The organism is Pseudoduganella umbonata (genome assembly GCF_014192225.1).
GTDB lineage: Bacteria > Pseudomonadota > Gammaproteobacteria > Burkholderiales > Burkholderiaceae_D > Rugamonas > Rugamonas umbonata.
On the sequence record NZ_JACHXS010000012.1, the window covers coordinates 114,844 to 277,680 of the forward strand.

The 162,837-nt window shown below is 65.4% G+C and carries 157 protein-coding genes, 1 tRNA gene and 1 pseudogene (1 of these 159 only partly in view); 110 read left to right on the forward strand and 49 right to left on the reverse strand.

Annotation, left to right across the window (positions count from 1 at the left end; genetic code table 11):
- On the forward strand, positions 1-496 hold the 3' portion of the coding sequence (locus FHS02_RS25600) for an NAD(P)-dependent oxidoreductase (RefSeq protein ID WP_137314175.1). 143 nt of this gene lie to the left of the window's left edge; only the last 496 of its 639 coding nucleotides appear in the window; its start codon lies beyond the left edge, outside the window; its stop codon occupies positions 494-496.
- 118 nt (positions 497-614) lie between these two features.
- Here the strand turns inward: FHS02_RS25600 and FHS02_RS25605 are convergent, their stop codons facing one another.
- The 4 genes from FHS02_RS25605 to FHS02_RS25620 all read right to left on the reverse strand — a co-directional run bounded on the left by FHS02_RS25605 (position 615) and on the right by FHS02_RS25620 (position 3,638).
- The gene (locus FHS02_RS25605; protein WP_137314174.1) at positions 615-899 is read right to left on the reverse strand and encodes a hypothetical protein; all 285 of its coding nucleotides are present in this window, start codon (positions 897-899) and stop codon (positions 615-617) included.
- 383 nt (positions 900-1,282) lie between these two features.
- A complete protein-coding gene (locus FHS02_RS25610) occupies positions 1,283-1,753 on the reverse strand; it encodes a DUF7931 domain-containing protein (RefSeq protein ID WP_137314173.1) in 471 nt (156 codons plus the stop codon).
- A 12-nt stretch (positions 1,754-1,765) separates the two neighbouring features.
- The gene (locus tag FHS02_RS25615; protein ID WP_137314172.1) at positions 1,766-2,896 is read right to left on the reverse strand and encodes a ribosomal protein uL16 3-hydroxylase; all 1,131 of its coding nucleotides are present in this window, start codon (positions 2,894-2,896) and stop codon (positions 1,766-1,768) included.
- Between the two features lie 61 nt (positions 2,897-2,957).
- The gene (locus FHS02_RS25620) at positions 2,958-3,638 is read right to left on the reverse strand and encodes a PEP-CTERM sorting domain-containing protein (RefSeq protein WP_229422684.1); all 681 of its coding nucleotides are present in this window, start codon (positions 3,636-3,638) and stop codon (positions 2,958-2,960) included.
- 172 nt (positions 3,639-3,810) lie between these two features.
- Here FHS02_RS25620 and FHS02_RS25625 point away from each other — a divergent pair, with 172 nt between their 5' ends.
- On the forward strand, positions 3,811-4,353 hold the full coding sequence (locus FHS02_RS25625; RefSeq protein ID WP_137314171.1) for an FKBP-type peptidyl-prolyl cis-trans isomerase: 543 nt from the start codon (positions 3,811-3,813) through the stop codon (positions 4,351-4,353).
- 18 nt (positions 4,354-4,371) lie between these two features.
- Here FHS02_RS25625 and FHS02_RS25630 read toward each other — a convergent pair whose 3' ends face one another.
- From FHS02_RS25630 to FHS02_RS25650, 5 genes are all read right to left on the reverse strand, one after another.
- Positions 4,372-5,394, reverse strand: a complete 1,023-nt coding sequence (locus FHS02_RS25630; protein WP_137314170.1) for a hypothetical protein — start codon at positions 5,392-5,394, stop codon at positions 4,372-4,374.
- On the reverse strand, positions 5,391-8,078 hold the full coding sequence (gene mutS, locus FHS02_RS25635; RefSeq protein ID WP_229422682.1) for a DNA mismatch repair protein MutS: 2,688 nt from the start codon (positions 8,076-8,078) through the stop codon (positions 5,391-5,393). The genes FHS02_RS25630 and mutS overlap by 4 nt, the downstream gene beginning before the upstream one ends.
- A gap of 280 nt (positions 8,079-8,358) precedes the next feature.
- Complete coding sequence (locus FHS02_RS25640; RefSeq protein ID WP_137314169.1) at positions 8,359-8,730, reverse strand: hypothetical protein; 372 nt, start codon at positions 8,728-8,730, stop codon at positions 8,359-8,361.
- Position 8,731: 1 nt separating this feature from the next.
- Positions 8,732-9,208, reverse strand: coding sequence for a penicillin-insensitive murein endopeptidase (locus FHS02_RS25645; protein WP_137314168.1), 477 nt, complete (start codon positions 9,206-9,208; stop codon positions 8,732-8,734).
- A gap of 11 nt (positions 9,209-9,219) precedes the next feature.
- Positions 9,220-9,711: an Hcp family type VI secretion system effector gene (locus tag FHS02_RS25650; RefSeq protein WP_137314167.1), complete on the reverse strand. Its 492-nt coding sequence runs from the start codon at positions 9,709-9,711 to the stop codon at positions 9,220-9,222.
- 224 nt (positions 9,712-9,935) lie between these two features.
- Here FHS02_RS25650 and FHS02_RS25655 point away from each other — a divergent pair, with 224 nt between their 5' ends.
- Both FHS02_RS25655 and FHS02_RS25660 read left to right on the forward strand, forming a co-directional pair.
- Entirely contained in the window at positions 9,936-10,226 is a 291-nt protein-coding gene (locus tag FHS02_RS25655; RefSeq protein WP_137314166.1) for a putative quinol monooxygenase, read from the forward strand.
- 89 nt (positions 10,227-10,315) lie between these two features.
- Positions 10,316-11,152 carry an HDOD domain-containing protein gene (locus FHS02_RS25660; protein WP_137314165.1) on the forward strand — a complete coding sequence of 279 codons (837 nt, stop codon included), beginning with the start codon at positions 10,316-10,318 and terminating at the stop codon, positions 11,150-11,152.
- Between the two features lie 32 nt (positions 11,153-11,184).
- Here the strand turns inward: FHS02_RS25660 and msrC are convergent, their stop codons facing one another.
- A complete protein-coding gene (msrC, locus tag FHS02_RS25665) occupies positions 11,185-11,691 on the reverse strand; it encodes a free L-methionine (R)-S-oxide reductase MsrC (RefSeq protein ID WP_131144453.1) in 507 nt (168 codons plus the stop codon).
- Positions 11,692-11,913: 222 nt separating this feature from the next.
- On the opposite strand from msrC, the gene FHS02_RS25670 reads away from it, so the two are divergent.
- From FHS02_RS25670 to FHS02_RS25715, 10 genes are all read left to right on the forward strand, one after another.
- On the forward strand, positions 11,914-13,026 hold the full coding sequence (locus tag FHS02_RS25670; protein ID WP_229422680.1) for a hybrid sensor histidine kinase/response regulator: 1,113 nt from the start codon (positions 11,914-11,916) through the stop codon (positions 13,024-13,026).
- Entirely contained in the window at positions 13,023-16,343 is a 3,321-nt protein-coding gene (locus FHS02_RS25675; protein WP_137314163.1) for a hybrid sensor histidine kinase/response regulator, read from the forward strand. Before FHS02_RS25670 ends, FHS02_RS25675 begins: the two co-directional genes overlap by 4 nt.
- 25 nt (positions 16,344-16,368) lie before the next feature.
- The gene (locus tag FHS02_RS25680) at positions 16,369-16,767 is read left to right on the forward strand and encodes an MAPEG family protein (RefSeq protein WP_137314162.1); all 399 of its coding nucleotides are present in this window, start codon (positions 16,369-16,371) and stop codon (positions 16,765-16,767) included.
- Between the two features lie 119 nt (positions 16,768-16,886).
- On the forward strand, positions 16,887-18,728 hold the full coding sequence (locus FHS02_RS25685) for a RecQ family ATP-dependent DNA helicase (RefSeq protein WP_137314161.1): 1,842 nt from the start codon (positions 16,887-16,889) through the stop codon (positions 18,726-18,728).
- 129 nt (positions 18,729-18,857) lie between these two features.
- Positions 18,858-20,015: a ligase-associated DNA damage response exonuclease gene (locus FHS02_RS25690; RefSeq protein WP_175424812.1), complete on the forward strand. Its 1,158-nt coding sequence runs from the start codon at positions 18,858-18,860 to the stop codon at positions 20,013-20,015.
- Positions 20,008-21,651, forward strand: a complete 1,644-nt coding sequence (locus FHS02_RS25695) for an ATP-dependent DNA ligase (protein ID WP_137314160.1) — start codon at positions 20,008-20,010, stop codon at positions 21,649-21,651. The genes FHS02_RS25690 and FHS02_RS25695 overlap by 8 nt, the downstream gene beginning before the upstream one ends.
- Positions 21,648-24,107 (forward strand): ligase-associated DNA damage response DEXH box helicase, encoded by a 2,460-nt coding sequence (locus FHS02_RS25700; protein WP_137314159.1) that lies wholly within the window; start codon positions 21,648-21,650, stop codon positions 24,105-24,107. The genes FHS02_RS25695 and FHS02_RS25700 overlap by 4 nt, the downstream gene beginning before the upstream one ends.
- Complete coding sequence (pdeM, locus tag FHS02_RS25705) at positions 24,104-24,781, forward strand: ligase-associated DNA damage response endonuclease PdeM (RefSeq protein ID WP_137314158.1); 678 nt, start codon at positions 24,104-24,106, stop codon at positions 24,779-24,781. The genes FHS02_RS25700 and pdeM overlap by 4 nt, the downstream gene beginning before the upstream one ends.
- A gap of 214 nt (positions 24,782-24,995) precedes the next feature.
- Positions 24,996-25,313, forward strand: a complete 318-nt coding sequence (locus FHS02_RS25710) for a KGG domain-containing protein (RefSeq protein ID WP_137314157.1) — start codon at positions 24,996-24,998, stop codon at positions 25,311-25,313.
- A gap of 45 nt (positions 25,314-25,358) precedes the next feature.
- Positions 25,359-25,616: a hypothetical protein gene (locus FHS02_RS25715; RefSeq protein WP_137314156.1), complete on the forward strand. Its 258-nt coding sequence runs from the start codon at positions 25,359-25,361 to the stop codon at positions 25,614-25,616.
- Between the two features lie 61 nt (positions 25,617-25,677).
- On the opposite strand, the gene FHS02_RS25720 is transcribed toward FHS02_RS25715, so the two are convergent.
- Positions 25,678-26,175 (reverse strand): pyridoxamine 5'-phosphate oxidase family protein, encoded by a 498-nt coding sequence (locus FHS02_RS25720; RefSeq protein WP_137314155.1) that lies wholly within the window; start codon positions 26,173-26,175, stop codon positions 25,678-25,680.
- A gap of 271 nt (positions 26,176-26,446) precedes the next feature.
- Here FHS02_RS25720 and FHS02_RS25725 point away from each other — a divergent pair, with 271 nt between their 5' ends.
- The 5 genes from FHS02_RS25725 to FHS02_RS25745 all read left to right on the forward strand — a co-directional run bounded on the left by FHS02_RS25725 (position 26,447) and on the right by FHS02_RS25745 (position 30,936).
- On the forward strand, positions 26,447-27,109 hold the full coding sequence (locus FHS02_RS25725) for a PepSY-associated TM helix domain-containing protein (protein WP_229422677.1): 663 nt from the start codon (positions 26,447-26,449) through the stop codon (positions 27,107-27,109).
- Positions 27,110-27,124: 15 nt separating this feature from the next.
- Positions 27,125-27,640 (forward strand): DUF2271 domain-containing protein, encoded by a 516-nt coding sequence (locus FHS02_RS25730; RefSeq protein ID WP_137314154.1) that lies wholly within the window; start codon positions 27,125-27,127, stop codon positions 27,638-27,640.
- Between the two features lie 7 nt (positions 27,641-27,647).
- Positions 27,648-28,475, forward strand: a complete 828-nt coding sequence (locus FHS02_RS25735; RefSeq protein ID WP_307722201.1) for a DUF4198 domain-containing protein — start codon at positions 27,648-27,650, stop codon at positions 28,473-28,475.
- Positions 28,476-28,486: 11 nt separating this feature from the next.
- Positions 28,487-29,488: an FAD:protein FMN transferase gene (locus FHS02_RS25740; protein WP_217496936.1), complete on the forward strand. Its 1,002-nt coding sequence runs from the start codon at positions 28,487-28,489 to the stop codon at positions 29,486-29,488.
- 92 nt (positions 29,489-29,580) lie between these two features.
- Positions 29,581-30,936 (forward strand): sulfite reductase subunit alpha, encoded by a 1,356-nt coding sequence (locus FHS02_RS25745; protein WP_137314153.1) that lies wholly within the window; start codon positions 29,581-29,583, stop codon positions 30,934-30,936.
- 160 nt (positions 30,937-31,096) lie between these two features.
- On the opposite strand, the gene FHS02_RS25750 is transcribed toward FHS02_RS25745, so the two are convergent.
- From FHS02_RS25750 to FHS02_RS25775, 6 genes are all read right to left on the reverse strand, one after another.
- Entirely contained in the window at positions 31,097-32,278 is a 1,182-nt protein-coding gene (locus FHS02_RS25750; protein WP_137314152.1) for a DUF2325 domain-containing protein, read from the reverse strand.
- Positions 32,279-32,280: 2 nt separating this feature from the next.
- Positions 32,281-32,607 carry a hypothetical protein gene (locus tag FHS02_RS25755; protein ID WP_137314151.1) on the reverse strand — a complete coding sequence of 109 codons (327 nt, stop codon included), beginning with the start codon at positions 32,605-32,607 and terminating at the stop codon, positions 32,281-32,283.
- Positions 32,608-32,658: 51 nt separating this feature from the next.
- A complete protein-coding gene (hemP, locus tag FHS02_RS25760) occupies positions 32,659-32,835 on the reverse strand; it encodes a hemin uptake protein HemP (protein ID WP_229422675.1) in 177 nt (58 codons plus the stop codon).
- Positions 32,836-33,018: 183 nt separating this feature from the next.
- Positions 33,019-33,822, reverse strand: a complete 804-nt coding sequence (locus FHS02_RS25765) for a Crp/Fnr family transcriptional regulator (protein WP_137317448.1) — start codon at positions 33,820-33,822, stop codon at positions 33,019-33,021.
- Between the two features lie 493 nt (positions 33,823-34,315).
- On the reverse strand, positions 34,316-34,960 hold the full coding sequence (locus FHS02_RS25770) for a response regulator (RefSeq protein WP_137314149.1): 645 nt from the start codon (positions 34,958-34,960) through the stop codon (positions 34,316-34,318).
- 165 nt (positions 34,961-35,125) lie between these two features.
- Complete coding sequence (locus tag FHS02_RS25775) at positions 35,126-35,593, reverse strand: universal stress protein (RefSeq protein ID WP_137314148.1); 468 nt, start codon at positions 35,591-35,593, stop codon at positions 35,126-35,128.
- A 341-nt stretch (positions 35,594-35,934) separates the two neighbouring features.
- Between FHS02_RS25775 and FHS02_RS25780 the strand changes: the two genes are divergently transcribed.
- The 19 genes from FHS02_RS25780 to FHS02_RS25870 all read left to right on the forward strand — a co-directional run bounded on the left by FHS02_RS25780 (position 35,935) and on the right by FHS02_RS25870 (position 58,587).
- Positions 35,935-36,780, forward strand: a complete 846-nt coding sequence (locus FHS02_RS25780; RefSeq protein WP_137314147.1) for a protein phosphatase CheZ — start codon at positions 35,935-35,937, stop codon at positions 36,778-36,780.
- Positions 36,780-38,690 (forward strand): chemotaxis protein CheA, encoded by a 1,911-nt coding sequence (locus tag FHS02_RS25785; protein ID WP_137314146.1) that lies wholly within the window; start codon positions 36,780-36,782, stop codon positions 38,688-38,690. Before FHS02_RS25780 ends, FHS02_RS25785 begins: the two co-directional genes overlap by 1 nt.
- Positions 38,691-38,992: 302 nt before the next feature.
- Positions 38,993-40,396: a 3-isopropylmalate dehydratase large subunit gene (leuC, locus tag FHS02_RS25790; protein WP_137317447.1), complete on the forward strand. Its 1,404-nt coding sequence runs from the start codon at positions 38,993-38,995 to the stop codon at positions 40,394-40,396.
- 72 nt (positions 40,397-40,468) lie between these two features.
- Positions 40,469-40,591, forward strand: a complete 123-nt coding sequence (locus FHS02_RS25795; protein ID WP_137314145.1) for an entericidin A/B family lipoprotein — start codon at positions 40,469-40,471, stop codon at positions 40,589-40,591.
- Positions 40,592-40,630: 39 nt separating this feature from the next.
- Positions 40,631-41,278 (forward strand): 3-isopropylmalate dehydratase small subunit, encoded by a 648-nt coding sequence (gene leuD, locus FHS02_RS25800; protein WP_137314144.1) that lies wholly within the window; start codon positions 40,631-40,633, stop codon positions 41,276-41,278.
- A gap of 20 nt (positions 41,279-41,298) precedes the next feature.
- Positions 41,299-42,372: a 3-isopropylmalate dehydrogenase gene (gene leuB, locus FHS02_RS25805; RefSeq protein WP_137314143.1), complete on the forward strand. Its 1,074-nt coding sequence runs from the start codon at positions 41,299-41,301 to the stop codon at positions 42,370-42,372.
- Positions 42,373-42,441: 69 nt separating this feature from the next.
- On the forward strand, positions 42,442-43,569 hold the full coding sequence (asd, locus tag FHS02_RS25810; protein WP_137314142.1) for an aspartate-semialdehyde dehydrogenase: 1,128 nt from the start codon (positions 42,442-42,444) through the stop codon (positions 43,567-43,569).
- A gap of 179 nt (positions 43,570-43,748) precedes the next feature.
- The gene (locus FHS02_RS31715; RefSeq protein WP_137314141.1) at positions 43,749-44,522 is read left to right on the forward strand and encodes a PEP-CTERM sorting domain-containing protein; all 774 of its coding nucleotides are present in this window, start codon (positions 43,749-43,751) and stop codon (positions 44,520-44,522) included.
- 119 nt (positions 44,523-44,641) lie between these two features.
- On the forward strand, positions 44,642-47,491 hold the full coding sequence (locus FHS02_RS25820; RefSeq protein ID WP_137314140.1) for a motility hub landmark protein FimV: 2,850 nt from the start codon (positions 44,642-44,644) through the stop codon (positions 47,489-47,491).
- 123 nt (positions 47,492-47,614) lie between these two features.
- Entirely contained in the window at positions 47,615-48,439 is an 825-nt protein-coding gene (gene truA, locus FHS02_RS25825; RefSeq protein WP_137314139.1) for a tRNA pseudouridine(38-40) synthase TruA, read from the forward strand.
- A gap of 12 nt (positions 48,440-48,451) precedes the next feature.
- Complete coding sequence (locus FHS02_RS25830; RefSeq protein ID WP_137314138.1) at positions 48,452-49,141, forward strand: phosphoribosylanthranilate isomerase; 690 nt, start codon at positions 48,452-48,454, stop codon at positions 49,139-49,141.
- 40 nt (positions 49,142-49,181) lie between these two features.
- Positions 49,182-50,423, forward strand: coding sequence for a tryptophan synthase subunit beta (gene trpB / locus FHS02_RS25835; RefSeq protein ID WP_137314137.1), 1,242 nt, complete (start codon positions 49,182-49,184; stop codon positions 50,421-50,423).
- 167 nt (positions 50,424-50,590) lie between these two features.
- On the forward strand, positions 50,591-51,388 hold the full coding sequence (trpA, locus tag FHS02_RS25840; protein WP_137314136.1) for a tryptophan synthase subunit alpha: 798 nt from the start codon (positions 50,591-50,593) through the stop codon (positions 51,386-51,388).
- Positions 51,389-51,779: 391 nt separating this feature from the next.
- Positions 51,780-52,652, forward strand: a complete 873-nt coding sequence (gene accD / locus FHS02_RS25845; RefSeq protein WP_137314135.1) for an acetyl-CoA carboxylase, carboxyltransferase subunit beta — start codon at positions 51,780-51,782, stop codon at positions 52,650-52,652.
- A 141-nt stretch (positions 52,653-52,793) separates the two neighbouring features.
- Entirely contained in the window at positions 52,794-54,080 is a 1,287-nt protein-coding gene (gene folC / locus FHS02_RS25850; RefSeq protein ID WP_137314134.1) for a bifunctional tetrahydrofolate synthase/dihydrofolate synthase, read from the forward strand.
- Between the two features lie 8 nt (positions 54,081-54,088).
- Positions 54,089-55,111 (forward strand): SPOR domain-containing protein, encoded by a 1,023-nt coding sequence (locus FHS02_RS25855; RefSeq protein ID WP_137314133.1) that lies wholly within the window; start codon positions 54,089-54,091, stop codon positions 55,109-55,111.
- Positions 55,112-55,157: 46 nt separating this feature from the next.
- Positions 55,158-55,646 carry a CvpA family protein gene (locus FHS02_RS25860; protein WP_137317446.1) on the forward strand — a complete coding sequence of 163 codons (489 nt, stop codon included), beginning with the start codon at positions 55,158-55,160 and terminating at the stop codon, positions 55,644-55,646.
- A 40-nt stretch (positions 55,647-55,686) separates the two neighbouring features.
- Positions 55,687-57,207, forward strand: coding sequence for an amidophosphoribosyltransferase (gene purF, locus FHS02_RS25865; protein WP_137314132.1), 1,521 nt, complete (start codon positions 55,687-55,689; stop codon positions 57,205-57,207).
- 138 nt (positions 57,208-57,345) lie between these two features.
- A complete protein-coding gene (locus tag FHS02_RS25870) occupies positions 57,346-58,587 on the forward strand; it encodes a cystathionine gamma-synthase family protein (RefSeq protein ID WP_137314131.1) in 1,242 nt (413 codons plus the stop codon).
- A gap of 237 nt (positions 58,588-58,824) precedes the next feature.
- Here FHS02_RS25870 and lexA read toward each other — a convergent pair whose 3' ends face one another.
- Positions 58,825-59,502 carry a transcriptional repressor LexA gene (gene lexA / locus FHS02_RS25875; RefSeq protein WP_137314130.1) on the reverse strand — a complete coding sequence of 226 codons (678 nt, stop codon included), beginning with the start codon at positions 59,500-59,502 and terminating at the stop codon, positions 58,825-58,827.
- Between the two features lie 379 nt (positions 59,503-59,881).
- Here lexA and rpsF point away from each other — a divergent pair, with 379 nt between their 5' ends.
- The 14 genes from rpsF to FHS02_RS25945 all read left to right on the forward strand — a co-directional run bounded on the left by rpsF (position 59,882) and on the right by FHS02_RS25945 (position 73,835).
- On the forward strand, positions 59,882-60,268 hold the full coding sequence (gene rpsF, locus FHS02_RS25880; protein WP_130188125.1) for a 30S ribosomal protein S6: 387 nt from the start codon (positions 59,882-59,884) through the stop codon (positions 60,266-60,268).
- 15 nt (positions 60,269-60,283) lie between these two features.
- Positions 60,284-60,574, forward strand: a complete 291-nt coding sequence (priB, locus tag FHS02_RS25885; RefSeq protein ID WP_137317445.1) for a primosomal replication protein N — start codon at positions 60,284-60,286, stop codon at positions 60,572-60,574.
- A gap of 31 nt (positions 60,575-60,605) precedes the next feature.
- On the forward strand, positions 60,606-60,896 hold the full coding sequence (gene rpsR, locus FHS02_RS25890) for a 30S ribosomal protein S18 (protein WP_107143310.1): 291 nt from the start codon (positions 60,606-60,608) through the stop codon (positions 60,894-60,896).
- Between the two features lie 33 nt (positions 60,897-60,929).
- Entirely contained in the window at positions 60,930-61,382 is a 453-nt protein-coding gene (gene rplI, locus FHS02_RS25895) for a 50S ribosomal protein L9 (RefSeq protein WP_137314129.1), read from the forward strand.
- A 359-nt stretch (positions 61,383-61,741) separates the two neighbouring features.
- The gene (locus FHS02_RS25900) at positions 61,742-63,127 is read left to right on the forward strand and encodes a replicative DNA helicase (protein WP_137314128.1); all 1,386 of its coding nucleotides are present in this window, start codon (positions 61,742-61,744) and stop codon (positions 63,125-63,127) included.
- A gap of 68 nt (positions 63,128-63,195) precedes the next feature.
- Positions 63,196-63,822: a DUF47 domain-containing protein gene (locus FHS02_RS25905; protein ID WP_137314127.1), complete on the forward strand. Its 627-nt coding sequence runs from the start codon at positions 63,196-63,198 to the stop codon at positions 63,820-63,822.
- Between the two features lie 24 nt (positions 63,823-63,846).
- Positions 63,847-64,857: an inorganic phosphate transporter gene (locus FHS02_RS25910; protein ID WP_131144495.1), complete on the forward strand. Its 1,011-nt coding sequence runs from the start codon at positions 63,847-63,849 to the stop codon at positions 64,855-64,857.
- A 109-nt stretch (positions 64,858-64,966) separates the two neighbouring features.
- On the forward strand, positions 64,967-65,950 hold the full coding sequence (locus FHS02_RS25915; protein WP_137314126.1) for a bile acid:sodium symporter family protein: 984 nt from the start codon (positions 64,967-64,969) through the stop codon (positions 65,948-65,950).
- 38 nt (positions 65,951-65,988) lie between these two features.
- Complete coding sequence (locus tag FHS02_RS25920; protein ID WP_137314125.1) at positions 65,989-66,555, forward strand: helix-turn-helix domain-containing protein; 567 nt, start codon at positions 65,989-65,991, stop codon at positions 66,553-66,555.
- Entirely contained in the window at positions 66,552-67,523 is a 972-nt protein-coding gene (locus tag FHS02_RS31720; RefSeq protein WP_137314124.1) for a GNAT family N-acetyltransferase, read from the forward strand. Before FHS02_RS25920 ends, FHS02_RS31720 begins: the two co-directional genes overlap by 4 nt.
- A 353-nt stretch (positions 67,524-67,876) precedes the next feature.
- Positions 67,877-70,678 (forward strand): TonB-dependent receptor, encoded by a 2,802-nt coding sequence (locus tag FHS02_RS25930; protein ID WP_137314123.1) that lies wholly within the window; start codon positions 67,877-67,879, stop codon positions 70,676-70,678.
- A gap of 105 nt (positions 70,679-70,783) precedes the next feature.
- On the forward strand, positions 70,784-72,325 hold the full coding sequence (locus tag FHS02_RS25935) for a tryptophan halogenase family protein (RefSeq protein WP_137314122.1): 1,542 nt from the start codon (positions 70,784-70,786) through the stop codon (positions 72,323-72,325).
- Positions 72,326-72,360: 35 nt separating this feature from the next.
- Entirely contained in the window at positions 72,361-73,086 is a 726-nt protein-coding gene (locus tag FHS02_RS25940) for a SapC family protein (protein ID WP_137314121.1), read from the forward strand.
- Positions 73,087-73,100: 14 nt separating this feature from the next.
- Positions 73,101-73,835, forward strand: a complete 735-nt coding sequence (locus FHS02_RS25945; protein ID WP_137314120.1) for a DUF6445 family protein — start codon at positions 73,101-73,103, stop codon at positions 73,833-73,835.
- Positions 73,836-73,883: 48 nt separating this feature from the next.
- Here FHS02_RS25945 and FHS02_RS25950 read toward each other — a convergent pair whose 3' ends face one another.
- From FHS02_RS25950 to FHS02_RS25960, 3 genes are read right to left on the reverse strand one after another with little or no spacing between them, the layout of a single operon-like run.
- Positions 73,884-74,309 carry a hypothetical protein gene (locus FHS02_RS25950; RefSeq protein WP_137314119.1) on the reverse strand — a complete coding sequence of 142 codons (426 nt, stop codon included), beginning with the start codon at positions 74,307-74,309 and terminating at the stop codon, positions 73,884-73,886.
- Between the two features lie 8 nt (positions 74,310-74,317).
- Entirely contained in the window at positions 74,318-76,372 is a 2,055-nt protein-coding gene (locus tag FHS02_RS25955) for an ATPase, T2SS/T4P/T4SS family (RefSeq protein ID WP_137314118.1), read from the reverse strand.
- Positions 76,369-77,265 carry an MBL fold metallo-hydrolase gene (locus FHS02_RS25960; RefSeq protein WP_137314117.1) on the reverse strand — a complete coding sequence of 299 codons (897 nt, stop codon included), beginning with the start codon at positions 77,263-77,265 and terminating at the stop codon, positions 76,369-76,371. Before FHS02_RS25960 ends, FHS02_RS25955 begins: the two co-directional genes overlap by 4 nt.
- Before the next feature lie 247 nt (positions 77,266-77,512).
- Here FHS02_RS25960 and FHS02_RS25965 point away from each other — a divergent pair, with 247 nt between their 5' ends.
- From FHS02_RS25965 to FHS02_RS25975, 3 genes are all read left to right on the forward strand, one after another.
- A complete protein-coding gene (locus FHS02_RS25965) occupies positions 77,513-79,792 on the forward strand; it encodes a heavy metal translocating P-type ATPase (RefSeq protein WP_229422673.1) in 2,280 nt (759 codons plus the stop codon).
- A 68-nt stretch (positions 79,793-79,860) separates the two neighbouring features.
- Positions 79,861-80,256, forward strand: a complete 396-nt coding sequence (gene cueR / locus FHS02_RS25970) for a Cu(I)-responsive transcriptional regulator (protein ID WP_137317443.1) — start codon at positions 79,861-79,863, stop codon at positions 80,254-80,256.
- A gap of 71 nt (positions 80,257-80,327) precedes the next feature.
- Positions 80,328-81,047 (forward strand): glutathione S-transferase, encoded by a 720-nt coding sequence (locus FHS02_RS25975; protein ID WP_137314116.1) that lies wholly within the window; start codon positions 80,328-80,330, stop codon positions 81,045-81,047.
- Positions 81,048-81,050: 3 nt separating this feature from the next.
- Here the strand turns inward: FHS02_RS25975 and FHS02_RS25980 are convergent, their stop codons facing one another.
- The 3 genes from FHS02_RS25980 to FHS02_RS25990 all read right to left on the reverse strand — a co-directional run bounded on the left by FHS02_RS25980 (position 81,051) and on the right by FHS02_RS25990 (position 83,231).
- On the reverse strand, positions 81,051-81,251 hold the full coding sequence (locus tag FHS02_RS25980; RefSeq protein WP_137314115.1) for a heavy-metal-associated domain-containing protein: 201 nt from the start codon (positions 81,249-81,251) through the stop codon (positions 81,051-81,053).
- 85 nt (positions 81,252-81,336) lie between these two features.
- Positions 81,337-82,101 (reverse strand): LytR/AlgR family response regulator transcription factor, encoded by a 765-nt coding sequence (locus tag FHS02_RS25985; RefSeq protein ID WP_229422671.1) that lies wholly within the window; start codon positions 82,099-82,101, stop codon positions 81,337-81,339.
- Between the two features lie 5 nt (positions 82,102-82,106).
- Positions 82,107-83,231: a sensor histidine kinase gene (locus FHS02_RS25990; RefSeq protein WP_221403949.1), complete on the reverse strand. Its 1,125-nt coding sequence runs from the start codon at positions 83,229-83,231 to the stop codon at positions 82,107-82,109.
- A 152-nt stretch (positions 83,232-83,383) separates the two neighbouring features.
- On the opposite strand from FHS02_RS25990, the gene FHS02_RS25995 reads away from it, so the two are divergent.
- Positions 83,384-84,295: an alpha/beta hydrolase gene (locus FHS02_RS25995; protein ID WP_229422669.1), complete on the forward strand. Its 912-nt coding sequence runs from the start codon at positions 83,384-83,386 to the stop codon at positions 84,293-84,295.
- Positions 84,296-84,440: 145 nt separating this feature from the next.
- On the opposite strand, the gene FHS02_RS26000 is transcribed toward FHS02_RS25995, so the two are convergent.
- From FHS02_RS26000 to FHS02_RS26010, 3 genes are all read right to left on the reverse strand, one after another.
- The gene (locus FHS02_RS26000; RefSeq protein ID WP_137314114.1) at positions 84,441-86,327 is read right to left on the reverse strand and encodes a PhoH family protein; all 1,887 of its coding nucleotides are present in this window, start codon (positions 86,325-86,327) and stop codon (positions 84,441-84,443) included.
- Between the two features lie 237 nt (positions 86,328-86,564).
- A complete protein-coding gene (locus tag FHS02_RS26005) occupies positions 86,565-87,008 on the reverse strand; it encodes a peroxiredoxin (RefSeq protein WP_137317439.1) in 444 nt (147 codons plus the stop codon).
- Positions 87,009-87,198: 190 nt separating this feature from the next.
- Entirely contained in the window at positions 87,199-87,585 is a 387-nt protein-coding gene (locus FHS02_RS26010) for an Mth938-like domain-containing protein (protein WP_137314113.1), read from the reverse strand.
- 186 nt (positions 87,586-87,771) lie between these two features.
- Here FHS02_RS26010 and FHS02_RS26015 point away from each other — a divergent pair, with 186 nt between their 5' ends.
- Positions 87,772-89,007, forward strand: coding sequence for a pyridoxal phosphate-dependent aminotransferase (locus FHS02_RS26015; RefSeq protein WP_137314112.1), 1,236 nt, complete (start codon positions 87,772-87,774; stop codon positions 89,005-89,007).
- Positions 89,008-89,084: 77 nt separating this feature from the next.
- Entirely contained in the window at positions 89,085-90,407 is a 1,323-nt protein-coding gene (locus FHS02_RS26020; protein ID WP_137314111.1) for a homoserine dehydrogenase, read from the forward strand.
- 324 nt (positions 90,408-90,731) lie between these two features.
- On the opposite strand, the gene FHS02_RS26025 is transcribed toward FHS02_RS26020, so the two are convergent.
- The 4 genes from FHS02_RS26025 to FHS02_RS26040 all read right to left on the reverse strand — a co-directional run bounded on the left by FHS02_RS26025 (position 90,732) and on the right by FHS02_RS26040 (position 94,671).
- Positions 90,732-91,049 (reverse strand): BON domain-containing protein, encoded by a 318-nt coding sequence (locus FHS02_RS26025; protein WP_137314110.1) that lies wholly within the window; start codon positions 91,047-91,049, stop codon positions 90,732-90,734.
- 223 nt (positions 91,050-91,272) lie between these two features.
- Positions 91,273-92,652: a sigma 54-interacting transcriptional regulator gene (locus FHS02_RS26030; RefSeq protein ID WP_137314109.1), complete on the reverse strand. Its 1,380-nt coding sequence runs from the start codon at positions 92,650-92,652 to the stop codon at positions 91,273-91,275.
- Entirely contained in the window at positions 92,652-93,257 is a 606-nt protein-coding gene (locus tag FHS02_RS26035) for a hypothetical protein (protein WP_137314108.1), read from the reverse strand. The genes FHS02_RS26030 and FHS02_RS26035 overlap by 1 nt, the downstream gene beginning before the upstream one ends.
- Positions 93,247-94,671: a HAMP domain-containing sensor histidine kinase gene (locus FHS02_RS26040; protein ID WP_307722200.1), complete on the reverse strand. Its 1,425-nt coding sequence runs from the start codon at positions 94,669-94,671 to the stop codon at positions 93,247-93,249. The genes FHS02_RS26035 and FHS02_RS26040 overlap by 11 nt, the downstream gene beginning before the upstream one ends.
- 463 nt (positions 94,672-95,134) lie before the next feature.
- On the opposite strand from FHS02_RS26040, the gene FHS02_RS26045 reads away from it, so the two are divergent.
- The 20 genes and pseudogenes from FHS02_RS26045 to FHS02_RS26135 all read left to right on the forward strand — a co-directional run bounded on the left by FHS02_RS26045 (position 95,135) and on the right by FHS02_RS26135 (position 112,805).
- Positions 95,135-95,872 carry a beta-ketoacyl synthase chain length factor gene (locus FHS02_RS26045; protein WP_137314106.1) on the forward strand — a complete coding sequence of 246 codons (738 nt, stop codon included), beginning with the start codon at positions 95,135-95,137 and terminating at the stop codon, positions 95,870-95,872.
- The gene (locus FHS02_RS26050) at positions 95,865-96,677 is read left to right on the forward strand and encodes a lysophospholipid acyltransferase family protein (RefSeq protein WP_229422667.1); all 813 of its coding nucleotides are present in this window, start codon (positions 95,865-95,867) and stop codon (positions 96,675-96,677) included. The genes FHS02_RS26045 and FHS02_RS26050 overlap by 8 nt, the downstream gene beginning before the upstream one ends.
- Complete coding sequence (locus tag FHS02_RS26055) at positions 96,670-96,924, forward strand: phosphopantetheine-binding protein (RefSeq protein ID WP_137314105.1); 255 nt, start codon at positions 96,670-96,672, stop codon at positions 96,922-96,924. The genes FHS02_RS26050 and FHS02_RS26055 overlap by 8 nt, the downstream gene beginning before the upstream one ends.
- Before the next feature lie 10 nt (positions 96,925-96,934).
- Entirely contained in the window at positions 96,935-97,204 is a 270-nt protein-coding gene (locus FHS02_RS26060) for an acyl carrier protein (RefSeq protein WP_371861470.1), read from the forward strand.
- 4 nt (positions 97,205-97,208) lie between these two features.
- A complete protein-coding gene (locus FHS02_RS26065; protein WP_137314104.1) occupies positions 97,209-97,754 on the forward strand; it encodes a COG4648 family protein in 546 nt (181 codons plus the stop codon).
- Positions 97,747-99,546: an ApeI family dehydratase gene (locus FHS02_RS26070; protein WP_137314103.1), complete on the forward strand. Its 1,800-nt coding sequence runs from the start codon at positions 97,747-97,749 to the stop codon at positions 99,544-99,546. The genes FHS02_RS26065 and FHS02_RS26070 overlap by 8 nt, the downstream gene beginning before the upstream one ends.
- Positions 99,539-100,294 carry a glycosyltransferase family 2 protein gene (locus FHS02_RS26075; protein WP_137314102.1) on the forward strand — a complete coding sequence of 252 codons (756 nt, stop codon included), beginning with the start codon at positions 99,539-99,541 and terminating at the stop codon, positions 100,292-100,294. The genes FHS02_RS26070 and FHS02_RS26075 overlap by 8 nt, the downstream gene beginning before the upstream one ends.
- On the forward strand, positions 100,291-101,262 hold the full coding sequence (locus FHS02_RS26080) for a lysophospholipid acyltransferase family protein (protein ID WP_137314101.1): 972 nt from the start codon (positions 100,291-100,293) through the stop codon (positions 101,260-101,262). Before FHS02_RS26075 ends, FHS02_RS26080 begins: the two co-directional genes overlap by 4 nt.
- Positions 101,249-102,799 carry an HAL/PAL/TAL family ammonia-lyase gene (locus FHS02_RS26085; protein WP_137314100.1) on the forward strand — a complete coding sequence of 517 codons (1,551 nt, stop codon included), beginning with the start codon at positions 101,249-101,251 and terminating at the stop codon, positions 102,797-102,799. The genes FHS02_RS26080 and FHS02_RS26085 overlap by 14 nt, the downstream gene beginning before the upstream one ends.
- Positions 102,792-103,217, forward strand: coding sequence for an acyl-CoA thioesterase (locus tag FHS02_RS26090; protein ID WP_137314099.1), 426 nt, complete (start codon positions 102,792-102,794; stop codon positions 103,215-103,217). The genes FHS02_RS26085 and FHS02_RS26090 overlap by 8 nt, the downstream gene beginning before the upstream one ends.
- Positions 103,214-103,852: an outer membrane lipoprotein carrier protein LolA gene (locus FHS02_RS26095; RefSeq protein ID WP_137314098.1), complete on the forward strand. Its 639-nt coding sequence runs from the start codon at positions 103,214-103,216 to the stop codon at positions 103,850-103,852. The genes FHS02_RS26090 and FHS02_RS26095 overlap by 4 nt, the downstream gene beginning before the upstream one ends.
- Positions 103,852-106,242 carry an MMPL family transporter gene (locus FHS02_RS26100; RefSeq protein WP_137317436.1) on the forward strand — a complete coding sequence of 797 codons (2,391 nt, stop codon included), beginning with the start codon at positions 103,852-103,854 and terminating at the stop codon, positions 106,240-106,242. Before FHS02_RS26095 ends, FHS02_RS26100 begins: the two co-directional genes overlap by 1 nt.
- Entirely contained in the window at positions 106,223-107,476 is a 1,254-nt protein-coding gene (locus FHS02_RS26105) for an NAD(P)/FAD-dependent oxidoreductase (protein ID WP_137317435.1), read from the forward strand. Before FHS02_RS26100 ends, FHS02_RS26105 begins: the two co-directional genes overlap by 20 nt.
- Positions 107,461-108,048, forward strand: coding sequence for a DUF3261 domain-containing protein (locus tag FHS02_RS26110; RefSeq protein WP_443094131.1), 588 nt, complete (start codon positions 107,461-107,463; stop codon positions 108,046-108,048). The genes FHS02_RS26105 and FHS02_RS26110 overlap by 16 nt, the downstream gene beginning before the upstream one ends.
- A gap of 29 nt (positions 108,049-108,077) precedes the next feature.
- A pseudogene (locus FHS02_RS26115) lies at positions 108,078-109,250 on the forward strand (beta-ketoacyl-ACP synthase); the annotation flags it as partial.
- Positions 109,239-109,733 (forward strand): hotdog family protein, encoded by a 495-nt coding sequence (locus FHS02_RS32150; RefSeq protein ID WP_371870587.1) that lies wholly within the window; start codon positions 109,239-109,241, stop codon positions 109,731-109,733. The pseudogene FHS02_RS26115 and the gene FHS02_RS32150, both read left to right, overlap by 12 nt.
- Positions 109,730-110,503 (forward strand): 3-ketoacyl-ACP reductase FabG2, encoded by a 774-nt coding sequence (locus tag FHS02_RS26120; protein ID WP_137314096.1) that lies wholly within the window; start codon positions 109,730-109,732, stop codon positions 110,501-110,503. The genes FHS02_RS32150 and FHS02_RS26120 overlap by 4 nt, the downstream gene beginning before the upstream one ends.
- Positions 110,500-111,726, forward strand: coding sequence for a beta-ketoacyl-ACP synthase (locus tag FHS02_RS26125; RefSeq protein ID WP_137314095.1), 1,227 nt, complete (start codon positions 110,500-110,502; stop codon positions 111,724-111,726). The genes FHS02_RS26120 and FHS02_RS26125 overlap by 4 nt, the downstream gene beginning before the upstream one ends.
- 34 nt (positions 111,727-111,760) lie before the next feature.
- Complete coding sequence (locus FHS02_RS26130) at positions 111,761-112,207, forward strand: excinuclease ATPase subunit (RefSeq protein WP_137314094.1); 447 nt, start codon at positions 111,761-111,763, stop codon at positions 112,205-112,207.
- A 1-nt stretch (position 112,208) separates the two neighbouring features.
- A complete protein-coding gene (locus FHS02_RS26135) occupies positions 112,209-112,805 on the forward strand; it encodes a 4'-phosphopantetheinyl transferase family protein (RefSeq protein WP_137314093.1) in 597 nt (198 codons plus the stop codon).
- 139 nt (positions 112,806-112,944) lie between these two features.
- Here the strand turns inward: FHS02_RS26135 and FHS02_RS26140 are convergent, their stop codons facing one another.
- Positions 112,945-113,883, reverse strand: a complete 939-nt coding sequence (locus FHS02_RS26140) for a polysaccharide deacetylase family protein (RefSeq protein ID WP_229422665.1) — start codon at positions 113,881-113,883, stop codon at positions 112,945-112,947.
- 90 nt (positions 113,884-113,973) lie between these two features.
- Between FHS02_RS26140 and FHS02_RS26145 the strand changes: the two genes are divergently transcribed.
- The 10 genes from FHS02_RS26145 (at position 113,974) to adeC (ending at position 126,468) form a co-directional block, all read left to right on the forward strand.
- Positions 113,974-114,708 carry a class I SAM-dependent methyltransferase gene (locus FHS02_RS26145; protein WP_137314092.1) on the forward strand — a complete coding sequence of 245 codons (735 nt, stop codon included), beginning with the start codon at positions 113,974-113,976 and terminating at the stop codon, positions 114,706-114,708.
- A 306-nt stretch (positions 114,709-115,014) separates the two neighbouring features.
- Positions 115,015-115,980, forward strand: a complete 966-nt coding sequence (locus tag FHS02_RS26150) for a CsgG/HfaB family protein (RefSeq protein WP_137314091.1) — start codon at positions 115,015-115,017, stop codon at positions 115,978-115,980.
- Position 115,981: 1 nt separating this feature from the next.
- Complete coding sequence (locus FHS02_RS26155; protein ID WP_137314090.1) at positions 115,982-116,296, forward strand: hypothetical protein; 315 nt, start codon at positions 115,982-115,984, stop codon at positions 116,294-116,296.
- Positions 116,293-116,658, forward strand: coding sequence for a DUF4810 domain-containing protein (locus FHS02_RS26160; protein WP_137314089.1), 366 nt, complete (start codon positions 116,293-116,295; stop codon positions 116,656-116,658). Before FHS02_RS26155 ends, FHS02_RS26160 begins: the two co-directional genes overlap by 4 nt.
- Positions 116,659-116,693: 35 nt before the next feature.
- Complete coding sequence (locus FHS02_RS26165; RefSeq protein WP_229422663.1) at positions 116,694-117,326, forward strand: DUF799 domain-containing protein; 633 nt, start codon at positions 116,694-116,696, stop codon at positions 117,324-117,326.
- Positions 117,327-117,447: 121 nt separating this feature from the next.
- The gene (locus FHS02_RS26170) at positions 117,448-119,391 is read left to right on the forward strand and encodes an MFS transporter (protein ID WP_137314087.1); all 1,944 of its coding nucleotides are present in this window, start codon (positions 117,448-117,450) and stop codon (positions 119,389-119,391) included.
- A gap of 130 nt (positions 119,392-119,521) precedes the next feature.
- Positions 119,522-120,292, forward strand: a complete 771-nt coding sequence (locus FHS02_RS26175) for a hypothetical protein (RefSeq protein ID WP_137314086.1) — start codon at positions 119,522-119,524, stop codon at positions 120,290-120,292.
- A 391-nt stretch (positions 120,293-120,683) separates the two neighbouring features.
- A complete protein-coding gene (locus FHS02_RS26180) occupies positions 120,684-121,895 on the forward strand; it encodes an efflux RND transporter periplasmic adaptor subunit (RefSeq protein ID WP_137314085.1) in 1,212 nt (403 codons plus the stop codon).
- Between the two features lie 18 nt (positions 121,896-121,913).
- Positions 121,914-125,054 carry an efflux RND transporter permease subunit gene (locus FHS02_RS26185; protein ID WP_137314084.1) on the forward strand — a complete coding sequence of 1,047 codons (3,141 nt, stop codon included), beginning with the start codon at positions 121,914-121,916 and terminating at the stop codon, positions 125,052-125,054.
- A 1-nt stretch (position 125,055) separates the two neighbouring features.
- Entirely contained in the window at positions 125,056-126,468 is a 1,413-nt protein-coding gene (gene adeC, locus FHS02_RS26190; RefSeq protein ID WP_137314083.1) for an AdeC/AdeK/OprM family multidrug efflux complex outer membrane factor, read from the forward strand.
- 145 nt (positions 126,469-126,613) lie between these two features.
- Here the strand turns inward: adeC and FHS02_RS26195 are convergent, their stop codons facing one another.
- Positions 126,614-127,108 carry a GNAT family N-acetyltransferase gene (locus FHS02_RS26195; RefSeq protein ID WP_175424810.1) on the reverse strand — a complete coding sequence of 165 codons (495 nt, stop codon included), beginning with the start codon at positions 127,106-127,108 and terminating at the stop codon, positions 126,614-126,616.
- Positions 127,109-127,232: 124 nt separating this feature from the next.
- On the opposite strand from FHS02_RS26195, the gene FHS02_RS26200 reads away from it, so the two are divergent.
- The gene (locus FHS02_RS26200; RefSeq protein ID WP_137314081.1) at positions 127,233-127,844 is read left to right on the forward strand and encodes a TetR/AcrR family transcriptional regulator; all 612 of its coding nucleotides are present in this window, start codon (positions 127,233-127,235) and stop codon (positions 127,842-127,844) included.
- An 18-nt stretch (positions 127,845-127,862) separates the two neighbouring features.
- Positions 127,863-128,570 carry a fumarylacetoacetate hydrolase family protein gene (locus FHS02_RS26205; RefSeq protein ID WP_137314080.1) on the forward strand — a complete coding sequence of 236 codons (708 nt, stop codon included), beginning with the start codon at positions 127,863-127,865 and terminating at the stop codon, positions 128,568-128,570.
- Between the two features lie 3 nt (positions 128,571-128,573).
- Here FHS02_RS26205 and FHS02_RS26210 read toward each other — a convergent pair whose 3' ends face one another.
- A complete protein-coding gene (locus FHS02_RS26210) occupies positions 128,574-129,422 on the reverse strand; it encodes an SIR2 family NAD-dependent protein deacylase (protein WP_137314079.1) in 849 nt (282 codons plus the stop codon).
- Positions 129,423-129,546: 124 nt separating this feature from the next.
- On the opposite strand from FHS02_RS26210, the gene FHS02_RS26215 reads away from it, so the two are divergent.
- Positions 129,547-129,623: transfer RNA gene (locus FHS02_RS26215), tRNA-Pro, on the forward strand.
- Between the two features lie 100 nt (positions 129,624-129,723).
- On the opposite strand, the gene FHS02_RS26220 is transcribed toward FHS02_RS26215, so the two are convergent.
- The gene (locus tag FHS02_RS26220; RefSeq protein ID WP_137314078.1) at positions 129,724-131,487 is read right to left on the reverse strand and encodes a class I SAM-dependent methyltransferase; all 1,764 of its coding nucleotides are present in this window, start codon (positions 131,485-131,487) and stop codon (positions 129,724-129,726) included.
- Positions 131,488-131,665: 178 nt separating this feature from the next.
- Here FHS02_RS26220 and FHS02_RS26225 point away from each other — a divergent pair, with 178 nt between their 5' ends.
- The 4 genes from FHS02_RS26225 to FHS02_RS26240 all read left to right on the forward strand — a co-directional run bounded on the left by FHS02_RS26225 (position 131,666) and on the right by FHS02_RS26240 (position 134,427).
- A complete protein-coding gene (locus tag FHS02_RS26225; protein WP_137314077.1) occupies positions 131,666-132,994 on the forward strand; it encodes a DUF6861 domain-containing protein in 1,329 nt (442 codons plus the stop codon).
- Positions 132,991-133,386: a hypothetical protein gene (locus FHS02_RS26230; RefSeq protein ID WP_137314076.1), complete on the forward strand. Its 396-nt coding sequence runs from the start codon at positions 132,991-132,993 to the stop codon at positions 133,384-133,386. Before FHS02_RS26225 ends, FHS02_RS26230 begins: the two co-directional genes overlap by 4 nt.
- Positions 133,387-133,624: 238 nt before the next feature.
- A complete protein-coding gene (locus tag FHS02_RS26235; RefSeq protein WP_137314075.1) occupies positions 133,625-134,029 on the forward strand; it encodes a hypothetical protein in 405 nt (134 codons plus the stop codon).
- Positions 134,030-134,115: 86 nt separating this feature from the next.
- A complete protein-coding gene (locus tag FHS02_RS26240; protein WP_137314074.1) occupies positions 134,116-134,427 on the forward strand; it encodes a hypothetical protein in 312 nt (103 codons plus the stop codon).
- A gap of 595 nt (positions 134,428-135,022) precedes the next feature.
- Here the strand turns inward: FHS02_RS26240 and FHS02_RS26245 are convergent.
- From FHS02_RS26245 to FHS02_RS26275, 7 genes are all read right to left on the reverse strand, one after another.
- Positions 135,023-135,310 carry a hypothetical protein gene (locus FHS02_RS26245; RefSeq protein ID WP_137314073.1) on the reverse strand — a complete coding sequence of 96 codons (288 nt, stop codon included), beginning with the start codon at positions 135,308-135,310 and terminating at the stop codon, positions 135,023-135,025.
- Positions 135,311-135,537: 227 nt separating this feature from the next.
- Positions 135,538-136,047 (reverse strand): hemerythrin domain-containing protein, encoded by a 510-nt coding sequence (locus FHS02_RS26250; RefSeq protein WP_137314072.1) that lies wholly within the window; start codon positions 136,045-136,047, stop codon positions 135,538-135,540.
- 162 nt (positions 136,048-136,209) lie between these two features.
- Entirely contained in the window at positions 136,210-137,661 is a 1,452-nt protein-coding gene (locus FHS02_RS26255) for an ABC transporter ATP-binding protein (protein ID WP_137314071.1), read from the reverse strand.
- Positions 137,658-138,539 (reverse strand): ABC transporter permease, encoded by an 882-nt coding sequence (locus FHS02_RS26260; protein ID WP_137314070.1) that lies wholly within the window; start codon positions 138,537-138,539, stop codon positions 137,658-137,660. The genes FHS02_RS26255 and FHS02_RS26260 overlap by 4 nt, the downstream gene beginning before the upstream one ends.
- Positions 138,536-139,519 (reverse strand): ABC transporter permease, encoded by a 984-nt coding sequence (locus FHS02_RS26265; protein ID WP_371861469.1) that lies wholly within the window; start codon positions 139,517-139,519, stop codon positions 138,536-138,538. Before FHS02_RS26265 ends, FHS02_RS26260 begins: the two co-directional genes overlap by 4 nt.
- Complete coding sequence (locus FHS02_RS26270; protein ID WP_137314069.1) at positions 139,510-141,108, reverse strand: ABC transporter substrate-binding protein; 1,599 nt, start codon at positions 141,106-141,108, stop codon at positions 139,510-139,512. The genes FHS02_RS26265 and FHS02_RS26270 overlap by 10 nt, the downstream gene beginning before the upstream one ends.
- Positions 141,109-141,276: 168 nt before the next feature.
- Complete coding sequence (locus tag FHS02_RS26275) at positions 141,277-142,599, reverse strand: MFS transporter (RefSeq protein WP_137314068.1); 1,323 nt, start codon at positions 142,597-142,599, stop codon at positions 141,277-141,279.
- Positions 142,600-142,872: 273 nt separating this feature from the next.
- Here FHS02_RS26275 and FHS02_RS26280 point away from each other — a divergent pair, with 273 nt between their 5' ends.
- Entirely contained in the window at positions 142,873-143,223 is a 351-nt protein-coding gene (locus FHS02_RS26280) for a DUF6152 family protein (protein ID WP_137314067.1), read from the forward strand.
- Positions 143,223-143,729 (forward strand): DUF6644 family protein, encoded by a 507-nt coding sequence (locus FHS02_RS26285; protein WP_137314066.1) that lies wholly within the window; start codon positions 143,223-143,225, stop codon positions 143,727-143,729. The genes FHS02_RS26280 and FHS02_RS26285 overlap by 1 nt, the downstream gene beginning before the upstream one ends.
- On the opposite strand, the gene FHS02_RS26290 is transcribed toward FHS02_RS26285, so the two are convergent.
- The gene (locus FHS02_RS26290) at positions 143,720-143,965 is read right to left on the reverse strand and encodes a hypothetical protein (RefSeq protein WP_137314065.1); all 246 of its coding nucleotides are present in this window, start codon (positions 143,963-143,965) and stop codon (positions 143,720-143,722) included. The genes FHS02_RS26285 and FHS02_RS26290 overlap by 10 nt on opposite strands.
- A 101-nt stretch (positions 143,966-144,066) precedes the next feature.
- On the opposite strand from FHS02_RS26290, the gene FHS02_RS26295 reads away from it, so the two are divergent.
- Together FHS02_RS26295 and FHS02_RS26300 are read left to right on the forward strand one after the other, a co-directional pair.
- The gene (locus FHS02_RS26295; RefSeq protein WP_137314064.1) at positions 144,067-144,807 is read left to right on the forward strand and encodes a metallophosphoesterase family protein; all 741 of its coding nucleotides are present in this window, start codon (positions 144,067-144,069) and stop codon (positions 144,805-144,807) included.
- Positions 144,808-144,824: 17 nt separating this feature from the next.
- Entirely contained in the window at positions 144,825-145,409 is a 585-nt protein-coding gene (locus tag FHS02_RS26300) for a hypothetical protein (protein ID WP_137314063.1), read from the forward strand.
- Positions 145,410-145,466: 57 nt separating this feature from the next.
- On the opposite strand, the gene FHS02_RS26305 is transcribed toward FHS02_RS26300, so the two are convergent.
- A complete protein-coding gene (locus FHS02_RS26305; RefSeq protein WP_137314062.1) occupies positions 145,467-146,345 on the reverse strand; it encodes a LysR substrate-binding domain-containing protein in 879 nt (292 codons plus the stop codon).
- Positions 146,346-146,470: 125 nt separating this feature from the next.
- Between FHS02_RS26305 and scpC the strand changes: the two genes are divergently transcribed.
- The 7 genes from scpC (at position 146,471) to FHS02_RS26340 (ending at position 153,056) form a co-directional block, all read left to right on the forward strand.
- Positions 146,471-147,976: a succinyl-CoA:acetate CoA-transferase ScpC gene (gene scpC / locus FHS02_RS26310; RefSeq protein ID WP_137314061.1), complete on the forward strand. Its 1,506-nt coding sequence runs from the start codon at positions 146,471-146,473 to the stop codon at positions 147,974-147,976.
- A 141-nt stretch (positions 147,977-148,117) separates the two neighbouring features.
- Positions 148,118-149,584 carry a catalase gene (locus tag FHS02_RS26315; RefSeq protein ID WP_137314060.1) on the forward strand — a complete coding sequence of 489 codons (1,467 nt, stop codon included), beginning with the start codon at positions 148,118-148,120 and terminating at the stop codon, positions 149,582-149,584.
- A gap of 180 nt (positions 149,585-149,764) precedes the next feature.
- Positions 149,765-150,889, forward strand: a complete 1,125-nt coding sequence (locus FHS02_RS26320) for a M14 family metallopeptidase (RefSeq protein WP_137314059.1) — start codon at positions 149,765-149,767, stop codon at positions 150,887-150,889.
- Positions 150,889-151,353 carry a CYTH domain-containing protein gene (locus FHS02_RS26325; RefSeq protein WP_137314058.1) on the forward strand — a complete coding sequence of 155 codons (465 nt, stop codon included), beginning with the start codon at positions 150,889-150,891 and terminating at the stop codon, positions 151,351-151,353. Before FHS02_RS26320 ends, FHS02_RS26325 begins: the two co-directional genes overlap by 1 nt.
- Before the next feature lie 227 nt (positions 151,354-151,580).
- Positions 151,581-152,048 (forward strand): hypothetical protein, encoded by a 468-nt coding sequence (locus FHS02_RS26330; RefSeq protein WP_137314057.1) that lies wholly within the window; start codon positions 151,581-151,583, stop codon positions 152,046-152,048.
- Positions 152,049-152,085: 37 nt separating this feature from the next.
- The gene (locus tag FHS02_RS26335; RefSeq protein ID WP_137314056.1) at positions 152,086-152,436 is read left to right on the forward strand and encodes a hypothetical protein; all 351 of its coding nucleotides are present in this window, start codon (positions 152,086-152,088) and stop codon (positions 152,434-152,436) included.
- Between the two features lie 188 nt (positions 152,437-152,624).
- Complete coding sequence (locus tag FHS02_RS26340) at positions 152,625-153,056, forward strand: hypothetical protein (protein ID WP_137314055.1); 432 nt, start codon at positions 152,625-152,627, stop codon at positions 153,054-153,056.
- 111 nt (positions 153,057-153,167) lie between these two features.
- On the opposite strand, the gene FHS02_RS26345 is transcribed toward FHS02_RS26340, so the two are convergent.
- The 5 genes from FHS02_RS26345 to FHS02_RS26365 form a co-directional block, all read right to left on the reverse strand.
- Positions 153,168-154,433: a DUF2863 family protein gene (locus FHS02_RS26345; protein WP_137314054.1), complete on the reverse strand. Its 1,266-nt coding sequence runs from the start codon at positions 154,431-154,433 to the stop codon at positions 153,168-153,170.
- A 254-nt stretch (positions 154,434-154,687) separates the two neighbouring features.
- Entirely contained in the window at positions 154,688-157,399 is a 2,712-nt protein-coding gene (gene acnA, locus FHS02_RS26350; protein ID WP_137314053.1) for an aconitate hydratase AcnA, read from the reverse strand.
- A gap of 114 nt (positions 157,400-157,513) precedes the next feature.
- Positions 157,514-158,107, reverse strand: a complete 594-nt coding sequence (locus FHS02_RS26355; protein WP_137314052.1) for a hypothetical protein — start codon at positions 158,105-158,107, stop codon at positions 157,514-157,516.
- Positions 158,107-159,132, reverse strand: a complete 1,026-nt coding sequence (locus tag FHS02_RS26360; RefSeq protein WP_137314051.1) for an HpcH/HpaI aldolase/citrate lyase family protein — start codon at positions 159,130-159,132, stop codon at positions 158,107-158,109. The genes FHS02_RS26355 and FHS02_RS26360 overlap by 1 nt, the downstream gene beginning before the upstream one ends.
- Before the next feature lie 100 nt (positions 159,133-159,232).
- Positions 159,233-160,222, reverse strand: coding sequence for a malate dehydrogenase (locus FHS02_RS26365; RefSeq protein ID WP_137314050.1), 990 nt, complete (start codon positions 160,220-160,222; stop codon positions 159,233-159,235).
- 324 nt (positions 160,223-160,546) lie between these two features.
- Between FHS02_RS26365 and FHS02_RS26370 the strand changes: the two genes are divergently transcribed.
- The 4 genes from FHS02_RS26370 to FHS02_RS26385 all read left to right on the forward strand — a co-directional run.
- Entirely contained in the window at positions 160,547-161,401 is an 855-nt protein-coding gene (locus tag FHS02_RS26370) for a GntR family transcriptional regulator (protein ID WP_137314049.1), read from the forward strand.
- A gap of 312 nt (positions 161,402-161,713) precedes the next feature.
- Positions 161,714-162,136 carry a succinate dehydrogenase, cytochrome b556 subunit gene (gene sdhC, locus FHS02_RS26375; RefSeq protein WP_137314048.1) on the forward strand — a complete coding sequence of 141 codons (423 nt, stop codon included), beginning with the start codon at positions 161,714-161,716 and terminating at the stop codon, positions 162,134-162,136.
- Positions 162,137-162,139: 3 nt separating this feature from the next.
- The gene (gene sdhD, locus FHS02_RS26380; protein WP_137314047.1) at positions 162,140-162,502 is read left to right on the forward strand and encodes a succinate dehydrogenase, hydrophobic membrane anchor protein; all 363 of its coding nucleotides are present in this window, start codon (positions 162,140-162,142) and stop codon (positions 162,500-162,502) included.
- A 3-nt stretch (positions 162,503-162,505) separates the two neighbouring features.
- Positions 162,506-162,837 (forward strand): FAD-binding protein (locus tag FHS02_RS26385; RefSeq protein WP_183444269.1); only part of this gene is annotated, 332 nt, incomplete at its 3' end.

Genomic DNA, 162,837 nt, shown 5'->3' on the forward strand with positions numbered 1-162,837 from the left:
GGACGTGCAGGACCGAGACGCGCTGGCGGCACAACTTGCCGGACTGGATGCCGTCATCAGCGCCTTCAGCGGCCACGCCCAGCCGGACGTGCACGATTATTATGTGCGCGGCATCGAATCGATCGTCGCTGCCACGAAGGCGGCAGGTGTGCCCCGTTTGCTGGTCGTTGGCGGTGCCGGCAGCCTGGAAGTGGCGCCAGGGGTGCAACTGGTCGATACGCCGGCATTCCCGGCGCAGTGGAAAGCCACGGCCGAAGGCGCGCGCGATGCGCTGCGCCTGCTGCGTTCGGAAAAACAGCTCGACTGGACAATGCTGAGCCCGGCCGCCCATATCGAACCGGGCAGCCGCACCGGCGTCTTCCGCCTGGGGGGCGATGGCCTGCTGACCGACGCGGCGGGGAACAGTCATATCTCGCTGGAGGATTACGCGCTGGCGATGATCGACGAGCTGGAGCGGCCGGCGCACTCGCGGGCGCGCTTTACGGCCGCCTACTGACGAGGCGAACGCGGCCTTTGCTGGAAAGCGGCTTATTCAAAGGCGGCCCCAAAAAAACAAAACCGCCCGAAAGGGCGGTTGAGCAGGGTGCCGTCCGAAGACGGCAGCCGAAAAGCTATTACTTGGCAGCAGCAGCGGCCGAAGCGGCTTCCGAAGCGGCCGAAGCAGCAGCGGATGCAGCAGCAGCAGCGTCCGAAGCGGCAGCAGCAGCGTCAGCGGCCGGAGCAGCAGCAGCGTCAGCAGCCGGAGCAACGGTAGCGTCAGCAGCCGGAGCGACTGGTGCGGTTGCGTCAGCAGCAGGAGCGGTTGCTTCAGCAGCAGGAGCGGCAGGCGCTTCTTCTTTCTTCGAGCAAGCAGCCAGGGCAACAGCCAGCAGGGAGGCGATCAGCAGGGATTTTTTCATTTGTTTTCCTTAATTAGTACACTAATTGATGACAGTTGCGATGAATAATTACCGGTAATTATCGCTCACTAGGGCGTTTCGTGGTCATTCGGACCATATGGTGCCCCAGACAACGGAAACTTCCTAACAGAATATTATAGCGAATTTAAATGAGTCGCAATAGCAACACAGGCCACTTTCGCAACTTTTTCGTACGTACAATATTGCTACTAAGTCTAGTATTCGCGAGCTGACCGGCTCTTACCAGCACAACAAACCAAACTGCCTGCAAAGCATGTCGATCGCCGCAGATGGAACACTGCAGATAAAACACTGCACATGGAACACTGCAGATCGATCATGCATCGGCGAGGCGGATTGGGCTGCAAGTGCCCAACCATGCCCTACAAACCAGTCACACCGGCTTGCAGGCCCGGCCGGGTTTCAGCCCAGATAGATTGATAACGCTCGAGTAGCGATTGGGTTGACGAAGGCGCATGAAAAATTGCTTCGCCACGGAAATGGTCGCAGTGGAAGCGGCGTACCAGGTGATGCGAGTCGCCGATGCAGAATGAATCCGTCAGGTGGCCGATCGAACCATTGGTGAGCCGGCATTCCACAAGGTGGCTGTAATCCTGCAGGAGGCGCAGGAAACGCGGCGCATCCCGTTCCAGCCGCGCATTGCTGTGGGCGACCAGTTTCAGTCGCCCGCCATGGCGCAGGAATGCACGCAGCAGCGCATCGTTGCCGATGCTGCCCAGTTCCCACCAGCCGAAATCGGGATCGAACATCGCCAGTGTCATGCGGGAGCGGGACAGGCAGTCCTCCAGCCGCGCCTGGAACCCGGCGCGGGTATCGAATCTGTCGCTGTCCATCGCGCCTCCCGTTCAGTTGAGTTCGAGCCAGCCGTCCGTATACCAGGCGTACAGCGCTTCCATCACGTCTTCCGATGCCGCGGCCACCTGGGCACCTTCCAGCACGCGGCTGTTCGCCAGCGCTTCCAGCGCCGCCTTGTCGGCCCGGCCGATCGCAAAGGATTCGCCATTGATGAAGACATGCTTGCCGCGGTACAGCATCTGCGTCTTGCGCGACAGCTTCACCCCTTTTTTCGCTGCCGTCTGCGCGAAGCGGCCGGCCGGCAGCGGCTTTTCAGGCCCGACGAAGAATACGTTGTGCTTGGGTTCGGACAGGTATTCGCCGAGGAAGATCGTGAAATCGTCTTCGGTGAACTGCATCTTGTTGAGTTCGTCCGCCAGCTGGCCCAGCATGTCCTTCGGGATTTCGGCCGGCTTGGCCGATGGCTCCAGATCCGGGTCGGCATAGCGGCCGGGCAGGTCGATCGAGTCGGCCATGAACTGCAGGAACGCTTCGCCGAGTTCCTGGTAGGAAGGCGAGCGGAAGCCGATCGAATAGGTCTGGCAATCGCCGATCGCCACGCCGTCGTGCGCATAGTGCGGCGGCAGGTACAACATGTCGCCCGGCTCCAGCACGAATTCCTCGGTGGGCTTGAACTTGCTGAGTATCTTCAGCGGCAGGCCTTCCACCAGCGACAGGTCTTTCTGCGGGCCGATGCGCCAGCGGCGCTGGCCTTCGGCCTGCAGCAGGAACACATCGTACGAATCGAAGTGGGGGCCGACGCCGCCGCCATCGGTGGCGAAGCTGACCATCAGGTCGTCCAGCCTGGCATCGGGCACGAAACGGAACTGGCGCAGCAGCGCATCGGCCGCGTCGTCCTGCAGGTTCACGCCCTGCACCAGCAGGGTCCATTCGCGCTGCGTGCGCGGCGGCAGGTCGTGCAGCGGGCCGTGCTGCATGTTCCATTCGCCGTCGGTCAGCGTGACGAGGCGCGATTCCACGAAATCCTTCGTCGCCAGTTCGGCCAGCTGGTCGAACGGCAGCAGCGGCTGGAAGCCGGGGATGGCCTGGCGGATCAGCAGCGGTTTCTTGTGCCAGTAGTCGCGCATGAATTGCGCGGGTGTGATGTCGCCGAGAAGGCGGAGCGGTGCGGGTTTTTTCATGCCCGGATTATAGTTGATCCGGATCTGCGCCCGCGTCAGGCACGGTCCGCGGCACAGCCTGTCACACGCGCGCGATACGCCGGCGCCGTGCCGCGGCGGCCACGATGGCCAGGCCGGCCAGCGCCATGGCGCCGGTGGCCGGTTCGGGGACCGCGGAAACGCTGAACGATATGTCGCCGCCGCCCAGGTAGGCGTTGTAGCCGCTGCCGTGGATCGTCAGCCGGAACGGGTTCGCGGGGTTGCCGGCGTAGTACTGCCAGTCCGCGGCGGTGGGCAGCGTCGCCGGCGCATGTGTGCCGGCAGGTGCCACGAACGTGAAGTCGACCACCGCGAGCGGGTCGGTTTCGCCGCCGATGTTGCCATTGCCGCTGACCCCGATGCCATCCGCGGTGTCGCTGCGCGACGTGGCGATCAGCGAATTGCCCAGCGTGATCGTGGTATCGATCAGGCCGAAGGTGATCGAATGCGACAGCGCCCGCGTGTAGTAGCCGCCGAAGCCCGCCACCAGCGGTGCCGCGTCGTCATAGGTGAAGCGGCCCGCGAGGACATCGCCGACCGAGGCCTGGATGCCACCGAGGAAGGTGGTGCCGACCTCTTCATAATAATAGGGGTCGAGATATTCTTCCGCGATCGTGGCGATCGGTACCGTGTAGTCGACGGTAACCAGCGCCGCGTTGGCGGTGCCGGCAATGGTCGGGAATGCCGCAACGACCAGTGCCGCTTTCATGACAGCTTTCTTCATGATATTTCCTCGCTCGGGTGGGGTGGATAACATTATGAAAAGCTTATTTGACAACCGATTTTCAGTCATCCGGTTGGCCATGTCCACCGATTCCGCTTCACGGCACGAGCATGGCGATGGCGGTTCCGGGCAGGGGGTATAATCGGCGCCATCAGACCAGAAAGGAAGTCACATGAAGATCGCCAAGAACACCGTCGTCACCGTGCAATACAAATTGTCCGACGCTCAGAACAACCTGATCGAGGACGGCCGCCAGCCGATGGTGTACCTGCATGGCGGGTATGAAAACACCTTGCCGAAGATCGAGGAAGAGCTGGACGGCAAGGAAGTGGGCTATGAGAACACGATCCAGATCGAACCCGATGACGCGTTCGGCGACTACGACCCGAACCTGGTGAAGGTGGAGCCGCGCTCGCGCCTGCCGGAACCGCTCGAAGTGGGCATGCAGTTCGAGGGCATGCCGGACGGCGAGAGCGACGACGAAGCGATGATCTTCACGGTGACCGATATCGCCGAAGACAAGGTCGTGCTGGACGGTAACCATCCGCTGGCCGGTATGGCGCTGCGCTTCGAGCTGAAGGTACTGGAAGTGCGCGAGGCCACCGACGAAGAGATCGCCCACGAGCACGTGCACGGCGCCCATGGCCACCACCATGGCGACGAGGACGACGAAGGCGACGCTGGCGACCAGTTCCGCACCCAGCCGATCCACTGACCGGCCCGACGGGCAGTATCAGCGTACCTGGCGCGCCGGCGGCTTCGCCGGTGCACCTTCCACGGGCAGCTTCGGCTGCCCGTGTGCTTTGGCGGCCTCGTCGTGGCGCAGCGCGAACAGCTGTTCGCTGCCCGGCGCCACGCGCAGCACATTCCACTCGCCCTGCAGTGTCACATGGCCCATGTTGCCGCGCCATGTCACGGTGCCCGGGGCCGGATCGCCCTTGACGGGCGGCTCGCGGTTGGCATCTACCAGCAGCACCTTGCCGTCGTACTTTTCGGCCAGCGCCCGCGTCAGCCGGCGCGTTTCGGCGAAGCCATCCTGTTTCGTCGAAAACCCGGCCAGCAGCGAGAAGCCCGGTTCGGCGTGAATGCGCAGGTCGCCGTCGGAGAACAGCACGAGACCCGCGAGCCGGCGCCGCTTCGCCATGCCGAACAGCCGCTGCAGCCATGCGCGGTTGGCGACCAGGCGGTCTTCGTATTCGCTGTTGCGGCCGGCTTCCAGCAGGTAGTTGTTGTTGCGGGCCGGGAGGTTGATCGTGGCGAACAGCACGCCATGCATTTCCCAGTATGCATTCTCGGCGTAGCTGCGGAACTTCGTGATCGTCGACTGGCGGTTCAGGTCCAGGTCGCGGCGGCCCAGCGCTTCCTGGCCATCGTAGTAGATCTCGCGAATGCGGTTCAGCCGCTCGATCGCGTTGGAGCGGCCCGCCGAATTGCGGCAGCCGGTCCAGTCGTCGCCGGTCAGCACCAGGACCAGCGGATGGTCGGACTTGTTCAGCAGCGCCTTGCGCTGCAGGTACAGCTTGTCGCTGCACGGCTCGTCCGCCGACTTGATGCCGACGGCGATGACGAAGGCCGGCTTTTCCCTGTCGACGCGGGCGATCGTGCGTTTCAGGTCGGCGTCGCCCAGCTCGTCGGGAAAAGTATGGCCGACGATGGCGATGTCGAACGGCTCGGCGTCCGGCGGCGCGGCCTGCGCCACCGCGGCCAGCAACGTGGCAGCCAGCAGCAGGAAGGCCGGGCCGGCGCGCCGCGTCATGCCGGCACGAGACGCTTCAGCTGGTACAGCCGGTCCAGCGCCTCGCGCGGCGACAGCGCATCCGGATCCAGCTCGTCCAGCGCCGCCAGCAGGGCCGCCAGTTGCGGATCGTCCGCCGGATCGGCGGCAATGGCCGGAGCCACGGCGGCCGGCTGGTCATCCGCATCGACGGCTGGCGCGGCGAACAGGTCCAGCTGCGGCGTCGCATCGAGCGCCTGCGCTTCCAGCCGCGCCAGGTGCTTGCGCGCCGCCTTGATCACGCCTTGCGGCACCCCGGCCAGCTGGGCCACCTGCAGGCCGTAGCTTTGCGACGCCGGGCCATCCTGCACCGCGTGCAGGAACACGATACTGTCCTTGTGTTCGACGGCGGACAGGTGCACGTTGGCGGCCGTCGGATGGCTTTCCGGCAGTTGCGTCAGCTCGAAGTAGTGCGTGGCGAACAGCGTGAAGCTGCGGCTCGTGTCGATCAGGTGGCGGGCGATCGCCCAGGCCAGCGCCAGGCCGTCGAAGGTGGACGTGCCCCGGCCGATCTCGTCCATCAGCACCAGCGACTGTTCGGTGGCGCCGTTCAGGATCGTTGCCGCTTCCGTCATCTCCACCATGAACGTTGAGCGGCCGCCGGCCAGGTCGTCGGTGGCGCCGATGCGCGTGAAGATGCGGTCGATCGGGCCGATCGCGGCACTGGCCGCCGGCACGTAACTGCCCACGTAGGCCAGCAGCGTGATCAGCGCGACCTGGCGCATGAACGTGGATTTACCGCCCATGTTCGGGCCGGTGATCAGCAGCAGCCGCCGTTCCGCCAGCAGGCGGCAGTCGTTGGCGATGAAGCGCTCGATCTGGTTTTCCACGACCGGGTGGCGGCCTTCGCGGATGTCGATGCACGACTCGGCCACCAGGCGCGGCGCGCACCAGTTGTTGCGCAGCGCGTGGTCGGCCAGCGCGGTCAGCGTGTCCAGCTGCGCGATGCCCAGGGCGATCTTCTGCAGGCAGGCGATGTGCGGCGCCAGGTCGGCCAGCAAGGCGTCGTACAGCACTTTTTCGCGCGCCAGCGCGCGATCCTGGGCCGACAATGCCTTGTCCTCGAACGCCTTCAGTTCCGGCGTGATGTAGCGCTCGCAGTTCTTCAGCGTCTGGCGGCGGCGGTAATCGTCCGGCACCTTGTCCGCCTGGCCATTGGTGACTTCGATATAGAAGCCGTGCACCTTGTTGTATTCGACGCGCAGGTTGGCGATGCCGGTGCGTGCGCGTTCGCGCGTTTCCAGGTCGACCAGGAACTGGCCGGCGTTCTCGGACAGGCCGCGCAGCTCATCGAGTTCGGCATCGAAGCCGCGCGCGATCACGCCGCCGTCGCGCACCATCGTGGCCGGCTCCGGCATCACGGCGCGCACCAGCAGGTCCACGCAGGATTCCGGTGTCTCCAGCTGGGCGCGGATGCAGCGCAGCAGGCTTTTCTCGTCGTCCAGGCCGGCCACCCGGTCCAGCGATTTCTGCAGTTTCGGCAGTTGCTGCAGGCCGTCGCGCAGCGCCGCCAGGTCGCGCGGACGCGCCGTCAGCAGGGCCACGCGCGTGGTGATGCGCTCGATGTCCGGCACGTGCTGCAGGTGGAAGCCCAGCGAGCCGGTGGCGTCGTCCTGCATCAGCGCGGCGATCGCATCATGCCGCCCGCGCGCCACGGCCTGGTCGCGCCGCGGATGGTGCAGCCAGTGGCGCAGCAGGCGCGAACCCATCGCGGTGCGGCAGCCGTCCAGCAGCGAGAACAGCGTCGGCGCCTCCTGGCCGCGAATGGTTTCGGTCAGCTCCAGGTTGCGGCGCGTGGCGGCGTCCAGCCCGATGAACTCGGACTCGGTTTCGCACGACAGGTTCTTCACGTGCTGCAGGCCGCGGCCCTGTGTCGACTGCGCATAGCGCAGCAGCGCGCCGGCCGCGCCGAACGCAGGGCCCATGCCGTCCGCGCCGAAGCCGGTCAGCGTGGCCACGCCCAGCTGGTCCAGCAGCGCCTTGTGGCCGTGCACCACGTCGAAATGCCACTCCGGCACGCCGTTGACGTGGCACATCGTGATCTCGTCGAACAGGTCGCCGCCATCGGCGCGCAGGATCTCGGCCGGCACGATGCGTTCCAGTTCCTGCAGCAGGCGCGCGTTGACGCCACGCGCATCGCCGGAGAATTCCATCAGCTTCAGGTTACCCGAGGCCAGCGACAGCCACGCCAGGCCGCACGTGACGTTCTTGCGCTGGGTAAGCATCGACAGGGCCAGCAGCGGCCGCTCCGATTTTTCCGGCAGCAGGTCCGAGTCGGTCAGCGTGCCGGGCGTGACGATGCGCACCACCTTGCGCTCGACCGGCCCCTTGCTGGTGGCCGGGTCGCCGATCTGTTCGCAGATGGCGCACGATTCGCCCAGCTTGACCAGCTTGGCCAGGTAGCCGTCCAGCGAATGGAACGGCACGCCGGCCATCTTGATCGGCACGCCGTTGGCATGGCCGCGCGCCGTCAGCGTGATGCCGAGGATGCGCGATGCCTTCTCGGCATCGTCGTAGAACAGCTCATAGAAATCGCCCATGCGGTAGAACACCAGCATCGTCGGGTGTTCGCCCTTGATGCGTAGGTATTGCTGCATCATCGGCGTGACTTTTTCGGCGGGACCGTTCTTGACGGCGGCGGCGTTGATTTCTGCGGGGACGTTCATGTATTCAGTACGGCTGAGAAGCGGTGCGGTCGGGCGTGCATTTTACCCGGTTTAGATGTCAAGGTTGGCAGAGTCGCCAGCCACATGCGTCAGAAAAATTGCGCCGGTATTTGCAGTAGTCGGGCACATTCAAGCAGATCCATGCAACGGGTGCCACCTATGATCGTGCAACTTCCAAATTCCGACAGACGTCGGCCCCGGTACACTGACCGCGTAGTGTGGGCTGCTTGAAAAACATCGGCAGACCGTGCAACGATCTGCCGTGTCGAGTCAGCTACCGTTAGCAGCTAGCGGTCGGGATACTCTTGCCGGTTCGAAGATCAAGCCCGATCCAGCATTCATACCCCTTCGCCGCCCTCCGAGCCGTGTAGTTGCACTGCACACCTTGCTTTTGACGGTCCCGGTCGCCTTTTTCCTGACTGCAACTCGACGGCATATCTGGCCCGATAGAGTCGAAAATCTCCTCTGCAGCAGGGCCGTCGACAAGGATGGCAAGTTTTCGATCCGTAGCGGTTGGAGCATCTCGATCGCTCAGTGTGTAACCTGAAAAAATTGTGTAGCGAACGTTCAGATCCCGCCATGCCTCCTGGGGCAGGGGGGCAGAGAGTGCAAAACCTGCACTACAAGCAAACAGGGCAATCACCATTTTCATGCTAGACCCATATCGTTACGTGGAAATGATTATCGTGACTCGGCCAGTTCTTCAAGAACGGTATTCTCGGATCGTTAAAATAGACGATCTTTACGTTGGCGTATGCATGAAATAGTCCGATCAACCTTGATGTTGCATCAAGGTCGTAATTTTTCTCATCGTTCCACACAACGGGGATATGTTGACCGTCCTTGCGAACCGGGCGGACATCGACTTCGATGCCTTCTTCATGCGTGCCGTGTTCTGGGTGATTCGGGCCGCCAGCCAGACTGATATCGCCGACGCCGAATTTGCGCTGGTCGAGAAGCGACCACTCCCTTTCAACACGCAGGATCGCAGTGATGAGGGAAGGGTGGGCATATTGAGACGCGCCTTTACTCGGAATGCCCTTGTACTTTCCGTAGACATAGTAGCCTGCATCTTCCGGAGCCTGTGGCAGCATGAAGTATCGGCGCGAATCCAATGGTTGAAATCCCATGAATTTCTCCCTCAGGCGCACTTGTTACAGGCAAGATCCCATCCGCCAGCAGTATTCCCTCCGCTGCCACCGCTGATTTTTTGCTGAGTGTATTTCCACTTAACCTTGGAAAACTTGAGGCCAACGGAGTCTTGCAGAATGCTTCCCTCGCCGACTGCCTGATCCATGTTTGCAACGATAACGTTTTCCATCTCAACTTCGTAGTACCGGACAGGCTTGCCCTCGCCATCTGCGCGCATGAATTCGAGTTTCGCCTTCGGGATCGTTTTGCCTGCAGAGCAAATTTGAAGAAGAACGGGTGAAGCGATGTCGGCAAGCTTCGTGAACGAAAGTGTCCGGTGATCGCATCTCTCGGCTGTATGGCCACCGCCCGTGGATGCCGTTGCGCTCCTTGGCTGAGAAACACCCCAATGCGCAGCCGTGATTTCAATCCAGCCCTGGTGCACGGAATCGGCTGATTCTCCTTTGATCCCGTCAACTTGCAGATATGCATCGATTGCCATTTCGTTCTCCTATTGAGGATGATGGGAACGAAATTGTTGTCCTTTTTGAAATTTCGGCGGTTGTCTTGAATCAATATGGGTTGTCATTGTGCCGCAGAGAGGCGCCACGGACCAACGTATACGAGCTTATGAGTTCGTAGCTTCTGCGCTGCCACCTCCAACGCGAACGGCCGTTCCCGCTTACACTATGTTTTTTACCAATACCAACCCGAAAAGGACAGAAAGTGACCCAACCCCTGATCGTCGTCGCCACCATCACCGCCCATGCGGGCCATGAAGCCGCCGTGCGCAGCGCGCTCGAGCAGGTGGTGCCGCCCAGCCGCGCGGAAGCGGACTGCCGGCGTTATGAATTGCACGTGGACAATGCGGCACCGAACAGGTTCGTCATGCTGGAAGAGTGGACCGGCCAGCCGGCGCTGACGGAGCATGAAGCGACGCCGCATTTCAAGGCGCTGGCGGCCGCGATCGGCGGCGTGGCCAGCATCGAGATCGCGAAGCTGACGAAGCTGGCCTGATCCCGCTGGCCTGACCCACACAGCAAAAAATATGGCCGCGCGGCATTGCATGACCGCCGTGCCGCCATGGGAACAGGTATAGTTCAGTCATGGAAAAGCTCAAAGACTTCGCGCAAATCGTTTCCGAAGCCCAGCGCGGCGAGCTGGTGTTTCCCACCAGTGTCAATGCCGCCCTGGCGCTGCAGATGACGCTGGCCGACCCGGATTGCCACGACGAAGACGTGATCCGCAAGCTGCTGGCCGAGCCGATCCTGGCGGCGCGCGCGGTGGCCCTCGCCAACTCGGCCGTGTTCCGTTCGAACGGCGCGGCACTGGCGACCGGCGTTCGCACCGCCGTGATGCGGCTGGGCTACCGCAACCTGTACTCGCTGGCCGCGGCCATGGTGGTGCGCCAGTTCGGCGCGCGGATCCGCGACCCGCAACTACGTATCCGCGCCGAGCAGTTATGGAAGTACACGGCGCACGTAGCCGCGCTGGCCTATGTCATCGCCGGCCGCATCACGCGCGTGGAGCCCGATACGGCGCTGTTCGCCGGCATCATGCACGAGGTCGGCGGTTTCTACCTGCTGGGGCGGGCCGATGCAATTCCCGGGCTGCTGGACGATCCGGAGGACTGGATGGGCGCGGCGCAGGAAATCATTGCCCGCGAAATCATGAAGAAGCTGCAGGTACCCGAGCCGGTGGCGCTGGCCATCGTGTCGCTGCGGGGCGGCGGCGTGGGCATTCCGCCGGAGGGCCTGCGCGATACGCTGCTAGTGGCGCGCTACCTGTGCCCGGTGGCATCGCCGCTGCCGCAGCCGCAGGATCACGTGCTGGCGCGCACCGCGGCACTGGCCGGCTATATCGAACAGCATCCACAGGTGGCCGTGCTGCTGGACGAGGCAGCTGGGCAGGCCAAGTCGATGAGCGCGGCCTTGCTGGTGTAGAGGGAGCGGCGGACAAGCGCCGCCGCGTGGCGTCAGGCGCGCGTCTGTTCGAGGATTTTCACCAGCGATTCGATGCCGCGCGCGTCGACGTCGTCGAAGCGGTTCGGCAGCGGGCTGTCCAGGTCGAACACGCCGGCGACCTGGCCGCCGACAAAGACCGGCACCACCAGTTCCGAGCGGGATGCCGCATCGCAGGCGATATGGCCGGGGAATGCGTGCACGTCCGCCACGACGATCGACTCGCCTTTCTCGACGGTGCTGCCGCAGACGCCGCGGCCGCGCTTGATGCGGATGCAGGCCGGCTTGCCCTGGAACGGGCCCAGTACCAGCTCGTCCGGCGTCGGCAGGAAGTAGAATCCCGCCCAGTTCAGGTCCGGCATCGTGTTGAACACGAGTGAGCTGAAATTGGCCGTATTGGCGATCCAGTCCGTTTCGCCGTGCAGCAGGCCGGTCAGCTGCGAGCGCAGGTCGGCATACATCGTTTCCTTGGCCTCGCGGCTGTCGGTGCGGTAAGCGGTGTCGGAGAGGGAGAAAGTCATCGTGCGATCCTGTCTGGCAAAGAGCGCATTCTACCCGTTCGCGGCGCTCGCCGCGGCGGACGCCGCATCGGCTCCGGGTAGTGTTGACGTTTCAACCATGCGCTGTCATTTTGGCAAACGTTGTAGCATTCAGGCTATTGAAATGCCGGTCCAGGCCGCCGCAGGGGCGCGGCCATTCCGAATCAGGCCGGGTTGAAAAAGATGACACAGCAAGATGACACAGTGACCGCACCGATCAAGATCCTCGTCGTCGACGATATTGCGCAGAACCTGATCGCCCTCGAGGCACTGCTGGCACGGCCCGGCATCGCGCTGCTGAAGGCATCCTCCGGGGCTGAAGCGCTGGAACTGCTGCTGGTACACGAAGTGGCGCTGGCATTGGTCGACGTGCAGATGCCCGGCATGGACGGCTTCGAACTGGCCGAACTGATGCGCGGCAGCGAGCGCACCCGCGCCATCCCGCTGATCTTCCTGACGGCCGCGTCGCGCGAAACCAACTACCGCTTCCGCGGCTACGAAGCGGGCGCCGTCGACTTCATGTTCAAGCCGATCGATGCGCAGGCGCTGCTCAGCAAGGTCGCCGTGTTCGTCGAACTGTACCAGCAGCGCAAGCAGCTGTCCCAGCAGCTCGACGAACTGCAGCGCGCGCTGCACATGAACGAAATGTTCATGGCGGTGCTGGGCCACGACCTGCGTACGCCGTTGTCCGTGGTCATGAACGGCGCCATGCTGCTGCCGATGATGACCGACCATCCGAAAGTGGCGGTCACCGCGCAGCGCATCGGCGGCAGCGCGAAACGGATGGCGCAGATGGTCGACCAGCTGCTCGACCTGGCGCGCATCCGCTCCGGCGACATGCAGTTGAAGAAGGCCAGCCGCGACGTCGCGGAACTGTGCCGTGCGATCGCCGACGAGTTCGCGATGCCGGACAAGCCGTCGCGCGTGCTGGTCGAATCGCGCGGCGACCCGGCGGCAGCGGTCGATGCCGGCATCTTTTCGCAGGTGATCGCGAACCTGGTCGGCAACGCGCTGCAGCACGGCGAGACCGATCACGCGGTGCTGGTGAACGTGGATGGCATGGCGCCGGATTCGGTGCGCCTGACGGTCAGCAACCGCGGCGCGATACCGGCTGCCCGGCTGGCCGGCATCTTCGAGCCCTACCAGCACCGTGATGGCGCACGCAAGGCCGGCCAGGGTCTCGGCCTGGGCCTGTACACCGCCAGCACATTCGTGCACGCCCATGGCGGGGAGATCGACATCGCTTCCGACGAGGCGCTGGGGACAACGGTGGTCACGGTGTCGCTGCCGCGTGCGACCGCGCGGGTCGCCGCATGACGGCGGGCAGCGTGGCCCTGGCGCATGCGCACGGCTACCAGCCGCGCGGCGGCGGCGCCGTGGGCGACCTGGTACGCGCATTCGACTGGGCCGGCACCGCGCTGGGTGCGCCGGCCGCCTGGACGCCTGCCCTGCGCACCGCCGTCGACATCGTGCTCAACTCGCCGATCGCGATGGTGCTGATGTGGGGGCCGCGGCACGTCATGCTCTATAACGATGGCTACGCGGAAATCGCCGGCGCGCGGCACCCCGCCGCGCTGGGCGGCACGGTACCGGACACGTGGCCCGAGATCTGGGACTGGAACCGGGCGATCCTGGAAGCGGGCATGCGCGGCGAAACCCAGCAGCATCCCGCCAAGCAGTTGACGCTGATGCGCAACGGCGTGCCGGAAGACGTGTGGTTCGACCTGTTCTATACCCCCGTGTACGACACCGGCGGCGTGGTGGGCGGGGTGCTCTGCACGGTCGTCGACGTGACGCGGCGGGTGCAGCAGGAACGGGCGCGCGAGCACGACCGGGCGCTGCTGGACCGGCAGAACCGCAGCCTGCGCGCGGAAAGCGCGCTGCTGCGCGAGCTGTTCGAACAGGCGCCCGGCTTCATGGCCGTGCTGCGCGGGCCGGACCATGTGTTCGAGCTGGCCAACCGCCCCTACCAGCGGCTGGTGGGCGGGCGCGACGTGATCGGCAAGCCGCTCGACGAGGCGTTGCCGGAAGTGCGCCGCCAGGGCATCGTCGACCTGCTCGACCGCGTGTACACCAGCGGCGAACCCTACGTGGGCAGGCAGCTGAAGGTCGACCTGCTGGGCGACGATGGCATGCTGGAACCGCGCTATCTCGATTTCGTCTACCAGCCGCTGCGCGCGGCGGACGGCAGCGTGACCGGCGTGTTCGTCGAAGGCGTCGACATCACCGAGCACATCCTCACCGAGGAGCGCCTGCGGATGGCCCAGCAGGCCGGCGGCATCGGCAGTTTCGAATGGTTTCCGGCCAGCGGCAAGCTGGTCGTTTCGCCCGAATACCGCCGCGTCTGGGGCCTGACGCCGGATGTCGAGGTGACCCAGGAACTGCTGGTCTCGCTGGTCGACCCGCGCGACCGCCACCGCGTCGGGCCGGAGCGGCTGGCGGTGGATCCGAACCCGCTGGCCTACGCCGAATACCGCATCCGTCGTCCGGATACCGGCGAGGTACGCTGGCTGGCGCGCCAGGGCGAAGCGGTGGAAGGCGCCACGCCGGCGCAGCGCCGCTACGTGGGCGTGGCCTTCGACATTACCGGGCGCAAGCGGATCGAGCAGCAGCTGCGCACCAGCCAGGACCGGCTCGCCGCGATCTTCGGCCAGGCATCGGTGGGACTGTCCGAACTGTCGCTGGAAGGGCGCTACACGCGCGTCAACGGCGCGCTGTGCCAGATGCTGGGCCGGCCGGAAGAGGCGTTGCTGGGCCTGCACATGGAAGACCTGATCCACCCGGACGACCTGGCGGAAAACCGCGCCCAGGTGGCCCGGCTGGTGGACACCGGCATTCCGTTCACGCTCGAGAAACGCTACGCGCGGCCGGACGGCGAATGGGTGTGGATCGCCAGCAGCATGAGCCGGCTGGACGACGAGGCCGGGCAGCCGGTGGCATTGATTGCCGTGAAGACCGACATCACCGAGCGCCGTCGCATCGAGGTGGCGCTGCGCGACCTGAACGATACGCTGGAACAGCGCGTCAGCCGCGAGGTCGCCGAGCGCGACAAGGCCGAGGAAGCACTGCGCCAGGCGCAGAAGATGGAAGCGGTGGGCCAGTTGACGGGCGGCGTGGCGCACGACTTCAACAATGTGCTGCAGATCATTTCCGGCAACCTGCACCTGCTGGCGCAGCAGCTGGGCGGCGACGACGCGGTGCGGCGCAGGCTCGATATGGCGATCGCCGCCGTCGAGCGGGGGGCCAAGCTGTCGTCGCAACTGCTGGCGTTTGCCCGCCGGCAGCCGCTGCAGCCCGTCGTTACCGATCTGGGCCGCCTGGTATCGAACATGGACGAGCTGCTGCGCCGCGCGCTGGGCGAAGCGGTCGACCTGCTGACCGTGGTCGGCAGCGGCCTGTGGAATACCCTGGTCGACCCGGGCCAGATCGAGAACGTGATCCTGAACCTGGCGATCAATGCGCGCGACGCGATGCAGGGCGCCGGGCGCCTGACGATCGAGCTGGGCAACGCGGTGCTCGACGACCATTACGTGAGCAAGCTGGCCGACGTGCCGGCCGGCCAGTACGTGATGCTGTCGGTCACCGACACCGGCTGCGGCATGACGCCCGAGGTGCTGCAGCGCGCCTTCGAACCATTCTTCACCACCAAGCCGGAAGGCGAAGGTACCGGCCTGGGGCTGTCGATGGCCTACGGCTTCGTCAAGCAGAGCCGCGGCCATATCCGCATCGCCAGCGAACCGGGGCAGGGCACCAGCGTGAAGATCTACCTGCCGCGCACCCTGCTGGCCGAAACCGCGGATGCCGGTCCGCAGGATGGCCCGGTCACCGGGGGTACGGAAACCATCCTGGCGGTAGAGGACGACGAAGGCGTGCGCAACGTGGTGCTCGACATGCTGTCCGCGCTCGGCTACCGCGTGCTGGCCGCCGAGAACGGCGAACAGGCGCTGCGCATCATCGAGTCGGGCGAGCAGGTAGACCTGCTGTTTACCGACGTGGTGATGCCCGGCCCGCTGCGCAGCCCGGAACTGGCGCGCATTGCCCAGCAGGTGCTGCCGAACCTGGCGGTGCTGTTCACCTCCGGCTATCCGCAGGATGCGATCGTGCATGGCGGCCGGCTGGACGCGGGCCTGGAGCTGCTGAGCAAGCCATACCGCCGCGAAGACCTGGCGCGCAAGCTGCGGCATGTGCTGAACAACCGCAGGCAACAGATCCAGGCGCGCGAGCGGCAGCATGCCCCGCAGCACAATCTGCTGGAACCGCAGCCGCAGCACCCGCAGCATGCATCGCTGCGCGTGCTGGTCGTCGAAGACAACCAGGATTCGCTGCAGATGGTGTGCGAGCTGGTGGGGATGCTGGGGCATACCGTGTCCGGCGTCGGCGATGGCGAATCGGCCTGGCAGCTGATGCAAAGCCAGGAATTCGACGTGCTGTTCACCGATGTCAGCCTGCCCGGCATGTCCGGCATCGAGCTGGCGCGCAAGGTGGCGCGGGAGAAGGCGATGCGCATCATCTTCTCGACCGGCTATGGCAAGGAAGCGCTGGAGCACCTCGAGTTCGAGGCGGCATGCCTGCGCAAGCCGTACGACCTGATGGACCTGCAGGCGGCACTGGACGACGTGCCGCGCCACGTTTGACCGAAGTTCAACCGAAGGGGGCGACATGAGCACCGAACTGGCTTTGCTGGGCTGGACCCTGGTCCTGGCGATCGTGCAGATCCTGCTGCACTCGACACTGCGCACCCGTGAAACGGGCCTGGCCTTCAATGCCGGCGCGCGCGACGGCGCGGCAGCACCGCCGGGCAAGTTCACGGCGCGCCTCGAACGCGCCAAGCTGAACCTGTTTGAAACGCTGCCGTTGTTCATCGGCGCCGTGCTGGCCGCCCACGTGGCCGGCGCGGAAGGCCCGCTGACCTGGTGGGGCTGCTGGCTGTACTTCGGTGCCCGCGTGCTTTACGTGCCGCTGTATGCCTTCGGCGTGCCGGTGGTGCGTTCGCTGGTGTGGCTGGTATCGATGGCCGGGCTGCTGATGGTACTGTACGCACTGCTCGGCAATTCCTGAAATTTGCCTGAAGGCGCCTCCTACATGCAGAGTAGGCCGCGTCCTATGGCGGCTGGACCGTAAGCCTCCTATCGTACTGGTTACGATAGTCCACTGGCGCGTTGAGCGCGCATACTTACATGGTTACCAGAAACCTGAGCGCCGGCGAACAGCGTGGCGCGCAACGGGCAGGCGCGGCGCTTACACGGCGCGTCCGCAACCTGCTGCACAACGTCTTCGGCGTCGATCATTTGCGCGCCGGCCAGCAGCGCGTCATCGACAGCGTGCTGGAAGGGCGCGACACGCTGGCCATTATGCCTACCGGCAGCGGCAAGTCGCTGTGCTACCAGATTCCCGCGTCGATCTTCAAGGGCGCCACGGTCGTGGTATCGCCGCTGATCTCGCTGATGAAGGACCAGCTGGAGAAGCTCGAAGAGATCGGCATCGGCGCCGCACAGCTGAACAGCAGCCTGTCGCGCCAGGAGGAAGCCGGAGCGCTGGACAGCATACGCAACAACCTGAGCCGCATTATCTTCTGCACGCCGGAACGGCTGGTCACGCCCGAGTTCCTGGCCGTGCTGCAGGAAACCCATATCTCGCTGCTGGTGGTGGACGAGGCGCATTGCATCTCGCAGTGGGGCCACGATTTCCGCCCTGCCTACCTGGAAATCGGCGCCGCGCTGCGTGCGCTGGGCCAGCCGCCCGTGCTGGCGCTGACGGCCACGGCAACCGAGGATGTCATCAAGGACATTTCCGTGCAGCTCGGCGCGCGCCGGATGAACGTGGTCAACACGGGCGTGTACCGGCCCAACCTGCATTACCGGGTGGTCCAGGTCACCAACCCCGCCGAGAAAACCGCCCAGGCGCTGCGGCTGGTGCGCGAGACCGCGGGCGTGGGCATCGTCTACGCGGCCACCGTGAAGGCGGCCGAGGAAATGCACGCGGCCCTGGAAGAAGCGGGTGAAAGCGTGGCGCTGTACCACGGCCGCCTGCCGGCGCGGGAACGCAAGGAAAACCAGGACCTGTTCATGAACGGCGAGCGGCGCGTGATGGTGGCCACCAATGCCTTCGGCATGGGCATCGACAAGAGCGACACGCGCTTCGTGATCCACCTGCAGGTGCCGGCCAACCTGGAGGCGTATTACCAGGAATCGGGCCGCGCCGGCCGCGATGGCGAGGACGCCGAATGCACGCTGCTGTACTTCCAGGACGACAAGCGGCTGCAGCAGTTCTTCCTCGTCAAGCATTACCCGACCGCGCAGGAATTGCGCGAGGTGTACGAAGCCGCCGCGGCGCGCGTGCCCTGCACGGCGGGCGCGATCCACGACATGGTGGCGCACATTCCCGACAGCCAGCTGAAGGTCTGCCTGAAGCTGCTGAAGGACGGCAAGCTGCTGCGGCAAAACCGCAAGCTCGACTGGCTGCTGACGAGCCGCGACGCCAAGGCCGCCGATTTCGAGCAGCTGGCCGCCATCTATGAAAGCAAGCAGGCGCGCGATCACCAGGCGCTCGAGCAGATGGTGGCGTACGCGCAAAGCGGCTATTGCCGCTGGAAGCTGCTGCTCGATTACTTCGGCGACGAGTCGGCCGGCGCTCCGGCCGACGCATTGCACAAGGAATCGGACAAGGAATCGGACAATGCGTCGGAAAAAGCAGCGGAAAATGCGGCGATAAAGACATTGGCAAAAGCATCGGCCGCTGCGGCGGGCCGCGCGCATGCGTCCGCCCCATGGGTGTGCGGCTGCTGCGACAATTGCCTGTCCCCGCCGGCGGTCCAGCCGATCGAGGACGAAGAACCGCTGTTCGAGGAAGTCCCCGAACCGATGGCGCCGCAGTTGCCTGTCTTTACCGTGGGCAGCCAGGTCAAGGTGCCCAAGTTCGACATCGGCACCGTGCTGTCCGTGGCCGGTGACCAGATCACCATCGAATTCCCGGAAAACACGACGAAGACCTTCATGGCGGAGTTCGTGCAACCCGTCTGATCCGCCCGGCTGATCCGCCACGCTGACCCGGTGTTGTCCTGGCCATGTGCCTTGCCCGCCGGACTCTGTGCGCTGGCGGACAGAGCCCGCATTCCCGGCTGGCTAGAATGGCCTGAAGGAGGAGTGCTTATGGCCGGGGACATGGTCGTGGTGCGCAGGGAAGGCTTGTACTGCGTGCCGGGAGATTTCTACATCGATCCGTGGCGGCCCGTCGATCGCGCCGTCATCACGCATGGCCATGGCGACCATGCGCGCGTGGGGCATGGCCATTACCTGGCGGCCGCGCCCGGCGTTGGCATCCTGAAGTCGCGCCTGGGCGATATTGCCGTGCAGGGGCTCGAGTATGGCGAAACCGTGGAACACAACGGCGTACGCATCTCGCTGCATCCGGCCGGCCACGTGCTCGGTTCCGCGCAGGTGCGGATGGAATGCGGCGGTGAGATCTGGGTGGCCTCGGGCGACTACAAGGTGGAAGCGGATGCCACGTGCGCGCCGTTCGAGCCGGTGCGCTGCCACACGTTCATCACCGAATCCACGTTCGGCCTGCCGATCTACCGCTGGGAACCGCAACAGCAGACTTTCGACGACATCAATGCCTGGTGGCGCCGCAATGCCGAGCAGGGCCGCGCCAGCCTGATGCTGAGCTACGCGTTCGGCAAGGCGCAGCGCATCCTGTCCGGCCTCGACCCGACGATCGGACCGATCGTCTGCCACGGCGCCGTCGAACCGCTGAACCGCGTCTACCGCGAGGCCGGCGTGCCGCTTCCGGCGACGCGGATGGTGAGCGAAGTGGACAAGGCGGACCTGAAAACCGCGATCATCATCGCGCCGCCGTCGGCCGGCGGTTCGCCGTGGGTGCGCCGCTTCGGCGATTTTTCCGATGCGTTCGCCAGCGGCTGGATGCTGCTGCGGGGCGCGCGGCGGCGGCGCGGCGTCGACCGGGGCTTCGTGCTGTCCGACCATGCCGACTGGCCGGGCCTGATGGCGGCGATCAAGGGCACCGGCGCCGAGCGCGTCGTCGTCACGCACGGCTCGATCCCGATCATGGTGCGCTGGCTGTGCCAGAACGGCTATGACGCCAAGGGCTTCGACACCGAATATGGCGACGACGAGGCCGAGGATGCGGCCGGCACCGAGGCGGAGGGCGGTTCAGCAAAAGACCTGGCGCCGCCGCAGCCGGACTTGCATCCGGATGCGAAACGCTGGGTCGTTCCCGAGAAAGCCGAGGCCGCTCGTTCCGCCGGCAACGCCGCCGCGCAGGCCGGGGAGGAGGACGGCGATGCGTGAGTTCGCGCGCCTGTACGCGGAGCTGGACGAAACCACCGCCACCAACCGCAAGCTCGATGCACTGAAGGCGTATTTCAGCAGCGCCGCACCGGAAAACGCCGCGTGGGCGGTGTATTTCCTGGCAGGCGGCAAGCCGCGCCAGGCGATCCCCGTGAAACTTCTGCGGCAGTACGCCACCGAATACGCGATGCTCGACGAATGGCTGTTCGACGAGTGCTACAACGCCGTCGGCGACCTGGCCGAAACCATTGCCCATATCCTGCCCGAGCCGAAGCACCGCAGCGACGTCGGCCTGGCCGAGTGGATCGAACAGCGCATTGCCCCGCTGCGGGGCGCGGCGCCGGAAACCATCCGCGCCGCGCTGTTCCAGTACTGGGACGAACTGGAAACGCCCGAGCGCTTCCTGCTGGTCAAGCTGATCGGCGGCGGCTTCCGCGTCGGCGTATCGAAGCTGCTGGTGACGCGGGCCCTGTCCGGCATTGCCGCGGTGGACGCCAAGCGGATCGCGCAGCGGCTGATGGGCTGGACCGACGGCAGCGTGCGCCCCACGGCAAAGGGTTTCCTGCAACTGATCGCCCAGGAATCGCCGGACGAGCACGCGCAGCGCGGCGGCCAGCCTTACCCGTTCTTCCTGGCACACCAGCTCAACAACGATCCCGCCACGCTGGGCGAGCTCGATCGCTGGCAGGTCGAATGGAAATACGACGGCATGCGCGCGCAGGTCGTGCGCCGGGAGGGCAGCTGGGTATGGTCGCGCGGCGAAGACCTGATCACCGAACGCTTTCCGGAACTGGCGGCGCTCCGGCTGCCGGACGGCACCGTGGTCGATGGCGAAATCCTGGTCTGGCGCGACGGCGACGGGACGGATGCGCCGGCGCCGTTCGCCGACCTGCAAAAGCGCATCGGCCGCAAGGCGCTGTCGGCGAAATTCCTGGCCGAGTACCCGGCCGTGCTGGTGGCGTACGACCTGCTGGAGCGCGACGGTGTCGACCTGCGCAAGCTGCCGCAGTGCGAGCGCCGCACGCTGCTCGAACAGCTGGTGGCGGAGATGGACACGCCGCAGTTGCGTATTTCGCCGCTGGTCGAGGCCGACAGCTGGGAAGCGCTGGCGACGATCCGCGAGGAATCCCGGATGCGCGGCGTGGAAGGCATGATGCTGAAGGCGAAGGACGCGCAATACGGCGTGGGGCGCACCAAGGACGTGGGTACCTGGTGGAAATGGAAGATCGATCCCTACAGCGTGGACGCGGTGCTGATCTATGCCCAGGCCGGGCACGGCCGCCGTGCCTCGCTGTACACCGACTACACGTTCGCGGTGTGGGACAGCGACGGCAATGGCGGGCGCCAGCTGGTGCCGTTCGCGAAAGCCTATTCGGGACTGACCGATGCCGAGATCACGCAGGTGGACAACGCGGTGCGCCGCACCACGATCGAACGCTTCGGCCCGGTGCGCAGCGTGCGGCCGACGATGGTGTTCGAGATCGGCTTCGAGGGCATCCAGGCCTCGCCCCGGCACAAGTCCGGCATCGCGGTGCGCTTTCCCCGCATCCTGCGCCGCCGCGACGACAAGTCCGTCGAGGAAGCCGATACGCTCGACATGCTGAAAGGCTTGCTGGCCGGGGCATCGGGCGCATGACCGGGGTCGACGACTGGTTCGCGGCGCGCGGCTGGACGGTCTTTCCGTTCCAGCGCGCCGTGTGGGAGGCGGCGCTGGCCGGCGAATCGGGCATGCTGCATGCCACCACCGGGTCCGGCAAGACGTATGCCGTGTGGTTCGCCGCACTGTTGCGGGCGATGGCGGCACAGCCGCGGAAGGATAAGAGAAAGGCGGCCGGCTTGCGGGTCCTGTGGCTGACGCCGATGCGTGCGCTGGCGGCCGACACGCTCCGTGCCCTGTCGGACTCGGCAGCGGACCTGCTGCCCGGCTGGACCATCGATGCACGGACCGGCGACACCTCGTCGGCCGCCCGCGCGCGGCAGGCCAGGCGCCTGCCCGAGGCGCTGGTGACGACGCCGGAAAGCCTGTCGCTGATGCTGTCGAAGGCGGATGCGCAGGAGCAGTTCTCGCTGCTGGACATGGTGATCGTCGACGAATGGCACGAGCTGATGGGCAACAAGCGGGGCGTGCAGGCGCAGCTGGCGCTGGCGCGGCTGCGCAACTGGAACCCGGGCCTGGTGGTGTGGGGACTGTCCGCCACGCTGGGCAACCTGCAGCGCGCCCAGGAAGCGCTGCTTGGACCCGCTGCGCATGGCACGATCGTCGAAGGCAGCCTGCGCAAGGAGATCGTCGTCGATACGCTGATCCCGGCCAATCCGTCGCGCTTTCCATGGGCCGGCCACCTGGGCATCCAGATGCTGGGGCCGGTCATTGCCGAGATCGAGCGGCATGCCACCACGCTGGTCTTCTGCAACACCCGCTCGCAGGCGGAATTGTGGTACCAGAACATGCTGGAAGCGCGGCCGGACTGGGCCGGCCTGATCGCCTTGCACCACGGCTCGCTGGACAAGGAAGTGCGCGACTGGGTCGAACTGGGGCTCAAGCGGGGCACGCTGAAGGCGGTGGTGTGCACGTCGAGCCTCGACCTGGGGGTCGATTTCCTGCCGGTCGAGCGGGTGCTGCAGATCGGCAGCGCAAAGGGTATCGCCCGGCTGCTGCAGCGGGCCGGGCGCTCGGGCCACGCGCCGGGGCGCGTGTCGCGCGTGACGCTGGTGCCCACGCAAAGCCTGGAACTGCTGGAAGCGGCCGCGGCGATCCAGGCGGTGCAGGACCGCGACATCGAATCGCGCCCGGTGCCGGACAAGCCGCTCGACGTGCTGGTGCAGCACCTGGTGACGGTGGCGCTGGGCGGCGGCTTCACGTCCGCGGCGCTGTACGGCGAGGTGCGCACGGCGTGGTCGTATCGCGAGCTGACCCCGGAGGAGTGGCAGTGGGCGCTCGATTTCGTCGCGCGCGGCGGCCAGAGCCTGACGGTGTACCCGGAATACCGGCGCGTGCTGCCGGACGAGGCCGGCGTCTACCGCGTGCCGGATGCGGCGATCGGGCGGCGCCACCGGATGGGCATCGGCACCATCGTGTCCGAAGCGATGATCCAGGTGAAGTTCCAGAGCGGCGGGCGGATCGGGACGGTGGAGGAGGGCTTCATCGCGCGGCTGAACAAGGGCGACCATTTCCTGTTCGGCGGGCGCGTGCTGGAGTTCCTGCGGGTGCATGAAATGACGGCCTACGTGAAGCGCGCGACCGGCGCCAGGGGGGCGGTGCCGCGCTGGCAGGGCGGCAAGATGCCGATGTCGTCCGAGCTGGCGCACGCGGCGCTGGAACAGATGCGGCTGGCGACCGAAGGCATCGTCCGCGGGCCGGAGATGGCGGCGGTGCGGCCGCTGCTGGACATCCAGGCGCGCTGGTCGGCGTTGCCGACGCCGCAGCGCACCGTGATCGAAAGCCTGCACAGCCGCGAGGGACACCATCTGTTCATGTACCCGTTCGCCGGGCGGTCGGTGCATATCGGGCTGGCCTCGCTGCTGTCCTGGCGCATGGGGCGGATGCGGCCGGCCACGTTCTCGATCGCCGTCAACGATTACGGCTTCGAACTGCTGGCGCCGGAGGAGGTGCCGTGGCCGGACGTGTTTGCTGCCGGCACCGGGAGCGGGGTCGCCCTGTTCACGACGGAGGGGCTGCTGGAAGACGTGCTCGCCAGCCTGAACGCCACCGAGCTGTCGCAGCGCCGCTTCCGCGAAATAGCCCGGATCGCCGGTCTGATCTTCCAGGGCTATCCGGGGCAGCCGAAAAGCAACCGGCAACTGCAGGCGTCGTCATCGCTGTTCTTCGAGGTATTCCGCAAGCATGATGCCGGCAACCTGCTGTTGACGCAGGCGCAGCGCGAGGTGCTGGAACAGGAACTGGAACTGAAGCGCCTGCGCGCCACGCTCGAAGCATTACAGGCCCGGGCGGTCAGCTACCATGAGACGAAACGGGCCACCCCGTTCGGCTTTGCGCTGATGGTGGAGCGGTTCCGCGAAAAACTCAGTACCGAAAAGCTGTCGGACCGGGTCGCGCGCGTGCTGCGCGAACTGGAAAAGGCGGCCGGGCCATGAGCGGCGCGGGCGGGGCGCTGGCCATCGAGCTGGCCGGCGAGCGGGTGCTGCTCCTGCCGCAAAAGGCCCTGTACTGGCCGGGTGCACGGATGCTGGTGGTGGCCGACATCCACTTCGGCAAGGCGGCCTCGTTCCGCGCGCTGGGCGTGCCGGTGCCGCGCGGCACGACGAGCGAGAACCTGGCCGGCCTCGATGCGCTGCTGGCGGCCCACGATATCGGCCACATCCTGTTCCTGGGCGATTTCCTCCATGCGAAGGCCGCGCACGCCAGCGCCACGCTGCAGGCGATGCTGGCCTGGCGCGAGCGCCACCCGGCGCTGGCACTGACCCTGGTGCGGGGTAACCACGACCGGCATGCCGGCGACCCGTCGCGCCTGCTGCGGATCGACCTGGTCGACGAACCGCACCGCATCGGCCCGTTCGCGTTCTGCCACCACCCCGACTTGCCGGAGGACGGCGCGGGAGGCTACGTGCTGGCCGGCCATGTGCATCCCGTGTACCGGCTGGCGGGGCGGCACGATGCGCTGCGCCTGCCCTGTTTCGTGGCCGGAAACGGGCGCGCGATCCTGCCGTCGTTCGGCGCTTTTACCGGCGGCCATGTGGTTGAACCGGGCCCGGGTGAGCGTTGCTACCTGGTGGCCGAGGACCGTATTTTTCCGACCGGATCGGGATAAGCGGAAGATCAGTTGATAGTAGGCGTTCTCCTACAGGGAGACATGTAGCCGTCCTATATTTGCTGTTCAGTGCTTCCACTACCATGAAGTCTCCTGTTGCCCGAACGTTATTACAAAGATCGTCGCTGGTCGGTATCCCGCTCGGGCACCGGGATCCCTCCTCACTGCACCCACGTCAGCGTTCCCCCAATGCGTCACTTCAGGAGAGACCACCATGGCTTCAAATCAGGGTAACAATCGGAGCAATCGACAAGGCGAAGCACAAGGAAACAAGCAGAGCACCACGCGCAACCGCGGCTTCGCATCGATGGATCCGCAGCGGCAGCGTGAGATCGCGTCCGAAGGTGGCCGCGCAGCGCATGCCAAGGGTACCGCGCACGAGTTCACCTCGGAAGAGGCTCGCCGCGCCGGCGCAATGAGCCACAAGAACGGCAACCGCCAGAGCGCTTCGCGCGCCGCCAGCAACACCGACAGCGACCAGGGCAACCAGGCCGGCCAGTCAGACAACCGCGGCGAAAACCGCCAGGGTTGATTCCACCGCAACAGCAGGGTAACCACAGGGCTCAGGAGATATTGCATGACTCCACCCGACAACTCCCGCAAGAACAACAATAGTGAAGATACGTTCGTTCTGGTAGATACGGAACATCCGGGCATCGGCAATGTCGACCTGCCCGAGACGGAAGTACGCCGCCTGGACAAGCCTATCCCCGGCAACCGCCAATCGGCGGACCAGGGTTCACGCCAAAGCGGCGACCATTCGTCCCGCCAGGGCGGAGAGCCCCCGGGCACCGAAGGCGGTGCCCCTGGGCCGGAAGCCAGTTCCGGTGTATGACGACACCCCGGCCACGAGCCGGGGTTTTTGTTTGACCTGCCGGCGCGTCAATGTCCCAGCATCAATGCCCCAGGTGACGGTGCTCGCCCACGTTGGTCGGCGGCTTGCCGGTAATGGCCGCCTTGGCCATCGCGAACAGCGTGACCATCTTGCTGTTGGCGGTATCCCAGTATTCGGCCGCCTGCACGTCGACCCGCAGCAGCGCCAGGTGCGGGTCGTCCAGTCCCTGCGGGAACCACGCCTTGACCGCCGGGTTCCACAGTTCTTCCGCCTTGGCGCGATCGCGCAGCAGTGCGGCACGGCCCGATACCGACACGTACAGGTGATCGTCGACATCGGCGAACGACACGTTGACCGACGGGTTGTCCAGCAATTCGTGCGTGAACGATTCCTGGTCCGAGACAAAGAACCACAGCTTGCCCGCATCGTCGAGCTGCTGGAGCGTCAGCGGCCTGCTGCTCAGCGAGCCGCCGGCATCCTGCGTGGTAAACATGCCGAACTTCACATCCTTGATACGGTCGCGCAATTCGTGCAATTCTTCGGTGGTGAACGTGGTCATGGTGCTCCTTTCAAGATTGTCCTGAACAAGTCAACAGCATAGACCGCAGCGCAGGCGGCCTCTGTTCGCTGCCGTACATCAGGGCATCGGGAGATTTGTTTCGTTTGTAACAGCCGGATGACCTTTGGTTGACGCTTCAAATGATAATCATTATCATCTACTGATTACTACAAGCACATTAACGCAGAAACGTCAGCGGGGAAAAGTGAGCAACAACGTTGAACCGCGGGAAAAAGGCCAGGAACCGGGGCAGAAACCAGCGCAAGAATCAGTGCAAGAATCAGCGCAGGAGGCAGCGCTGCAGGCCACCGCGAAGAACGCCGGCCGGGCCGTGTGGCTGAAGCAGCTGCACCAGTGGCACTGGATCTCTTCCGCGCTGTGCCTGCTCGGCATGTTCCTGTTCAGTATTACCGGCATTACGCTGAATCACGCGGCACAGATCGAAGCCAAGCCGACCGTCGTACGCAAGCAGGCCGAGGCACCGGCGCCGCTGCTGGCGCAACTGAAGGCGCTCGGCCAAGAGCGTGACGGCGAGAAGGCGCCGCTGCCGGAGGCCGCCGAACGCTGGCTGCTCGATACGTGGGCGGTCAAGGCTGGGGGGCGCGAGGCCGAATGGTCCGTCGATGAAGTCTACCTGCCGATGCCGAAAGCCGGCGGCGATGCCTGGGTGCGCATCGGCTTCGACGATGGCGCCGCCGAATTCGAGAATACCGACCGCGGCTGGATCTCGTGGCTGAACGACGTGCACAAGGGCCGCAACACGGGCACGGCGTGGAACTGGTTCATCGACATCTTTGCCGTGGTGTGCCTGGTCTTTTGCATTACCGGATTCCTGATCCTGAAATTCCACGCGGCCAACCGGCCGTCGACCTGGCCGGTGATCGGGCTGGGAATGCTGATTCCGATCGTTATTGCTCTGTTGTTCATCCATTAATAAAAAAGGCATACCATGAAATTACGCTACTCCATCGCGCTGGCCATTCCGCTGGCCGGCGCGCAGGCGATGGCGGCCGACCTGGCCCTGAAAATCGACATTCCACAGTTGAACGTGGCCGAGTACCACAAGCCTTACATCGCCGCGTGGCTGGAAAACGCCGACCAGAAGGTGGTGACGAACCTGGCGGTGCTGTATGACGTGAAGAAAAAGGACAAGGCCGGCGAGAAGTGGCTGAAGGACATGCGCCAGTGGTGGCGCAAGACGGGCCGCGACCTGGCGATGCCGGTCGACGGGGTGTCGGGCGCGACCCGTGCGCCGGGCGAGCACACGCTGACGTTCCCGGCCGCGAAAGATGCGCTGGGCAAGCTGCCGGCCGGTAACTACACGGTCGTGGTCGAAGCGTCGCGCGAAGCGGGCGGCCGCGAGCTGGTGAAGGTACCGGTGGCATGGCCGCCGAAGGGCGCCAAGGAGTTCGCGGCACAAGGCAAGGAAGAGCTGGGCAATGTCGTCGTTCAGGTCAAGCCATAAGGAGAACATGATGCGTATTCAAAAAACCGTAATCGCGCTGGCACTGGCCGGCGTCGCGTTCAGCGCCCAGGCGCACAAGCCGTGGGTGCTGCCGTCGTCGACGTTCGTCGAGAACGACCGGGAAGCGTGGGTGACGGTCGATGCCGCCATCTCGGAGGGCTTGTTCGACATCGACCACGTGCCGCTGAAACTGGATGGCCTGACGATCATCGGACCGGACGGCGCCACGCTGGAGCCGCAGAACGTGGCCAGCGGCAAGCTGCGCAACTCGTTCGACGTGAAGATGGCGAAGAACGGCACCTACAAGATCGCACTGGTAAGCCAGAACGTGTTCGCCAGCTACAAGGTCAACGGTGAAATGAAGCGCTGGCGCGGCCTGGAAGCGAACCTGTCCAAGGAAGTGCCGGCCGATGCGCAGGAGCTGAAAGTGACGCGCACCAGCAGCCGCATCGAGACGTTCGTGACGGCCAACGAGCCCAGCGACGCCGTGCTGAAGCCGACCGGCAGCGGCCTGGAACTGGTGCCGGTGACGAACCCGACCGAACTGCGCGCCGGCGAGAAGGCCACGTGGCGCTTCCTGCTCGACGGCAAGCCCGCCGCGAACCTGCCGTTCAGCCTGATTCCGGGCGGCGTGCGCTACCGCGGCACGCTGAACGAAGTGCGCTTCAGCACCGATGCCAAGGGCGAGATCACGTTTACGATCCCGGCCGCGGGCATGTACGTGGCGACGGCAAGCTGGCCGGCACCGCAGGCACAAGGCGCGCAGGGCGGGCAACAGCAGCCGCCGGCCCGCCGCGTGACGTATTCGGGCACGGTGGAAGTGCTGCCCGAGTAATGGGCCCGGGATTGCGTCGAACGTTGCTGCCGCACGCGATCTCGCCCGAGCCACCGCCCGCCGGCGCCGAGGTCCGCGAGTACCGCGGCCTCAGCATGGGTACCAGCTGGTCGGCGCGCGTGGCCCAGCCGGCCGGCGCGCCGGACCTGGAAAGCGGCCTGCAGGAACGGCTGGACGAGGTGGTGGCGCAGATGAGCCACTGGGACCCCGGCTCCGACCTGGGACGCTTCAACCGCGCGCCGGCCGGCACCTGGCAGGTGCTGCCACCGCCGTTCTTCCAGGTCCTGGCGTATGCGCTGGACGTCTGCCGCGACAGCGGCGGCGCCTGCGACCCATGCGCCGGGGCGCTGGTCAACCTGTGGGGCTTCGGCCCCGTCAACCGTTACGATGAGCCCGGCTTTACGGCCCCGGCGCCGGAACAGGCACGGGCCGTGCTGCCGGCCGCCCGCGTGCGGCTCGATCCCGTCAGCCGCAGCGCGCTGCAGCCGGGTGGCGTGCAGCTCGACCTGTCGGCCGTCGCCAAGGGGTACGGTGTGGATTGCCTGGCCCGCTGGCTGGACGGGCAGGGCATCTGCAACTACCTGGTCGAAGTGGGCGGCGAACTGCGCGGCGCCGGCCTGAAGCCGGACGGCCAGCCCTGGTGGGTGGCGCTGGAAAACGTGGACGATGCCAGCCCGGGCGACAACGGCATCGTCGCCGCGCTGCACGGGCTGGCGGTGGCCACGTCCGGCGATTACCGCCGTTTCTTTTTACACGATGGCCGGCGGCATGCGCACACGATCGACCCGCGCACCGGCACGCCGATCGACAACGGCATCGCTTCCGTGACGGTGGTCGACGCCAGTTGCATGGCCTGCGACGCGTGGTCGACCGCGCTGACCGTGCTGGGGCCGGTGGATGGCCTGGCGCTGGCGGAACGCCGCGGCATTGCGGCCCGTTTCGTGGTGCGCACTGCCGCCGGCCCGGTTGAACACCTGAGCTCGCACATGCGGGCGATGCTCGATCTCGCATGAACATGGAGTATGAAGATCCGGTATGCCTACCCGGGCATGACGACATGAGCATGACGATACGAGCATGACGAAATGAGCACGATGCGGTGAGCATGATACTGACGAACGACACGACCCGGCTGGCGCTGACCGCCGCCTGCTTCGCCGCCTATGGCGTCACCTGTTTCCTGCCATGGCTGCGCATGCGTCGCAAGCGCGCCGCCGCCGGCGGCAGGGCCGGCGATGCTTCCGGCTGGATCGTTGCCTATGCGAGCCAGACGGGCCTTGGCGAGGAACTCGCGCAGCAGACCGCGGCCATGCTGCGGCTGGCCGGCATCGATGTGCGCGTAATGGAACTTGGCGATGTTTCCGCCGCGGCGCTGCAAGGCGCGGAGCGCGCGCTGTTCATTGCCAGTACTTACGGTGAAGGCGATGCCCCCGATGGCGGCGCCGCGTTTGCCGGCAAGCTGATGACGCGTTCGCTGCCGCTGCCGCACCTGCACTACGGCGTGCTGGCGCTGGGCGACAGCAGCTATGCGCATTTTTGCGGCTTCGGCCGGGCACTCGACGGCTGGCTGGCGGCGCAGGGCGCCCAGCCGCTGTTCCCGTGCGTGGAGGTGGACCGGGGCGCGTCCGCGGACCTGGCGCCCTGGCGCCGGCACCTGTCCCACCTGGCCGGCACGAGCGATGCGCCGGATTGGGCGGCACCGGCGTTCACGCCCTGGCGGCTGGTGCGGCGGCGGTTGATGAACCCCGGCAGTGCCGGAGCGCCGATACACCACCTCGAACTGGCACCCGCGGCGGGCGCGCTGCCGGCCTGGCAGTCGGGCGACCTGGTGCAGGTGGTGCCGCCGGCACAGCCGGACCGGCCACGCGAGTATTCGATTGCCTCGGTGCCGGAGGACGGCCGCGTCCACCTGCTGGTGCGCCTGCACCGGCACGACGACGGCAGCACCGGGATCGCCTCCGGCTGGCTTTGCCAGGAGGCGGACGAGGGCGCGCTGATCCCACTGCGCTTGCGGCCGCACCGCCGCTTCCGGCTGGAAGACAATGCCGCCCGGCCGCTGATCCTGATCGGCAACGGCAGCGGCATCGCCGGCCTGCGCGGCCACCTGCGCGCACGCGTGGCAGCGGGGCAGGGCCGCAACTGGCTGCTGTTCGGCGAACGCCAGCGTGCCCACGACCTGCATTACGGCGACGAACTGGCGGCCTGGCAGGAGCAGGGCATGCTGGCGCGGCTCGACCTCGCATTCTCGCGCGACGAGGCGGGGCGCATCTATGTGCAGGACCTGCTGTTGCCCGCCGCCGATGCGCTGCGCGCATGGATCGCCGACGGCGCCGCCATCTACGTCTGCGGCAGCCTGGAAGGCATGGCCGGCGGCGTCGACCGTGCACTGCGCGGCATCCTCGGCGACGATGCCGTCGATGCGCTGGCCGCGGCGGGGCGCTATCGGCGCGACGTGTACTGACCGGCAAAGTTTCCCCATACCGGGGTCAGACCCCAATTCCACGACGTGTACTGACCGGCAACGTTTCCCCATACCGGGGTCAGACCCCAATTCCAGGAAATAAAAAAACCCCGCGCAAGGCGGGGCTGGGGAAAATCCGCACGGTGCGGATGAGAGGTACTCAGGGTGCCAGTTCTTCGAGACCGCGTTGCAGGCTGGAGATGCTGGGGTTGTCGATGAACACGCAGCGCTTGCCGGTGCGCTTGCAGAAGTCCTTCACGCGCCAGTAGGCGCTGTGGCTGATGCAGCCGGTCTGGCAAATCACCAGGTCGGCAGCGGCGAGGCTCGCTTCGAGCTTGCCGGCATTGTCTTCGAGGCCGCCATCGTGGTGGGCGAACTGGGCGCCGGCGCGTTCGATCAGCGTCCGGTAGGACGCCACGTTGCCGCTGCGTCCGCCGACGCACAGGATGCTGCGTTCGGACAGCCGGACCGGCATGCGGATGACATGCTCCACGGGTGCCGGCGGAGCGGGTTCCTCGGCACGTAGCGGCGGCTGCATCGGCGACTGCACCTGTGCCTGCGCGAGTTCGCGGCGCAGCTCTGCGACCTGTTCGCGCAGTTGCCGCTCGCGCTCGTCGCTTTGTTCCAGCCGCTGCGCCAGCCGCTCGCGCGAAGGCAGATCCGGGATCGCTTCACGCAACTGTTCCAGTTCCTGGCGCAACCCGTCGATCATGCTGTCACGGCTGACCAGCTGGGCGCGCAGTTGCATCAGCGCGCTTGCATCGCGTTCCTGTTCGGCGGTGCGCTCGAGCTGCATGGCGGCGCTGCGTTGCTGCAGCCGGGCCAGTTCGCGCGCCAGCTGGCCGTTTTCTTCCACGACGGCGTTGAAACGGTGGATGTCGGCGCGGGCGCAGGCGCCGGCCTGGTGCTGGATCATGTGCAGGTCGCGGCACATGCGTTCTTCCAGCTCCGGTGCGCAGCGGGGATGTGTCAGGCCGGCCCAGAACGCGCCGGCAACGTCGCCACCGGCCACGGCGGCCTGCCACAGTTCGCCTACCGCCTCCGTCGTGCGGGCAGCGCGGAAGCGCTGGATCACTGGCGCGTAGCGGCGTTCCAGTTCCTTTTGCAATACCTCGGACAGGCGGTTGCGCGTGCCGCATTCGCTGACCGCACCCACGTGGATCTCGTAGTCGTCGGCCAGTACCGTGCCGCCAGTGACCTTGCCGACCAGTTTGCGCAAGGTGCCGATCGGCATCGCGACGCCGACCAGCGGGCAATGGCAGGTGTGGCCCAGTTCCCAGATGCGGCGGCGGCGCGACGTTTGCGCTTCCTGCTGCGGCGTGGTGGCATGCTTGTCGCACATCGTCAGACCACCTGCGGCGCGTTGCGGCCCCTGGTCATCAGCCGCGCAAGGAAGCCGTCATCCTTTTTTGGCGGCGGCAGCGAGCGCTCGACGACGACGGCCCATTGTTCGGACAATTGCTGGCAGGTCGCAGCGAGCACGGGGGACAGGCCCGGCAGCCCGGCCAGCGCCTTCAGGTGGCGTTCGATGACGGAAGCGAGTTTCACGCAGCCCTTGCCATCAGCCGTGTAATGCGACATCAGGTGCAGCACGGCGGACAGCATCAGTTCCGGCTGCTGTCCGCCGTTGACGGGTGCCAGGTAGATCGGGTCGGTATGGTCGATAGCCATCGTACTCTCCTCGGAAGCGATCAGCTGGCGGCGGCTGGCTGGAAGACTGGTTCAGGCAGTCAGGATCAGTTTGTTCAGCTGGGTGATGCGCAGGCGGTAAATGCGGCCCGCGTGTTCGATCTCGACTTCGCGCTGGTCTTGCATCAAGCCCGCGGTGGTCAGGCGGCGCACGGGAACGGGCTGCCGGGCAGCAGGCGCCGGCTTCGTTTGGTTGGCTTGGGTCTGCATGGTCATTTGGCCTTAAATAAGAATGATTCGCATTTGCATTATTGGGCACCCCTGCAGGAAATGCAAGCGTTTTTTGGCGGATGCGTGCAAGAAAATCAAGCTCTCGCCGCCGCGCGCCCGGCGCATAAAAAAAGGCCCGCCGAAGCGGGCCCAAGCTGGGTGAGGTAAGGATCGGCCGTCAGGTCAGACGGCGGCCACCAGTTGCACCGGCGGTGTGGCCGCGGCTTCGGCGGCGGCCTTGGCCCGGTTGGCAGTCGCTTTGCTTCGCGAGCGGGACGGCGGCAGGCGACGCAGGGTTTTCAGGGCGTCCGGATCCTTGATGCCGATGGTGCGCTGATCGACAGTGATCAGGCCGATTTCGTTGAAAGCGGACAGCGTGCGGCTGACCGTTTCCAGCGTCAACCCCAGGTAGCTGCCGATTTCATGGCGCGTCATCCGCAGGTTGAACAGCTTGCTCGAATAACCCATCTGCGCGAAACGGTCGGCCAGCGACACGAGGAAGCGCGCGACGCGGGCTTCGGCACTCAGCGCGCCGAGCATGCCGATCATTGCCTGTTCCCGCACCAGTTCGCGGCTCATCACGCCATACATCATGTGTTCCAGTTCCACGTGCACGCGGCCCAATGCCGTCAGCTTCTTGAACGGCAGCAGGATCAGGTCACAGTCGGACAAGGCTACCGCTTCGGACGAGTAGTGGCGGCTATGGATGCCGTCCACGCCCAGCATGTCGCCCTTCATCGGGAAACTCAGCACCTGCTCGTTGCCGAATTCGTCGATCAGCACGGTTTTCAGGAAACCGGAATTAACGATGTACAGTGTGTCGAACGGCTGGCCGATCGTGTGGATGCGCTGGCCGGTCTTGAACTGCACGTGCTGGAACAGCAGTTCCTCGGCGTTGACGGAACAGGCCGCCGGGATGTGCAGGAGGTCGCACACTTCCTTCAGGTTCGACCAGAGGCGACCCTGGCGCTGGCGACCCGCTTCCATGGCGGACGTTTGGGCGGCCGGGGCGGCGACTCGGGCTTCGGACATTTGCGTAGGGAGCATGCTGATCTCCTGATTTCAGGTCATGTAATTTCGGATTAAAAACGCAGATTTATATGCGGCGTGGCTGAAACTTGTCTGGCGCTAGTTTTGGAGCTAGTTTTGGAGCTAATTTTCGAGCTAGTTCTGAAGCCAATTTCGCAGCTGGTTTTGAGCGGGTTCTGAGCTGGTTTTGAGCTGGTTGGTACTGGTTTCGCTGGTTTGAAACCAGTACTGGCTTTGAAACTGCTGGTTATTTTTTGGCAGTTGCCATCTACCGGAGTGGATGTACGGCAACTCGCTTTGAATGGTTTCAGTATGCCAACGAGGGGGGGAGAAGGATATCGGTATGCGCTGAATATGCCCGTAGGAGTCGGCGCAGGCGTGTAGGAATAATCCTACTGATCAATATCATGCCTCAGAGCGGGGAGGGGCCCCCGAAGAGGTGCGGGACAGGTCAGGATTTAAACGGGGACAGCAGCTTGTGCGCAACCGCGTATTGAACCATTTCAGACAATGAGTTCATCCCCATTTTCTGCATGATCCGGGTTTTATGGGTACTGACGGTTTTTACCGACAGGTGCAGGCTATTGGCGATTTCAGTGATCGACTTGCCGGAAACGAGTAGCGAAAACACCTCGAATTCCCGGTCCGACAACTGTTTATGCAACAGGCTTTCGTTCGGCATCATGATATTGAGGGCCAGCTGCTCGGCAACCTCGGTACTGATATAAGGCCGGCCGGATGCCACCTTGCGAATCGCGCCCACCAGCTGGGTGCCGGCGCTTTCCTTTGTCAGGTAACCCTGTGCGCCGGCGCGAATGGCACGCACGGCGTACTGTTCTTCTTCGTGCATGGTGAGGATCAGCACGTTCAGCTTGGGGGCTTCGCTGCGGATCTGGCGAATCAGGTCGACGCCGCTGCGGCCTGGCATCGACAGGTCGAGCAGCAACAGGTCGAAGCCGCCCTGGCGCACGTGGCGCAGCACCTCGAACCCATCGACGGCTTCGCCGACGATGTCGATGTCGGGGGCGCCGTCGAGAATGCGCTTGAGGCCCTCGCGCATGATGGTGTGGTCGTCTGCGATGACTATTCTGATCATGGATGGTTGGGTAATACTCCGGTGTTGCTGGTCAGCCCGATGGCACGCCGCCGCACGAAGCCGTGCGAAAGCATAAGATGCGGCATGCGATACGGGGGCAAAGGCATCGGGGGCAAAGGCATCAGGGGCGAAGAATCGAGTACGGCGACGGCAGTGCTGCAAGACCTATTCAGGCAGCGGCTCTTTCAGCAGCCGGTGTACCAGCACCGGAATCTTCGAGTGCGACAATACCTTGTTGGTGACGCTGCCCAGCAAGAGCTGGCCCCAGCCGCTGCGGCCATGGGAACCGATGAATATCAGGTCGCACCCTTTTTGTTCGGCGATTTCAACGATCTTCAGCGCCGCGCTTTCCGAGAATGCCGTCATGCTTTCGCATCGCACGCCTTTCTTGTCGCACGATGCGACGATCGATTGCACGTGATCGCGGCCGGCGCGTCCCATCGCTGCCCGGTATTCGTCCTCGCTGGGATAGCTGGGCGGGATGATCTCGACATAAATCGGGTACTGGTATTCGGGCGCGACGAACAGGGCCAGCACTTCCGCGCCAAGTTGCTGGGCGAACGAGACACCGGCGCAGGCGGTCATCCGGGACACGGCGGAACCATCGGTGGTAATCAGAATTTTCCGGTACATATCCCCTCCTTGAATGCAGGCGCTCCCGCATTGTAGTCTTGAATTGCCCTCTTGTCTGGATGTAAAGACTTGATCTTCCTCAAGGGAGGGATGAGTCTGGCGCAAGGTTGTCGTCGATTCCATGTTTGTATATGACAAACACCGTATCCTGCTGCGCGACCCAAATACAACAGAAAGGCTATCTTTTCTTATTCCCGCACGGGAATGAAGGGCCCGACATTGAACAAGCGGACAGCCCCCTGCTACACTCGCGGAAGTGCGTTAATATTGCCGTGTGTCATCACTTAAGACACCCAGGTAGTTGATACGAAAGCATTTTTTGAATATGGAGAAGCAGGGATATGACCGACGCCGCTGATGATTTCGACGCATTATTCGAGGAAGTGTCCGCGCAGCGTGCCAACGCCACCCCGGCACCGGCACCGGCGCCTGCGCCCGCGCCGGCCGCAGCGGCTGCCGAAGACGACCTGGAAAGTCTGTTCGACGAAATCGCCTCGACCCGTACCGAGGTGCCTGTCGCTGCCGCCGCGTCGGCCGCCGCACAGGTTGCCGATGCGCCGACTGCCGAGGATGGAGCACAGGACGGCACGATGTTCGAGCGCCTGGGCGGCATCGTTCGCCTGTTGCACGACTCGCTGCGCGAACTGGGCTACGACAAGGCGCTGACGGAAGCCTCGAGCCAGATCGTGGACGCGCAGGACCGCCTGGAATACGTGGCATCGCTGACCGAGCAGGCCGCCAACAAGGTGCTGAACACGCTGGACGACGGCATGCCTGCACAGGACGTCCTGTCGAAGAAGTCGAAGGAAATGGAAGACCGCTGGGCCGCGCTGTTCGCAGGCAAGCTCAGCATCGAAGAATTCAAGACGCTGGCCGGCGACTCGCGCGCGTTCGCGCAAGCCGTGTCGGAAGCCACGGAAGCCGAGAAGGCGCGCCTGCTGGAAATCATGATGGCACAGGATTTCCAGGACATTACTGGCCAGCTGATCAAGAAGGTCGTGATCATTACCAAGACGGTCGAGCAGGAACTGGCACAGTTGCTGAAAGATAATGCTCCACCCGACAAGCGCGAGCTGATCGCGCAGAAAGAGGCTCTGGAAGTGTCGCTGATGAGTGGCCCATCGGCCCCGTCCGTGGCGCTGAACCAGGACAACGTGGACGACCTGCTTGCCGACCTGGGGTTCTGATGGACGATATGCTGAAAGAGTTCGTCGTCGAGGCGATGGACCTGGCGGTCAACGTCGAGGAGCACTTGCTGCGCCTCGAGCGCGATCCCGACAACAAGGAAACGCTGAACGCGGTGTTCCGCTCGTTCCACACCATCAAGGGTGGCGCGGGCTTCATGAACCTCGGCGCGCTGGTGTCCGCCTGTCACCTGACGGAAAACCTGTTCGACGCGCTGCGCACCGGCGCCGCGCCCGTCACGCCGCTGTCGATCGAGGCGGCGCTGCAGGCATCGGGCTTCGTGGCCGATCAATTGGCGGAACTGAACAACGGCGCCGCGCCGGACAGCATGGGGCCGATGCCGGCCGACCTGGAAGCGATCCTGAACCAGGCCATCGAAGGCAAGGAAAGCTCGGCCAAGCCGGCAGCGAAAGCCGCACCGGCCCCCGCGCCGGCACCGGCACCTGTCCCGGCAGCGCCGGCACCTGCCGCGGCACGCGCGCCGTCGGCGGACGGCCTCGACTGGGAAGCGATGTACGAAGCGGTCGTACCGTCCGGTACGTACAGCCGTCCCGCCAGCGCACCTGCCGCCGCCCCCGCGATGGCCGCGACGCCTGCAGCGCCCGCCGCTGCCGCGCCGGCCGTAGAAGCGCCTGCCGCCGCCGCGCCGGCAAGCGACGCCCTTCCCGCGAAGAAATGGGACGGTGTCGAGCGCCGCGATGAGGCCAAGCCGGCCCACGCCGCGCCGGCGAAGGAAGAAAGCATCCGTATCGACGCGGTCAAGCTGGACGCATTGCTGGAAGTGGCCGGCGAATCCGTGCAGGCAGCCAACCAGGCCGCCGTGCTGCTCGAGCGCCTGCAGCAGTTCAAGTTCGAAGGGCAGGCCGCCACGCTGATGTCGGCGCTGACCGAAACGCTGGAGCGCGCATCGCGCTACTCCACGGAACTGCAGCGCGCCACGCTGGCGACCCGCATGCAGCCGGTCGGCCGCCTGTTCCAGAAGTTCCCGCGCCTGGTGCGCGAACTGGCCAAGGACCTGGGCAAGGAAGTCGAACTGGTCATCGAGGGTGCGGAAACGGAAGTGGACCGCGTCGTCGTCGACAGCCTGTACGACCCGCTGGTGCACATGCTGCGCAATGCGCTCGACCACGGCGTCGAAGGTCCGGATGCCCGCGTGGCCGCCGGCAAGAACCCGAAAGCCACCATCCTGCTGAAAGCGTGGCAGGAAGCCAACAGCGTGATGATCGTGCTGCAGGACGACGGCAAGGGCATGGACCCGATCGCGCTGCGCCGCAAGGCTGGCGAGAAGGGACTGATCTCGCCGACCGCCAACATGACCGACGAAGAGTCGTACCAGCTGGTCTTCCTGCCGGGCTTCTCGACCAAGGAAGTGGCTTCGTCGGTTTCCGGCCGCGGCGTGGGCATGGACGTGGTGAAGACCGCGGTGGAAAAGAACCGCGGCGCGATCCATATCGAATCCGCGCTGGGCAAGGGCACCAAGTTCGCCATCCGCCTGCCGATCGAGCTGTCGATCGTGCCGACGATGCTGGTGTCGACCTCCGGCGCGCTGCTGGCGCTGCCGATGGCCGTCGTCGAGCGCGTGGTGGAACTGCCGGAAACCTTCAACGAAGTGGGCGGTGCGCCGGTGATGAAGGACCAGGGCAGGCCGTTGCCGGTGCGTTCGCTGGCCAACGCGCTGGGCTACGAACTGTCCGCCGAACGCGTCGGCATCGTCATCAACGCGCCGCAGCCGTACATCCTGGCCGTGGGTGCCGTCGACGGCACCGCCGACCTGGTGATCAAGCCGATGACGGCGCTGACCGTGGAAGGCGTCACCGGTACCGCGCGCTCGGCCGAAGGCGAGCTGGTGCTTGTCGTCGGCCTATCGTTCCTGATGGATGGTTGCAGGAGCAGCGTGCGCATGGCAGCATAACAAGTTCGCCAAGCAAGTCACCTGAAAAAGCCTGCGACCGCATCGCAGGCTTTTTTTACGACTAAAATATTGCCTGTATCCGGGGTCAGACCCCGGTTTCAGGAAATATTTCTAAAAGATGGGGTCCGCCAACTCGCTGGATCGCCGTTTTGCAGCACCGTTTTCGCAACACCGGCGCCCTAGGCGCGCAGCAGGGAAATGCAAGGGACAGCGGCCCACGAGGCGGAAAGTCGGCTTGTTTTGCAGCGCACAAACTGTGGCATAATCAAAATGGAACTTTCTACACACAGGCAGCAAGCAGCATTATGAAGACGCTTTACGACAAACTCTGGGAATCGCATGTGGTGCGCACGGAGGAAGACGGCACCGCCATCCTGTACATCGACCGCCACCTCGTGCATGAAGTCACCAGCCCGCAGGCCTTCGACGGCCTGCGCGCCGCCAACCGCAACCTGTGGCGCCTGTCCGCCAACCTGGCGGTGGCCGACCACAACGTGCCCACCACCGACCGCTCGCACGGTATCGAGGATCCCGTTTCACGCCTGCAGGTTGAAACGCTGGACAACAATACCAAGGAGTACGGTGTCACGTACTTCAACATGAACGACAAGCGCCAGGGCATCGTCCACGTGATCGGCCCGGAGCAGGGCGCCACGCTGCCCGGCATGACGGTGGTCTGCGGCGATTCGCACACGTCCACCCACGGCGCCTTCGGCGCGCTGGCGCACGGCATCGGCACCTCCGAAGTCGAGCACGTGCTGGCCACGCAGACATTGCTGGCGAAAAAGTCCAAGTCGATGCTGGTGCAGGTCGACGGCGAGCTGCTGCCCGGCGTGACCGCGAAGGATATCGTGCTGGCCATCATCGGCAAGATCGGTACCGCCGGCGGTACCGGCTATGCGATCGAGTTCGGCGGCTCGGCGATCCGCGCGCTGTCGATGGAAGGCCGCATGACGGTCTGTAACATGGCGATCGAAGCGGGCGCGCGCGCCGGCATGGTCGGCGTCGACGACACCACGATCAATTACGTGAAGGGCCGCCCGTTCGCGCCCGCGGGCCCGCACTGGGAACGCGCCGTCGAGTACTGGCGCACGCTGCGCACCGAGCCGGGCGCCAGGTTCGACATGGTCGTCACCCTCGACGCCGCCGAGATCAAGCCGCAGGTCACCTGGGGCACCTCGCCCGAGATGGTGGTGCCGGTCGATGGCCGCGTGCCCGATCCCGACCAGGAAAAGGACACGGTCAAGCGCGAGGCGATGGAAAAGGCGCTGGTCTACATGGACCTGAAGCCGAACACGCCGATCGAGGATATCCGCATCGACAAGGTATTCATCGGTTCCTGCACCAACTCGCGCATCGAGGACCTGCGCGCCGCCGCCGCCGTGGTGCGCGGCAAGCAGCGCGCCTCGAACGTGAAGCTGGCCATGGTGGTGCCGGGCTCCGGCCTTGTCAAGGAACAGGCCGAGCGCGAAGGGCTGGACACGATCTTCAAGGCCGCCGGTTTCGAGTGGCGCGAGCCGGGCTGCTCGATGTGCCTGGCGATGAACGCCGACCGCCTCGACCCGGGCGAGCGCTGCGCGTCCACCTCGAACCGCAATTTCGAAGGCCGGCAAGGCCAGGGCGGGCGCACCCACCTGGTGTCGCCGGCCATGGCCGCCGCCGCCGGTATCGCCGGCCACTTCGTCGACATCCGCGCGATCCGCTGAGTTCGACTTCCCGGGTCGCGCCACAGCGCGCGCCCGGGGCCATGAACCATCTTTATCGAAGAGTCTCGAATCATGAAAACCCTGTTCGCCATCGCCCTCGCCACCATCGTCCTCACCGGCTGCAACACGGTTGCCGGCTTCGGCAAGGATGTGCAGAAGGTCGGCCAGGTCGTCGAAGGCGCCGGCAGAAAATAACCCCGCACGGCCAGGTGCCGTGCAACCAAGAAGAGCAGCATGGACAAATTTACGATCTACGAGGGCCTTGTCGCCCCGCTCGACCGCTCGAACGTCGATACCGACGCGATCATTCCGAAACAGTTCCTGAAATCGATCCGCCGCACCGGCTTCGGCCCCAACCTGTTCGACGAATGGCGCTACCTGGATCACGGCGAACCCGGCATGGATAACTCCACGCGTCCGGTGAACCCGGATTTCGTGCTGAACCAGCCCCGCTACCAGGGCGCGTCGATCCTGCTGACGCGCAAGAACTTCGGCTGCGGCTCGTCGCGCGAGCACGCCCCGTGGGCACTGGAGCAATATGGCTTCCGCGCCATCCTGGCACCCAGCTTTGCCGACATCTTCTTCAACAACTGCTTCAAGAACGGCGTGCTGCCGGTCGTCTTATCCGAAGCGCAGATCGATCATCTGTTCGACGAAGTCAAGGCCTTCCCCGGCTACCGCCTGGTGGTGGACCTTGAGCAGCAAGTCATCCGCTCCCAGGACGGCAAGATCTCCTACCCCTTCGAGGTCGATGCCTTCCGCAAATACTGCCTGATGAACGGCCTCGACGACATCGGCCTCACGTTGCGCCATGCCGACAGCATCCGTGCGTTCGAGGAGCGTCATCTGGCAAGCCAGCCCTGGCTGGCCAACTCGATCTGACAACGGTTAGAAAAACAAACATGAAAATCGCAATCCTGCCGGGCGACGGCATCGGCCCCGAGATCGTTGCCCAGGCTGTCAAGGTGCTGGGCGCACTCGACGAACAATTCGAACTGGAAACCGCCCCGGTCGGCGGCGCCGGCTACGAAGCATCCGGCCATCCGCTGCCGGAAGCCACGCTGGCGCTGGCGAAAGCGGCCGATGCCGTGCTGTTCGGCGCCGTCGGCGACTGGAAGTACGACACGCTGGACCGCCCGCTGCGCCCCGAGCAGGCCATCCTCGGCCTGCGCAAGAACCTCGGCCTGTTCGCCAACCTGCGCCCGGCGATCCTGTACCCGGAACTGGCCGGCGCCTCGACGCTGAAGCCTGAAGTGGTGTCGGGCCTGGACATCCTGATCATCCGCGAACTGACCGGCGACATCTATTTCGGCCAGCCGCGCGGCGTGCGCGAATGCCCGGATGGTCCGTTCAAGGGCCAGCGCGAAGGCTTCGACACGATGCGCTATGCGGAAGGCGAGATCCGCCGCATCGCCCACGTGGCGTTCCAGGCCGCGCAAAAGCGCGACAAGCGCCTGACCAGCGTGGACAAGGCCAATGTGCTGGAAACCTTCCAGTTCTGGAAAGACATCGTCACCGACGTGCACAAGGAGTATCCGGACGTCGCGCTGGACCATATGTACGTCGACAACGCCGCCATGCAACTGGTGCGCGCGCCGAAGAAGTTCGACGTGATCGTCACCGGCAACATGTTCGGCGACATCCTGTCCGATGCGGCGGCCATGCTGACCGGTTCGATCGGCATGCTGCCTTCGGCATCGCTGGACGCGAACAACAAGGGCCTGTACGAACCGTCGCACGGCTCGGCGCCGGACATCGCCGGCAAGGGCATCGCCAATCCGCTGGCCACGATCCTGTCCGCCGCGATGATGCTGCGCTTCTCGCTGGGCAAGGCCGAACAGGCCGACCGCATCGAGAACGCCGTCAAGGCCGTGCTGGCGCAGGGCCTGCGCACCGCCGACATCTTCGAGGAAGGCACCACCAAGGTGGGCACCGAGCAGATGGGCGACGCCGTCGTCAAGGCACTGGCGCAGTAAACAACGTGTACACGGAACGTGCCGCTGGCGCGTTCCACAAGAACATCCAAAACATCCGAGGGTAATCACATGAAATTAGTAGGTCTGGTAGGCTGGCGCGGCATGGTCGGTTCCGTGCTGATGCAGCGCATGCAGGAAGAGGGCGATTTCGAGCACATCGAGCCGGTATTCTTCTCCACGTCGAACACGGGCGGCAAGGCGCCGGCGATGGCCAAGAACGAAACCACGCTGAAGGATGCGACCAATATCGACGAACTGAAGCGCTGCGAGATCATCATCTCGTGCCAGGGCGGCGACTATACCGGCGAGGTGTTCCCGAAGCTGCGCGCGGCCGGCTGGAACGGCTACTGGATCGACGCGGCATCCACGCTGCGCATGGACAAGGACGCCGTCATCGTGCTGGACCCGGTCAACCTGAACGTCATCAAGGATGCGATGACGAAGGGCGTGAAGAACTTCATCGGTGGTAACTGCACTGTGTCGTGCATGCTGATGGGCCTGGGCGGCCTGTTCAAGGCCAACCTGGTCGACTGGATGACGTCGATGACGTACCAGGCCGCGTCGGGCGGCGGCGCGCAGCACATGCGCGAACTGCTGACCCAGTTCGGCACCATCAACGCTGCCGTGAAACCGCTGCTGGACAATCCGGCGTCGGCGATCCTGGAAATCGACCGCCAGGTGCTGGCGACCCAGCACGGCCTGTCCGCGGAAGAAACCAAGCAGTTCGGCGTGCCGCTGGCCGGCAACCTGATCCCGTGGATCGACAAGGACCTGAACAACGGCCAGTCGAAGGAAGAGTGGAAGGGCGGCGCCGAGACCAACAAGATCCTCGGCCGCGGCGAAGGCTTCGGCTCGAAAGAGATTCCGGTGGACGGCCTGTGCGTGCGCATCGGCGCGATGCGCTGCCACTCGCAGGCACTGACCATCAAGCTGAACAAGGACGTGCCGCTGGACGAGATCAACGACATCATCGCCAACGACAACCAGTGGGTGAAGTTCGTGCCGAACACGCGCGAGGCGTCGGTGCGCGACCTGACCCCGGCCGCCGTCACCGGCAGCCTGACGATCCCGGTGGGCCGCGTGCGCAAGCTGTCGATGGGCCCGGAATACATCTCGGCCTTCACCGTCGGCGACCAGCTGCTGTGGGGCGCCGCCGAACCGCTGCGCCGCATGCTGCGTATCGTGCTGGACAAGTAAGCGTCCGCTTTCTCGTCATGAAAACCGGGCCGCGCGCCCGGTTTTTTCATGGGCCGACATGCAATCTGCAAGTTGTCTCAGCGCAACAACAACCCGGTGCGCACGGTATCGGAACGCCGTATTGTTATCAAAAAGTCTTGCTATTCTAGCTCTCCTTTATTCATCACCATGGAGAGAAAATGTCCCGTTTCGCCGTTGCCGCCGCCCTTGCCGCGAGCGCCTTTGTCCTGTTGCCGGGGAGTGCCGCGGCGCAGGCCACCGTTGCCCAGTCCAGCCTGTCCGAGTACCGCTACGAATTGATCGACCTCGACGCGAACGACGGCGTCGCGCCATCGATCACGTTCAACACCACCTTCCGCGGCGTACTCGCGGCAGCGGTGGCCGATGCCAGCGAGCTGCTGTACTTCGACGGTGACGGAGGCCTGGAGGGCGATGTGTCGTTCGGCGCGGCGGCCGGCAGCGCTGCCGTGCAAGGCTGGCTTACCGACGGCGAGATCGGCACGCGCGGCAGCATCGGCAATGCCGGCGAGTATTCGGGGGCGGCCGGCTGGTATGCCGACTACACGCTCAGCGCCAACACCAGGCTGGTCTTCACGGGCCATGCCGTCGGATCGGTGGAGCGGGGTGCCCTCGTCACGGACCAGTACAGTTCCGCCGGCGTGGCGGTCCTGTTCGCGCCCGTCGACGACGACGGCTTCTCGGCGCAGCCGTACTTCGCCCGTACCGCAACCGATTCCGGCGTTCCCGGCTGGGGCAACTTCGACGAGTGGTTCACGCTGGACATCGTCAACGACGGCAGCACGGCGCTGTCATCGCAGATGGTCATCCAGATCAGCGCGAATGCCGAGGTGGCAAGCCCGGTTCCGGAGCCTGCGACCTGGCTGATGCTCGGCGCCGGCCTGGCGCTGACGGCGGGTATCGCACGCCGCCGCCGCACCGCCGGGGCAAACTGAGCGGTTCACAGGGGCGTCACGCTCCTGGCCAGAGCTTGCATGCTCCGGAGCATGATGTTATGTTGGGATTTGTCCGGGAGAGCCACTGGACGTCCGTTGCCAACTTAACACCATAAAATATGCCCGTACAAAAACGCTCCAGGGTTGCTTCATTCGCGTTGTCTGCACTGGCCAGCGCCGTCATCGGCGCGGCCATCCTCCCGCCGGCGCATGCCGCCGGCCTCGGCAAGCTTACCGTGCTGTCCGCTCTCGGCCAGCCGCTGCGCGCCGAGATCGAGCTGACAGCGGTCACGCCGGAAGAGGCAGCCGACCTGGCGGTCAAGCTGGCGCCGCTGGAAGCCTTCCGGGCCGCAAACATCGAATTCAATCCGGCGCTGCTGAACCTGCGCTTCGACATCGAGCAGCGCGACGGGCGCCGCTTCATCCGCGTGACGTCGGCGCAGCCGGTCAACGAGCCGTTCGTCGACATGCTGCTGGAGCTGTCCTGGGCCAACGGGCGCCTGGTGCGCGAATACACGTTCCTGCTCGACCCGGCCGACATGCGCAACGCGCAATCGCCGCAGGTTGCCGCACCGGTCGATGTCAACCGCGCCGCCGCCCAGGCTGGCGCACCCGCCGCATCCACTGCGCCCGCCGCACCGGCACCGGCACGCGAACGGCCCGCGGCGGCGGCACGCCCCGGCCAGCCGGCGCCAGCCGGGACCGGCGACGTCCGCGTCAAGCGCGGCGATACGCTGTCCGGCATCGCCATCGACGTCAAGCCGGCCGACGTGTCGCTCGACATGATGCTGGTGGCGTTGTACCGGGCCAATCCCGAGGCCTTCAGCGGCAATAACATGAACCGCCTGAAATCGGGCCGGATCCTGTCGGTGCCCGATGTGGACACCGTGCGCGCCACCGACCAGGCCGACGCGCGCCGCGTCGTCATCGCCCATGCGGCGGACTTCAACGCCTACCGCAACCGGCTGGCGGGCCAGGTGGAAGCGGCCACGCCGGCGCAGGGGCCGGCGGCGCAGCAAAGTGCCGGGGGCAAGATCACGGCCAAGGTCGAGGAGCGGCCGAACCCCGTCAACGAAGCGCAGGACCAGCTGAAACTGTCGAAAGCGGGCGAGGCTTCCGGCAAGGCCGGCCAGACCGGTGCTACCGAAGACAAGATCGCCAAGGACCAGCAGGTGGCCGATGCCGCCGCGCGCGTCAAGGAACTGGAAAAGAACGTCAGCGACCTCGAAAAGCTGATGGCGGTGAAGAGCCAGGCCGGCGTGGAAGCGCAGCAGGGCGCCGGCGTGCCGGAACTGGACAACAGCGGCGCGCCTGTCGCGGCCGCGCCGCAACCGCTGGCGCCCGCAGTCCCGGCCGCAGCGCCGGCCGCAAAACCCGCCGCCAAGCCCGCGGCACTGCCTCCGGCGATCGCGCCGGCGAGCGAGCCCGGCATCATGGATGCCATCAAGGACAACATGGCCGCCCTCGGTATCGCACTGGCGGCGATCCTCGGCGGCACGGCACTGATCCTGGCGCGCCGCCGCAAGGCCGGCGCCAAGGTCGTGCAGCAGAAAGCACCGGTGGCCGCACCGGTGGCGGAGCCGGCCGGGCAGTCGCTGTTTGCCGAGGCCGGCGGCCAGAGCGTGGATACCAGCAACAGCGTGTTCAATTCGAATTTCGCGCCGTCCGCCAGCCAGCTCGACATGAACGAAGTCGATCCGGTGGCCGAGGCCGACGTCTACATCGCCTATGGCCGCGATGCGCAGGCCGAGGAGATCCTGAAGGAAGCGCTGCGCACCCATCCGGACCGGCATGCGGTGCGGCTGAAGCTGATGGAGATCTACGCGAACCGCAAGGACCTGCTCGCGCTCGAGGTACAGGCCAATGAGCTGTATGCATTGACCAAGGGGCACGGCGACGAGTGGGCGCAGGCCGCCGCGCTAGGCCGTTCGGTCGATCCGGGCAATCCGCTGTACGGCGCAGCGGGAGGTGCAGGGCCGCTGGCCGCCACCGCCGCCGCGGCAGGCGCCGCCGCGCTGGCCGCCGATGCGATCCATTCGCCGGCGCACTCGTCCGATTTTGCCGCGGCGCTGGACGATGCCGCGCGCGCCCGCGCCGCCGAGCCCGCACCGCACGAAGGCCTGGATCTCGACCTGAGCCAGGAACCGGCCCCGGAAGCGGCCGTCAACGCGCTCGACTTCGATTTCGCCGATACGCCGGCACCGGCGCCGGCGGCCGAAGATCGCCTGGCGGACTTCGATTTCAGCGACGCCACCGCGCAGCCGGACGCGCCGGCAGCCGAACCGCCCGCCACGCCGGTACCGCCGAAGGTGAGCGACGCGGGCGATGCGGAACACTATCTCGACTTCGACCTGGGCGGCCTGGACTTCGAGCCGACGCCGCAGGAAGCCGACAGGGCGGCCGCAGCCAGGAGCGCGCAGGCGCCGGCCGACCCGTCCGACCTGGCATTCGACGTGCCGGCCCAGCCCGCACCCGCACCTGCATCTGCTCCTTCCGCGGCCGAGCCGGATTTCGACTTCGACCTGCCGCCGGACGACAAGGCCGCGACTGGCGCGGCCGCGCCGGGTGCCGACCCATTGGCCGAGCTGGACCTGATGGACTTCGACGTGCCGCCGCCATCGTCGGCTCCGGTGGCCGCCGATCCGGCACCTGCGCTGGACAAGGAACCGGACCTGGGCTTGCCGGACCTGTCCGAACCGCCGGCCGCGGCCCCGCCGCCACCGGAATTCGACCTGTCGGGCATCGACCTGGACCTGGACGAAACGGCCACGCCGCAAGACGGCGCGGCTGGCGTGCCGGCAGCGCTGACGCCGCAGCAGATGGAAATGGATACCAAGCTCGACCTGGCAGTTGCCTACCAGGAGATCGGCGACAAGGAAGGCGCCCGCGAGCTGCTCGACGAAGTGCTGCGTGGCGGCAGCAGCGAACAGGTGGCGCGCGCCAACCAGATGCTGGCGCAGCTGGGTTGATGCGGCGGGCCGGTTACAGCGGAGTCGGCGCGGCGGAGAGGCCGGGTTCGCTGCCTTGCCCGCTACCTCGACCGCTGCCTTGACCGCTATAATGCCCGCTCTTTCATCACGATCGGGTTGGCATTGAAACGCATCGCACTGGGCGTCCAGTATAACGGCGCCGATTGGCAGGGATACCAGGTCCAGCCGCATGGCCAGACCGTGCAGGACAAGCTCGAGGCGGCGATCGAACGCTTCGCGTGCGTCCGCATCGGCACCACCTGCGCCGGCCGCACGGATGCGGGCGTGCATGCGCTGGGGCAGGTGGTGCATTTCGATACCGACCTGCAGCGCGAACCCCATGCGTGGGTACGCGGCATCAATGCCTTCCTGCCCGATTCGATCGGCGTGCGCTGGGCCATGCCGCTGCACGAGGTGATTCCCTATGGCGATGCCGAATTCCAGCCCGAGCTCGATTTCCATGCGCGCTTCTCGGCACGCTCGCGTACCTATCATTACCTGCTGTACAACAACGCGGTGCGCGCGCCGCTGCTGTCCGGCCGTGCCGGCTTCTCGCACCGGCCGCTGGACGTGGAGCGGATGCGCGCCGCCGTCCGCCCGCTGCTGGGCCGGCACGACTTTTCGGCGTTCCGCGCCGCCGGATGCCAGGCCAAGACCCCGGTCAAGGAGATGTACGAGATCGGCATCGAGCGGCACGGCGACATGATCCTGTTCACGCTGCGGGCCAGCGCGTTCCTGCACCACATGGTGCGCAACCTGGTCGGTTCGCTGGTCTACGTGGGGCAGGGCCGGGAAAACACCGACTGGCTGGGAGAACTGCTGGAAGGGCGCAACCGCACGCTGGCCGCGCCCACCTTCATGCCGGACGGCCTGTACCTGGCGCAGATCGAATACGACAGCAAGTGGGGCCTGCCGCAGGAATCCCCGCGCATCCTCCCCGCCTTTTAAAAGGGAAAACCCATGCACCGTACCCGCATCAAGATCTGCGGCCTGACCCGCGAAGAAGACGTGGCCGCCGCCGTGGCCGCCGGGGCCGATGCGATCGGCTTCGTGTTCTACCCGAAGAGCCCGCGCTACGTGACGCCGCAACGCGCGGCCGAACTGATCGCGGCCCTGCCGCCGTTCGTTACGGCCGTCGGGCTGTTCGTCAATGCGTCGGCTGAAGAGGTGGCGGAGATCGTGCGCGTGGCGCCGGTCGGCCTGCTGCAGTTCCATGGCGATGAAACGGCCGGGCAATGCGCGCTGGCCGCTGCGGCCGCCAACCGGCCGTTCGTGCGGGCCTTCCGGGTAAAACCGTCCACGACCGGTACCGAGCTGCTAGAATACGACGCACATAGCCGCGCCTCCTCGTCCCTGTTCAACGGAGTGCTGCTCGACACGTTTGTCGATGCCTATGGCGGCGCAGGAAAGGTTTTCGATTGGTCTGTCATTCCAAAAGAACTCGCGCATCGGGCCGTTTTGAGTGGTGGCTTGAGCGTGCAAAATGCGACTGGCGCGGTGGCGCAGGTTCGCCCCTGGGCGGTTGACGTCAGTTCCGGCGTCGAAGCCGCCAAGGGGATCAAGGATGCCGGCCTGATCGCGCAATTCATTGCCGCGGTCAGGGCCGGCGATGCAACCCCCGGGAACGGCGTGCAGGTTCGTACTGATTGAAGCGTACGGCAGCGGCGTTCCCGTTTTCAGAGAACGCCCCATGAATTCCCCATCCGAACTCGCTGCACCGCTGTTCCACGCCACCGATTACCAGCTGCCCGACAGCACCGGCCACTTCGGCCCGTATGGCGGCTCCTTCGTCGCCGAAACGCTGACCTATGCGCTGGCCGAGCTGAACGAGGCCTATGCCCGCTACAGCCAGGATCCCGCATTCCTCGAAGAATTCCGCTACGAGCTGAAGCACTTCGTCGGCCGGCCATCGCCGATCTACCACGCCAAGCGCTGGTCGGAGATCGCCGGCGGCGCGCAGATCTACTTCAAGCGCGAAGACCTGAACCACACCGGCGCGCACAAGATCAACAACGTGATCGGCCAGGCATTGCTGGCCAAGCGCATGGGCAAGCCTCGCATCATCGCCGAGACCGGCGCCGGCCAGCATGGCGTGGCCACTGCCACGATCTGCGCCCGCTTCGGCCTCGAGTGCGTCGTCTACATGGGTTCGGAGGACGTCAAGCGCCAGGCCCAGAACGTCTACCGGATGAAGCTGCTGGGCGCGACCGTCGTGCCGGTCGAATCCGGATCGAAGACGCTGAAGGATGCGCTGAACGAAGCGATGCGCGACTGGGTCACCAACATCGAAAACACCTTCTACATCATCGGCACGGTGGCCGGTCCGCATCCGTATCCGATGCTGGTGCGCGACTTCCAGTCCGTGATCGGCGAAGAGTGCCTGGTGCAGATGCCGGAGATGACGGGCCGCCAGCCCGACTACGTGCTGGCCTGCATCGGCGGCGGCTCGAACGCGATGGGCATCTTCTACCCGTACATCGACCAGAAGGAAACGCAGCTGATCGGCGTGGAAGCGGCCGGCGAAGGCCTCGACACGAGCAAGCACGCGGCCTCGCTGACGAAGGGCTACCCGGGCGTCCTGCATGGCAACCGCACCTACCTGCTGCAGAGCGACGATGGCCAGATCATCGAAACGCACTCGGTTTCCGCCGGCCTCGACTACCCGGGCGTGGGCCCCGAGCATGCGTGGCTGAAGGATTCCGGGCGCGCGCAATATGTCTCCATCACCGACGAGGAAGCGCTGCAGGCCTTCCATGACTGCTGCCACATCGAAGGCATCATTCCCGCGCTGGAATCGTCGCACGCGCTGGCCTACGCCGCCAAGCTGGCCGCCACCCTGCCGAAGGACAAGATCGTGCTGGCCAACCTGTCCGGCCGCGGCGACAAGGACATGCACACCGTGGCCGAGCGGATGGGCATGAACTTCAGCTGATTGTTGCTCAAAACCGGGGTCTGACCCCGGCGTCGAGAAATATTGCTGAAATTCGGGGTCAGGAAAGAGTGATCGCTTGCAAGCGATCACCGCTCCACAGGCGCGGAGCATGCTCCACGAAACCCCTGCTGCGCTCCCATACTTAAGAAACATTTGCCGAGAATAATATGTCCCGTATCGCCCAGACGTTCGCCGCGCTGAAAGCGCAAAACAAGACCGGTCTCGTGACCTTCATCACCGCCGGCGATCCGTCGCCGGCATCGACGGTGCCGCTGCTGCATGCCCTCGTGGCGGGCGGTGCCGACGTGCTGGAACTCGGCGTGCCGTTTTCCGACCCGATGGCCGAAGGCCCCGTCATCCAGCGTGCCTGCGAGCGCGCACTGGTGCACGGCGTCGGCATCCGCCACGTGTTCGACTATGTGCGCGAATTCCGCAAAACCAACCAGCACACGCCTGTCGTGCTGATGGGGTACGCCAACCCGATCGAACGCATCGGCGTCGATGCCTTTGTCGAGCAATCCCGGGAAGTCGGTGCCGACGGCGCCATCGTCGTCGACTACCCGCCCGAGGAGTGCGAGGCATTTGCCGCAAAAATGCGTGCCGCCGGTCTCGACCTGATCTTCCTGCTTGCGCCGACCTCGACCGAAGCGCGCATCGCCCAGGTCGCCAAGGTGGGCAGCGGTTTTTCCTACTATGTGTCGCTGAAGGGCGTGACCGGCGCCGGCCACATCGATACCGCCCAGGTGGCCGAGCGGATCGCCGAGATCCGCCGGCACGTCAGCCTGCCGATCGGCGTCGGCTTCGGCATTCGCGATGCCGCCACCGCGAAGGCGCTGGCCGGCGTGGCCGATGCCGTCGTCATCGGCAGCCGGATCATCCAGGAAATCGAGGCCTCCGAGCCCGAGCAGGCGCCCGCCGCCGTGCAGGCTTTCGTTGCCGGCATCCGCCAGGCGCTCGACGCGTAAATCCAGGCGCTCGACGCGTAAATCCAGGCGCTCGACGCGTAAATCTCACGGCCGAGCCCGTGTCCTCGTGCCTGGCACCGTGACACGGACTGATGCGTAAATCTCATGGTCGAGCCCGTGTCCTCGTGCCTGGCACCGGGACACGGACTGATGCGTAAATCTCATGGTCGAGTCCGTGTCACCGTGCCTGGCACCGGGACACGGACTGATGCGTAAATCTCACGGTCGAGCCCGTGTCACCGTGCCTGGCACCGGGACACGGGCTCGGCCATTGCCTTTCCAGGCCGCCTGGAATCTCACGTTCGTTCGCAAAATTGTCAATTTTGAATGTTCGACACGACAGGCGGAAACGGCTACACTTCGCCCCTCAGTTAGAGCAACAGGAGAAAATATGAGCTGGTTGGAAAAACTGCTTCCCCCCCGCATCCAGCGCTCGGAAGCTGCCGCTCGCAAGACGATGCCGGAAGGCCTGTGGGTCAAGTGCCCCTCCTGCGAGGCGGTCCTGTACCGTACCGATCTCGAGTCGAACCTGCATGTCTGCCCGAAGTGCGATCACCACATGCGCATCCGCGCCCGCGAGCGCCTCGATGCGCTGCTCGACGCCGGCGGCCGCTACGAGATCGGCCAGGAAACGCTGCCGGTCGATTCGCTGAAGTTCAAGGACAGCAAGAAATACCCGGATCGCCTGAAGCAGGCGATGGAAGCTACCGGCGAGACCGATGCGATGGTGTGCCTGGGCGGTTCGATCATGAGCCTGCCGGTCGTCGTCGCCTGCTTCGAATTCGAATTCATGGGCGGCTCGATGGGCTCCGTGGTCGGCGAACGCTTCGCCCGCGCGGCCCAGGTCGCGCTGGAACAGAAGGTGCCGTTCATCTGCATCACCGCCACCGGCGGGGCGCGGATGCAGGAGGGCCTGCTGTCGCTGATGCAAATGGCCAAGACGACGTCGATGCTGACCAAGCTGTCCGAGAAGAAGCTGCCGTTCATCAGCGTGCTGACCGACCCGACGATGGGCGGCGTGTCCGCCTCGTTCGCCTTCATGGGCGATGTGGTGATGGCCGAGCCGAAGGCGCTGATCGGCTTTGCCGGCCCGCGCGTGATCGAGAACACGGTGCGCGAAAAGCTGCCGGAAGGCTTCCAGCGCAGCGAATTCCTGCTGACCAAGGGCGCGATCGACATGATCGTCGACCGCCGCAAGATGCGCGAGGAAATCGCGCGCCTGCTGGCGCTGCTGCAGAACCAGGCGGTGGAAGTTCTCGCTTGATCGTGCTGGCATGACCGGCCCGAAGTAAGGCCACCGCAGCGCGGCACGACGGGGCCGGGTCCGCAGGGACCCGGCCCCGTTTCACGTGGTGCGATAGAATCACGTCTTTGCGCTCAATCCCCCGCTTCTTCCCCAACTGACATGCCCACCCCGACCACCCTGCCAGAATGGCTCGCGCTGCTGGAATCGCGCCACGCCGAAACCGTCATCAACATGGGCCTCGACCGCGTGCGCGCCGTCAAGGAACGCCTGCAACTGCAGTTCACCTGCCCGGTGATCATGGTCGCCGGCACCAACGGCAAGGGGTCCACGTGCGCGATGCTGGAATCGATCCTGCTGCGCGCCGGCTACCGGGTCGGGCTGTACATCAAGCCGCACTTCCTCGACTTTAACGAGCGCGCCCGCGTCAATGGCGATCTGGCCTCCGACGCCATGCTGGTCGAGGCATTCGATGCCGTCGAGGCCGTACGCGGCGACACGCCGCTGACCTATTTCGAGTTCACCACCCTGGCGATCATGCACCTGATGAGCAAGTCGGCGCTCGACGTGGCGATTCTCGAGGTGGGCCTGGGCGGGCGGCTCGATGCCGTCAACGTGATCGATGCCGATGTCGCCATCGTCACCAGTGTCGACATCGACCACGTCGACTACCTGGGCGGCACGCGCGAGCAGATCGGTTTTGAGAAGGCCGGCATTTTCCGCCCCGGCAAAGCAGCGATCTGCAGCGACCCGGTGCCGCCGCAGGCCCTGATCGACCATGCCGGCGCGATCGGTGCCGACCTGTGGCTGATGGGCCGCGACTTCAACTATGCCGGCGACAAGCAGCAGTGGAACTATGGCGGCCGCGGCCAGCGCCGCAACGCGCTGGCTTACCCGAGCCTGCGCGGCGCCAACCAGCTGCTGAACGCGTCGGCCGCGCTGGCTGCGCTCGAGGTGCTGAAAAACGAGCTGCCGGTCGGCGCGCAGGAAGTGCGGCATGGCCTCGTCACCGTCGAACTGCCGGGCCGTTTCCAGGTGCTGCCGGGCCGCCCCACCGTGATCCTCGATGTTGCACACAACCCACATGCGGCCTCGGCGCTGAACCAGAACCTGGGCAATATGGGTTATCACCCGTACACGTTCGCCGTGTTCGGTTCGATGCACGACAAGGATATCGATGGCGCCATCAAGGCGATCGGCGGTTCGATCGATCACTGGTGCCTGGCCACGCTGCCGTCGCCGCGCGCGGCCAGCGCATCGGAACTTGCCGCGAAAGTGCAGGGTACCGTGCCGGATCCCCATGAAAAAACCGTCCAGGTGTTCGATACTCCGGCACAAGCTTTTGCAAATGCAATGAGCCGGGCGGGCGAGAATGATAGAATTGTGGTCTTTGGCTCGTTCCTGACGGTGGCTGGCGTCATGGCCGCCCGAAAATCCTCCCTTCATTGAAATCACGCATGGGCTTGTTCTCGAAATTCGGCAAAAACAAGCAGCAGTCCCCAGAAGACAGCGGCTACTACCGCGCCGCGGATGACCGCGCGATCACCGAGCGGGCTCGCTCCAAGCGCGCCTCGTCGGCCGACGCCGGCGCAGGTGCGACCCGCGGCCGCGGCCGCAAGGATGCGCCCGATCCCGTCCTGCCCGAGAAAAAGCGCGCACGCCGCCGCCTGGTCGGCGCGATCGCGCTGGCGCTGGCCGTGGCGATCGGCTTGCCGATGGTGCTCGACTCCGAACCGAAGCCGCTGGCAAACGATATCGCCATCCAGATTCCGCCGCGCGACAAGCCGGAAGCTGCCCAGCCGGCCGGGAACAAGGAAGACAGCGAGCCGCACAGCGCAACGGACAATGAGCAGGCCGTCGACAGCAAGACCGCGCAAGCGGAGGCTCTCGACCAGAGCGAGGAAATCGTCGAACCCGAAGACAATACGCCGGTGGTTGCCGCGCCGCCGCGCCCGCTGCCCGACCTGGTGAAACCGCAACCGGCGAAGGTGGCCAAGGTGGAGCCGAAGCCGGAACCGAAACACGAGGCAAAGCCGGAGCCGAAGCACGAGCCGAAAGTGGCGGGCTGGGACGAGCCGAAGCCGGAGCCGAAGAAGCTTGCCGAGGCCCGGCCGGAGCCGAAGAAGCCTGAACACAAGGTGGAAACGAAGCCGGAGCCGAAGCAGGAAGCGAAACCGGCACCGAAAACCGATGACGCGGCGCGCGCATTGGCGCTGCTCGAAGGCAAGGCAGCGCCGGCGGCGACGCCGGCCGACAGCGGCCGCTATGTCATCCAGGTGGCGGCACTGGCCGCCCGCGACAAGGTCGAGGAATTGCAGGGCAAGCTGCGCGATGCCGGCATCCGGTCGTTTACGCAGAAGTCGCCGTCCGGCGAACTGACGCGCGTGAAGGTCGGACCGTTCGGCAGCCGCGAAGAAGCGGAAAAGGCCAAGGCGAAGCTGCAGAAGATCGGCCTGTCGGGCAGCCTGAGCCCGGCCTGACGCGCTGCCGGAACCGCGTGACTCGTTCGTTTAGCCAATGCCCGCGTTGACCATCTTCGATTACCTGGTGCTGTTCGTGCTGATCACATCCATCATCGTCAGCACGCTGCGCGGCCTGGTCAGGGAAATGCTGTCCCTGCTGGGCTGGATCGTGGCCTTCGTGGTGGCCAATGCCTACAGCGCGGAACTGGCGGCGCTGCTGCCGGACGCGATTCCGGGCGAGGTCGTACGGCTGATCGTCGCGTTCCTGGCACTGTTCATTGGCGTGCGCATCCTGATGGGCTTGCTGTCGATGGCCTTGTCGGCATTGGTCGAGGCTGGCGGCATGTCGCTGGCGGACCGCGGGCTGGGCGGCCTGTTCGGCCTGGGACGCGGACTTGTAATCGTGCTGGCGGGCGTCATATTGTGCGGGATGACGTCGATCCCGCAACAGGATTTCTGGCGGGAGGCACTGTTCTCCCCCATCGCGGAAACGGGCGTGCGCACCGTGAAACCGTTCCTTCCCGCTGCCGTTGCGCAGCACGTGCAATTTTAGAATTTCTACCATCAAGCAGCACCCTGTTCAGGAGCACAATATGTGTGGCATTGTCGGCGTCGTCTCCCATCAACCTGTCAACCAGCTGCTGTATGACGCGCTGCTGCTGTTGCAGCACCGCGGCCAGGATGCGGCCGGTATCGCAACGAATCACAGCAGCATGTTCTCGATGCACAAGGCGAACGGCCTCGTCCGAGACGTGTTCCGCACCCGGAACATGCGTTCGCTGATGGGTAATTCGGGCATCGGCCACTGCCGCTACCCGACGGCCGGTTCGTCGTCGGAAGAGGAAGCGCAGCCGTTCTACGTCAACGCGCCGTTCGGCATCACGCTGGCGCACAACGGCAACCTGACCAACTGGGAACAGCTCAAGACCGAGATGTTCAAGAACGACCGCCGCCATATCAACACGGACTCCGATTCCGAAGTGCTGCTGAACGTGCTGGCCCACGAGATCATGCGCGCCACCACCGGCTATTCGCTGGATGCGGGCACGCTGTTCGACGCGGTCACGGTACTGATCCGCCGCGTGCAGGGCGGTTACGCGGCCGTGGCGCAGATCGCCGATGTCGGCCTGCTGGGCTTCCGCGATCCGCATGGTATCCGCCCGCTGTGCCTTGGCATCGTCGAAACGGAAAGCGGCACCGAGTACATGCTGGCTTCCGAGTCGGTGGCCCTGGAAGGCGCCGGCTTCCGGTTCGTGCGCGATGTGCTGCCGGGTGAAGCCGTGTTCATCGATGCAGACCACAAGCTGCACAGCCGCGTCTGCGCCGACAATCCGTCGCTGAACCCGTGCGTATTCGAATACGTGTACCTGGCGCGCCCCGATTCCGTGATCGACGGCGCCTCCGTCTACAGCACGCGCCTGAAAATGGGCGAATACCTGGCCGAGAAGATCAAGCGCGAAGGCCTGGCGGACGACATCGACGTCGTCATGCCGATCCCCGATTCGTCGCGCCCGGCCGCCATCCAGCTGGCACTGCGCCTCGGCAAGGAATACCGCGAAGGCTTCATCAAGAACCGCTACATCGGCCGCACGTTCATCATGCCGGGCCAGGCGCTGCGCAAGAAATCGGTGCGCCAGAAGCTGAACGCGATCGGCGACGAGTTCAAGGGCAAGAACGTGCTGCTGGTCGACGACTCGATCGTGCGCGGCACCACCAGCCGTGAAATCGTGCAGATGGCGCGCGACTCCGGCGCCAAGAAGGTGATCTTCGCCTCCGCAGCGCCGCCGGTGCTGTACCCGAACGTGTACGGCATCGACATGCCCACGCGCGACGAGCTGATCGCACATGGCCGCACCGTCGACGAGGTGTGCAAGGAAATCACCGCCGACGCATTGGTATACCAGGACCTCGACGACCTGAAGAAAGCGATCTCGGACGTCAATCCTGCGCTGACCAGTTTCGAAGCCTCGTGCTTCGACGGCAAGTACATCACCGGCGACGTGTCGGCCGATTACCTCGACCGCATCGAGCACGCGCGCCATAACCCGAAGGCAAAAGCCGAAGACACCGTGCGCACGCAGCTGAACCTGAACGCTGCGACCACCGAAGCTTGAATACCAAGGGCCCCTCGCGGGGCCTTTTTTACGCGACTATTTCCGGCAACCGGGGTCAGACCCCGCTTCCTGGAAACATTTCAACCGGGTCTGGCCGGATCGGCGGACCGCCCATATCGGGCAATCTCTCGCTACCACATGAACGACAAGAAAAACTACGGCTTCACCACCACGATCCTGCATGGCGACCGCCAGAAGACCATCGAACAGGGCTCGCTGCACAAGCCCGTCCATACCTCGGTTGCATTCGGCTATACCGACGCGCGCCAGCTGGCTTCGGTGTTCCAGGGCCGCGAGCCGGGCTTCCGCTACGGCCGCCAGGGCAATCCGACCGTCTCCGCACTGGAGGAAAAGGTCAACAAGATGGAAGCCGGCGTCGCCACGCTGTGCTTTGCCACCGGCATGGCGGCGATCGGCGCCGTGTTCCAGGCGCTGCTGCGGGCCGGCGACCATGTCGTGTCGTCGTCTTTCCTGTTCGGTAACACCAATTCGCTGTGGCAGACGGTGGCGGGGCAGGGCGTCGGCGTCGATTTCGTCGACGCAACCGATGTTGCCAATGTCGAAAGCGCCCTGCAGGAGAACACGCGCATCGTCTTCGTCGAGACCATTGCCAATCCGCGCACGCAGATCGCCGACCTGGAGCGGATTGGCGCGCTGTGCGCCGCAAGGGGCATCCTTTACATCGTCGACAACACGATGACGACGCCTTACCTGTTCCGTCCGAAAACGGTCGGTGCGGGCCTGGTCGTCAACTCGCTGACGAAATCGATCGCCGGCCACGGCAACGCGCTGGGCGGCAGCCTCACCGATACCGGCGCCTATGACTGGAGCCGCTTCCCGAACATCTTCGAGAACTACAAGAAAGCTGCTCCGGCGATGTGGGGCATCACCCAGGTGCGCGCCAAGGGCCTGCGCGATTTCGGCGCCTCGCTGGGGCCGGAAGCCGCGCACCACATCGCGGTGGGCGCCGAAACGCTGGCGCTGCGCATGGAGCGCACCTGCGCCAATGCGAAAGCGCTGGCCGAGATGCTGGCCGCCGATCCACGCGTGGCCGCCGTGCACTATCCGGGCTTGCCGTCGCACCCGCAGCACGGCATTGCCACCGATCTGTTCAAGGCTTATGGCTCGCTGTTCAGCTTTGAACTGCAGGATGGCATCGACTGCTTCGATTACCTGAACCGCCTGAAAATCGCCGTCCCGGCATCCAACCTGGGCGATACCCGCACGCTGGTGATCCCGGTCGCGCACACGATCTTCTACGAGATGGGTGCCGAGCGGCGCGCCTCGATGGGCATCGCCGAATCGCTGATCCGCGTATCGGTCGGCATCGAGGATACGGCTGACCTGGTCGATGATTTCCGGCTGGCGCTGGACGCTTGAAGAATGGACGCGTGAAGAATGGACGCGTGAAGAATGGACGCGTGACGAATGGACGCGTGAAGAATGGACGCGTGACGAATGGACGCGTGAAGAATGCACGCGTGACGCGTGGCCGTGCGATGAATGGAAGCGTGATGACTGGAAGCGTGATACTGGAAGCGTGATGTAGCGCGACCGGTAACATGCGGTCGATCCCGATGGATCATCGGGATCGACCGGCACGCCACCGATGCACTGTCAGTGCCAGGTGCGCAGCAGCCCGACGGCCAGGCCTTCCAGTGCGAACTCGTCCTCCGGCGTCACGGTGATCACCTTGAAGTCGGGGTTTTCCGGCAGCAGTTCGATGGTGGAGCCGGTGCGGCGGTAGCGCTTCACGGTGACTTCACTGCCGATGCGGGCCACCACGATCTGGCCGTTCTTCGCACTGTCCACCTTCTTCACGGCCAGCAGGTCGCCATCCATGATGCCGACATCGCGCATCGATTCGCCACGCACCTTCAGCAGGAAATCGGGCTTTGCGGAAAATAGCGCAGGGTCGACGTTGTAGGTCTTTTCCAGGTTTTCCTGCGCCAGGATCGGCGAACCGGCCGCCACGCGGCCGATCAGTGGCAACTGCATCAGCAGTGCTGCCGGTACCTGCGGCAGGGAGTCGAAGCCCGACTGCGAAGGGGTAGCCGACGCCGGTGCGGAGCGCGACGCATGCTGGCCCAGCAGCCGGATGCCGCGCGACGTGCCGGCGGTGATTTCGATCGCGCCCTTGCGCGCGAGCGCCTTCAGGTGCTCTTCGGCCGCATTGGCCGACTTGAAACCCAGCTCGGCGGCGATTTCCGCGCGGGTGGGCGGGAAGCCGGTGGACTCGATGGCATCCCTGATCAGGTTGAGAATTTGTTCCTGCCTAGCGGTGAGCTTGATCATGATGCGAAATAGCCGTGAAATTAGCTGTGTATATAGACAGTCTGTATTTTTGTACAGTGCCAGCGCGAATGCAAGGGAAAACACCTGTCGGGAGCGAAATATTTCCCGGAAAATGGGGACGGACCCCATTTTCCGGGAAATATTTCCGGGGAACAGGCCGGTGCGGCTTTCCGGCCCATTTTTTTTCTCGCGAGGTGGCGGCCAGGCGCGAGGCTGCAACGGCGGGGCGGAAGGCGGATTCCGGGCCCGTCCGCCCAAGGTTGCCAGCCGCCGGGCCGCTAGCCACCGCCGAAAAATCCTGCTATGCTTGCGGGCTTACCTCTTCCCACACCTGTCTTGACGCCAGGGTGGGCTATCAACAGTCCTTAAGGGAGTTTGCATGCGTCACTACGAAATCGTATTTATTGTCCATCCGGACCAAAGCGAGCAAGTGCCCGCGATGATCGAACGTTACAAAGCCAGCGTGACCTCGCGCGGCGGTAACGTGCACCGCGTGGAAGACTGGGGCCGCCGTCAAATGGCGTACTCGATCCAGAAGCTGGCCAAGGCTCACTACATCTGCCTGAACATCGAGTGCGACAACGACACTCTGGTCGAACTGGAAACCGCGTTCAAATTCAATGATGCCGTGCTGCGCCACCTGACCGTCAAGATGAAGAAAGCGGAAACCGCTCCTTCGCCGATGATGAAGTCGGTCCAGCGTGAAGACGCCGCCAAGAGCCACCGCGCTGAAGCCGCGGCCGCTCCTGCAGCAGCTGCAGCCTAAATCCGGGGAGTCTTGCTGAACGAGCTGAGGTTCACCGGCCTGATCACCGAGCGGGAAGTCATTCGTTATACCCCCGCCGGGCTGCCAATCGTGAATGCAATATTGCAGCACAGTTCGCAGCAGATCGAGGCAGGCATTGCCCGCCTGACGGAATTTGAAATCGCCGCGGTTGCCGCGGGAGAGATTTCAGGCCGTTTCAGCGGCGCGCCGCTGGGAGGCACCTACGAATTCTCGGGGTTCCTCGCCAGGAGAAGCCGCAACAGCAAGAGCCTGGTTTTTCACATCATTGATTTTCGTGCCGCCTGAGCGACACAATATTTAGATACAGGAGCCTAAAATGGCATTCGGTAAAAAGTTCGACAAAAACAAAGCCAAGCTGAAAGAAAAGCGCAAACAGCAGAACCCGCTGTTCAAGCGTAAGAAGTTCTGCCGCTTCACCGCCGCTGGCGTTGAGCAAGTTGACTACAAAGACGTCGACACCCTGAAAGATTTCATCCAGGAAAACGGCAAGATCATGCCGGCACGCCTGACCGGCACGAAGGCGCACTACCAGCGCCAAGTGGATACCGCGATCAAGCGCGCGCGCTACCTGGCCCTGCTGCCGTACACCGATCTGCACCACGCCTAATCGGCAGCAGTACAGATAGAACTGGAGAACATTATGCAAATCATTCTGCTGGAAAAAGTTATCAACGTCGGCAACCTGGGCGACGTGGTGAAGGTCAAGGACGGCTACGCACGTAACTTCCTGATCCCGCAAAAACTGGCACGCCGCGCCACCTCGTCGGCTGTGGCCGAGTTCGAGACCAAGCGCGCCGAGCTGGAAAAAGCTGCTGCTGAAAAGCTGGCTGCTGCACAAGGCCAGGGCGAAAAGCTGAACGGCATGACCGTGACCGTGTCGCAGAAGGCCGGCGTCGATGGCCGCCTGTTCGGCTCCGTCACCAACTTCGACATCGCCGAAGCGCTGTCGAAGGCTGGTTTCCCGGTCGAGAAAGCTGCCGTGCGCCTGCCGAACGGCCCGCTGAAAACCACTGGCGAGCACCCGGTGTCGGTTTCCCTGCACACGGACGTGGTGGTCGATGTGACCGTCGCCGTCGTGGGCGAAGCTGCTTAATTACCGGGATCTTTTCCTCGGTAAGACAGTCGTACATATAAAGAAGCCGGGTTCGCCCGGCTTTTTTATTGCCGGCTCTAAGCCGAGCCCACAAGCTGAGCCCATAGCCGAGCCCATGAGCCGGGCCGATAAGCCGGCCGTGGCGCGGAACTGCGCTTGAACCATGCGCGCTCCTTGTGCTTCCGCCGTCGCCGGCGCTGCCGCATGAAGGGCGACAAGCCCGCCATTTGACTGCTATAACAGACAGGTAGAGCGACGATGCACGGACGCTGCGAGGCTGTCGCAAAAGCTGCCCGCAGGGCAGCGATCTTGCCAACCATTATGAACTTTGGCCTGCTTATGCAGGTATAATGCGCGCCATGAATGCCCCATCCGACCCGCAAGTCGATTCCCTCCGTATCCCGCCCCATTCCATCGAAGCCGAGCAGTCGGTGATCGGCGGTTTATTGCGCGATAACGCCGCATGGGACCGCATCGCCGACTTCATGCACGCGGAGGATTTCTACCGTTACGACCATCGGATCATCTTCGAACAGATGATCCGCCTGATCAATGGCGGCAAGCCGGCCGACGTGATCACCGTGTTCGAAGCGCTGACGATGCTGGGCAAGGCCGATGAAGTGGGCGGCCTGCAATACCTGAATGCGATGGCGCAAAACACGCCATCGGCAGCGAACATCCGCCGATATGCCGAGATCGTGCGCGACCGCGGCGTGCTGCGCAAGCTGATCACGGTGGCCGACGAAATTTCCGGCAATGCGTTCAGCCCGCAGGGCAAGGAAGTCAAGCAGATGCTCGACGAAGCGGAATCGAAGATTTTCGCGATTGCCGAGCAGGGTTCGCGTGGCTCGGCCGGCTGGACCGCCGTGCAGCCGCTGCTGACCCAGGTGGTCGAACGCATCGACGAACTGTACAGCCGCGACAGCGGCAGCGAGATCACCGGCGTACCGACCGGCTTCGCCGACCTGGACAAGATGACGTCCGGCCTGCAGCCCGGCGACCTGGTCATCGTGGCCGGCCGCCCATCGATGGGCAAGACGGCATTCTCCGTCAATATCGGCGAGAACGTCGCGATCGAAGCGGGCCTGCCCGTGGCCGTCTTCTCGATGGAGATGGGCGGCGCGCAGCTGGCGATGCGTATGCTGGGCTCCGTTGGCCAGCTCGACCAGCATCGCCTGCGTACCGGCAAGCTGAACGACGAAGACTGGCCGCGCCTGACGCACGCGATCCAGAAAATGAATGAAGCCCAGCTGTACATCGACGAAACGCCGGCGCTCAATCCGATCGAGATGCGCGCGCGCGCGCGCCGCCTGGCCCGCCAGTGTGGCAAGCTGGGTTTGATTATCGTCGACTACCTGCAGCTGATGACGGGCTCGCAGCAAGGCGACAACCGCGCCGCCGAGATTTCCGAGATCTCGCGTTCGCTGAAGGGCCTGGCGAAGGAACTGCATTGCCCGGTGATCGCGCTGTCGCAGCTGAACCGGTCGCTGGAACAGCGGCCCAACAAGCGTCCCGTGATGTCCGACCTGCGCGAATCGGGCGCTATCGAACAGGATGCGGACGTCATCATCTTCCTGTACCGCGACGAGGTCTACAACCCCGACTCGCCGGACAAGGGTACCGCCGAGATCATCATCGGCAAGCAGCGTAACGGCCCGATCGGCGCGATCCGCCTTACCTGGATGGGCATGTACACCAAGTTCGGCAACTACACCGGTAATCTGTCGATCTACCAGGGCGATTGATATACCAAGAGGGGCCGTATAGAGCAACGGCCCTGGCAGCACCCCCGAATCAACCAACGGAGAATAAAATGTTTGGACGCCTGATGCCCACCGAGGGCAAATTCTTTGACCTGTTCAACCAGCATGCTGAACTGTGCGTCAAGGGCGCGAAAGAAATGCTGGCCCTGATGACCAATTTCGATGACCTGGAAAACCGCGTACACGCGATCGAAAGCATCGAGAAACAGGCCGACAAGATCACCTACACCACGGTGGACCTGCTGCACAAGACGTTCATCACGCCGATCGACCGGGACGACATCCACAAGCTGATCACCAAGATGGACGACATCCTGGACATGATGGAAGACGCCGGGCAGACCGTGTCGCTGTACGACCTGCACGCCGTCACGCCGGAAGCCAAGCGCCTTGCCGAACTGGTGCTGGCCTGCTGCGAGAAGGTCAAGGAAGCGGTTGCCCTGCTGTCGAACATGGACAATGCCCGCGACATCGTCGGCATCTGCGAGGAAATCGACCGCCTGGAATCGGATGCCGACCACGTGATGCGCGCCGCCATGTCCAAGCTGTTCCGCGACGAGCCGGACGTGCGCAACCTGATCAAGATGAAGGCGATCTACGAGATCCTGGAAACCGTGACCGACCGCTGCGAAGACGTGGCCAACATCATCGAAGGCATCATCGTCGAGAACGCGTAAGCGTCCGCACGGTAAAACAACAACATGCAGACCTTAGAAATCAGCATTTACGCGCTGGGGCTCCTGATCGCCCTGGCGCTGGTTTTCGACTTCATGAACGGCTTCCACGACGCCGCGAACGCGATCGCGACGGTGGTCTCGACCGGCGTCCTGAAGCCGCAGACCGCCGTGGCGATGGCCGCCTTCTTCAACTTCGTGGCGATCTTCGTCGTCGGCCTGCACGTGGCCACGACAATCGGCAAGGGCACCATCGACCCGCACGTGGTGGACCACCACGTGATCTTCGGCGCCCTGGTCGGCGCGATCGTGTGGAACGTGATCACGTGGTACTACGGCATTCCGTCGTCGTCCTCGCACGCGCTGATCGGCGGCCTGGTGGGCGCGGCAGTCGCCAAGGCCGGCACCGGCGCGCTGATCGCCAGCGGCCTGATCAAGACCGTGGTGTTCATCGTCGTGGCGCCGCTGCTGGGCTTCTTCCTCGGCACGCTGATCATGCTGATCGTGTCGTGGGTGTTCGTGAAGTCGACGCCGCGCCGTATCGACACATGGTTCCGCCGGCTGCAGCTGGCATCCGCCGCTGCCTACAGCCTGGGCCACGGCGGCAACGATGCGCAGAAAACCATGGGCATCATCTGGATGCTGCTGATCGCTTCGGGCCACGTCGCGGCCGACGCGACCGAGCCGCCCACCTGGGTGATCGTTTCGTGCTACGGCATGATCAGCTTCGGCACGCTGTTCGGCGGCTGGCGCATCGTCAAGACGATGGGCCAGAAGATCACCAAGCTGAAACCGGTCGGCGGCTTCTGCGCCGAAACGGGCGGCGCGATCACGCTGCTGATGGCCTCGTTCTGGGGCGTGCCGGTATCGACCACGCACACGATCACCGGCGCCATCGTCGGTGTCGGCTCGGCGCAGCGCCTGTCGGCCGTGCGCTGGGGCGTGGCCGGCAACATCGTCTGGGCGTGGGTCTTCACGATCCCGGCATCCGCCTTCGTGGCCGCCATCGGCTGGTGGATCGGCACCCAGATCCTGTAAGCGGGATCGAAGCAGGATCAGAGCGGGATCCAGGCAACAACAGCGCACGATAGATGCGGTAAGGAAAGGGAGCCACGGCTCCCTTTTTTGTATTCGGCTAGAATGCCGCATGTCTTCCGCTCTCGCTACCCTCTCGAAATTCAAGCCCGATAACTTCACGCTGATCCTGCTGGCCACTGTCGGTGTCGCCACGCTGCTGCCCTGCACCGGGCAGGTGGCGGTGGTGCTCGGCGACGTCACCACGTTCGTGATCGGCCTGCTGTTCTTCCTGCACGGGGCCAAGCTTTCCCGCCAGGCGGTCATCGCCGGCATCACGCACTGGCGCCTGCACTTGCTGGTGCTGTGCAGTACCTTCGTGCTGTTCCCCATCCTCGGCCTGGCGTTCAAGCCGGTGGCCCTGCAGTTCCTGACGCCCGAGCTGTACGTCGGCCTGCTGTTCCTGTGCATGCTGCCCTCCACCGTGCAGTCGTCGATCGCGCTGACCGCGATGGGGCGCGGCAATGTGCCGGCCGCGGTGTGCAGCGCCTCCGCCTCGAACTTCCTCGGCATCTTCATCACGCCGCTGCTGGTCTCGGCCTTCGTCGTGCAGGGCCATGCCGAACGCTCGACCGGCGACGCGGTGCTGGCCATCGTGCTGCAGCTGCTGGTGCCGTTCATGGCCGGCCAGCTGCTGCGGCCCGTGATCGGCACCTGGATCGATCGCCACAAGCCGCTGCTGAGATTCGTCGACCAGGGTTCGATCCTGCTGGTGATCTATACGGCGTTTTCGGCGGCGGTCAACGAAGGCCTGTGGCAAAAGCTGTCGCCCACCGTGCTCGTCACGCTGGGCATCGTCTGCTGCGTGCTGCTGGCGATCGTGCTTTCCCTGACGATGTACGCCAGCCGCAAGCTGGGCTTCTCGCCCGAAGACGAGGTGACGATCGTGTTTTGCGGATCGAAGAAAAGCCTGGCCTCCGGCGTGCCGATGGCGAAAGTGCTGTTCGCCACCTCGTCGATCGGCATGGTCATCCTGCCGATCATGCTGTTCCACCAGATACAGCTGATGGTGTGTTCCGTGCTGGCCCAGCGCTTCGCGCAACGGGCGCCGGACTGATCTTTCCATTTTCTCATATTCGGGATATATTCCCGGATATGGGAAATCACGAACATTTCGAAGCGAGGCTGGTTGCCCGGCTCGCCACGCTGCGCGAGGAGCGCGGCTGGTCGCTGGAGGATCTGGCGCAGCGCGCCGGCATCAGCCGCGCCACATTGTCGCGCCTGGAGCGGGGCGAAACCAGCCCGACGGCTGCACTGCTGGGCAAGCTGTGCGCGGCCTATGGCCTGCCGATGTCGCGCCTCATCGCCGCGGTCGAAGAGGGCGGCGCGCAACTGGTCAGGTCCGCCGAGCAGGCCGTATGGACCGACTCCGCCAGCGGTTTTACCCGGCGCATGGTGTCGCCGCCGGCGCACGGCCTGCGCGGCGAACTGATCGAAGGGCGCCTGCCGGCCGGCGCCCTGATCGACTACGATCGGCCGCCCCAGCCCGGCCTCGAGCAGCACATCTGGATGATCGACGGCCTGCTCGACTACACGCTCGATGGCGTGACGTACCGCCTGGAGCCGGGCGACTGCCTGCGCTTCCGCCTGTACGGCGCCACGCGCTTTTCCTGCCCCGGTCCCGGCGGCGCCCATTACCTGATTGCCATCTGCGAACCATGACCACGATTGCCGAACTCACAGGGGACGGCGTGCGCGCCGTGGCCACCCAGCTGGCCGACGTGCTGCACGATTGCGTGGCGCACGGCGCCAGCGTCGGCTTCCTGCCGCCTTTCACGGCCGGGGATGCGCTGCGCTTCTGGCTCGACGTGGCCGCGCAGGTCGACGCCGGCGCGCGCACGCTGTTCGTCGCCCGCGACAGCGACGGCATCGTCCGCGGCACGGTGCAGCTGGCACTCGCCACGCCGGCCAACGGCACGCACCGCGCCGAAGTGAACAAGATGCTGGTGCACTCGCGCTGCCGCCGCCTGGGGCTGGGCCGGCGGCTGCTGCAGGCGGCCGAGGCGCGCGCGCGGGCGCTGGGCCGCACGCTGCTGGTACTCGACACCTGGGTCGGCAGCGGTGCCCAGCACCTGTATGCGGGCCTGGGCTACCGCACCGCCGGCGACATCCCGCACTACGCCATCCTGTCCGGCACCACGCTCGGCGCCACCCGCGTCATGTACAAAGTGCTCGGCCCCGCCATCGACGTGGCCGCCGTGGATCCCGCCTCGGACGACGCGGTGGCGCTGATGCGCGAATTGTCCGGCGTCCTGCGCGGCATCACCGGCGACGACGGCAGCGCATCGTTCGATGCCGCGGCCTGCACCGTGTTCGCGATCGCCCGCGACGAGGCGGGCAGGGCGGTCGGCTGCGGCGCGCTGCGCCCGCTTGGCGGCGACTTCGGCGAGATCGCCGAGGTCAAGCGGATGTACGCACGGCCCGGCAGCGGCGCCGCGGTCGGTTCGGCCGTGCTGGCGTTCCTCGAGGCGCGGGCCGCCGCCCTGGGCTACCGCGGACTGTGGCTGGAGACCCGCAAGGTCAACGTGCGCGCGGTGCGTTTCTACGAACGGCAGGGCTACCTGCGCATCCCGAACTTCGGCAAATATGCCGGCAACGACGCCGCGGTCTGCTTCGGCAAGCGGCTGTAACGTGCCTGGCTGGCGGCAGAAAATCGCCCTGCTGTCCCTAAACTACGGAATACGACACGGGGCGTTGTCCAACCTTGCGCGATCGCGACCCGGATCCCGGGAGCCACAGCCAAGAGAGAGCAATAACACAACTTTCCGTGGAAAGGAACTCGCTGTAAAACGCTGTACCAAAACTACATCAGCGCCACATTATATTTTTCTAAAATTGCAGTATTGACATACCATCGCTCTTCACCGGCACATGGCGCGCGTCATGCCTGTCCTGCCCGATGCCGGCCTGCTCTGCTCGCGTCGTTCGCACGCGAGAGTCTTCCCACCCCAAAGCACAACAATACAAGGAGTAGAGGAGCGAAATGAAAAATCGAAACGTTTCCAATGCCGTGTTGGCCTTTACGGCGATGTTGACGGCGGCGCACCACAGCGCGGCCCAGGAGGCGACGCCCGAAGGGGCCAGCGACGGTCCCATCAATGCCGTCGTGGTGAAGGGGATCCGGCGCAGCCTGATCACGTCGCTCGACACGAAGCGCGAAGGCAGCGGCATTGTCGACGCCATTTCGGCGGAAGACATCGGCAAGTTCCCCGACCAGAACCTGGCCGAATCCCTGCAGCGCATCACCGGCGTGTCGATCGACCGCTCGGGTGGCGAGGGCAAGCAGGTCACCGTGCGCGGCTTCGGCCCCGACTTCAATACCGTGCTGGTTAACGGTCGCCAGGTCGCTTCCGAGAATGAAAACCGCGCCTTCAATTTCGATACCGTCTCGGCCGACCTGGTCAACAGCATCAATGTCTTCAAGACGGGCACTGCGACCCAGCAGTCGGGCGGCATCGGCTCGACCATCAACATCACCACCGCCCGGCCGCTGAGCCTGGGCGGATTCAAGGTCGCCGGCTCGGTCAAGGCGCTGCACGATGACAACAGCGGCGAAACCACGCCGGAATACTCGCTGCTCGTCAGCGACACCTTCGCCAATGGCAAGTTCGGCGCGCTGCTGGCGGTCTCGCGCAAGAAGGCCAGGACGCGCCTGAACCAGGCGCAAACCGACGGCTGGCTGCAAAACGCCGGCATCCCGGCCAGCGAACTCAATGACGGTACCGGCTTCGCGGGCAACGTTTTTTCACCGCGCAACTACGACACCAAGGTAACGTTCGAAGAGCGCACCCGCACCAACGCCAACCTGGTCCTGCAGTACAGGCCGTCCAGCAGCCTGACCCTGACGGCCGATGCGCTGTATTCCGACTTCGACATCAAGACCGATGCGACGTCCTACGGCCACTGGTTCACCGCGCCGAACGTGGAGCGTGCCCGCACCGACGCCAACGGTACCGTCACCGACCTGTACCAGGAAGTCGGCCTGGCAACGGACTTCCATGCCAAGAAATTCGACCGCCTGACCAACACCAAGTCGTTCGGCCTGCAGGCCGACTGGAAGATCTCGAACAAGCTTGGTTTCGTCTTCGATGCGTGGAAATCGGATGCGACGCGCGAGCCCAACAATGGTGGCGGCGACCAGCTGTCGCTGATCGGCTACAAGAACCGCGCGCGGTTCCAGTCCGACGCGGCCACCCTGCCCTGGGTGAGCGAATTCGCCGCGCCGGCGACCGGCCTGGTGTACGAATTCGATGCCCAGGGGCGGCCGGTCACCCATTCCGTCGCCAATTACCTCGACCCGGCCAACGCCCGCGCGCACGTGATGCTGCGCCGCGGCTGGGCCGTCGACGATGCGGTGCGCCAGTACAAGGTCGACGGACTGTGGAAAGAGGGCGGCAGCGAGGGACTGGTCTCGGCCCGGTTCGGCGTGCAGCGCTCGCAGGAAACCAAGTCGCTGACCCGTTGGGACAACGAAGGCGTCGGCATCCACTGCACCTACTGCGGCTATGCGGACACGCCGGCCATCCCGGCCGGTACCCTCAGCGTGTTCAACGCGGGCAGCGATTTCCTGAAAGGCGTCAGCGGCAGCGGCCGCACGCCGGCTTCCTGGCTGCGCCATGACGGCGAGAAGCAGTTTGCTTTCGTCGAGCAGCAGAGCGGGAAGAACTTCGACGCCGTGGTGCGCGACAACTCCTATGCGGTCGAGGAGAAGACCACTTCGGCCTACCTGGAGCTGGCGTTCCGCGGCACGCTGGCCGACAGGCCGGTGCAGATGACGGCCGGCGCGCGGCTGGAAAGCACCGATATCACCGTCTCCGGCACGCAGGGCAACATCGAGCGGCTGAACGTGCTCGATGCCACGGAGCTCAGCGCCGTGTATGGCGCCAAGTCGGCCATCAACGTCAGCAATTCGTACAAGTCGCTGCTGCCCAACTTCAGCGCGACCATGGACCTGACGGACACGCTGGTGGCGCGCGCGGCCGCCTACCGGTCGCTGACGCGGCCGCGCCTCGACGACCTGTCGCCGGCCACCAATATCGTCACGACCCGCCCCGGCACCCTGACCGCCAACGCCGGCGATCCCACGCTGAAGCCGTTCGAGTCGGATAACCTCGACCTGTCGCTGGAGTGGTACTACAAGCCGGCCAGCTACATGTCGGCCGGGTTCTTCTGGAAAAATGTCAGCAATTTCATCGTGTCCAGCAACACGACCCGGCAATTCAACACCAGCACCGGCGTGCTGACCGACCCCAGTACGGGTAACGACAAGCTCGCTGCCGATCCGGCCGATACCGCGGCGGTATTCACCCTGACCCGGCCCAGCAACGGACCATCGGCAGTGGTGCATGGCTTCGAGCTGACCGTGCAGCACACCTTCGACAATGGCTTCGGCTTCATCGTCAACGGCACGCTGGTGCGCAGCGACACCGACCTGAACCCTGGCGACGTCAACCAGAAGTTCGCGGTGACCGGCATCAGCGATTCGGCCAACGTCGTCGGTTTCTACGAACGCGGCCCGTACCAGCTCCGCCTGGCCTACAACTGGCGCGACAAGTTCCTGCAATCGCTCACCCAGCTCAACGGCGACGGCGTGACCCAGGTAGCGGCATATGGCCAGTGGGACCTGAGCGGCAGCTACGAGGTGTCGAAGAACCTGACGGTGGTGTTCGAGGCAACCAACCTGAACGAAGCGGTGGTCAAGAAATATGGCCGCTACACCAATCAGTTCCTGCTGGCGGAGGATTCCGGCCGCCGTTTCGCGCTCGGCCTGATCGCCAAGTTCTGACGTGACGGGAGGGGCGCCGGCATGCTGGCGCCCCTCCGCCTGCCACCGCTCATTACCAGCCCCTTATTGCCAACCCTGTCATCGTCAACGTCATCACAGGCAGACATGAACCAGCACATCAAACACATCGTCATCGTCGGCGGCGGCGCAGCCGGCTGGATTACCGCGGGCCGCATCGCGGCCCGGCACGCCCGCGCGGACAGCGGCATCACCGTCACCCTGGTCGAGTCGCCCACCATCGGCCCCATTGGCGTGGGCGAGGGCACCTGGCCCACCATGCGCGGCACGCTGATGAAAATGGGCATTTCGGAAACCGACTTCATGCGCGAATGCGAAGCGACCTTCAAGCAGGGCGCCAAGTTCGCGCGCTGGGTCGACGGCACCGCCGACGACTACTACTACCATCCGCTGATGCTGCCGCAAGGCTTCGGCCAGCTGGACCTGGTGCCCTACTGGCAAACGGCGTGCGCCGGCCGTTCGTATTCCGACAGCGTATGCCTGCAGGAACAGGTCTGCGAACACGGGCTGGCGCCGAAGATGATCACCACGCCCGAATACGCGTCGGTGGCCAACTACGCCTACCACCTCGACGCCGGCAAATTCGTCGGTTTCCTGACGCGCCATTGCACCGGCAAGCTGGGGGTGACGCATATCCAGGGCGACGTGACTGCCGTCAGGAGCTCGCCCGATGGCGATATCGCGGCCGTCGTCACCGCGCAGCAGGGCGAGATCGCGGGCGACCTGTTCATCGACTGCACCGGCTTTTCTTCCCTGCTGCTGGGCAAGCACCTGGGCGTGCCGTTCGTCGACCGGAACGACGTCCTGTTCATCGACAAGGCCATCGCCGCCCAAGTGCCGTACGAGCGCGAGGATGCGCCGATCGCCTCGCACACCATCTCGACCGGCCAGGCGGCCGGCTGGATCTGGGATATCGGACTGGTGAACCGGCGCGGGATCGGTTACGTGTATTCCAGCCGGCACACCAGCGACGAGCAGGCCGAGGCCGCGCTGCGCGCGTACATCGGGCCGGCGGGCAAGACAATCGGCACGCGCAGCATTCCGATCCGCTCCGGCCATCGCCAGCTGTTCTGGAAAAACAACTGCGTGGCGGTGGGCCTGGCCGCCGGCTTCCTGGAGCCGCTGGAAGCGTCGGCGCTGGTGCTGGTGGAACTGTCGGCCGATATGCTGGCCGAGCAGTTGCCCGCCACCCGCGACACCGTGGACATCGCCGCGCGGCGCTTCAACGAGACCTTCCTGTACCGCTGGGATCGGATCATCGACTTCCTGAAACTGCATTACATCCTCAGCAAGCGCACCGACAATGCGTTCTGGATCGATAACCGGGCGCCGGAAACCATTCCCGACAGCCTGAAAGACCTGATGCGGCTGTGGCGCTACCGCCCACCCGGCAACTGCGACTTCACCAGCAATAACGAGGTGTTCCCGGCCGCCAGTTATCAGTACGTCCTGTATGGCATGGGATTCAGGACCGACCCGGCGTTCCTGCGGCCATCGGCAGGCGAGCAGCGCGCGGCGCAGGAGCATCTGTCGCACAACAGCGCGGCCGTCAAGAAGGCGCTGAAAATGCTGCCGCCCCATCGCGAGCTGATCGCCAAGATCCACGCTTACGGCCTGCCGGCGGTTTAGCCGATCCCTTAAAACACAGGAAACAGGACACAGGCATGGCACATCTGATTTCACTGGACAACACCGCGCACCGGCAGGTCCGCGTCGACAGCCGGCGCGTGGAAGCCGCCGGCGCGACGCTGAACATGGTGCCGGTGGTATTGAGCGAGTTCCTGAAGCTCGTCGTCCAATACCCGATCGCCTTCACCAAGGACAAGGACACGGGGCGCTTCGCCTGCGTCGCGCTGTTCGGCTTTCACGACAGCGAAAACCTGTTCGTCGACGATGGACGGTGGGACGCCATCTACGTCCCGCTGCAAGTCTCGCGGCAGCCGTTTTTCCTTGGAAAAGCGGCCGACAAGCCTGGCGAGGACGGCCACTTCGTCGTCTGCATCGACATCGGGCACGCCAGCATCGGCGGCGACGGCGAGCGCATCTTCGACGCCGATGGGCAGGAAACGGCGTACCTGGAGGAAGCCAAGGGGCGGCTGGCCGAGCTTCTCAACGGCGAGGCGCCGACACGGCAATTCATCGACACGCTCCTGCACCTCAAACTGCTGGTGCCGATGCAGCTGGAGATCACGTTCGGGAACCAGGAAACAACCCAGGTCCAGGGGCTGTACACCATCGATGACGCGCGCCTGGAACAACTCGATGGGGAAGCGATTGCCGGCCTGCATGCACAGGGCTTCCTTGGCCCGGTCTACACCATGCTGGCGTCGCTCGGGCACGTCTACGCGATGATCGACCGGCGTAACAAGCGCCTTGCACGGAAGGCGTAGCGATGGATGCGCCCATGGATGACGCGGCATTTGCGCTGCACCCGGCCCCCACGCATCGGGTGCTCCATGTCGGCGCCGACCGGGAACCGGTGCTGGTCGTCGATGAGCTGTTGCTCGACCCGGAAGCCATCGTGCGCCGGGCGGAGACAGGAACGGCGTTCCAGCGGCAGGAGGGCGATTTTTATCCGGGCATCCGCAAGCCCCTCGACATGGCGTATGCAAGCGCCGTGTATGCCCACCTGCGCGAGCTCCTGCTCGCTACCTTCGGCGCCGGCGGCGACGCGGCAGTGACTCCGCTGTCCTGCGTGCTGTCGCTGGCGACAACGCGACCGGAAGCATTGCGGCCGATCCAGAGCGTTCCCCATTTCGACAGCGTCGAGCGCAACAGGATCGCCAGCGTGCACTACCTGTGCGGCGAACGATTCGGCGGCACCTCGTTCTACCGCCATCGCAGCACCGGCTTCGAAAGCATCGACGGGCCGCGTCTCGCCGGCTATGCGCCGCGCCTGAAACAGGAAGTGATGGAAGAAGCGAAGCGGCAGGCGGCCCGCAGCCTGGCCTATATTCGCGGCGACACGGCGTTGTTCGAACGGACGGCAAGCGTCGACGCGAAGTTCAACCGCGCTGTCTTCTACCGCAGTAACCTGCTGCATTCGGGCGACATCGCTGTCGACGCGGGTTTGTCGTCCGACCCGCGCAGCGGGCGCCTGACGGCCAACACGCTGGCGGCGATCGGCCCGCCGCGCTGACTGCGGGGAGCGGACGTGGTCGCTACCCGCACCACGCCCGACGGATGTTCAGCGGCGCAGTATCACCAGCGCCTGCACCACCTCCAGCGAGCGCCACGCCATCGCGAAGCCGAGCGCCACGAACACGATGCCGGACACCATCGCATACTGCCCACCCATCAGGGAGCCCAGCCACAGCGCGGCGGTGACGACGAAAATGGTCACCAGCAGCCGCGTGGCCCAGCCTTCATGGCCTTCCTGGCCGGTGCTCAGGTTGCGGTGGGCAAAGGCCGTGAACACCTTGGCGCGGCGGCGGCCGACCACCAGCAGTTCCTGGCCCTCGGCGAGCACGAGCGGAGTGGACGAGACGATCTTCACCAGTTGCCCGTCCAGCCGGAAGACCGCGGCGTGGATCGTGCTGGTGCCGGTCTTTGGGTTGTACGACACGCTTTTTCCGCGCCGCAGTTCGGTCACGGTACCTTTCAGTTTCTCCATAAATCCCTTTACCGCGCACAAGCCGCGCGCACCATGCCGATGTCGGTGATGCCGGCCAGTACCTTGTCGATGCCATCCATCTTCAGCGTGCGCATGCCGTCGCCCAGTGCCGCCATCGCCAGCTGCGCGGAGGCGGGCCGGCGGGCCAGCAGGCGGGCGGCATGTTCGCCCACGGTCATCAGTTCGAACAGGGCCACGCGGCCCCGGTAGCCGCGGTGGCACTCGGCGCAGCCCACGGCGCGGTACAGCGTGAAGTGCCCGCCGGCATCGGCGTGGCGCTCGCGCCAGCTCGCCAGCACGTGCTCGCGCGTCCAGTTGCCATGATGCGTGGCGTGATTCGCGGCATTGTTCGCGGCAACGTAGGCGGCAACGCGCGCGGTATCGGGGGCATCGTCATCGGGCTGCAACTCGGCGCAGAATTCCGTCAGCAGCAGCTCCAGTTCCGCCGCACCGGGGCGATACGGCTGGCGGCAAGCCGTGCACAGCTTCGCGGCAAGCCGCTGCGCCAGCGCGCCGGCAAGCGCGGCGGCGGCGCCGAACGGCTCGGCCGCCATGTCGAGCAGCTGCCGCGCCCCGTCCGCCGCGCTGCGCGCGGGCAGGGCCGCAAGCACCAGCCGGCCCGTCAACGCGGCTTCGATTGCCAGGCCGGCCGCCGTGCGGTCGCATGCCGCGTCGATCATGATCACGTCCGCGTCGGCGCGCCGGAACGCTTCCAGCGCGGCGGCAACCTCCAGCTCCGCCGCGCGGCCGGCATGAACCTGGCGCAGGCCCGGCCCCGCTGGCTTCACGGGATCTTCGGCGGTGCAGATCTTGCGCTCCGGGCGGTTCAGGCAAGCCAGCAGCGCATGCAGCGTCGTGCTCTTGCCGGCATCGCCGGGGCCACACACCAGCAACAGGCCGCGCGCCTCGTCCAGCAGGCGGCGCAGGCGGGCCAGGTCGTCCGGCGCCATGCCCAGCTGCGCCAGCGGCACGGCGGCGTCGGCCGCGGCGAAGCGCAGCACCACGTCCATGCCGGCGCGCGTGGGCAGCGCGGTCGCCTGCAGCATCACATCCGGCATGCCGTGCGCGCCGCCACGCAGCGTGCCATGCAGTGTGCCATGCAGTGGGCCATGTCCCGCTGCCCCATTGCCCAGGGCGCCGCCCGCTTCGAGGCGCCGCATCAGCGCTTCGGCGCGGCCCGGCGGCAGGCTCGCATACGGCACCAGCGCGCCATCCCGGCGCAGGCGAATGGTGCTGCCGGCACTGCCCGCGGCTTCGATATGTATCGCGGCGGCTCCCAGCCGGTGCGCATCGGCGACGATCCGGGCCAGCAGGCGGGCCCCTTCGTCGCCGGGCTGCGCCGGCACGACAGCGCGGCTGGCGACCGGTTCGCCCACTATTGTTGCCGCGGCTGGCGCTGCTGGTGCGGCCGGCGCCTGGCCGGCAGGCGCGGGAGTCGGTGCGGAACGCGATGCGGGCCGCGCATCGCCCCGCGCTGCGGCCAGCGACCTGGCCGGCGAGGTGGCCAGCGCCTCAGACAAGGAGGTGGCCAACGAGGTGGCCAGCGCCTCCGCACCTGCCAGGGCATGCGCGGCAAACGGCTGGCCGTCATGCGTGTTGACGAGCTGGATCACGCCCAGCACTTTCGACGATTGCGCCGACGGTCCGGGCGCCGTCACGGGCACGGCCAGAACCTGCCGGGTGCGATAGCCGGTGCGCTGGTCCACGCCGCGCGGGAAGCGCAGCCCGGGCGCGATCCGCGCCAGTTCGGCATCGTCGTACGCATCGGCGATACTGACCGCCCGGCGCGCCAGCGCCACGTGACCGGCAATGGCGTGCGGTGCGATCGCCACCTTCACGTCGCGCCATGCACCCGCCGCCGTCTTCACTTTCGACACCAGGTAATCGCCTTCGGCATCCACGGCATACAGCGTGAAGCGGTCGCAGGCGAACAGGCCGGTCACCGTACCGGCAGGATCGAGCATCACCTCGTCCAGGCTGCCGGCTTCGCGCAGCCGCGCGGCCACCGCGGCCAGCGCCTGCAGGAACGGCATGTGGGTGTCGCGCTCGGCCGGTGTGTTCATCCCAGGTCGACTTCCAGGCCTTCGTATGCGAGGAACACCTGCAGGCCCGCGGGCAGCGGCGCGTGGCGCGCCATGACTTCGGCGAACACGGCTTCCAGCTCGTCGTCGCTGCGGGTCGGCTCATGGTGCGTGCAATAGAGGCGTTTGGCGCCCGTGCGCTCGGCCATCGCCAGCGCGCCGTCGAAAGTGCCGTGGCCCCAGCCGATCTTCGACGGATATTCCTCGCGCGTGTACGAGCAGTCGACGATCAGCGCATCCACGCCGCGCGCCAGGTCGTCGATGGCGCCCGTGCGCTGCGCCACGTGCTGCGCGAACGCGGCGTATTCCGGCTGTTCTTCGCGATACAGGTTGTACAGGGGTTCATGGTCGCCGGTAAAGAACACCGACTTGCCGTTGCAGTCGACCCGGTAGCCCAGGTCCGTTACCGGATGGCTCATCACCACGTTGCGCACCAGGGCATCGCCCACCGGCAGCGCCTCGCCGACGGCCAGCGTGCGGTATTCGATCGTCGCATCCATCTGTGCCTCGCCCACGGGGAAGTAGCTGTTCTGCAGCTGCACGCCCATCACGTGCTCGATGCCGTTGCCCGTGTCCGGGTCGGTCGCGCCATGCAGGCGTACGCGGCTGCCCTTGACGAACAGCGGCGTGAAGAACGGCAGGCCGTGGATGTGGTCCCAGTGACTGTGCGTGATGAAGATGTTGGCCTCGATGGGCCGGCGCGGCGCCGCCACCAGCGACTGGGCGAGACAGAACAGGCCGGTACCGCCGTCGAGCACGATCAGCGTGTCGTTGTCGCTGCGGATTTCGATGCACGTGGTATTGCCGCCATAGCGCACCGTGCGCGGCCCCGGCGAGGGGATCGAGCCGCGCACTCCCCAGAACTTGAATTTCATTCGTCGCTCATCCTGTCTGCATTCCTGTCTCGCTCCGTCCCGCCGCCCGCGCGGGCCAGCAGTTGCCATCGGATGATAGCGGTTTTTCTCGCTCTTCTGGCGGGATTCGGCGCCACGGCAGATTTCCTGTTGGCAAATTTACACGCACTGCCATCCATGGTCGTCGCGTTTGATTCGATGAAATGCGTCGACCTTCCCATCATGGGATACTTCATGCTGACCGCATCATGGCAGCAGGAGTATCCCGATGAGCAATCAGCTTTCCCACGACGTCCGCATCGGCGGCATGAGTTGCGCGGCCTGCGTGGGCCGTGTCGAAAAGGCACTGGCCGCCGTGCCCGGCGTGCGCAGCGCCAGCGTCAACCTGGCGACCGAAACCGCCCGGGTCGAGACCGACGCGCCATTGCCGTTCGATGCGCTGCGCGCGGCAGTCGAGCAGGCCGGCTACGAAGCGGGGCCGGTGCCGGCCGCGCCGGCAACCGGCCAACCGGCCCCCGATACTGCCGATTCGTCCGCTTCCCCTGACTTCCCCGATGCCCGCGGATCCCTCCGCCGCTGGCTGCGCGGCGCCAACGAAGGCCTGCCGGTGCTGCTGGCGGCACTGCTGTCGGTACCGCTGGTCGCGCCGATGCTGCTGGCCCCGCTGGGCATCGACTGGACGGCGGCACCGTGGCTGCAATGGCTGCTGGCGACGCCGGTGCAATTCGGGCTCGGCGCGCGCTTCTACCGCGCCGGCTGGAAGGCGGCCCGCGCCGGGGCCGGCAACATGGACCTGCTGGTCGCGCTCGGCACCAGCGCAGCCTATGGGCTTTCCGTCTACCTGATCCTGGCCGGGCACCTGCTGCCGGGCGGCCACGCCGCACACCTGTACTTCGAAGCATCCTCGGTGGTCATCACGCTGGTACTGCTGGGTAAATGGCTGGAAGCGCGCGCCAAGCGCCGGACCACGTCGGCGATCCGCGCGCTGCGCACGCTGCGGCCGGAGTCCGCGCGCGTACGGCGCAACGGTGCCGACAGCGACGTGCCGGTCGCCACGGTGCGCCCCGGCGACCTGGTGGTGGTACGGCCCGGAGAACGGATCGCCATCGATGGCGAGGTGGTGGAAGGCGCCAGCGACGTCGACGAAGCGCTCATCACCGGCGAAAGCCTGCCGGTGCCGCGCCAGACTGGCGACCGGGTGACCGGTGGCGCGATCAACGGTGCCGGCCTGCTGCTGGTGCGCACCACGGCCACCGGTGCCGAAACCACGCTCGAGCGCATCATCCGGCTGGTCGAGGATGCCCAGGCGGCCAAGGCGCCGGTCCAGCACCTGGTGGACCGTGTCAGTGCCGTGTTCGTACCCGTCGTGCTGGCGATCGCCGCGCTGACGCTGGCCGGCTGGTGGTTCGCGACGGGCGAACTGGAAACGGCGACGATCAACGCGGTGGCGGTGCTGGTGATCGCCTGTCCGTGCGCGCTGGGGCTGGCCACCCCGGCGGCGATCATGGCCGGCACCGGCGTGGCGGCGCGCCACGGCATCCTGATCAAGGACGCGCAGGCGCTGGAAACGGCGCACGGCATCACCGCAGTGGTGTTCGACAAGACCGGCACCCTGACCCAGGGCCGCCCCGTGCTTGCCGCGTTGCGGGCGCATGGCATCGCCGAGGCGGAGCTGCTGGCGCTGGCCGCCGCGGTGCAACGCGGCAGCGAGCACTCGCTGGCGCGCGCGGTGCTGGATGCGGCGCACGAGCAAAAGCTCGAAGTGCCGGCGGCGCAGGCGGTGACGGCATTGCCGGGGCGCGGCTTGGCGGCGGCCGTCGGCGGGCGCGACCTCCTGCTGGGCAGCACCCGGCTGATGGGCGAGCGCCAGGTCGACCTGGCGCCGCTGCGGGCCGAGGCGCAGGCGCTGGAGCAGTCCGGCCATACGGTGTCGTGGCTCGCCGATGCCGGCGCGCGCCGCCTGCTGGGCCTGGTGGCGTTCAGCGATCCGCCGAAAGCCACGGCGCGGGAGGCGGTGGCGCGGCTGCATGCGCGGGGCATCGCCACGACGATGCTGACCGGCGACAACGCCGGCAGCGCGCAGGCAGTGGCCACGGCGCTCGGCATCCGCGACGCCGTCGCCAACCTGCTGCCGGCCGACAAGACCGCGCACATCGCCACCCTGAAAGCGCAGGGCGCCAGGGTGGCGATGGTGGGCGACGGCATCAACGACGCGCCGGCGCTGGCCGCCGCGGACGTTGGCATCGCAATGTCCACCGGCACCGACGTGGCGATGCACGCCGCCGGCATCACGCTGATGCGCGGCGACCCGGCGCTGGTGGCCGATGCGCTCGACATCTCGCGCCGCACGTTCGCGAAGATCCGCCAGAACCTGTTCTGGGCCTTCATCTACAACCTGGCCGGCATTCCGCTGGCGGCGCTGGGCATGCTCGACCCGGTGGTGGCGGGGGCCGCGATGGCGCTTTCGTCGGTGAGCGTGATCACCAATGCGCTGCTGCTCAATCGGTGGCGCCCCCAGGGCAGGAAGCCGCAAAAGGAGGGCGCATGAACATCGGCCAGGCTGCCGCGGAAGGAGGGAAGATGAACATCGGCGAGGCTGCCGCAGAAGGAGGGAAAATGAACATCGGCGAGGCTGCCGCCGCCTCGGGCGTCACGGCGAAAATGATCCGCTACTACGAAAGCATCGGCCTGGTGCCGGCCGCGCGGCGCACCGGCAGCGGCTACCGGCTGTATGGCGACAGGGAAGTCCACACGCTGCGTTTCATCCGCCGCGCCCGCAAGCTGGGGTTCTCGCTGGAGCGCATCGCCGGCCTGCTGTCGCTGTGGCAGGACGGCAGTCGCGCCAGCGCCGACGTGAAACGCATCGCGCTGGACCACGTGGCCGAACTGGAGCAGCGCATCCGCGAGCTGACGGAAATGCGCGACACGATCGCCACGCTGGCCGCCTGCTGCCACGGCGACGAGCGGCCCGATTGCCCGATCCTGCAAGGCATCGCCGACTCCACCGGGTAGCCGCTCGCAGGCTTGCGCCGCGCTCCTTGCGGCCGGGCTAGAATCGGCGCCAACCCATCAATGGAGGCGCTGTGGAACCTTACATCCTGTACTACTGGCCCACGATCCAGGGCCGCGGCGAGTTCGTGCGGCTGGCGCTGGAGGAAGCCGGCGTACCGTATCGCGACGTCGGCCGCGGCCCGAAAGGCATGCCGCAGATATCGGCGTCGCTCGACTTCCGCAGCGAGCCGCTGGCCGCGTTCGCGCCGCCCGTGCTGCGCGCCGGCGAACTGCTGATCGGACAGACCGCCAACATCCTGCTGTTCCTCGGTGCCCGCCACGGCCTGGCGCCGCGCACCGAAAAGGGCCGGCTGTGGTGCAACCAGCTGCAGCTGACGATCGCCGACATCGTGGCCGAGGCGCACGACACGCACCACCCGATCTCGGTGAACAGCTACTACGAGGAGCAGAAAAAGGAAGCGCGGGCGCGTTCCAGGGATTTTCGCGCGGAGAGAATTCCGAAGTTCCTGAACTACTTCGAGAAGGTGCTGGCCGCCAATCCGGGCCGGGGCAATTTCGCCGTCGGCTCGCGGCTGACGTACGTGGACCTGTCGCTGTTCCAGCTCGTCGAGGGACTGCGCTATGCCTTCCCGAAAACCATGGGCCAGCTGGAGCCGCAGTGGCCGAAGCTGGCGGCGTTGTGCGAGACGGTGCGGCAGCGGCCGAACATCGCCGCCTACCTGGCATCGAAGCGGCGGATTCCCTTCAACGAGGAAGGGATATTCCGCCGCTATCCGGAGCTGGACAAGTAGAGCTTACCTGGCACCGCTGACCGGATAGCCGGCATCGGCGATCGCCGCCTTCACCGCGTCGAGCGGCGCGCCGGACTGCACCTTGACGGCCTTGCCGGCCAGGTCGACGTCGACCTGGGCATTGCCGTCGATGGCCTTGACGGCTTTCGTGACTGCCGCGACGCAATGGCCGCAGCTCATGTTTTCAACTTGCAGTTCGTACATGGTGTCCTCCCTTGAATGACGATGGGCTTACTGTAATCCTTGCCACGGGGGGAAGGTCAAGCGCGCGCATCGATGACGAGCATCGTCAGCCGGCCATCGCCGCCTTCAGCGCGGCCAGGTAGCTGCCGCTGACGGGCACCGCGCCGCCGCAGCGCAGCGACAGCCGGTGGCTGCCCTCGCCGCCGGTGGCCAGGCTGGCGATCTGGTCGCGCCGCACGATCGCGCCGCGATGCACGCGCAGGAAGCGCGCCGGGTCGAGCAGGGCCTCGAGGCGGTTGAGCGTGATCCGGTGCAGCACCGTGCGCGCCGGCAGGTGCAGTTCCACGTAGTTGCCGGCTGCCTCCATCCACAGGATCTCATCGACAACGACCTGCTCGATGCGGCCCACCGAGCGCACGCCGATGCGCTCGGGGTAGGGCGAAGCATCCGCCCGGGCGTAGTCGCGCAGCGCCGCGCCGTAGGCTTCGCGCTGGCGCTGGCGCAGCATCGCCGCGGCACGCTCCACGGCCTGGGCCAGCCGCGCATCGTCGAGCGGCTTCAGCAGGTAGTCGAGCGCATGCACCTCGAACGCATCGACCGCGTGCGCGCTGTACGCGGTGACGAAGACGATCAGCGGCGGCTCGCGCAGCCGCGCCAGTTCGCGCGCCAGCACCAGGCCCGTTTCGCCGGGCATCTGCACGTCGAGGAACACCACGTCGATGTCGTGGCGGGCCAGGCTGGCGCGGGCCGCCGCGGTGCCGTCGCATTCGTCCGCCAGTTCCCAGCCCCCATGGTCGGCCAGCGCCAGGCGCAGGTTGATGCGGCCCGGTTCTTCGTCGTCGACGATCAGGTAGCGGATCGGCATGGTCATGCCGCTCAATCCCGCGCCGCGACCGGCAGGCGTACTTCGGCCACGAAGCGCTCGCCGCGCACGCCGGCGCGCAACGATGCGCCGGGCGTCTGCCGCCGCAGGCGGTCGCGCGTATTGGCCAGCCCGAGGCCGGCTCCGGGATTGGGCGAGGCGCCGGCGCTGACCGGGTTGGTGACGGTGACGACCATCTCGCCGCCGTCGCGCGCGAACGACAGCGTGATGTCGCCGGGGCCGTCGTGGCAATCGAGATCGTGGCGCAGCGCGTTCTCGATCAGCGGCTGCAGCGACAGCGGCGCGCAGTCGACGTCGTGCAGCAGCGCGTCGTCGGCGCCTTCGATCGCGATGCGCAGGCGCGCTCCGTAGCGCAGCCGCTGCAGGTCCAGGTAATCGCGCACGAACTGCAGTTCCGCCGCCAGCGTCGCCGTCTGGTCCGTGCTGGCCGCCAGCGCATAGCGCAGCAGCGCGCTGAGGCGGCCGATGCCGGCCAGCGCCACCGGCTTGTCGCCGGCGCGCACCAGCGCGCTGATGGCGTTCAGCGCGTTGAACAGGAAGTGCGGCTCGAGCTGCGCGCGCAGGGCCAGCATGCGCTGCTCTTCCAGCTGCAGGCGCAGGTTCAGCATGTCGTTCTGCGCGCGCTGCCAGGCCAGTTCGCGGTCCTTTGCCTGCCGCCAGTAATGGATCGCCAGGATCGCGGCAAACGTGGCGGTGGTGGTGAACCAGCCCACCAGCAGCATCTTCATCAGCAGGCGGCGCACGTCGGCGAAGCTGGCGATGTCGAGGTAGTCGCGCAGCCAGGCGATGTAGAGCCACTGTGCGGGCTGGAACAGCAATACCAGGCCGACGAACAGCAGCACCACGCTGCGCGGCCGCGCCACCAGCACGGGCCAGCGGCCCAGCGCCGTGACCAGCACCGAGGAAAGCACCATCAGCGGAATCGCATATTCGACGAACCACGTGGCCAGCAGCACCGGGTAGTGGCTCGCCACGCCGGTACGCAGGTTGTCGCTGTAGGTCTGCAGCGCGCCTAGCGCGCTGATCGCCGTCCAGACCAGCGCGGCGAGGATCACGGTCCTGGCGGGGGGCAGGGCAGGGGAGCGGGAAGGGGAGCAGGAAGGGGCGGGCGTAGTCATCGGCGAAAACGTAGTCATCGGCCAAAAGTATACCAGCGGGTTGGCTGGCCTCCGGCGATGGCCGTCCCCGGGAAGCGGCATTCCATCCCTTCGCGATCGGCGGCTGGCGTGGCACGCGGCACAATCGCCTGACCAACTTCCGGAGGACCGTTTTGAAATCGTTGATTATCCTGTTCTTCCTTGGCTGCTTCGCCACCGCCACCGCCGCCGCCGCCGCCGCCGAGGTTGCGGCGCCGGTACCCGGCTACGTCCTCGATAACACCGAAGTGCGCGAGATCCATGCCGCCTCGCTGAAACGCGACTACCAGCTGTACGTGGCGCTGCCCGACTCGTACCGCGCATCGGAGCGCCGCTATCCGGTGGTTTTCGTCGTCGATGCCGGCTACGCGTTTCCGGTCGCCCGCGGCATCGCGTCGCGGCTCCACAGGCACGCGGGCATGGAGGAGGCGATCGTCGTCGGGCTGTCGTATGCCAAGGGCGACGAAGGTGTCTACAGCCGCCGCCGCGACTACACGCCGAGCGTGCCGCGCAACGGCGGCTATCGCTCCGACATGCCGGGCCGGCCCGCGGCCTTCGGCGAGGCCGACGCCTACGGCCGTTTCATCGCCACCGAAGTCTTCCCGCATGTCGCCGCGCACTACCGCGCCGACATGCGGCGCAAGATCTTCGTCGGCCATTCGTATGGAAGCCTGCTCGGCCTGCAGGTGCTGCTGACGCGGCCGAACACGTTCGAGCACTACATCCTCGGCAGCCCGTCGCTGTGGTTCGACCGTGGCGTGATGTTCGACCGCGAAAAGGCTTACGCAGCGGCGCACGGCGACATGCCGGCCTCGGTCTTCTTCGGCATCGGCAGCCGCGAAACGCTGGCGCCGGGCAAGCAGCGCTCGCGCGCCGAGGAAGACGCCGACATGGTCGCCGACCTGCGCGACTTCCACGGCGCACTGGCCGCCCACCGCTACCGCGGCCTTGCCACCACGCTGAAAGTGTTCGCCGACGAAGACCACGCCAGCGTGTTTCCACTCGTCCTCACGCACGGCCTGCGCGCATACCTGAAGCAGAAGTAATACATTCCCGCAGTGTTGTAAAAAATTCGGGGACAGTCCCCCCTGGGGGGACTGTCCCCGAATTTTTTACAACAGTCGCGGATGTGGTGCTCGGAAAAAAGCCCCGCCGGCTTGCGCGGGCGGGGCTTCGGGCGGAGCAGGGTGCTTACAGCACGTCGCTCGCGTGGTCTGCGAGGCGCGAGCGTTCGCCGCGCGCCAGCGTGACGTGGCCGCTGTGGGCCCAGCCCTTGAAGCGGTCGACTACGTAGGTCAGGCCGCTCGAGCCTTCCGTCAGGTACGGCGTGTCGATCTGCGCGATGTTGCCGAGGCAGAGGATCTTCGTGCCCGGGCCGGCGCGCGTGACCAGCGTCTTGATCTGCTTCGGCGTCAGGTTCTGCGCCTCGTCGATGATCAGGAACTTGTTGACGAACGTGCGGCCGCGCATGAAGTTCAGCGATTTGATCTTGATGCGCGAACGGATCAGGTCCTGCGTGGCCGCGCGGCCCCATTCGCCGGCGTCGTTGTCGGACTTGTTCAGCACTTCGAGGTTGTCGTCGAACGCGCCCATCCACGGGCCCATCTTCTCTTCCTCGGTGCCCGGCAGGAAGCCGATGTCCTCGCCCACCGGCACGGTGACGCGGGTCACGATGATCTCGTTGTACAGCTTCGTTTCCAGCACCTGGGCCAGGCCGGAGGCCAGCGCCAGCAGCGTCTTGCCGGTGCCCGCCTGGCCCAGCAGGGTGACGAAGTCGCATTCCGGATCCATCAGCAGGTTCAACGCGAAGTTCTGCTCGCGGTTGCGCGCGGTCACGCCCCACACGTTGTTCTTGTTGTGCGAGTAGTCGCGCAGCACGCGGATCACGGCCGTCTTGCCGTTCAACTGCTTCACCTGGCCATAGAACGACGCTTCGCCGTTGTTCGGTTCCAGGTACACGAACTGGTTCACCAGCAGCGATGGCACGAACGGCCCGGTGACCCGGTAGAACGTGGTGCTGTAGCCGTTCTTGTTTTCCTGCCACGACTCCATGTCCTTGCCGTGCTTGTTCCAGAAGTCGTCCGGCAGTTGCACGATGCCGGAGTACAGCAGGTCCGTGTCTTCCAGCACGTGGTCGTTGAAGTAGTCCTCGGCGGGCAGGCCCAGCGCACGCGCCTTGATGCGCATGTTGATGTCCTTCGACACCAGTACCACGGCGCGCCCTTCCTGGTCGGCTTCCAGCGAACGGACGACGGCCAGGATCTGGTTGTCCGCCTTCCCTTGCGGCAGGCCTTCCGGCAGGTCGGCGATCTGCAGCTTGGTCTGGAAGAACAGGCGGCCCTTGGCATCCTTGTTGCCCAGCTTGGACAGGGGGATGCCCTGTTCGATCGCGTCGTCATCCGTGTTGGCGACCAGCGCATCGAGGGTGCGCGACACCTGGCGCGCATTGCGCGCGACTTCGGACATGCCCTTCTTGTGGTTGTCCAGTTCTTCCAGCGTCATCATCGGCAGGTATACATCGTGTTCCTCGAAACGGAACAGCGATGTCGGGTCGTGCATCAGCACGTTCGTGTCGAGCACGAACAGCTTGGTGCCGCCCATCTGGTCGGCATGGCGGCTGGTCGACGACTTGATCGTCACCTCGACCGGCTTGTGCTTGGCCGGATGCGGTGCCTCGGCCTTGATCGGCGTGACCTTCGAACGCGGCGCCTTGGCCGTTGCCGGCTCGGCTTCGACAGCTTCGGGAGCGGCATCGGCCGGCGCCGCAGTCGCGGGCGCGGTAGGGGCCGGGTAAGCGACCTTGGCCGGTGCGGGAGCGGTCGCCGCAGGCGCTTCGGCCACGGTCTTCGCGGCGCTCTTGCGCGCGGTCTTCTTCGCCGGCGGCGCCGGCGGCAGCGCCTCGGCCAGCACGGTAGGGGTCAAGACATCGAGGACCTCGGCGGTCTTGTTGCGTGCCGATTTTTTCTTCGGTACTTCGTCATGTTCGGGGAACGGTACCGGGTTGGCGCCGCTCGCCTTCGGGTAATCTTTTGCCAGCAGCAGGGTAGCCGGCTTGGTAGGCAATTTTGGCAATGGCATCAGGATCTCGTCTTAAAAAAGTCCCGCGTGGCCGGCATGGGCCACGGTGACAGGTCGGTAGGGAATGCAGTGGATGCCAAGAGGGCAGCAGAATGCCCGGGTAGCGAAACTACGGGAGGTGTGACAGTGAGGAGAGGAGAACGCTGTTGACTCAAAATCTGACTGCACGAAGATGTGCACGAACATCGGTTAAGGATAACCGGAACAGTGGCGGCGGGCTCGGTCGCAAACTTGATATCAGCCCCGGCGCGCTACAAATTCCAGCACTTCATCGACGTGACCGGGAACCTTCACGCCACGCCATTCTTTCACCAACCTGCCTTGGGCGTCAATGACAAACGTACTGCGCTCGACCCCCCGTACTTCCTTGCCGTACATCTTCTTCTGCTTCATCACGCCGAACGCCTGGCACATCGCCTCGTCGGGATCGGAAATCAGTTCGAACGGCAGTCCGAGCTTGGCCTTGAAGCTTTCGTGCGAGCGCAGCGAATCGCGGCTGATGCCGTAGATTTCCACTCCGGCGGCCTTGAACTGCTCGTGCAGGTCGCGGAAGGCCATGTTCTCCGTGGTGCAGCCGGGCGTATTGTCCTTCGGGTAGAAGAACAGCACGGTGGCCTGGGCCGGACGCCCGGCCAGCGTGAACGTCTGGCCGCTCGTCATCGCGGCGCTGAAGTCAGGCAGCGAAGCATCGGGCGTTGATGCGCCGGGCACGGATGCGTTGGGCACGGATGCGTTGGGCAGGGGGGCGTCGGTTTGATCGGGGCTATCGGCCACGCTGTTTCTCCTGGAAGGAATGGTGTGCACCGGCGGCCGGAAAGCGCCAGGCGATGCAGCTTTGATATGGCGGCGCCATGCGGTAAATCAAGGCCGCTCAACTACCGGTATTTTTTTCGATGATGAGCGCAAGCAGCGCCTTGCGCCCTTCACCCATCAGGATGTTGTAGGTGCGGCAGGCAGCGTTGGTGTCCATGCACTCGACGCCGATCTGTTTCGACGTCAGCGGTGCGGACAGGCGCGGGTGTACGAAGCGCTGGCGCTCGCCGGTGCCGAGGATTACGACATCCGGCGCCTCGGCCAGCAACTGCTCGAAATGCGCCACGGTCAGGTCGGCAAAGCTGGCCACCGGCCATGGCTGCGGGGCCTTTTCGGGCAGCACGAGCAGGCTGTGGTCGTACGGCTGGGCGTTGATCTCGACGCCGCCGGCGAAATAGCCGGTGACGGTCTGGTATTGCTGGGTATTGCTGGAATGAAGCTTCATGGTCTCGCCGCTTGATGGTCGATCTGGTTTCGCGAAAGAGACTCTATTGTAACGTTTTGCCATCCGAATCGGCCCCGTGCGGTTGCCTAATCGAACTTTATTCGGCAGAATGGGTCATTTTCGCAATGCAGCAATGGTATGCCGCAATGCGTGCAACCAATGCGTGCAGGACTCGCACTTCCGGGGATGATTTTGCGACCGATTCAGAAATCGAACAAGCTGGCAGAAGTCTGCTATGAGATCCGTGGCCCGGTGCCCGAAAAAGCCCGGCAGATGGAAGAAGAGGGCCACAAGATCACCAAGCTCAACATCGGCAACCTGGCCGTGTTCGGCTTCGATCCGCCCGACGAGATCGTGCAGGACATGAAGATCCAGCTGCCGAACGCGGCCGGCTATACGGATTCGAAAGGCATGTTCGCGCCACGCAAGGCGGTGGTGCACTACACGCAGGGCAAAAACATCGCCGGCGTGACGATCGACGACGTCTACCTGGGCAACGGCGCCTCCGAGCTGATCGTGATGTCGATGAACGCGCTGCTCAACAACGGCGACGAAGTGCTGGTGCCGGCGCCGGATTATCCGCTGTGGACCGCCGCCGTCAGCCTGTCCGGCGGCCGTCCGGTGCATTACATCTGCGACGAGCAGCAGGACTGGTTCCCGGACATCGACGACATCCGCAAGAAGATCACGCCGAATACGCGCGCGATCGTCGTCATCAACCCGAACAATCCCACCGGCGCGCTGTACCCGGACGAGGTGCTGCTGCAGATCATCGAGCTGGCGCGCCAGCACCAGCTGATCATCTACGCCGACGAGATCTACGACAAGGTGCTGTACGACGGCGTGACGCACACGTCGATCGCCTCGCTGTGCGAGGACGTGCTGTGCGTGACCTTCAACGGCCTGTCGAAAAACTACCGCGCCTGCGGCTACCGGGCCGGCTGGATGGTCGTCTCCGGCGAAAAGAGACATGCCAAGGACTACATCGAGGGGCTGAACATGCTCGCCTCGATGCGCCTGTGCGCCAACGCACCGGGCCAGTTTGCGATCCAGACTGCGCTCGGCGGCTACCAGAGCATTCAGGACCTGGTCGGCCCCGGCGGGCGCCTGCTCAAGCAGCGCGACCTCGCCTACCGTTTGCTGACGGAGATTCCCGGCGTCAGCGTGGTGAAACCGAAGGCGGCGCTGTACATGTTCCCCCGCCTCGATCCGAAGATCTACCCGATCGCGGACGACCAGCAGTTCGCCTACGACCTGCTGGCCGAGACCAAAGTGCTGATCGTCCAGGGCACCGGCTTCAACTGGATCGCGCCGGACCACTTCCGCGTCGTCTTCCTGCCCAACACGGACGACATGACGGAAGCGTTCGGGCGCATTGCCCGCTTCCTCGAAGGCTATCGCCGCAAGCATGGGCATGGCTGAGCGAGATGACTGACGACATCGGCTGACCGATCAACCCGGCGCGCGGCGAACCGCGCGCCCGCAATGAAATGTAGAACATGAACTCGATCAAAGTAGGTTTGCTGGGCGTGGGCAATGTCGGAGGCGGTACCTTCGACGTCCTGAAACGCAACCAAAGCGAGATCCGCCGCCGCGCCGGCCGCGGCATTGAAGTGGTGGCCGTGTCGGCCCGTAACCTGGAGCGCGCGAAGGCCCGCACCAACGGCGAAGTGAGGGTGGTGGCCGATCCGTTCGAGATCGTCGACGATCCGTCGATCGACATCGTCGTCGAACTGATCGGCGGCTACGATACCGCCCGCGAGCTCGTCATGCGCGCGATCGCCAACGGCAAGCACGTCGTTACCGCCAACAAGGCGCTGCTGGCCGTGCATGGCAACGAGATCTTCAAGGCCGCCCAGGAAAAGGGCGTAATGGTGGCGTTCGAAGCGGCCGTCGCCGGCGGCATCCCCATCATCAAGGCGCTGCGCGAAGGCCTGACGGCCAACCGCGTGCAATGGCTGGCAGGCATCATCAACGGCACCACGAACTTCATCCTGTCCGAGATGCGCGAAAAGGGCCTGGACTTCGATACGGTGCTGAAGGAAGCGCAGGCGCTGGGCTACGCCGAAGCGGATCCCACGTTCGACATCGAAGGCGTGGACGCGGCGCACAAGGCCACCATCCTGTCGGCGATCGCGTTCGGCATCCCGGTGCAGTTCTCCAAGGCGCACGTGGAAGGCATCACCAAACTGGAAGCGGTCGACATCCGCTACGCCGAGCAGCTGGGCTACCGCATCAAGCTGCTGGGCATCGCCAAACGCGCCCGTGTCGACGGCATCGAAGGCATCGAACTGCGCGTGCACCCCACGCTGATCCCGGCCAAGCGCCTGATCGCCAACGTGGAAGGCGCCATGAACGCCGTGCTGGTGCAGGGCGACGCCATCGGCGCCACGCTGTACTACGGCAAGGGTGCCGGCGCCGAACCGACCGCATCGGCCGTGATCGCCGACCTGGTCGACATCACCCGCCTGGCCACCGCCGACCCGGAACACCGCGTGCCGCACCTGGCCTTCCAGCCCGACGAACTGGCCGACATCGCCATCCTGCCGATGGCCGAGATCACCACCAGCTACTACCTGCGCATGCGCGTGGCCGACCAGCCGGGCGTGCTGGCCGACCTGACGCGCATCCTGGCCGACAGCGGCATCTCGATCGACGCGATGATGCAGAAGGAGCCGGGCGAAGGCGAAGTCCAGGCAGACATCATCATGCTGACGCACCAGACCCAGGAAAAGAAGGTGCTGGCCGCGATCGCCCGCATGGAAGGCCTGCCGACCGTGCTGGGCAACGTGACCAAGATCCGGCTGGAAAACCTGGCCTGACGGGGTTTCCATCGGCGTCACCAAAAAAACGGCCTGCGGGCCGTTTTTTTTTCGACCGTTGCAAACATTTGGGGACAGGAAGGAGTCCTGCCATGCATGGCAGCACCGCTACGCCGGCAAGGAGCGGTGCTCCTTGAAACCCCGGCTGCGCCCCCGATTTTTTACAACGTTTGCGCGGAGCAAAAAAAAGCGGGCGACACTTGCGTGCGCCCGCTGGAAGGGGAGGTACTTCTGCTACTCTCAGATGCTACTTACTACCGGTACTACTACTTCGATACAAGCCCCTGCTCCGGGGCCGAGAAAATCGGTAATGCTCTCCTGTGCTTACTTGGATGCGACGGTCAGTTCGCTCTTGACTTCCTTCACGCCTTCGACGGCGGAAGCGGCCTGGATGGCCTTGGTGCCTTCGTCGGTGCTTGGCACGGAGCCGGACAGCGTCACTACGCCTTGGTTGGCGGCTACACCGATCTGTTTCTGGTCAGCCAGCGCAGCCTTGACTTTCGAAGTCAGCGCGGAGTCGCCCGCAGCGGCGGCAGCCCCTGCCATGGCGGCATCCTGCTGCGGCTCGGCGGCGAAAGCGGCGGAACCGAAGGACAGGGAAGCGGCAGCCAGCAGGGAGGCGATCAGTTTGGTGTTCGTCATGGTATGAATCTCCATCGTAGTTTAAGGAACGCCGTGTGACGTTGCCCTACTACTTGCAAGCGCCGTGCCAGCTCTCAAATGTCGAGCTGAATCAAGGACTTGGAGTTTCCACCAAGATTAAATTGCCGACAGGAATTACAATTCGAGACAATTTGACCTGTTTTTGTCGTGATACGGCGACAGTATTCGGTCCAGATAAGCCAACTGATTGATATGAAAGGATTTATTCCTGTCGCTCTTCAGCGACAGTGCCGCCCTCGCGGAACTGGGCCGCGTTCAGGTCGTACTTCGACAGCAGCCGGTAGAACTCGGTGCGGTTGCGTTCGGCCAGCCGTGCGGCATCGGAGACATTGCCATCCGTGAGCTTCAGCAGCTGTACCAGGTAATTGCGTTCGAAGCGCTGCTTCGCTTCCGTATAGCTGAGTACTTCCAGCGTCGGCACGCGCAGCGCCCGATGCACCAGCGTCAGCGGCACGAGCGGCGCGGTGGCCAGCGCGCAGACGTGCTCGACCACGTTGTACAGCTGCCGCACGTTACCCGGCCAGGCGGCACGTGTCAGCGCCTCCAGCGCATCCGGGGCAAAGCCGTTGACGGTCTTGCCGTATTTCGTTGCCAGCATCTGCAGGAAGCGCGTGGCGAGCAGGCCGATGTCTTCGCGCCGCTGCGCCAGCGCCGGCAAGGTCAGTGTGATCACGTTGAGCCGGTAATACAGATCCTCGCGGAACTGGCCCTCCAGCATGGCCGCGTCCAGGTCGCGGTGGGTTGCCGACAACACGCGCACGTCGACCGGCCGGCCCACGTCGGAACCCAGCTGGCGCACCACGCGTTCCTGCAGCACGCGCAGCAGCTTTACCTGCAGCAGCAGCGGCATGTCGCCGATCTCGTCGAGGAACAGCGTGCCGCCATCGGCCGCCTGCACCAGGCCCTCGCGGCTGTTGACGGCTCCCGTGTAGGCGCCTTTCACGTGGCCGAACAGCTCCGACTCCAGCAGCTGCTCCGGGATCGCGCCGCAATTGACGGCGATGAACGGCGCATTCGCGCGCCGGCTGGCGCGGTGGATCGCCCGCGCCAGCAACTCCTTGCCGGTGCCGCTTTCGCCGCGGATCAGCACACTGGCATCGGACGCCGCGACCAGGCGCGCCTCGGCCAGCAGTTCGGCCATCGCCTGACTGCGGCTGATGATTTCGGCGCGCCAGCTGTCGTCGCCGTCCGGACCCGCCGTGCTGGGCGCCGTCAGCGCCAGGGCCTGGCTGATCCGGTCCAGCAGGATCTTGGCGTCGAACGGTTTCGTCAGGTAGGCATAGGCCCCCAGCGTGGTGGCTTCCACCGCGTCGGGAATCGTGCCGTGCGCCGTCAGCAGGATCACCGGCAGTGCCGGATACTGGCTGCGGATCTGCTGGAACAGCGCCATGCCGTCGCGGTCCGGCAGCCGGATGTCGCTGATGACGAGCGACGGCAGCTCGATCGACAGCCGGGCCAGCGCCGCCTCGGCGCTGCCGACGGCCGTCACACGGTAGCCGTTCGCCGTCAGCCGCATCGACAGCAGGCGCAGCAGATCGTCGTCGTCGTCGACCAGCAGCAGGTGGGGTTTCATGGCTGGCATCAGCGTGCTCCCGGTGTCGAGGCGCCATTCGCGCCGTTGGCCGGACGCACCGGCAAGCCCCGTTCGATGGCCTTCAGCGCCTCGACCGTGTCGCTCAGCTGCTCGGTCTTGCGCGTCGTGTCCTTCAGTTGCGTGGAGAGGCGGTCGGCCTGGTCGTACAGCCGGCGCGCTTCGGCGCAATGGCTCGACAGCAGTTGCGCGAACGCGCGCAGGCCCTGCGTGCCCGGCTCGTTCGACGCGGCCACGCCCTCGAACAGCCCCTGTGCGCGCGCCAGGTCGCCGCTACCGCGCGTCAGCATCAGGATCATGCCGGTCTGCAGCGTCACCTTTGGCGTGCGCTGTTGCTGCAGCAGTCCGGAGAGCTCCTTCAGCAGTTCGCCCTGCGTCATCTTGCGCAGCGACTGGTGGTAGACCAGCAGCGGCATCACTTCGTCCGGCAGTGCCACCGGTTCCACCCTGATCGGCAGCGGTTGCACGGCCAGCGGGGCGCCGTAGTGCGTCTCCACGCTGGGTTGCGTGCCGCAGGCCGACAGCAGCAGGAAGAGCGGCAACAGCGCCAGCAATGACGGCAATGGCGCACGGAAGGGTCTTGGTTCAGTTTTCATAAGGCAGTTCGAGACGGAAGTGAGCCCCAGGCGACGAGGGCATGAGTTGCAGGGTGCCGCCGTGCGCGGTCACGTATTCGCGCACGATCGACAGGCCGATGCCATTGCCGCGGCGCGCGCCGGGCGGCTGGCGTTCGCCCTGGTAGAACGGTTCGAACACGCGCTGGGCATCGGCCGGCGCCACGCCAGGACCCTGGTCGATGCAATCCAGCCGCAGCATGCCGTCTTCCCGGGCGACGATGATTCGCACCGTGCCGCCTTCCGGGGAAAAGCGCACGGCGTTCGATAACAGGTTGCTGGCCACGATCGCCAGCTTCGCGGCATCCACCGCGATCTCCGGGGCGCCGCCTTCGACCATCACGACCAGGCTGCGCGCCTGGCATTGCAGGCGCTGGCTGTCGACCACGCGGCGCACCAGCGCCACCATGTCGACCGGCTCGCGCAGCAGGTGCTGCGCGTCGAAGCTGGCGGCATTGTAACGCAGCAGATCTTCGATCTGGTTTTGCAGCGATGCCGTGTTTTGCCGGAGGATATGGGTAATTTCCTGCTGTTTCGGGGCCAGCGGGCCGGCCACTTCGTCCTCCAGCAGGGCCACGCCCTCGACCATCGCAGCCAGCGGCGTCTTCAGTTCGTGCGAGATATGGCGCATGAAGCGGGCCTTGTCGGCCTCCAGGTCGGCCAGCCGCTGGCGCAGCCAGTCCAGGTGGCGGCCCATGCGGCGCAGGTCGTCCGGCCCCGCCACGTCGATCGGCGTGTCGTAGCGGTTGCCGCCCAGTTGCGCGATCGCGCTTTCGATCTGCCGCAGCGGGCGTGCCAGCCAGACGCCGAACGCGATCGACAGCACGGCGGCCAGGGCGATCGACAGCGCCAGCTGGCCACGCAGCACATTGCGGCGGGTTTCCAGTTCCTCGGTGATCGCGGCATTGCGCCGGTCCACCTCGGCCTGCACCAGGTGGGCCAGTTCGCTGTTGATCGCAGGCAGTTGCGCCAGCGCGGCATCGAGGCGCAGCTGCGCCGCGCCGCGGTGCGTGTCCGGCATGCCGAGCGCCGCGCGCGCCGCTTCGCCATTGCGGCGCCAGTCGTCCAGCGCGGGCGGTGCGGCGCCGGGCAGTTCGGCGTCGATCGCATCGAGCGCCGCCAGCGCATCGCGCCACGCTTCGCGGAACCGGTCCAGGAAGGCAATGTCGTCGAGCACGAGGAACTGGCGCGCGCTGCGCTCCATCGCCACGCTGCGTTCGGCCACCCGCTGCGCGTTGGCGGTCAGCGCGATGGCATCGTTGCCGGTTTCGCGGCTGTGTTCGGCGAGCCGGTTCAAGGTCAGCAATGCGAGCACCGATGTGGCGCTCAGCAGCGCGGCAATCAGCAGGAAAGCGATCAGCGACAGCAGGCGGAACGAAAGCTTGGGCAAGGTCACCACTCGAAAATAATGTTAACTAAGCGATAATAGTTGAATTCACTGTCGCGTTGTTGCTTTACCGTATTCTCATCATGGAAATGTTGCGTTTTGAACTAGACAAATTCCCGCTTGCATGACCCGATTATTAACTACTGAAATAACGGCCCGCCATCCGGCGATCTCGCGAGCGCGAATCATAGCGTGACAATTAGTGAGAATTAAGCTGGGGAAAGCCGGCTGTTACAAAAAAAGGCAGGGTTGGTGACAATTCGCCGACTTTTGACGGCATCGGCATTGCTAGACTCCTGCTGCGTCGTTTGATATTGCACAACGCAAGGTGGTAATGGTCCAAATGCAACGCCCGGCGGCCGATAGTTTTGTTATTTGAAGCAGGGCTCGCTTATAATTTCTGCTACTACCTGCCACAGAATCACACGCAGTGGCGCACGAATAAGTCATACCACCGCGACGGGGATAGTGAATGTACAGGGCAGGCGTCAGTTTTTCCATTCTCGGGCATGCCGCCTGGGCGCCCGGCCTCGCAGCGGCGGACGACTGGGCGGCCTGGGCCGCGGACCCGGCGCCGATCCCTCATGAAGGCGAGCCCGGCGTGCGGTCGATGCCGCCGATGCTACGGCGCCGCCTCGGCCAGCTGGGCAAGATGGCGCTCGACGTTGCCTACACGGCACTTGGCGAACGCAGCGGGATTCCCACCGTGTTCTGTTCGCGCCATGGCGAAACGGCGCGGGCGATCGCATTGCTGGACGACCTGGCGCGCGGCGAGCCGCTGTCGCCGACCGCGTTCGGCATGTCGGTACACAACGCCAATGCCGGGCTGTTCTCGATCGCGCGCGGCGACCGGGCCAACCACATCGCGCTGGCGGCCGGCAGCGGCACGCTCGAGCACGCGGTGATCGAGGCCTGCGGCCTGCTGGCCGACGGCGCACCGGCGGTGCTGCTGGTGGCCGCCGATTGCCCGCTGCCGGAAGCGTTCGCGCCGTTCTCCGACCGCGCCGAGCAGCCGCACGCGTTCGCGTGGCTGATGGCGGCTGACGGCGGCACGGAGCGGCTGTCGCTGCACTGGGCGGCCAGCGACGGCGAGGAAGACCACGGCGGCCTGCCCGGCACGCTCGACGTGCTGCGCTTCTACGCCGCCGGTGCGCCGCAGCTGGAGCGGGTGGCCGGCCGGCGGCGCTGGCGCTGGAGCCGCGGTGATTGAAACACTGGGACGGGCGTGGCGCGTGGGCGCCACCGGCCTGTCTTTCGCGCTGTTCGGAATCGGCGGCCTGTTGATGCGGCTCGTCGTGTTCCCGCTGCTGTACCTGCTGGTCTGGCGGCGTGCGCGGCGCGTGACGGCGGCGCGCGCCATCATCCGCCTGGCGTTTCGCGCCTACGTGGACGTGATGCGCGCGCTGGGTGTGCTGCGCTACGAAGTGCGCGGGCTGGAAAAGCTGGAGCGGCGCGGTCTGCTGATCCTGGCGAACCACCCGACGCTGATCGACACGGTGTTCCTGATGGCGTTCGTGCGCAATGCGGACTGCATCGTCAAGGGCGCGCTGTGGAACAACCCTTTTACGCGGGGACCGGTGCGGGCCGCGGGCTACATCAGCAACGATGGTGGCAAAAGCGGTGGCACGAGCGGTGGCAAGGGCGGCGGCGACGGCGAAGGGCTGGTGCGGGATTGCATCGCCTCGCTGGAGGCAGGCAACAACCTGATCGTGTTCCCGGAAGGGACGCGCACGCCCGCCAGCGGCGTCATCAGCCTGAAGCGGGGCGCCGCCAACGTGGCGGTGCGCGGCGCGCGCGCCATCACGCCGGTGGTGATCCGCTGCGATCCGCCCACGCTGGGCAAGGGCGAAAAATGGTGGCGGGTCCCGCCGCGCCGGGTGCTCTTCTCGCTGGAAGTGCAGGACGACGTGGCGGTGGAGCCCTTCATCCACGACAGCAGCGACGTGATGGCGGCGCGCCGGCTGACGGAATTTTTACAGAACTATTTTACGGGGAAGTACCAAGGCCATGCTTGAACAAGAAGTGAAGGAACTGATCATCGACGTGCTCCAGCTGGAGGACATCAGCCCGAAGGACATCGACACGGACGCGCCGCTGTTCGTCGACGGGCTGGGGCTCGATTCGATCGACGCGCTCGAACTGGGCGTGGCCCTGCAGAAGAAGTACGGCATTTCGCTGTCGGCCGACTCGGAAGACACGCGCCGCCATTTCGCCTCGGTGCGGGCGCTGGCGGCAATGATCGAGTCCAATCGCAAGCAATGAGGAGTGGAACATGATTGACCTGACCACGATGGGCAGCACCGAGCTGCAGGCCTGGGTGATCGACCTGCTGGCCGAGATGTTCGAGCTGGACAAGGCAACGCTGACGGCCGATTCGAACCTGTACGAAGACCTGGACATCGACAGCATCGACGCCGTCGACCTGGCCGTCAAGCTGAAGCAGCTGACCGGCAAGCGCCTGCAGCCGGAAGTGTTCAAGACGATCCGCACGATCGGCGACGTGGTCGACGCGCTGGCCGGCATGACGGAGCCGGTGGCCTGAGCGGATGCTGAGCAATGTCGTGGCCGTGGCCCTCACGGTGCTGTACCCGCTTGCCATCTGGCTGGGCCATGGCCGGTTCGAGCCGCGCTGGCTCGCGCTGCTGCTGCTGCTGGCCGCCGCGGCGCGCCTGCCGGCCCTGAAGATCTCGGCTCCCGCGCGCTGGTCGGTGGCCGGCGCGCTGGTGCTGGTCGGCTGCGCGGTGTGGAGCAACATGCTGCTGCCGCTGAAACTGTACCCGGTGCTGGTCAACCTGGCGCTGCTGGCCGCGTTCGGCGCCAGTCTCGCCACGCCGGTTTCCGCCATCGAGCGGATGGCGCGGCTGTCGGGCGAGGAGTTTCCGCCCATTGCCAGCGCCTACATGCGTACCGTCACCCAGGTGTGGTGCGGCTTCTTTGTTTTCAATGGCGCCATGGCGCTGGGCACGGCACTGTGGGCCAGCGACGCGGTATGGTCGCTGTACACGGGCCTGGTTTCCTACATCCTGATGGGGCTTTTATTCGGCGGGGAATTCCTCGTCCGGATGCGCTTCAAGCGACTGCATCATGTGTGAATCGTTGTCCTCGCTGGCCGTGCGGCTTGCCGCGCGGCCGTCCTCCATTCCCGTTGGCGTGCGTGCCGGCGGCGCTGTCGGCACGGCGGCCTTCCTGGCACGCCTGGGTGCCTGGCGCACGCTGCTGCGGCAGCACCCGGGCAGCCGCTTCGCGCTGTACGTCGAGGACAGCATCGAATTCGCCGCCGCGCTGCTGGGCGCCTGGCAAGCCGGCAAGACCGTGTGGCTGGCGGCCGACACGCTGGACGCCACCTGCGCCAACCTGCGCGAACACGTGCACGGCTTCCTCGGCGAGTTCCCGGCAGGCTGCGCGCCGCTGGTGCCCACCGAAGCTCATGTCCACTCCGAAGCGCTGCGCGAACTCAATCCCGAAGCCGACGCACTGGTCGTGTTCACCTCCGGCAGCACCGGCGCGGCGCAGGCCATTCCCAAGAAGTTGCGCCAGATGGCCAGCGAAGTCGCCACGCTTGAAGTGTTGTTCGGTGCCCGCGCCGGCGCCGCCGCGGTGATCGCCACCGTCTCGCACCAGCACATCTACGGCCTGCTGTTCAAGGTGCTCTGGCCATTGAATACCGGCCGGCCGATCCATGCCGCCAGCATCGCCTTCCCGGAAGCGCTGGCAGCGGCGCTGGCCGCGCAGCGCTGCGTGCTGGTCGCCAGCCCGGCGCACCTGAAACGCCTGCCGGCGCACCTCGACTGGCGCGGCGCGCGCACCCGGCTGGCGGCGGTGTTCTCGTCCGGCGGCCCGCTGCCGGCCGATACGGCGCAAACCTGCGGCAGCCTGCTGGGCAGCGTGCCCGTCGAAGTATTCGGCAGCTCGGAAACGGGCGGCATCGCCTGGCGCCAGCGGGCCGCACTGCCATCGGTGAACGACGATGCCTGGACACCGTTCCCCACCGTGGCGTGGCGCCTGCACGAAGGCTTCCTCGAGGTGCGCTCGCCGCACTTGCCCGATGACGGCTGGCTGCCGCTGGCCGACCGCGCCCAGGCATTGCAGGGCAGGCGCTTCCAGTTGCTGGGCCGCGGCGACCGGATCGCCAAGATCGAGGAAAAACGCATTTCGCTCGATGCCATCGAGGCGGCGCTGCTCGCGTCGGGCCTGGCGGCCGAAGCGCGCGTGGCGCTGTGCGAGCCGGACGACGGCCACCGCCAGGTGCTCGCCGCCTTCGTGGTGCCGGCGGCGGCCGGCCGCGCCGTGCTCGAGCGGGAAGGCAAGCTGGCCCTGAACGGACGCCTGCGTGCCGTGCTGGCCGGCGTGGTGGACGCGGTGGCGCTGCCGCGCCGCTGGCGCTACCTCGACGCCTTGCCCGTCAATGCGCAAGGCAAGACCACCGTGGCCGCGTTGCTCGCGCTGCTGGCCGCGGCGCCTGCCGACCCGCTGCTGGCCGCGGCGGTTACCGATCCACTGCCGGCCAATCCCGCCGTTCGGCCGCGGCTGCCGCATGTCCGCGAGCTGGAACGCGATGGCGACGGCCGCCGCGTGCTGCTGGAAATCGTCGCGCCGGCGAACCTGGCGTACTTCGACGGCCACTTCACGCAGGCGCCGATCCTGCCCGGCGTGGCGCAGGTGGAATGGGCGATCCGCTTCGGCCGCGACAACTTCGCGCTGCCGCCGGCGTTCCGGGCGATGCACGCGCTTAAATTCCAGCACGTGATCCAGCCCGATCTGCCGGTGCAGCTGGAACTGCTGCACGACCCGGCCAAGGGGCAGCTGACGTTTGCCTACCGTTCGCCGGCCGGCCAGCATGCCAGCGGCCGCATCCTCTTCCACGCGGAGCCGGCGCATGCGTGACCACCCGTTCAACCCGTGCGTGGTGGTCCCCGTCTACAACCACGAAGGCGCCATTGGCGCAGTGACGTCGCGGCTGCTGGCGCACGGCCTGCACTGCGTGCTGGTCGACGACGGCAGCACGGCCGCCTGCGCCCGCGTGCTGGACGATATCGCCGCCGCCGAACCGGCGCGCGTCACGCTGGTGCGCCTTGCCGTCAACGGCGGCAAGGGCGCCGCCGTGATGGCCGGCATTGCCCGCGCCACCGCACTGGGTTACAGCCACGTGCTGCAGATCGATGCCGACGGTCAGCACGATACGGCGGACGTGCCGCGGTTCCTGGAACAGGGCAGGGCGCAGCCGGACGCCGTGATCTGCGGCTGCCCGGTATACGACGACTCGGTACCGAAGGCGCGTCTGTACGGCCGCTACGCGACCCACGTGTGGGTATGGATCAACACGCTGTCGTTCGACATCCGCGACTCGATGTGCGGCTTCCGCGTCTACCCGGTGGCGGCGATCAACGCGCTGACGGCGCGAACGCGGTTGGGCCGCCGCATGAATTTCGATACCGACGTGCTGGTGCGGCTGTACTGGCGCGGCGTGCGGATCGTCAACCTGCCCACCCGCGTGCGTTATCCGGAAGACGGCGTATCGCACTTCCTGGTCTGGCGCGACAACGTGCTGATCTCGGCCATGCACACGGCGCTGTTCTTCGGCATGCTGCCGCGCATCCCGCTGCTGCTGGCGCGCAAGTGGAGGCGCAAATGAGTACGTCGAGCGACAGCCGGCGCCACTGGGCCTCGATCGACGAGGTCAGCTTCGTTGCCGGCATGCGCTTCCTGTTCTGGATCTGCCGCGTGTTCGGCCGCTGGCCGTTCCGCGTGGCGCTGTACCCGGTGCTGGCCTGGTATGTGCTCACGCAGGGCCGGGCGCGGCGCGCTTCGCGCGACTACCTGCGCCGCGTGCGTGCCCACACCGGCCAGCCGGTGCCCGGCGTGCTGGCGCACTTCGCCAGCTTCGGCGAAAACCTGCTCGACAAGCTGCTGCTGTGGGGCGGGCTGTACCGGCTCGACGGCGTGCGGTTCCATGGCGCGGACGTGATCGAGAACGCCATCGCCAGGGGCACCGGCGGCGTGCTGGTCTGCTCGCACCTGGGCAACGTGGAGCTGACACGCCTGCTGTCGCGCCAGCGCAACGACATCAAGTCCACCGTGCTGGTGCACACCAAGCACGCGCAGGCATTCAACCGGCTGATGGGCAAGCTCAATCCGGAAAGCCAGACCGACCTGCTGCAGGTGACGGAGATGACGCCGGCCACGGCGATGATGCTGTCGGAGCGGATCGGCCGCGGCGAGTTCGTCGTCATCGCCGGCGACCGCGTGCCGGTTTCCGGCAACGAGCACGTGGCCACGGCCGATTTCATGGGCGAACCGGCGCCGTTCCCGGTCGGCCCTTATCTGCTGGCCGGCATTCTTCAGTGCCCGGTCTACCTGCTGTTCACGGTGTGCGTTAACGGCGTCACCGAGGTGCACATCGAGCATTTCAGCGATGGCGTGCGGCTGCCGCGCAGGGAGCGCACCGCGGCGCTCGCGTCGATGGCGCAGGACTACGCGGCGCGGCTGGAGCACCATGCCGCGCGGGCGCCACTGCAGTGGTTCAATTTCTACGACTTCTGGCAGCTGCCGGAATCCGGTGCAACCGAGGGAAAACAGGTAAACAACGATGCAACTGGCTGACATCCAATCCACGCGGCGCGCGGTCCGTTTCGACCGCGAACGGCTGACGATCGAAGACATCGTCGATATCGCCCACGGCCGCGCCAGCGCCGAGCTGTCGCCGGACCCGGCGTTCCGCGCCGCCATCGCGCGCGGCGCCGACTTCCTCGATCGCCTGCTGCGCGAGGACGGCAATGTGTATGGCGTGACGACCGGCTACGGCGACTCGTGCACCGTGGCCGTGCCGCCCGAGCTGGTGCCGGAACTGCCGCACCACCTGTACACCTACCACGGCTGCGGCCTGGGCGATCACTTCGATCCGGCACAGACGCGCGCGATCCTGGCGGCGCGGCTGGCATCGCTTTCCAAGGGATACAGCGGGGTGTCGGTCGAACTGCTGCTGCAGATCACGCGCCTGCTCGATGCCGGGCTGCTGCCGCAAATCCCCTCCGAGGGCTCGGTGGGCGCCTCCGGCGACCTGACGCCGCTGTCGTACCTGGCCGCCGTCATGTGCGGCGAGCGCGAGGTGTGGCGCAACGGCGAGATCGTCGACGCGGCGGTGGCGCTGCGCGAGGCCGGCATTGCGCCGCTGCGCCTGCGCCCGAAGGAAGGGCTGGCCATCATGAACGGCACCGCCGTCATGACGGCGCTGGCCTGCCTGGCCTACGACCGTGCAGAGTATCTCGTCAAACTGGCGACCCGCATCACGGCGCTGGCCTCGTACACGCTGGACGGCAACGCCCACCACTTCGACGAAGTGCTGTTCTCGGTGAAACCGCACCCCGGCATGGGGCGCGTGGCGGCGATGCTGCGCGAGGACCTGCCCACTACCGTGTGGGAACGCAACGGCAAGCGGCTGCAGGACCGCTACTCGATCCGCTGCGCGCCGCACGTGATCGGCGTGCTGGCCGATGCGATGCCGCTGTTCCGCACCAACATCGAAAATGAGCTGAACAGCGCGAACGACAATCCGCTGATCGATGGCGACAACGAACGCGTGCTGCACGGCGGGCATTTCTATGGCGGCCACATCGCCTTCGCGATGGACGGCATGAAGAATGCGGTGGCCAACGTGGCCGACCTGCTGGACCGCCAGATGGCGCTGCTGGTCGATGCGCGCTACAACAACGGCCTGCCCGCCAACCTGTCCGGCAGCACGGGCCCGCGCGCGGCGATCAACCACGGCCTGAAGGCGCTGCAGATCAGTGCGTCGGCGTGGACGGCCGAGGCGCTGAAGCTGACGATGCCGGCCTCGGTATTCTCGCGCTCGACCGAATGCCACAACCAGGACAAGGTCAGCATGGGCACGATCGCCGCGCGCGACTGCCTGCGCGTGCTGGAACTGACGGAACAGGTGGTGGCCGCCCTGCTGGTCACGGTGCGGCAGGGCGCCTGGCTGCGCGGCCGCGCCAACCCGGAACTGGCGCTGCAGCCGCACCTGGCCGCGATGGTCGCGGCGCTGGATATCGCGCCGATCGACGAGGACCGCCGCCTGGACGGCGAACTGCGCTCGCTGGTCGCCCGTATCCGCGGCCAGGCCTGGGAGCTGTATGCGTAAAGTGAAAGAAAGCCGCTGGTTCGCCGAAGTCGACATGGATGTCCAGTTCTTCGACCTGGACCCGATGGAGATCGTCTGGCACGGCAACTACGTGAAATACCTGGAAGTGGTGCGCTGCGCGCTGCTCGACAAGATCGGCTACAACTACCCGCAGATGAAGGCATCCGGCTATGCGTGGCCGGTGATCGACATGCACCTGCGCTACGTGGCGCCTGCCACGTTCGGCCAGAAGATCCGGCTGCGCGCCGACATCGTCGAGTGGGAAAACTGCCTGAAGATCGATTACCTGATCACGGACGCGGCCTCCGGCAAGCGCCTGAACCGCGCCACCACGACGATGGTGGCGGTGAACATCGCCACGCAGGAAATGTGCTACGTGTCGCCGCCCGTGCTGCTGGAAAAACTGGGACTGCAATGAAAAAAATCCTGATGACCGTCGCGCTGGCGTTGCCGGCATTCGCCGCCGCTGCCAACGGCAACGCTGCCAACGCCAACGCCAACGCCGCCGTGCCGGTGGCGAAGATCCAGGCGATGCTGGCCAAGCCGCCAGTGATGTGCGGCCGCTTCGACCAGAGCAAGACGCTGGCCGGCATGAAGAAGCCGCTGGCCGCCAACGGCCGCTTCTGCGTGGTGCAGGAAAAAGGCGTGCTGTGGCGCACGCTGCAACCGTTCCCGAACACGCTGCGCCTGACCAGGAGCGAAATCATCCACTACCAGGGCGACCGCGTGGCGATGCGCCTCGATGCGAAGACGGAACCGACGGTGCGCATGATCAACCAGGTCCTGTTCTCGCTGCTGGCCGGCGACCTGGCACAGCTCGAACAGCTGTTCAAGGTCGACGGCACGGTGGGCGCCGACAGCTGGAACGTCACGCTGGAAGCGCGTGAACCCGCCCTGGCCAAGGCGATCGGCACGATCCGGCTCGACGGCGGCGCCTATGTCAACAACATCGTCATCAGCGAAGCGTCGGGCGACCGCACCAGCATCGTGTTCTCGAAAATCGAATCGGGCGCCAAGGCACTGGGCCCCGAAGAGGCGGCGCTGTTCAAATGATGGCGAAGGGGCGCGCGCTCGCTGTGCTGTGGCTGGTGGCGGTGGCCCTGCTGCTGGGCCATAACGGCTACCTGTGGCTGGTCAAGCGCATCGTGCCGGATACCGACATCATGGCGCTGCTGCCGGTGCAGGAACGCGACCCCATCCTGCAAAGCTCGTTCGCCCACATGGTCGACGCGGCCCAGCAGCGTGTGATCGTGCTGGTCGGCGCCGCCGCGTGGGACGATGCGAAGCGCGCGGCCGATGCCTATGCCGCCGTGCTGGCGAAACATCCGGACCTGTTCCAGGCCGCCGATGCCGGCGCCAACGTGCAGGCCGAATGGCTGTCGCTGTTCCATCAGCACCGGCTGGTGCTGATGTCGCCGGCCCAGCAGGATCAGCTGCGCAAGGAAGGCACGGCGTTCTGGACCCAGCAGGCGCTGGCGAAACTGTACGCGCCGTTCGGCGGCCCGAAGCTGGGCGCCTGGCAGGACGATCCGTTCGGCCTGTTCTCCGGCTGGGTGCAGGAGCGCGCGCAGGAAACGCCGGTGCGCCCGCGCGACGGCCACCTGTTCGTCGCCGACGATGAAAAGCAGTATGTATTGCTGCCGCTGACCCTGAAGGTGCCGGCCCTGTCGATGACGGCGCAGGACCGCGTGCTGCCGATACTGAAGCAGGCGCTGGACGCCGCGCAGGCCGCCGCGCCGCAGGCACGGGTGATCCAGGCCGGCGTGATCCTGCATGCCGCCAATGCCGGCGCGCAGGCCAGCCGCGAAATGCACACGATCGGCGCCGGGTCGGTGGCCGGCATCGTCCTGCTGATGTGGCTGGCCTTCCGCACGCTGAAGCCGATCGCGCTGATCCTGCTGTCGATCGGCGTTGGCGTGCTGGGCGCGCTATCGGTGTGCTGGCTGCTGTTCGGGCAGATCCACCTGATGACGCTCGTGTTCGGCGCCAGCCTGGTCGGCGTGGCGCAGGATTACGGTATCTATTTCCTGTGCAACCGGCTGTCCGCCGATGCGTCGCTGGACTCGCGTGCGCTGCTGAAGAAACTGCTGCCGGGCCTGGCGCTGACGCTGCTGGCCGCCGTCATCGGCTACATGGGCCTGGCGTTGACGCCATTCCCCGGCCTGCGCCAGATGGCCGTGTTTTCCGCGCTGGGCCTCGTGTTCGCGTGGCTGACGGTGGTGTTCTGGTTCCCGCAACTGATCGGCCCGCGCAGCCTGCGGGGCGGCGCGCTGGTGCGCGGCTATGGCGCGGCGCTGGCCCGCTGGCCGCTGCTGCGCGCCAGTGCCGGCACGTGGCTCGCCGTGGCGCTGTTCGCTGCCGTGGCGGCGTTCGGCATCGCGAAACTGGGTGCCAACGACGACATCCGCCTGCTGCAGAATCCGCCGAAGCACCTGGTCGACGACCAGATCAAGCTGGGCAAGCTGCTCGATGCGCCCACGCCGGTGCAGTTCTTCCTGGTGCGCGGCGACTCGGCCGAAACGGTACTGCAGCGCGAAGAAGCGCTGAAACTGCGGCTCGATCGCCTGGTCGCCACCGGCAAGCTGACGGGCTACCAGGCCATCTCGAACTGGGTGCCGTCGCTGCGCACGCAGCAGGAACGCCGCGCGCTGGCCGACCTGAAGCTGCTGGGACCCGAAGGGCCGCTGGCCGCCGTCGCGCAGCAGGCCGGCGAGGATGCAGGATGGGTCAAGGCGACCGCCGACGCGTTGCGCGCGGCCGGCAAGCCGCTCGGCATCGACGCGTTCATGAAGGCACCGGCCAGCGAGCCGTGGCGCCACCTGTGGCTCGGCAACGAACATGGCGAATTCGCCAGCATCGTCGCACTGCGCGGCCTGTCGATGGCGGCGGTGCCGCAGGTGCGCCCGCTGGCCGACGGCCTGGCCGGCGTGCAGTGGGTCGACAAGGTCGAGGAAATCTCTTCCGTGCTGGGCCGGTATCGCGTCAACATGGGCTATGTCGTGCTGGCCGCCTACTGCGTGGTCTTCGTGCTGCTGCTGCCGCGCTACCGGGGCCGGGCCTGGCGCGTGATCGCGCCGACCGCGCTGGCCAGCGTGGCCACGCTGGCCATCCTCGGCTATGCGGGCCAGAACCTGCAGCTGTTCCACGTGCTGGCGCTGATGCTGCTGCTGGGCGTGGGCGTCGACTACGGCATCTTCATGCAGGAGGAATCAGTAAAAAGCGCCGAACGAAGGGATACCACGCCATGGCTGGCGGTGGGCCTGGCGGCGGCCAACACGCTGCTGGCCTTCGGCCTGCTCGGCCTGTCGAACACGCCGGCGCTGCAGGCGTTCGGGCTGACGATGTTGCTGGGCACCCTGCTCGTGTGGCTGGCGGTTCCCTGTTTCGGACTATCGACCTTCAATAAAGAGAAAACACATGCAGATGCAATTGGAATCAGCTGACATACTGATCGTCGGTGCCGGCCCCGCCGGTTCGGTGGCCGCGGCGCTGCTGCGCAAGCAGGGCCGCCAGGTGCTCGTCATCGAGCGCGAGCAGTTCCCGCGCTTCTCGATCGGCGAAAGCCTGCTGCCGCAAAGCATGCAATATCTGGAAGAGGCGGGCATGCTGCGCGCCGTCGTCGAGGCCGGTTTCCAGTACAAGAACGGGGCCGCCTTCATGAAGAACGGCGTCTACACGGACTTCGATTTCCGCGACAAGCACTCGGAAGGCTGGGGCACCACGTACCAGGTGCAGCGCGCCGACTTCGACCACCTGCTGGCGAGGGAAGCGGAAAAGCAGGGCGCCGAGATCCGCTTCCGCCATGAAGTGCTGAACATCGAACCGGGCCAGCCTGGCGGCCGCTCGCTCGTCACCGTCAGGCATCCCGACGGCGGGCAGTACCAGGTCGATGCGGGGTTCATCCTCGATGCGAGCGGCTTCGGCCGCATCCTGCCGCGCCTGCTGAAGCTGGAAACGCCGTCGAACTTCCCGGTGCGGGGCGCGATCTTCACGCACGTGCAGGACGGCATCGGCGCGCGCACCGGATCCGAACCCGGTTTCGACCGCAGCAAGATCCGCGTCACCGTGCACCCGAAGCACGACAATGTGTGGTTCTGGACCATCCCGTTCGCCGGCGGGCGCTGCTCGCTGGGCGTGGTCGCCGAAACGGCATACCTGGAACAGTACCAGGGCTCGCCGACGGAGCGGCTGCAGATGATCGTGGCCGAGGAACCGTCGCTGTCCGCGCTGCTGGAGAACGCCACGTGGGACACGCCGGCACGCCAGATCACCGGCTACTCGGCCAACGTCGACCGCCTGTGGGGCGAGGGCTACGCACTGCTGGGCAATGCCGGCGAGTTCCTCGACCCGGTGTTCTCGTCCGGCGTGACGATCGCGGTGCGCTCGGCCAGCCTGGCCGCGGCCGCGCTGAAACGGCAGTTCGCCGGCGAAGCCGTGGACTGGCAGGCCGACTACGGCGTGCCGCTGCGCCGCGGCGTCGATACCTTCCGCGCCTTCGTCGAATCGTGGTACAAGGGCGGCTTCCAGACCATCATTTTCCACGAGCGCCAGCAGCCGGAAATCCGCCGGATGATCTCGGCGATCCTGGCCGGCTACGCATGGAACCAGTCGAATCCGTACGTGAAGGAGACGGCGCGCCGCCTGGCGGCACTGGAGGCGGCGTGCGCACTGAGCTGAAAGCGGGCCTGAAAGCGGGGCTGAAGGCGCGGCTGGCCGCGTGCATGGCTGCGCTGGCGCTGGCCGGCTGCGCTTCGGCTCCGCCGGCGCCGGCCCGCCTCGGGCTGAAGCTGCCGCCGGCCGCGCTGGGCCAGTCGATCAGCGTGCAGCAGCACCTGAAGGTGGAACGCGGCGGCCGTATCGACGACATGGACGTGGCGCTGCAGGTCGAACCGGAAGCGATCGACATGGTTGGCCTGGCGTTCGGCCAGCGTGTGCTGACGGTGCGCTACGACGGCAAGGAAGTCAAGGAATGGCGGCACGCGATGCTGCCGCGCCAGGTGCGCGCGGAAGATGTGCTGGAAGACATGCAGTTGACCCTGTGGCCCGTCGAGGCGGTGGCGAAGGCGCTGCCGCCGGGCTGGCGCATCGCCGAGGAAGGCCGCGGCAAGGGCCTGCTGCGCACGCTCTACCTGAACGAAGAACCGATCATGCGCATCGACTACAGCGGCAGCCCGCGCTGGAGCGGCACGGTCGTGCTGGAGAACCTGCGGTATAAATACCGGTTGACGATCCAGTTCGCCGCCGAATAAAGCGCCGAATACACAAGTTAATGAATGCAATGAACGTCTACCTGAACGAGTGCGGCATCGTCTGCGCGCTGGGCACCGGCCTCGAAGAGGTGCGGGCGAACCTGTTCGCCGGCACCTCGGGCGTGCTGCCGACCACGGACTGCTCGCCGGGCCGCGAGCTGCCGCTGGGGCAGGTACGCGCGGCGCTGCCGTCCATCGACCACCTGCCGGCGGCACAGCGCAGCCGCAACAACGCGCTGGCGCTGGCCGCGCTGGCGCAGATCCGGCCGGCCGTCGATGCGGCCATCGCGCGGTTCGGCGCGGACCGGGTAGGCGTCATCGTCGGCACCAGCACGTCCGGCATCGCCGAAACGGAAAAGGCGCTGCTGCACCGTGTCGCGCATGGCGACCTGGCGCCCGGATTCCATTACGGCCAGCAGGAGATGGGATCGCCGGCCGCGCTGCTGGCCGACGAGCTGGGAGTCGAAGGGCCGGCGTATGTGCATTCGAGCGCCTGTTCGTCCAGCGCCAAGGCGATGGCCAGCGCCGCCCGGCTGATCCGCATGGGCCTGTGCGACGCGGTGGTGGCGGGTGGCGCCGATTCGCTGTGCGCCTTCACGGTGGCCGGCTTTTCGGCGCTGGAGTCGGTCAGCGCCGTGCGCTGCAACCCGATGAGCGCCAACCGCAACGGCATCAACATCGGTGAAGGTGCGGCGCTGTTCCTGCTGACGCGCGAACCGGCGGCCGTGATGCTGGCCGGCTGGGGCGAGTCGTCGGACGGCCACCACATGTCCGCGCCCGATCCGGCCGGTAACGGCGCGCGCATCGCAATGGCCGACGCGCTGCGGCGCGCCGGCCTGCAGCCGGCCGACATCGACTACATCAACATGCACGGCACCGCCACGCAGCAGAACGACGCGATGGAATCGACAGTGATCGCCGGGCTGTTCGGCTGCGAAGTGCCGGCCAGTTCCACCAAGCCGTTCACCGGCCATACGCTGGGCGCCGCAGCGGCGATCGAGGCGGCACTGTGCTGGCTGGCGCTGCAGCCGGAAAACGCCAGGGGCGCCTTGCCGCCGCATTTGTGGGACGGCGCGCCGGACCCCGCGCTGCCGGCGCTGAACCTGGTGCCCGTGGGCGCCACGCTGGGCCGGCCGCTGCGCCACGTGCTGAGCACCTCGTTCGCGTTCGGCGGGTCGAATGCCGTGCTGGTGCTGGGACGCGCGGCGCCGCCTGCGCGGCAAGCCGAGGCGGCACTTCCACCGGTCGCCGAGGTGCTGCCGCATTCGGGCTCGATGGTGCTGCTCGACCGGCTGGTCAGCGTGGACAACGACGACCTGTGCGCCGAGGTGACGATCCGCCCGGACAGCATGTTCTGCGACGGCGCGGCCGTCGGCGCGTGGGTGGGCATCGAATACATGGCGCAGGCGATCGCGGCGCACGCCGGCTGGCTGGCGCGGCGCAACGGCGATCCCGTCAAGGTGGGCTTCCTGCTGGGATCGCGCAAGTACGAAGCGGGCGTTCCCGCATTCGCGGTGGGCAGCGTGCTGCGCGTGCACGCCCATCGTGCGCTGCAGGGCGACAACGGCCTGGGCGCGTTCGAATGCCGCATCGACGCGGGCGGGAGCACCGTGGCCACGGCTACCGTGACGGTTTACCAGCCCGACAATGTCAACGAGTTTCTTTCAGGTGGAACAGCAGCATGAGTACCGAACATTTTAACGACAAGCCCACGGGCAAGGGCCTGAGCGTGCTGGTGACGGGATCGTCGCGCGGCATCGGAAAGGCCATCGCGCTGCGCCTGGCACGCGACGGTTACGACGTCGTACTGCATTGCCGCAGCGGACGCGCCGAGGCCGACGCGGTCGCGGCAGAGATCGCCGGCATGGGGCCGGGTTTGCGTAACCCTGTGCGCGTGCTGCAGTTCGACGTGAGCGACCGCGCCGCCACGGCCGCGGCGCTGGAAGCGGATATCGCCGAACACGGCTGCTACTACGGCGTCGTCGCCAATGCCGGCATCGCGCGCGACAATGCCTTCCCGGCGATGTCGGGCGAGGACTGGGATCTCGTGCTCCGCACCAACCTGGACGGGTTCTACAACGTGCTGAACCCGTTGGTGATGCCGCTGGTGCAGCGCCGCAAGCCGGGCCGCATCGTCACGCTGGCTTCCGTGTCCGGCCTGGTCGGCAACCGCGGGCAGGTCAACTACAGTGCCGCGAAGGCGGGCATCATCGGCGCGACCAAGGCGCTGGCGCTGGAACTGGCCAAGCGGGCGATCACGGTCAACTGCGTGGCGCCCGGCCTGATCGACACCGACATGACGAGCGAGGTGCCGATGGACGAGGTGCTGAAGATGATCCCGGCGCGCCGCGTCGGCAAGCCGGAAGAGGTGGCCGCCGCCGTCAGCTTCCTGATGGCCGAGGATGCCGGCTACGTCACCCGGCAGGTAATTTCCGTCAACGGTGGCCTGGCATGAACCGCCGCGTCGTCGTCACCGGCATGGCCGGGATCAGCCCGATCGGCAATGACTGGGCCGCGGTGCGCCAGCGCCTGGGCGAGTACCGCAACGCGATCGTGCGGATGGAGGAATGGGCCAACTACGAAGGCCTGAACACCAACCTCGGCGCGCCTGCCGCGCCGTTCGAGCTCACCGCGCGCTACAACCGCAAGACCACGCGCAGCATGGGCCGGGTGGCGCTGATGGCCACCCGCGCCAGCGAACTGGCCTTGCAGGACGCGGGACTGCTCGACCATCCGCTGCTGACCTCCGGCCGCATGGGCGTGTCGTTCGGTTCCTCGGCCGGCACGCCCAGCGCGATCGGCGACTTCGGCCGCATGATGGAAGACCGCACCACCAAGGGCATTAACGCCACCACGTACATCAAGATGATGGCGCATACTGCGCCGGTCAACATCGGCGTGTTCTTCGGCATGACCGGGCGGGTGTACACCACCTCGTCGGCCTGCACTTCCGGCAGCCAGGGCATCGGCTATGCGTATGAAGCGATCAAGAGCGGCGCGCAGACGGCGATGCTGGCCGGCGGCGCCGAGGAACTCGACGCCACCGAGGCGGCCGTGTTCGACACGCTGTTCGCCACCAGCACGCGCAACGATGCGCCGCACACGTCGCCGCGCCCGTTCGACGCGCAGCGCGACGGCCTGGTGATCGGCGAGGGCGCCGGCGCGCTGGTGCTGGAAGAACGCGAACACGCGCTGGCGCGCGGCGCCACCATCCACGCCGAACTGGTGGGCTTCGGCACCAACAGCGACGGCGTGCACGTGACGCAGCCGAACGCGGCGACGATGAAGACGGCGATGCTGCTGGCGCTCGAGGATGCCGGCCTGGAAGCGTCGGCGATCGGCTACATCAATGCCCACGGCACCGGCACCGCGCAGGGCGACGTGGCCGAATCGCACGCCACGCAGCAGGTGTTCGGCAGCGCCGTGCCGATCAGTTCCCTGAAAAGCTACATGGGCCACACGCTGGGCGCCTGCGGCGCGCTGGAAGCCTGGATCAGCATCGAGATGATGCGCGAGGGCTGGTTCGCGCCCACCATCAACCTCGATGCGGTGGATCCGCAATGCGCGCCGCTCGACTACATCGCCGGCGCCGGCCGCGCGCTGCAGTGCGAATACGTCATGTCGAACAATTTCGCATTCGGCGGCATCAATACCTCCCTCATCTTCAAACGCGTCTAGAAACCAGTTTATCCACCACAGCAAAGGAAGAAAAATGAAAAAAGCGATGTTGACGTTGGTCCTGTCGGCTTCGGCCACCGCTGCCTCCGTGCCGGCCGTCGCGGCCGACCGCGTGATGATGGTTCCGATCGAGAATGCGATGAACGTGAACGACGCGAAAGGGCGCCTGGGCGATACGGTGCAGTTCTACTTCGGCGACCAGAAAACGCCGAAAGTGGCGTCGAAGATCACGTCCGACAGCACCAGCCAGAAGACCAACAGCGTCGGCAAGTCGCCCGAGGAAGCGTGCAACTGGGCCTTCCTGTCCGCCATGCTGGCGCTGAAGAAGAAGGCCGAGTCGGTGGGCGCCGATGCGGTGGTCAATATCGTCAGCAACTACAAGCACAAGGAAATGTCGAGCCAGACGGAATTCGAATGCCATGACGGCAACATCGTCAGCGGCGTCGCCTTCAAGGCCGATTTCGTCAAGCTGGCCAAGTAAGGTGCCGGCGGCCGCGCACGTCTGGCTCGCCCGTATCGACGGGCTGGACGACGCGCGGCTGGCGTCGTACTCGGCATGGCTGGGCGCGGGCGAACGCGAACGCAGCTTCGTGCGCGAAGGGCGCCGGCGCCAGTTCGTCGCGGCGCGCGCGCTGCTCAGGATCGCCATCGGTGCGCTGCTCGATGTTCCACCGCGGTCGGTGGAACTGGGCGGGGCGCCGGGGCGGGCGCCCTGGCTCCTGGCGCCGGCCGTGGCGTTGCCGGGGCTGTCGGTGTCGCACAGCGGCCCGTGGGTTTCCTGCGCGCTGAGTGCGGGTACCGCGCTCGGGCTGGATATCGAAATGAAGGATGCCGCGCGCGATATCGCTGCGCTGGCGGAGCAGGCGTTCGACGCGGCCACCTGTGCGCGGCTCGCGGCACTGCCCGACGGCGCGCGGGTCGATGCGTTCTATGGCGCGTGGAGCGCGCAGGAAGCCGCCATCAAGCTGGGCGTGGCGGCGTGCGGCACGTATGCGCTGCCGCACGGGGAATTGTCGGTGGTGGTGTGCAGTGGGGAACCGTTGGCGGCGATGCCGCGGGTGAGTGTCGTGGACTTGTGAAGCATCCGTTGACCCTGGTGTCGGACACCTTCAGGTGTCGGACACCGGTTTTCAGCAGCGTTCCCGCAGAAACCGGTGTCCGACACCATAAAACGATGTCCGACACCAGGCGGCACGATGCATCCGGCACCCGGAAAACCTACTGCCACAGCCAGTTCCAGAACCCCGGCAGCCGTGGATGTTCGTCGGCGCTCTTGACGGTGCTGGCCAGCGCGGCGCGCTCGAGCGCGTCGCGCTCGTCATAGAACGGCTTGCCGGCGACAGGGATGTCGAGTTCGCGCGCGACGTCGACCAGGATGCGCAGGTAGACCTCGAGGTTGCGCGCCGTGTAGCCGTTCACGTCGTGGAAGGTGACGACGACCGGCGTATGGCCGTCCACCGTATGCATGGTGCCGGCGGCCCAGCGCTTGCGCGTCTCGGCCAGCATGGCGAGCATGTTGGACCGCTTGTGCCAGCTGAAGTTGACGCCCCAGATCTTGCCGTCGTTGGCGTTCAGGTCCGTCAGCAGCATGTGCAGGCCGTGGCGGTGGTAGCTGTCCAGCGTGGCGGCGTCGTAGGCCCAGAACGGCGGGCGCACCAGCAGCGGAGTGCTGCCGGTCAGCGTGCGCAGGTCGTCGACACCGCGGCGCAGCGATGCGTCGCGTTCGGCCGTGTCCATGAAGCGGTGGTTCGCATGCGTGGCGGTGGCCGAGTGCAGTGCCACGACGTGGCCGGCCTCGTGCTCGCGCCGGATCAGCGCGCGGCCGGTGTCGGTACCGCCGCCGTGCCAGTGGCGCGTCTGCGTGAAAAACACGGCCTTGATGCCCGGCTGCACGGCGTTGTGGGCCAGCGTGTCGAGCACGCGCACGGTGGGATTGTCGCCGTTCGAGCCGCTCGGGCCATCGTCGAAGCTGAGCAGGAAGCGGATCGGCGCCGGTGCGGCTGTTTCAAGCGGCGTGGCAGCCGGTACCAACGGGGCGGGACACAGTGGCGGGGGCGCAGTGGGCGACTCGTCCTGCGCCGCGTGGGCAAAGTGGGCAAAGTGGGCAAAGTGGGCAACGGCGGCAAGGATGAAACAGAGCAGTGGACGGGTCGGCACGATCGGCACGTTGGTGGCTTCGGATGAAAACGGGCTGCATTATAGATTGGTCATCGCGGGCCCGCCCGCACCAAAGTATAGGAAAAATGTATGAATGTTCAGCCACAGGGAATGCAGCCGGCGGTGCAGGCGCCCGCCGAACCGCACGTGCCGGAAACGGAGTTCGGCAAATGGTTCCTGCGCACCGAAACGTGGACGGTGCACGTGCTGGAGCGGGCGCTCGCGGACCTCGACCGCCTGATGCCGCCCGGCCGCAAGAGCTTCGATGTGGTGGCCGACGTGGGTTGCGGCTACGGCCGTTCGCTGCCGAAGCTGCACGAGCGCTTCGCGCCGAAGCGGCTGATCGGCATGGACATCGATCCGGAAATGATCGAGGCATCCGGCAAGGAGGTGGCGCAGCATGGCATCGCCGCAGAATTCGTCTGCTGCTCCAGCTCAAACATCGCCTTGCCGGATGACTCGGTGGACCTGCTGTTCTGCCACCAGACCTTCCACCACCTGATCGACCAGGAGCGCGCGATCGCGGAATTCTTCCGCGTGCTCAAACCTGGCGGCGTGCTGCTGTTCGCGGAATCGACGCGGCGCTACATCCATTCGTGGATCATCCGGCTGCTGTTCCGCCACCCGATGGACGTGCAGAAGACCGCGCCCGAGTATCTCGCCATGGTGCGCGGCGCCGGCTTCGACGTGCCGGACAGCGCCGTGTCCTACCCGTTCCTGTGGTGGAGCCGCGAGGACCTGGGTATTCTGGAGCGGGTATTCCGCATCAAGCCGCGCGCCGTGCGCGAGGAAACGCTGATCAACCTGGTGGGGCGCAAGCCTTAGACGCTAACTGACGAGGGTGCCGCGGCGCGTGCAGCGGTGAACGCAGCTTTTCGATCGGCAGCGGCAGCGATTGCGAGGGCAATGGCGCCGGTACGCGCATCGCGATCGTCTGCCGCTTGGATAATCCGCCTTGATGAACCAGGTTCCGGGGCTGTATTGGCGCCGAGCTTGGTCGCTAATTACTAGCACAGCGATACCTCCGAAAATCTCTCCAATCCTAACCAACTCTGAAAATTATATTGATGCAATTTTTATTGTTAAACAGTAATATGCGCAGCTTATTATTTCAGTCTTTGGATTATTTTGATGAGCAAGCATTTAGGCGTTGCAGGAGTTGCTCTCCTGTTGAGCGCGTGCGCAACAACGTCGACGCCACCGGTCGCCGTTGATGCGCCTGTTTCCCGGATACAGCAGATCGAAGCACAAAAGGCTGCGGCGCTTCCCCAACAGAAAATCTTCAAGCGCAAGATCGCGATCGGGCGGTTTTCCAATGAAACGCGCTACGGCCGCTCGCTGCTGACCGACGCCAATGCCGATCCGCTTGGCAAGCAGGCATCCGACATGCTGGCAAGTCGGCTCGTGGGGTCGAATCGATTCCTGGTGTTCGAGCGCCAGGATCTGGGCAGGATCGCCGACGAACAGAAGCGCACTGGTGCATCCGCTGCAGACCTGATCGGTGTCGATGCACTGGTACTTGGCTCAGTCACGGAATTCGGTCGCAGCACCACCGGCAAGGCTGGCTTCCTCAGTTCGACCAAGGTGCAAACCGCCAGGGCGAAGGTTGAAATACGCCTGGCCGACGCACGGACCGGACACATCTTCTTTACCGCCAGCGGCACGGGCGAAGCGAATACCGAGTCCGGCGAGATCGCAGGTTATGGTAGCCGCGCAGACTACGATGCCACGTTGAACGACCGCGCGATCGGCGCCGCCATTTCCGACGTGTTGACTTCGCTGATGAACAAGCTGGAAGAGCGCCGCTGGCGTACCGATATCCTGAAGAGCGACGGCCGGCAGGTATTCATGTCGGGCGGTTCCAGGCAGGGCATCCGGTCGGGCGATACGTTTGCCGTGATGCGTGAAGGCGAAAAAGTCAAGAGCGGGCAAACCGGTTTTGAGATTGCATTGCCTGCCACCGCGGTTGGCACAGTGCGCGTGGTTTCTCTCTTTGGCGATGCCGAGAGTAACGAAGGCGCGGTCGCGGAGCTGGTCAGTGGAACGCTGCCGACAAGCGGCACGAACGGCTATTTCATTACCGAAGCGGGGAAATGACATGAAAACTATGATGACTATTGTCATGGCGGTGGCACTGGCCGGCTGCGCGCTGCCGACGACCGACGTAAAGACGGGTTCATTGCGGCCTGCGCTCGCCGTACAGGGAGCCCCGGCGGGAGCCTTGCTGTATGTCGACGGCATCCAGATCGGCGAGGCTGCACTCTATGACGGCAAGGCCCGGAAGGTGATGATTGAAGAAGGTGCGCACCGGATCGAGGTCAAGCAGGGGGCCACGTTGCTGCATACCCAGCAGATCTTTGCCGGGGCCGGTGAAACAGCAGTAGTGGTGGTCGGCGCGGAAGGGCTTAAATGAACCGCTTCCTCATCTTGGCCGCATTGTTCGTGCTGACAGCGTGCGCAGCTCCACAAAAGAAATATGAATGGGGCAGCTATGAACAGTCGCTTTACGAGTACTACAAGGCACCTGCAAACCTGAACGCACTGGTAGCGTCGATCGATGCCACGATCGTCAACGCCGAGAAGGCCAATCGGCCCGTCCCGCCGGGTGTCTATGCGGAGTATGGCTTCCTGTTGCTACAGCAGGGCAAGCACCAGGAGGCAGCCGGATTGTTTACGAAGGAAAAGGCACGCTGGCCTGAATCGGCTAGTCTGATGAACAAGATGATCAAGTTGGCGGAGACCAAGTCCACGACAACGAACGAGGTAAAGCAATGAGGGGTGCGATTCGATTATTTGCCATCTTGGGAGCCATGCTGGCGATCCTGAGCGGTTGTGCTACCAAGCAGCCTGTCCACAAGGATTACAGTGCTTTGCGCGCTGACGCGCCTCGCTCAGTGCTGGTAGTGCCTGTCGTGAGCCGAAGCGTGGATGTCGATGCGCCTGACTACTTCCTGTCCACGATTACCCAGCCGATCGCAGAACGGGGTTACTACGTATTCCCAGTCAATCTGGTCAAGCGTGTGATGGAAGACGATGGCATGGCCGATGCCGATCTGGTACACGGCAGCGATCCGCGTCGCCTTGCGGAACTGTTCGGTGCGGACGCCGTGCTGTATGCCGTGATCGAGCGCTGGGATTCGAAATATGCAGTGCTGTCTACTGTAACCACGGTAGAAATGAGTTATGCCCTCAAGAGCGGAAAGTCGGGCGAGACGCTATGGGTACATCAGGAAAAGATGGCATACGACCCCGCCGCGCAGCAATCTTCGGGCGGACTAGCCGGGCTGATTGCCAAGGCTGTCGTCGCAGCGATGGAGAAGGCCAAGCCCAACTACATCCCGTTGGCGCGCACGGTCAACGGCATCGCGGTCGGCCGCGTCGGCCAAGGCTTGCCGGCGGGCCCGTACGATCCCCAACATCGCATCGATCAACAGCAGTTCTGATACCGATGGAGTGTAGCTGCCGCTTGGATGCGGCAGCTATGCCACTGGTACAAGGCAAGTGTATTGTCCTGTACCAGTCATGTGCGGTATGTTGTCGGTTCCATCGATCCCCATGCCTCCCATGAGCCAGACGAAGCCCACCGATCCGCACGAAGCCAGCGCGCATGCCGCTCCACAGCACGCCAGCCAGTTCGCGCTGCTCGGGCAGCGCCGTTTCGCGCCGTTCTTCTGGACCCAGTTCCTGGGCGCCTTCAACGACAACCTGTTCAAGACGGCGCTGATCGTCGTGCTCACGTTCGATGCCGCCAGCTGGACGACCCTGTCGCCGTCGATGGTGACGAATCTGATCCCAGGCCTGTTCATCCTGCCCTACGTGCTGTTCTCGGCGACTTCCGGCCAGATCGCCGAGAAATTCGAGAAAGCGCGGCTGGTGCGCTTCATCAAGTGGGCCGAAATCGCCATCATGGGCATCGCCGCGCTGGGCTGGATGACGCACAGCCTTTGGCTGCTGGTGCTGGCGATCTTCGCGATGGGCACGCACTCCACGCTGTTCGGCCCCGTCAAATACTCGTACATGCCGCAGCAGCTGAAGCCCGAGGAACTCACCGGCGGCAACGGCATGGTGGAGATGGGCACCTTCGTCGGCATCCTGCTGGGGCAGGTGTTCGGCGACGTGCTGGTGATGCACGCATCGCTGGGCATCCCCGTGGTGGCCGCCGGCACCGTCGGCTTCGCGGTACTCGGGCTGCTGGCCAGTTACCGGATTCCCGTAACGCCGGCACCGGCGCCGGACTTGCGGATCGCCTGGAACCCGTTCACGGAAACGGTGCGCAACCTGAAGTACTCGGCCGGCAACCGCACGGTGTTCCTGTCGATGCTGGGCAATTCCTGGTTCTGGTTCTACGGCGCGATGGTGCTGGCGCAGTTTCCGGTGTACGCGATGACGTACCTGAAGGGCGATCACAGCGTGTTCGTGCTGCTGCTCACCGTGTTCTCGCTGGGGATCGGCGCCGGCTCGCTGCTGTGCGAGAAGCTTTCCGGCCGCAAGGTGGAAATCGGGCTCGTGCCGTTCGGCTCGATCGGCCTGTCGCTGTTCGGCATCGACCTGTACTTCGCCAGCCAGGGCTACGTCGTGCCCGCGGCGGCCACGGTCGACGCACTCGGCATGCTGGCGCAGCCGGGCAGCTGGCGCATCCTGTTCGACGTGGTGATGATCGGCGTGTTCGGCGGCTTCTTCATCGTGCCGCTGTTCGCACTGATCCAGCTGCGCTGCGATCCGAAGCACCTGTCGCGCACGATCGCCGGCATGAACATCCTGAACGCGCTGTTCATGGTGGCAGCGGCCGGCGTGGCGATCCTGCTGCTGGGCCAGGGCCTCACGATCCCCGAGCTGTTCCTGGCCACCGCCATCATGAACGGCATCGTCGCCGCCTACATCTTCTCCCTGGTGCCAGAGTTCCTGATGCGCTTCCTGGCCTGGCTGCTGATCCACACGGTGCACAAGGTGAAGGTGATCGAGGCAGGCCGCATTCCCGAGCACGGCGCCGCGGTCCTGGTCTGCAACCACGTCAGCTATGTCGATGCGATCGTGATCATGGCGGCAAGCCCGCGGCCGATCCGCTTCGTGATGGACCACCGCATCTTCGGCACGCCGCTGCTGGGCTGGATCTTTCGCACCGCGAAGGCCATCCCGATCGCGCCGGCCAAGGAAGACCCGTGGCTGCTGGAGAAATCCTACGTGGATATCGCCCACGCGCTGCACGAGGGGGAGCTGGTGTGCATCTTTCCCGAAGGTCGCCTGACGACGACCGGCGAAATGAACGAGTTCAAGGGAGGCATTGCCAAGGTCGTGGAGCGTTCGCAGGTGCCGGTGATCCCGATGGCGCTGCGCGGCCTGTGGGGGCACCTGCTGTCGCGCAGCGAGGGCAACGTGTTCGAACGCGCGTTCCGCAAGGGCCTGCGTTCGCGGCTCGCGCTGGCGGTGGGCCTGCCGGTGGCGCCGCATGCGGCCACGCCGGAGCGGTTGCAGCAGGAAGTGCTGGCGCTGCGCGGGGAGTGGAAGTAAGGAGCGGAGCCCTATCGGCGGGGCGCAATCGTTAGTGGCCCTACAACTCGTTACAAATACATCACACGAGTTGCACATTCCTTTCTAAAATGTTGCCTTCCGTTCCCCTGCACAGAAAAGAGACGAATCAATGACCCGTACCTGGAAAGCCGCTTTGTCGGTAGCGACCCTGGCCCTGCTGGCCGCCTGCGGCGGCGATGACGACGAGCCGGCGGGCACCTCCACCGGCGGCACCGGCACCGCCTACTCGATGGTGCAGACGCAGGACTTCAAGGTGGATGCCAGCGGCTGGACCGGCGAGTCGAGCGACTACACGACCGATACCGCACCGGCCAACGTCGTGTTCGAACTGCGCGACATCAGCAGCCTCGGCGCCGCGTACAAGGACAGCAAGGCTTATTACGTCAGCGGCACCAACCGCAGCGACGACCTGCTGCTGTACGTGAAGAAGCAGTTCACCGGCCTGGTGGCGAATACCGAATACACGTTCGCCGTCACGTCGATGAACTTCCTCAGCAACGCGCATTCCGGCTGCATGGGCGTCGGTGGCGCGCCGGGCGAATCGGTGTGGGTGATCGCGGCGGCGTCGGCCACCGAACCGAAAGCGGTCACCACCAACGGCGACACCCGCCTGAACATCGACCACGGCAACCAGGCCGCGCCGGGTGCCGCCTCGATGATGCTGGGCAATATCGCCAACGGCCTGCCATGCGACGGCTCGGCCACCTACGCCTCGAAACTGGTGCGCAACACCACCGGCATCCGCGTCAAGACCGATGCGGAAGGCAAGGTCTGGGTCCTGCTCGGCATCGACTCCGGCTTCGAAGCTACCACCAGCGTCTACCTGCAGAATGTGACGATGACGTTCGTACCCTACGTGGCACCAACGACGACGACCTGATTGTCCTTTCGTCAAAAGCCTCCCCGCCATGCGGCCGGGAGGCTTTTTTATTTTGCGCTCCACTTACTGCTGAGCTGGTCTCAAAACAACGCACCGTGCAGCAAGGGGACTGTCCCCGATTTTTGGCAACACTTCGCTATCGTCCCCATTAATCACCGATAGCCGAGCATGCAAAGTATTCGACGAAGTTTGTTCCTCCATGGTAACTGTTGAGCTGGTTTGAAACCAACAGCAGGGACTGTCCCCGATTTTTGGCAACAGATGTCAGCGCTCCATGTTAGCGCTCACTAATGCTGACTCCAAAGTCAGTTAATGCGAAATTTGCCGGAATGTATTAGAATGATCGTTCATTCTACCGAGCATCCCCTCAAAACCAGAAGGTTCAGTCTTTATGAACAACACGCTCTCCCGCCCGCCGCTGCGTTCGGCCGGCATCCTTTTCCTCGCATGCGCGGCGGCGCTGACCGCCGGCTGCGACTCCGACAAGCAACAGCAAGCCGGCGCGCCGGGCGGCAAGATGCCGCCGCCGCAGGTGGCCGTGTACACCGTGAAGCAGGAAGCTCTGCCGGTGGTGACGGAGCTGCCGGGCCGCACGTCCGCGTTCCAGATCGCCGAAGTGCGCCCGCAGGTGGCCGGCATCGTGCAGAAGCGCCTGTTCACGGAAGGGGCCGACGTCAAGGCCGGCACCCAGCTGTACCAGATCGACCCGGCCACCTACCAGGCCACGTTCAGCGCCGCCAAGGCCGCGCTGGCGCGCGCCGAGGCGAACCTGCTGACGGCCGGCCCGAAAGTGAAGCGCTACAAGGAACTGGTGGAAATCGAGGGCGTGAGCCGCCAGGATTACGACGACGCGGTAGCCGCCGAAGCCCAGGCGCGCGCGGACGTGGAATCGGCCAGGGCGCAATTGCAGACGGCGCGCATTAACGTCGGATACACCAAGGTGCAGGCGCCGATCTCGGGCCGCATCGGCCGCTCGAACGTGACCGCGGGCGCGCTGGTGACGGCCGGCCAGGAAACCGCACTGACCACCGTGCAGCAGCTGGACCCGATCTATGTCGACGTGACCCAGTCGAGCGAAGACCTGCTGCGCCTGAAGAAATCGCTGGAAGGCGGCGGCGTGAAGAAAGCCGAAGGCAAGGTCACGTTGCGGCTGGCCGACGGTTCGACGTATGCGCAGGCAGGCAAGCTGCAGTTCGCCGACGTGGCCGTGGACCCGGGCACCGGCAACGTCACGCTGCGCGCGCTGTTCCCGAACCCGAAGCATGACCTGCTGCCGGGCATGTTCGTGCGCGCCGTCGTCGAAAACGGCGTGAACGAGCAAGCCATCGCCGTGCCGCAGCAGGGTGTGACGCGCAACCAGAAAGGCGAAGCGACCGCGCTGGTGCTGAACCAGCAGGGCATCGTCGAGCAGCGCGTGATCGCCACCACCGGCACGCTGGGCGACAGGTGGCTGGTGAAGTCCGGCCTGGCCGCCGGCGACCGCGTGATCGTCGAGGGCATCCAGAAGGTGAAGCCGGGCGCGCCAGCAGTGGTCGCCGCTCCAGCCGCACCCGCCGCGGCCAGCACCGCTGCCGCCAAGCCGGCCGCCGCCGCCGCTCACTAAGCAAGCAGGAGTCATTCAATGGCAAGATTTTTCATCGATCGTCCCATCTTCGCGTGGGTGATCGCCATCGTCATCATGCTCGGGGGCGGTCTCGCGATCTGGAGCCTGCCGATCGCGCAGTATCCAAGCATCGCGCCGCCGTCGATCTCGATTTCCGGTTCGTATCCGGGCGCGTCCGCGAAAACCGTGGAAGACGCCGTCACGCAGGTCATCGAGCAGAAGATGAAGGGCATCGACGGCCTGCGCTACATGAGTTCCTCGTCGGACTCCACCGGCGGCATCAGCATCACGCTGACGTTCAAGAGCGGCACCAACCCGGACATCGCCCAGGTGCAGGTGCAGAACAAGCTGCAGCTGGCCACGCCGCTGCTGCCGACCGCCGTGACGCAGCAGGGCCTGGTGGTATCGAAAGCCACCAAGAACTTCCTGCTGGTGCTGGGCTTCGTTTCCGAAGACAACAGCATGAACCAGGCCGACCTGGGCGACTACGTGGCGGCCAACGTGCTCGACCCGCTGTCGCGCGTGCAGGGCGTGGGCGACGTGACGCTGTTCGGTTCCCAGTACGCGATGCGCATCTGGCTCGACCCGACCAAGCTGACCAGCTACCAGCTGACGCCGGCCGACGTGATCACCGCCGTGCAGGCGCAGAACGCCGAAGTCTCGGCCGGTGAACTGGGCGGCGCGCCCGCCGTGCCGGGCCAGCAGCTGAACGCCACCGTGACGGCGCAAAGCCGCCTGCAGACCGCCGAACAGTTCGGCGCGATCCTGCTGAAGACGGAATCCAACGGCGCCACCGTGCACCTGCGCGACGTGGCCAAGATGGAACTGGGCCGCGAGAACTACGCCACGGTGGCACGCTTCAACGGCAAGCCGGCCACCGGTATCGCGCTGAAGCTGGCCACCGGCGCCAACGCCCTCGATACCGCCAAGGCCGTCGAAGCCAAGGTCGAGGAGATGAGCAAGCTGTTCCCGAAAGGGATGAAGGCGGTGGTTGCCTTCGACACCACGCCGTTCGTCGAGCTGTCGATCGAGGAAGTGGTCAAGACGCTGGCCGAGGCCATCGTGCTGGTGTTCCTCGTCATGTACCTGTTCCTGCAGAACTTCCGCGCCACGCTGATCCCGACGATGGCGGTGCCGGTGGTGCTGCTGGGTACCTTCGCCGTGCTGTCGGCGCTGGGCTATTCCATCAATACGCTGACGATGTTCGCCATGGTCCTGGCCATCGGCCTGCTGGTCGACGATGCGATCGTGGTGGTGGAAAACGTCGAGCGCGTGATGACCGAAGAAGGCCTGTCGCCGAAAGAGGCGACGAAGAAATCGATGGGCCAGATCTCCGGCGCGCTGGTGGGTATCGCGATGGTGCTGTCCGCCGTGTTCGTGCCGATGGCATTCTTCGGCGGTTCGACCGGCGTGATCTACCGCCAGTTCTCGATCACGATCGTGTCGGCCATGGTGCTGTCCGTGCTGGTGGCGATGATCTTCACGCCGGCGCTGTGCGCCACGTTCCTGAAGCCGGTGGAGAAGGGCCATCACCTGACCAACCGCGGCTTCTTCGGCTGGTTCAACCGCACGTTCGAGAAGAGCACCGACAAGTACCAGGGCGTGGTGGCAGGCATGATCCGCCGCCGTGCGCCGTCGATGATCCTCTATGCCGTGCTGCTGGCCGTGCTGGCCGTGGTGTTCATGCGCCTGCCGACGTCGTTCCTGCCGGAAGAAGACCAGGGCGTGCTGTTCACGCAGATCCAGCTGCCGACCGGCGCCACGCAGGAACGCACGCTGAAGACGATCGAGAAGGTCGAGGACTACTTCATGAACCAGGAAAAGGCCAACGTCGCTTCCGTGTTCGCGGTGGCCGGCTTCTCGTTCGGCGGCAATGGCCAGAACACCGGTATCGCGTTCGTGCGGATGAAGGACTGGTCCGAACGTTCGGGCAAGGAAAACAAGGTCAGCGCAATCGCCGGCCGCGCCATGGGCGCGCTGATGCAGCTGCGCGATTCGATGGTGTTCTCGTTCGCACCGCCGGCCGTGATCGAACTGGGTAACGCCTCCGGCTTCGACCTGCAGCTGCAGGACGTGGGCGGCGTGGGCCACACGGCACTGATGGCGGCGCGTAACCAGCTGCTCGGCATGGCCGCGCAGAACAAGGCGCTGGTGGGCGTGCGCCCGAACGGCCAGGAAGATACGCCGCAGTACAAGGTGACGATCGACCAGCAGAAGGCGACGGCGCTGGGCCTGGCCGTGGCCGACGTGAACCGCGTGCTGTCGGTGGGCTGGGGTTCGTCGTACGTGAACGACTTCATCGATCGCGGCCGCGTGAAGAAGGTGTTCATGCAGGGCCAGCCCGATTCGCGCATGGTGCCGGAAGACCTGGCCAAGTGGTTCGTGCGGAACAATGCCGGCGAGATGGTGCCGTTCTCCGCCTTCGCCACCGGCGAGTGGATCTATGCGTCGCCGCGCCTGGAGCGCTACAACGGCCTGTCGTCCGTGAACATCCAGGGCAGCCCGGCGCCGGGCGTGAGCTCCGGCGCGGCCATGGCCGAAGTGGAAAAGATGATCGCGCAACTGCCGCCGGGCATCGGCTACGAATGGACCGGCCTGTCGGTGGAGGAACGCGAATCCGGTTCGCAGACGCCGATGCTGTACACGATTTCGATCCTGATCGTGTTCCTGTGTCTGGCCGCGCTGTATGAAAGCTGGTCGGTGCCGTTCTCCGTGCTGCTGGTGATCCCGCTGGGCATCATCGGTACCGTGATCGCCACCTGGGGCTTCCACCTGGCGAACGACGTGTACTTCCAGGTCGGTCTGCTGACCGTGGTCGGCCTGGCGGCGAAGAACGCGATCCTGATCGTGGAATTCGCCAAGGAACTGCAGGAAGGCGGCATGGACGTGCGCGAAGCCACGCTGCAAGCGGTCAAGCTGCGCCTGCGCCCGATCCTGATGACGTCGATCGCCTTCGGCCTGGGCGTGCTGCCGCTGGCCCTGGCGAGCGGTGCCGGCTCCGGCAGCCAGAACGCGATCGGCGTGGGCGTGCTGGGCGGGATGTTGTCGGCCACGTTCCTCGGCATCTTCTTCGTGCCGGTGTTCTTCGTGATGGTGCGCAGCATGTTCAAATCCAGGAACCAGCCGGCCGCCGATACGATTGTGAAGGAAGCACATTAATATGACCAAGACCTTGATTACCCTGGCCGTGACGGCACTGCTGGCCGGCTGCAGCCTGGCGCCCACGTACGAGCGCCCGGCGGCGCCGGTGACGCCGGCGTGGCCGCAGGGCGACGCCTATCAGCCAACCGCGGCATCGACCGCGGACGGCAAGCAGGCCTACGACGTGCAATGGCGCGAGTTCATCGCCGACGAGCAGTTGGAAAAGCTGGTCGAACTGGCGCTGGCCAATAACCGCGACCTGCGCGTCTCGATCCTCAATATCGAAGCCGCGCGCGCCCAGTATGGCGTGCAGCGCGCCGACCGCGTGCCGGGCCTGAACGCCAGCGTGGGCCAGACGGCCCAGCGCGTGCCGGACAACCTGTCCGCCACCGGCGACGGCTACATCACGCGCCAGTACACGGCAGGCCTGGGCATCCCGGCCTTCGAGCTGGACTTCTTCGGCCGCGTGAAGAACCTGTCCGAAGCGGCGCTGCAGCAATACCTGGGCACCGAAGAGGCGCGCCGTTCGCAGCAGATCAGCCTGGTGGCCGAAGTGGCCAACGCCTGGCTGACGCTGGCGGCCGACCAGGAGCGCCTGCGCCTGGCGCAGGACACGCTGAAGAGCCAGCAGATCAGTTATGAGCTCAGCAAGCGCCGCTTCGAAGCGGGTGCCACGTCCGGCTTGGACATGTACGAAGCGCAGACCAGCGTGGAAACGGCGCGCAGCGACGTGGCCGTGTACACCGCCCAGGTGGCGGCCGACCAGAACGCGCTGGCCTTGCTGGCCGGCGCCCCGGTGCCTGCCGAGCTGCTGCCGCAAGGCACGCTGCAACCGGTCACCCAGCTGGCGGACCTGCCGGCAGGCCTGCCTTCGGACGTGCTGCAGCGCCGGCCGGACGTGCTGGTTGCCGAGCGCACGCTGCAGGCGAACAATGCCAACATCGGCGTGGCCCGGGCCGCGTTCTTCCCGAGCATCTCGCTGACGGCATCGGCCGGCGCGATGAGTTCGGACCTGTCGAACCTGTTCAAGGCAGGCGCCGACACGTGGTCGTTCATGCCGCAACTGAACCTGCCGATCTTCGCGGGCGGCCGCAACCAGGCCAACCTCGACCTGGCGAAAGCCAACCGCGACATCGCCGTGGCGCAGTATGAAAAGGCGATCCAGTCGGCGTTCCGCGAAGTGTCGGACGCGCTGGCCCAGCGGGGCACGCTGGACGAGCGCGTGGCATCGCAGGCGGCGCTGGTGGAAGCTTCCGGCAAGAGCTACCGGATCCACGAGCAGCGTTACCAGAAGGGCGCGGAGTCGTACCTGAACGCGCTGGTCTCGCAGCGCACGCTGTATGCTGCCCAGCAGACGTACATCAGCGCGCGGCTGGCGAAAGCCAGCAACCAGGTCACCCTGTACAAAGTCCTGGGTGGTGGCTGGCAGTAACGCCAGCGAGCCGTTGCCGAGTTAATACCCGGCAACGGCAGATCGACTGGTGTCTGACCCTCGCGGTCTGACACCGGTTTCCGATTCGGGCTAGTGGCGCGTGACCAGGCGTGGCGCACGCGGGACGGCACAGCTGCTGAGTACTTCAAGTCAGCAACGGCGGCATCCACTCCATGCACAGATACAGGCCGTTGGCCCCGTTGAGCGTGAACCCGCAACGCTGGAACAAGCGCTGGGCACGGGTACCGGGCAGCACATCGAGCCGCACCGGCACGCGCATCCGCACGCCTTGCGCCTGCAGGCTGCGCAGCAGCCCCAGGCCGATCCCCCGGCTGCGGCATTCCGGCAGCAGGCTGATATCGAGGATGCGGATTTCGTCGGAGCCGTAATTGACGTGCAGCGCGCCGATCGGCCGCTCGCGCTCGATGATGACGGCCGCGTCGGCATAAGGATAGTACGCATGGAGCTGCGTTTGCCGGGCGCGGAACTGCAGGGCCATCAGCAGGGCTTCCGTGGCGGTGTCGCAGGCACCCATCCGCTGGTCGGCGGTACGGGTGCTGGCATACAGCAGTTCCATGAAGGCCTGGTCGGCGGCTTCCGCCGGCCGCATTTCGATCGTGCGGGAAGTCCTGGTTGACATGGTCATCCTTGCGCAAGTGGCGGTCGTAGAAAATGATAGCATCCGTGCGCGCGCACGGGCGATCCGTTTGACAAACCGGGGCGGCCAGCTGTAACAAATGTCGCCAGCGCCCCTGAAAGGCAGTATGAGCAATACCGAAAAACGCCATCACGACCCGGAAAAGGCGCGCCACCGGCGCCGCCAGGTGCTCGACGCGGCTGCCGCGTGCTTTGGCCGCAGCGGCTTCCACGGCGCCAGCATGGCCGAGATATCGAAGGCCGCCGGCATGAGTGCGGGCCACATCTATAACTACTTTGACAGCAAGGACGCGATCATCGCCGCCTTCGTCGAGGAAAACGTCGAACGCGTCAACGCACTGCTGCGCAACCTGGAGTCCAAGGAAGATCCGCTGGAGGCCTTGCTCGACGAAGTGCCGCGCAGTGTGCGCGACGATCTCGATCCGCAGACCTGGATCCTGCCGCTGGAAATCACGGCCGAAGCTTCGCGCAATCCAAGAATTGCCGCCGTGGTCCGCGATGCGGACGGCCGTACGTGCGCGCAGTTCCGCGCCATCCTGAAAAAGGGCCGCGAGCGCCATGGACTGCCCGTCGACGACGCTGTGCTCGGTGCGCGGATGAACGTTATCATCACGATGTTCCAGGGCCTGCCCGTGCGCGCCGTGCACAACCCGGACATGGACCCGGACATGCTGACCGAGTCGTTCCGCCTGGCGCTGCGAGCCCTGCTGTTCAGCTGACACCATTCGAAGGAATCAATGACCGACTTCATCTTTCCGCCACACCAGGCGGCATCGCTGGCCATCGACGGCACCGACGCCCGCTTCCCCGTCCGCCGCGTCTATTGCGTGGGCCGCAACTATGCCGGCCACGCCCGTGAAATGGGTTCCGACCCGAGCCGCGAACCGCCGTTCTTCTTCACCAAGCCGGGCGACGCCGCGGCCGTGGTGGCGGTAGCGCCGGGCACTACGGCCGAGCTGCCGTTCCCGCCGCAGACGAACAACTTCCACCATGAGTGCGAACTGGTCGTCGCCATCGGCAAGGGCGGCGCCGACATCGCCGTGGAAGACGCGGCAGCGCACATCTTCGGTTATGCGGTCGGCTTCGACATGACCCGCCGCGACCTGCAGAACAGGATGAAGGACGCCGGCCGCCCATGGGAAATCGGCAAGGCGTTCGACTTCTCGGCGCCGGTCGGCACCGTGCACCCTGCCGCCACGGTGGCGGGCATCGACAACGCGGCGATCACGCTGCAGATCGATGGCGCAACGAAGCAGTCCGGCCACATCAACGAAATGATCTGGTCGATCGCCGAGACGATCGCCAACCTTTCCACCTATTTCACCCTGCAGCCGGGCGACCTGATTTTCACCGGCACGCCGGAAGGCGTGGGCGCCGTGCAGCGCGGCCAGACGCTGGTCGGCCATGTCGATGGCCTGAGCGATATCTCGGTGCGCTTCATCTGATTTTTACAGGCGCGCGGCGATGGCCGACAGGCCTTCGAGCGCGCCGGCCGCCAGTCCCGCATCCAGCGGCGTTGGCACCTTCGGCTCGCGCGGATTGATCCGTACGAGCCGCCCGCCGCGCCGTATCACCTCTTCGCTGAAGCGCCGCACCGATGGAATCGCCGTGCCGGCACCCAGTTCGATGACGACAGGCCGCTCGACCTTCTCCAGCCAGCGCGCCAGCCGCGCCGCCTGCCGTTCGCTGCGTTCCTCGATCCAGCCCCAGTCGCCGAACATCAGGATGTTCGGGCGTGCCAGGCCGCCGCAATGGAGACAGCGGGGGGCTTCGTTCGTCAACCTGCATGCCTGGGCGTCCACTTCGGGCGTGAATGCATCCGCTTCCCAGATCGCATCGGTGCACGGCTCCAGGCATTGCAGGTAGTGGATCGAGCCGTGGCATTCGTGGACCTTGCCGGCGTCGAAGCCGGCTTTCTGGAACTGGCCGTCGACGTTGCTGGTGAAGACGTGGTAGCCGTGCGGTTTCTTTTCGCCCCAGGTCTTCAGCAGCCTGAAACCGTCGTGCGGCATCGTGTCGCGGTAGAGGTTCAGGCGGTGGCCGTAGAAGCCCCAGGCCAGGTTCGGGTTTTCCTCGAACGTGGCGGGTGAGGCGGCGGTCGTGAACGCGATGCGCGCCGCACCGAGAGCCGGGTAGGCGCGCCAGAAGCCTTCGTTGCCGCGGAAGTCGGGGAGGCCGGAGTCGACGCCGATGCCGGCGCCGGCGGCCACGATCAGGGCGTCGGCCTGGCGGATGATTTCGGCGGCGCGCTCGAGCTGGATATTGTCCAGCAGCGTGGGAGAGGATGGTGTCGTCATCGTGCGATTCTAGCGCTGGTTGCCGCTGCGGGGACGGCCTACGTTGATGCCGAAGAGCAAGGCTGCTCGTGTGCAAAATGGCATGGCAAAAACTCAAACCCCTCTGCTATAATCCTGCTCTCGTCGGGGCGTAGCGCAGCCTGGTAGCGTACTTGCATGGGGTGCAAGGGGTCGGAGGTTCGAATCCTCTCGCCCCGACCAGAAGAATTAACGATAGGGGCCACTCTTTGGAGTGGCCCTTGTTGTTTCCGGGTTGGGTAGCGTAGCGCGATAAGACGTAGCCTGAGCGCGCGAAGTGTGGTCAGCTGGCAGTTCCCGTGTCACTGGACTCGGATTGCTCTTTCGACGCGCTTTCGCGGCTCCTGCCTGTCACTGGCTCCCACGAACGCAATCCCTGATCCTTGCTCAGCCTGATGCGATGAATCTTCATCGCATCGATGACATCCGCTGTTCCAGGCGAGGCAACCAGCAGCGGCAGCGTTTGCGCCGCCTCCAGGAAGAATCGCTGGCGCTGCCCTTCAGCCTGGTCGATGAATGCATCCGCCCACCATTCGGTAATCCGGTCGCTGGCGCGTTCCAATGCTGTTTGCGTCACCAGCCGATTGGATTTCTGGATATTGATCAGGCGTGCGGAAGGCATCAGGTTCCAGGCATCGCCGCAAGGCCAGGCTGCGAACGGGAAGCAATGATCGATATCGTACTCATCACCTAACCTGGCGCCAGTCCAGACGCAATATACCGTCTTGCCGGTTGCGCGAATGCGCTCGACCGCCGCCCTGGCGAAGGTCGTGTCGCGAAGTGGATCGGCCCAGGTGAGCAGCCTTTGTGCGAGCATGCGCACGTCCGGCAACCGATCGGCGGAATAAGCCTCGATCAGCCTGACCCACTCGGCCACCAGTACGGGTTCGATCCACACGTTGTAATGCGTCAGCGCCTGCCAGATATCGAGCGGCACATGAAAGTCGCCAAAGCCCCACAGGAACGGTTCGTCAATTTGCAGTTGTGACGGCGTAGATGTCTGCCTGCGCCAGTCGATCTTGAAAATCGGATTGTCGCTGGCCGGCCAGCGCAGGTACGTCGCGGGCATACGGCGAATCAGGTGCGAAATCTCCGTCAGGCTGCGATGCAGGTGCCTCCCGGTATCGCCCATGAACACGGAACCGATACCCAGTTCGATGGGAGCAACCTGCCTGAGCGCATGGAAGTTATCGGTGACGAATCCAGGCCCGGTTCCCAGGCGTGACGGCGGCATCTGCGGTAACTGGTTTTCGATCAGCGGCTTGTACATGCGCAGCCAGAACAGCGATACGAGTCCCAGCGGAATTACCACCGATTCTGCTTCGTGGCGGACAAGGCCTGCCGCGGTGTCGGCGATCCGGGCGATAACGCGCAGGAGCGCGATCTTGTAGGTGGACGCCTTCTCGTCGGCCAGTATCAGGTGCCGAAGCAGGGGCAGGGCGCCGAGGCCGTCGTCGGGCAATCCCAGCACGACGTTCGTCCACGACACTTCGCTGCGTCCCAGCTTGTCGGGGCTGTCGTTGGCCTGAACGATGCGCAGCCCGAATTGCCGGGCAAGTGCCGCCAGCTCTTGCAATGACACTTCATGCATTGCCCGCTCGGTATCCGGCGCGCCGAGACGAAGACTGATGGCGATGCGGCCGTTGGGTGCCAGCAGCGTCGCCAGCTTGCGCAGCGAACGCTGGCGGTCCGCCGGGCGAATGTGCATCCAGACCGCCGACAGCAGGATGAGATCGAATCTCAGGCCGAGCCGCGGTACCTTGGCAAGGTCCGGCAGGCTGTCGGGCAGCCAGCGGATCTTGTCCGCTGGGTGAAGCCGGCGAGCCTGGGCAAGCATCGCGTCGGACGGATCGACGGCAACGACTTCGTATCCGTTCGCCGCGAACCAGGCTGCGTCCCGGCCGGAGCCGGCGCCGACGTCGAGCACTATTCCCCCAGGCGGCGGAAGCAGGTCCAGCAAGCCGGCATGCACCTCGTTGAAATCCAGGGATTCATACTGGTCCGCCAGCCGGGCCGCATGTTGTTCGTAGTAGGGGATCGACGTCATCGACTGTTTGTTGTTTTCGGTAGCGATAAGAGATTTTAGTCTGAGCGGCGTCAATACGGACCAGATTGCGACGAGGATTCCCGACGATACACACCAGTGATATTATTGTTTTTCTGATAAATATCATGCCTCGGCATTGATGGACCGCAGTCGCATTCTCACCGTCAGGCAGGCGTGGATGAGCGAGGAGTTTGGCTTGTTACTGAACAGTAAAGAGCAAATGCACTTCTGGCGGGAACTGGAGCGGGTCGAACAATGGCTGAGTACCGGCGCCGGCGCTGCTGCCGGCCGCGTCTATGACAGCATGGGGCGGCCCGGCGAACAAGCATTCGCCAACTACGGCAACCAGCTGGTTGCCGGGGTTGCCCGGGTCGACCGTGTACGTGATGCACTCGACCAATCCGCCCCCATCGCAAAACGGCTGGTAATGCAACAGCTGTCGGGTATCGGTCTTTCCGCTGTGTGGGACATCCTGATCGCCGCCTGCAAGGAAATCGCGCTGTACTATGGCGGCTCGGTAGTTGCCGGCGCAGTCGTCGGCGGTGCAATCGGCAGCCTTGCTTTTGGCGTCGGCGCTGTGCCGGGTGCCGTGATCGGTACAGCGGCCGGGGCGCAGGTCGGAATGTGGGTGCTGGCATTCCTGGGACTGAAAGAGCTGGCTGAAGGGCTCGGTAAAATGTTTCCCGCCGCGCTGGAGCATTACGAGCGAGGCTTCCGCGAAGCGTGGGGAGCCGTGGCCGAGAACCGGCGCGACATGTGGAACAGCGCCACTTTGCCTTCCGGAAATAGCCACGCGGGTGCATGGCATATGGCGCAAGGGCATGTCATCCTGGTGACGGCGATCCTGACTGCGTTGGTGGCTTATCTGACGCGCGGGAGAGGCAATAAAGCCTTGCTGATGCAGGAGATACGCGAGAGCCGGAAATTGGGGCCGAAGTTTGCGGACTGGCTGGCTGAGAACGAAGACAGACTGATCGCTCAGCCGCAGTTGCAGACCCGGCCGAATAATTCGGTTGCCATGGTAATGGAGGAGTCGTCGTCAAACAGGGGGCATGGTACGCCTGTCGGATGGAATAGCGCCGCTGTCGATGCTGATGGGGCAAATCCCGCAGGCCCTGTGTCTTTCGCTAACCGTATTCCTGACGAGAAGTTCAGCATCGAACCTGTTCCGATTCTTAGTGCCGAACAGGCATTGCGCACGGCAGGGAAAATCCTCTACGTTGTAAAAGCAGACGGATCATTGGTTATTGCTCGCACGAATAGTGATAACCTGTTTGGTCACTTCGACTTGGCAAGAGGGGCAAATATTCTGGCTGGTGGCGAGGGGCGCATTTATTCTGGGCAAGTGAAGACATTGGATAACGCTTCGGGTCATTACCTGCCGGTAGGGCAGTCTGCCCGGGATGCCGCTATCAATGCCTTTCGAAATGCAGGGTTCAAGGTGCCGGAAACGGCATACGTTGAGAAGGTCTATGACTTCAAGCTTGGAAAGTGGGTGCCAAAGTGAACGAATCTATTGACCGTGAGTTTGATGCTATTTCGCAAAAGCTGATTAATGCCTGTGCAGACCCGACGTTCGGAGAAGATCGCCTTGAGCCGTTGTATGTTCAGTTTCTAGAATTCCTGTCTCGGAATGAAGAGAGCCGGCAGCAACTTGTTGCGCGAATCCTGCAGACAATGAAAAAGTATCGTACAGCGCGGGAAGTTAAAGGTCGATTATTACCGGGTACAGCGATTGCGTATGCCATGCATGAGTTGCGATGGCCCGAGATTTACGATTTTGCCGAAGCGGAAAACCGGGAGTATTACGTCAAGCGCATGGAAACATTAATGTCGAATCTGATCGACGCCTATTCGGATGATTGGGAAGATAGATTTTTTTATGAGAGGTTCCAATAGTGCCGGTATGATGCGAAAGCTTCGCCGCGTACTCAACCTGGAGCCAGCGGCATGGCTAGGACGATGACTTTACGACGACTGCTGTAGCGTCAGACTATATCCTTCGCGGCATCCGAGGAGTACAAACAACTGTGCAGATGTCCACGGTTAGGCGTGTGCAATGGGTCGTCATCAAAGAACTGAAATTATGACGTCGTCATTCCCAAGCGGCGGGCGCCAATGTCCTTAAAAGATTTGTATGACTGAAACGACTTTGGCTGAGTTTGAAAAATCTATTGGTGACGAGGGATCATTCTGGCATGATTACAATTTGCAAGTTTCTTCCCGATTATTGGCTCATTTTTCAATAGATGATTGGGCAGACTTAAAGAAAGTTATTCTGGCTCGCCCACGATACTGGCAAGAGCGATGTGCTGAAGCAATCGGGTATATGGAAAGCACGGATGCTATGGATCTTCTGATTTCATTTCTTGAGTCGCCATATATCTCGGTTGCGGCAATTGCTGCGAGTGAACTTGATAATATGTCTATTTCTGTTCCTGAAGTACTTAGAAATAGGCTTTCAGAAATACTCGAATATTTAAAGAAAAGTGGAAGCTCACGATGTGATGACGTGCGGAGGTTGATTGCGCGACAAGTGTAAGGTTGGCGCAATCAGCGCAGACAGAGTCATACGAATCTAACGCCGTTACGGTGAGCGGAAAATCATGCAATTTTTTGGCGATTTGGATGAGTAAATTTAAATTGCTTGATTACTTGATTGGTTCTGTTTATGCAGTCGATCTTGGTCTTTCTGAAGACGAGGGGCAGGGGCTGTATGTGAGGATGCTAGCCAATGTCGATTGGCGCTCTCGAATTTCGGAAGAAATAAATCTTGCATTTTTGGACACGAATTTTTCGTGGAAAGCATTTTTCGATGAGCACGGTCTTTATGCTGCCGATAGCGAGAGGGAAGCGCGGATTTATGCGGAGAAAATAATCCTCGAACCGCTGAGATCAAAGGGGGAAAAGTGGGATGATGGGAGCTTAACGAATGGATAACAGTCGTCCGCGAGACGAACCGACGTTGCAAAGGCGGAGTGACGCGTAATGATTTTATGCGTCATCGGTTCATGCGGGGTCTGAGTACGGAAGACATGGGAGTCCTTTGAAATTGCAAGATTGCGGACTTATGACTTTCAAATGCATAATAAGAAATATATTCAAGCTGCGGGACGGTATGACCGTACTCGCCTGTGAGGGTGATGTGGCTGGTTTTTCCACGCCCGCGGGGCTTAGCGGCAAAGTTGTACAGTACGGCGAGCTGCGCCGGTCGATTCGTCTCAGTGGCGAGCGAAGAACGCTGAATCAATCCCGTCTTAAACTCGTTCCGGCTTTTGAAACCTTTGAGGATGTTCGGCTTACGGTCGAGGAAGCGGAGAGCGGCACCTGGATGCCCGCGATGCGCGCGGCAGGATCGATGCGATTGACTCGGGGAGCGTGGGGTACGACGTGGCGGTGGGCAAGCTGATCGGCGTGCCGGATGCGCATGGGGACATGATCTTCTGATTCCTGGCACTTGCCCGCCTTTGGTGCCGGCGAGGCTGGTATCGAAGCAGTGGCGCTGGTTTCGACACCAGCGCCGGTGTGGCTGGCGTTACTTCGCTGCCGCGTCCGAACCAGCCGCCAGTCCCTTGGCCAGCACATCGGCCACGGTTGCATTCAAATCCTGCCCCGTTTCCGTGGCCAGCGCCTGCAACTGCTTGACCAGCTCGCTGTTCAGTTTCACGGCGAACGGCACCAGGCCGAGCGCCTGGTCGCGCTTGCGCTGTTCGCGCTTGTCGACGATGGGGGTGGCGGCAGTGCCGAAACCCGCGGCGCCCGGCGCGGTCATCTTGCCCATCAGTTTTTTGGCGTCGCTCTTTGCGAGTGCTGTCTTTTTCACGTTGCTATCCTCTTAAAACACGCATTGTACGCGCCGCGGCGCTCGGGCAGGGCGCGCCGGTACATTCGTATAGATCGTCTTGGCAATCGCGGCCAGCACGTCGACCAGCGTGCTGGAAGAGTCCTGGTTGTCATCGACGAGGAGAACGCGGGGAGTAGAGTGAGCCATGGCGTCCCGCTGGCGCGGCCGCGATGCGTGGTCGCCCGGCGAACCGGGCGGCCGGACGATCAGTTCAGCAGCGGCAGGCCGATTTCTTCCTTGCGGGCCTGGATGGCTTGGCCCAGCTCGATCATGTCGAGTCCGGACTTTTTCGCTTTCGGGAACATTTCCTTCTCTTCTTCTTCGACGTGGTGCTCGATCTGTTCGGAGAGCACTTTTACCTTCGCGTCGTACAGGTCGTCGCCCGGCTCCATCGCCAGCAGCTGGGCAATCAGGTCCTTGGCGCAGGCATGTTCGACCGTGGCCTCGTCGACCATGTCTTCATCGCCGACCGCCTTGCGCACGGCCGAGTAGAAAATTTCTTCTTCGGCTTCGGCATGCTTCGTCAGCTCCAGGCAGATTTCGCGCACGAGCTTTTTCTTCGACGCGACGGCGCGATCGCTCAGACCCTCGAATCGCTCGAACATGTCCTTGACCTTCTCGTGATCGGCCTTCAGCAGCGCGATCGCATCGATGGCACCGGTGGCCAGTGGCGTGGCGTTCTTGATGGCTTGCGTGGATTTGTTGGTGACAGGCATGTTGTTCTCCTTATTGGATGCCGTGAACATCACGGCGTCATCGTTAAGAAGATGATAGGCGACGGACTGGCTGGCGCAGGTAGGTAATATCGCTCATCCGCTGTAGGAGCGTAGCCTTGCACGGTACGGGTCTGGTCGCACACCGGCTTCCCGGCGGCGATATCAGGACTGCAGGTCGATCCGCCGATCCGCCACGGCCTGCACGATCTCCGCGTCATGCGTCACCAGCAGCACCGCGCACGCGTTCTCCCGCGCATGGTCGGCCAGCAGCGACACCACTTCCTGCTGCATCACCGGGTCCAGCCGCGACGTGGGCTCGTCGGCGAAGATCAGCGCGGGCTTCATCAGCAGCACGCGGGCCAGTGCGATGCGCTGCAGCTCGCCGCCCGATACTTGGCCGGGCAGGCGGTCCAGCAGCGCCGGCGCCAGCCGCATGCGCGCCAGCAGGCCGTCCAGCACGTTCCAGTCGAGCCGGTGCAGCCTGACGAGGTCCATCAGCGAGCGGCGCAGGCTCGCGCGCGGGGCGAAAGCCGCGGCAGGGTCCTGGTAGATTTTCTGGAACGCGGCCGGGGCCAGGCCCGTGGCGCGCGTCACCCGGCCGGCGTCCGGCTTCAGGAGTCCGAGCACGATGTTGCCGAACGTCGTTTTGCCCGAGCCGCTCGGGCCGGTGACGGCAACGATCTCGCCCACTTCGATGTGGGCGCCGATGCCGTCGAACAGGCGCTGGCTGCCGAACGACTTGCCGACACCGTCGATGGTGGCGACGATGCGCCTTTGCGGCGCGCCGGCGGCAGCCGGCCGTGCGGACCAGTTGGCCGGATCGGCGGCTACCAGCCGCCGTGTGTAGTCGTGTTTCGGCGCCGCCAGCACGTCCGCCGTGTCGCCCCGTTCGATCATCTCGCCGTCGAGCATCACGCCCAGTTCGCCGCCGATGGCCCGCGCCAGCCAGATGTCGTGCGTGATGCACAGCAGGCTGATGCCCCGCGCCCGTGCCGCGCGCAGCAGGCCGGCGACTTCGCCGCGCCGGTCGGCATCCAGGCCCTTGGTCGGTTCGTCGACGATCATCAGCGGCGCGCCGGCGGCATGCGTGGCGAGGAACGCGACCCGCTGCGCCATGCCGCCGGAAATCATGAACGGATATTTGTCGGCGGCGTCGCCCAGTCCCAGGCTGGCCAGCGCGCGGTCCGCGAGCGTGCGGGCGTTGACCTTCGCGGAACGCCAGTCGTCTTCCTCGTGCCCCCGGGCGGGATGGCTGACCAGTTCATAGGTCTCCGCAACCTGGCGGCGCACCTTCATCGTCGGATCGAGCGCCAGCCACGGCTCCTGCGGCAGCAGGGCCACGCGCCGGCCCCAGCCCGCATGGCGGCTGCGCTGGTCGGCGGCGCCGGTGCGTTCGCCGCCGATAGCGATGGTTCCCGCGCAGCGCAGGCCGGCCGGCAGGTTGCCCATGATGGCCTGCGCCAGCAGCGATTTGCCGGAACCGCTTTCGCCCAGCAGCGTCAGCACGCCGCCGGCGGGAATCGCGAACGAAACGTCGCGCACCAGCGCCTGGGCGCCATGGGAAACGGACAGGCCGTCGACCACCAGCGCCGGTACCCGGTCCTGCGCGTTCATGCCGCCTCCGTCGTGCGCGTGCCATGCGCGGGGGAAAGGAGCAGCAGGCCGAGCAGCGTGACGAACAGCACCAGCACCGGCGCGCCGACCAGCCATGGCGCTTCGCCGTAGTAGGGCAGCAGTTCGATCATCATGACGCCCAGTTCCGGCGTCGGCGGCTGCAGCCCCACGCCCACGAAGCCCAGCGCGGACATCGCCAGCACCGCGCCGGCAAAGCCGAAGCGCATCAGCGTGAACAGCCGTGGCAGCAGTTCGGGCAGCAGGTGGCGGCGCACGATGTAGGCCGGCCCGAAACCCAGCAGGCGCGATGCCTCCACCTGCGGGCTGGCCAGCAGGATGCGGCTGGCGGCGCGCACCACGCGGAAGTATTCGACCCACAGCGCCAGCGAAATGCCGACATACAGCGGCCAGAAACCGCCCGGCGAAAAGGCGGCCAGCAGCAGTACCAGCAGCAGGCCCGGCAAGGCCAGTACGGCGTCGGCCAGTGCGGCCAGCGCGCGCTCGAACCAGCCGCCGCACCAGGCGGCCAGCAGGCCGATCGCCGTGCCGGGAATGGCGGCCGACAGCACGCTGACGAAGGCCAGCGACAGCGACAGCTGCGTGCCGTGCGCCAGCCGCGCCAGCATGCTGCGGCCCAGCTGGTCGAAGCCGAGCGGGTGCGCCAGGCTGGGCGCTTCGAGGAAGCGGTCGAGCTGCTGGCGGGCCGGGTCGATGCCGATCAGCCATGGGCCGGCCAGAGCGAACAGCGCAACGAGGCCCAGCAGCACGATGCCGGCAAGCTGGCCGGCCGTCGGCCACCGGGGCGCTCCAGGTGGATTCAGCAGGTCATCCGGCCGGGCATCCTGCAAGAATGGGGAAGAAGTGGGCATCGTGGTCATGGCCGGCGGCGCGGGTCGATATACGCGCAGGCCATGTCGACCAGCGCATTGAACAGCACGAACATCAGGCCGAGCACCAGGGCGGTGCCCTGGATCATCGGCACGTCGCGGCTGAAGATGGCATGCACCAGCGCGTGGCCGATGCCGGGCCAGGCGAAGATGGTCTCCACCAGCACCACGCCTTCCACCAGGTACACCAGCTGCACGCCCAGGTAGGCCGTGACGGGGGCGGCCACGTTGCGCAGGCCGTGGCGCAGCAGTGCCTGGTGCGGTGTCAGGCCCTTGGTCAGCGCGAAGGCGAAATAGGCCGAGCCGGTCACCTGCACCATCGCATCGCGCGCCACGCGGCAGGATACGGCCGCCATGCCCAGCGCCAGCGTCAGCGCCGGCAGCATGATGCTGCCGTGGTCGTCGTGGCCGGCGGCCGGCAGCACGCCCAGCTGCACCGAGAACACCAGCACCAGGATCAATCCCAGCAGGAACGAGGGCAGCGCGCGCAGCACCACGGAAACCGCCAGCGTGGCGCGGTCCACGAGGCCGCCCGGCTTCAGGCCGGCCAGCACGCCCAGCGTGGGGCCGACCAGCAGCGAGAAGGCCATGGCCAGCAGCGACAGTCGCACGGTCGGGCCCAGCTGGCGGGCAATCTCGACCAGCACGGGCTGCGCGGTCACCTGCGAGATGCCGAGGTCGAGATGCAGCAGCCGGTTCCACCATTCGGCCAGCGCGGCGGGCCACGGGCGGTCCAGGCCCAGTTCGGCGCGCACCGCGTCGGCTGCCGCCGTCGTCACCATGTCGTAGCCATAGCGGCCGGCGGCGATGCGGTAGGCCATGTCGCCAGGTAGCATGCGCGTCATGAAGAAGCACAGGGTGCCGACCAGCAGCGCCACCATGGCGGCCTGCAGCAGGCGGCGTCCCAGCGCGGGGGCAAGCCGGCGCCATGCCGGGCCGCCCGATGTAAAGCGCGTATCGATCATGCCCATGTCAGTCGCGATATCCGGTAGCTGCGTTCGTAGGGATCGATGTCGGCGCCGGCAATGCGGCGGCTGGCGGCGCACACCTGGCGGTACCACACCACCGGGATCACCGGCAGTTCGGCCTGCAGCACGGCCGCCACGCGGGCGCGGTCGGCGCGGCGCCCGGCCGGGTCGCCCTGCGTGGATGCCAGGCGGCCCAGCGCGCCGGCCACGTCGGCGCTGTGCCAGCCCATCGCACCCCAGTCGCCGCCGTCCGGGCCGAAGTCCTGCAGCAGCGTGGCCACCGGGTCGGGCACGTTGCCGAAGTTGCGCGCCACGAGGCCCATCTGCAGCGTGCCGCTGCGGTGGCCGGCGGGAATGTCGCTGGAATTGCCGATCACCACGCGCACCGCGATGCCGACCTGGCGCATCTCTTCCTGCAGCGCGGCGGCGATCACGGGCAGCTCGGGGCGGTCGACAAACGTGGTCAGCGACAGCTCGAGGCGCTGGCCGTTGCGGCGGCGGATGCCGTCGGCGGCGGCATGCCAGCCGGCTTCGGCAAGCAGGCGCCGCGCGGCGTCCGGATCGGTGCGCAGCGGCGGCAATGCGCTGTCGTGCCACGCGGTCATCGAGCGGGGGAACAGCTGGGTGGCGGCCAGGCCGGGATCGCGCAGCAGCGCCCTGGCGATGCCATCGCGCTCCACGCACAGCGCGATGGCGCGCCGTACCCGCACGTCGGCCAGGAACGGATGGCCGGCATTGAGCTTGACGAAGGTGGTGCGCGGCAGCATGGCCGACATCAGCACCGCCTTCGGGCTGCGCTGCAGCGCGCGGATGCTGGGCGGGTCGAGCGAGAACGCCAGGTCGGCCTGGCCGCTTCTCACCAGCAGCGTGCGGGTTTCCGAGCGCGCCACGCTGATGTAGCGGGCTTTCCTCACGCGCAGGCCGGCATGGCCGTCTGCGTCTCCGGCCGCCCGCTCCACGTCGAACTGCTGCGGCAGCGACATCGACGCGATCCGGAACGGCCCGCTGCCGACGATGGCCACCACATTGCCGCGCGCATCGAACGAGGCCGGCGCCAGGATCTGCGTCGAATAGTGCGTCAGCAGGTAGGGCAGCGGGGCGAACGGCCGGTGCAGCAGGATGACGATGTCGTTCGCGTCGAGCGCCATAGAGCGGATGCCGGCCAGTTGCAGCACGCCGGGGCGGGCATGGGCGCGGCGCAGGCAGGCCAGCACGCTGGCCGGCGTGAGTGCCGAACCGTCGTGATAGCGCCGGCCGCCGCGCAGCGTGAAGCGCCACTGCAGGCCGTCGACGGATGCGCCCCAGGCCGTTGCCAGGCCGGCCAGCAGCCGGCCGCGGTCGTCGACGTCGAGCAGTGTTTCCACCACTTCCATGCGGGCGAACATGTAGCCGGCGCGGGACGGATCGAGGCCGGTCATTTCCCACGGACCGACCACGGTCAGCACGTCCTTGCCGGCGGCGGCGATGCCTTGCGGGTGGGCGCCGTCGTGCGCGCCGGCGGCGTGCCACGGCAGCGCGGAGATCGCCGCGGCCGCGGGTACGGCGAGCACGGCGCGGCGCGTGCGCGACGCCACGTCAGCCGGCTGTCGCATGCCTGGGGACTTCACTTTTCTGGGCGGGTCGTGCGGGGAACGGCGTCATGTCGGGCAGGTCGGGAGCGCGGAGGGGAAGGCAATCCATGAGTTTGCGGCATATCCCCGCGCCTGGCAAGGCGGCGCGCCGCCCGGCCGCGGTAAAGCCGGGTAAAGCCGCATGCAGCCTCAGGCCTCCGGCTGCTCCTTGACGAATAGCGCCACCACGGCACCCAGGGCACACAGCGCCATCACGTAGTATGCCGGCGCCAGTGGCTCGTGCTTCAGCATCAGCGTCACCATGATGGGCGTCAGCCCGCCGAACACGGCATACGACAGGTTGTAGGAAAACGAAATGCCGGAGAAGCGCACCGCCGCGGGGAAGGCGCGCACCATCACGCCGGGCACCACGCCCACCACGCCGACGGCAAGGCCCAGCGCGGCGTACAGCGGCAGCAGCAGGTCGGGGCGGACCGGCAGCGTGGTGTAGAAGACCCACGTGCAGATGCCCAGCAGCAGGGCGCCGCACAGCAGCACGGGCCGCGCGCCGAAGCGGTCGGCCAGCGCGCCCGCCGCGACGCAGCCGAACGCCAGGCACAGCGTGGCCAGCGTGTTCGCTTCCAGCGCGGTGCGGGCGTCGAAGTCGTAGACCTTCTGCAGCAGCGCCGGCGTCATCAGGATCACGACGACGATCGCGGCGGACAGCATCCACGTCAGCAGCATCGACAGCACGACGCTGCGCCGGTGCCCGCGCAGCACGGCCTTCAGCGGCAGTTCGGCGGCCAGCGCCTTGCGCTGCTGCAGTTCGGTGAACACCGGCGTTTCATGCAGCCAGCGCCGCAGGTACATCGCGCCCAGGCCGAAGATGCCGCCCAGCAGGAAGGGGATGCGCCAGCCGTACGACGCCACCTGTTCCGGCGTGAAGAAGCCGTGGATGGCGGTCGCCATCAGCGATCCGAGCAGGATGCCGAACGTGAGGCCGGCGGTCAGCGTGCCGCACGCATAGCCGATGCGCCGCGCCGGCACGTGCTCGGACACGAACACCCAGGCGCCGGGCACTTCGCCGCCCACCGCCGCGCCCTGCAGCACGCGAAACAGCAGCAGCAGCAGCGGGGCGGCCAGGCCCACGCTGGCGTAGGTGGGCAGCAGGCCGATCATCAGGGTCGGCACCGCCATCATGACGATCGACAGGTTGAACATCTTCTTGCGGCCCAGCAGGTCGCCGAAGTGGGCCATCACCATGCCGCCCAGCGGGCGCACCACGTAGCCGGCGGCGAAGATGCCGAAGGTCTGGAACAGGCGCAGCCAGTCCGGCATCGATGGCGGGAAGAACAGCGCGCCGATGGTGGTGGCGAAGAACACGAAGATGATGAAATCGTAGAACTCCAGCGCGCCGCCGAGGGCTGCCAGCGCCAGCGTCTTGTAGTCCTGGCGGGAGAGTGGACGGGAGCGCGGGCGGGGCCCGCCGCCGGAGAGGGAAGCGGAGCCGCGTTCCGTGTGGTTGCCGTGCATTGCGTGTTGTTCCTTACAGTTCCTGGATACGGAAGGTACGCGATTGCGTTCGCGCTGGATGCACCGGCCTCGCAATCCCGGAGCAGTCCGGTGTCGTCGCCACGATCTTTCAACCGTCGATGGGCAAGCGCAGCTTAGCCGCAGGCTGCCGTTCAGGCAACAAAATTATGGTAATGAAACAACTGGCACGGCCGCGCACGGCTGGGCATGGCGCTTGCACTTTCGACACGTTCCGCTAAAGTGCCGGGGTACCTACACCGCAGGAGTGACTTCATGAAGCGATCCCTCGCCGTAGCATTCGTACTGTCCCTTGGCGCCGCCGCCACCGCTTTCGCCCACCACGGCTGGAGCGAATACGACGCCGACAAGCCCCTGACCCTGACCGGCACGATCGCCGAAAGCGGCTATTCGCAGCCGCATGGCCATGTCGAGCTGAAAACCGCCGACAAGACGTGGCACGTGGTGCTGGCGCCGCCATCGCGGATGGAAAGCCGCGGCCTGGCGAGGGATGCGCTGGCCGCCGGCGGGCAGGCCACCGTGTATGGCTATCCGCACCGCAGCAAGGGCACCGAATTGCGTGCCGAGCGCATCACCGTCAAGGATAAAACGGTCGAGCTGCGCTGATGGCGGATGGCTGGGTGACGCGGCAGCTGGCGCCATCGGCCGAATGGCTGGCCGCGACGCCCGTGGCGGTGGCGATGCGCGACGGCGTGTGGCTGTATCCGGTCGTCGAGACGGTGCACATCGTCGGCTTTGCCGTTCTGGTGGGCGCGGTGGCCATGTTCGACCTGCGCCTGCTCGGCTGCGCGCGCCGCCTGCCGGTCGATGCGCTGGCCGCGCACCTGCTGCGCTGGGCGGTGGCCAGCCTGCTGCTGATCGTGCCGGCCGGGCTGCTGCTGTTCGCCAGCGCGCCGGGCGACTTCCTGTCCAACCGCACGTTCGGCGTGAAGCTGGCGCTGATCGCGCTGGCCGGCGCGAATGCGCTGGTGTTCCACCTGGGCGTCTACCGCGGCGTGGCCGGCTGGAACGTGGCGGCGCCCGCGCCGCTGCCCGCGCGGGGGCATGCGCTGCTGTCGCTGCTGCTGTGGATCGGCGTGATCGCCTGCGGCAGGCTGCTGGCCTATACCTGAGCGTTGCCCTGGCCTGAGCCGGCCAGCTTCTTGTCCAGGTATTCGCGGGCGATACGGGCAGCGCCCGCCTCGGCATCGGCGCGGGTGGCGAAGCGCTGCTCGGCGGTGAAGCGGTCTTTCCAGGTATCGACGTGGCCCTTGATGATGATCGTGCAGTGCCATTGGTGATCGTGGACCGCTGCCGTGTCTTCATATTCTTCCGTGCGGATCGTGTAACCCCGGTATTCGAATTCCATTGCCTGTTCCCCAGCCTTTGCCTGTAAAGTGGCCAATGTAGCATCGCGCGCGGCAGCGCGACGCCCGCTTATACTGGCGGATCGAACAGGGGAGGCTCCACATGAAGATCGCGGCAATCTCGGACATCCACGGCAACCTCGGCGCGCTCGAAGCGGTGCTGGCCGATATCGAACGGCGCGGCGCGACCGTGACGGTGAACCTGGGCGACATCGTGTCCGGCCCGCTGCAGCCCCGCGAAACGGCCGAGCGCCTGATGGCGCTGGACATGCCGACCATCGCCGGCAACCATGAACGCCAGGTCCTGATGCACGTGCCGGAAAGGATGGGCGCATCGGACCGCTACGCGCACGAGCACATCACCGAAGTACAGCGCGCGTGGATCCACTCGCTGCCGGCCACGCTGCGGCTGACGGACGATGTGCTGCTGGTGCACGGCACGCCGTCGTCCGACGCGGTGTACTGGACCGAGACCGTCACCGAGGCCGGCCAGCGCACCGCCACGCACGACGAAGTGCTGGCGCGGGCCGGCGATGCGCGTGCCTCGCTGATCCTGTGCGGCCACACGCACGTGCCGCGCAGCGTGCTGCTCGACGACGGGCGCCTGGTCGTCAACCCCGGCAGCGTGGGCCTGCAGGCCTACGACAATGACCATCCGTTTCCCCACAAATCGGAAAACCTGACGCCGCATGCGCGCTACGCGATCGTCGAGCGCACCGCGGCCGGCTGGCTGGTCGAGCACATCGCCGTGCCGTACGACTACGAGTTCGCCGCGCTGCTGGCCGAAGGCAACGGGCGTCCCGGCTGGGCGCATGCGCTGCGCACGGGGCGCATGCCGGCGTGAGGCTCGCAGGAATACCCATGACCGCGCTCTCCAGGCTCCCGGTACTGGCATCCTCGTTGCTTGCCATGATGATGGCCGTGCCTGGCGGCCATGCTTGCGCCGTACCGGCGGGCATGCAGCGCGTGAACGCTATCGAAGCGGAAAAAATCGGTCGCCTGCTGTCGCTGGCGAAAGAGCCGGAGCGGATTGTTCCCGGCAGCATCGAAAGACTGTTCGAGGCCAGGCTGGTCCAGCATCCATGCGAGGCGTCCAGCTGGACGTGCAATTGGGTGCAGGACTCCTCCGATGTCGCTTCGGGCATCACCAATGTCATCTTGCCGAATCCCGAGCGCGGCAAATACCGCACCGGCGGGTGGCTCATGCTCGAGATCGAAAAAACCAGCTGCATTCCGCTGCAGGAGATTGCCGGCCGGTTGCAGGCGACGCCCTCGGTGCCATCGGCCCCTCCCACATTCCTGTCATTCTCGCCGGAGGACGGCGCGGAGCCCGAACTGATGAGGGTATTCAGCGATATCCCGGACATGGACAAACAGGTCGAGGTAATCGCATGGATGGCCAGGGGATGCCTGGTGCGCCTGGAGCTGAAGGCACTGATCAGGTGACGGCGCGATCGGGGAAGGCCGTTTGCCGCGCCGTATGAAACCCGCGGCAGTGCGCCCCTAGCCCAGCACCTCCGCCGATACCTCCAGCCACGCCCGTGCGGCGTGCGACAGGTACCGGCCGCTCCACACGTGGGCGACCTGCCACGGCACTTCCGGTTCGACGATGCGTACCGCCTGCAGCGATGTGTCGCTCAGGCGGTGAATGAACGGTTCCGGCAGCAGCGCCACGCCGATGCCGGCCGAGGCCATTTCCACCAGCCAGTCCCACTGGCCGCTCTGCGCCGCCACCGCCGGTTCGAAGCCGGCTTGCGCGAACGTGCGGCGCAAGGCACGGGTCAGCGCGAAGTCGTCGGTCAGCAGTACCAGCGGCAGGTCCTTCAGGGCGGACAGCTTCAGCGTGCGCCGCTGGCGCTGGAATGTGCCGGCGGCCGCCAGTGCCCACATCGGGTAGCTGGCCACCGGCAGCGTTTGCACCGCCAGGCCGGGATCGGGCGGCAGCACCGTCATGCCGATTTCCAGTTCGCCGGCGGCCACCAGCCGCTCGACGTTCTGGCCGGTTTCCTCGCGCAGCACCAGCGCGATGTCCGGATGGCGTTCGCGAAACGCCTTCAGCACGGGCGTGAACAGCACGTTGATCATCGGCGGTATGCCGATCGAGAGCGTGCCGCGGCGCACGGCCTGCACGTCGCGCACTTCAGCGGCCAGCGTGCGCATCGTCGCCAGCATCTCCTCGCCGCGCTGGAAGACCACGCGGCCCGTGTCCGTCAGGCCCAGGCGGCGGCCGTCGCGGATGAACAGCGGCGTGCCCAGCTCTTCCTCGAGCTGGTGCACCATCTTGCTGATCGTCGACTGGGTCACGTGCAGCAGCTCGGCCGCCTGGGTAAAGCTGGACAGGCGGGCGGTTTCGACAAAGTAGCGCAGCGAGCGGATATCCATCTAGCGACGGGCGATCTGGTGAATGGCCATGAATTTTACGAATGGAATTGGTGAATATAAGTCATATTATCCATGAATGTCGATCCTATACTTCGCTGATCGAATAAAGATTAGTGGAGGACACCATGGATGACCGAACGGTGCGGGAACGTATCCGCCGCCCTGAATTGCTGGCCCGTATCCAGCCCGCCGAACAGGCCGCGCGCCTGTTCGCGCCCGGCATGACGGTAGGGATGAGCGGTTTCACGAAAGCCGGCGATGCGAAGGCGCTGCCGCGCGCGCTCGTCGAACGGGCCCGCGAGCAGCCGCTGGACCTCACGCTGATCACCGGTGCCTCGCTGGGCAACGACAGCGACGGCATGATGGCCAATGCCGGCGTGGTCCGTCGCCGCCTGCCGTTCCAGGCCGATGCATCGCTGCGCCGCAAGATCAATACCGGAGAAGTACTGTTCATCGACCAGCACCTGTCGGAGACCGCCGAACAGCTGCGCGGCGGGGCGCTGCCGCGCATCGACATCGCCGTCATCGAAGCCTGCGCGATCCGCGAGGACGGTGCGATCGTGCCGACCATGGCGGTCGGCAACAGCGCCAGCTTCGTGCAGGGGGCGCGGCAGGTGATCGTGGAGCTGAACCTGGCGGCGCCGGCATCGCTGGAAGGCTTGCACGACATCTATGTGCCGCGCCCGCGTCCGGCACGCGAGCCGATTCCGCTGACCCATCCCGGCCAGCGGATCGGCACCACGGCGATCGCGATCGATCCGGAACGCATCGCCGCGATCGTCGTCACCGACAGCCCGGACAGCCCGTCGTCCGTGCTGCCGCCGGATGCGCAGACCGATGCCATCGCCGGCCACGTGATCGCGTTCCTGGAAGGCGAGGTCGCGGCTGGCCGCATGGGCCCCGGACTGCTGCCGCTGCAGGCCGGCATCGGCACGATCGCCAACGCGGTGCTGCACGGTCTCACGCAGTCGTCGTTCCGCGACCTGACGATGTATTCCGAGGTACTGCAGGACAGTGCCATCGCGCTGCTCGAATCGGGGCAGCTGGCACTGGCGTCGGCGTCGTCGATCACGCTGTCGGCACCGATGCACGAACGCTTCCTCGCCAACCTGGACCGCTACCGCGACCGCATCGTGCTGCGCCCGCAGGAAATCAGCAACCATCCGGAAATCGTGCGGCGGCTCGGCATCATCGGCCTGAATACGGCGCTGGAATTCGATATCTACGGCAACGTGAATTCTACCCACGTGGGCGGCACGAACATGATGAACGGCATCGGCGGTTCCGGCGACTTCGCCCGCAACGGCGAGCTGGCGATCTTCGTCAGCAAGTCGGAAGCCAAGGATGGCGCGATTTCCAGCGTGGTGCCGATGGTGGCGCACGTGGACCACACGGAGCACGACGTGGACGTGCTGGTCACCGAATGGGGCCTGGCGGACCTGCGCGGGCTGGCGCCGCGCGAGCGCGCGCCGCTGGTCATCGAGCGCTGCGCCCACCCGGATTACCGCGCGCCGCTGCGCGATTACTACGAACGTGCCCTGCTGCGGGGCGGGCAGACTCCGCACGTGCTGGAAGAAGCGCTGTCGTGGCATGAGCGTTATCGGACGAGCAAGCACATGCGTGCTGTGTAAAAACAACAGGGGGACATGAGAACGGGAGGGAGGCAGCTCTGCCATTGGTAATGGCTATCGCAATGATTTAAATTATTGCCTTTCGGAAATTCACATTTGAACGTAGACTTTTCCCACGTTCACACCACTGAGGAGCCAGACATGAGCCAGCCGCCTATCACCACCGCCTCCGGCATTCCCGTCGCCGACAACCAGAATTCGGCCAGTGCCGGCCCCCGTGGACCGTTGCTGCTGCAGGACTTCCATCTGATCGAGAAGCTGCAGCACTTCAACCGTGAGCGCATTCCAGAGCGCGTGGTGCACGCCAAGGGCTCGGGTGCCTACGGCAAGTTCACCGTTACGCACGATCTCTCGCAATACACGAAAGCCAAGCTGTTCTCGGCGATCGGCAAGGAAACCGAAACCTTCCTGCGCTTCTCGACCGTGGGCGGCGAGAAGGGCAGCGCCGACACCGAGCGCGATCCGCGCGGCTTCGCGGTGCGCTTCTATACCGAGGAAGGCAACTGGGACCTGGTGGGCAACAACACGCCCGTGTTCTTCCTGAAGGACGGCATCAAGTTCCCGGACTTCATCCACACGCAGAAGCGCGATCCGCAAACCAACCTGAAGTCGGCCACGATGATGTTCGACTTCTGGAGCAAGGCGCCGGAAAGCCTGCACCAGGTGACCACGCTGTTCTCCAGCCGCGGCACGCCGGACGGCTACCGCCACATGCACGGCTTCGGCAGCCACACGTACAGCCTGATCAACGATGCCGGCGAGCGTGTCTACGTGAAGTGGCACTTCCTGACGCAGCAGGGCATCAAGAACCTGAGCGCCGCCGATGCCACGCGCATTGCCGGCGAAGACCCGGACTACGCGCAGCGCGACCTGTTCAACGCGATTGCCCGCGGCGATTTCCCGCGCTGGACCGTGTCGGTCCAGGTGGCCACGGAGGCCGAGCTGGCGGCATGGGAGCAGCGTACCGGCTGGAACCCGTTCGACCTGACGAAAGTGTGGCCGCATGGCGACTTCCCGCTGCGCCAGGTGGGCGTGCTGGAGCTGAACCGCAATCCGCTCAACTACCACGCCGAGGTGGAGCAGGCTGCGCTGTCGCCATCGAACGTGGTGCCGGGCATGGGCTACTCGCCGGACAAGATGCTGCAGGCGCGCCTGTTCGCCTACCACGACGCCCAGCTGTACCGGGTCGGCACCAACCACCAGTACCTGCCGGTGAATGCGCCACGCTGCCCGGTGCACAACCAGCAGCGCGACGGTGCGATGGCCTTCGCCAACGGCGGCGCCGAGCAGAACTACCACACGGTGCAGGCGGGCGGTTCCGGTGTGCGGGGCCTGGGCAACGGCGAACCGGCGCTGGCGCTGGACGGCGCGGCCGGGCTGTACGACCCACGCGGCACGGACGACGACTTCACGCAGGCGGGCAACCTGTTCCGCGTGCTGGACGCAGCCGAGCAGCAGAACCTGTTCGACAACCTGGCCGGGCCGCTGTCGCAGGTGTCCGATGAGATCATCGCCCGCCAGCTGGGGCATTTCGACAAGGCCGATGCGGCGTATGGCGCGGGCGTGCGCGCGGCGCTGAAGAAGAAGAAGGGTCGCAACGTCGACTGAGGCCAAGCCGCTGAGACCGTGTCTCCGTGCTTGAGCCCGTGCAGCCGGACCATGGTCCGGCAACACGGGCTCGGCAGGTAAGGTCGGCAGGTGAAACGGGGCGGGCCGCGAGGTCCGCCTTTTTGCGTTAACGCCCCAAACCAAGGACAATAACGCCATCCAAACCCGACGGATCCCCCAATGACCATCAAAATCAGTCAGAACTTCGACTCCGGCGCTATCGACGTCGTGAGCGCGGAGAACCCCGCCAACATCGAGCTGAAGCTGCGCAGCGATTCGCATGCCGACATCCACCAGTGGTTCCACTTCCGTGTGCAGGGCGCGCGCGGCACGGGTCTCAACCTGCGGTTCCTGAATGCCGGCCAGGCGACCTATGCCCAGGGCTTCCAGGATTATCACGCGGTGGCCAGCTACGACGGCGAGAACTGGTTCCGCGTGCCGACCTCGTTCGACGGCGAAGTGATGACGATCCGGCACACGCCGGACCTGGACAGCGTGTACTACGCCTACTTCGAGCCGTACTCGTGGGAACGGCACCTGCGTCTGCTGGGCGAGGTGGCGGAAAACCCCGTCGCGCGCGTGCTCGACCTGGGAACCTCGGTCGAGGGCCGCGACATGAACCTGGTGGTGATCGGGGATGCCGAGGCCGAAAAGAAAATCTGGTTCATCGCCCGCCAGCATCCCGGCGAATCGATGGCCGAGTGGTTCATCGAAGGCCTGATCGATGCGCTGCTGGACGATGCCAATCCGATTGCCCGCAAGCTGCTGCAGCGCTGCGTGTTCTACATCGTGCCGAACATGAACCCTGACGGCTCGGTGCGCGGCAACCTGCGCACCAACGCGGCCGGTGCGAACCTGAACCGCGAATGGATGACGCCGACGCCCGAGCGCTCGCCGGAAGTGCTGTGCGTGAAGCAGAAGCTGCACGAGACGGGTGTCGACATGTTCTTCGACATCCATGGCGACGAAGCGCTGCCGTACAACTTCGTGGCCGGCAACGAGATGCTGGAGACATTCACGCCGCAGCAGGCCGCTGCGCAAAAGGCGTTCATCGAACGCTACAAGAACGCCAGCCCGGACTTCCAGGACGCCGTGGGATACCCGATCAGCAAGTACAAGGCGGACGTGCTGACCTTGGCCTCGAAGTATGTCGGCCATCATTTCGGCTGCCTGTCGCTGACGCTGGAAATGCCGTTCAAGGACAACGCCGACCTGCCGGTGCCGCAGGTCGGCTGGAACGGCGCACGCAGCGCCGCGCTGGGTGCGGCGATCCTGCAACCGGTACTGCTGTCACTGGACGACTGATGGGCATCGAGATCGAACGCAAATTCCTGGTCCGGGGCGACGGCTGGCTGAAGGAGGGCGAGCCGGTGCTATTGCGCCAGGGTTACCTGTCGTCTCACCCCGAGCGCGTGGTGCGCGTGCGCATCGAGGGCGACCGCGCCGTCATGACGATCAAGAGCAAGGCGGTCGGCGTCTCGCGCGGCGAGTGGGAATACCCGCTGCCGGTACCGGACGCGGCCGAGTTCCTGGAGCGGCTGTGCGAGCAGCCGATCATCGAGAAATACCGGCGCCGCATTCCCCATTCGGGCTTCGTATGGGAAGTGGACGAGTTCCTGGGCGTGAACGCCGGCCTGGTGGTGGCGGAAATCGAACTGCCGGCCGAGGATACCGTGTTCGACAAGCCGGAGTGGGTGGGCGACGAGGTCACGCACGACAAGCGCTACCTGAACTCGAACCTGATCGCGCATCCCTATTCGGCCTGGTAAGGCCGGCAACAAAAAACCGGTGACAGGCTCCTATTCTTTGGAAATGTTTCAAAAAAACTGGTGTCTGTCACCGGTTTTACCGGTTGTTATTGTCGAGACAGGTAGGAACCTTCCGACCGCATGACGGTGCGAGCGCCGATGCTGCGCGCGTGGCGAAGCCGCTAATCTGAGCGTCCGCGGTCTCCAATGACCGTTCCCACAGATCGGACTACAACAGGAGCTTTACCATGCGCAAAACTTTGATCGCAGCAGTTCTCGCAACGATGGCAACCGTCGCTTACGCCCAAAGCGGCACCGGTGGCAGCGGCAGCACGTCGACCGATCCGCAACGCACCTCCGGCGCATCGTCGAACAATGCAACGTCCGGCAGCGGTTCGTCGGGCCAGCAGTCCACCAAGAAATCCTCGCGTAACAAGTCCGGCTCGAGCTCGGGTTCGCAGCAAAGCGGTTCCTCGGGCAGCTCGTCCGGCGGCACGTCGGGCGGCGCGTCCGGCGGTACCTCGGGCAGCGGCGCTTCGGGCACCTCGGGTTCGGGCGGCTCGTCGGGAACGGGCGGCATGTCGGGCTCCGGCGGTTCGTCGGGTACTGGCGGCTCCTCGGGTACCGGTGGCTCCTCGGGTACCGGCGGATCGTCGGGCACCAGCGGCGGCACGAGCGGCGGCACGAGCGGCGGCACGGGCGGTACGACCCGCTGACGTGCGTACGGCGCCGGCTGGCAGACAAGGAGGTTTTATGCGACAGCACTTGATCATGACGGGGCTCTGCATTGCCGCGCTGGCCGGCACCGCGCACGCGCAATCGACGGTTGGCGATGCGCTGAAGAACAAGCCCGGCAGCGTGGGCCTGCAGGACGCCGATGCCAACAGCAGTGCGGCCAGCCGCAAGGCGGCCCCGACGGCGCCAAAGACCAGCGACAAGGTGCGCCCGGTACCCGGCAGGGAGCCGGCGCCGCTGGGTAGTACCGCCAACCGGGCAGGGCGGGACAAAGCCGCGCCGGACGACACTTCCGGCCACGGCACCCAGCGCACGGACAGCCGCAAGTCCAGCAACGGCAAGGATACGACGGGCAACAGCAATCTCTAGGAAAAACCGGTGACAGGCTCCGGTTATCCAGGGCAGGCGCACGCCGGACAGCTTGGAATATTGTCGAGTGAAGTAGGAGCCCTCCGACCGGACGAAGGTACGGGCTCCGATGCTGCGGGCGTGGTAAAAACGTTAATCTTGTCATCCACGGTCATCGGGACCGTACCGACCATGACAGGAGCTCCACCATGCGCAAGACGTTGATCGCAGCAGTTCTCGCCTCGATGGCGACCCTTGCTTATGCCCAGAGCGGCCAGAGCAATTCCACCGACCCGCAACGCACGCAGGGTGCTTCCAGCCACCAGGCCACCTCTGGCGATGCGAAGCAGTCGAAGACGAAAAAGCACGGCGGCAAGCATGCCGGCAAGGAGCCGGGGGCCAGTTCCGGCACCTCGTCCGGTTCGTCCACTGGCGGCACGACCACCGGCGGCCAGGCGGCCGGCACGCCGGGGCAGGGCATGGATGCCACGCGCACCGAGAGCGGTACCAGCGGCGGCTCGAACACGGGCACCACGGGCGGTGCGACCGGCACGGGCATCAGCGGTGGAACCAGCAATGGCTCCAACAGCGGCGGCAATCCGGGCACTGAAAGCAACTCGGCCGGCTCGCTGAAGCGCTGAGGCCATGCTCGTGCCGGGGGCTGGCGTCCAGCAGCGGCAGGTTCCGGGTGAAAAAAAACCTCGCAGGCCGCGAGGTTTTTTTTCGTTCACCGGATGTTGTTCACCGGTGATTCAATGGAAGTGCTCGGTACCGGCCGGTGCATCCTCCGGCATCTCGGCATGGACCAGCTCGCCGGCCGGGTCGGCGAACAGCGGCGCGCCGCAATCGTCGCAGTACTCGGCAATGTAGCGCTCCGACAGCTTCTTGACGACGGTGACGCCGGCTTCGCTGAGGTGCTCGACGATTTCCTCGATCGGCGTGCGCGGCTGCAGCAGGTTGGCCAGGCCACCGGCCAGCGGGCCTTCCGGCGGCGTGCCTTCCTCGTCTTCCTGGCCATACAGCGGCCAGACGACGCCGTAGATCACGTCGGTGTCGGAGCGGCGCGTGAAGGCCACGCGGTACTCGTCTACCTGGCCATCGGCGGACTCCTCGCCGAAGCCGGCGATCACCGCGCGCAGGTCCGCGGGCTCGCAGGCCAGCGTATGCGTCAGGTAATGCACGGCGGCGCGGATCGATACCGGACGGATCAGTTTATCGGCTTCGCGGCAGGCCATGTAATACGCTTCCGGCAGCAGCAGTTCGATGCCGCAGCCCGGCAGCAGGCGCGCCACGGTGGGCGTTGCCTGCGCACGCCACGCTTCCAGCGCGCTGCGGCGCTCGTCCGCCTGGTGCAGGTGGGCACCCGGCATCTGCCAGCGGAACAGCGGGCCGCCGGCCGGTGCGACGATGGCGGCGATCAGGTAGCGCGTATCGGCCAGGAACGGCGCCGTTTCCGGCGACTTCACGTCCGTCTTCACGGCCACGCCCTTCACGGCGGCCTGCGCCAGCTTGTGCATCTTGGCGTAGGTTTCCGCATGCGTACGCGGCAGCTGGTCGATCGAGAACAGGTTCGAGGCCATGGCCAGCTTCGTGCCGTCGGCCAGCAGGTGGGCGGAGAAGTGGGCGGACAGTGTGTTCAGCACGTCAGCCGGAATGGCGCCGGACGCGATCGAATAACGGGTCCAGGCCAGGATCGGCGCGGCGACGAGCAGCACGTCGTACTGCACCGGCGCACCGTAGGTCTCGACCGTGATGGTGGCCGATTCGCTGACGGCTTCCACGCTGTCCATCAGCACGTCGTAGGCGGTCAGGTCGGCCGCAAACAGGCTGTTGAGGGCGGCATCGACGGTGTCCTGGTGGCTCGTCTTGAGCAGTTTCGTCAATTGCACGTCCAGCGCGCGCTCCCAGCTGCGCTCTTCGAGACGGCTGCCTGCCTGGCCAACGGCCTGGGCAAGAGTGGAAAGGCGCTGGCTGTCGGCAGACATTTTGGTAGATGAATCTTTGGATGGGCGACGCATGGCGCTAACGATCTCGGTAGTGGTAAAAAGCTTATCGAACGTATTGTAGTTGATTCGCCGGGGGCTGTCCGCGAGTGCGGAACGGACCAGCGGCTGGCAATGTTTCCTGAAAAATGGGGACGTACCCCATTTTCCGGGAAAGATTCCTGAAAAACAGGGTCCGTCCCTGATTCTTAAATGGGGACGGACCCTGTTTTTCGGGAAATAAAAAAACGCCGGGCGAAGCCGGCGTTCTCGAGCGGAGCAGCGGGTGCTTACGCAGCCAGCAGCTGGCGCAGCACGAACGGCAGGATGCCGCCATGCTTGTAGTAGTCGACTTCGATCGGCGTATCGATGCGCAGCAGCACGGTGACTTCCTGCTTCGAGCCGTCTTCGCGGTGGATCACCAGGGTGGCCAGTTGCTGCGGCTTGATCTCGCCTTCCAGGCCGATCAGGTCGTAGGTTTCCTTGCCGGTGATGCCCAGCGTTTCCACGCTGTCGGTGCCGATGAACTGCAGCGGCAGCACGCCCATGCCCACCAGGTTCGAGCGGTGGATGCGCTCGAACGAGCGGACGATCACGGCCTTCACGCCCAGCAGCTGGGTGCCCTTGGCTGCCCAGTCGCGCGACGAGCCGGTGCCGTACTCTTCGCCGCCGAAGATCATGGTCGGGGTGCCCGCAGCCACGTACTTCATGGCCGCGTCGTAGATCGACAGCTGTTCGCCGGTCGGCTGGTGCAGCGTGATGCCGCCTTCGACCGCGGAGCCGTCGGCCTTCGGCGGGATCATGCGGTTCTTGATCCGCACGTTGGCGAAGGTACCGCGCATCATGATTTCATGGTTGCCGCGGCGCGAGCCGTACGAGTTGAAGTCGGCCTTCATCACGCCGTTTTCCTTCAGCCACTTGCCGGCCGGGCCGTCTTCCTTGATCGAACCGGCCGGGGAGATGTGGTCGGTGGTGATCGAGTCGCCGAACACGCCCAGCGCGCGGGCGCCGGTGATGTTGGCGTTGTCGGAGACCGGCGGCGTCATTTCGAAGTTCTCGAAGAACGGCGGTTCGGCGATATAGGTCGACTCCGGCCAGTTGTAGACCTGGCCTTCGACGGACGACACGGCTTCCCACAGCTTGCCCGGGTTGCTCTTCACTTGGGCGTAGTTGGCCTTGAACACTTCCGAGTTCATCGCGAACTTCATCAGCGATTCGATCTCGGCCGAGGTCGGCCAGATGTCGCCCAGGTAGACGTCGCGGCCGTTGGTACCCTTGCCGACCGGTTCGGTCATCAGGTCGCGCGTCACGTTGCCGGCGATCGCGTAGGCGACGACCAGCGGTGGCGAGGCCAGGAAGTTGGCGCGGATGTTCGGGTGGATACGCGCTTCGAAGTTGCGGTTACCGGACAGCACGGCCGCGGCCACGATGTCGTTGGTGGTGATCGCCGCGTTCAGTTCCGGGGTCAGGTCGCCCGCGTTGCCGATGCAGGTGGTGCAGCCGTAGGCGGTCACGCCGAAGCCCAGTTTGTCCAGGTACGGCAGCAGGCCGGCCGCTTCCAGGTACTCGGTGACGACGCGCGAGCCGGGGGCCAGCGACGACTTGATGTGCGGTGCCACGGTCAGGCCGGCTTCCACGGCTTTCTTGGCCAGCAGGCCGGCGGCCAGCAGCACGCTCGGGTTCGACGTGTTGGTGCACGAGGTGATCGCGGCGATCAGGATGTCGCCGTTCTTCACCTGCACGCCGTTGGTGGTCTGGTAGGCGTTGGTCAGGTCGGCCGGGTCCTTGTTGAAGCCGTTCTGCGTGGTCGGCTTCGAGAACAGGTCGGTGAAGGTGGACTTCACGTTGCCGATTTCGATACGGTCCTGCGGGCGCTTCGGGCCGGCCAGCGACGGCGTCACCGTCGACAGGTCCAGGTTCACTTCGCGGGTGAAATCGAGCTCGCCGGCCTTGGCCACGCCGTACATGCCCTGGGCCTTGAAGTAGGCCTGGAACGCGGCGATTTCCTCTTCCGTGCGGCCGGTGCCGACGAAGTATTCGATGGTCTTGTCGTCGACCGGGAAGAAGCCCATCGTGGCGCCGTATTCCGGTGCCATGTTGCCGATGGTGGCGCGGTCCGTCACGGACAGCGACTCGGTGCCTTCGCCGAAGAACTCGACGAACTTGCCGACGACTTTTTCTTTACGCAGCAGTTCGGTGATGGTCAGCACCAGGTCGGTCGCGGTGCAGCCTTCGCGCAGGCGGCCAGTCAGGTTCACGCCGATCACGTCCGGCGTCAGGAAGTACACCGGCTGGCCCAGCATGCCGGCTTCCGCCTCGATGCCGCCCACGCCCCAGCCCACCACGCCGATACCGTTGATCATCGTGGTGTGCGAGTCGGTACCCACCAGCGAATCCGGGTAGTACACGCCGTTGTTGTTGTGCACGCCGCGCGCCAGGTATTCCAGGTTGACCTGGTGGACGATGCCGAAGCCCGGCGGCACCACGCCGAACGTGTCGAAGGCCTGCATGCCCCACTTCATGAACTGGTAGCGCTCGTTATTGCGCGAGAACTCCAGCTTCATGTTCAGGTCCAGCGCGCCCGGCTCGCGGAAGTGGTCGATCGTGACCGAGTGGTCGACCACCAGGTCGACCGGCACCAGCGGCTCGATCTTCTTCGGGTTGGCGCCCTGCTTGTAGGCGACGTTGCGCATCGCGGCCAGGTCGGCCAGCAGCGGCACGCCGGTGAAATCCTGCAGCACGACGCGGGCGACGACGAACGGGATCTCGTCCGTGCGCTCGCCGGTCGGCGCCCAGTTGGCCAGCTGCTTCACGTGTTCTTCGGTGACTTTCTTGCCGTCGCAGTTACGCAGCACGGATTCGAGCACCACGCGGATCGACACCGGCAGACGGGAGATCTTGGCGCCCAGGGCCTTTTCCAGCGCGGGCAGGGAGTACAGCTTGCCCTTGGTTTTGCCGGAAATCGGGAAATCCTTGAGCGTGTTAAAAGTGTTGCTAGACATAACCTCTCCTTCAGGTGGGTGTCATTTATTGATCGAGGTACTGCGCGAGGGTACTGCGTATGGTTGCGACGACGTATAAAGCCCCATTGCTACGGCGTCATGACGGCGCGGCGGCTACATGTGTGCCTGCGGTGCGGCCGGCGCCGCCGGGGTCGCCGAAGCCGATGGTGCAGCCGACGTGGCCGGTGCCGCCGCTTCGATGACGGCCGGCGCTTCCGCCGGTTTCAATTGCTCGGCATTGCGGCATTCGTTGGCCAGCTGGCGGTTCTTCTTCGAATCGAGCAGCATGCCCTTGGCGGGAATGCCGATCCAGATCAGGCCGTGGAACTTGTTTTCGAAGCGCTGCGCGCCGGTGGTCGTGGCCACGCGCGTCAGGCGGTGCAGCCGCTGCTTCCAGCGCAGCGCGACATGGCTTTCGTCGCCGGCGTTCTGGTAGATCGTGATCTTGTTGCCCAGTTCGCAGTCGTAGTCGACCACGTTGGAGCCCAGTTCGGTCGGCTCGTCGGCTTCGGGATCGGGTGCCGCCGGTGCCACTGGCGCCGGCTTGGTTTTCGCTTTGGCGGCGGACTTCGCCTGCTTGGCCTTGGCGGCCGGCTTTTTCTTCGCCTCCGCTTTCGGTTTCGCGGTCTCGACGGCGGCATGGACGGCCGGCGCGCAGGCCAGCGCGCACGCGGCACCGCAGGCGGCGATGAATTTGAGGATGGACATTACGTGTTTTCCGTTGCGTTGGTTTGCGTGTCGGGCACGAGCGGCTGCAGCGGTTGCAGTAATTGCGCGGCCGCTTCGGGAAGGTTCAGCCCGGCCAGCTTGGCCCGCTGCAGTATCGTCCAATAGTAGCGATAGCTCGCGCGGTCGTGCAAGCGGCCATGCTGGCTGATCGGCCCCCAGTTCGCCTTGGCCGCTTCCTGCAGGATCGCCGCCGCTTCGTTGACTTCGGAAAGCCGCGGCGCGAAGGCCTTGACGACCGGCTTGATCTGGCTGGGGTGGATGCTCCACATGCGCGTGTAGCCGAATTCGGCCAGCGCGCGCTGGGCATCGTTGGCCACCACCGCGGAATCCTTGATGTCGGTGGTCACGTTGTGCGACGGCACCTTGCCGTGCGCGTGGCAGGCCGCGGCGATCTCCAGCTTGGCGCGCACCACCAGCGGATGCACGAACTGGTTCGGCGTGCGCATCGCGTTGGCGGGAATCGCGCCATAGTGGCTGGAGACGAAATCCATGATGCCGAACGACAGGCATTCGACCTGGGGCAGGGCGGCGATCGCGAACACGCCGCGCAGCGCGCCATGGGTCTCGATCAGCACATGCACGGGAAGATTGTCGCGGCCGGCCTTGACCGCGTGGCTGTTGATGGCGTCGATGGCCTTCATCACGTCCTGCACGCTGTCCGGCTTGGGCAATACGAGATAGGCCAGCCGGCTGGCCGCCGCGCCGACGATGATCTCGACATCGCGGGCAAAGTGGGGGCTCGACACGTCGTGCACGCGCACGCCGATGCGGTTGAATTTGTTGTCGGGGGAGTTGACCAGCTCGGCCACGAGGCGTGCATGCGCTTCCTCGTTGCCGGCGGCGGCGCCGTCCTCGCAGTCGAACGTGATGTCGAATACGGGGCCAAGCTCTTGTTGCAGGACCATCGATTTGCGCATCAGCTTTTCGGAGCCGGCGTAATGATCGCAAGCTGGCAGCATCAGCGGCTGGCGTTCGCCCTGGAATAAGACCTCGGATGGATGCATCGTGGATGTTCCGGTTGAAGCGGTCGCCGCGCGGCCTGGAAGGGCGGCGCGGCGACCGGTGTGGAGCGGCGAATTGTCGACCGGATCCACGGGGAGAAGATTACGGCAGCAGGTGCTTCACGCCTTCACGCTCTTCGGTCAGTTCCTTCAGCGTGAGGTTGATGCGTTCCTGCGAGAATTCGTCGATTTCCAGGCCCTGCACGATCGTGTATTCGCCGTTCTCGGTGGTCACCGGGAAGCCGAACATGGTGCCTTCCGGGATGCCGTAGGAACCGTCGGACGGCACGCCCATCGTGGTCCACTTGCCGTTGGTGCCCAGCACCCAGTCACGCACGTGGTCGATGGCCGCGTTGGCCGCCGAAGCTGCCGAGGACAGGCCGCGTGCTTCGATGATCGCCGCGCCGCGCTTGCCCACGGTCGGCAGGAAGGTGTTGGCGTTCCATTCCTGGTCGTTGATCAGGTCCTTGACGGACTGGCCATCGACGGTGGCGAAGCGGTAATCGGCGTACATCGTCGGCGAGTGGTTGCCCCACACGGTCAGCTTCTCGATGTCCTTCACCTGCTTGCCGGTCTTCTGAGCCACTTGCGACAGCGCGCGGTTGTGGTCCAGGCGCAGCATGGCGGTGAAGTTCTTGGCCGGCAGGTTCGGTGCCGACTTCATCGCGATGTAGGCGTTGGTGTTGGCCGGGTTGCCGACCACCAGCACTTTCACGTTGCGCGAAGCGACGGCGTCCAGCGCCTTGCCCTGCACCGTGAAGATCTGCGCGTTGGCTTCCAGCAGGTCCTTGCGTTCCATGCCAGGACCGCGCGGACGTGCGCCGACCAGCAGGGCCACGTCGACATCCTTGAAGGCGGTCATCGGATCGGCGTGTGCGGTCATGCCGGCCAGCAGCGGGAATGCGCAGTCGTCGATTTCCATCATGACGCCCTTCAGCACCTTCTGTGCCTTTTCGTTGTCGATCTCGAGCAGTTGCAGGATGACCGGCTGGTCTTTGCCCAGCATGTCGCCGTTGGCGATGCGGAACAGCAGGGAATAGCCGATCTGGCCGGCGGCGCCGGTAACGGCAACACGCAGTGGGGTTTTAGCCATGATGAATCTCCATTGTGGAATAAAGAAGCTTGACGGACCTGGAGTGCAGGACCTGTACCGGCGTCGCGCCCGGAGGCGGCCCGCTGGTAAAACTGCAATGATACCAAATTCGCCCTGTGCAAAGGCTCAGCCTTGCGGGGTATTTCCGTACCTCCGATGCCATCCTGTGCTGTGCGCCGTCGGAGCCTCGCCAGGAATAACATCGACGGCGAGTGTAGGCTGCAAGCTGATATATGTCAATGCTATCTTATGTCTTATATAAGACATATAACTTAGTCGGTTATTACTGGACGGACAGTGCCTTTTGTGGTGAAATCGCGGTCTATGAATCCTGTCACGCCCAACCAGTCCAGCCCAGGCAGCAGTGCGAACGCGCCGGCTGCGCCGAGCGCGGGCGCGACCGCGAACAATCCGTCGCATTCCGGGTCTGCCGCACCTGCTTCCGCCGGCGGCGCCGCACCCGCGCCCACCTTCTCGCCGCTGTACCAGCAGATCAAGGCACTGATCACGCAGAGCCTGCAGTCGGGCGAGTGGAAGCCGGGCGAAATGATCCCCAGCGAAGTGGAACTGGCGAACCGCTACAAGGTCAGCCAGGGCACCGTGCGCAAGGCGATCGACGAGCTGGCGGCCGACAACCTGGTGATGCGCCGGCAGGGCAAGGGCACGTTCGTGTCCACCCACCACGAAGCGCGCGCCCATATCCGTTTCCTGCGGCTGCGGCCGGACGAGGGGCAGCCGCACTATCCCGAAAGCCGTTTCCTCGAAGTGAAGCGCCTGCGCGCGCCGGCGGACGTGGCGCGCCTGCTGGACATGAAGTCCGGCGATGCCACGGTCTATATCAAGCGGGTGCAATCGTTCGACGGCGTGCCCACGATCGTCGAGGAGCTGTGGCTTCCCGGCCTGCTGTTCAAGGGCCTGACGGCCGAGCGCCTGTCCGAATACAAGGGCCCGATGTACGGCCTGTTCGAATCCGAATTCGGCACGCGGATGATCCGCGCCGACGAGAAGGTGCGCGCCGTGCTGGCCAGTGCGGAGGATGCGGCATTGCTCCATGTGGAGGACGGTACGCCCCTGCTGTCGGCGGAGCGGGTGTCGTTCACCTATGGCGACAAGCCGGTCGAGCTGCGCCGCGGCCTGTACCTCACCAGCCGCCACCACTACCAGAACGACCTGAATTGATCCGCGTTGCACACGAAAATCCTTGGCTAGCGGAAACGAATGGAGCGGTGCAACATAAATTTGGTTATATGTAAGAATAGATGTTGGTCGTTGCGGGGAAATGGGCGAGAATCGCGGCGCAGCATCGACATTTCATTGCGTTGTTGCACGTAGCCGACAAATTGGCCGCAGATAGTGGCCGCAGCCAGGTTTCAGCGGCGTTGCAGCATGTCGTGCCTGCGTCGGTTCAAGCGCTATACGGAAACTACCAGAGCTACCAGAGTAGCCGCAGAAATCATCAAATCAAAAAGCAGTACTCAAGGGAGGTAAGCCATGTCTGAAGCCATCAAGGACCCCCGGCGCAAGCCGCGGCGGGAATACCGCAACATCCACATCGGTGAACTGGGCCAATACCGCATGCCGTTGTCGGCCATCGTATCGATCCTGCACCGCATCAGCGGCATGCTGCTGTTCGTGCTGCTGCCGTTCATCCTGTACCTGCTGCAGGAAAGCATCCGCTCCGAGATTTCGTTCGCCCACTTCCAGGGCATCGCCTCGCACCCGTTCTCGAAGCTCGTGATCCTGGCGCTGGTATGGGGCTACATGCACCACTTCTGCGCCGGCATCCGCCACCTGGTGATGGATACCCACGTCGGCCTGGACAAGGATTCGGCCCGCAAGACGTCGGTCGCCGTGCTGGTCATCAGCCTGGCCGTGACCTTCCTGGTTGCCCTGAAACTGTTCGGAGTGTTCTAAGCCATGAAAAACAATATCGGACCGAAGCGCCTCGTCTCCGGCGCCCACTACGGCCTGGGCGAGTTCCTGGCGCAGCGTGCCACCGCGATCGTGATGGCGGTGTATACCGTCGTGCTGCTGGCTGCTTTCCTGACCGGGAACAACTTCACGTATGAAGGCTGGGCCGGCCTGTTCGCCCAGACCTGGTTCAAGCTGTTCACGCTGGCCACCCTGATCGGCCTGTTCTATCACGCCTGGGTCGGCGTCGTCAGCGTCTACCAGGACTACATCAAGAACGTCGGTGTTCGCTTCCTCATTCAAACCGCGTCGGCCATGTGGCTGATCGCGTGCGCCGTGTGGTCGGTGCAGATTCTCTGGAGTGTGTAAATCGTGGCAGCAATCAAATCCTCCATCCCCGTACGCCGCTTCGACGCGGTGATCGTTGGCGCCGGCGGTTCCGGCATGCGCGCTTCCCTGCAACTGGCTGAAGCGGGCCTGAACGTGGCCGTGCTGTCGAAAGTATTCCCGACCCGCTCGCACACCGTCGCCGCACAGGGCGGCATCGGCGCCTCGCTGGGCAACATGGCCGAAGACAGCTGGTTCTGGCACATGTTCGACACCGTCAAGGGCGGCGACTACCTGGGCGACCAGGACGCGATCGAATTCATGTGCCGCGAAGCACCGAAGGTCGTGTATGAGCTGGAACACTTCGGCATGCCGTT

What these genes read in the sequence shown, in the direction of transcription:
- FHS02_RS25605 (WP_137314174.1), bottom strand. Translation starts at nt 899, where the DNA reads ATGAAAAAATCCCTGCTGATCGCCTCCCTGCTGGCTGTTGCCCTGGCT.
- FHS02_RS25610 (WP_137314173.1), bottom strand. Translation starts at nt 1,753, where the DNA reads ATGGACAGCGACAGATTCGATACCCGCGCCGGGTTCCAGGCGCGGCTG.
- FHS02_RS25615 (WP_137314172.1), bottom strand. Translation starts at nt 2,896, where the DNA reads ATGAAAAAACCCGCACCGCTCCGCCTTCTCGGCGACATCACACCCGCG.
- FHS02_RS25620 (WP_229422684.1), bottom strand. Translation starts at nt 3,638, where the DNA reads ATGAAGAAAGCTGTCATGAAAGCGGCACTGGTCGTTGCGGCATTCCCG.
- FHS02_RS25625 (WP_137314171.1), top strand. Translation starts at nt 3,811, where the DNA reads ATGAAGATCGCCAAGAACACCGTCGTCACCGTGCAATACAAATTGTCC.
- FHS02_RS25630 (WP_137314170.1), bottom strand. Translation starts at nt 5,394, where the DNA reads ATGACGCGGCGCGCCGGCCCGGCCTTCCTGCTGCTGGCTGCCACGTTG.
- mutS (WP_229422682.1), bottom strand. Translation starts at nt 8,078, where the DNA reads ATGAACGTCCCCGCAGAAATCAACGCCGCCGCCGTCAAGAACGGTCCC.
- FHS02_RS25640 (WP_137314169.1), bottom strand. Translation starts at nt 8,730, where the DNA reads ATGAAAATGGTGATTGCCCTGTTTGCTTGTAGTGCAGGTTTTGCACTC.
- FHS02_RS25645 (WP_137314168.1), bottom strand. Translation starts at nt 9,208, where the DNA reads ATGGGATTTCAACCATTGGATTCGCGCCGATACTTCATGCTGCCACAG.
- FHS02_RS25650 (WP_137314167.1), bottom strand. Translation starts at nt 9,711, where the DNA reads ATGGCAATCGATGCATATCTGCAAGTTGACGGGATCAAAGGAGAATCA.
- FHS02_RS25660 (WP_137314165.1), top strand. Translation starts at nt 10,316, where the DNA reads ATGGAAAAGCTCAAAGACTTCGCGCAAATCGTTTCCGAAGCCCAGCGC.
- msrC (WP_131144453.1), bottom strand. Translation starts at nt 11,691, where the DNA reads ATGACTTTCTCCCTCTCCGACACCGCTTACCGCACCGACAGCCGCGAG.
- FHS02_RS25675 (WP_137314163.1), top strand. Translation starts at nt 13,023, where the DNA reads ATGACGGCGGGCAGCGTGGCCCTGGCGCATGCGCACGGCTACCAGCCG.
- FHS02_RS25680 (WP_137314162.1), top strand. Translation starts at nt 16,369, where the DNA reads ATGAGCACCGAACTGGCTTTGCTGGGCTGGACCCTGGTCCTGGCGATC.
- FHS02_RS25685 (WP_137314161.1), top strand. Translation starts at nt 16,887, where the DNA reads ATGGTTACCAGAAACCTGAGCGCCGGCGAACAGCGTGGCGCGCAACGG.
- FHS02_RS25690 (WP_175424812.1), top strand. Translation starts at nt 18,858, where the DNA reads ATGGCCGGGGACATGGTCGTGGTGCGCAGGGAAGGCTTGTACTGCGTG.
- FHS02_RS25695 (WP_137314160.1), top strand. Translation starts at nt 20,008, where the DNA reads ATGCGTGAGTTCGCGCGCCTGTACGCGGAGCTGGACGAAACCACCGCC.
- FHS02_RS25700 (WP_137314159.1), top strand. Translation starts at nt 21,648, where the DNA reads ATGACCGGGGTCGACGACTGGTTCGCGGCGCGCGGCTGGACGGTCTTT.
- pdeM (WP_137314158.1), top strand. Translation starts at nt 24,104, where the DNA reads ATGAGCGGCGCGGGCGGGGCGCTGGCCATCGAGCTGGCCGGCGAGCGG.
- FHS02_RS25710 (WP_137314157.1), top strand. Translation starts at nt 24,996, where the DNA reads ATGGCTTCAAATCAGGGTAACAATCGGAGCAATCGACAAGGCGAAGCA.
- FHS02_RS25715 (WP_137314156.1), top strand. Translation starts at nt 25,359, where the DNA reads ATGACTCCACCCGACAACTCCCGCAAGAACAACAATAGTGAAGATACG.
- FHS02_RS25720 (WP_137314155.1), bottom strand. Translation starts at nt 26,175, where the DNA reads ATGACCACGTTCACCACCGAAGAATTGCACGAATTGCGCGACCGTATC.
- FHS02_RS25730 (WP_137314154.1), top strand. Translation starts at nt 27,125, where the DNA reads ATGAAATTACGCTACTCCATCGCGCTGGCCATTCCGCTGGCCGGCGCG.
- FHS02_RS25735 (WP_307722201.1), top strand. Translation starts at nt 27,648, where the DNA reads ATGATGCGTATTCAAAAAACCGTAATCGCGCTGGCACTGGCCGGCGTC.
- FHS02_RS25745 (WP_137314153.1), top strand. Translation starts at nt 29,581, where the DNA reads ATGATACTGACGAACGACACGACCCGGCTGGCGCTGACCGCCGCCTGC.
- FHS02_RS25750 (WP_137314152.1), bottom strand. Translation starts at nt 32,278, where the DNA reads ATGTGCGACAAGCATGCCACCACGCCGCAGCAGGAAGCGCAAACGTCG.
- FHS02_RS25755 (WP_137314151.1), bottom strand. Translation starts at nt 32,607, where the DNA reads ATGGCTATCGACCATACCGACCCGATCTACCTGGCACCCGTCAACGGC.
- hemP (WP_229422675.1), bottom strand. Translation starts at nt 32,835, where the DNA reads ATGCAGACCCAAGCCAACCAAACGAAGCCGGCGCCTGCTGCCCGGCAG.
- FHS02_RS25765 (WP_137317448.1), bottom strand. Translation starts at nt 33,822, where the DNA reads ATGGAAGCGGGTCGCCAGCGCCAGGGTCGCCTCTGGTCGAACCTGAAG.
- FHS02_RS25770 (WP_137314149.1), bottom strand. Translation starts at nt 34,960, where the DNA reads ATGATCAGAATAGTCATCGCAGACGACCACACCATCATGCGCGAGGGC.
- FHS02_RS25775 (WP_137314148.1), bottom strand. Translation starts at nt 35,593, where the DNA reads ATGTACCGGAAAATTCTGATTACCACCGATGGTTCCGCCGTGTCCCGG.
- FHS02_RS25780 (WP_137314147.1), top strand. Translation starts at nt 35,935, where the DNA reads ATGACCGACGCCGCTGATGATTTCGACGCATTATTCGAGGAAGTGTCC.
- FHS02_RS25785 (WP_137314146.1), top strand. Translation starts at nt 36,780, where the DNA reads ATGGACGATATGCTGAAAGAGTTCGTCGTCGAGGCGATGGACCTGGCG.
- FHS02_RS25795 (WP_137314145.1), top strand. Translation starts at nt 40,469, where the DNA reads ATGAAAACCCTGTTCGCCATCGCCCTCGCCACCATCGTCCTCACCGGC.
- leuD (WP_137314144.1), top strand. Translation starts at nt 40,631, where the DNA reads ATGGACAAATTTACGATCTACGAGGGCCTTGTCGCCCCGCTCGACCGC.
- leuB (WP_137314143.1), top strand. Translation starts at nt 41,299, where the DNA reads ATGAAAATCGCAATCCTGCCGGGCGACGGCATCGGCCCCGAGATCGTT.
- asd (WP_137314142.1), top strand. Translation starts at nt 42,442, where the DNA reads ATGAAATTAGTAGGTCTGGTAGGCTGGCGCGGCATGGTCGGTTCCGTG.
- FHS02_RS31715 (WP_137314141.1), top strand. Translation starts at nt 43,749, where the DNA reads ATGTCCCGTTTCGCCGTTGCCGCCGCCCTTGCCGCGAGCGCCTTTGTC.
- FHS02_RS25820 (WP_137314140.1), top strand. Translation starts at nt 44,642, where the DNA reads ATGCCCGTACAAAAACGCTCCAGGGTTGCTTCATTCGCGTTGTCTGCA.
- FHS02_RS25830 (WP_137314138.1), top strand. Translation starts at nt 48,452, where the DNA reads ATGCACCGTACCCGCATCAAGATCTGCGGCCTGACCCGCGAAGAAGAC.
- trpB (WP_137314137.1), top strand. Translation starts at nt 49,182, where the DNA reads ATGAATTCCCCATCCGAACTCGCTGCACCGCTGTTCCACGCCACCGAT.
- trpA (WP_137314136.1), top strand. Translation starts at nt 50,591, where the DNA reads ATGTCCCGTATCGCCCAGACGTTCGCCGCGCTGAAAGCGCAAAACAAG.
- accD (WP_137314135.1), top strand. Translation starts at nt 51,780, where the DNA reads ATGAGCTGGTTGGAAAAACTGCTTCCCCCCCGCATCCAGCGCTCGGAA.
- folC (WP_137314134.1), top strand. Translation starts at nt 52,794, where the DNA reads ATGCCCACCCCGACCACCCTGCCAGAATGGCTCGCGCTGCTGGAATCG.
- FHS02_RS25855 (WP_137314133.1), top strand. Translation starts at nt 54,089, where the DNA reads ATGGGCTTGTTCTCGAAATTCGGCAAAAACAAGCAGCAGTCCCCAGAA.
- purF (WP_137314132.1), top strand. Translation starts at nt 55,687, where the DNA reads ATGTGTGGCATTGTCGGCGTCGTCTCCCATCAACCTGTCAACCAGCTG.
- FHS02_RS25870 (WP_137314131.1), top strand. Translation starts at nt 57,346, where the DNA reads ATGAACGACAAGAAAAACTACGGCTTCACCACCACGATCCTGCATGGC.
- lexA (WP_137314130.1), bottom strand. Translation starts at nt 59,502, where the DNA reads ATGATCAAGCTCACCGCTAGGCAGGAACAAATTCTCAACCTGATCAGG.
- rpsF (WP_130188125.1), top strand. Translation starts at nt 59,882, where the DNA reads ATGCGTCACTACGAAATCGTATTTATTGTCCATCCGGACCAAAGCGAG.
- rpsR (WP_107143310.1), top strand. Translation starts at nt 60,606, where the DNA reads ATGGCATTCGGTAAAAAGTTCGACAAAAACAAAGCCAAGCTGAAAGAA.
- rplI (WP_137314129.1), top strand. Translation starts at nt 60,930, where the DNA reads ATGCAAATCATTCTGCTGGAAAAAGTTATCAACGTCGGCAACCTGGGC.
- FHS02_RS25900 (WP_137314128.1), top strand. Translation starts at nt 61,742, where the DNA reads ATGAATGCCCCATCCGACCCGCAAGTCGATTCCCTCCGTATCCCGCCC.
- FHS02_RS25905 (WP_137314127.1), top strand. Translation starts at nt 63,196, where the DNA reads ATGTTTGGACGCCTGATGCCCACCGAGGGCAAATTCTTTGACCTGTTC.
- FHS02_RS25910 (WP_131144495.1), top strand. Translation starts at nt 63,847, where the DNA reads ATGCAGACCTTAGAAATCAGCATTTACGCGCTGGGGCTCCTGATCGCC.
- FHS02_RS25915 (WP_137314126.1), top strand. Translation starts at nt 64,967, where the DNA reads ATGTCTTCCGCTCTCGCTACCCTCTCGAAATTCAAGCCCGATAACTTC.
- FHS02_RS25920 (WP_137314125.1), top strand. Translation starts at nt 65,989, where the DNA reads ATGGGAAATCACGAACATTTCGAAGCGAGGCTGGTTGCCCGGCTCGCC.
- FHS02_RS31720 (WP_137314124.1), top strand. Translation starts at nt 66,552, where the DNA reads ATGACCACGATTGCCGAACTCACAGGGGACGGCGTGCGCGCCGTGGCC.
- FHS02_RS25930 (WP_137314123.1), top strand. Translation starts at nt 67,877, where the DNA reads ATGAAAAATCGAAACGTTTCCAATGCCGTGTTGGCCTTTACGGCGATG.
- FHS02_RS25935 (WP_137314122.1), top strand. Translation starts at nt 70,784, where the DNA reads ATGAACCAGCACATCAAACACATCGTCATCGTCGGCGGCGGCGCAGCC.
- FHS02_RS25940 (WP_137314121.1), top strand. Translation starts at nt 72,361, where the DNA reads ATGGCACATCTGATTTCACTGGACAACACCGCGCACCGGCAGGTCCGC.
- FHS02_RS25945 (WP_137314120.1), top strand. Translation starts at nt 73,101, where the DNA reads ATGGATGACGCGGCATTTGCGCTGCACCCGGCCCCCACGCATCGGGTG.
- FHS02_RS25950 (WP_137314119.1), bottom strand. Translation starts at nt 74,309, where the DNA reads ATGGAGAAACTGAAAGGTACCGTGACCGAACTGCGGCGCGGAAAAAGC.
- FHS02_RS25955 (WP_137314118.1), bottom strand. Translation starts at nt 76,372, where the DNA reads ATGAACACACCGGCCGAGCGCGACACCCACATGCCGTTCCTGCAGGCG.
- FHS02_RS25960 (WP_137314117.1), bottom strand. Translation starts at nt 77,265, where the DNA reads ATGAAATTCAAGTTCTGGGGAGTGCGCGGCTCGATCCCCTCGCCGGGG.
- FHS02_RS25965 (WP_229422673.1), top strand. Translation starts at nt 77,513, where the DNA reads ATGAGCAATCAGCTTTCCCACGACGTCCGCATCGGCGGCATGAGTTGC.
- cueR (WP_137317443.1), top strand. Translation starts at nt 79,861, where the DNA reads ATGAACATCGGCGAGGCTGCCGCCGCCTCGGGCGTCACGGCGAAAATG.
- FHS02_RS25980 (WP_137314115.1), bottom strand. Translation starts at nt 81,251, where the DNA reads ATGTACGAACTGCAAGTTGAAAACATGAGCTGCGGCCATTGCGTCGCG.
- FHS02_RS25985 (WP_229422671.1), bottom strand. Translation starts at nt 82,101, where the DNA reads ATGACCATGCCGATCCGCTACCTGATCGTCGACGACGAAGAACCGGGC.
- FHS02_RS25990 (WP_221403949.1), bottom strand. Translation starts at nt 83,231, where the DNA reads ATGACTACGCCCGCCCCTTCCTGCTCCCCTTCCCGCTCCCCTGCCCTG.
- FHS02_RS26000 (WP_137314114.1), bottom strand. Translation starts at nt 86,327, where the DNA reads ATGCCATTGCCAAAATTGCCTACCAAGCCGGCTACCCTGCTGCTGGCA.
- FHS02_RS26010 (WP_137314113.1), bottom strand. Translation starts at nt 87,585, where the DNA reads ATGAAGCTTCATTCCAGCAATACCCAGCAATACCAGACCGTCACCGGC.
- FHS02_RS26015 (WP_137314112.1), top strand. Translation starts at nt 87,772, where the DNA reads ATGATTTTGCGACCGATTCAGAAATCGAACAAGCTGGCAGAAGTCTGC.
- FHS02_RS26020 (WP_137314111.1), top strand. Translation starts at nt 89,085, where the DNA reads ATGAACTCGATCAAAGTAGGTTTGCTGGGCGTGGGCAATGTCGGAGGC.
- FHS02_RS26025 (WP_137314110.1), bottom strand. Translation starts at nt 91,049, where the DNA reads ATGACGAACACCAAACTGATCGCCTCCCTGCTGGCTGCCGCTTCCCTG.
- FHS02_RS26030 (WP_137314109.1), bottom strand. Translation starts at nt 92,652, where the DNA reads ATGCCAGCCATGAAACCCCACCTGCTGCTGGTCGACGACGACGACGAT.
- FHS02_RS26035 (WP_137314108.1), bottom strand. Translation starts at nt 93,257, where the DNA reads ATGAAAACTGAACCAAGACCCTTCCGTGCGCCATTGCCGTCATTGCTG.
- FHS02_RS26045 (WP_137314106.1), top strand. Translation starts at nt 95,135, where the DNA reads ATGTACAGGGCAGGCGTCAGTTTTTCCATTCTCGGGCATGCCGCCTGG.
- FHS02_RS26055 (WP_137314105.1), top strand. Translation starts at nt 96,670, where the DNA reads ATGCTTGAACAAGAAGTGAAGGAACTGATCATCGACGTGCTCCAGCTG.
- FHS02_RS26060 (WP_371861470.1), top strand. Translation starts at nt 96,935, where the DNA reads ATGATTGACCTGACCACGATGGGCAGCACCGAGCTGCAGGCCTGGGTG.
- FHS02_RS26065 (WP_137314104.1), top strand. Translation starts at nt 97,209, where the DNA reads ATGCTGAGCAATGTCGTGGCCGTGGCCCTCACGGTGCTGTACCCGCTT.
- FHS02_RS26070 (WP_137314103.1), top strand. Translation starts at nt 97,747, where the DNA reads ATGTGTGAATCGTTGTCCTCGCTGGCCGTGCGGCTTGCCGCGCGGCCG.
- FHS02_RS26075 (WP_137314102.1), top strand. Translation starts at nt 99,539, where the DNA reads ATGCGTGACCACCCGTTCAACCCGTGCGTGGTGGTCCCCGTCTACAAC.
- FHS02_RS26080 (WP_137314101.1), top strand. Translation starts at nt 100,291, where the DNA reads ATGAGTACGTCGAGCGACAGCCGGCGCCACTGGGCCTCGATCGACGAG.
- FHS02_RS26085 (WP_137314100.1), top strand. Translation starts at nt 101,249, where the DNA reads ATGCAACTGGCTGACATCCAATCCACGCGGCGCGCGGTCCGTTTCGAC.
- FHS02_RS26090 (WP_137314099.1), top strand. Translation starts at nt 102,792, where the DNA reads ATGCGTAAAGTGAAAGAAAGCCGCTGGTTCGCCGAAGTCGACATGGAT.
- FHS02_RS26095 (WP_137314098.1), top strand. Translation starts at nt 103,214, where the DNA reads ATGAAAAAAATCCTGATGACCGTCGCGCTGGCGTTGCCGGCATTCGCC.
- FHS02_RS26100 (WP_137317436.1), top strand. Translation starts at nt 103,852, where the DNA reads ATGGCGAAGGGGCGCGCGCTCGCTGTGCTGTGGCTGGTGGCGGTGGCC.
- FHS02_RS26105 (WP_137317435.1), top strand. Translation starts at nt 106,223, where the DNA reads ATGCAATTGGAATCAGCTGACATACTGATCGTCGGTGCCGGCCCCGCC.
- FHS02_RS26120 (WP_137314096.1), top strand. Translation starts at nt 109,730, where the DNA reads ATGAGTACCGAACATTTTAACGACAAGCCCACGGGCAAGGGCCTGAGC.
- FHS02_RS26125 (WP_137314095.1), top strand. Translation starts at nt 110,500, where the DNA reads ATGAACCGCCGCGTCGTCGTCACCGGCATGGCCGGGATCAGCCCGATC.
- FHS02_RS26130 (WP_137314094.1), top strand. Translation starts at nt 111,761, where the DNA reads ATGAAAAAAGCGATGTTGACGTTGGTCCTGTCGGCTTCGGCCACCGCT.
- FHS02_RS26145 (WP_137314092.1), top strand. Translation starts at nt 113,974, where the DNA reads ATGAATGTTCAGCCACAGGGAATGCAGCCGGCGGTGCAGGCGCCCGCC.
- FHS02_RS26150 (WP_137314091.1), top strand. Translation starts at nt 115,015, where the DNA reads ATGAGCAAGCATTTAGGCGTTGCAGGAGTTGCTCTCCTGTTGAGCGCG.
- FHS02_RS26155 (WP_137314090.1), top strand. Translation starts at nt 115,982, where the DNA reads ATGAAAACTATGATGACTATTGTCATGGCGGTGGCACTGGCCGGCTGC.
- FHS02_RS26160 (WP_137314089.1), top strand. Translation starts at nt 116,293, where the DNA reads ATGAACCGCTTCCTCATCTTGGCCGCATTGTTCGTGCTGACAGCGTGC.
- FHS02_RS26165 (WP_229422663.1), top strand. Translation starts at nt 116,694, where the DNA reads ATGCTGGCGATCCTGAGCGGTTGTGCTACCAAGCAGCCTGTCCACAAG.
- FHS02_RS26170 (WP_137314087.1), top strand. Translation starts at nt 117,448, where the DNA reads ATGAGCCAGACGAAGCCCACCGATCCGCACGAAGCCAGCGCGCATGCC.
- FHS02_RS26175 (WP_137314086.1), top strand. Translation starts at nt 119,522, where the DNA reads ATGACCCGTACCTGGAAAGCCGCTTTGTCGGTAGCGACCCTGGCCCTG.
- FHS02_RS26180 (WP_137314085.1), top strand. Translation starts at nt 120,684, where the DNA reads ATGAACAACACGCTCTCCCGCCCGCCGCTGCGTTCGGCCGGCATCCTT.
- FHS02_RS26185 (WP_137314084.1), top strand. Translation starts at nt 121,914, where the DNA reads ATGGCAAGATTTTTCATCGATCGTCCCATCTTCGCGTGGGTGATCGCC.
- adeC (WP_137314083.1), top strand. Translation starts at nt 125,056, where the DNA reads ATGACCAAGACCTTGATTACCCTGGCCGTGACGGCACTGCTGGCCGGC.
- FHS02_RS26195 (WP_175424810.1), bottom strand. Translation starts at nt 127,108, where the DNA reads ATGTCAACCAGGACTTCCCGCACGATCGAAATGCGGCCGGCGGAAGCC.
- FHS02_RS26200 (WP_137314081.1), top strand. Translation starts at nt 127,233, where the DNA reads ATGAGCAATACCGAAAAACGCCATCACGACCCGGAAAAGGCGCGCCAC.
- FHS02_RS26205 (WP_137314080.1), top strand. Translation starts at nt 127,863, where the DNA reads ATGACCGACTTCATCTTTCCGCCACACCAGGCGGCATCGCTGGCCATC.
- FHS02_RS26210 (WP_137314079.1), bottom strand. Translation starts at nt 129,422, where the DNA reads ATGACGACACCATCCTCTCCCACGCTGCTGGACAATATCCAGCTCGAG.
- FHS02_RS26220 (WP_137314078.1), bottom strand. Translation starts at nt 131,487, where the DNA reads ATGACGTCGATCCCCTACTACGAACAACATGCGGCCCGGCTGGCGGAC.
- FHS02_RS26225 (WP_137314077.1), top strand. Translation starts at nt 131,666, where the DNA reads ATGAGCGAGGAGTTTGGCTTGTTACTGAACAGTAAAGAGCAAATGCAC.
- FHS02_RS26235 (WP_137314075.1), top strand. Translation starts at nt 133,625, where the DNA reads ATGACTGAAACGACTTTGGCTGAGTTTGAAAAATCTATTGGTGACGAG.
- FHS02_RS26240 (WP_137314074.1), top strand. Translation starts at nt 134,116, where the DNA reads ATGAGTAAATTTAAATTGCTTGATTACTTGATTGGTTCTGTTTATGCA.
- FHS02_RS26250 (WP_137314072.1), bottom strand. Translation starts at nt 136,047, where the DNA reads ATGCCTGTCACCAACAAATCCACGCAAGCCATCAAGAACGCCACGCCA.
- FHS02_RS26255 (WP_137314071.1), bottom strand. Translation starts at nt 137,661, where the DNA reads ATGAACGCGCAGGACCGGGTACCGGCGCTGGTGGTCGACGGCCTGTCC.
- FHS02_RS26260 (WP_137314070.1), bottom strand. Translation starts at nt 138,539, where the DNA reads ATGACCACGATGCCCACTTCTTCCCCATTCTTGCAGGATGCCCGGCCG.
- FHS02_RS26265 (WP_371861469.1), bottom strand. Translation starts at nt 139,519, where the DNA reads ATGGGCATGATCGATACGCGCTTTACATCGGGCGGCCCGGCATGGCGC.
- FHS02_RS26270 (WP_137314069.1), bottom strand. Translation starts at nt 141,108, where the DNA reads ATGCGACAGCCGGCTGACGTGGCGTCGCGCACGCGCCGCGCCGTGCTC.
- FHS02_RS26275 (WP_137314068.1), bottom strand. Translation starts at nt 142,599, where the DNA reads ATGCACGGCAACCACACGGAACGCGGCTCCGCTTCCCTCTCCGGCGGC.
- FHS02_RS26280 (WP_137314067.1), top strand. Translation starts at nt 142,873, where the DNA reads ATGAAGCGATCCCTCGCCGTAGCATTCGTACTGTCCCTTGGCGCCGCC.
- FHS02_RS26285 (WP_137314066.1), top strand. Translation starts at nt 143,223, where the DNA reads ATGGCGGATGGCTGGGTGACGCGGCAGCTGGCGCCATCGGCCGAATGG.
- FHS02_RS26290 (WP_137314065.1), bottom strand. Translation starts at nt 143,965, where the DNA reads ATGGAATTCGAATACCGGGGTTACACGATCCGCACGGAAGAATATGAA.
- FHS02_RS26295 (WP_137314064.1), top strand. Translation starts at nt 144,067, where the DNA reads ATGAAGATCGCGGCAATCTCGGACATCCACGGCAACCTCGGCGCGCTC.
- FHS02_RS26300 (WP_137314063.1), top strand. Translation starts at nt 144,825, where the DNA reads ATGACCGCGCTCTCCAGGCTCCCGGTACTGGCATCCTCGTTGCTTGCC.
- FHS02_RS26305 (WP_137314062.1), bottom strand. Translation starts at nt 146,345, where the DNA reads ATGGATATCCGCTCGCTGCGCTACTTTGTCGAAACCGCCCGCCTGTCC.
- scpC (WP_137314061.1), top strand. Translation starts at nt 146,471, where the DNA reads ATGGATGACCGAACGGTGCGGGAACGTATCCGCCGCCCTGAATTGCTG.
- FHS02_RS26315 (WP_137314060.1), top strand. Translation starts at nt 148,118, where the DNA reads ATGAGCCAGCCGCCTATCACCACCGCCTCCGGCATTCCCGTCGCCGAC.
- FHS02_RS26320 (WP_137314059.1), top strand. Translation starts at nt 149,765, where the DNA reads ATGACCATCAAAATCAGTCAGAACTTCGACTCCGGCGCTATCGACGTC.
- FHS02_RS26325 (WP_137314058.1), top strand. Translation starts at nt 150,889, where the DNA reads ATGGGCATCGAGATCGAACGCAAATTCCTGGTCCGGGGCGACGGCTGG.
- FHS02_RS26330 (WP_137314057.1), top strand. Translation starts at nt 151,581, where the DNA reads ATGCGCAAAACTTTGATCGCAGCAGTTCTCGCAACGATGGCAACCGTC.
- FHS02_RS26335 (WP_137314056.1), top strand. Translation starts at nt 152,086, where the DNA reads ATGCGACAGCACTTGATCATGACGGGGCTCTGCATTGCCGCGCTGGCC.
- FHS02_RS26340 (WP_137314055.1), top strand. Translation starts at nt 152,625, where the DNA reads ATGCGCAAGACGTTGATCGCAGCAGTTCTCGCCTCGATGGCGACCCTT.
- FHS02_RS26345 (WP_137314054.1), bottom strand. Translation starts at nt 154,433, where the DNA reads ATGCGTCGCCCATCCAAAGATTCATCTACCAAAATGTCTGCCGACAGC.
- acnA (WP_137314053.1), bottom strand. Translation starts at nt 157,399, where the DNA reads ATGTCTAGCAACACTTTTAACACGCTCAAGGATTTCCCGATTTCCGGC.
- FHS02_RS26355 (WP_137314052.1), bottom strand. Translation starts at nt 158,107, where the DNA reads ATGTCCATCCTCAAATTCATCGCCGCCTGCGGTGCCGCGTGCGCGCTG.
- FHS02_RS26360 (WP_137314051.1), bottom strand. Translation starts at nt 159,132, where the DNA reads ATGCATCCATCCGAGGTCTTATTCCAGGGCGAACGCCAGCCGCTGATG.
- FHS02_RS26365 (WP_137314050.1), bottom strand. Translation starts at nt 160,222, where the DNA reads ATGGCTAAAACCCCACTGCGTGTTGCCGTTACCGGCGCCGCCGGCCAG.
- FHS02_RS26370 (WP_137314049.1), top strand. Translation starts at nt 160,547, where the DNA reads ATGAATCCTGTCACGCCCAACCAGTCCAGCCCAGGCAGCAGTGCGAAC.
- sdhC (WP_137314048.1), top strand. Translation starts at nt 161,714, where the DNA reads ATGTCTGAAGCCATCAAGGACCCCCGGCGCAAGCCGCGGCGGGAATAC.
- sdhD (WP_137314047.1), top strand. Translation starts at nt 162,140, where the DNA reads ATGAAAAACAATATCGGACCGAAGCGCCTCGTCTCCGGCGCCCACTAC.